The 218,229-nt window shown below is 64.1% G+C and carries 235 protein-coding genes (1 of these 235 only partly in view); 127 read left to right on the plus strand and 108 right to left on the minus strand.

All coding sequences use genetic code 11. The features are described 5' to 3' along the window. The 10 genes from HCO70_RS11620 to rplP all read left to right on the plus strand — a co-directional run. Positions 1–93 (plus strand): hypothetical protein (locus tag HCO70_RS11620; protein ID WP_172296298.1); only part of this gene is annotated, 93 nt, incomplete at its 5' end. Between the two features lie 81 nt (positions 94–174). Next, on the plus strand, positions 175–489 hold the full coding sequence (gene rpsJ, locus HCO70_RS11625) for a 30S ribosomal protein S10 (RefSeq protein WP_172296300.1): 315 nt from the start codon (positions 175–177) through the stop codon (positions 487–489). 13 nt (positions 490–502) lie between these two features. Continuing rightward, positions 503–1,378, plus strand: coding sequence for a 50S ribosomal protein L3 (gene rplC / locus HCO70_RS11630; protein ID WP_172296302.1), 876 nt, complete (start codon positions 503–505; stop codon positions 1,376–1,378). Then, positions 1,375–1,992 (plus strand): 50S ribosomal protein L4, encoded by a 618-nt coding sequence (gene rplD, locus HCO70_RS11635; protein ID WP_172296304.1) that lies wholly within the window; start codon positions 1,375–1,377, stop codon positions 1,990–1,992. Before rplC ends, rplD begins: the two co-directional genes overlap by 4 nt. Continuing rightward, positions 1,989–2,282 (plus strand): 50S ribosomal protein L23, encoded by a 294-nt coding sequence (locus tag HCO70_RS11640; protein WP_172296306.1) that lies wholly within the window; start codon positions 1,989–1,991, stop codon positions 2,280–2,282. The genes rplD and HCO70_RS11640 overlap by 4 nt, the downstream gene beginning before the upstream one ends. Before the next feature lie 105 nt (positions 2,283–2,387). Further along, a complete protein-coding gene (gene rplB / locus HCO70_RS11645; protein WP_172296308.1) occupies positions 2,388–3,230 on the plus strand; it encodes a 50S ribosomal protein L2 in 843 nt (280 codons plus the stop codon). Positions 3,231–3,233: 3 nt separating this feature from the next. Continuing rightward, the gene (gene rpsS, locus HCO70_RS11650; RefSeq protein WP_172296310.1) at positions 3,234–3,512 is read left to right on the plus strand and encodes a 30S ribosomal protein S19; all 279 of its coding nucleotides are present in this window, start codon (positions 3,234–3,236) and stop codon (positions 3,510–3,512) included. Positions 3,513–3,515: 3 nt separating this feature from the next. Further along, a complete protein-coding gene (gene rplV, locus HCO70_RS11655; protein ID WP_172296312.1) occupies positions 3,516–3,896 on the plus strand; it encodes a 50S ribosomal protein L22 in 381 nt (126 codons plus the stop codon). After that, entirely contained in the window at positions 3,896–4,609 is a 714-nt protein-coding gene (gene rpsC, locus HCO70_RS11660; protein WP_172296314.1) for a 30S ribosomal protein S3, read from the plus strand. The genes rplV and rpsC overlap by 1 nt, the downstream gene beginning before the upstream one ends. A 12-nt stretch (positions 4,610–4,621) precedes the next feature. Beyond that, positions 4,622–5,035, plus strand: coding sequence for a 50S ribosomal protein L16 (gene rplP, locus HCO70_RS11665; RefSeq protein ID WP_172296316.1), 414 nt, complete (start codon positions 4,622–4,624; stop codon positions 5,033–5,035). Between the two features lie 138 nt (positions 5,036–5,173). On the opposite strand, the gene HCO70_RS11670 is transcribed toward rplP, so the two are convergent. After that, on the minus strand, positions 5,174–5,779 hold the full coding sequence (locus HCO70_RS11670; RefSeq protein WP_216665406.1) for a sulfotransferase family protein: 606 nt from the start codon (positions 5,777–5,779) through the stop codon (positions 5,174–5,176). Positions 5,780–5,993: 214 nt separating this feature from the next. Here HCO70_RS11670 and HCO70_RS11675 point away from each other — a divergent pair, with 214 nt between their 5' ends. The 15 genes from HCO70_RS11675 to HCO70_RS11745 all read left to right on the plus strand — a co-directional run bounded on the left by HCO70_RS11675 (position 5,994) and on the right by HCO70_RS11745 (position 13,693). Continuing rightward, positions 5,994–6,617, plus strand: a complete 624-nt coding sequence (locus HCO70_RS11675; RefSeq protein ID WP_172296318.1) for a TIGR02466 family protein — start codon at positions 5,994–5,996, stop codon at positions 6,615–6,617. Positions 6,618–6,710: 93 nt separating this feature from the next. Continuing rightward, positions 6,711–7,079, plus strand: coding sequence for a DoxX family protein (locus tag HCO70_RS11680; RefSeq protein ID WP_172296320.1), 369 nt, complete (start codon positions 6,711–6,713; stop codon positions 7,077–7,079). Positions 7,080–7,304: 225 nt separating this feature from the next. Beyond that, entirely contained in the window at positions 7,305–7,517 is a 213-nt protein-coding gene (gene rpmC, locus HCO70_RS11685; protein WP_172296322.1) for a 50S ribosomal protein L29, read from the plus strand. A 3-nt stretch (positions 7,518–7,520) separates the two neighbouring features. Continuing rightward, the gene (rpsQ, locus tag HCO70_RS11690; protein WP_172296324.1) at positions 7,521–7,751 is read left to right on the plus strand and encodes a 30S ribosomal protein S17; all 231 of its coding nucleotides are present in this window, start codon (positions 7,521–7,523) and stop codon (positions 7,749–7,751) included. A 74-nt stretch (positions 7,752–7,825) separates the two neighbouring features. After that, positions 7,826–8,194 carry a 50S ribosomal protein L14 gene (rplN, locus tag HCO70_RS11695; protein WP_085793564.1) on the plus strand — a complete coding sequence of 123 codons (369 nt, stop codon included), beginning with the start codon at positions 7,826–7,828 and terminating at the stop codon, positions 8,192–8,194. A 1-nt stretch (position 8,195) separates the two neighbouring features. Further along, a complete protein-coding gene (gene rplX / locus HCO70_RS11700; protein ID WP_172296325.1) occupies positions 8,196–8,501 on the plus strand; it encodes a 50S ribosomal protein L24 in 306 nt (101 codons plus the stop codon). Further along, positions 8,501–9,061, plus strand: coding sequence for a 50S ribosomal protein L5 (rplE, locus tag HCO70_RS11705; protein ID WP_172296327.1), 561 nt, complete (start codon positions 8,501–8,503; stop codon positions 9,059–9,061). Before rplX ends, rplE begins: the two co-directional genes overlap by 1 nt. An 11-nt stretch (positions 9,062–9,072) precedes the next feature. Further along, on the plus strand, positions 9,073–9,378 hold the full coding sequence (gene rpsN, locus HCO70_RS11710) for a 30S ribosomal protein S14 (RefSeq protein WP_172296329.1): 306 nt from the start codon (positions 9,073–9,075) through the stop codon (positions 9,376–9,378). 12 nt (positions 9,379–9,390) lie between these two features. Next, positions 9,391–9,783, plus strand: a complete 393-nt coding sequence (rpsH, locus tag HCO70_RS11715) for a 30S ribosomal protein S8 (RefSeq protein ID WP_172296331.1) — start codon at positions 9,391–9,393, stop codon at positions 9,781–9,783. Between the two features lie 10 nt (positions 9,784–9,793). Then, positions 9,794–10,327, plus strand: coding sequence for a 50S ribosomal protein L6 (gene rplF / locus HCO70_RS11720; RefSeq protein WP_172296332.1), 534 nt, complete (start codon positions 9,794–9,796; stop codon positions 10,325–10,327). Positions 10,328–10,338: 11 nt separating this feature from the next. Further along, the gene (gene rplR, locus HCO70_RS11725) at positions 10,339–10,698 is read left to right on the plus strand and encodes a 50S ribosomal protein L18 (protein ID WP_172296334.1); all 360 of its coding nucleotides are present in this window, start codon (positions 10,339–10,341) and stop codon (positions 10,696–10,698) included. Positions 10,699–10,834: 136 nt separating this feature from the next. After that, the gene (gene rpsE, locus HCO70_RS11730; RefSeq protein WP_172296335.1) at positions 10,835–11,413 is read left to right on the plus strand and encodes a 30S ribosomal protein S5; all 579 of its coding nucleotides are present in this window, start codon (positions 10,835–10,837) and stop codon (positions 11,411–11,413) included. Positions 11,414–11,416: 3 nt separating this feature from the next. Next, positions 11,417–11,605 (plus strand): 50S ribosomal protein L30, encoded by a 189-nt coding sequence (gene rpmD / locus HCO70_RS11735; RefSeq protein WP_172296337.1) that lies wholly within the window; start codon positions 11,417–11,419, stop codon positions 11,603–11,605. 272 nt (positions 11,606–11,877) lie between these two features. Further along, entirely contained in the window at positions 11,878–12,558 is a 681-nt protein-coding gene (locus HCO70_RS11740) for a MarC family protein (RefSeq protein ID WP_172296339.1), read from the plus strand. Positions 12,559–12,649: 91 nt separating this feature from the next. Then, positions 12,650–13,693, plus strand: coding sequence for a cytochrome-c peroxidase (locus HCO70_RS11745; RefSeq protein ID WP_172296341.1), 1,044 nt, complete (start codon positions 12,650–12,652; stop codon positions 13,691–13,693). 50 nt (positions 13,694–13,743) lie between these two features. Here HCO70_RS11745 and HCO70_RS11750 read toward each other — a convergent pair whose 3' ends face one another. After that, positions 13,744–14,436 (minus strand): helix-turn-helix domain-containing protein, encoded by a 693-nt coding sequence (locus tag HCO70_RS11750; RefSeq protein ID WP_216665408.1) that lies wholly within the window; start codon positions 14,434–14,436, stop codon positions 13,744–13,746. A 140-nt stretch (positions 14,437–14,576) separates the two neighbouring features. On the opposite strand from HCO70_RS11750, the gene HCO70_RS11755 reads away from it, so the two are divergent. Next, positions 14,577–15,734: an acyl-CoA dehydrogenase family protein gene (locus HCO70_RS11755; protein ID WP_253913254.1), complete on the plus strand. Its 1,158-nt coding sequence runs from the start codon at positions 14,577–14,579 to the stop codon at positions 15,732–15,734. 116 nt (positions 15,735–15,850) lie between these two features. Here HCO70_RS11755 and HCO70_RS11760 read toward each other — a convergent pair whose 3' ends face one another. Next, positions 15,851–16,690 (minus strand): intradiol ring-cleavage dioxygenase, encoded by an 840-nt coding sequence (locus HCO70_RS11760; RefSeq protein ID WP_172296342.1) that lies wholly within the window; start codon positions 16,688–16,690, stop codon positions 15,851–15,853. Positions 16,691–16,863: 173 nt separating this feature from the next. Here HCO70_RS11760 and HCO70_RS11765 point away from each other — a divergent pair, with 173 nt between their 5' ends. The 6 genes from HCO70_RS11765 to HCO70_RS11790 all read left to right on the plus strand — a co-directional run bounded on the left by HCO70_RS11765 (position 16,864) and on the right by HCO70_RS11790 (position 20,415). Beyond that, a complete protein-coding gene (locus tag HCO70_RS11765) occupies positions 16,864–17,001 on the plus strand; it encodes a hypothetical protein (RefSeq protein ID WP_172296344.1) in 138 nt (45 codons plus the stop codon). Between the two features lie 42 nt (positions 17,002–17,043). Then, on the plus strand, positions 17,044–17,244 hold the full coding sequence (locus HCO70_RS11770; protein ID WP_216665409.1) for a hypothetical protein: 201 nt from the start codon (positions 17,044–17,046) through the stop codon (positions 17,242–17,244). Between the two features lie 209 nt (positions 17,245–17,453). Next, positions 17,454–17,621 (plus strand): hypothetical protein, encoded by a 168-nt coding sequence (locus tag HCO70_RS24625; RefSeq protein ID WP_216665410.1) that lies wholly within the window; start codon positions 17,454–17,456, stop codon positions 17,619–17,621. 206 nt (positions 17,622–17,827) lie between these two features. Beyond that, the gene (gene rplO / locus HCO70_RS11780; RefSeq protein ID WP_172296347.1) at positions 17,828–18,301 is read left to right on the plus strand and encodes a 50S ribosomal protein L15; all 474 of its coding nucleotides are present in this window, start codon (positions 17,828–17,830) and stop codon (positions 18,299–18,301) included. Between the two features lie 104 nt (positions 18,302–18,405). Beyond that, entirely contained in the window at positions 18,406–19,767 is a 1,362-nt protein-coding gene (gene secY / locus HCO70_RS11785; RefSeq protein WP_172296349.1) for a preprotein translocase subunit SecY, read from the plus strand. 69 nt (positions 19,768–19,836) lie between these two features. Beyond that, the gene (locus tag HCO70_RS11790; protein ID WP_172296351.1) at positions 19,837–20,415 is read left to right on the plus strand and encodes an adenylate kinase; all 579 of its coding nucleotides are present in this window, start codon (positions 19,837–19,839) and stop codon (positions 20,413–20,415) included. A gap of 79 nt (positions 20,416–20,494) precedes the next feature. Here the strand turns inward: HCO70_RS11790 and HCO70_RS11795 are convergent, their stop codons facing one another. Further along, entirely contained in the window at positions 20,495–20,791 is a 297-nt protein-coding gene (locus HCO70_RS11795) for an antibiotic biosynthesis monooxygenase (RefSeq protein ID WP_172296352.1), read from the minus strand. 172 nt (positions 20,792–20,963) lie between these two features. On the opposite strand from HCO70_RS11795, the gene HCO70_RS11800 reads away from it, so the two are divergent. After that, positions 20,964–21,704, plus strand: coding sequence for a DUF3445 domain-containing protein (locus tag HCO70_RS11800; RefSeq protein WP_172296354.1), 741 nt, complete (start codon positions 20,964–20,966; stop codon positions 21,702–21,704). On the opposite strand, the gene HCO70_RS11805 is transcribed toward HCO70_RS11800, so the two are convergent. The 3 genes from HCO70_RS11805 to HCO70_RS11815 form a co-directional block, all read right to left on the minus strand. Continuing rightward, positions 21,701–22,507 (minus strand): class I SAM-dependent methyltransferase, encoded by an 807-nt coding sequence (locus tag HCO70_RS11805; RefSeq protein WP_172296355.1) that lies wholly within the window; start codon positions 22,505–22,507, stop codon positions 21,701–21,703. The genes HCO70_RS11800 and HCO70_RS11805 overlap by 4 nt on opposite strands. 123 nt (positions 22,508–22,630) lie before the next feature. Further along, the gene (gene rimO / locus HCO70_RS11810; protein ID WP_172296357.1) at positions 22,631–23,989 is read right to left on the minus strand and encodes a 30S ribosomal protein S12 methylthiotransferase RimO; all 1,359 of its coding nucleotides are present in this window, start codon (positions 23,987–23,989) and stop codon (positions 22,631–22,633) included. A 40-nt stretch (positions 23,990–24,029) separates the two neighbouring features. Continuing rightward, the gene (locus HCO70_RS11815; RefSeq protein WP_172296359.1) at positions 24,030–25,907 is read right to left on the minus strand and encodes a tetratricopeptide repeat protein; all 1,878 of its coding nucleotides are present in this window, start codon (positions 25,905–25,907) and stop codon (positions 24,030–24,032) included. A 152-nt stretch (positions 25,908–26,059) separates the two neighbouring features. On the opposite strand from HCO70_RS11815, the gene HCO70_RS11820 reads away from it, so the two are divergent. The 4 genes from HCO70_RS11820 to HCO70_RS11835 all read left to right on the plus strand — a co-directional run bounded on the left by HCO70_RS11820 (position 26,060) and on the right by HCO70_RS11835 (position 29,591). Next, entirely contained in the window at positions 26,060–26,278 is a 219-nt protein-coding gene (locus HCO70_RS11820) for a hypothetical protein (protein ID WP_172296361.1), read from the plus strand. A gap of 91 nt (positions 26,279–26,369) precedes the next feature. After that, on the plus strand, positions 26,370–28,352 hold the full coding sequence (locus tag HCO70_RS11825; protein ID WP_172296363.1) for an AsmA family protein: 1,983 nt from the start codon (positions 26,370–26,372) through the stop codon (positions 28,350–28,352). A gap of 26 nt (positions 28,353–28,378) precedes the next feature. Continuing rightward, positions 28,379–28,909 carry a dihydrofolate reductase family protein gene (locus HCO70_RS11830; RefSeq protein ID WP_172296365.1) on the plus strand — a complete coding sequence of 177 codons (531 nt, stop codon included), beginning with the start codon at positions 28,379–28,381 and terminating at the stop codon, positions 28,907–28,909. 193 nt (positions 28,910–29,102) lie between these two features. Beyond that, a complete protein-coding gene (locus tag HCO70_RS11835; protein WP_172296367.1) occupies positions 29,103–29,591 on the plus strand; it encodes a hypothetical protein in 489 nt (162 codons plus the stop codon). Between the two features lie 48 nt (positions 29,592–29,639). On the opposite strand, the gene HCO70_RS11840 is transcribed toward HCO70_RS11835, so the two are convergent. Beyond that, positions 29,640–30,203, minus strand: coding sequence for a GcrA family cell cycle regulator (locus HCO70_RS11840; RefSeq protein ID WP_172296369.1), 564 nt, complete (start codon positions 30,201–30,203; stop codon positions 29,640–29,642). 79 nt (positions 30,204–30,282) lie between these two features. Next, complete coding sequence (locus tag HCO70_RS11845; RefSeq protein WP_172296371.1) at positions 30,283–31,242, minus strand: DMT family transporter; 960 nt, start codon at positions 31,240–31,242, stop codon at positions 30,283–30,285. A gap of 255 nt (positions 31,243–31,497) precedes the next feature. On the opposite strand from HCO70_RS11845, the gene HCO70_RS11850 reads away from it, so the two are divergent. From HCO70_RS11850 to HCO70_RS11870, 6 genes are all read left to right on the plus strand, one after another. Then, positions 31,498–32,682 carry an aspartate aminotransferase family protein gene (locus HCO70_RS11850; RefSeq protein ID WP_172296373.1) on the plus strand — a complete coding sequence of 395 codons (1,185 nt, stop codon included), beginning with the start codon at positions 31,498–31,500 and terminating at the stop codon, positions 32,680–32,682. 79 nt (positions 32,683–32,761) lie between these two features. Then, positions 32,762–33,688 carry an ornithine carbamoyltransferase gene (gene argF / locus HCO70_RS11855; protein WP_172296375.1) on the plus strand — a complete coding sequence of 309 codons (927 nt, stop codon included), beginning with the start codon at positions 32,762–32,764 and terminating at the stop codon, positions 33,686–33,688. Positions 33,689–33,757: 69 nt separating this feature from the next. Continuing rightward, positions 33,758–33,946: a hypothetical protein gene (locus tag HCO70_RS24845; RefSeq protein WP_253913255.1), complete on the plus strand. Its 189-nt coding sequence runs from the start codon at positions 33,758–33,760 to the stop codon at positions 33,944–33,946. 48 nt (positions 33,947–33,994) lie between these two features. Beyond that, entirely contained in the window at positions 33,995–34,465 is a 471-nt protein-coding gene (locus HCO70_RS11860) for a class I SAM-dependent methyltransferase (RefSeq protein WP_253913256.1), read from the plus strand. An 84-nt stretch (positions 34,466–34,549) separates the two neighbouring features. Further along, the gene (gene gndA / locus HCO70_RS11865) at positions 34,550–35,962 is read left to right on the plus strand and encodes an NADP-dependent phosphogluconate dehydrogenase (protein ID WP_172296377.1); all 1,413 of its coding nucleotides are present in this window, start codon (positions 34,550–34,552) and stop codon (positions 35,960–35,962) included. Further along, on the plus strand, positions 35,950–36,417 hold the full coding sequence (locus HCO70_RS11870) for a GNAT family N-acetyltransferase (RefSeq protein ID WP_172296379.1): 468 nt from the start codon (positions 35,950–35,952) through the stop codon (positions 36,415–36,417). The genes gndA and HCO70_RS11870 overlap by 13 nt, the downstream gene beginning before the upstream one ends. A gap of 3 nt (positions 36,418–36,420) precedes the next feature. Here the strand turns inward: HCO70_RS11870 and hrpB are convergent, their stop codons facing one another. Together hrpB and HCO70_RS11880 are read right to left on the minus strand one after the other, a co-directional pair. Then, the gene (gene hrpB / locus HCO70_RS11875) at positions 36,421–38,838 is read right to left on the minus strand and encodes an ATP-dependent helicase HrpB (protein WP_172296381.1); all 2,418 of its coding nucleotides are present in this window, start codon (positions 38,836–38,838) and stop codon (positions 36,421–36,423) included. A gap of 8 nt (positions 38,839–38,846) precedes the next feature. Beyond that, positions 38,847–39,560, minus strand: a complete 714-nt coding sequence (locus tag HCO70_RS11880; RefSeq protein ID WP_172296383.1) for a DUF3108 domain-containing protein — start codon at positions 39,558–39,560, stop codon at positions 38,847–38,849. Positions 39,561–39,644: 84 nt separating this feature from the next. Between HCO70_RS11880 and meaB the strand changes: the two genes are divergently transcribed. The 6 genes from meaB to HCO70_RS11910 all read left to right on the plus strand — a co-directional run bounded on the left by meaB (position 39,645) and on the right by HCO70_RS11910 (position 42,970). After that, a complete protein-coding gene (gene meaB, locus HCO70_RS11885) occupies positions 39,645–40,628 on the plus strand; it encodes a methylmalonyl Co-A mutase-associated GTPase MeaB (protein WP_172296385.1) in 984 nt (327 codons plus the stop codon). Between the two features lie 124 nt (positions 40,629–40,752). Continuing rightward, positions 40,753–41,175: an organic hydroperoxide resistance protein gene (locus HCO70_RS11890; RefSeq protein ID WP_172296387.1), complete on the plus strand. Its 423-nt coding sequence runs from the start codon at positions 40,753–40,755 to the stop codon at positions 41,173–41,175. 6 nt (positions 41,176–41,181) lie between these two features. Continuing rightward, the gene (locus HCO70_RS11895) at positions 41,182–41,652 is read left to right on the plus strand and encodes a MarR family winged helix-turn-helix transcriptional regulator (protein WP_172296389.1); all 471 of its coding nucleotides are present in this window, start codon (positions 41,182–41,184) and stop codon (positions 41,650–41,652) included. Between the two features lie 92 nt (positions 41,653–41,744). Then, the gene (rpmB, locus tag HCO70_RS11900; protein ID WP_172296391.1) at positions 41,745–42,032 is read left to right on the plus strand and encodes a 50S ribosomal protein L28; all 288 of its coding nucleotides are present in this window, start codon (positions 41,745–41,747) and stop codon (positions 42,030–42,032) included. Positions 42,033–42,150: 118 nt separating this feature from the next. Beyond that, positions 42,151–42,498 (plus strand): hypothetical protein, encoded by a 348-nt coding sequence (locus HCO70_RS11905; RefSeq protein ID WP_172296393.1) that lies wholly within the window; start codon positions 42,151–42,153, stop codon positions 42,496–42,498. A 40-nt stretch (positions 42,499–42,538) separates the two neighbouring features. Next, positions 42,539–42,970: a copper chaperone PCu(A)C gene (locus tag HCO70_RS11910; protein WP_172296395.1), complete on the plus strand. Its 432-nt coding sequence runs from the start codon at positions 42,539–42,541 to the stop codon at positions 42,968–42,970. 87 nt (positions 42,971–43,057) lie between these two features. Here the strand turns inward: HCO70_RS11910 and HCO70_RS11915 are convergent, their stop codons facing one another. From HCO70_RS11915 to HCO70_RS11945, 7 genes are all read right to left on the minus strand, one after another. Continuing rightward, positions 43,058–43,792, minus strand: coding sequence for an alpha/beta fold hydrolase (locus HCO70_RS11915; RefSeq protein ID WP_172296397.1), 735 nt, complete (start codon positions 43,790–43,792; stop codon positions 43,058–43,060). Then, entirely contained in the window at positions 43,776–44,726 is a 951-nt protein-coding gene (locus HCO70_RS11920) for an isopenicillin N synthase family oxygenase (protein ID WP_216665412.1), read from the minus strand. Before HCO70_RS11920 ends, HCO70_RS11915 begins: the two co-directional genes overlap by 17 nt. Further along, a complete protein-coding gene (locus HCO70_RS11925) occupies positions 44,726–45,724 on the minus strand; it encodes an isopenicillin N synthase family oxygenase (RefSeq protein ID WP_172296401.1) in 999 nt (332 codons plus the stop codon). The genes HCO70_RS11920 and HCO70_RS11925 overlap by 1 nt, the downstream gene beginning before the upstream one ends. 232 nt (positions 45,725–45,956) lie before the next feature. Further along, positions 45,957–47,351, minus strand: a complete 1,395-nt coding sequence (locus tag HCO70_RS11930) for an amidohydrolase family protein (protein WP_172296403.1) — start codon at positions 47,349–47,351, stop codon at positions 45,957–45,959. Continuing rightward, positions 47,348–48,181, minus strand: coding sequence for an ABC transporter permease (locus HCO70_RS11935; RefSeq protein ID WP_172296405.1), 834 nt, complete (start codon positions 48,179–48,181; stop codon positions 47,348–47,350). Before HCO70_RS11935 ends, HCO70_RS11930 begins: the two co-directional genes overlap by 4 nt. Beyond that, on the minus strand, positions 48,181–48,960 hold the full coding sequence (locus tag HCO70_RS11940; RefSeq protein ID WP_172296407.1) for an ATP-binding cassette domain-containing protein: 780 nt from the start codon (positions 48,958–48,960) through the stop codon (positions 48,181–48,183). Before HCO70_RS11940 ends, HCO70_RS11935 begins: the two co-directional genes overlap by 1 nt. Before the next feature lie 5 nt (positions 48,961–48,965). Continuing rightward, a complete protein-coding gene (locus HCO70_RS11945; protein ID WP_253913257.1) occupies positions 48,966–49,961 on the minus strand; it encodes an ABC transporter substrate-binding protein in 996 nt (331 codons plus the stop codon). A 392-nt stretch (positions 49,962–50,353) separates the two neighbouring features. Here HCO70_RS11945 and HCO70_RS11950 point away from each other — a divergent pair, with 392 nt between their 5' ends. The 4 genes from HCO70_RS11950 to HCO70_RS11965 all read left to right on the plus strand — a co-directional run bounded on the left by HCO70_RS11950 (position 50,354) and on the right by HCO70_RS11965 (position 54,061). Then, entirely contained in the window at positions 50,354–50,842 is a 489-nt protein-coding gene (locus HCO70_RS11950; protein WP_172296409.1) for a nucleoside deaminase, read from the plus strand. Positions 50,843–51,038: 196 nt separating this feature from the next. Beyond that, positions 51,039–52,547, plus strand: a complete 1,509-nt coding sequence (locus HCO70_RS11955; RefSeq protein ID WP_172296411.1) for an FAD-dependent oxidoreductase — start codon at positions 51,039–51,041, stop codon at positions 52,545–52,547. Between the two features lie 189 nt (positions 52,548–52,736). Beyond that, entirely contained in the window at positions 52,737–53,183 is a 447-nt protein-coding gene (locus HCO70_RS11960; protein WP_216665414.1) for a carboxymuconolactone decarboxylase family protein, read from the plus strand. Beyond that, the gene (locus tag HCO70_RS11965) at positions 53,183–54,061 is read left to right on the plus strand and encodes a sigma-70 family RNA polymerase sigma factor (protein WP_172296415.1); all 879 of its coding nucleotides are present in this window, start codon (positions 53,183–53,185) and stop codon (positions 54,059–54,061) included. The genes HCO70_RS11960 and HCO70_RS11965 overlap by 1 nt, the downstream gene beginning before the upstream one ends. Before the next feature lie 100 nt (positions 54,062–54,161). Here the strand turns inward: HCO70_RS11965 and glpK are convergent, their stop codons facing one another. Next, positions 54,162–55,646 carry a glycerol kinase GlpK gene (gene glpK, locus HCO70_RS11970; RefSeq protein ID WP_172296417.1) on the minus strand — a complete coding sequence of 495 codons (1,485 nt, stop codon included), beginning with the start codon at positions 55,644–55,646 and terminating at the stop codon, positions 54,162–54,164. A 243-nt stretch (positions 55,647–55,889) separates the two neighbouring features. Here glpK and HCO70_RS11975 point away from each other — a divergent pair, with 243 nt between their 5' ends. The 3 genes from HCO70_RS11975 (at position 55,890) to HCO70_RS11985 (ending at position 58,411) form a co-directional block, all read left to right on the plus strand. Continuing rightward, entirely contained in the window at positions 55,890–56,318 is a 429-nt protein-coding gene (locus HCO70_RS11975; RefSeq protein WP_172296419.1) for a peptidylprolyl isomerase, read from the plus strand. Positions 56,319–56,356: 38 nt separating this feature from the next. Next, a complete protein-coding gene (locus HCO70_RS11980; protein ID WP_253913258.1) occupies positions 56,357–56,983 on the plus strand; it encodes a bifunctional 2-polyprenyl-6-hydroxyphenol methylase/3-demethylubiquinol 3-O-methyltransferase UbiG in 627 nt (208 codons plus the stop codon). Positions 56,984–57,046: 63 nt separating this feature from the next. Beyond that, the gene (locus HCO70_RS11985; RefSeq protein ID WP_371742203.1) at positions 57,047–58,411 is read left to right on the plus strand and encodes an MATE family efflux transporter; all 1,365 of its coding nucleotides are present in this window, start codon (positions 57,047–57,049) and stop codon (positions 58,409–58,411) included. Between the two features lie 23 nt (positions 58,412–58,434). On the opposite strand, the gene HCO70_RS11990 is transcribed toward HCO70_RS11985, so the two are convergent. The 7 genes from HCO70_RS11990 to HCO70_RS12020 form a co-directional block, all read right to left on the minus strand. Then, the gene (locus HCO70_RS11990; protein ID WP_172296421.1) at positions 58,435–59,439 is read right to left on the minus strand and encodes a hypothetical protein; all 1,005 of its coding nucleotides are present in this window, start codon (positions 59,437–59,439) and stop codon (positions 58,435–58,437) included. 70 nt (positions 59,440–59,509) lie between these two features. Next, the gene (locus tag HCO70_RS11995) at positions 59,510–60,403 is read right to left on the minus strand and encodes a 2-dehydro-3-deoxygalactonokinase (protein ID WP_172296423.1); all 894 of its coding nucleotides are present in this window, start codon (positions 60,401–60,403) and stop codon (positions 59,510–59,512) included. Further along, positions 60,400–61,194: an NAD(P)-dependent oxidoreductase gene (locus tag HCO70_RS12000; RefSeq protein WP_172296425.1), complete on the minus strand. Its 795-nt coding sequence runs from the start codon at positions 61,192–61,194 to the stop codon at positions 60,400–60,402. The genes HCO70_RS11995 and HCO70_RS12000 overlap by 4 nt, the downstream gene beginning before the upstream one ends. Positions 61,195–61,213: 19 nt before the next feature. Next, positions 61,214–62,140, minus strand: a complete 927-nt coding sequence (locus HCO70_RS12005; protein WP_172296427.1) for a dienelactone hydrolase family protein — start codon at positions 62,138–62,140, stop codon at positions 61,214–61,216. A gap of 4 nt (positions 62,141–62,144) precedes the next feature. After that, on the minus strand, positions 62,145–63,323 hold the full coding sequence (locus HCO70_RS12010; protein ID WP_172296429.1) for a mandelate racemase/muconate lactonizing enzyme family protein: 1,179 nt from the start codon (positions 63,321–63,323) through the stop codon (positions 62,145–62,147). Positions 63,324–63,459: 136 nt separating this feature from the next. After that, the gene (locus HCO70_RS12015) at positions 63,460–64,332 is read right to left on the minus strand and encodes an SMP-30/gluconolactonase/LRE family protein (protein WP_172296431.1); all 873 of its coding nucleotides are present in this window, start codon (positions 64,330–64,332) and stop codon (positions 63,460–63,462) included. Further along, on the minus strand, positions 64,322–65,059 hold the full coding sequence (locus tag HCO70_RS12020; RefSeq protein WP_172296433.1) for a FadR/GntR family transcriptional regulator: 738 nt from the start codon (positions 65,057–65,059) through the stop codon (positions 64,322–64,324). The genes HCO70_RS12015 and HCO70_RS12020 overlap by 11 nt, the downstream gene beginning before the upstream one ends. A 161-nt stretch (positions 65,060–65,220) precedes the next feature. Between HCO70_RS12020 and HCO70_RS12025 the strand changes: the two genes are divergently transcribed. From HCO70_RS12025 to HCO70_RS12060, 8 genes are all read left to right on the plus strand, one after another. After that, the gene (locus tag HCO70_RS12025) at positions 65,221–67,152 is read left to right on the plus strand and encodes an ABC transporter substrate-binding protein (protein ID WP_172296435.1); all 1,932 of its coding nucleotides are present in this window, start codon (positions 65,221–65,223) and stop codon (positions 67,150–67,152) included. 66 nt (positions 67,153–67,218) lie between these two features. Beyond that, complete coding sequence (locus HCO70_RS12030) at positions 67,219–68,205, plus strand: ABC transporter permease (RefSeq protein ID WP_253913260.1); 987 nt, start codon at positions 67,219–67,221, stop codon at positions 68,203–68,205. Further along, positions 68,198–69,361, plus strand: a complete 1,164-nt coding sequence (locus tag HCO70_RS12035) for an ABC transporter permease (protein ID WP_172296437.1) — start codon at positions 68,198–68,200, stop codon at positions 69,359–69,361. Before HCO70_RS12030 ends, HCO70_RS12035 begins: the two co-directional genes overlap by 8 nt. A 1-nt stretch (position 69,362) precedes the next feature. Then, positions 69,363–71,045: an ABC transporter ATP-binding protein gene (locus tag HCO70_RS12040; protein WP_253913261.1), complete on the plus strand. Its 1,683-nt coding sequence runs from the start codon at positions 69,363–69,365 to the stop codon at positions 71,043–71,045. Next, positions 71,042–72,244 carry a mandelate racemase/muconate lactonizing enzyme family protein gene (locus HCO70_RS12045; RefSeq protein ID WP_172296439.1) on the plus strand — a complete coding sequence of 401 codons (1,203 nt, stop codon included), beginning with the start codon at positions 71,042–71,044 and terminating at the stop codon, positions 72,242–72,244. The genes HCO70_RS12040 and HCO70_RS12045 overlap by 4 nt, the downstream gene beginning before the upstream one ends. Then, positions 72,241–73,143 (plus strand): alpha/beta hydrolase, encoded by a 903-nt coding sequence (locus HCO70_RS12050; protein WP_172296441.1) that lies wholly within the window; start codon positions 72,241–72,243, stop codon positions 73,141–73,143. Before HCO70_RS12045 ends, HCO70_RS12050 begins: the two co-directional genes overlap by 4 nt. Positions 73,144–73,147: 4 nt before the next feature. Next, a complete protein-coding gene (locus HCO70_RS12055; RefSeq protein WP_172296443.1) occupies positions 73,148–74,299 on the plus strand; it encodes an enolase C-terminal domain-like protein in 1,152 nt (383 codons plus the stop codon). Beyond that, positions 74,292–75,521 (plus strand): enolase C-terminal domain-like protein, encoded by a 1,230-nt coding sequence (locus HCO70_RS12060; RefSeq protein ID WP_172296444.1) that lies wholly within the window; start codon positions 74,292–74,294, stop codon positions 75,519–75,521. Before HCO70_RS12055 ends, HCO70_RS12060 begins: the two co-directional genes overlap by 8 nt. Before the next feature lie 28 nt (positions 75,522–75,549). Here HCO70_RS12060 and HCO70_RS12065 read toward each other — a convergent pair whose 3' ends face one another. The 12 genes from HCO70_RS12065 to HCO70_RS12120 all read right to left on the minus strand — a co-directional run bounded on the left by HCO70_RS12065 (position 75,550) and on the right by HCO70_RS12120 (position 86,173). Continuing rightward, positions 75,550–76,083: a prepilin peptidase gene (locus tag HCO70_RS12065; RefSeq protein WP_253913262.1), complete on the minus strand. Its 534-nt coding sequence runs from the start codon at positions 76,081–76,083 to the stop codon at positions 75,550–75,552. Between the two features lie 81 nt (positions 76,084–76,164). Then, entirely contained in the window at positions 76,165–77,022 is an 858-nt protein-coding gene (locus HCO70_RS12070; RefSeq protein ID WP_172296447.1) for a lipopolysaccharide assembly protein LapB, read from the minus strand. Positions 77,023–77,055: 33 nt separating this feature from the next. Then, complete coding sequence (locus tag HCO70_RS12075; RefSeq protein WP_172296449.1) at positions 77,056–77,622, minus strand: tetratricopeptide repeat protein; 567 nt, start codon at positions 77,620–77,622, stop codon at positions 77,056–77,058. Between the two features lie 4 nt (positions 77,623–77,626). Continuing rightward, positions 77,627–78,607, minus strand: a complete 981-nt coding sequence (locus HCO70_RS12080; protein ID WP_172296450.1) for a type II secretion system F family protein — start codon at positions 78,605–78,607, stop codon at positions 77,627–77,629. A gap of 9 nt (positions 78,608–78,616) precedes the next feature. Beyond that, positions 78,617–79,585 (minus strand): type II secretion system F family protein, encoded by a 969-nt coding sequence (locus tag HCO70_RS12085; RefSeq protein WP_172296451.1) that lies wholly within the window; start codon positions 79,583–79,585, stop codon positions 78,617–78,619. 5 nt (positions 79,586–79,590) lie between these two features. Further along, positions 79,591–81,030 carry an ATPase, T2SS/T4P/T4SS family gene (locus tag HCO70_RS12090; protein ID WP_172296453.1) on the minus strand — a complete coding sequence of 480 codons (1,440 nt, stop codon included), beginning with the start codon at positions 81,028–81,030 and terminating at the stop codon, positions 79,591–79,593. 15 nt (positions 81,031–81,045) lie between these two features. Then, positions 81,046–82,296, minus strand: coding sequence for an AAA family ATPase (locus tag HCO70_RS12095; protein ID WP_172296455.1), 1,251 nt, complete (start codon positions 82,294–82,296; stop codon positions 81,046–81,048). Positions 82,297–82,504: 208 nt separating this feature from the next. After that, the gene (locus HCO70_RS12100; protein WP_172296294.1) at positions 82,505–82,870 is read right to left on the minus strand and encodes a hypothetical protein; all 366 of its coding nucleotides are present in this window, start codon (positions 82,868–82,870) and stop codon (positions 82,505–82,507) included. Between the two features lie 5 nt (positions 82,871–82,875). Next, on the minus strand, positions 82,876–84,288 hold the full coding sequence (locus HCO70_RS12105; RefSeq protein WP_172296456.1) for a type II and III secretion system protein family protein: 1,413 nt from the start codon (positions 84,286–84,288) through the stop codon (positions 82,876–82,878). A 204-nt stretch (positions 84,289–84,492) separates the two neighbouring features. Next, positions 84,493–85,338: a Flp pilus assembly protein CpaB gene (gene cpaB / locus HCO70_RS12110; RefSeq protein WP_172296458.1), complete on the minus strand. Its 846-nt coding sequence runs from the start codon at positions 85,336–85,338 to the stop codon at positions 84,493–84,495. A gap of 230 nt (positions 85,339–85,568) precedes the next feature. Beyond that, on the minus strand, positions 85,569–85,763 hold the full coding sequence (locus HCO70_RS12115) for a Flp family type IVb pilin (protein ID WP_172296459.1): 195 nt from the start codon (positions 85,761–85,763) through the stop codon (positions 85,569–85,571). Between the two features lie 215 nt (positions 85,764–85,978). After that, a complete protein-coding gene (locus tag HCO70_RS12120; RefSeq protein WP_172296461.1) occupies positions 85,979–86,173 on the minus strand; it encodes a Flp family type IVb pilin in 195 nt (64 codons plus the stop codon). Between the two features lie 345 nt (positions 86,174–86,518). Between HCO70_RS12120 and HCO70_RS12125 the strand changes: the two genes are divergently transcribed. Both HCO70_RS12125 and HCO70_RS12130 read left to right on the plus strand, forming a co-directional pair. Beyond that, a complete protein-coding gene (locus HCO70_RS12125) occupies positions 86,519–87,334 on the plus strand; it encodes a lytic transglycosylase domain-containing protein (RefSeq protein ID WP_172296462.1) in 816 nt (271 codons plus the stop codon). Further along, positions 87,327–88,766 (plus strand): UbiA family prenyltransferase, encoded by a 1,440-nt coding sequence (locus HCO70_RS12130; RefSeq protein WP_172296464.1) that lies wholly within the window; start codon positions 87,327–87,329, stop codon positions 88,764–88,766. The genes HCO70_RS12125 and HCO70_RS12130 overlap by 8 nt, the downstream gene beginning before the upstream one ends. A gap of 33 nt (positions 88,767–88,799) precedes the next feature. Here HCO70_RS12130 and HCO70_RS12135 read toward each other — a convergent pair whose 3' ends face one another. Together HCO70_RS12135 and HCO70_RS12140 are read right to left on the minus strand one after the other, a co-directional pair. Continuing rightward, a complete protein-coding gene (locus tag HCO70_RS12135) occupies positions 88,800–89,537 on the minus strand; it encodes an SDR family oxidoreductase (protein WP_172296466.1) in 738 nt (245 codons plus the stop codon). Continuing rightward, on the minus strand, positions 89,534–90,850 hold the full coding sequence (locus HCO70_RS12140; protein WP_172296467.1) for an FAD-binding oxidoreductase: 1,317 nt from the start codon (positions 90,848–90,850) through the stop codon (positions 89,534–89,536). Before HCO70_RS12140 ends, HCO70_RS12135 begins: the two co-directional genes overlap by 4 nt. Positions 90,851–91,115: 265 nt before the next feature. On the opposite strand from HCO70_RS12140, the gene HCO70_RS12145 reads away from it, so the two are divergent. After that, positions 91,116–91,367 (plus strand): hypothetical protein, encoded by a 252-nt coding sequence (locus HCO70_RS12145; protein WP_172296469.1) that lies wholly within the window; start codon positions 91,116–91,118, stop codon positions 91,365–91,367. A gap of 89 nt (positions 91,368–91,456) precedes the next feature. Here the strand turns inward: HCO70_RS12145 and HCO70_RS12150 are convergent, their stop codons facing one another. The 8 genes from HCO70_RS12150 to tldD form a co-directional block, all read right to left on the minus strand. Further along, positions 91,457–92,083 (minus strand): 3-oxoacid CoA-transferase subunit B, encoded by a 627-nt coding sequence (locus HCO70_RS12150; protein WP_172296470.1) that lies wholly within the window; start codon positions 92,081–92,083, stop codon positions 91,457–91,459. A 14-nt stretch (positions 92,084–92,097) separates the two neighbouring features. After that, a complete protein-coding gene (locus HCO70_RS12155; protein ID WP_172296472.1) occupies positions 92,098–93,123 on the minus strand; it encodes a PAS domain-containing protein in 1,026 nt (341 codons plus the stop codon). Between the two features lie 206 nt (positions 93,124–93,329). Beyond that, a complete protein-coding gene (locus HCO70_RS12160) occupies positions 93,330–94,025 on the minus strand; it encodes a CoA transferase subunit A (RefSeq protein WP_172296473.1) in 696 nt (231 codons plus the stop codon). A 107-nt stretch (positions 94,026–94,132) separates the two neighbouring features. Then, the gene (locus HCO70_RS12165) at positions 94,133–94,687 is read right to left on the minus strand and encodes a L,D-transpeptidase (protein WP_172296475.1); all 555 of its coding nucleotides are present in this window, start codon (positions 94,685–94,687) and stop codon (positions 94,133–94,135) included. 143 nt (positions 94,688–94,830) lie between these two features. Next, positions 94,831–97,395 (minus strand): type I DNA topoisomerase, encoded by a 2,565-nt coding sequence (gene topA / locus HCO70_RS12170; protein WP_172296476.1) that lies wholly within the window; start codon positions 97,393–97,395, stop codon positions 94,831–94,833. Positions 97,396–97,650: 255 nt separating this feature from the next. Next, positions 97,651–98,835, minus strand: a complete 1,185-nt coding sequence (gene dprA, locus HCO70_RS12175; protein ID WP_172296478.1) for a DNA-processing protein DprA — start codon at positions 98,833–98,835, stop codon at positions 97,651–97,653. Positions 98,836–99,029: 194 nt separating this feature from the next. Then, a complete protein-coding gene (locus HCO70_RS12180; RefSeq protein ID WP_172296480.1) occupies positions 99,030–99,536 on the minus strand; it encodes a GNAT family N-acetyltransferase in 507 nt (168 codons plus the stop codon). A gap of 2 nt (positions 99,537–99,538) precedes the next feature. After that, on the minus strand, positions 99,539–100,960 hold the full coding sequence (gene tldD / locus HCO70_RS12185; RefSeq protein WP_172296482.1) for a metalloprotease TldD: 1,422 nt from the start codon (positions 100,958–100,960) through the stop codon (positions 99,539–99,541). 187 nt (positions 100,961–101,147) lie between these two features. Here tldD and coxB point away from each other — a divergent pair, with 187 nt between their 5' ends. The 9 genes from coxB (at position 101,148) to HCO70_RS12230 (ending at position 108,593) form a co-directional block, all read left to right on the plus strand. After that, on the plus strand, positions 101,148–102,023 hold the full coding sequence (gene coxB, locus HCO70_RS12190) for a cytochrome c oxidase subunit II (protein ID WP_172296484.1): 876 nt from the start codon (positions 101,148–101,150) through the stop codon (positions 102,021–102,023). Positions 102,024–102,071: 48 nt separating this feature from the next. Next, complete coding sequence (gene cyoE, locus HCO70_RS12195; protein WP_172296486.1) at positions 102,072–103,004, plus strand: heme o synthase; 933 nt, start codon at positions 102,072–102,074, stop codon at positions 103,002–103,004. After that, a complete protein-coding gene (locus HCO70_RS12200) occupies positions 103,004–103,195 on the plus strand; it encodes a hypothetical protein (protein ID WP_172296488.1) in 192 nt (63 codons plus the stop codon). The genes cyoE and HCO70_RS12200 overlap by 1 nt, the downstream gene beginning before the upstream one ends. Then, entirely contained in the window at positions 103,192–103,767 is a 576-nt protein-coding gene (locus HCO70_RS12205) for a cytochrome c oxidase assembly protein (protein ID WP_172296490.1), read from the plus strand. The genes HCO70_RS12200 and HCO70_RS12205 overlap by 4 nt, the downstream gene beginning before the upstream one ends. A gap of 25 nt (positions 103,768–103,792) precedes the next feature. Next, positions 103,793–104,584 carry a cytochrome c oxidase subunit 3 gene (locus HCO70_RS12210; RefSeq protein ID WP_172296492.1) on the plus strand — a complete coding sequence of 264 codons (792 nt, stop codon included), beginning with the start codon at positions 103,793–103,795 and terminating at the stop codon, positions 104,582–104,584. Positions 104,585–104,678: 94 nt separating this feature from the next. Then, complete coding sequence (locus tag HCO70_RS12215) at positions 104,679–105,347, plus strand: SURF1 family protein (RefSeq protein ID WP_172296494.1); 669 nt, start codon at positions 104,679–104,681, stop codon at positions 105,345–105,347. A 14-nt stretch (positions 105,348–105,361) separates the two neighbouring features. Further along, entirely contained in the window at positions 105,362–106,750 is a 1,389-nt protein-coding gene (thrC, locus tag HCO70_RS12220; protein WP_172296496.1) for a threonine synthase, read from the plus strand. Next, positions 106,747–108,009 carry a pitrilysin family protein gene (locus tag HCO70_RS12225; RefSeq protein ID WP_172296498.1) on the plus strand — a complete coding sequence of 421 codons (1,263 nt, stop codon included), beginning with the start codon at positions 106,747–106,749 and terminating at the stop codon, positions 108,007–108,009. The genes thrC and HCO70_RS12225 overlap by 4 nt, the downstream gene beginning before the upstream one ends. Continuing rightward, positions 108,009–108,593: a GNAT family N-acetyltransferase gene (locus HCO70_RS12230; protein ID WP_172296500.1), complete on the plus strand. Its 585-nt coding sequence runs from the start codon at positions 108,009–108,011 to the stop codon at positions 108,591–108,593. The genes HCO70_RS12225 and HCO70_RS12230 overlap by 1 nt, the downstream gene beginning before the upstream one ends. Positions 108,594–108,729: 136 nt before the next feature. On the opposite strand, the gene HCO70_RS12235 is transcribed toward HCO70_RS12230, so the two are convergent. Beyond that, the gene (locus HCO70_RS12235; RefSeq protein ID WP_172296502.1) at positions 108,730–109,758 is read right to left on the minus strand and encodes an Atu2307/SP_0267 family LLM class monooxygenase; all 1,029 of its coding nucleotides are present in this window, start codon (positions 109,756–109,758) and stop codon (positions 108,730–108,732) included. Positions 109,759–109,955: 197 nt separating this feature from the next. On the opposite strand from HCO70_RS12235, the gene HCO70_RS12240 reads away from it, so the two are divergent. Then, positions 109,956–110,783, plus strand: a complete 828-nt coding sequence (locus HCO70_RS12240; RefSeq protein WP_172296504.1) for an MBL fold metallo-hydrolase — start codon at positions 109,956–109,958, stop codon at positions 110,781–110,783. A 107-nt stretch (positions 110,784–110,890) separates the two neighbouring features. Beyond that, positions 110,891–112,306, plus strand: coding sequence for an FAD-binding oxidoreductase (locus HCO70_RS12245; protein ID WP_172296506.1), 1,416 nt, complete (start codon positions 110,891–110,893; stop codon positions 112,304–112,306). A 204-nt stretch (positions 112,307–112,510) separates the two neighbouring features. Here HCO70_RS12245 and HCO70_RS12250 read toward each other — a convergent pair whose 3' ends face one another. Beyond that, positions 112,511–113,050 carry an adenine phosphoribosyltransferase gene (locus tag HCO70_RS12250; RefSeq protein WP_172296508.1) on the minus strand — a complete coding sequence of 180 codons (540 nt, stop codon included), beginning with the start codon at positions 113,048–113,050 and terminating at the stop codon, positions 112,511–112,513. A gap of 297 nt (positions 113,051–113,347) precedes the next feature. Between HCO70_RS12250 and HCO70_RS12255 the strand changes: the two genes are divergently transcribed. Further along, a complete protein-coding gene (locus HCO70_RS12255) occupies positions 113,348–113,518 on the plus strand; it encodes a hypothetical protein (RefSeq protein WP_172296510.1) in 171 nt (56 codons plus the stop codon). Positions 113,519–113,635: 117 nt separating this feature from the next. Here HCO70_RS12255 and HCO70_RS12260 read toward each other — a convergent pair whose 3' ends face one another. Further along, positions 113,636–114,508: an S-methyl-5'-thioadenosine phosphorylase gene (locus HCO70_RS12260; RefSeq protein ID WP_172296512.1), complete on the minus strand. Its 873-nt coding sequence runs from the start codon at positions 114,506–114,508 to the stop codon at positions 113,636–113,638. A 213-nt stretch (positions 114,509–114,721) separates the two neighbouring features. On the opposite strand from HCO70_RS12260, the gene HCO70_RS12265 reads away from it, so the two are divergent. Beyond that, the gene (locus HCO70_RS12265) at positions 114,722–116,323 is read left to right on the plus strand and encodes a SulP family inorganic anion transporter (RefSeq protein WP_253913291.1); all 1,602 of its coding nucleotides are present in this window, start codon (positions 114,722–114,724) and stop codon (positions 116,321–116,323) included. 110 nt (positions 116,324–116,433) lie between these two features. On the opposite strand, the gene HCO70_RS12270 is transcribed toward HCO70_RS12265, so the two are convergent. After that, entirely contained in the window at positions 116,434–117,039 is a 606-nt protein-coding gene (locus HCO70_RS12270; RefSeq protein WP_172296516.1) for a flavin reductase family protein, read from the minus strand. 78 nt (positions 117,040–117,117) lie between these two features. On the opposite strand from HCO70_RS12270, the gene HCO70_RS12275 reads away from it, so the two are divergent. Beyond that, on the plus strand, positions 117,118–117,621 hold the full coding sequence (locus tag HCO70_RS12275; protein ID WP_172296518.1) for a GNAT family N-acetyltransferase: 504 nt from the start codon (positions 117,118–117,120) through the stop codon (positions 117,619–117,621). Positions 117,622–117,763: 142 nt separating this feature from the next. Continuing rightward, positions 117,764–118,225 carry a hypothetical protein gene (locus tag HCO70_RS12280; protein WP_172296520.1) on the plus strand — a complete coding sequence of 154 codons (462 nt, stop codon included), beginning with the start codon at positions 117,764–117,766 and terminating at the stop codon, positions 118,223–118,225. A 58-nt stretch (positions 118,226–118,283) separates the two neighbouring features. Here the strand turns inward: HCO70_RS12280 and ptsP are convergent, their stop codons facing one another. Beyond that, the gene (ptsP, locus tag HCO70_RS12285; protein WP_172296522.1) at positions 118,284–120,530 is read right to left on the minus strand and encodes a phosphoenolpyruvate--protein phosphotransferase; all 2,247 of its coding nucleotides are present in this window, start codon (positions 120,528–120,530) and stop codon (positions 118,284–118,286) included. A 198-nt stretch (positions 120,531–120,728) separates the two neighbouring features. Here ptsP and HCO70_RS12290 point away from each other — a divergent pair, with 198 nt between their 5' ends. Next, positions 120,729–121,835 (plus strand): cache domain-containing protein, encoded by a 1,107-nt coding sequence (locus HCO70_RS12290; RefSeq protein WP_172296524.1) that lies wholly within the window; start codon positions 120,729–120,731, stop codon positions 121,833–121,835. A 7-nt stretch (positions 121,836–121,842) separates the two neighbouring features. On the opposite strand, the gene HCO70_RS12295 is transcribed toward HCO70_RS12290, so the two are convergent. Beyond that, the gene (locus tag HCO70_RS12295; protein ID WP_172296526.1) at positions 121,843–123,084 is read right to left on the minus strand and encodes an aspartate kinase; all 1,242 of its coding nucleotides are present in this window, start codon (positions 123,082–123,084) and stop codon (positions 121,843–121,845) included. A gap of 332 nt (positions 123,085–123,416) precedes the next feature. On the opposite strand from HCO70_RS12295, the gene HCO70_RS12300 reads away from it, so the two are divergent. Next, entirely contained in the window at positions 123,417–124,388 is a 972-nt protein-coding gene (locus tag HCO70_RS12300) for a threonine dehydratase (protein WP_172296528.1), read from the plus strand. A 7-nt stretch (positions 124,389–124,395) separates the two neighbouring features. Here HCO70_RS12300 and HCO70_RS12305 read toward each other — a convergent pair whose 3' ends face one another. The 3 genes from HCO70_RS12305 to HCO70_RS12315 all read right to left on the minus strand — a co-directional run bounded on the left by HCO70_RS12305 (position 124,396) and on the right by HCO70_RS12315 (position 126,040). Continuing rightward, positions 124,396–125,052, minus strand: coding sequence for an SDR family NAD(P)-dependent oxidoreductase (locus HCO70_RS12305; RefSeq protein WP_172296530.1), 657 nt, complete (start codon positions 125,050–125,052; stop codon positions 124,396–124,398). 42 nt (positions 125,053–125,094) lie between these two features. Next, entirely contained in the window at positions 125,095–125,541 is a 447-nt protein-coding gene (locus tag HCO70_RS12310; protein ID WP_172296532.1) for a DUF1178 family protein, read from the minus strand. A gap of 85 nt (positions 125,542–125,626) precedes the next feature. Further along, entirely contained in the window at positions 125,627–126,040 is a 414-nt protein-coding gene (locus tag HCO70_RS12315; protein ID WP_371742206.1) for an NUDIX hydrolase, read from the minus strand. A 306-nt stretch (positions 126,041–126,346) separates the two neighbouring features. Here HCO70_RS12315 and HCO70_RS12320 point away from each other — a divergent pair, with 306 nt between their 5' ends. The 3 genes from HCO70_RS12320 to HCO70_RS12330 all read left to right on the plus strand — a co-directional run bounded on the left by HCO70_RS12320 (position 126,347) and on the right by HCO70_RS12330 (position 129,180). Next, the gene (locus tag HCO70_RS12320) at positions 126,347–127,480 is read left to right on the plus strand and encodes an acetoin utilization protein AcuC (protein WP_172296534.1); all 1,134 of its coding nucleotides are present in this window, start codon (positions 126,347–126,349) and stop codon (positions 127,478–127,480) included. A 176-nt stretch (positions 127,481–127,656) separates the two neighbouring features. Next, a complete protein-coding gene (locus HCO70_RS12325; RefSeq protein WP_172296536.1) occupies positions 127,657–127,941 on the plus strand; it encodes a hypothetical protein in 285 nt (94 codons plus the stop codon). A gap of 276 nt (positions 127,942–128,217) precedes the next feature. Then, positions 128,218–129,180: a Gfo/Idh/MocA family protein gene (locus HCO70_RS12330; protein WP_172296538.1), complete on the plus strand. Its 963-nt coding sequence runs from the start codon at positions 128,218–128,220 to the stop codon at positions 129,178–129,180. Between the two features lie 77 nt (positions 129,181–129,257). On the opposite strand, the gene HCO70_RS12335 is transcribed toward HCO70_RS12330, so the two are convergent. Then, a complete protein-coding gene (locus HCO70_RS12335) occupies positions 129,258–129,878 on the minus strand; it encodes a class I SAM-dependent methyltransferase (RefSeq protein WP_172296540.1) in 621 nt (206 codons plus the stop codon). A gap of 131 nt (positions 129,879–130,009) precedes the next feature. Between HCO70_RS12335 and HCO70_RS12340 the strand changes: the two genes are divergently transcribed. The 3 genes from HCO70_RS12340 (at position 130,010) to HCO70_RS12350 (ending at position 131,513) form a co-directional block, all read left to right on the plus strand. Further along, positions 130,010–130,315 carry a DUF4389 domain-containing protein gene (locus tag HCO70_RS12340; RefSeq protein ID WP_172296542.1) on the plus strand — a complete coding sequence of 102 codons (306 nt, stop codon included), beginning with the start codon at positions 130,010–130,012 and terminating at the stop codon, positions 130,313–130,315. A 105-nt stretch (positions 130,316–130,420) separates the two neighbouring features. Next, positions 130,421–130,690 (plus strand): DksA/TraR family C4-type zinc finger protein, encoded by a 270-nt coding sequence (locus tag HCO70_RS12345; RefSeq protein WP_172296544.1) that lies wholly within the window; start codon positions 130,421–130,423, stop codon positions 130,688–130,690. 685 nt (positions 130,691–131,375) lie between these two features. Further along, complete coding sequence (locus HCO70_RS12350; RefSeq protein WP_172296546.1) at positions 131,376–131,513, plus strand: hypothetical protein; 138 nt, start codon at positions 131,376–131,378, stop codon at positions 131,511–131,513. A gap of 54 nt (positions 131,514–131,567) precedes the next feature. Here HCO70_RS12350 and HCO70_RS12355 read toward each other — a convergent pair whose 3' ends face one another. Next, positions 131,568–132,269 (minus strand): VWA domain-containing protein, encoded by a 702-nt coding sequence (locus HCO70_RS12355; RefSeq protein WP_172296548.1) that lies wholly within the window; start codon positions 132,267–132,269, stop codon positions 131,568–131,570. A 339-nt stretch (positions 132,270–132,608) separates the two neighbouring features. Beyond that, positions 132,609–134,603 (minus strand): acyltransferase family protein, encoded by a 1,995-nt coding sequence (locus HCO70_RS25100; protein WP_172296550.1) that lies wholly within the window; start codon positions 134,601–134,603, stop codon positions 132,609–132,611. A gap of 536 nt (positions 134,604–135,139) precedes the next feature. On the opposite strand from HCO70_RS25100, the gene HCO70_RS12365 reads away from it, so the two are divergent. Further along, positions 135,140–136,660 (plus strand): pentapeptide repeat-containing protein, encoded by a 1,521-nt coding sequence (locus HCO70_RS12365; RefSeq protein WP_172296552.1) that lies wholly within the window; start codon positions 135,140–135,142, stop codon positions 136,658–136,660. Between the two features lie 9 nt (positions 136,661–136,669). Here the strand turns inward: HCO70_RS12365 and HCO70_RS12370 are convergent, their stop codons facing one another. After that, positions 136,670–138,493 (minus strand): M3 family oligoendopeptidase, encoded by a 1,824-nt coding sequence (locus HCO70_RS12370; protein ID WP_172296554.1) that lies wholly within the window; start codon positions 138,491–138,493, stop codon positions 136,670–136,672. 234 nt (positions 138,494–138,727) lie between these two features. Between HCO70_RS12370 and HCO70_RS12375 the strand changes: the two genes are divergently transcribed. Then, positions 138,728–139,441 (plus strand): DNA helicase, encoded by a 714-nt coding sequence (locus tag HCO70_RS12375; RefSeq protein ID WP_172296556.1) that lies wholly within the window; start codon positions 138,728–138,730, stop codon positions 139,439–139,441. Between the two features lie 39 nt (positions 139,442–139,480). Here HCO70_RS12375 and HCO70_RS12380 read toward each other — a convergent pair whose 3' ends face one another. Both HCO70_RS12380 and HCO70_RS12385 read right to left on the minus strand, forming a co-directional pair. Beyond that, positions 139,481–141,073 carry an ATP-dependent DNA ligase gene (locus HCO70_RS12380; RefSeq protein ID WP_172296558.1) on the minus strand — a complete coding sequence of 531 codons (1,593 nt, stop codon included), beginning with the start codon at positions 141,071–141,073 and terminating at the stop codon, positions 139,481–139,483. 67 nt (positions 141,074–141,140) lie between these two features. Continuing rightward, the gene (locus HCO70_RS12385) at positions 141,141–142,151 is read right to left on the minus strand and encodes a ligase-associated DNA damage response exonuclease (protein ID WP_172296560.1); all 1,011 of its coding nucleotides are present in this window, start codon (positions 142,149–142,151) and stop codon (positions 141,141–141,143) included. Between the two features lie 215 nt (positions 142,152–142,366). On the opposite strand from HCO70_RS12385, the gene HCO70_RS12390 reads away from it, so the two are divergent. Genes HCO70_RS12390 through HCO70_RS12405 form a run of 4 tightly spaced genes read left to right on the plus strand, consistent with a single transcriptional unit; the run spans position 142,367 to position 146,320 of the window. Beyond that, a complete protein-coding gene (locus HCO70_RS12390; protein ID WP_172296562.1) occupies positions 142,367–143,794 on the plus strand; it encodes a circularly permuted type 2 ATP-grasp protein in 1,428 nt (475 codons plus the stop codon). A gap of 4 nt (positions 143,795–143,798) precedes the next feature. Beyond that, positions 143,799–144,752 (plus strand): alpha-E domain-containing protein, encoded by a 954-nt coding sequence (locus HCO70_RS12395; RefSeq protein ID WP_172296564.1) that lies wholly within the window; start codon positions 143,799–143,801, stop codon positions 144,750–144,752. Beyond that, positions 144,749–145,561, plus strand: a complete 813-nt coding sequence (locus tag HCO70_RS12400; protein WP_172296566.1) for a transglutaminase family protein — start codon at positions 144,749–144,751, stop codon at positions 145,559–145,561. The genes HCO70_RS12395 and HCO70_RS12400 overlap by 4 nt, the downstream gene beginning before the upstream one ends. Before the next feature lie 33 nt (positions 145,562–145,594). Next, a complete protein-coding gene (locus HCO70_RS12405) occupies positions 145,595–146,320 on the plus strand; it encodes a peptidase (protein ID WP_172296568.1) in 726 nt (241 codons plus the stop codon). Between the two features lie 247 nt (positions 146,321–146,567). On the opposite strand, the gene HCO70_RS12410 is transcribed toward HCO70_RS12405, so the two are convergent. Then, positions 146,568–147,251 (minus strand): SIMPL domain-containing protein, encoded by a 684-nt coding sequence (locus HCO70_RS12410; protein WP_172296570.1) that lies wholly within the window; start codon positions 147,249–147,251, stop codon positions 146,568–146,570. Positions 147,252–147,415: 164 nt separating this feature from the next. Here HCO70_RS12410 and HCO70_RS12415 point away from each other — a divergent pair, with 164 nt between their 5' ends. Beyond that, positions 147,416–151,186 (plus strand): hypothetical protein, encoded by a 3,771-nt coding sequence (locus HCO70_RS12415; RefSeq protein WP_172296572.1) that lies wholly within the window; start codon positions 147,416–147,418, stop codon positions 151,184–151,186. A gap of 122 nt (positions 151,187–151,308) precedes the next feature. On the opposite strand, the gene hppD is transcribed toward HCO70_RS12415, so the two are convergent. Next, the gene (gene hppD, locus HCO70_RS12420) at positions 151,309–152,409 is read right to left on the minus strand and encodes a 4-hydroxyphenylpyruvate dioxygenase (RefSeq protein ID WP_172296574.1); all 1,101 of its coding nucleotides are present in this window, start codon (positions 152,407–152,409) and stop codon (positions 151,309–151,311) included. 136 nt (positions 152,410–152,545) lie between these two features. Between hppD and HCO70_RS12425 the strand changes: the two genes are divergently transcribed. From HCO70_RS12425 to HCO70_RS12435, 3 genes are all read left to right on the plus strand, one after another. Beyond that, positions 152,546–153,004, plus strand: a complete 459-nt coding sequence (locus HCO70_RS12425; RefSeq protein ID WP_172297383.1) for an Lrp/AsnC family transcriptional regulator — start codon at positions 152,546–152,548, stop codon at positions 153,002–153,004. A gap of 93 nt (positions 153,005–153,097) precedes the next feature. Beyond that, positions 153,098–154,318, plus strand: a complete 1,221-nt coding sequence (locus HCO70_RS12430) for a PAS domain-containing protein (RefSeq protein ID WP_172296576.1) — start codon at positions 153,098–153,100, stop codon at positions 154,316–154,318. A gap of 260 nt (positions 154,319–154,578) precedes the next feature. Next, positions 154,579–156,498, plus strand: a complete 1,920-nt coding sequence (locus HCO70_RS12435) for a cation:proton antiporter (RefSeq protein WP_172296578.1) — start codon at positions 154,579–154,581, stop codon at positions 156,496–156,498. Between the two features lie 4 nt (positions 156,499–156,502). Here HCO70_RS12435 and cobT read toward each other — a convergent pair whose 3' ends face one another. Further along, a complete protein-coding gene (cobT, locus tag HCO70_RS12440; protein WP_172296580.1) occupies positions 156,503–157,507 on the minus strand; it encodes a nicotinate-nucleotide--dimethylbenzimidazole phosphoribosyltransferase in 1,005 nt (334 codons plus the stop codon). Between the two features lie 79 nt (positions 157,508–157,586). Here cobT and cobS point away from each other — a divergent pair, with 79 nt between their 5' ends. After that, on the plus strand, positions 157,587–158,342 hold the full coding sequence (gene cobS, locus HCO70_RS12445; protein ID WP_172296582.1) for an adenosylcobinamide-GDP ribazoletransferase: 756 nt from the start codon (positions 157,587–157,589) through the stop codon (positions 158,340–158,342). Between the two features lie 155 nt (positions 158,343–158,497). Here the strand turns inward: cobS and HCO70_RS12450 are convergent, their stop codons facing one another. The 5 genes from HCO70_RS12450 to HCO70_RS12470 all read right to left on the minus strand — a co-directional run bounded on the left by HCO70_RS12450 (position 158,498) and on the right by HCO70_RS12470 (position 163,739). Further along, positions 158,498–159,007 (minus strand): CarD family transcriptional regulator, encoded by a 510-nt coding sequence (locus tag HCO70_RS12450; RefSeq protein ID WP_172296584.1) that lies wholly within the window; start codon positions 159,005–159,007, stop codon positions 158,498–158,500. A gap of 302 nt (positions 159,008–159,309) precedes the next feature. After that, a complete protein-coding gene (gene fdxA / locus HCO70_RS12455) occupies positions 159,310–159,648 on the minus strand; it encodes a ferredoxin FdxA (RefSeq protein WP_172296586.1) in 339 nt (112 codons plus the stop codon). Between the two features lie 48 nt (positions 159,649–159,696). After that, positions 159,697–160,074: an RNA-binding S4 domain-containing protein gene (locus HCO70_RS12460; protein WP_172296588.1), complete on the minus strand. Its 378-nt coding sequence runs from the start codon at positions 160,072–160,074 to the stop codon at positions 159,697–159,699. Between the two features lies 1 nt (position 160,075). Further along, positions 160,076–162,979, minus strand: coding sequence for a helicase-related protein (locus HCO70_RS12465; protein WP_172296590.1), 2,904 nt, complete (start codon positions 162,977–162,979; stop codon positions 160,076–160,078). Positions 162,980–163,178: 199 nt separating this feature from the next. Continuing rightward, positions 163,179–163,739: a hypothetical protein gene (locus tag HCO70_RS12470; RefSeq protein ID WP_253913263.1), complete on the minus strand. Its 561-nt coding sequence runs from the start codon at positions 163,737–163,739 to the stop codon at positions 163,179–163,181. Between the two features lie 70 nt (positions 163,740–163,809). Between HCO70_RS12470 and HCO70_RS12475 the strand changes: the two genes are divergently transcribed. After that, a complete protein-coding gene (locus tag HCO70_RS12475; RefSeq protein WP_172296592.1) occupies positions 163,810–164,097 on the plus strand; it encodes an SCP2 sterol-binding domain-containing protein in 288 nt (95 codons plus the stop codon). Position 164,098: 1 nt separating this feature from the next. Then, entirely contained in the window at positions 164,099–165,043 is a 945-nt protein-coding gene (locus HCO70_RS12480) for an alpha/beta fold hydrolase (RefSeq protein WP_172296594.1), read from the plus strand. A gap of 19 nt (positions 165,044–165,062) precedes the next feature. On the opposite strand, the gene HCO70_RS12485 is transcribed toward HCO70_RS12480, so the two are convergent. The 5 genes from HCO70_RS12485 to HCO70_RS12505 form a co-directional block, all read right to left on the minus strand. Continuing rightward, positions 165,063–166,892 (minus strand): bifunctional diguanylate cyclase/phosphodiesterase, encoded by a 1,830-nt coding sequence (locus HCO70_RS12485; protein ID WP_172296596.1) that lies wholly within the window; start codon positions 166,890–166,892, stop codon positions 165,063–165,065. Positions 166,893–167,006: 114 nt separating this feature from the next. Continuing rightward, positions 167,007–168,281, minus strand: a complete 1,275-nt coding sequence (locus HCO70_RS12490; RefSeq protein ID WP_172296598.1) for an O-acetylhomoserine aminocarboxypropyltransferase/cysteine synthase family protein — start codon at positions 168,279–168,281, stop codon at positions 167,007–167,009. 209 nt (positions 168,282–168,490) lie between these two features. After that, on the minus strand, positions 168,491–170,608 hold the full coding sequence (locus HCO70_RS25050) for a calcium-binding protein (protein ID WP_305849440.1): 2,118 nt from the start codon (positions 170,606–170,608) through the stop codon (positions 168,491–168,493). Positions 170,609–170,980: 372 nt separating this feature from the next. After that, entirely contained in the window at positions 170,981–171,397 is a 417-nt protein-coding gene (locus HCO70_RS12500; RefSeq protein ID WP_172296602.1) for a DUF1330 domain-containing protein, read from the minus strand. Beyond that, complete coding sequence (locus tag HCO70_RS12505) at positions 171,394–171,918, minus strand: DUF2239 family protein (RefSeq protein WP_172296604.1); 525 nt, start codon at positions 171,916–171,918, stop codon at positions 171,394–171,396. The genes HCO70_RS12500 and HCO70_RS12505 overlap by 4 nt, the downstream gene beginning before the upstream one ends. Before the next feature lie 68 nt (positions 171,919–171,986). Between HCO70_RS12505 and HCO70_RS12510 the strand changes: the two genes are divergently transcribed. Both HCO70_RS12510 and HCO70_RS12515 read left to right on the plus strand, forming a co-directional pair. Next, a complete protein-coding gene (locus HCO70_RS12510) occupies positions 171,987–172,301 on the plus strand; it encodes a GIY-YIG nuclease family protein (RefSeq protein WP_172296606.1) in 315 nt (104 codons plus the stop codon). 89 nt (positions 172,302–172,390) lie between these two features. Further along, positions 172,391–173,011: a LysE family translocator gene (locus HCO70_RS12515; RefSeq protein ID WP_172296608.1), complete on the plus strand. Its 621-nt coding sequence runs from the start codon at positions 172,391–172,393 to the stop codon at positions 173,009–173,011. 47 nt (positions 173,012–173,058) lie between these two features. On the opposite strand, the gene HCO70_RS12520 is transcribed toward HCO70_RS12515, so the two are convergent. The 4 genes from HCO70_RS12520 to HCO70_RS12535 all read right to left on the minus strand — a co-directional run bounded on the left by HCO70_RS12520 (position 173,059) and on the right by HCO70_RS12535 (position 176,501). Next, a complete protein-coding gene (locus HCO70_RS12520; RefSeq protein WP_172296610.1) occupies positions 173,059–174,015 on the minus strand; it encodes an FkbM family methyltransferase in 957 nt (318 codons plus the stop codon). A 205-nt stretch (positions 174,016–174,220) separates the two neighbouring features. Further along, positions 174,221–174,586, minus strand: a complete 366-nt coding sequence (locus tag HCO70_RS12525; RefSeq protein ID WP_172296612.1) for a DUF1428 domain-containing protein — start codon at positions 174,584–174,586, stop codon at positions 174,221–174,223. A 292-nt stretch (positions 174,587–174,878) separates the two neighbouring features. Further along, positions 174,879–175,289 carry a hypothetical protein gene (locus HCO70_RS12530; RefSeq protein ID WP_172296614.1) on the minus strand — a complete coding sequence of 137 codons (411 nt, stop codon included), beginning with the start codon at positions 175,287–175,289 and terminating at the stop codon, positions 174,879–174,881. A 9-nt stretch (positions 175,290–175,298) separates the two neighbouring features. After that, a complete protein-coding gene (locus HCO70_RS12535) occupies positions 175,299–176,501 on the minus strand; it encodes a pyridoxal phosphate-dependent aminotransferase (RefSeq protein WP_172296616.1) in 1,203 nt (400 codons plus the stop codon). An 82-nt stretch (positions 176,502–176,583) separates the two neighbouring features. Between HCO70_RS12535 and HCO70_RS12540 the strand changes: the two genes are divergently transcribed. From HCO70_RS12540 to HCO70_RS12550, 3 genes are all read left to right on the plus strand, one after another. Beyond that, positions 176,584–177,006 (plus strand): helix-turn-helix domain-containing protein, encoded by a 423-nt coding sequence (locus HCO70_RS12540; protein WP_253913264.1) that lies wholly within the window; start codon positions 176,584–176,586, stop codon positions 177,004–177,006. After that, positions 177,006–177,266: a succinate dehydrogenase assembly factor 2 gene (locus HCO70_RS12545; protein WP_172296618.1), complete on the plus strand. Its 261-nt coding sequence runs from the start codon at positions 177,006–177,008 to the stop codon at positions 177,264–177,266. Before HCO70_RS12540 ends, HCO70_RS12545 begins: the two co-directional genes overlap by 1 nt. A 92-nt stretch (positions 177,267–177,358) precedes the next feature. Continuing rightward, complete coding sequence (locus HCO70_RS12550; RefSeq protein WP_172297389.1) at positions 177,359–177,856, plus strand: MarR family winged helix-turn-helix transcriptional regulator; 498 nt, start codon at positions 177,359–177,361, stop codon at positions 177,854–177,856. 322 nt (positions 177,857–178,178) lie between these two features. Here HCO70_RS12550 and HCO70_RS12555 read toward each other — a convergent pair whose 3' ends face one another. Continuing rightward, positions 178,179–179,807, minus strand: a complete 1,629-nt coding sequence (locus tag HCO70_RS12555; protein WP_172296620.1) for an AMP-binding protein — start codon at positions 179,805–179,807, stop codon at positions 178,179–178,181. A 119-nt stretch (positions 179,808–179,926) separates the two neighbouring features. Here HCO70_RS12555 and HCO70_RS12560 point away from each other — a divergent pair, with 119 nt between their 5' ends. Both HCO70_RS12560 and HCO70_RS12565 read left to right on the plus strand, forming a co-directional pair. Further along, the gene (locus tag HCO70_RS12560; RefSeq protein ID WP_172296622.1) at positions 179,927–180,577 is read left to right on the plus strand and encodes a sulfotransferase family 2 domain-containing protein; all 651 of its coding nucleotides are present in this window, start codon (positions 179,927–179,929) and stop codon (positions 180,575–180,577) included. Positions 180,578–180,834: 257 nt separating this feature from the next. Then, complete coding sequence (locus HCO70_RS12565; RefSeq protein WP_172296624.1) at positions 180,835–181,476, plus strand: Hint domain-containing protein; 642 nt, start codon at positions 180,835–180,837, stop codon at positions 181,474–181,476. Here the strand turns inward: HCO70_RS12565 and HCO70_RS12570 are convergent. The 11 genes from HCO70_RS12570 to HCO70_RS12620 all read right to left on the minus strand — a co-directional run bounded on the left by HCO70_RS12570 (position 181,458) and on the right by HCO70_RS12620 (position 191,385). After that, positions 181,458–183,665, minus strand: coding sequence for a 3-hydroxyacyl-CoA dehydrogenase NAD-binding domain-containing protein (locus HCO70_RS12570; protein WP_172296626.1), 2,208 nt, complete (start codon positions 183,663–183,665; stop codon positions 181,458–181,460). The two genes, HCO70_RS12565 and HCO70_RS12570, sit on opposite strands and share 19 nt — an antisense overlap. 1 nt (position 183,666) lies before the next feature. Next, positions 183,667–184,152: a cupin domain-containing protein gene (locus tag HCO70_RS12575; RefSeq protein ID WP_172296628.1), complete on the minus strand. Its 486-nt coding sequence runs from the start codon at positions 184,150–184,152 to the stop codon at positions 183,667–183,669. After that, the gene (locus HCO70_RS12580) at positions 184,149–184,610 is read right to left on the minus strand and encodes a cupin domain-containing protein (RefSeq protein ID WP_172296630.1); all 462 of its coding nucleotides are present in this window, start codon (positions 184,608–184,610) and stop codon (positions 184,149–184,151) included. The genes HCO70_RS12575 and HCO70_RS12580 overlap by 4 nt, the downstream gene beginning before the upstream one ends. Beyond that, the gene (locus HCO70_RS12585; RefSeq protein WP_172296632.1) at positions 184,607–185,077 is read right to left on the minus strand and encodes a cupin domain-containing protein; all 471 of its coding nucleotides are present in this window, start codon (positions 185,075–185,077) and stop codon (positions 184,607–184,609) included. The genes HCO70_RS12580 and HCO70_RS12585 overlap by 4 nt, the downstream gene beginning before the upstream one ends. Before the next feature lie 20 nt (positions 185,078–185,097). Then, positions 185,098–186,309 (minus strand): acetyl-CoA C-acetyltransferase, encoded by a 1,212-nt coding sequence (locus HCO70_RS12590; protein WP_172296634.1) that lies wholly within the window; start codon positions 186,307–186,309, stop codon positions 185,098–185,100. Positions 186,310–186,326: 17 nt separating this feature from the next. Further along, a complete protein-coding gene (locus tag HCO70_RS12595; protein ID WP_172296636.1) occupies positions 186,327–186,962 on the minus strand; it encodes a glutathione S-transferase family protein in 636 nt (211 codons plus the stop codon). A gap of 268 nt (positions 186,963–187,230) precedes the next feature. Then, positions 187,231–188,382 carry an acyl-CoA dehydrogenase family protein gene (locus HCO70_RS12600; protein ID WP_172296638.1) on the minus strand — a complete coding sequence of 384 codons (1,152 nt, stop codon included), beginning with the start codon at positions 188,380–188,382 and terminating at the stop codon, positions 187,231–187,233. Positions 188,383–188,400: 18 nt separating this feature from the next. Beyond that, on the minus strand, positions 188,401–188,613 hold the full coding sequence (locus HCO70_RS12605) for a hypothetical protein (RefSeq protein WP_172296640.1): 213 nt from the start codon (positions 188,611–188,613) through the stop codon (positions 188,401–188,403). Between the two features lie 71 nt (positions 188,614–188,684). After that, complete coding sequence (locus tag HCO70_RS12610; protein ID WP_172296642.1) at positions 188,685–190,463, minus strand: acyl-CoA dehydrogenase C-terminal domain-containing protein; 1,779 nt, start codon at positions 190,461–190,463, stop codon at positions 188,685–188,687. A gap of 24 nt (positions 190,464–190,487) precedes the next feature. Beyond that, a complete protein-coding gene (locus tag HCO70_RS12615; RefSeq protein WP_172296644.1) occupies positions 190,488–190,880 on the minus strand; it encodes a MerR family DNA-binding transcriptional regulator in 393 nt (130 codons plus the stop codon). A 109-nt stretch (positions 190,881–190,989) separates the two neighbouring features. After that, the gene (locus tag HCO70_RS12620; protein ID WP_172296646.1) at positions 190,990–191,385 is read right to left on the minus strand and encodes a MerR family DNA-binding transcriptional regulator; all 396 of its coding nucleotides are present in this window, start codon (positions 191,383–191,385) and stop codon (positions 190,990–190,992) included. A gap of 212 nt (positions 191,386–191,597) precedes the next feature. Here HCO70_RS12620 and HCO70_RS12625 point away from each other — a divergent pair, with 212 nt between their 5' ends. Genes HCO70_RS12625 through HCO70_RS12635 form a run of 3 tightly spaced genes read left to right on the plus strand, consistent with a single transcriptional unit; the run spans position 191,598 to position 193,863 of the window. After that, complete coding sequence (locus HCO70_RS12625; RefSeq protein WP_172296648.1) at positions 191,598–192,032, plus strand: PaaI family thioesterase; 435 nt, start codon at positions 191,598–191,600, stop codon at positions 192,030–192,032. After that, positions 192,029–192,541: a PaaI family thioesterase gene (locus HCO70_RS12630; RefSeq protein ID WP_172296650.1), complete on the plus strand. Its 513-nt coding sequence runs from the start codon at positions 192,029–192,031 to the stop codon at positions 192,539–192,541. Before HCO70_RS12625 ends, HCO70_RS12630 begins: the two co-directional genes overlap by 4 nt. Further along, the gene (locus HCO70_RS12635) at positions 192,538–193,863 is read left to right on the plus strand and encodes an MATE family efflux transporter (RefSeq protein WP_172296652.1); all 1,326 of its coding nucleotides are present in this window, start codon (positions 192,538–192,540) and stop codon (positions 193,861–193,863) included. The genes HCO70_RS12630 and HCO70_RS12635 overlap by 4 nt, the downstream gene beginning before the upstream one ends. Positions 193,864–194,124: 261 nt before the next feature. Here the strand turns inward: HCO70_RS12635 and arsC are convergent, their stop codons facing one another. Genes arsC through HCO70_RS12655 form a run of 4 tightly spaced genes read right to left on the minus strand, consistent with a single transcriptional unit; the run spans position 194,125 to position 196,622 of the window. Next, positions 194,125–194,472, minus strand: coding sequence for an arsenate reductase (glutaredoxin) (gene arsC / locus HCO70_RS12640; RefSeq protein WP_172296654.1), 348 nt, complete (start codon positions 194,470–194,472; stop codon positions 194,125–194,127). Then, positions 194,469–195,527: a quinone-dependent dihydroorotate dehydrogenase gene (locus HCO70_RS12645; RefSeq protein ID WP_172296656.1), complete on the minus strand. Its 1,059-nt coding sequence runs from the start codon at positions 195,525–195,527 to the stop codon at positions 194,469–194,471. Before HCO70_RS12645 ends, arsC begins: the two co-directional genes overlap by 4 nt. Beyond that, a complete protein-coding gene (locus tag HCO70_RS12650) occupies positions 195,524–195,862 on the minus strand; it encodes a DUF952 domain-containing protein (protein ID WP_172296658.1) in 339 nt (112 codons plus the stop codon). Before HCO70_RS12650 ends, HCO70_RS12645 begins: the two co-directional genes overlap by 4 nt. Positions 195,863–195,905: 43 nt before the next feature. Continuing rightward, positions 195,906–196,622 (minus strand): hypothetical protein, encoded by a 717-nt coding sequence (locus tag HCO70_RS12655; protein WP_172296660.1) that lies wholly within the window; start codon positions 196,620–196,622, stop codon positions 195,906–195,908. A 166-nt stretch (positions 196,623–196,788) separates the two neighbouring features. Here HCO70_RS12655 and HCO70_RS12660 point away from each other — a divergent pair, with 166 nt between their 5' ends. Beyond that, a complete protein-coding gene (locus HCO70_RS12660) occupies positions 196,789–198,351 on the plus strand; it encodes a bifunctional UDP-sugar hydrolase/5'-nucleotidase (RefSeq protein ID WP_172296662.1) in 1,563 nt (520 codons plus the stop codon). 60 nt (positions 198,352–198,411) lie between these two features. Here HCO70_RS12660 and HCO70_RS12665 read toward each other — a convergent pair whose 3' ends face one another. Next, positions 198,412–199,107: a helix-turn-helix domain-containing protein gene (locus HCO70_RS12665; protein WP_172296664.1), complete on the minus strand. Its 696-nt coding sequence runs from the start codon at positions 199,105–199,107 to the stop codon at positions 198,412–198,414. A 179-nt stretch (positions 199,108–199,286) separates the two neighbouring features. Here HCO70_RS12665 and HCO70_RS12670 point away from each other — a divergent pair, with 179 nt between their 5' ends. Continuing rightward, a complete protein-coding gene (locus tag HCO70_RS12670) occupies positions 199,287–199,505 on the plus strand; it encodes a hypothetical protein (RefSeq protein WP_172296666.1) in 219 nt (72 codons plus the stop codon). A gap of 20 nt (positions 199,506–199,525) precedes the next feature. Further along, positions 199,526–200,023 carry a hypothetical protein gene (locus HCO70_RS12675; protein ID WP_172296668.1) on the plus strand — a complete coding sequence of 166 codons (498 nt, stop codon included), beginning with the start codon at positions 199,526–199,528 and terminating at the stop codon, positions 200,021–200,023. Positions 200,024–200,145: 122 nt separating this feature from the next. On the opposite strand, the gene HCO70_RS12680 is transcribed toward HCO70_RS12675, so the two are convergent. Continuing rightward, positions 200,146–200,736 carry an AAA family ATPase gene (locus tag HCO70_RS12680; protein ID WP_216665417.1) on the minus strand — a complete coding sequence of 197 codons (591 nt, stop codon included), beginning with the start codon at positions 200,734–200,736 and terminating at the stop codon, positions 200,146–200,148. An 83-nt stretch (positions 200,737–200,819) separates the two neighbouring features. Between HCO70_RS12680 and HCO70_RS12685 the strand changes: the two genes are divergently transcribed. From HCO70_RS12685 to HCO70_RS12695, 3 genes are all read left to right on the plus strand, one after another. Then, positions 200,820–201,281: a GFA family protein gene (locus HCO70_RS12685; RefSeq protein ID WP_172296672.1), complete on the plus strand. Its 462-nt coding sequence runs from the start codon at positions 200,820–200,822 to the stop codon at positions 201,279–201,281. 3 nt (positions 201,282–201,284) lie between these two features. Further along, a complete protein-coding gene (locus HCO70_RS12690; RefSeq protein WP_172296674.1) occupies positions 201,285–201,947 on the plus strand; it encodes an SOS response-associated peptidase in 663 nt (220 codons plus the stop codon). Between the two features lie 77 nt (positions 201,948–202,024). Continuing rightward, positions 202,025–202,897, plus strand: coding sequence for a dihydrodipicolinate synthase family protein (locus tag HCO70_RS12695; RefSeq protein ID WP_172296676.1), 873 nt, complete (start codon positions 202,025–202,027; stop codon positions 202,895–202,897). Between the two features lie 216 nt (positions 202,898–203,113). Here the strand turns inward: HCO70_RS12695 and HCO70_RS12700 are convergent, their stop codons facing one another. After that, entirely contained in the window at positions 203,114–204,346 is a 1,233-nt protein-coding gene (locus HCO70_RS12700) for a mandelate racemase/muconate lactonizing enzyme family protein (RefSeq protein WP_172296678.1), read from the minus strand. Between the two features lie 33 nt (positions 204,347–204,379). Here HCO70_RS12700 and HCO70_RS12705 point away from each other — a divergent pair, with 33 nt between their 5' ends. Then, on the plus strand, positions 204,380–204,811 hold the full coding sequence (locus tag HCO70_RS12705; protein ID WP_172296680.1) for a GNAT family N-acetyltransferase: 432 nt from the start codon (positions 204,380–204,382) through the stop codon (positions 204,809–204,811). A 49-nt stretch (positions 204,812–204,860) separates the two neighbouring features. On the opposite strand, the gene HCO70_RS12710 is transcribed toward HCO70_RS12705, so the two are convergent. The 4 genes from HCO70_RS12710 to HCO70_RS12725 form a co-directional block, all read right to left on the minus strand. Beyond that, a complete protein-coding gene (locus tag HCO70_RS12710) occupies positions 204,861–205,205 on the minus strand; it encodes a PRC-barrel domain-containing protein (RefSeq protein ID WP_253913265.1) in 345 nt (114 codons plus the stop codon). Positions 205,206–205,329: 124 nt separating this feature from the next. Next, on the minus strand, positions 205,330–205,923 hold the full coding sequence (locus HCO70_RS12715) for an HD domain-containing protein (RefSeq protein ID WP_172296682.1): 594 nt from the start codon (positions 205,921–205,923) through the stop codon (positions 205,330–205,332). 141 nt (positions 205,924–206,064) lie between these two features. Continuing rightward, positions 206,065–207,150, minus strand: coding sequence for a Zn-dependent alcohol dehydrogenase (locus HCO70_RS12720; protein WP_172296684.1), 1,086 nt, complete (start codon positions 207,148–207,150; stop codon positions 206,065–206,067). Positions 207,151–207,247: 97 nt separating this feature from the next. Further along, positions 207,248–208,492 carry a cyclopropane-fatty-acyl-phospholipid synthase family protein gene (locus HCO70_RS12725; protein WP_172296686.1) on the minus strand — a complete coding sequence of 415 codons (1,245 nt, stop codon included), beginning with the start codon at positions 208,490–208,492 and terminating at the stop codon, positions 207,248–207,250. 260 nt (positions 208,493–208,752) lie between these two features. Here HCO70_RS12725 and aspS point away from each other — a divergent pair, with 260 nt between their 5' ends. From aspS to HCO70_RS12740, 3 genes are all read left to right on the plus strand, one after another. Further along, positions 208,753–210,534, plus strand: coding sequence for an aspartate--tRNA ligase (aspS, locus tag HCO70_RS12730; protein WP_172296688.1), 1,782 nt, complete (start codon positions 208,753–208,755; stop codon positions 210,532–210,534). Positions 210,535–210,614: 80 nt separating this feature from the next. Beyond that, positions 210,615–212,000, plus strand: a complete 1,386-nt coding sequence (locus HCO70_RS12735; RefSeq protein ID WP_172296690.1) for a DUF1800 family protein — start codon at positions 210,615–210,617, stop codon at positions 211,998–212,000. Positions 212,001–212,010: 10 nt separating this feature from the next. Next, the gene (locus tag HCO70_RS12740) at positions 212,011–213,198 is read left to right on the plus strand and encodes a DUF1501 domain-containing protein (RefSeq protein ID WP_172296692.1); all 1,188 of its coding nucleotides are present in this window, start codon (positions 212,011–212,013) and stop codon (positions 213,196–213,198) included. 10 nt (positions 213,199–213,208) lie between these two features. On the opposite strand, the gene HCO70_RS12745 is transcribed toward HCO70_RS12740, so the two are convergent. Then, positions 213,209–213,376, minus strand: coding sequence for a hypothetical protein (locus tag HCO70_RS12745; protein WP_172296694.1), 168 nt, complete (start codon positions 213,374–213,376; stop codon positions 213,209–213,211). Positions 213,377–213,473: 97 nt separating this feature from the next. Here HCO70_RS12745 and HCO70_RS12750 point away from each other — a divergent pair, with 97 nt between their 5' ends. Next, a complete protein-coding gene (locus HCO70_RS12750; RefSeq protein ID WP_172297393.1) occupies positions 213,474–214,163 on the plus strand; it encodes a GNAT family N-acetyltransferase in 690 nt (229 codons plus the stop codon). A 30-nt stretch (positions 214,164–214,193) separates the two neighbouring features. On the opposite strand, the gene HCO70_RS12755 is transcribed toward HCO70_RS12750, so the two are convergent. Next, complete coding sequence (locus HCO70_RS12755) at positions 214,194–214,670, minus strand: hemerythrin domain-containing protein (RefSeq protein ID WP_172296696.1); 477 nt, start codon at positions 214,668–214,670, stop codon at positions 214,194–214,196. A gap of 94 nt (positions 214,671–214,764) precedes the next feature. Then, entirely contained in the window at positions 214,765–215,484 is a 720-nt protein-coding gene (locus HCO70_RS12760; protein ID WP_172296698.1) for a response regulator, read from the minus strand. A 193-nt stretch (positions 215,485–215,677) separates the two neighbouring features. Between HCO70_RS12760 and mce the strand changes: the two genes are divergently transcribed. Continuing rightward, entirely contained in the window at positions 215,678–216,082 is a 405-nt protein-coding gene (gene mce, locus HCO70_RS12765; RefSeq protein WP_172296700.1) for a methylmalonyl-CoA epimerase, read from the plus strand. Further along, a complete protein-coding gene (locus tag HCO70_RS12770; RefSeq protein WP_172296702.1) occupies positions 216,082–216,357 on the plus strand; it encodes a DUF1467 family protein in 276 nt (91 codons plus the stop codon). Before mce ends, HCO70_RS12770 begins: the two co-directional genes overlap by 1 nt. A gap of 27 nt (positions 216,358–216,384) precedes the next feature. Here HCO70_RS12770 and HCO70_RS12775 read toward each other — a convergent pair whose 3' ends face one another. Beyond that, the gene (locus HCO70_RS12775) at positions 216,385–217,071 is read right to left on the minus strand and encodes an EI24 domain-containing protein (RefSeq protein WP_172296704.1); all 687 of its coding nucleotides are present in this window, start codon (positions 217,069–217,071) and stop codon (positions 216,385–216,387) included. Further along, positions 217,068–217,646 (minus strand): nitroreductase, encoded by a 579-nt coding sequence (locus tag HCO70_RS12780; RefSeq protein ID WP_172296706.1) that lies wholly within the window; start codon positions 217,644–217,646, stop codon positions 217,068–217,070. The genes HCO70_RS12775 and HCO70_RS12780 overlap by 4 nt, the downstream gene beginning before the upstream one ends. Positions 217,647–217,750: 104 nt before the next feature. On the opposite strand from HCO70_RS12780, the gene HCO70_RS12785 reads away from it, so the two are divergent. Further along, positions 217,751–218,229: the 5' portion of a hypothetical protein gene (locus HCO70_RS12785; RefSeq protein ID WP_172296296.1), read on the plus strand. 151 nt of this gene lie beyond the right edge of the window; only the first 479 of its 630 coding nucleotides appear in the window; it begins with the start codon at positions 217,751–217,753; its stop codon lies off the right edge, out of view.

Raw genomic sequence — 218,229 nt, forward strand, 5'->3', positions numbered from 1 at the left:
GCGCCGATCGCGATGGAGAACGGCCTTCGCTTCGCCATCCGCGAAGGTGGCCGCACCGTCGGCGCAGGCGTCGTCTCCGAGATCATCGAGTAAAAAAACCTAAGGGTTCGACGAGGGGCGGCCAATGAGGGCCGCTCCTCCTATCAACTCCAAGCCCGGAAAGGCTGAACAAAAATGGCACTTCAAAGCCAAAACATCCGGATCCGTCTGAAGGCGTTCGATTACCGGGTGCTGGACGCCAGCACGCAGGAAATCGTTAACACCGCTAAGCGGACCGGCGCTCAGGTTCGGGGGCCGATCCCGCTGCCGAATAAGATCGAGAAATTCACCGTTCTGCGCGGTCCACATATCGACAAGAAATCCCGGGACCAGTGGGAAATCCGTACCCATAAGCGCCTGTTGGACATCGTGGACCCGACGCCCCAGACCGTGGACGCGCTGATGAAGCTCGACCTGGCTGCCGGCGTCGACGTGCAGATCTCGGTTTAAGGGAGAGTAACAAATGTTGCGCTCTGGAGTTATCGCAAAGAAGGTCGGGATGACCCGGATCTTCCAGGAAGACGGCAAGCAAGTGCCCGTAACCGTTCTGCAGCTGGACAAGCTGCAGGTGGTGGCACAGCGCACCGTGGAAAAAGACGGCTACGCCGCCGTTCAGCTTGGTGCCGGCACGGCCAAGGCCAAGCGGACGAGCCAGGCGATGCGCGGCCATTTCGCCGCCGCCAAGGTGGAGCCGAAGCGCCGTATCGCGGAGTTCCGCGTCGCGCCCGAGAACCTGATCAACGTTGGCGAGGAAATCACCGCCAACCACTATTTCGAGGGTCAGTTCGTCGACGTGTCGGGCACCTCGATCGGTAAAGGTTTCGCCGGTGCCATGAAGCGGCACAACTTCGGTGGTCTGCGCGCCTCGCACGGTGTGTCGATCAGCCACCGTTCACACGGTTCGACCGGTCAGTGTCAGGACCCGGGACGGGTGTTCAAGGGCAAGAAGATGGCCGGCCACATGGGCGCCGCCCGCGTGACCACGCAGAACCTGCAAGTCGTCAAGACCGATGCCGACCGTGGCCTGATCATGATCAAGGGTGCGGTGCCGGGCCACAAAGGTGGCTGGGTCACGATCAAGGACGCGGTCAAGAAGCCGACGCCCGAGAACCTGATCTACCCGGCAGCACTGAGATCTGCCGCGGAAGAAGCTGAGCGACTGGCTGCCGAAGCCGCCGCTGCTGCCGAAGCCGAGGCGAAAGCCGCGGAAGAGGCGCGTCTGGCCGAGGAAGCCGCAGCGCAGGAAGCCGCGCTGAAGGAAGCCGAAGCAGAGATCCAGGCCGAGAAGTCCGAGGGCGGTGACGACAATGCCGCTCCGGAAGGAGGCGAAGAGAAATGAAGATTGACGCGATCAAACTGGACGGCGGCAAGGCCGGGTCGATCGATCTCGACGACGAGATCTTCGATCTGGAACCGCGCGCCGACATCCTGCACCGCGTTGTCCGCTGGCAGCGGAACAAGGCGCAGGCCGGTACCCACAAGGTCAAGACCCGGTCCGAGACCAGCTACTCGACCAAGAAGATCTATCGCCAGAAAGGCACCGGCGGCGCCCGCCACGGTGACCGCAACGCGCCGATCTTCCGCAAGGGTGGTATTTACAAGGGCCCGACCCCGCGCAGCCACGCCCATGATCTGCCGAAGAAATTCCGCAAGCTGGGCCTGAAGCACGCGCTGTCCGCCAAGGCAAAAGCCGGCGAGCTGATCGTGCTGGAAGCCGCGGAGTCGGACGGCAAGACCGGCGCCCTGGCCAAACAGGTCAAGTCGCTGGGCTGGAAGCGCGCGCTGATCATCGATGGTGCGACCGTGAACGAGGGCTTTGCCCGCGCCGCGGCGAACATCGAAGGTCTGGACGTGCTGCCGTCGATGGGTGCGAACGTTTACGACATCCTGAAGCGTGACACGCTGGTGCTCACCAAGGCGGGTGTCGAAGCTCTGGAGGCTCGACTGAAATGAACAAAGCCGAACTCTACGACGTGATCCGCAAGCCGATCATCACCGAAAAGGCGACCATGGCTTCCGAGGCCAACGCGGTTGTCTTTGAAGTGGCGATGGCTTCGACCAAGCCGCAAATCCGCGAAGCGGTCGAGGGGCTGTTCGGCGTCAAGGTGAAGGCGGTCAACACCACCATCACCAAGGGCAAGAACAAGCGCTTCCGCGGCCGTCCAGGCAAGCGGAAGGACGTCAAGAAGGCATACGTTACTCTCGAAGAGGGCAACACCATTGACGTGACCACCGGTCTCTAATAGACGACGCGCCTCGGCCCCGTTCATGCGGGGCCGTTGCCATCGAATACCCCGGAGCTTCCGCTCCGACCGAACCTGAAACGAAGCAAACGGAAGACAGAAAGCATGGCACTCAAGTCGTATAAACCGACGACGCCTGGCCAGCGCGGGCTGGTTCTGATCGACCGTTCGGAGCTTTGGAAAGGTCGCCCCGTCAAGTCCCTCACCGAGGGTCTGACCAAGAAGGGCGGCCGGAACAACACCGGACGGATCACCCAGCGCCGCCGCGGCGGCGGAGCGAAGCGGCTGTACCGCATCGTCGACTTCAAGCGCAGCAAGTTCGACGTCGAAGGCGTCGTGATGCGGATCGAATATGACCCGAACCGCACCGCCTTCATCGCGCTGATCCAGTACACCGATGGCGAACAGGCTTATATCCTGGCGCCGCAGCGCATGGGCATTGGCGACAAGGTCGTCGCAGGCTCCAAGACCGACGTGAAGCCGGGCAACGCGATGCCGTTCTCGGGCATGCCGATCGGTACCATCGTGCACAACGTGGAACTGAAGCCGGGTAAGGGCGGCCAGATCGCTCGCGCCGCAGGCACCTACGCCCAATTCGTTGGCCGCGACGGCGGCTACGCCCAGATCCGCCTGTCCTCGGGCGAACTGCGCATGGTCCGTCAGGAATGCATGGCGACCGTTGGTGCCGTGTCGAACCCTGACAACTCGAACCAGAATTTCGGCAAGGCCGGCCGGATGCGCCACTACGGCAAGCGTCCCTCTGTCCGCGGCGTCGTCATGAACCCGATCGATCACCCGCACGGCGGTGGTGAAGGCCGGACCTCAGGCGGTCGCCATCCGGTGACCCCGTGGGGCAAGCCGACCAAGGGTGCGAAGACCCGCGACCGCAACAAGGCGTCGTCGAAGCTGATCATCCGCTCGCGCCACGCCAAGAAGAAAGGGCGCTAACACATGTCTCGCGCTGTATGGAAAGGCCCCTTCGTCGACTCCTACGTCCTAAAGAAGGCCGAGAAGACCCGCGAGTCGGGCCGCAACGAAGTCATCAAGATCTGGTCGCGCCGCTCGACCATCCTTCCCCAGTTCGTGGGCCTCACCTTCGGGGTCTACAATGGCAAGAAACATATCCCGGTGCTCGTCTCCGAGGACATGATTGGCCAGAAGTTCGGGGAATACTCGCCGACGCGGACCTATTACGGTCACGCGGCCGACAAGAAAGCGAAAAGGAAGTAAGCCATGGGCAAGGATAAAAATCCCCGCCGCGTGGCGGAAAACGAGGCGATGGCGAAGCTGCGGATGCTTCGCACGTCTCCGCAGAAACTGAATCTGGTGGCGGCGATGATCCGCGGCAAGAAGGTCGAGAAGGCTCTGAACGACCTGACCTTCAGCCACAAGCGGATCGCAGAGGACGTGAAGAAATGCCTTCAGTCGGCGATCGCCAATGCCGAGAACAACCATGGGCTGGACGTTGACGAACTGATCGTCGCCGAAGCCTGGGTGGGCAAGAACCTGATCATGAAGCGTGGCCGTCCGCGGGCGCGTGGCCGGTTCGGCAAGATCCACAAGCCGTTCTCGGAGCTCACCATCAAGGTCCGCCAGGTCGAGGAGCAAGCCTAATGGGTCAGAAAGTCAATCCGATCGGCATGCGCCTGCAGGTGAACCGTACCTGGGACAGCCGCTGGTACGCCGATACCAAGGACTACGGCAACCTCCTGCTCGAGGACCTCAAGATCCGTGAGTTCATTGAGAAGGAATGCAAGCAGGCCGGCGTCAGCCGCGTGATCATCGAACGCCCGCACAAGAAGTGCCGGGTGACGATCCACACAGCGCGTCCGGGCGTGATCATCGGCAAGAAAGGCGCCGATATTGAAGGCCTGCGCCGCAAGCTGGCGAAGATGACCGACAGCGAGCTGCACCTGAACATCGTCGAGGTCCGCAAGCCGGAACTGGACGCGCAGCTTGTCGCCGAGTCCATCGCCCAGCAGCTGGAACGCCGGGTGTCCTTCCGCCGCGCGATGAAGCGCGCGGTTCAGAACTCGATGCGCATGGGTGCCCTGGGCATCCGGGTCAACGTCGCGGGCCGCCTTGGCGGTGCCGAGATTGCCCGCACGGAATGGTATCGCGAAGGCCGCGTGCCACTGCACACCCTGCGTGCTGACATCGACTATGCCACCGTTGAAGCCACCACCCCCTACGGGATCATCGGCATCAAGGTCTGGATCTTCAAAGGCGAAATTCTCGAGCACGATCCGTCGGCTCGCGACCGTCGCCAGCAGGAGCTCCAGGAAGGCCCCGCGCCCCGTGGCGCTGGCGGCGGCCGCCGCAACTGAGGAGTTTGAAAGATGCTGCAACCGAAGCGCACGAAATTCCGCAAGATGCACAAGGGCCGCATCCGCGGCGAGGCGAAGGGCGGGTCTGACCTGAACTTCGGCACCTTCGGCCTGAAAGCGATACAGCCGGAGCGCATCACCGCGCGCCAGATCGAGGCCGCTCGTCGTGCCATGACGCGCCACATGAAGCGTCAGGGCCGCGTCTGGATCCGGATCTTCCCGGATACCCCGGTGACCTCGAAGCCCACCGAGGTTCGGATGGGTAAAGGTAAGGGGTCTGTCGACTACTGGGCTGCCAAGGTGAAGCCCGGCCGGGTCATGTTCGAAATCGACGGCGTGTCGGAAGACGTCGCCCGCGAGGCACTTCGCCTTGCGGCGATGAAACTGCCGATCAAGTCGCGGATCGTGCATCGCGAAGACTGGTAATCGTGGTGGTGCGTGCCAAGCACGTACCGTACGGCTGAAGAAACAGAGACAGGCGGGGTTTTGACCCCGCCTTTTCTTTTCTGGCTGCTAGCATGGACTTCATGCAGGATCGGGGGAACCTGATGTCGTGACTGGCTGCTAACGCGTCGGGCGCAGCATCCGTCGCCCCCTGCGCATGAGGCGCGTCATTGGCCTGTCCGCGCGCGCGCGGTCGGAAACCGTATTCGTGCGCGGGAACGGCTCGGCGAACATCGGATGGCCGAGGAACGGGCACAGTTTCTCCCAGCCGTCGCCGGCGGAGAAATCCATTTCCAGCAGCTTGCCCGGGCGGTCGGCAAAATGGCTGCGCACGGCTTCGTTATGCGCGACCATTGTGCGGACGTAGTGTTCCTCGTTGCCGAGCGGAGCGCCATTTCCCTTGCCGTAGATGAGTTCGCGCATCGGGGTGGATTTCTCGCCGAAATGCTTCACACAGGAGCCGATCCATTTCTGCGGGTCGCGCACCGTCAGGATGAATTTTGCATCCGGCCACATCTCGTCCATCTCGCGAAAGACCAAGGGCCACGGGTTGTCTTCGAAGGCGTCATAGTGGTGTGACTCGGTACGGGTGAGTTCCAGGTACTTGTCAGCGATATCAGGATCCAGCGTTGCGGTCGGCCCGATCACCTTGTAGCCAAGCTTGTTCAGCGCGACACCGAGGGAGGTGGTGCCCGTTTTGTGGAAGCCGATTCCGAAGATTTTCAATGCGTCCTCGACACGTCCTGGCCGCCTCGTCGTGATGTGCGAGGCTTCGATGGGCCTACTATCTTTGCGGTCGTTACGCTGTCAAGCTACGCCACGGCAGCCAGGGTCGGGTCCGAATTGAATGGCGCGGCGGGGTCACGGGATGAGGTGAAATGCGGGTTTTGCGGTTAGTGACCCTCTCGTCTTGCGTGCGGCGGCAGGCTAAGAGAGGCGCATGTCCACCAGTATCCGCTCCCTATTCGCCACCCGCTTGTACCAGGCCCGACTGTCGGACCTGGGCTCCTCCGTCGATCCAGACGAACTCGAAGCGTCTTGCTATTCCATTGCCGAAGATGACGAGGCGGGACAGGAATGGTGCGCGGCGAACGATTACCCCGGTTATACCAGCTACGCCTCTCTGACTGACCTGCCGTGGCGGTTTCCGATCTTCGGTGTGGTGGTGGAATGCATTGACGCTCATGTCGCTGCCTTTGCTGATGATCTGGGCTTCGACCTCGGCGATAAGGCGCTGAAGCTGGAGGATCTATGGATCAACATCCTGCCGGAGGGAGGGACGCACGGCTCACATATCCATCCGCACTCCGTAATCTCAGGAACGACCTACGTGGCGATGCCCGAGGGGACTTCTGCGCTGAAGCTGGAGGACCCGCGGTTGCCAATGATGATGGCGGCGCCGGTGCGGAAGAAGGACGTACGGGAGGAGCTCAAGAGCTTCATCTACGTGGAGCCCACGGTGGGCGACGTGCTGCTATGGGAAAGCTGGCTGCGCCATGAGGTACCGATGAACATGGCCGAGGAAGACCGGATCAGCGTGAGTTTCAACTACGCGTGGGGCTGACGCCGGCCAACATGAGCTAGCAGCGCTGAAACGAATATTTGATACCAACGTAAATATTCAATATGGCTTGGGCAGAAACGGAGGGCGGCGTCTATGCAATTGGCTGGATGGATCATTTTGGGCTTGTTTGCGGTATTCATGGTCGCTGCATCAGCCGCGCCAAAACTTATGGGGATTGAAGCCGCAAACGGGTCATTCGAACAGATTGGCTGGCCCCTCAACTACGTCCTCATGATCGGGCTGATGGAGTTGGCCTTCACTGTGCTTGTCCTTGTCCCACGCACAAGCCTGCTTGGCGGCATCCTGATGACGGGCCTTCTTGGCGGGGCGGTCGCTAGCCAGTTGCGAGCGGGTAGCCCGATGGTTACGCACACGCTGTTCGGCATATACTTGGGCGTGTTCATGTGGGTCGGGATCATACTGCGGCAACCGAGGTTATTGGACGCGATCCTGGGCCGCTAGGAAGCACCCAGGGCGCTACGGAGAGACGGAAATCGGACTGAGGTGGCCGCGCATCGGCGACGTGGCGTTCCAAGACCGGTGATTGCCAACCTTTACAGGGTTTTCCCACCGAAAGGGGTTGCCAAAACCCACCTGGGGGCGTAGGGGAGCTGCTCTATCACGAACTCCACCGGAATCATGGTGACCCTCACGGGGCCTGCCGGTGATGTTGAAAAGGAAAAAGACATGGCACTCGATGCCAAGGAACTGCGTGACAAGACGCCGGACCAGTTGCGAGATCAGCTGGCCGATCTGAAAAAAGAGGCCTTCAACCTGCGTTTCCAGCAGGCCGGCGGAACCCTCGAAAGCACTGCCCGCATGAAAACCGTCCGCCGTGACGCGGCACGGGTTAAAACGATTCTGAACGAAAAGGCGGCGGCTGCCGCGTCGGAGGCCTGATAGATGCCCAAACGTATCCTGCAAGGCACCGTGACCTCGGACAAGAACGACCAGACGGTCACCGTCATTGTCGAGCGCCGCTTCAAGCACCCGCTGCTACACAAGACCGTGCGGAAGTCCAAGAAATACCGGGCCCATGACCCGCAAAACACCTTCAAGGTCGGCGATACCGTTCGTATCCAGGAATGCCCGCCGGTCTCGAAGACGAAACGCTGGGAGGTGGTAACCGCCTGACGGTTCCACACCCGGTTTGATCGAAACCCTGGGGGAGCTAACGAGAAAAACCCCCAAAGGTCGGGAGAAACCAAATGATCCAGATGCAGACCAATCTGGATGTCGCTGACAATTCCGGTGCCCGGAAGGTTCAGTGCATCAAGGTGCTCGGCGGATCCAAGCGGAAATATGCGTCCGTTGGCGACATCATCGTGGTGTCGGTCAAGGAAGCCATTCCGCGCGGCCGCGTGAAGAAGGGCGATGTCCGCAAGGCCGTCGTCGTCCGTACCGCCAAGGAAGTGCGCCGCGAGGATGGTACTGCCATCCGCTTTGATCGCAACGCCGCCGTGATCCTCAACAACGCCGGTGAGCCCATCGGCACCCGGATTTTTGGCCCGGTCGTCCGCGAGTTGCGTGCCAAGAACTTCATGAAGATCATCTCGCTCGCCCCGGAGGTGCTGTAAGATGGCTGCCAAGCTGAAAAAGGGCGACAAGGTCGTCGTGCTGGCCGGCAAGGACAAGGGCAAGGAAGGCGAGATCGTCTCTGTTGACCCGAAAGCCGGCAAAGCCGTGGTTGAAGGCATCAACATTGCCATTCGCCACCAGCGCCAGTCCCAGGCCCAGCAGGGCGGCCGGCGGCCGCAGGCTGCGCCGATCGACCTGTCGAACCTGGCGTTTCTTGATTCCAACGGCAAACCCACCCGCGTCGGCTTCAAAACGGAAGACGGTAAGAAGGTGCGTTTCGCCAAGACCACGGGGGACGTGATCTGATGCTGGACGCTGCGAACTATACCCCGCGTCTTCGGACCCATTACGCTGACACCGTGCGCGCCGCTCTGAAAGAAGAGTTCGGCTACAAGAACGACATGCAGATCCCGCGGATCGAGAAGGTCGTTCTGAACATCGGCTGCGGTGCCGAGGCGGTGAAGGACTCAAAGAAAGCGAAGTCGGCCCAGGAAGACCTGACCGCCATCGCCGGCCAGAAGGCCGTCACCACCAAGGCCAAGAAGTCGATCGCCGGCTTCCGGGTCCGTGAAGAGATGCCTTTGGGTGCGAAAGTGACCCTGCGCGGCGACAGGATGTACGAATTCCTCGACCGCCTGATCACCATCGCACTGCCCCGCGTCCGCGACTTCCGCGGCGTGAAGCCGTCCTTCGACGGCCGTGGCAACTTTGCCATGGGCATGAAAGAGCACATCGTCTTCCCCGAGATCGACTTCGACAAGGTTGACGAGGTCTGGGGCCTGGACATCATCATCACCACCACCGCGGACACTGACGCGGAAGCCAAGGCGCTGTTGAAGCATTTCAACATGCCCTTCAACGCCTGAGGAGCGACATCATGGCTAAGAAAGCAATGATCGAACGCGAGAAGAAGCGTCAGAAGCTGGTGGACCAGTACGCCGCCAAACGCGCATCGTTGAAAGAAATCGTGAGCGACGAGTCGAAGCCGATGGAAGAGCGGTTCCGCGCTTCGCTGAAGCTTGCCAAACTGCCGCGCAACAGCTCGGCCACCCGTCTTCACAACCGTTGCCAGCTGACCGGCCGGCCCCATGCCTATTACCGCAAGCTCAAGGTCTCCCGGATCATGCTTCGCGAGCTGGGCTCGATGGGCAAGATCCCCGGCATGGTCAAGTCGAGCTGGTAAGGAGGGTATGAAATGAACGATCCTCTCGGAGATATGCTGACCCGGATCCGGAACGCGCAGATGCGCGGAAAATCCACCGTGGTCACCCCCGCCTCCAAGCTGCGTGCCTGGGTCCTCGACGTTCTTCAGGACGAAGGCTACATCCGCGGCTACGAAAGCACGTCGACCGCCGACGGCCACCCGGCTATCGAAATCAGCCTGAAGTATTACGAAGGCACCCCGGTCATTCGTGAACTCAAGCGCGTGTCGAAACCCGGTCGTCGGGTCTACATGAGCGTCAAGGACGTCCCGCAGGTCCGCCAGGGCCTGGGCGTCTCCATCGTCTCCACGTCGAAAGGCGTGATGTCGGATGCAAACGCCCGCAGCCAGAATGTTGGCGGCGAGGTGCTTTGCACCGTGTTCTAAGGAGGTCAAAATGTCTCGTATTGGGAAACGTCCCGTAGAGCTGCCCTCCGGGGTGGAGGCGAAGGTCTCCGGCCAGACGGTCGAAGTGAAGGGTCCGAAAGGCACCCGCAGCTTCACCGCGACGGACGACGTCACGATTTCGGTCGACGGCAGCACAGTAACCGTCACGCCGCGCGGCAACTCCAAGCGTGCGAAGCAGCAGTGGGGCATGTCCCGCACCCAGGTCGCGAACCTGGTGCAGGGTGTCACCGGCGGCTTTAAGAAAGAGCTCGAGATCAACGGCGTCGGCTACCGCGCCCAGATGCAGGGCAACACGCTGAAGCTTTCGCTGGGTCTGTCGCACGAGGTGAACTTCGAGGTGCCGCAGGGCGTCACCGTCACCGCGCCCAAGCAGACCGAGATCATCGTCGAAGGCTCCGACCAGCAGCTGGTCGGCGAGGTCGCCGCGAAGATCCGCGAATGGCGGAAGCCGGAACCCTACAAGGGCAAGGGCATCAAGTACAAAGATGAATATATCTTCCGCAAGGAAGGTAAGAAGAAGTAAGGACCGGATAGATGGCACTTTCCAAACGGGAACTGTTCCAGAAGCGCCGCCTGCGCGTCCGGAACAAGCTTCGCAAGATGAACGCCGGCCGCGTGCGGCTGTCGGTTCATCGCTCTAACAAGAACATCAGCGTCCAGTTAATCGACGACGTGCAGGGTGTGACGCTTGCGTCTGCCTCGTCGCTCGAGAAGGATCTGGGCGTCGTGGGCCGCAACAACGTCGATGCCGCGTCCAAGGTTGGCGCCGCGATCGCGGAGCGGGCCAAGAAGGCCGGGGTCGAGGAATGTTACTTCGACCGTGGCGGCTTTCTGTTCCACGGCAAGGTCAAGGCGCTGGCCGATGCGGCCCGCGAAGGCGGCCTGAAGTTCTGATTTGCACGGGGCCCGTTCGCGGGCCCCTGCGCAGTGCGGGCGGGTGTCCGCCCCGATGATCCGGGCACGTCCCTTCGGGACCGCACCAGGATTGGACCAGACCGGTGCGAAACAGCGCCAAGATGAAGGAGGCCGCATGGCCAGAGAACCAAACCAAGGCCGGGGCCGTCGCGACCGCGATGAAGCACCGGAATTCGCCGATCGCCTTGTTGCGATTAACCGCGTGTCCAAGACCGTGAAGGGTGGTAAGCGTTTCGGCTTTGCTGCGCTTGTCGTCGTGGGAGACCAGAAGGGCCGTGTCGGCTTTGGCAAGGGCAAGGCCAAGGAAGTGCCGGAGGCGATCCGCAAGGCGACGGAACAGGCCAAGCGCCAGATGATCCGTGTGCCGCTGCGCGAGGGCCGCACCCTGCACCACGACATCAACGGCCGCCACGGTGCGGGCCGCGTCGTGATGCGCACCGCCCCTGCCGGTACCGGAATCATCGCCGGTGGTCCGATGCGTGCCGTTTTCGAAATGCTCGGCGTTCATGACGTTGTTGCCAAGTCGATCGGATCGCAGAACCCGTACAACATGATCCGCGCGACCATCGAAGGGCTGAAGGGCGAAGCCAGCCCGCGCCAGGTCGCCCAGCGCCGCGGTAAGAAGGTCGCCGACATCCTGCCGAAGCGTGACGAAGCTCCGCAGGAATCCGCGCAAGTTGTGGAGGAAGCGTAAGCCATGGCCAAGACCATCGTCGTCAAGCAGATCGGCTCGCCGATCCGCCGCCCCGAGATCCAGCGCAAGACGCTGATCGGCCTCGGGCTGAACAAGATGCACAAGACCCGCGAGCTGGAAGATACCCCGGCGATCCGCGGCATGGTCGCGAAGATCCCGCATCTGGTGGAGATCGTCGAAGAGCGCGGCTGAAGCGCTGCATCCTGCGACAAGTTTCTACGCCCCGGCCTGTGCCGGGGCGTTTTCTCTTGCGGTTACAATGCCGAATTGGCTCCGCAGTGTCTCTTTTGCGCTTCGCACGGGCCTGCATGACGGGACCAGGTATCGGCTTCGTACAGGAGTCTGCCAGATGCAAAAGAAAGACCTGATGCTATTGCGTGAAGAGCTGTTCACTTCATTTATAAGCGTCTTGCGGATGTACGCAGGTCCGCAATCCGAAGACCTAGCCGCGCCGGAGTCTAGAAGTGCCTGAACTCAACGTCCTGTCCCTGCTGCGCGAGTTTATTACGCTTTTTGTGGTGATCGACCCGATCGGGACACTACCGGTCTTCTATTTCGCCACCCAGGGCGTGCCCGAAAATCTCCACTGGCGGTTCGCTCTACGCGGGGTCACGGTGGCGGGCTTCGTCCTGCTGTTGTTCCTTGTCGCGGGGCAGCTTCTTCTGGAGGGCCTTGGCCTGCGCCTGGGCTCTTTCCAGATCGCCGGTGGCGTCATCCTGTTTCTCTTTGCGCTGACCATGATCTTCGGGGAATCGAAGTCCGAGGCGGAAATCGAGATGGCGGAGAAAGACCACATGTCCGGCGCCGTTTTCCCACTGGCGATGCCGTCCATCGCCTCGCCCGGTGCGATGCTGGCGGTGGTGATCCTTACCGACAATCACCGGCATTCGGTTCCGGACCAGATCGTCACGGCGCTTATGCTGATCGCCGTTCTGGTGGTCACACTGGGAATTCTGCTGATGGCCGGCCCGCTGAAGCGCGTGATTGGCAGCACCGGCGCGAACGTGATCAGCCGGGTGATGGGGCTGGTACTGGCCACCGTCGCGGTCGACGCGATCCTCAACGGGTTCGAGGCAGTCGGGGTGCTGAATGTCATCGAGGCGCCGAATGCACCTGCTGCGGTCGATGCCGCTACGTCGCCCTAGTTTAGAATTGATCTAAATCATGGCCTCTTCGCGCAGCGGTGCGAGGATGCCCGCGAAACGCGCGAATGGATGAATCGGATTGGAGAAACCAATGCGCGCGACGCTTGCTGTTCTTGTAGCTAGTACCGCTCTTGCAAGCCCCGTCTTCGCCCAGGATGACGACCTTCGCGAATGGGCGCTGGATATGTTCAGCCCCTTGCCTTCGACTGTTCCCGCTGTCGCCGACAATCCGGTGACGCCGGAGAAAATCGAGCTCGGCAAGGCGTTGTATTTCGACCCGAGGGTTTCGTCCTCGGGAGTGTTTTCCTGCTATTCCTGCCACAACCTGACGACCGGCGGTGATGACAACCTCGAAACCTCGGTCGGTCACGGCTGGCAGAAAGGGCCGAGGAACGCACCGACGGTGCTGAACGCGGTGTTCAACGAGGCACAATTCTGGGATGGCCGGGCCGAGGACCTGAAGGCACAGGCCAAAGGTCCGGTGCAGGCTGGGGTCGAGATGGCCAACACCCCCGACAATGTCGAGACGATGATGAACTCGATGCCGGCATATGTCTCGATGTTCGAGGCGGCGTTCCCGGATCAGGACAGTCCTACCAACTTTGACAACATGGCCCGCGCAATCGAGGCTTTCGAGGCGACATTGCTGACCCCGGCGCCGTTCGACGCCTGGCTGAATGGCAACGATGCCGCGATCAGCGAGGATGCGAAGGCCGGGCTGGAGCTGTTTATGGATCTCGGTTGCTCTTCCTGCCACTCGGGGATCAACGTCGGCGGGCACGGATACTACCCGTTCGGTCTGGTCGAAAAACCCGGTGCCGACATTCTACCCGAAGGCGACAAGGGCCGTTTTGCGGTGACTGAGACGGTGGACGACGAGTACGTCTTCCGTGCCGCGCCGCTCAGGAACATCGCGGTGACGGCGCCCTATTTCCACTCCGGCAAGGTGTGGGATCTGGGTGTCGCAGTCGAGATCATGGCGGAAAGCCAGCTGGGTGAGGGGCTGGAGCCGGGTCAGACGACACAGATCGTGGCTTTCCTAGAGACCCTGACCGGTGAGGTACCGGACGTGACCCTGCCTGTGCTCCCCCCGGAAACGGCCGACACGCCGCGCCCGGTCTACATGCACGAGTAGGATTTGGGACAGAAGACAGGGCGGCCCTTCGGGGCCGCCTAATCCTTGCTTCAGCTGACCTTCCGTGGCTCGTTAGCAAAGATGCTCAGTTTCAGCCAGTCCTGCACCTGGTTGGTCAGTGTCGGGGCGCCGTCGATTGTGATGCGGCCGCTCTCCAGTTCTTCCGACAGCTTCGCCAGCCCCATCCACACTGCCGTCATCGACCGAAGGTCCGAGGCGATCAAGACATCCACGTCGAAGCCGGGGTCGAATTTGCACAGGTCGATATCGTCGGATTCGACGACCAGCCACCAATCCTGAAGCTGGTCGCCCGCATCGTGATACTGAAACTGTACCGTGCAGCGATCGGCAGGGCGTGGAACGGGTTCGAAATTGCGCCGGATGTCCCACATCAGCAACGAGGGGTCGAGGTTGCGCAGCGACAACCGGGACTCCACCCAACGCTGCCCCCAACTGCCGATCCCGACGATCAGCGGGCGCAGTTCTTCGCCGGCCTGGGTCAGCCGGTATTCAGCCTTGCCACCGGGCCCTTCGACCGACCGGATGACGCCCGCAAGTTCCAGTTCTTTCAAACGCTTGGACAGCAAGGTCGGCGACATTTTCGGCACCCCGCGGCGGATGTCGTTGAACCGCGCGCTGCCGCAAAGCAACTCGCGCAGCACCAACGGCGTCCAGCGCGTGCAGATGATTTCCGACGCCATCGAGACCGGACAGAACTGGCCGTAAAGATTGGTGACTTCCATGAGCGCCCCCGCATATCGGTGCAACATCCTAGCACAGCCCGGCAAGCGGCCAAAGCCGCCGCTACAGTTTCTGCACTGGAGCGATTCGGTGGCCCTGTGAGACATTGGGTGCATCTTGAAACGCACTAAGGAATTTGAAGATGAACACGCTTGTAATGACGAAAGAAAGCGAGGTCGGGGCGGATCTGATCGCCACCGCCGAGCGACTGGCGCAGGAATTCGCGCAGAACAGCATGGCAAACGACAGCGAGGACTGCTTCGTCGCCGCGCACTACGACCGGATCAAGGAAGAAGGACTCATCCATGCCGGGGTTCCGTTGGAACTCGGCGGGGCAGGGGCTGAAGTGCGGGAGCTGTCCGGCATGCTCCGGACACTCGCCCACGGCTGTTCCTCGACTGCGTTGGCGCTGTCGATGCACACACACCAAGTCGCCTTTCCGGCCTGGCGCTGGCATCACCAGCCGGCGGCAGTACCAATGGTGGAGCCGCTTCTGAAACGGGTCGCGGCCGAAAAGCTGGTGCTGCTATCCAGCGGCGGCGGCGACTGGATCGGCGGCTCGGGTAAGGCCGAGGCGGTCGAGGGCGGCTACAAGATCACCGCCCGCAAGATGTTCGTCAGCGGCGCGCCTGCCGGGAATATCCTGATGACGTCTGCCGTGGTTGATGAACCGGATGGGGCCAAGGTGATTCACTTCCCCTGCCCGATGAACGCGCCGGAGGTGTCGGTGCTCGATACCTGGCACACGCTGGGCATGCGGGCGACGGGGTCGCATGACGTGATGATCGACGGGCTCTTCGTGCCGGCCGACAAGGTGCCGGTGAAGCGTCCGGCGGGGCAGTGGCACCCACTGTTCTTCATGCTGGGCACGATCGCCTTCCCGATCATCTATTCCGTCTATGTCGGCGTCGCCGAGAGGGCCCGCGACCTTGCGGTCGGAATGGCGTCGAAACGCCCGGCCTCGCCGTTGCTGCAGGCGCGGGCGGGCGAGATGGACACGGCGTTGACCACGGCGCGGCTGGCGTTGGAGCATATGGTGCAGTCGGTCGAACTGAATGCGCCGTCGGCGGCCACCGTGAACCAGGTGATGACTGGACGGCGGTTGGTGGAGGAAAATGCCATCCGCTGCGTCGAGAAGGCGATGGAGCTGGCCGGTGGCGCCGGGTTCTACCGAAAGGCGGAGTTGGAGCGGCTGTTCCGGGACATCCAGGCGGCGCGGTATCACCCGCTGCAAAAGGAGATCCAGACGGCCTATGCCGGGGCGATGGCGCTGGGCCAGCCGATCGACATGATCTTCTAGGATCGGAAACAAGGAAAAAGGTGGGGCCGCCCCGGGGGATTGGGGCGACCCCGAAACCCGTCCTTAATTGGACGGGGGGCCGAGACGTCATATCCGTGAGTGATCGTGGAAACGTCTCAGCTTTCCTCCACACCCGGTATCAAACTGATTCCGTCGCGGCTGCCGGTGGGGCCACCCACGGACGGCGCGCCGCTGCCGCCAGCCGGCGTGTTGCGCGGGGGCAAACCCATTGCGCCGGGCATGCCGACATCATGGGACACAGCGTTCGGGTCCACGCCGACGATGAGCTGAACGAGATAGCTGCTTTCTTCTTCGGTGATCCCGGCGAAGGCAGCGTGGGTCGCCTGTTGGGCAATGCTATCATTGCCATTCAATGTGTCGCGCTCGCCGTCGCGCAGATAAGGCTCGGCGTTCTGGTAGAGGTATTCCGACAGCGCATCTGGGAAGAAAATCTGCCCGGTCAGGATGTTCGTTTCATTAAGCCAGACCTTGTAGTGGATGTGGGTCGTCCGGCCCCGGTACCACCCAGGGTAGATGGTGTCGAACTCGACGACGCCGGTCTCGTCCGCCATCTGGGTGCCGCGGAGGAACGTTTCGTTCTCAGTGCTGGACTGGCCCGTCTCGCCGCCGCCAAAAGAGGAATAGATCCCCTGCGCATCGCAGTGCCAGACGTCGACGCGGGCACCGGGAACCGGCGCGCAAGAGGCATCGACCACCTGCATGCGAACAAGCACCGGAACGCCTACGCGGTCCTCGCGGATGTTACGACGGACCAGAACCTCGTCGAGGTAATAGGGACCCTCCGTCACCTCAGGCATGAGGGCGCAGACATCCGTGTCGGGAAGCAGGTAGTTGGTGGCTGCAAGCGAGGTGCGTGGCAGCAGCAGACCGGTTGCGGTGACCGCGACCCCGGTGAGCGCGGCGCGGCGGGTGACGGAACTGGCTGGTTTGGGCATAACTCGTCCTTCGCAAAACTGTGTCGATACGTTGAACGGAGGAGGTGGCGGCGATCCGTCGCCTGACGTTACGGAACTTTGAAGATCTTTTTCAGCCGGGCGGGAAAAGCGGTGCGGTGGCCGGTGTATCTCTCGTGTCCGCAACGGGCAGATGAACGCATGAGACAGACCAGGTGACCCAACATATTCTGAGCGCCACGGTGCTGCTGCTGACGATGACAATGCTTGCAAGTGCCGCTGGTTCGGTTAAGCAAAACGGCAGAGTCGGCGATGAGAAACTGCTGGCCGACGAAAGCAATACAAGTATCTAAAACATTGATAAAGAAATAGAAAACGCCTCAAATTGCTACGACATGTGCGCGAGAAACTCGACGCCGTTGCTGGCCGAAGTAGGCATGGCCGTCCCAGGTGGCAATGCCACGGCTCAACGCAAGGATGGCAGTCTGCAAGTGTCATACATGGGCAAGCCGCTCTATCTGCGGATGATGGACGAGGCGCCGGGTGATCGCACCGGTGACGGGTTCAACGTTTTCTGGCACATTGGCCGTCCCTGAAACGCTCGGTTCCAGCGGCGGCCGATTTCGGCCTCTGTCGCTTTGCTTGCGGTAGGCGCGGGTGGCGGCTACGGGGAGGCGACGTTGCAGGGCAAGGGTGAGCCGGTTGCGTTCGCTGCCGAACTCGTCACCGAAGCCGCAGTTGGACGGTCTGGGAAACGACCTCGGAGTCGGGCGGTTGTTGCCGTTCGAGGGGCGCGGCGCAGTTTATGTACGAAACTCTGGGTGGTGCGCGGCTGACGCTTTATGCCGTCCCCACCGACAGCCCGGTTCAAACCTCTTTTCGATTCCACGATGACGAAGGGCTGATGGTGGTGACGTGGCGGGAGGTTCTCTGGCGCTATGCACTGGTGGGCGCTCTGGACCGGGCGGGATGAGATGCAGCGGCTGGCTTATTTCATCCGTGCCGCCCGGACCTGAGTGACCCGGTGTGCAAGTAAAGCGCAACGGCGGGCCCTTGATCCCCTCGCCGCCAGAGTCTATACGCCTCCGGTGGTCCCGAGCGGACCCGATTCACAAGCAAGAAACGCCGTGGCCGTCCCATTATCGCTTCGCGGGGCGCGTCCGGCCAAGGAGAAGCGACATGAAACTGAATGAACTCCGGGACAATCCCGGTGCCGCCAAGAAACGCATGCGCGTGGGCCGTGGCCCCGGTTCCGGCAAGGGCAAGACCGCCGGCCGTGGTATCAAGGGCCAGAAATCGCGTTCGGGTGTGGCGATCAACGGGTACGAGGGCGGCCAGATGCCGCTGTACCAGCGCCTGCCGAAGCGTGGCTTCAACAAGCCGAACCGCAAGAAATTCGCCGTTCTGAACCTTGGCATCCTCGCCAAGTACATCGAGGCCGGCAAGATCGACGCGGGCAAGCCGATCACCGAAGACGTGCTGGTCGAGGCCGGCGTTGTCCGCCGCAAGCTGGACGGTGTCCGCGTGCTGGCCAAGGGCGATTTCGGCACCAAGGTGACGCTGGAAGTCACCGGCGCGTCGAAATCGGCGGTCGAAGCGGTCGAGAAGGCCGGTGGCTCGCTGCAGGTCAAAACCCCGGCAGCAGCGGATTAAGAGGTTGTGAGCGCCCGCAGGGGCGCTTACATGCCCTTGAGTTTTCCGAATGCGCCGCCCCGGGAGACCCCTGCGAGGCGGCGCCTTTGCAAGAGAGATAGCCTATGGCTTCAGCCGTCGAGCAAATGGCCGCAAACATGAGCTGGTCCGCCTTTGGTAAGGCGACCGAGTTGCGGCAGAGGATCTTCTTCACGATAGGTCTGCTGATCGTCTACCGGGTCGGGACCTATATCCCGGTGCCGGGGATCGACGGCCATGCGCTGCGCGAATTCATGGAGCAGGCCTCGGCGGGTCTCGGCGGCATTCTCAACATGTTCACCGGCGGCGCGATTTCCCGGATGGGGATATTCGCGCTGGGGATCATGCCCTATATCTCGGCCTCGATCATCGTGCAGCTTCTGACGGCTATGGTGCCGCAGCTTGAGCAGCTGAAGAAAGAGGGCGAGCAGGGGCGCAAAAAGATAAACCAGTACACGCGCTACGGCACGGTGTTTCTGGCGACGTTCCAGGCCTACGGCCTGGCCGTGTCGCTGGAAGCTGGCGATCTGGTTACCGATCCCGGCTGGTTCTTCCGCGCCGCGACCGTGATCACGCTGGTCGGCGGCACCATGTTCCTGATGTGGCTGGGCGAGCAGATCACCGCCCGCGGCATCGGTAATGGTATCTCACTGATCATCTTCGTCGGGATCGTGGCAGAGATCCCGCAGGCGCTGGCGCAGTTCTTCGCCTCCGGCCGCTCGGGCGCGATCAGCACACCGGTCATCATCGGTGTGATTGTCATGGTGATAGCGGTGATCGCCTTTGTGGTCTTCATGGAGCGATCTCTGCGCAAGATCCACATTCAGTATCCGCGCCGTCAGGCCGGCATGAAGGTTTACGAAGGCGGCTCCAGCCACCTGCCCATCAAGGTGAACCCGGCGGGCGTGATCCCGGCGATCTTCGCCTCGTCGCTGCTGCTGCTGCCGACCACACTCGCCACCTTCTCGGGCAGCCAGACCGGCCCGGTGATGTCGACCATCCTCGCGTATTTCGGCCCTGGCCAACCGCTTTATCTCGCCTTCTTCGCGGCGATGATCGTATTCTTTACGTTCTTCTATACCTTCAACGTATCGTTCAAGACCGACGACGTGGCCGAGAACCTGCAGAAGCAGAACGGCTTCGTGCCAGGCATCCGGCCCGGCAAGAAGACCGAAGAGTATCTCGACTACGTCGTGACCCGTATCCTTGTGCTTGGTGCCGCCTACCTTGCGGCAGTTTGTCTCCTGCCGGAGATTCTGCGTTCACAGTTCGCGATCCCCTTCTATTTTGGCGGCACATCGGTTCTGATCGTCGTGTCGGTTTCCATGGACACCGTGCAGCAGGTCCAGTCGCATCTGCTGGCGCATCAGTACGAAGGTCTGATTGAGAAATCCCAGCTTCGCGGCAAGCGTCGCAGCACCGCGAAGAAGGGACCCGCACGGCGCTAGAGGCGCGGTATTGGAGGAGGAGGCGCGGGCCGGAAGAGCCTTGCCGCCGACAGAGGGGACAGAAACGTCATGAACATCATTCTGCTCGGCCCGCCCGGTGCCGGTAAGGGAACCCAAGCGCAGATTTTGGTCGAGGGACGCAACATGGTGCAGCTGTCCACCGGCGACATGCTGCGCGAGGCGCGGACCTCGGGCACAGAGATGGGCAAGATCGTCGCCGATGTGATGGACCGCGGCGACCTCGTCACCGACGAGATCGTAATCGGCCTGATCCGCGAAAAGCTGGAAGCCGGTGGTGCATCCGGCGGTTTCATTTTTGACGGATTCCCACGTACGCTGGCACAGGCGGACGCGCTGGGTGAGCTCCTGAAGGAAGAGGGCCAGTCGCTGGACGCTGTGATCGAGATGCGGGTCGACGACGACACGCTGGTGCGCCGTGTGGTCAACCGAGCCGAGGAAGCCAAGGCCGCCGGGCAAGCCGTTCGGGCAGACGATAATGCGGAAAGCATGAAGACTCGGCTGATGGCCTATTACAAGCAGACCTCGCCGTTGATCGGTTACTACTATGCCAAGGGCAACCTCAGTTCGATCGACGGTCTGGGCGATATCGACGAAGTGAAGGCGCGGATATCTGAAATATTAGGCTAGTGCGCCGCAATGGGTTTGAAACACGGCTCGAGCCTCGTTGGTGCGCCCTTTCAGTCTCAGCGATGCAATTCACGCATGGTCAGGATTCGACGAATTCGTAGTGCTTGATCGTCCGGGACTCGACGAGTTCGGCTTCGGCCGGGTCGATATGGGGATTGGCGTAGTCGTCGCCCACAAAGGCCTTCAGCGACGCAAGGTCTTTCCAAACCATGACAAAGCTGAACTCCCTTGGGCTGTCTTGACGCGGCGCGCCGGGCAGGACCTGCACAATCCCTTTCGTGCCCTTCATCAGCGGAATGGCGGTTTCGTAAAAGAACCGGCCGAACTCGTCCTCTTTGCCTTTTCTGACGACGACCTGAAAAATCCTCATTATCATGCACCCGGTCTCCCTGATTAACGGTTCCGGCGCGTATGTTTGCCTCGGGCCGAACTATAGCATTTCCAGCAGGCTAGGTCTTCGCGGTGTGCTAAACATCTGTCAGGCGAAGGAGAGACGTTGCGCAACATGCCGCTTGTGTCCCGGGTCGTTCTGACCCCACCTTTGCCACATGACCGTTATCCTTCAAGACGCCCTTCCAGAAGACGCCATATCCCACGCGCTGCCGGGCACCCGGCCCTTGGCGCACGGCGACTGGTTGCGGCGGGATGAGCGCTATGCTGAGCAGATGGCGCTGCGCGACCGGCTGGTGGCAGAGAAGCGCGACGCGGTGATCGGCATGCGCCCCGAGGGCGAGGCGCCGGCACGAGAATTGCTGTCCATAATCGCGGCCGAGCTTGGCGCGTCTGGGACGGAATACGCCCGTCCGGACGGCGTGAGGGTCACGCTCGACGCCGATGACCCCCTCGGCACGCTGGGCCGGCTCTGCCAAGAGGATTTCGCGATTATGGTGGCTGGGGAGGCGGAACACTGGCTTGCCGCCGGCGTCGTCTGCTTCCCCTCGCGCTGGACGCTGGCACAAAAGATCGGCCGCCCACTGACCCGCATCCACAAGCCGGTCAAGGTCTATGACAACGGCCTTGCACGCAGGGTGCAACGCCTCTTCGACGCCGCCCATCCCGACCGTTCCATCGTGCGCTGGAACCGGCTGCCGTACTGGGACACGAAGCTCTTCAATCCGCAACTTGAACCCAAGTACGACGGCCCGTTCGCGCCGGAGGGCGAGCGGTCCTTCATACGGGCGGAGCGCCAAGTGATCCGGCGGCTGCCGGAAACCGGCGCTGTGGTCTTTTCGATCCACACTTGGCTGGTGAAAGCAAGTGCGGTGCAGGCTCCGGCCAGATCAGCTTAGCCGGGTTTGCGTCCGGTCACAATGTAGCCCGACGTTCCGAACACAGCCTCGCCGGTGGAAGACGCATACTTCGCGAGCCGGTCATCGGATTTCTTCAGTACGTCGGCGATCTTCTTTTCATCTAGGTGAATGCCGAAGACTGGCAGCCAGCCGCGGAGCTCGACCTCGACCATGGTTCGTGTGCTAGGGAAGCAGGCGTCGTGGGTGTGCGTAGTGTGCCCGATGTCTACGAAGCCCACCTTGGCGAATGTCGCCACTGTCGCGTCCGGGTCGTCGAGGCAGAAGGGGATGCGGACCTTGTCGCCGGCGTCGCGACTGACTGCCTCGTCCAGTACCGCCGAGACGTCGGCATAGGCCGGGTTTCTGTCGATCCCGTGCCATGCGGCGACGGCGATACGGCCTCCGGGTTTCAGAACGCGGAACATCTCTGCCGCGGCCTTTTGCCGGTCCTCGAAGAACATGATCCCGAATTGCGACAGCACGCAGACGAAAGTGGCGTCCCCGAAGGGCAGCGCCTCGGCCTGGCCTAGCACCCACTCGATGCCGGGTTCGGCCTCCTCGGCGGCGACGATCATGCCGGGGGTCATGTCGAGCCCTGTGACGCGGCCCGTATTGCCGGTGCGCGTCAGCGCATCGCGCGCCAGAACGCCGGTGCCGCAGGCTACGTCGAGCACCTGCGCGCCCGGGCCGACATCCGCCGCGTCCAGCATGTCGGCAGTCCATGCACTGAACACTGCGGGGACGAAGAGCCCTTCATAGCCGCGCCCGGCCTCCAACTCTTCCTCGGAAACGGCGACTGCCATGAGTGAATTCCTTCCTGAAATAGACGATGTGCAATGACGGCAGTCTATCACGGAGAGGGAGTCGGAGCTATGCGCACGGCATGCCCGTGCGGGCGTTTGCCGTCACAACCGCCAGTCAGCGCCTCAGACCAGCCGGCCCCACAGGTCGTAGTCGCCGGCCTCGTCCACTTCGACGGTGACGATATCGCCCGCCGACAGCGCCTCGAACCCCGCGTCGATGAACAGGTTGCCGTCTATCTCGGGCGCGTCGTGCACTGTGCGGCAGGTGGCGGCGTCTTCCTCGACGAGGTCGACGATCACCTGCATCCGCCACCCGACCTTGGCCTCGAGCTTCGCTTCAGAGATTGCCTGCGCCTTTTCCATGAAGCGCTCCCAGCGTTCCTGCTTCAGTTCTTCAGGCACGTGATCCGCCAGCGCGTTCGACCGTGCGCCGTCGACATTCTCGTATTTGAAGCAGCCGACACGGTCGAGCTGGGCCTCGTCCAGCCAGTCCAGCAGAGTTTGAAACTCTGCCTCGGACTCGCCGGGATAGCCGACGATGAAGGTGGAGCGGATCGCCAGGTCGGGGCAATCCGCGCGCCAGGCGGCAATTTCGTCAAGCGTCCGCGCGGCAGCGGCGGGGCGGGCCATGCGACGCAGCGTGTCGGTGTGCGCGTGCTGGAACGGGATGTCGAGATAGGGCAGCACCAGCCCCTCGGCCATCAGCGGGATCAGTTCGCGCACATGCGGGTAGGGGTAGACGTAATGCAGCCGCACCCAGGCGCCGAACTGGCCAAGCTCGCGGGCGAGCGGGACGATGGGGGCCTTCTCCGCGCGGTCCTTCCAGTCGGTGCCGTAGGCGGAGGTGTCCTGGCTGATCACCAGCAGTTCCTTCACGCCGGCTTCCACCAGCTTTTCCGCTTCGCGCAGCACCGCCTTTTGTGGCCGCGAGGCCAGCTTGCCGCGCATGTCGGGGATGATGCAGAACTTGCAGGCGTGGTTACAGCCCTCGGAAATCTTGAGATAGCTGTAGTGGCGCGGGGTCAGCTTGACGCCGGAAGATGGCAGCAGGTCCACGAACGGGTCCGGCGCGGGCGGCACGGCGCCGTGGACTGCATCCAGAACCTGCTCATACTGTTGCGGGCCGGTGACTGCGAGAACCTTGGGATGCGCGCCGGTGATGTAATCGGGCTCGGCGCCGAGGCAGCCGGTCACGATCACGCGGCCGTTTTCCTTCAGCGCTTCCCCAATGGCTTCGAGGCTTTCGGCCTTAGCGCTGTCAAGGAAGCCGCAGGTGTTCACGATCACCGCATCCGCCCCGCCGTAATCGGGCGAGATGCCGTAGCCCTCTGCCCGTAGCCGGGTCAGGATGCGTTCGCTGTCCACCAGTGCCTTCGGACAGCCGAGCGAAACCATGCCGATGGTTGGCTGGCCGGTGCGTTTCGATTCCATAACGCGGGCCCGGGCGAGGTCCGGGCGGAGATCTGGCGGATTTGCTGTCATGACCGCGCGATATAGGGACTTCGATCGCTGCGGAAAAGGGCTATTCCGGTAATCCCATACGTAACAGCGCCTCCATGTAGTCGGGCTGGAAGTCGCGCGCGGTGGGCGGGATGCAGTCCATCAGGTAGCTGATGGTCAGGTGCGGATAATGCTTCAGGAGCTGGCGTAGTGCCTCTTCTGCCTTGTCCTTGCGACCCGCGAGTGTGTAGACACCGGCCATCACGCGCCAGACCCAGGTGCAGCCTGGATTGGCGCGCATGCCGTCCTGCAATAGCTGTAGCGCGCCGTCGATATCGCCCAGCGTGCGCCGGGCCACGGCGCGGCCGAAGATCATGTTGAAGCGGAACGGGTCCAGCGGGCTGAGCGCCTCGGCACGGTCGAAGGCCAAAAGCGATTCCTTCGACCGGTCGCAATAGGTGTAGGCCCAGCCGCGCCGCATCCAGCCCCAGGCGTTGTTCGGGTCGATGGCGAGTGCGCGGTCGATGAAGCTGTTGGCCAGTTCGATATCGTTCGAGGACAGCGTAACAGCCGCGCCGATGGCCACCAGCGATGGCGCGTGGTCGGTCACCCGCTGCATGGCGGCATAGGCGGTCTCCATCGCGGCCAGATGGTCGCAGCGCGGGTTGTCGGACCACATGTAACTGGGCTGCTGACCCAGCGCCCAGGCCTTGTAGGCGAGCGCCGGTGCGTAGTCAGGATCGCGTTCGAGCGCGGCGTCGAGCAGTTCGATCGCGCGCTTGTTCTCTTCCTTCCGGTGGGTCCAGAAATGCGGCAGCGCGGTCAGCGTCAGGTCATAGGCGGAGCGGTCGCCGGGCGGGCGGCCGCGGGCGCGCAGGATCTCTGCCTGCCGCAAGTTGGGCGAGAGCTGGCCCGCCACATGCGCCGCGATCCGGTCCTGCAGGTCGAAGAGGTCGTCCATCCGGTCGTCGTAGCGGTCGGACCACAGCGTGGCGCCGGTGTTTCCGTCAACAAGTTGCACGGTGATGCGGACGCGGTCACCGGCGCGGCGGACGGTGCCCTCGACAAGATAGTCGGCGCCGAGTTTCGCGGCGGTTTCGGCGGTGCCCAGCCCCTGGCCGTGCAGCGCGAAGGCGGACTGCCGGGCGATCACCCGGAAATCGTGGACATGGCTCAACGCGCCGGTGATTTCCTCGACGACGCCGTCGGCGAACATATCGTCGGCGACTGACAGCTCCTCGAAAGGCAGGACCGCGATGGTCGGCTCGCGCCCCTGTTCGGCTGGCACGACCGGGCGCACCACACCCTTGCGCAGCGCGTCGGCCAGAGCGTCGGTCTCTGCCGAGGGGTCACTGTCATATTCGGCCCTCTGCCGCTCTGTGAAGCGCTGGAACGCCGCCAGGGCCACCGTTGGCTGGCCGCAAAGGACCGCAGCGCGCAGTAGTGCCTGAATCGCTGCCTCGTAGTCCGGATCGGACGCCAGCGCGCGTTCTGCGTACTCCTGCGCCGTATCGCCCTCGCCATTCTCCAGCGCCGCTTCTGCCTCGCTCACTGCAGCCGCCGCTATCTCGCCGGGCCGGCGCTGTCTTGCGTCGCGAAGCCAATCCTCAAAGGGTGGTGAGCTGATCGCCAGCCCGTCGAGCAGCAGCGTGCCGGGCGGTCCCGGCGCGATCTCGATCTCTGCCAGCGTTACGGTGTCCCGATCCGCGGTCAACACGCCTTCGGGCAGCGCCTTGCGCAAATTGGTCAGTTCCTGCCGTAGCGAGGCGCGGGCCTGGTCCTCTCCACGGTCGCCCCAGAGGAGCGTCGCGAGTGCTGTGCGGCTCGCACGGCCGTCCGGCGCGAGGGCCAGATGTGCCAGCATTCCGCGCCCGCGTGCGGACAGTCCAACCAAAGGCGCGCCCTTGTGCGGGCGGGCCTCGAAAGGTCCGTCGATCCGAAGCGTCAGGCGCGGCTGCATCGCGAGAAAGGGGCCTGTTTGCGTTATCCGTCGTCATTTTTGACGGAGTTTTGACGGAATGCCACAGGAAATCCGGGGCGATTTTGACGGCTTTCGAACGTCGCATGCGGATGCTGGGACCATAACGAACACAGCGCCCAATGGAGATCAGCATGACCACCCAGACCAAGACCCGCACAACCTTCCTTCCCAACATCACCCGTGGCCGTGGCCTTTTGGCTCGCCTGCTCGGTGCCGACGCCAGGTATCGCCAGTCGCAGAACCTGCGCCACCTGACAAACGCGGAGCGCCGCGACATGGGCCTGCCGGAAGAGCACGACCCGTTCGCCAGCGCCCGCGCCAACGTCAGGTTCCTGACCGGCCAGTGGTAAACCGCCGTCGCGTCCTAATCTCCCTGCGAATTCCTTGAGCGGGCCCTCGGGCCCGCTTATCGTGTCTGCCAGTACGGGCAGGAGTTGCAGGATGCGTTGGGTTCTCAGGATTGCGCTGGTTCTCGTGGCGCTGGTGATTGTGCTTGGCGTCGGCTTGCTGCTGTTGCCGGCCGACCGCATCGCGCGAATCGCGACCGACCAGTTCGAGGTGGCGACGGGCCGCCAGATGACCGTCGAAGGGCCGGTGCGGCCGACGCTGTGGCCGACGCTGGGCATCTCAACCGGCCCGGTTACAATCGCCAATGCTGAATGGTCACAGCAGGGCCCGATGTTGACAGCGGAAAGCCTAAACGTCGGGGTCGATCCGATGGCGCTGATCCGCGGCGACGTGCGGATTACCGGAGTCGACGTGCAGGGCCCGCGGGTTCAGCTGGAGATCGCCGCGGACGGGCGCGCGAACTGGGACATGCGGGCGGCCGCGGCGGACGTGGTGGCTGCCGCGACAAGCGACGCGGGGGAAGGCGGCCCGGTGGCCTCGTCCACCACGCTGCCTGCCTTCTCGCTGGATGAGGCGCGGCTGAGTGCCGGCAATCTCGTTTACCTCGACAACCGCTCCGGCCAGCGTTTCGAGCTGTCGGAGATCGACGTAAACCTGCGGCTGCCGGATTTCAACGGATTGGCGGAACTGGACCTTTCCGCCGTCACGCAGGGGCAGCGACTTTCGGTGACGGGCGCAGTCGACGGGTTCTCCGCCTTTCTCGGCAGCGGCGCCGTGCCGGTGACCCTGACAGCGGGGATAGGCGATGCTAGCCTAAGCTTCGATGGCCGCGCCGGGCTGGCGCCGATGGCTATAGGCGGCCAGGTTTCGGCCGATTTCCCGGATATCGCCACGGTGTTTCGTGCCGCCAACATGGCGGCGCCGAACATCCCGCGCGGGCTTGGGCGTTCCGCAAAGATCGACGGCGAGGTGACAGTGACCGAGGACAGCCGTGCAACGCTTCGCAACGCCTCGGTTCAGCTTGACCAGAACATCATGCGTACAGCGATGGACGTGGCCCTGCGCGGCGAGCGTCCGAGGATCACAGCACAAATCACCGCAGGCGCGCTGGATCTGTCGGGCCTGACCGCGGATGAGGCGGCTGGAGGCACCGAGAGTGCGGCGGGCTGGTCCAGAACCCCGATCGATGTCAGCGCGCTGCAGGCCGCGGATGCCGAGATCGCGCTGACCGCCGACAGCATCGACCTTGGCGACGCGCAGCTGGGCCGTACCAACCTGCTGACCAGGCTCGAATCGGGACGGATGGTGACCGAGATCCGCGAGTTGGCAGCCTATGGTGGCCAGTTCGCCGGAAATGCCGTAGTGAACAGCCGTGGCGGACTGTCGACCCGGGTGGACCTCAAGGGCACCGACGTGGCCCTGCAGCCACTGCTGACGCAATTCGCGGGATATGATCGGTTGCTGACGACAGGGGACGTTTCAGTGAACATGCTGGGCGTTGGCAATGACATGCACACGCTGATGAACAGCCTCGAAGGTCAGGGCTCGGTCAGCTTTGGAAAGGGCGAGCTGCGCGGCCTCGACCTTGTCGGGATGCTGCGCACGCTCGACACCTCTTATGTCGGTGCCGGGCAGAAGACGATCTTCGACAGCATTTCTGCAAGCTTCAACGTGAAGAACGGGGTGCTGCGGAACGACGACCTGGCCTTCAAGGCGCCACTGGTCACGGCGACGGGCAAGGGTTCCGTCGGGATCGGGGCGCAGACCCTCGACTATCGCCTGTTCCCGGTGCTGCTGGAAAGCGCCGGCGGCGGGCTCAAGGTGCCGCTGAACATCACCGGCACCTGGGCGAACCCGCGGTTCCAGCTCGACCTGGACGAACTGGTGAAACAGCAATACGGCGACGAGATCGAGGAACTGAAGGGTCAGGCCGAAGACGCGGTGACCAAGCGTATCAACGAAGAACTCGGCACCGATCTGAAGACGCTCGACGGTGTCGAGGATGTACTGAAGAAAGAGCTGAAGAACCGCGGCGCAGGCGGGCTGCTCGACCTGCTGGGCGGAAAGCGCCCCTGACATTCAACGGGAGGAGTTGGTGACACATGGCGAAGTTCGTCTTCGGAATGAACCTGTCGCTGGACGGCTATGTCGATCACATGAAGTTCGCGCCGGACGCCGAACTGTTTCGTCACTGGATCGAGGCCGTGCGCAGTGCGGCCGGCAGCCTCTATGGCCGCCACCTTTACGAGATCATGCGCTATTGGGATGATGATGACCCCGGCTGGGGCGAGGAGGAACGCGAATTTGCGAACGCTTGGCGGAATCAACCGAAATGGGTCGTGTCGCGATCATTGGCGTCGGTCGGACCGAACGCCAGGCTCATCTCTGATGACATTGAAGCGACAATACGAAGGTTGAAGGAAGAGCAGAACGGGGAGATCGACGTTGGGGGACCAGTCCTGGCGCATAGCCTGGGAGAACTAGGCCTGATCGACGAGTACCGGCTGTATTTCCACCCCGTCGTGCTAGGAGACGGCGCGCCGTTCTTCGCGGGTTCCCTGCCGCCGCTGCGTTTTGTCGCCAGTGACCGGGTCGGCGGAGAGGCGATCAGACTGACTTACCTACCGGTGTAAAGCACGCGAGCGCTTTCAGGACAGGCAGGATCACGTTGCGTGACCGGGCGGGTCACGACGGTAGCGCTGCGGAGTCGGCTGTCACTTTTTGGAAAATGGGCGATCATTTCAGTTTCGATACACGCGCAGCTTGTTATGAGCTGTGGCTACCAGTAGCTTCTCGGCGCGAGGCGGCATTCAGAGAGGCGAGCGAATGACATGTTTCCAGACAAAATGGATCGCGGTCGCGATTTCAGTTGGCGTTGGAACGATTTCGGCGTCTGGCGCATCGGCGCAGGACGTCCCCGATATTGTCGGGTCCTGGCAATGCACGAGCGACGGCGTGTCGGCCTATCACGGGTTCCAGCCGGGCGGCGAATGGCAACATCAGATGGTGATCACGGAGCAGCGCGCCCTGATGTTCAGGGGCTACATCCAGTTCGATTTAGACCGGCTGATTCATAGCGACTCACATATCAACATCGAAGGTCACGAAGTTGTCGACGACCAAGACAGCAAGGTTACGATCCGGGAGGATTTCGTCGGGACATTCGGATGGGATAACGCTTTTACCATCGTCGATCATGGCGATCTGGGCGTGCGCGAAGGCAGTATTCACAACAAGGATACGCTACGACAGGTGTTCCGGCGACCGGGCGACGCACCTATTGCATCTCGCGAGGTTTGCACGCGGCTGAAATAGCCGCGTTGCTGTCACGTATCGTCACTCCGGCAATGACCGGAAGGCGCCTCAGCGGCGGCGATCGCGGCGCGAACTCATCGGCTGGAAGGCAACGCCCACATGTGCTTCACAGTAAGGCTTGCCGGGCTGAACAGCTAGGCCGCAGAACCAGAAGTCATCCGTCGCTGGGTCGCCGATGGGCCATTTACATGTTCGCTCGGTCAGCTCCATCAGGCTGATCCGCTTCGCTTTTTTCTCCACCTCACGGACGGAGGCCAGCGCCTCGGGGCTGATCTCGTTCGCGGACGGCTGCGGCGGCAGCGGCTGTCCGGCGGGGATGATCTGTTTTCGGGCAACAGGCGCGGCGGCGGCCGGGGCTGGGGTTGGCTCCGGCGCTGGTTCCGGCTTTGGCGCTGGCGTCGCGGCTTCCGGTTTCGGTGAGGGCTTTTCGGCCTCGGCGGGCTTTCCAGCCGGAGCCGGGCCGCCGGCCCGGTTTGACAGGCCCAGCCGATGCACCTTGCCGATCACCGCATTGCGGGTCACCCCGCCCAGTTCCTTGGCGATCTGGCTGGCGGACTGGCCCTCGCTCCACATCTTCTTCAAGAGCTCGACACGCTCGTCGGTCCAGGACATCTCGGTTTCCTTGTTATCCGGATCGGCCACGGCCTTCCGCGCCTTGCGCGGCGGCCAGCAAGCCGGTCCCTGAATTGGGTCAGTCCTCTATACTAGTCACGGATGGCGCAGACGCAAGCGGGCCAGCCGATTCGGCGTCATTCGCCGCAGCCGCGTTGTCGCTCCGCCGCATAGCCTCGCGCCACGCCAGAAGCGCCGCGCCGGCGACGATCACCGCCGCGCCCAGGATCGACACGGTATCCGGCAGCACACCGAAAAACATCAGGTCGTACAGCGCCGCAAAAACCAGCGTGCCGTAAGAGAACGGCGCCACCAGGCTCGCCTCCGCCCGGGCCATCGCGTTGACGAAGCAGACCTGCGCCGACAGCATGATGACCCCGATCCCCGCCAGCGCCGCCCATTGCGCCGCCGTCGGCGCCTGCCAGACCGGCAGCATGGCCAGTGTCGCGACGCTGACGCCGATGGTGTTGTTGACCAGTAGAATCTGCCGCCACGGCTCGCGCCCCGACAGCCGCTTGATGAAGATCATCTCGATCCCCATCGCCACTGCCGCCGCCAGCGCCAGCATCGCCGCTGGCTGGAAACTCTCCGGCCCTGGCCGTAGCAGGATGACCATGCCGACCAGCGCTATCCCCGCCGCGCCCCAGCGCACCCGCCCCACGGTCTCGCCTAGGATCGGGATCGCCAGCAGCATCGCGAAGACCGGGCTGAGAAAGCTGATCGCGGTCGCATCGCTCAGCGGGATATAGGCCACGGATGCGAACGTCAGGCTGACCCCGCCCCAGCCGCAGAAGGAGCGGCCGAAATGTAGGGTCCAGGCCGGATGCCGAATGGGTTCGCCTCGTTGCGCAAAGATCGCCGAAATTGCGACGAAGGCAAACAGGAACCGCCCCCAGCTGACCTGCAGCGGATGGAGCGGCGGCCCGAACACGCCGGTGCCGATCGCCTTCGCCAACAGCGTCGTTCCGGCGAGGAACACCGTGAAGATCACCATCAGCCCGACGGCCATGCGGTTGTTCTGGGGCACCGGCTGGAACATGTCCGCCGCTATGCGGCGCGTTGCATCCGGGCGCAATAGGTAACATGGCGCTGTATTCCCGCTTCCCTTCCGCAACGTTCCGCGCTAAGAGCCAGCCCCATGATCGCACGCGCCCATCTCCGAGACACGCGACGCCGAGCCTGAGGCTCCGGCAACCGATCCCCCGTGGGCATTCCGCCCGCATCCCTCATCGACATTGACAGGCTTCCGCCGATCCGGCACTTCAATAGCCTCTTTCCGCAAAGGACATGCGCCATGATCCCGTCCGTTCTGCCGACCTATAACCGGGCCCCCCTTTCCTTCGTGAAGGGCGAGGGCAGCTGGCTGATCGCCGAGGATGGACGCCGATATCTCGACCTCTGCGCCGGGATCGCGACCGATGTTCTTGGCCACGCCAACCCCGACCTCGTGGCGGCGCTGACCGAGCAGGCCAACGCGCTCTGGCACGTGTCGAACCTCTACACCATTCCGCAACAGCAGAAGCTGGCAGACGCGCTGGTCGAGGCGACCTTCGCCGACACCGTCTTCTTCACCAATTCCGGCACCGAGGCCTGCGAACTGGCGGTGAAGATGGCGCGCAAGCATTTCTACGAGGCGGGCCAGCCCGAAAAGACCGGCATCATCACATTTGCCGGTGCCTTCCACGGCCGCTCCTCCGCCGGCATCGCCGCCTCCGGCGGCGACAAGATGGTCAAAGGCTTCGGCCCGCTTCTGCCCGGCTTCACCCAGGTTCCCTGGGCCGATTTCGACGCGATGAAGGCTGCGGTGAACGAAACCACCGCCGCCATCCTCGTCGAACCCATTGCAGGAGAGGGCGGCATCAAGCCGCTGTCCGACCAGCAGCTGAAGGATCTGCGTGCCTTCTGCGACGAGAACGGCCTGCTGCTGATCCTCGATGAGGTGCAATGCGGCATGGGTCGGACCGGCCGCCTCTTCGCCCATGAATGGGCCGGCATCGCGCCGGATATCATGATGGTCGCCAAGGGCATCGGTGGTGGTTTCCCGCTGGGCGCCGTGCTTGCCACCGAAGCTGCCGCTTCGGGCATGACCGCCGGCACGCATGGTTCCACCTATGGCGGCAACCCGCTGGGCTGCGCCGTCGGCCTGAAGGTGGTCGAGATCGTGTCCGATCCCGCCTTCCTCGCCGAGGTGAACCGCAAGGCGGGCCTGTTGCGGCAGAAGCTCGAGGGCCTCGTCGCCGATCACCCGGACGTCTTCACCGAGGTGCGCGGCAACGGCCTTATGCTTGGCCTGGTCTGCAAACCCGCCAATACCGATGTGGTGAAGGCGGGTTACGACGCCGGGATGCTGATGGCGCCCGCCGCCGAAAACGTGATCCGCCTGCTGCCCGCGCTGAACATCGGCGACGCGGAGATCGCGGAAACTGTCGCGCTTCTCGACCGCACTGCTTCCGTCATCGAAGCGAAAGAACCCGCCTGATCTTTCTTCTGGCTTAAAATATCCCGGGGAGCGCGAGGGGCTGGCCCCTCGCATCCGCCGCCGACAAAAGCGATTCCGAATGACCCACTTCCTCGATATCCACAAAACCGACCCCGACGCACTCCGGTCGATCATCGACAATGCACAGGCGATGAAGGCCGCGCGGAACGGCCGCCCGAAAGGCACGCCCGACGACGAACAACCGCTCGCGGGCCGCATGGTCGCGCTGATCTTCGAGAAACCGTCGACCCGCACACGCATCTCCTTCGATGTGGGCGTGCGCCAGATGGGTGGCGAGACGATGGTGCTCTCGGGCGCTGACATGCAGCTGGGTCATGGCGAGACCATCGCCGACACCGCCCGCGTGCTAAGCCGGTACGTCGACTTGATCATGATCCGGACCTTTGAAGAGGCGACGCTGCTAGAGATGGCCGAACACGCAGATGTGCCGGTGATCAACGGGCTCACGAACCGTACGCATCCCTGCCAGATCATGGCCGACGTGATGACTTTCGAGGAGCATCGCGGCCCCATTACCGGGAAAAAGGTCGTCTGGTCCGGCGACGGCAACAACGTCTTCGCCAGCTTTGCCCATGCCGCCGGGCAGTTCGGGTTTGACCTGACCTTCACCGGGCCCGAAACGTTGGATCCGGAACCGGCATGGTTCGATTTCTGCGCCGCCAAGGGCCACCCGCTCACCGTTCAGCGTAACCCGGAAAAGGCAGTTGAAGGCGCCGACCTTGTCGTCACCGACACCTGGGTCTCGATGCACGATCCTCAATCCGCCCGTGAACGCCGCCACAACCAGCTGCGCCCCTACCAGGTTAACGAAGAGCTGATGCGCCACGCCAGGCCCGACGCGCTGTTCATGCACTGCCTGCCCGCCCACCGCGACGACGAGGCGACCAGCGCGGTGATGGACGGCCCGCATTCGGTGATATTCGACGAGGCGGAAAACCGGCTTCACGCGCAAAAGGCGATCATGCGGCATTGCCTCGGTGTCTGACGCAGCGCCGAGCTTCTTGCCCGGTTCGGCATTTCCGCGTCTATTTCTGCGATAGCAGATGAGGGAACGGTGACAGTGGCGAAAGAGACGAGCCCGAAAGCGAAGGCGCAGAACCTGACCGAACTCGCGGATGTCTACGGCTCGGATAAGGGCTCAACCAAGCATCGTTATACCGAACTATACCACATGCTTTTCCTGCCCTATCGGAACAGGTCCATCGATTTCCTGGAAATGGGGCTGCAGATCGGTGGCCCGTAGCACGGCAAGAGTGAGGACCGGGAAACGACCGACCTGCCGTCCGTGCGGATGTGGCTGGAGTTCTTTCCGAAGGCGCATATCCACGGGCTCGACGTGTCTGACTTCGGCTGGTTCACGCATGATCGGTTCACGTTCCATCGCTGCGATATGAACGAGCGGGAGAATATCGCCAGCGCGGCGGCTGATATGCCAAACTTCGACATCATCATCGATGATGCGAGCCACGCGAGCCACCACCAGCAGAATGCGTTCCTGGAGCTATTCCCGCCGCTGAAATCAGGTGGGCTTTACATTATTGAGGATCTGCGCTGGCAGCCCGAGACCTACGAGCTACCCGACATTACCAAGACTGCGGTTCTGTTCCGCGGTTTTTCGGAGACCCGCAGCCTTCACCACTCGGACCCTGTCTTCGAGGAAGCATTCACCGCGCTTGCGCCAGAGATCTCCGGTTGCTTTGTGTTTCAGGCCGGGTATGACCGCAAGAGGCGCGACCAGGTGGCCGTTGTTCATAAGCGATGAGGCGGTTCCGGCCACGGCCCGCGTCTTTCGCTTGTCTCTGCCGTCGCCGCGCTTAGGTTAGAACCGGCATCAACGGAGGACGGCATGGCAGAGGCACGGATCGGGCTTGTAGGTCTGGGGGTTATGGGCGCGAACCTGGCGCTCAATATCGCCGAAAAGGGGTTTCCCGTCGCCGTTCACAACCGGACCACCAGCGTGATCGACTCGTTCATTGCGGATGCGGGCCCTCTGGCCGACAACCTCGTCGGCGCCGAAAGCTATGCGGACATGGCCGCCGCCCTTACGCCGCCCCGCGCGGTCATCATTATGGTCAAGGCCGGTGGCCCGGTCGATGCGGTGATCGAGGACCTGAAACCGCATCTCGACAAGGGCGACATCATCATCGACGCCGGCAATGCCGATTTCAACGACACCCGCCGCCGCGAGGCCGCGTTGCGCGCGGAAGGCTTCCGCTTTGTCGGCATGGGCGTGTCCGGCGGCGAGGAGGGCGCGCGGCATGGGCCCTCGATCATGGTCGGCGGTGCCGAGGAGGCCTATTCGGCAATCAGCGAGATCGTCGAGGCCATCGCCGCCCGGTATCAGGACAGCCCCTGTGCCGCGCATCTCGGCCCCGATGGCGCCGGGCATTTCGTCAAGACCGTGCATAACGGCATCGAATATGCCGACATGCAGATGATCGCCGAGGTCTACGGTATCTTACGCATGGGCGACGGCCGTAGCCCTGAGTCCATCGGCGAGCTTTTCGCCGACTGGAACCAGGGCCCGCTGCAATCCTATCTGGTGGAAATCACCGCCAAGGTTCTGGCGGCCACCGACCCGGAAACCGGCAAGTCGATGGTGGATGTAATCCTCGACAGTGCCGGCCAGAAGGGCACCGGCCGCTGGACCGTGATCGAAGCTTTGAAGTTGGGCCAGTCGCCATCGACCATCGAGGCCGCCGTCGCCGCCCGCTCGTGGTCCGCCGCAAAGGCCCTGCGTGAGACCGGCGAGACGCTTTTGGCCGCGCATGACGCGAAGGATACCGGCCCCAAGGTGCTGGACGGCGATCTGGAGCGTGCGCTGCTGGCGGCGCGGATCATCGCCTACGCCCAGGGTTTTGCGCTGCTGTCGGCGGCGTCGGAGGAGTTCGATTGGACCCTCGACCTGGCCCGCACCGCCGAGATCTGGCGCGCCGGCTGCATCATCCGCTCGTCGCTGCTCGACGATATCTCCGGCGCCTTTCGGGGCGAACTGCCCGGCGGCAGCCTGATCCTCGCCCCTGCCTTCGTGCGCATCCTCGGCGACAGCGTCAGCGCCTTGCGACGCGTGGTGGCGCAGTCTTCGGTTGCCGGCCTGCCGGTGCCGGCGCTCGCCTCGGCGCTTTCCTATTACGACACCATGCGGCTTGGTCGCGGCACAGCCGCGCTGATCCAGGCGCAGCGTGACTTCTTCGGCGCCCACGGCTTCGGCCGGGTCGACAAGGAAGGCGACGGGTTCCACGGGCCGTGGGGACTTTGACGCCCACGCTCCGGCCTGCGCGGGCGGACGAATTGCCCGCGCTCTCGGACCATTGCCTGCGGTCGAAGAGCCATTGGGGCTATGACGCGGATTTCCTCGAAGCCTGCCGGGCGGAGCTGACGCTGACGCCGGAAACGCTGGCGCGTGGTCCGCTGATGGTGGCGGAGATCGATGGCCGCCTCGCCGCCACCGTCCAGCTGATCCCAGACGGCGACGGCGCGGAGTTGGCGAAGCTCTTTGTCGATCCGGATTTCATTGGCACCGGCTTGGGAAAATACCTGTTCCGCTGGGCCGAGGACGAGGCGCGCCGCCGCAACATCCGCCGCCTGCATTTCAGCGCCGAACCGCTTGCCGTGCCTTTCTACCGCGCCATGGGCGCGCAGGTTACTGGGGAGGAGCCGTCCGGCTCCATTCCCGGCCGCATGCTGCCGGTGCTGGAAAAGACCCTCGACTGACCTTCAGCCGCGCGGCTTCGCGCGCAGGGTCGGGTCGGCCTGTGTCGGGTCTTCGGGCCAGGGATGCTTTGGATACTGGCCGCGCATGTCCTTGCGCACGTCGGCATAGGAGGTGGCCCAGAATCCCGGCAGATCCGTCGTCACCTGCACCGGACGCCGCGCGGGCGACAGGAGGGTGATCTTCAGCGGCAGCCATTGCGGTCCGATGACGGGGTGCTCCCTTACTCCGAACATCTCCTGTAGCCGCACCGCGATCTCCGGCGTGCCGCCGCCGTAGTCGATCGGCAACTTCCGCCCGAGTGGCGTTTCGAAATCCGGCGGAGCCAGCCGGTCCAGCTCCTGCTGCTGCGACCAGTCGAGCCTGGCTTTCAACGCATCGGATATATCCAGACCTTCCAGCGACTTCCGCCCCGCAAGGTGCGGCAGCAGCCAGTCGTCCAGCGCCGCCGTCAGCCCGTCGCCCGAACAGTCGGGCAGGTCCATGCCCTGGCTTCGCAGCAGTTCGATCCGCGCCTGCAGCCGGCGCGCCCGGTCATTCCATGGCAGTCCGAGATCCCGCACGGCATCGAGCAGGGCTGTCGCGTAGGCCGATGCGGGCGGGTTTTTCCAAATCCGGTCGTCGAGGACCAGCGCGCCGAAGCGTTCCTGGCGACGGGTCTCGACCCGGCGGTGTCGCTTCGACCAGCGGCAGATGTCGTGCCATTCGATCCGGTCGGCATAGAGCCCGCGCAATTCCGCCTCGGTCAGTGCCACCGCCTGCCGGATCTTTGCCTCTCGCCCCCCGCCCGACAGGTCTATCGCGACGATCAGCCGGCTGCCCGCCAGCGCGTCGCCGGGGTCCATCTCGGCCCCGGTGCCGCAGGAGAGCACCCAGCGCGGCGCGTCACCCGGGCGGCGCAGCCCGATCCGGTCGGGATAGGCGAGCGCGGCCTGTACGGACGGGGACAGTCCCTTGTCCGGGGTGTCGTTGGCGAGGCGGCGCAGACGCTTCGCCTCCGCCGCGATCCGCTCCAGCGCTGGCTTTCCCTTCGGGCGTTTCAGTGCCGCCAGCCGCAGCAGCAAATCCACACCCTCGCCGCGCAAAGGATCGCGATCGTTCAACAAAGAGGCGAGTTCAACTGCTCCGGATCCCGCAAAAAGCAACATATGTGCAAGCCGCGGATGCAGCGGCAGTGCCGCAAGAGCGCGCCCATGCTCGGTGATATGCCCCGATGTATCCATTGCCCCGAGCGCGGCGAGAAGTGTCCGCGCCTCGTCCAGCGCGCCCTGCGGCGGCGCGGTCAACAGGGCCAGGTCGTCGACGCCCTGCACGCCCCAGAGTGCCAGCTCCAACGCCAGACCGCAGAGGTCGGCCGTGGAAATCTCCGGCGGCGGGAAGGGCAGCAGCCCGCCTTCCTCGCCCTTGGTCCACAACCGGTAGGACACCCCGGGCGCGACCCGCCCGGCGCGGCCGGCGCGCTGTGTCGCCTCGGCCCGCGTCACTCTCTCGGTCACAAGCCGCGTCATCCCGCGCCCTGGATCGAACCGCGCGCGCCGCGACCGGCCGCCGTCGACGACGACGCGGATGTCCTGGATTGTCAGCGCGGTCTCGGCGATGGAGGTTGCCAGCACCAGTTTCCGGCCCTTTGCCAGTGGTGCCACCGCCGCGCGCTGGGCTGAAAAGGGCAGGGCGCCGTAGAGTGGCTGCATCGTTACGCCCGGCAAGCGCCCGTCGAGGGCGGAGGCCACGCGCTGGATCTCGCCCTCGCCCGGCAGGAACGCCAGTATCCCGCCTTCGGTCTCCGCCGCAGCCTGTTCGATCAGCCCGGCCACCGACGCCTCGAACCGCGCGTCTTTTGCCGCCGGCCGTTCCAGCCAGCGGATGTCCACCTTATAGCTTCGTCCCTCAGATGTGATCACCGGTGCGTCCAGCATTCGTGCCACCGGTTCCGCGTCCAACGTCGCCGACATTGCCAGCACGATCAGGTCTGGGCGCAGGGCCGCGCGAACCTCCCACGCCAGGGCCAGTCCCACGTCGGCGTTCAGCGACCGCTCGTGAAACTCGTCGAAGATCAGCGCGCCGATGCCCGACAGCTCCGGGTCCGATTGCAGAATCCGTGTCAGGATCCCTTCGGTCACCACTTCGATCCGGGTCGCCTTTGTCACTTTCGTATCGCCGCGCATGCGATAGCCTACGGTTTGCCCGGTCTCTTCGCCCAGCACCTCGGCCATCCGCACCGCGGCGCCCCGCGCCGCCAGCCGCCGCGGCTCCAGCATCACGATCCGGCCCTTGGCCGGCAGCCCCGCCTCCAGCAACGCCAGCGGTACGCGCGTCGTCTTGCCTGCGCCCGGCGGCGCCTGCAGCACGGCGCGCCCCTGCGCCTTCAGGGCGTCCAGCAGGCGCGGCAGCGCCTCTTCGATGGGTAGCTCGGATGTCGTCACGCGCGACTTTATCGACGATGCAGGGTCACGACGCCATAGACGGAATCAACATCGACCCGCACTAGCCGTAGCCGCCCGGCAGCATGCTCGTAAACCGCCGCCAACGAAAACGACCTCTGCCGCGCCATTTCATCCGCCGCGAACCCCTTCAGGCGGCGGTATTCGCCGTAGCAGGTGACCAGATCGCCCTCCACCGCCGGCGCCCCCAGCCGCAGCATGCTGCGCCGTACCCCGTCAAACAGGAAATGCCTGCGGTTGCAGATTGGACCGACCTGCCGGTCGCGCATCATGTCGAAAAGCACGGTCAGCGGATCCAGCGCGTCGCCCTGCAGGTGCGGCACCGGGCTGTCGGCCGCAGTCGCGGCCAGCGACCGGACACTCAGAACCTTCGGCACCCCGCTCCAGTACTCAATCACCGCCGACGACTGCCGCCGCCCGGTATTGATGCTTTCCTCGTAATGCCCGGGGATGTAGCCGTCCCTGAAAGGCTCCCCCTCGACCTTACCGCGATAGCTGAACGGGTGGATGCCCTCGGCCACGCCGACGCTGTTGATCGCGGCGCTCGCGGAATACCTTTCCTCGCTGCGCAGGCCACTCAGCCGGAGCGTGCCGATCGTGACCCCTCGCAGTCCGATCGTGAACTCCGCCACGGTCTCCTCGGCGCGCGCTGGCGCGGCAATCTGCAACAGGATCAGCAGCAGCGGCAGGATAAGGCGGGTCATCGTCTGGACAATCCGGGGCTCTAGCAGGCAAGACAGGCGTCAGCCTGTCGGGTTTGAGGACAGGGTACAAGATTCGGGGCCGGGATGGCACAACTCGACATCAGGGATCTTTCCGGCCGCATCATGGCCGGAGAAAGGCGTGCACTGGCCCGGGCCATCACTCTTGTCGAAAGCCGCCGCGACGATCATCGGGATGCCGCGGCCGAGCTGCTCGAGGCGCTGGCCACCGACCGCGAGGCGCTGCGCATCGGCCTGTCGGGAACGCCCGGCGTCGGCAAGTCGACCTTTATCGAGGCTTTCGGCTGCATGCTGACGGGGCAGGGCAAGAAGGTCGCCGTTCTCGCCGTCGATCCGTCCTCCGCCCGCTCCGGCGGCTCGATCCTGGGCGACAAAACCCGGATGGAAAAGCTGTCCCGCGATCCCAATGCCTTTATCCGCCCGTCCCCGGCACAGTCGCAGCTGGGCGGCGTGGCACGGCGCACGCGAGAGGTCATCCAGCTCTGCGAGGCGGCGGGCCATGACGCGGTGTTGATCGAAACCGTTGGCGTCGGCCAGTCAGAGACGATGGTGGCCGAGATGGTTGACGTCTTCGTTCTGCTGCTGGCACCTGCCGGCGGCGACGAGTTGCAGGGCGTCAAGCGCGGGATCATGGAGATTGCAGACCTGATTCTGGTGAACAAGGCCGATGGCGACCTTGAACCGGCAGCCACCCGCACCTGCGCCGACTATGCCGGTGCGCTGCGGCTGCTGCGCAAGCGGGCGCAGGACCCGCCCGGCTTTCCCAAGGCGCTGAAGGTCTCGGCCCTTACCGGAGCCGGCATGGAACGGGCCTGGGTCGAGATGCGGGACCTCGCCACGTGGCGGCAGGAGCGCGGCCACTGGCAGGCCCGCCGCCGTACCCAGGCGCGCCATTGGTTCGAGGAAGAGGTGCGGCAGGGTCTTTTGGCTCGGCTGGCCGCCGATCCCGATACGCGTAAGCTGATGACCGAACTCGGCGAGTCGGTGGCGCGCGGTGATACCAGTGTACCTGCCGCTGCGCAGCAATTGCTGGACCGCTTCAGCCGCTAAAGCGACAACGCTATTAAAGATACTTAACATCACAAGGGTGTGAAATGTCGGTCGCGGGCTTTGGCATATTTATATTGTGTACAATATAGCTGCTTACCATTAAATAGCCCACACGGAGACTCCCATGAGCACCTACGAAACCACGGTTACCGCCACCGGCGGTCGCAATGGCCATATCGAGAGCAGCGACGGCTTTCTGTCGCTGGACCTCGTCCTTCCGCAGGCGATGGGCGGCGAGGGTGGCGCGAGCAATCCCGAACAGCTCTTCGCCGGCGGCTACGCAGCCTGCTTTGGCAGTGCCATCATGGGCGTCGCGAAAAAGCACAAGGCAGAGTTGTCTGGCGATGATGTGACGGTCAATGCCAAGGTCGGCGTTGGCCCGAACGGCACGGGTGGATTCGGCCTGACCGTGAAGCTAGAAACCGAGATCAAGGGCGTAGATCAGGCGACCGCAGAAGCCGTCGTCGAATCCGCCCACAAGATCTGCCCATATTCCAACGCGACGCGTGGTAACGTAGACGTGGAACTGGTGACCAAGGCTGTGTGACACGCGATGGACAAGTTCGACCCGCTGACGCTGGACCGTCAGATATGCTTCCCGCTCTATGCGGCGTCGAACTTATTGACCCGCAAGTACCGAGAGGTACTTGCGCCGCTGGGCCTGACCTATCCGCAATACCTGGTCATGCTGGTCCTGTGGGAAAGGGCCCCACGCTCTGTTGGTGAGTTGGGTGAAAAGTTGCACCTCGACAGCGGCACGCTGACGCCGCTTCTGAAACGCATGGAGGCGGCAGGCCATGTCCGCCGCAGCCGCGATCCGCGGGACGAACGCAGGGTTCAGGTGGAACTGACCGACGCGGGCCGCGCGCTGAAAGAAAAGGCCGCGCATGTGCCGGAAACCCTGTTCGGCGCCTTCGGCATGACGGCCGAGGAAATTGAGGATCTGCGCATCAAGGTGCAGGGCGTGGTTCGCCATCTCTCCGACGCCGAAACGGATGAGGCGTCGGAGAGACAATCCGCTTGACGCCAAGGGTCAATTGCCCTTAAAGCACCCGAACCGAATTCGAGGCGCTGCTTTTGCGGCGCCTGTCCGTATTAAGCTCGAGGAAGAAACCCATGTCGCGCCGCTGCGAACTGACCGGTAAGGGCCCCATGGTTGGCAACAATGTCAGCCACGCGAACAACAAGACCAAGCGCCGGTTCCTGCCGAACCTGAACGACGTGTCGCTGATGTCCGAAACGCTGGGCCGCCCGGTCAAGCTGCGGATCTCGGCCTCGGCCCTGCGCACGGTGGACCACCGTGGCGGGATCGATGCGTTCCTGGCGAAAGCCAAGGACGCCGACCTGTCGCCGAACGCGCTGAAGATCAAGAAAGAGATCGCGAAGGCGCAAGCTACCGCCTGATCACCTCGCCGACCGATTCGCGAATGGCCCTGTCCCTCCTGGACGTGGCTGTTTCGTTTTGTCACGTTCGATGCGGCCACGCTTGCCGTCGGCTGAGCCCCGTGCGAAGAAGCGCGCGATGACCCTGCTGCGCCCTATCCTGGCGATCTGCCTTGCGCTCGTGCTTGCCGTGACAAGCGGCGCCGCGATTCTGGCACGGGGCCAGACCATGGCGGCGGGACAAGCGGTCATCTGCATCGGCAATACCGTGGTGACGGTGTCCGTCGATGCGAACGGGCAGCCGGTTGAACAGGAACATGTCTGCCCCGACTATCTGGCCGCCATGCTGTCCTGGGTGGACTCGCCGTCGGCCGTCACCGCCCTTCCGACGGCCGTACGGGTGCAGACAAATCGCCCCGAGATCAAGCGCTCCGAGCCATCCTGGCCGCCGGTCTCCCAACAGGCCCGTGCACCGCCGTTTGTGTGACCACTTCCCGATCACACAAACCACTGCACAGGAGCCTGAAATGAACCTGAAATCCGTACTGTTCGCCGGCGTGGCATTGCTCGCCGCCGGTCCCGCACTGGCCGAAATCACCATCGAAGACGCGTATCTGCGCACGGCGGGCCCGACCGCGTCGAACGGCGCCGCCTTCATGGTCATCCACAATACCGGTGAGGAGGATGACCGCCTGATCGGCGCCACCTCAGACATCGCCGCTAAGGTGGAACTGCACACCCACATGGACATGGGCAACGGCGTCATGCAGATGACCCATGTGGAGGAAGGCTTTCCGATCCCTGCCGAGGGCGAGCATGCGATGGAACGCGGCGGCGATCACGTCATGCTGATGGGCATCGGAAAAGAACTGCCTGAGGGGGCGGTGGTCTCCGTGACGCTGACATTCGAGCATGCCGGGGACATCACGGTCGAGATACCGGTCGACCGAAGCCGGTAGGCGTTGGGACGACACCGCGTCTGGCTGGGGGCGTTGTTCCCCAGCTTCTTTCCTCTTCCGGCTTAAGTATTCCCAACCGGCCGAGAGTCAGGGTAGCCAACCGTCGATCATCTCGGCCAGACTGCTTGGCTGTGAGATCTGCGGCACATGCCCGCTGTCGACCTCCTTGACGGTCAGGTTCTTCACGCCGACGCACATGAGCCACTGGGCTTCCGGTATGACCGAGCGGTCCTGTCGCGCCAGCACGTATAGCTTCGGTAGCGCTGTGAAAGCCAGTCCAGTCTGCGATGTCATGCGGTACCCTGCCGCCGGTTGGGGTGTCAGCCGCGCCGCTGCCGTCTCGGCGTCGCCCTGCGGCAGGTCCTGGAAGAAGAACCGGATCGCGGCGTCGGGCGGCACCGTCGAGGTGCGGCCATCCACGGACGGAACGATATACGGTGTCACGCCGAATCGCTTCCCCGGCCCTGCGACCGTTTCCTGGATGTCGTCGAAGCTCTTGCCGTCGGGCAGCAGCATCCCAGCGATCCAGATTCCTTGCGACACCCGGTCGCCGAAGTACTCTGCGCCCGCCGTCATCAGCATCCCGCCTCCGGAATGACCGACCAAAGCCACCGGCCCGTCACCGATGGCGTCGTCGAGGCATTTCAGATAATCCTCCGCAGCAACGTTTTCCGGGGCGATCGGGTGGTGGCCGTTGCCCGGCAGTTCCAGCGCCACGGCCTTTCGCCCTCGCACCGCGAGTTCAGGCACCAGCTTGTCCCAGACCCATCCGCCTGCCCAGGCGCCGTGGATCAGGATCAGCCTGTCAGGACGCTGCTGCATAGGTGCGGTCGTACATCGCGCGCAGGTGGTCCAGAACGGTTACAGTCGGATATTTCGGCATGTCGCCCTCCCCGAGGCAGGTCGGGATGCAGGACACCTCCGTATCCGGGTTTCCGGTATAGAAGAAAGGTACTGAATAGCGCTCTTTCCCCGACCTGTTGATCACGCGGTGAAGTGTGGACGCGTAGCGGTCGTTGGTCCAGCGGGAGATCATGTCGCCGAGGTTCACGACATAGGCGCCGGGCACCGGAGGCGCCTCGATCCAGCCCTTGCCGTGCGGGTCCTTCACCTGCAGCCCGCCATTGTCGTCCTGCAGCAGGATCGTCAGCCCGCCGAAATCCGTATGCGCGCCGGCGCCCATCTCGTCGGGCACTTCGGGGCGCGCCGGCGGATAGTGCAGCAGCCGCACAGTTCCCATCGGCTGCGTAGTGAAGCCGGCGAAATAGTCCTCGTCGATGTCCAGCGACAGCGCCATGCCGCGCATCAAAGTGGCCGACACCACTGTCAGGGCGGCGTAATAGGCCATCATCGTCGGCCGGAAGCCGGGCAGACCCATCGGCCACTGGTTCGGCCCGTGATTGAACTTGCCCGCCTGCACGCGCGGGTCCAGTGCGGTCAACTCGTCGCCGATGTAATAGCCTTCCTTGCGGTCCGGCATTGCACCGGGCTGCAGAGTTTGTCCGCCCAGATGCTCATATCCCCGGTTGCAAGGAGAGTTCACCTTGTCCACCGCCAGCTTGGCGGTCATCGGCAGGTCGAACAGCGCCTTCGTCTGTTCCATCACCGCCTCGATCAGCCCTGATGGCACGCCGTGGCCGGTACAGTAGAAGAACCCGTGCTCAAGGCAGGCCGCGCGCAAATCCTCCCCCACGGCGCGCCGCGCCGTGGGGGAGGGGGACGAAAGCCCCGATATGTCGATAACGGGAAGGCCCATCATTTCTTCCCGAAGTTCGCGCCGAGCCGCATCTGGATATAGTCATGTGCCTTCATCGGCTCGTATTTGCCCTCGGGCCCGGCCAGTACGGTGTCGGTGTTGGCTTGGGCAAAATAGGCGATGGAATAGCGCGGGCCGAGGTATTCGTCCGGCTTCGGCATTCGCACCCGGTGCAGGTTTGATAGCAGCTTGTCGTCGGACCACCGCATCAGCATGTCGCCGATATTGCAGGTGATCACCCCCTGCAGCGGCGGCACATCCGTCCAGGCGATGGCGCGGCCCTGGCTGTCCTTCCCGGGGCAAAGCTGCAGCCCGCCCTGACCCGCCTTCTGGTGCAACAGCGTCAGGCAGTCGAAATCCGTATGCGCCCCCGCGCGCCAGAACTTGAAGTCTTCCGGTTTCGCATCCTCCATCCCCAGGTAATGAATCAGCCGCAATGTCGACTGGTACTCGGGCACCAGCGGATCGTGCCCGTCAGTGAAGAAATCCGGCCCGAACCCCAGCTTGTCGGCGAAACAGGACAGGACCCGCATCGCCACCGCCCAGTTATGCCGCTCGAAGGCCAGCATCGTGGCCTTGAACCCTTCCAGTTCGGCGCCCGTGGGCCACAGCTTCGACATTCGCGGCAGGGTGATCTGGTAGCTTTCCTTCTGGTCCGCCGTCCCGGTCGAAGGGCGCACCTGCGCCTTGTATTCCCAGCCGGCATTGGTGCCGGGCTTCAGCGGGTACTGTGCCTTTACTTCTTCGGGCAGTTCGAAGAACCCGGCCGACGCCTCGAAGGCCTGATCCACCAGTTCCTGCGGGATGCCGTGGTTGAAGAGTTGGAAGAACCCGATCTCTGTCGCGGCTTTCCACAATTCCTCGGCGATCTCGGGTTTCCGGTTCCAGAAATCCGACATGTCGATCTGCGGGATGTCCCGCTCGACCTCTTCGCCATAGCCGCCGATCCTGGTTTCCTTGTTCAGCTCGGCGAGGCCGTAGGTTTTTTCAGTGCTCATGTTTCCGTTCTCCATCAAGTGGTTGCGGGAGCAATGACCGACGCCCTCACGGCGCTGACAGCTTCTACTCCGGGGGACGTCTTCTGCGGGCCGCGCGCACCCTGAGTTGCCTGGTGGAAACGGGGACAACGAAATGCGATCCCCTGCTTCTTCTGGCCGAGAATATCCTGGGGTTCTGGGGGGCAAAGCCCCCAGACGGTCGGATCGCGCGGCGATCCGAAACCCCGGATTTTCACGCCACGGCAGATACCTGCGCCGCCGCCTCCTTTCGCTTTTCCATCAGGCCATGGGTCACGCGCCGCGCGTCCTCGGCCAGGTTTTCGAGGTCCAGCCACGGGATGCGGCCGTCTTCCACGATCTGGCGTCCGCCGACGAAGCTGTGCTTCAGGCTTGCGGCGCCGGTGATCATCGGGGCCAGCGCGGGATCGTGCAGGCCCATGTTGCGGGGGTGAGACAAGTCGAAGACCGCGATATCGGCCGCCATGCCGGGCGCCAGCTGCCCGATCCGGTCGTAACCCAGCACCGCCGCACCGCCTTCGGTCGTCCAGTTCAGCACCGTTTCCACCGTCACGGCATCGGCGCCCTTCGCGGCGCGGTGCAGCGAGAAGGCGGCGTAGAGTGCCGCGCCCATATCCGCCGCCTCGTTGGCGCCGGCGCCATCCACCGCCAGCGACACGGTGCCGCCCAACCCGTGCAGCGAGTCCGCCGGGGCGATTCCGGAGCCAAGCCGCGCATTCGCCTGCGGACAATGCGCCATCGCCGTGCCGGTTTCGGCCATCCGCGCCACCTCGGCCGCGTCGCATTCCACCAGATGCGCGAACCAGACGTCCTCGCCCAGCCATCCGTGCTGCGACAGCCACGGGATCGGCCGCTGCCCGTATTTCGACAGCGTGAAATCAACGTAGGCGAAGTTCTCCGACAGGTGCGAATGCAGGCGCAGCCCCTTCGCCCGCGCCGACAGTGCGATCTCGGTAAGTTCGCCGGGATCCACGTTGAATGTGGGCGTCGTCGGCGCACAGGCTACCCGCGTCATCGCGAAAGGCGAGGGGTCGTGCCACCGCGACGCCGCAGCCTCCACCCCGGTCAGGAAATCGTCCAGCGTCTCCACCGGGGGCGGCGGCAATGTCGGGTCGTCGAAAACGCGCCCTTTCGTCCCGCCGCCCCTCGCCAGTACGAAACGCATGCCGAACCGTTTCGCCACCTCGAACAGCACCGCCGCCGGGTCGTAATCGTAGCGGTCGGAGTAGATGTAATGGTGGTCCGCCACCGTCGTCGCCCCGGTCAGCGCCAGCTCGGCCATCCCGATGGTGGCCGAGACGCGCAGCGCCTCCTCGTCGAGCAATGGCCAGTAGGTGAACGGCACCTTCATCAGCCAGTCGTTGAGCGAAGCGTTCATACCTTCTGGCACCGCCTTCAGCACCGACTGGAACAGGTGGTGGTGCGTGTTCACCAGCCCCGGCGTCACGACGCAGCCCGCGGCATCCACCATTCGCTCCCCCGGCTCCGGCAACAGCGCGCCGACCGCGTCGATCACCCCGTCGCGAACCCGGATCGCACCAGACACCCGGCTGCCGTTGCGGTCCCCCACCAGCCCATGTTCGACATTGGTGATGAGGAACGAGGTCATCGGCGTTCCTTCGGCAGCGACCACGGGAAGAAGACCTTCTGCACCAGGTTTACCGCCTGGAACAGGATCAGCGACAGCGCGATCAGCAGCACCAGCCCCGCCCAGGCCTGCGGCAGCTTGAACATTGAGGTGGAGAACTGGATGAAATAGCCGATCCCCTTGTCGGCCGCGACGAACTCCGCCACCACCGCGCCGATCACCGCCAGCGTGATGGAAATCTTCAGACCCGAGAAAATGTAAGGCGTCGCATAGGGCAGTCGGATCTGAGAGATCTCGCGGAACTGTGGCGCGCGCAGCGACCGCGACAGCTCGATCAGCTCCGGCGGCGTCGCCATCAGGCCGGTGGTCATCGACACGACCAGCGGGAAAAACGAGATCATGAAGGTGATCACCACGCGAGGCGCATCGTCGGTGCCCAAGACCACGATGATGATCGGCGCGACGGCCACGACCGGCACCGACTGGATCACCACCAGCAGCGGATAGAACGCCCGCGACAGGAACCGCGACTTGGCCAGCCCCACCGCGATGGGCAAAGAGATCGCGATGGACACGGCATAGCCCATCAGCGCAACGCGCAGGGTTGCCCAGATATGTTCCAGCCAGCGCGAAACCGGCACCGCGTCGAACCCGGTGATGATCCGCGACGGCGCCGGCAGGATATAGGTCGGCACCGCGAAGACCCGTACCGAGACCTCCCAGACGATCAGGATCACCGCGAAGGTGATCAGCGGCAGGGCCACCGGCATTCGGATCAGCCGCTCCATCAGCGGCACGGCGGGCATGTCTTCCTTGGCCTCGATAGGCGCGATATCGGCGTCGGCGGACATCAGGCAGCCTTCTTCTTGATCAGCAGACCGCGCAGATGCGCGGCGTAGTCCTGCATCTCGGGTGTGCGCAGCGAATCCTCGTCGCGCGGGCGACCCAGGGGCACCGGCAGGTCGGCCACGACATGGCCGGGCCGCTCGCTCATCACGATGACGCGGTCGGCCAGCAGCACGGCCTCGGGGATCGAATGGGTAATGAACATCACCGTCTTCGGGCTCGCCTGCCACAGCCGCAGCAGTTCCAGCCCCATCGCGTCTCGGGTCAGCGCGTCGAGGGCAGAGAACGGCTCGTCCATCAGCAGGATGTCGGGGTTCAGGAAGAGCGCCCGCGCGATGCCCACCCGCTGCTGCATGCCGCCCGACAGCTCGCCCGGCAGCCGCGTCTCGAACCCTTCGAGCCCCACGGTGGCAATGATCTCGCGCGCGTGGTCCCGATCCTTGTCTGAAACCCGCCCGCGCATATGCTTCGCCGGGAAGACGACGTTGTCCTCGACATTGGCCCAGGGTAGCAGCGTCGCCTGCTGGAACACGATCCCGATATCCTCGCGCGGCCGTGTCACCGGCGTGCCGTAGACCGTGACCAGCCCATCCGTTGGTTTGATCAGCCCCGCCGTCAGCCGCAGTAGCGTCGACTTCCCGCAGCCCGATGGCCCCAGTACGGCGACGAATTCATGCTGCGCCAGCGTCAGATTCACGTCCCGCAGCGCGGTCAAGGGTCCGGTGTCGGTCAGAAAGGTCTGACCGACACCGGCGAATGTTATGGCGTCCTTTACAAGGGACACGGGCCCTACATCTCCGGCAGGAAGGAGCGGTCGATGATGGTCTCGGGGTCCAGCGCGGCCTCGTCCATCCCCTGGCTTGCAGCGACACGAACCCAGGTCTTGGCCAGCCTGTCGGCGTCGAAGGTGCCAAGGCCGAACTGGTCGGAGACCTCGTTGAACGCCAGTTTCGACGCGTCTAGCCACGAGCCCTTCACGTCCTCCGCCGACAGTTCCGGCACCTGCGCGGCAACGGCCTCGGCGGCCGCATCCGGGTTGTCATAGGCGAATTGCAGCGACTTCATGAACGCCTCGACGAACCGCTTCACCACATCCGGCCGCTCGCTCAGGAAGCTGTCGGATGCGACCAGTGCCGCCGAATACAGCTCCAGCCCCGCATCGGCCCAGGGCAGGATCACGATCTCCTTGCCGGCTTCCTCGGCCTGCCCTGTATAGCGCGACACATCCGTCAGCCACGCGATGATCGCGTCGGCCTGCCCGGTCATCAGCAGCGGACCAAGAGCGCCGGGATCGGCCTTGGTCAGGGTGATGTCCGCCTCGGACATGCCGTTCTCGGCCAGCACCAGCGGGAGAAACACGTTGGACGAAGTGAACGGAGAGGTCGCGACCGACTTGCCCTTGACGTCGGTGATCGACGCGATGCCCTTGTCGGCGGTCGTATAGAACGCATGCGGGCCAGTGTTGAAGATCGACGCCACGGCGGTCACCGGCACATCCTCGGTCACCACGGCGGCCATCAGCGCCTCGATCCCGGCGGACCCGATATCTGACGTCCCCGTCGCGATCTTGGTGATCGCCTCGGACGACCCGCGGCCGGGCTCGATCGTCACTTCCAGCCCCGCATCGGCACAGAAGCCCTCATTGATGCAGACATAGATCGGAGCCTTGTCGCCGCCTGGCAGCCAGTCAAGCTGATAGGTCACCTTGTCCTGGGCCTGGGCGGCACCGCCAGCAACGACCGCGGCAGCCGCAAAAGCGACGGATTTCACGTCCAACATTCGCATTGGCGCGTCCTTTCTTCGATAACAGAAAAAAATGGGCGAGAAGCGCGGGTCGGGCGTTCGCTGGCTAGGCATTCGTCAACTCATCCTTCGCTGGCTGGCAACGCCCCTCTCTCCGGGTGTGCTGGACATACGGTTCGGATGAGCAATGTCAGAGCCGTAGCCCCACCGCTTCTACTCGCCACTCATCACGCCGGGGAATCGTCATTGGAGTCACGGACTATCCTTTCACAACTGCCGCCCCGCGCGGCATCTGCTTGCTTTTTGGGCGCAAGGGTGCGGTGTATGCATTGACATGCACAGTTTTGCGACTCCGCCCGCGGAGACCACCGCAACACGTTGCCTTAGCCCAGCCATGACGCTCACGTGCAGCCGTTGTCAGCTAGGAGACACCGATGCCAATCGCCCCCGAAACCGACCTCGCCCTGATCCGCCGCACCATCGCGCTCGCCACGGACTCCCGCGCCCGCGGCGACCACCCATTCGGCGCTCTGTTGGCAGGGCCCGACGGTGAAGTCTTGCTGGAAGCGATGAACACCTGTGGCACGAAAGGCGACCGCACCGGCCATGCCGAGCGCAACTTGATGACCGAGGCGTCACTGAAATACGACGCCGATTTCCTCGCAACCTGCACCATGTACACCAGCGCCGAGCCCTGCGCGATGTGCGCCGGTTCCGTCTACTGGGCCGGCGTTGGGCGCGTCGTCCACGGCATGAGCGAAAAGGCCCTGAAGGACCTGATCGGTCCCGACCCCGAGAACCTCACGATGGACTTGCCCTGCCGTACCGTGTTCGCCGCAGGTCAGCGGCAAGTGGAAGTAGTGGGTCCACTCCTGACAGAAGAAAGCGCTGTCGTGCACGAAGGTTTCTGGGTCAGCAGCTAGTCCAACCGCCGCAGCGCGGCGAAAAACCACGCTCTGCGTGCTGGCCCTCAACGCGCGTTACAACGCTGGCCACAACGGATGTGTCTGACACCGCAGCCATATCGCGCAGCATCGGACGGGTCGCTTCTTATTATGGGCAGCGGTACCGCTCGCCTCATTCGCTGCGCCCTATTAGAAGCGGATCAGGACCAGACCATTGAATAAAGACATTTCCGAAACCTGCGATCTCGTCGTCATCGGCGCGGGGATCGCTGGGCTCAACGCGCTTTTCGTCGCCAGCCAGTATCTCGACAAGACCGCCAAGGTCGTGCTCATCGACCGCAATTCTGCGCCGGGCGGCATGTGGACCGGCATCTACGAACATTGCCGCCTGCATCAGCCGCATCCTTCTTTCACAGTGGGCGACATTAAATGGGACTGGTCGAAGCCATCCGACTACCTCGCAACCGGGGCGGAGGTGCAGGCGCATCTTGCCTACTGCTTGGAGCAGATCCGCCCACGGTTCGACTTGCGAGAGTATTTTGGCCACACCGTCACCTCCGCCGTTGAAGCGGTCGGCGGCAATGCTCGCGTCGACTGCCGCGATGGAAATGGGCGGGTTCGCAGCTTCACCGCCAAGCGCGTCATCCATGCGATTGGCTACAACGTTCCGTCGCTGCGGCCGCTTGAGCTGACCAGCAGGCGTGTGATTTCGACCACGCCGGAACGCCTTCGTGACGTGCGGCCGAAGGCGCCTGTCTATGTCGTGGGGGGTGGCAAGACAGGGATGGACACCGTTCATGCCCTAGTCACCGACAACCCGCACCGGTCAGTAATGCTGATCGACGGCAAGGGCACGGTGTTTGCCGACCGCGACCTGTTCTTCCCTTCAGGGCTGCGCCGTTTCTGGGGCGGCATGCTGGTCGCCAAGAGCTTCCGTGATCAGGCTCTGCAGTATGACGGACGCAACGAAGACCAGGTCTTCGACGTCTTCCGCCGCACGCAGACCATCAGCCTTGACGGAACCGGCGAAGGCTACGAGTTCGGCGTCCTGTCGCGGCAGGAAGGTAGAACAATCGCCGAAGGTTTGTCCGGCGTAGTCTCCGATTACCTCGAGGATGTGGTCGACGGTCCGGACGGGCCCGAGATGATCCTGCGCAGCGGCGAGCGTCAACCGGTGACGGAGGGCGCGGTGTTCGTTGCCTGCACCGGATACCTGTTGCGCCAGCCGCACCCCTATCGGCCCTACCTGTCGAAAGGCGGTGCGATCCTGTCGATCACACAGCGTTCGATGGTGCACTTCCTGTCCAGCGCATCGGCTTATTACCTCACGCATCTGTTCTACCGGGACAAACTGCGCGACCTGCCACTTTACGAGTTCGACGGCGAAACGTTGCATACGCGCAATCGCCGTATCTACCACACCGCGCTCCTGACGCTGACCTACATGAACCAGATCGTAATGATGGGCGCGTTGCCACTGAAGGTGTTTACCGATTGCGGATTGGATATCGACCGCCACTATCCGATTCACCGCCGCCTGCTTGCGCTGGCTGATCTGAAGCTCAACGGCAATCGCTATGTCGAGCATTGCCGCAAGGCGCTCGACACAGTGTGGCTGACACAGGCTTTCCGTTGCGGACCGCTATCCTACGACGATGCGGAAGATTCCCGCTCTGCACGGCGCACATCCGGCGCTGGTGCAGAGATGCTGGCGGCGGAATAGTGGACGGCAGTAAGGAAAGGTCCCCGTAGGGCCTTTCCGCCTGACTGCAATTAGATTGATTAATTTGGTCTTTCTTCGAGCGTCTCGATGATCTTCTAAAATTTCTCTTGGCTCATGTCACATTTGCCGGGTGCCGTCTCGTCTTGTTGTCATGCACACTCGATAACGGAGAGACTGATGACATCCCGAATGAACGCGATTGAAACACATTTCGACGACCTGAAGCCGCTTATTGCCTATGGAACGCGGGCGCAGGAAGGGCTTGATTCCACGATTGTCGAAATGATCAAGCTACGTGCTTCGCAAATCAACGGCTGTGCGCGTTGCATCCAGATGCACGCACGCGATGCCCGAAAGAACGGTGAGACCGAAGAACGTATCTATCTGCTCGACGCGTGGCGCGAGGCGACGATTTACAGCAATCGGGAGCGTGCCGTGTTGGATTGGACCGAGCAGTTGACACGCCTCGCCACATCAGGCGTGTCCGCGACCGCGTTTGCAGCACTGGAACAGCATTTCAGCGAAGCGGAAATCTTCAAAATCACGCTGTTGATAGGGGCCATCAACTCCTTCAACCGGCTGAATATCGGCCTGGGCATCCCCGAGGATACATCCGCTCAGCCGGAGGCGGCGTGATGCAGCAGGATCAGGCGCAGGACGTGGCGGACAGTTTCGATCCGCTCCGTCCGCGGCTGGTCCGGGTTGCGTATCGCATGCTTGGGTCCGTGTCGGAGGCGGAAGACATCGTGCAGGATGCCTTCCTGCGCTGGCTCGGTACCGACCGCCAGGCCGTGCGGGAGCCGGAGGCTTTCCTGCGCCGTGTGGTCACCCGGCTGTGTCTCGATTTGCTCAAGTCGGCACGTAACCGGCATGAGACCTATGTCGGGCCTTGGCTGCCTGAACCGGTCTTCGACCCGGAGCCCGACGAGATTGACGATGTGACCCTGCCATTGATGCTGGCGCTGGAACGGTTGTCGCCGCTGGAGCGCGCGGCGTTCCTGCTGCACGATGTCTTCGGTGTGGGATTTGACGAAGTGGCTGAAACAATTGGCCGTGATCCCGCCGCATGCCGCCAGCTTGCCAGTCGCGCCCGCAGCCATGTGCGGGCGGATCGGCCGCGTTTTCCGGTTCCGCGCGAGTGGGGAATGGCAATCGCCGAAGCATTTTTCACTGCTTCCCGCAGCGGAGACGTGACTGGCCTGGGCGCCATGCTCGCCGATGACGTGACCCTCTATTCCGACGGCGGCGGCAAGAAGCCGGCCGCGATGGCACCTGTCGTCGGCCATGCGGACGTCATGGAACTTCATGCTGCGCTAAAGCGTGTCTTCCGGAACGATATGTCGAGGCTCGTCAGCTACGGTTTGATTGACGGGTTGCCCGGATTCGTGACGGTCGAGGCCGGCGACACGTTGCAAACTACGGCGCTTGAGATCGTGGCGGATCGGATCGTCGCAGTCTACATCGTCCGCAATCCCGACAAGCTTGGCCATCTGCGACGCGAACAAATGCACTGACGGCCGTGCAGGATTGGACCTGGACTTTTATTGACTCCGGAGTTTCAGAGCCATGGCGGTAGCTTTGGATCTTATTGTGTTCGCATTTGCCCGTGCGAGATCACACTGACATCGTCGCCTCAACGGCCCGCTTCCAGCGCCTGTATCGACGGTCACGTTCCGCTTGTTCCATGCCTGGTTCGAACTGTCTTTCCAACGCCCATTTGGCGGCGAAATCTTCTGGCCCCGGATACATCCCGGCCTTCATTCCCGCTAGCCAGGCAGCCCCCAGCGCAGTTGTTTCCAACACTTTCGGCCGGTCCACTGGAGCGCCCAGGATGTCGGCTAGGAACTGCATTGTCCAGTCCGAGGCGCTCATGCCCCCATCGACCCGCAATACCGCTTCCTCAGCCTCTCCAATATCCGCATGCATCGCTTCTAACAGGTCCCTGGTCTGATACCCCACGCTTTCCAGCGCCGCCTTAGCCAGTTCTTCTGGTCCGGAGCTTCGAGTCAGACCGAAAACAGCCCCTCTGCAGTCTGCATTCCAGTAGGGAGCCCCCAGGCCGGTGAAGGCTGGTACCAAAACCACGTCCTGCTCGGGATCGGCCGCTTCCGCTAAAATTTGCGTGTCCGGTGCTGTTTTCACCAGCCTCAGCCCGTCCCTCAGCCACTGGACGACGGCGCCGGCGATGAAGATCGAGCCTTCCAGCGCATAGGTTGGCTTACCGTCCAGCTGGTAGGCAATGGTGGTCAGCAGCCGGTTCTTTGACACAACCGGCTCGCTTCCGGTGTTCAGCAATGCAAAGCAGCCTGTGCCATAGGTAGATTTCAGCATGCCAGGCTCGAAACAGGCCTGCCCGACAGTCGCAGCCTGCTGGTCTCCCGCAACGCCCAGTATCGACACCTCGGCTCCAAGGTGTTCGGCCATCGTCACGCCAAAGTCCGCCGCACAGTCTTTGACCTCCGGAAGCATCGCCATCGGTATCCCCAGCAGTTCGCAGATCGTCGAGGACCAGCGACCCTTGCGGATGTCAAAAAGCAGGGTTCGCGCTGCATTGGTCGCGTCGGTCACATGCGATTTGCTGCCGGTCAGCTTCCAGATCAGGTAACTATCGACCGTTCCGAAAAGCAGTTCTCCTGCCTCTGCCCTCTCCCGCGCGCCATCGATATTGTCCAGAAGCCATTTTAGTTTCGTGCCAGAGAAATAGGGATCGCATAGCAGGCCAGTTCGATCAGCGATCATCTCCTCGTGCCCGGCTTCGCGCAGTTCCTGGCAGTAGGCCGCCGTGCGCCGGTCCTGCCATACGATCGCGCGGTGAATTGGTTCTCCCGTCGCCTTGTCCCAGACCACTGTTGTCTCGCGCTGGTTGGTGATGCCAATCCCGGCGATTCCGCCAGCCTCGATCCCGGCAGTTTCGAGCGCCTGGCGGCAGGTTGCCAGTGTTGTGGACCAAAGGTCCTCCGGCTCATGCTCAACCCAGCCTGAAGAGGGAAAATGCTGCTGCAACTCCTGCTGCGCGATGGACACGACATTCATTTCCCTGTCGAACAGGATCGCCCGGCTCGAGGTCGTGCCTTGGTCGATCGCAAGGATATGGGTCATGACCTGTCCTCCCTCATGTGCCCGCGGGCGCACCATAGACCGGAGTATCCGGAATGTTGAAGAGGGAGGGCAGCATCGTTTCTTAGTCGTATAAAGGGCTTGCGTCAGTTGATCCCGCGGAAGGCTGAGAGTCTCCGGCCCCGGCCTTTACATTCCCTAGCAAGGCTGCGACTCTTTCCCCTCATCAGCGAGCACCCGCCAGAAGCGGCCTCGACAAATTTTCCCCGACATCAGGAGCGACTCATGACCCAGGCCAAGGCCGGCGATACAGTCCGTTTGCACTACACCGGTACGCTCGACGACGGTACACAGTTCGACAGTTCTGCTGGAAACGATCCGCTGGAGTTCACTGTCGGATCGGGCCAAATCATCCCCGGACTAGATAAAGAAGTTTCAGGTATGGCGGTCGGCGACAAGAAGACCGTGACCATCGAAGCCGAGGAAGCCTATGGCGCGCACGATCCGTCGCGCATCCAGACGGTTCCGCGCGAGCAAATCCCGCCGCATATTCCAACCGATCCAGGCACTCAGTTGCAGATGCAGACGCCGCAGGGCCAAGCGATCCCGGTCACGGTGACTGCCGCCGATGATCAGGGCGTCACGCTCGACGCGAACCATCCACTGGCAGGCAAGGCATTGACCTTCGACGTGGAACTGGTCGAGATCGTCTGAGTTCTTGCCGCGCGCGGCGACGCAGGTATGCTCGCCGCATGACCGAGCAGGATAGTAGCTGGAACATGTGGGACGACCGGTACGACCGGGAAGATTACCTGTTCGGCACCGCACCGGCGGAATTCGTCCGTACCCACGCGCAGCGCATTCCCTCCGGCAGCCGCGTGCTGGCCGTTGCGGATGGAGAGGGGCGGAATTCGGTCTTCCTCGCCCGGCAGGGTCTGAACGTGACCGCTATGGACAACTCCCGGCGCGGGCTTGAAAAGGCTCGTGCGCTGGCGGAAGACGCCGCCGCTAACGTCGACTTTAAGTATGGCGATATTTCTGATTGGGACTGGGCGGCAAAGCCCTACGATGCCCTTGTCGCCGTCTTTATCCAGTTCGCCGATCCTGCGTTGCGCACCGAGATTTTTCGCGGCTTTGACATCGCTTTGCGGCCGGGCGGGTTGCTCCTTTTGCACGGTTTTGCGCCGCGGCAGGTCGAATACGGCACCGGCGGCCCTCCACATAGAGAAAACATGTACACGCTGGACATGCTGGAGGAGACATTCCCCGGCTACCGGGTCCTGCACAGCGCCGATTACGATGCGGACCAGACCTCGGGCGAAGGTCATAGCGGCGTCGCAGGCCTGATCGATTTCGTTGCGGAGAAACCGGGCGGCTGACATCCGCCAAAGTCCTTCGCACCCGATATTGCCGCAACGGTCGCGTTGGCGTATGGGCGGCCGGTGTTCTCTTTAAGCCCATATCGTCAGCACACCCGCCGTCTTCTTGTGCTTGGTCTGCCGCTGGTCGGCAGTCACGTCGCGCAGGTCATGATCGGTGTGACCGATACGCTGATGCTGGGTTGGTACGATGTGCGCGCGCTGGCGGCGGTCACCATCGCTCAGACTTTGTGGTTCGTTCTGTTCATCGTCGGCTCCGGCTTTGCATTTGCGGTACTGCCGATGGTGGCGAGCGCACTGGGCGAGGGAAACGAAAGGCAGGTCCGGCGGGTGACACGGATGGGTCTGTGGTTGTCGGCGATCTACGGGTTGGCGGTCACGGTCCCGCTGATCTGGACAGAGTGGATCATGTTGGCGCTGGGTCAGACCGCAGAGACAGCAGCCATGGCACAGGATTTCCTGCATATTGGTGCCTTCGGCCTGGTGCCGGCACTGCTGACGATGGTGCTGAAAAGCTACCTGTCGGCGTTGGAACGTAGCCAGCCCATCCTCTGGATCACCGTGATCGGGGCATTGCTGAACGCGGGCCTCAACTACCTGTTGATCTTCGGGCACCTCGGCTTCCCCGAGATGGGGCTCCGCGGTGCGGCGATCGCCTCGGTCACCCTGCACGTGCTGGGACTGTTTGTGTTTTGCTTCTACTCCGCACGGGTCACGCCGGAGCATGCGCTGTTCCGACGGCTCTGGCGCATCGACCGCGAGGCGTTCGGACAGGTGTTGAAGCTTGGCTGGCCCATCGGCCTGACCAACCTGGCGGAGAGCGGCCTGTTCTCGGCGGCCTCGGTAATGGTGGGCTGGATCGGGGCGATTCCGCTGGCCGCACACGGCGTAGCGCTGCAGCTGTCTTCGCTGACCTTCGTGGTGCATCTGGGGCTGAGCCAGGCGGCGACCGTCCGGGTCGGCAACGCGTTGGGGCGTAAGGATTACGGCGGACTTCGAGAGGGGGCGGCGACCGCATCGGTCCTGTCGGCGGTGTTCGCACTGGTAATGATGGTCGTCTATCTGGCGATCCCCGAGCAGATGGTGGGTCTCTTCGTCGCGCCGGACGATCCGGCACGGCCGGAGATCCTAGAGGTGGGCTCGAAGTTCCTGATCGTCGCGGCCCTTTTTCACCTGGTGGACGGGGCGCAGGTTGTGGCGCTGGGGCTGCTCCGGGGCCTGCACGATACGCGGCGGCCAATGGTTTATGCGGCGCTCAGCTACTGGGCGGTCGGGATACCGGTGAGCTATGTCATGGGTTTTGTTCTGGGATGGGGCGGTGTCGGGATCTGGCTCGGGCTGGTGGTCGGACTGACACTGGCCGCGGCACTGATGCTCGGGCGGTTCTGGAGCCAGGTGGGTCCGCGTGGCACATTGCTGCCGACCTGAACCACAATCGAACGGAACGCCATTCAGCGCATCCAGAGGTTCTCGCGCTTAATCTTGTTGCGGATCATCTGTTCGCGACGTGGCAGGTGATCGCGGTCGAAAAGGGCGCGCACCTTATGTCCCTTGCGCTGGATCACCATCTTCTTCAGCGGCTCGTACTCCTTCAGCACCTTCTTGATCCGGTTCGGCGCTGTCACCGCTTCCAGTACCTCGACCACACGGTCATCCTCCCGCGCATAAAGTAGCGGGAAAACGCGGTAATGGCAGGTGACTGAGCCGTCCAGCAACCCGGCGGGGATTGTCTGGCGCGCGCCGCCCAGCGAGTGGATCACCATTGGCAGGGCGATCTGGTCGAGCCAGGGGGTCAGTTCCTGGCAGACAAGTTCGGCGGGCGGATCGTCGCGGATAGCGAGTGCATAGTCCAGGAAACGCTGACCAAAGATGCGCGGGCACCGGTAGAAGAACCAGCCTGCATTGAAATACATATAGCGCTGCCAATATTCTTCCGGCTGGCCCTCATCGATTGTCGGGTCGATATCAAGGCCGAACTTGGTGTAGAGAGCTCCCCAGATTTCGCCATAACCAGGCCCATAGAGCTCGATCTGCGGCCAGGTGCCTTCCCGTCGCAGTGACGCGCAGGGGCGGTCGAAATCAAAGGGAACCTTTGATATTTCACCGGTGACGAGCGTGTCTGTGTCGAAGAATACGAAGGGTTCGTTTTCCGGCAACGCGAATAGCGCCTCGATCTTGTTCCCATAGGGATAGGCAGCGCCGAAATGGCGGCTCTCGAAAGGCAGGAAGTTGCCCCCGAGTTCTTCAACAAGGCTACGAAGCCCTTCGTCACGGATTGTCGGATCGTTTGGCCAGAGCGGTCCGGGTTGCGGCTCAGCGATGTAAAGGCGGCCGGAGAATTCTGGGTCTGATTGGCGCATGCTTGCGGCGAACAGGGCAGCTTCATAGGCAAGCCGCCCCGACTGGCCAACGATCAGGATGTTGAAGGCCCGTTTCCGCCCGCTTTGATCGACCATTGTACCTGCCCGTCAGGATTTGCTCCGACTATAAGCAGGTTGACGCTGCGCCGAAAGGTGGGTCTGCGTGTCAGGCGCGGCTGGCTGCGAAGGCAGCAAGCAGGCCTGAGAGTGTCATCGGGTCACCTTCGGCGACTTCCGGCAATACGCCCTGAACGGACAACGCCGCGGCATAGATGCCGGTTAATTCTGACGCGCCGATCAGTGTTACCGGCTGGCCCAGCCAGTAGGGCCGCGCGTCTGCAAGTTCTGCTCCGATCAAAAGACCGGAGAGTCGCGCCCGGCCGGTCTGGGCCGGTGTCCCGTTTAGCAGGTTGTCGGCGCGGATCGCGAAAGCGCGGCCTGCAAGCGATTCCGGACGTGACAGGGTATCGGCCACGGCTTCGGCGAAGGCGTCGTCGTCCCAGCCCGAGGTGGCCGTGCTGTGGCGCAGGACCGATTGCTTCGACAGTAGCGCGAAGATCTCTCCGGTCATGTAACTGCGGAAGCTGACGATCTCGCCGGCGCTGACGTGAACCCATTTCGTATGAGTGCCTGGCAGACAGAGAATGCCGTCGAACTCCGGGTTCTGTGCGAGATAGCCGGCAATCTGAGTTTCCTCACCTCGCATCACGTCGGGCGGATTGCTCTGCTTTACGCCCGGGATTATGCGCACGTCGAGACGAGCGTCATGCGACAGCGCGGGCACCAGAGCGGCAGAGGTGGCGGGGCAGGGCGCGGCGCGATAGGGCGCCTCCGCCCAGCCCTGCTTGGCCCCAACCATCCCGCAGGCGATGACTGGCGTGCGGCCTTCCCCCAGCCAGCCCTCGACCAGCGCAAGCAGCGCAGGTTCGAAAGAATCGGGAGCCAGACCGGACATTCCGGTATCGGCCACTGCGTGGTCGAGAACCGTCCCGTGCTGTTCCATCGCCCACGCGCGAAGGTTTGAGGTTCCCCAGTCGACGGCGATCCAGTCTGCCGTCATTCCTGATGTATGTCGTCTGCCGTGAACATACCGCCCTGATAGACCACATCCGGTGCGTCTGCAGCCGGTTTTTCCGAATTTGCATCGACCTTTGCGCGGTAATCATCGGCGCTGTCCTGCGGAGTCCAGCCGAGCCAGCTGACCTTGCTGTTGTCCCAGAAGCGCTGGCTGTTGTCGGAGGCGCCGTAGATAACCGTGCAACCGAGTTTTGGAACGTCGAAGATACGCTCAATCATGGTGGCGAGGTCGCCATAGCTGAGCCACGTGTAAAGCATGCGGTGATTGTTTGGCTCAGGGAAGCAGGAGCCAATGCGGACCGACGCGGTCTCGATCCCGAATTTCTGGTGGTAAAGGCTGGCCATCATCTCGCCGAACACCTTGGACACCCCGTAGAGCCCGTCAGGCTTGGGGTAGACCGTGTTGTCGATGACTTCGGACTGTTTGTAGAAGCCTGTTGCGTGGTTCGAACTGGCGAACACGACGCGGTTGCAGCCGTGTAGGCGGCAGGCTTCGTAAAGGTTGTAGATGCCGTCGATATTGGCGTTGCGGATCACGTCCCACGGCCCTTCGTTGGCCTTGCCGCCGAAGTGCACGATTCCGTCGCAGCCTTCGACAAGCTTTTCCACCGCAACTTGGTCGCCGAGGTCGCAGGGCATGATTTCCTCGTTCGGCCCGGCTTCGCCCATGTCGCCAATATCCGACAGGCGGATGGTATCCGCGAGGTGTTTTAGCCGGTCACGCATCTGCGTTCCGAGGTTGCCGGCGGCGCCGGTGATGAGCAGTCGTTTCATGGATATCCTCCCAAAGATGTCAGAATGCCGGGTAGCCCGGCGCGGCGGCGCGGGCAAGGAAGTCGAGTACCGCGATCCGCATCGGCGCGGTTTCGCCGTGGCCGGCGTCCGGATCCAGCGCGCATGTCAGCGCGTCGGGATCTGGGCAGTGGGCGTAGGCAGCCTTGACCTTCGCCAGAGCCGCGTCGCGGGCTTCAGCTGGTGTCAGGTGATCCTGCCCGCCATGACAGATCATCTGCGGCCGCGGCGCGATCAGCCCGGCCACGTCTCCCATGTCTGCCAGTTGCAGCAGGCCAGGCACTGTCAGGTAAAAGCCATGCCGCGCGTGGGTATTGGTTTTCGCCAGCTCCGAGATGTCGGCGAGCATGCAGAGATGCGCACAGCCCGCGATGCCGGTCTCAAGCGCCGCCAGCCAGAATGCGTGCGCCGCACCCATCGACAGGCCGAGCGTGAATATGCGCGCGTCGTCGACGTCGGGCCGGTTGGCCAGATAGCTCAGTGCGGTCGAGAGATCGGCCAGCATTGCGCCGAACAGGCTTTTACCCTGCCAGAACATGCCCTTGGCAAGGTCGTTCTCTTCGCCTTCGTCGCGGCGATCGCCGAAGCTGGGCATGTCGATGCACAGTACCGCTAAGCCCGCGGCGGCAAGCGGCGGGCCATAGCCTGGGCTCTGCAGGAAACGGCTGCCCTTCAGCAATTCCTGCCGCCCGAGCCGGTAGTCGCCGCCATGTGCGTGGCAGTAGAGCACCGCCGGATGCGGGCCGACACGCGCCGGGCGGATCAGAGTGCCGGGGATCGGCGTTGGCGTGTCGAGCACGATCTCCTCGACCCAGTGACCGTTTTCGTGGGGAATGGTCGCCACCGTGCGGCCACGGGTCGGCCCCGGCGCCTCGGGCCAGTCCACAAGGCGCATCAGGGCGCGGCGGAGATCTTCCCGGTGCGGCATCTGCCTAGCAGTAGCCTGTTGACCCGTCGGGGCGCATGGGCAGTTTTCGTTCCCAGTGAATGTACCGATCAGTCTTCAGGTAATCCTCGTCGATCTCGACGCCCCAGCCCGGGCGGTCGGGGCGCAACTCGAGGTGGCCGTCGCTCGGAAGGTAGGGGTCCTTGATATAGGCGGCGCTCTCGTCGCTGTCCGAAAGCCCGTGACCCGTATAGGCCGCGCCCATCGGCAGTCGGTATTCCAGGATCTTGAAATTGGCGCAGGCGGCCGAGAAATGCAGGTTCACCGCCGTGGCCAACGGTCCCATCGGGTTGTGCGGCGCGACCGGGACGTAGAACGCCTCGGCCAACGCGGCGATCTTGCGCATCTCGTAGATGCCCCCGACGACGCAGATGTCAGGCTGAACGATATCGGCGCCCCGGCACTGCAGAAGCCGCAGGACTTCCCAGCGGTTGTAGAGGGATTCGCCCGTTGCGAGCGGAACGGAGAGTTTCGCCTTCAGGTCGCCCCAGGCGTCGATGTTCTCCGGCCGCATCGGTTCCTCATAGAACAGCGGGTGAAACGGCGCGAGGGCGTTGCCAAGCTCGGCCGCCTGCCAGGGTTCGAACAGCTTGGCATGGGCGTCGAAGGCGAACTCGGTGCTCGGGCAGAGGTCGTAGAGCTTCTCCAGCCACTCGGTCGTGGTTCGGATGACCGTGCCCCATGGATTGGCATGGATGTCGGTTCGGTAGGGCGAGAGCTTGAAGGCGGTAAAGCCCCAGTTCTCTTTTTTCTCGGCGCAGAAGTCGCGGATGTCCTCGGCCTCGGGTGCCGAATAGACCCCGAGATACACGCGCACACGCTCACGGACCTCACCACCAAGGAGCTTGTAAACAGGCACGCCAAGCGCCTTGGCCGAGATGTCCCACAGCGCGTGGTCGATGGCGGAAATCGCCGCGAGACCGAGCGCGCCGGGCGGAAAACGGGACTGCTGCAGTAACTTCAGGATCAGCGCTTCGACACGGGTCGGGTCCTGTCCTTCGATCTGCAGGTAGAGGTAGTCGAGCAAAGGCGGTAGTGCCCGGTCAGGTCCGTGGTTGTAGCATTCCCCCCAGCCGGTGATGCCCTCGTCGGTATCGATGGCGACTAGAACGCGCGGACGGTCGCGGTCGCAGGACATGAAGGAACGGAGGGCGATGATTTTCATGGACGTGTGCCTTTGGAATGTGGCGGGGACGGCTTGAAACGCAATGAACTCGTGCAGGTGGCGGTTTCGCTGGGGGCTCTGCCCCCGTCGCTTCGCGACTCCCCCGGGATATTTTCGGCCAGAAGAAGCGGCTGTTTCAAGCTTGGAATCTGACCTGTGGAACACCCCGGCAGCCCGTGCCAGTGACGGCAAAGAGGCTGCCCGCCTGCGGCTGGTTCGGGTCGTTTTCCAGTCCGGCGCCAATGGATGTGACGAAGAGGATGTCGAGGTTGGGCCCGCCGAACATCGGTTTGGTGGGCTTCTCGACGGGCATGTCGATTGTCATGTCGACGCGCCCGTCCGGCGTGATGCGGTAGAGCTGCCAGCCGGAGACGCCCGCCTGCCAATAGCAGCCATCGGCGTCGACTGTGCCGCCATCGGGCCGACCGGGAACCGCCCGCGTGTCGAAGAACACGCGCGGCTCCGACGGGGTGCCTGTGTCGGTGTCATAGTCACAGGCCCATATGGTGCGAACGGACGGGTTAGAGTCGGAGAAATACATCGTCCTGCCGTCCGGCGCGAAGGCGAGGCCGTTTGTCGTGAAGATTTCGTCCTTCCAGGGGGTTACCGTCAGGTCCGGGTCGAAGCGGTAAAACCGACCGCACCGTTCGGGGTCGCCGCCATCCTTCATCGTGCCGGCCCAGAACCGGCCCTGCATGTCGGTGGTGCCATCGTTGAAGCGGTTGGCGGGGCGATCCTGTTCCGGATCGGTCAGCTTTTCCTTGGCACCGGTCTCCGGGTCGTAGAACCAGAAGCCGGATTTCGCCGCGACGACGAGACCGCCGGGCTCTCGCACGGCGAGGCAGCCGACTGGCTCGCCGAGGTCATAAGTGGTGTCGACGCCCGAAGCGGTGGTGCGGTGGATCAACCCCGTGGGGATATCAACCCACCACAAGACCTGCGCGCGGTCGTCCCAGACCGCGCCTTCACCGACTTTCGAGCGGCTCGGTACCGCGATTTCAACCTGCATTTCCCGTCCCTCTGAAGATTCTCTGTTCCGACGACTCGACATGGCGTTTCATCGCCTGCCGGGCCCGATCCGGGTCACCGCTGGCAATCGCGTCAACCAGTTTGCGGTGTTCTGCCTGCATGTTCATTTTGGCACTGACATAGCCCTGTGGCGACAGTGAACGTACGAACTGCCCGACGAAGCGCATATGCGGGCGGAGCATGCGGAGGCTCTCGGAAAGAAAGCGGTTTCCGGCAAGCTCTGCCACTGCAGCGTGGAAGCGGATGTCGAGTTCGATGGTGGCCTGTCCGGCCTCGATATCGGCGTCTATGCCGCTGAGATATTCGCGCAATTCGGCGATCTGGGCCGTTGTCGCCGCCGCGGCAGCGCGGGCCGCGGTTTCGCACTCGATGAAACGGCGGAATTCGAAGAAGCCGGCGATATCGTCGATGGATCCGAGCGGGCCATAGCCGGTATCTGGGCCTGAACTGATCGCACTGACGAAGCTTCCCGCGCCCTGGCGCGACACGATCAGCCCGGCCTCTCGCAGGCGCGCCAAAGCCGCTCGTATCACCGGGCGGGAGACGCCGAACTCAGCGGCAAGTTCGTTCTCGGTCGGCAGACGTTCGCCCTGTGCATAGGTGCCGGTCTGAATACGGCCGAGGAGGTCGTGATAGATTCTCTCCTCCAGCCGCAGTCCCGGCGGAGCGGCGGCGCCTTGAACGTCGCTGGTCTTGGCCTGCGTCACGCCAAATCCTCCCTGACACACCAAACCGGAGCTGGCAGGTCCGGTTTGATTTACAACCATATTACATCATCCATTTATTTGTTTGACAAGCAGACAACTGTGATGGCACGGTTTTACCCGGCGGGACCGTCATGAGTCCCGACGAAAGGGAGGACACATCCATGACACTCAACTGGCGCAACCTGCGCCCAATGACCTTTGCCGGAGCGGCACTTGGTGTGATGCTGAGCCCGGTGGCGGCGCTGGCGTTCCAGGAAGCCCCGACGCTGGCCGAGAAGGTGGCCGCCGGCGAGCTTCCCCCCGTGGAAGAGCGGCTGCCCAGCAGCCCGGAAGAGATCACGCCCTATGAATCAGTTGGCACCTATGGCGGCAAGCTGCGCCGCGTACTGGGGGGGTCGAACGACCACAACTCCATCCTGCGCGTGATCAGCCCTCAGGGTCTGACACGGTGGAAGCCGGATTTCTCCGGCGTGATCCCGAACGTAGCTGAAAGCTGGGAGGTGAACGAGGATAGCTCGGAATTCACTTTCCACCTGCGTGAGGGCATGAAGTGGTCGGACGGCGAGCCCTTTACCGCCGATGACATCATGTTCTTCGTCGAGGACCTGCTGCACAACGAGGAATTCTACCCGAACGCGCCGGCGCGCTTCGTGGTAAACGGCGAGACGATGACCGCCGAGAAGATCGACGACTACACAGTGGTTCTGAAATTCGCGGCGCCCTACGGTACCTTCCTGACCGAGCTGGCCACGCCGCTGGCGCAGGAACCGGTTCTCTGGGCCAAGCATTTCTGCTCCCAGTATCACCCGACCTACAACGAAAATGTCCAGGCCGAGGTCGATGCGACCGAGGCGGTCGAGGACTGGCCGGCCCTGTTCCGCCTGAAATGCGGCGAAGTAGAAGCGCCAAACCGCTGGGCGAACGCAGACCGCCCGACGCTGGATCCGTGGGTCGTCGTTGGTGACGGCTATACCGCCGGTTCGACCCAGGTGGTGATGGAACGCAACCCTTACTTCTGGCAGGTCGACACAGAGGGCAACCAGCTGCCCTATATCGACGCATTGGAAATGAACGTGGCTCAGGACAATCAGGCCATCGTTCTTGAGGCGATTGCCGGCAATATTGACATGCAACGCCGCCGCATTTCCGGTCTCGCCAACAAGCCGGTCTTTGCCGAGAACGCCGAGAAGGGCGGGTTTGAGATCCTCGATATGATCAACTCGAACTCGAACACAATGGCGATCCACTTCAATCACACGCACAAAGACCCGGTGATGCGGGAGATGATCCGCAACAAGCTGGTTCGCGAGGCGCTGTCTCTGGCGATGGATCGCGAAGAAATCATCGACATCGTCTATCAAGGCCAGGGTGAGCCTTGGCAGATCGGGCCGCGCCCGGATCATGTGCTGTATAATGAGCAGCTGGGCCGCCAGATGACCGAGTTCGATCCGGACCGCGCCAACGAGTTGCTGGATGAGGCTGGTTTTGCCGAACGTGACGGCGATGGCTATCGCCTGCTTTCGGACGGTCGCCGGTTCGCATTCAATGTTCAGTATACCGGCATTGAGCAGCCGGATTGGGGCGACGCACTGGAGATCATTGCGGAGCAATGGGAAGAGATCGGCGTCGAACTCAACATCAGCTCGGTCGAGCGCTCGATCTACTACTCGCGCGGCGAAGCCAACGAGCATGATTTCATGGTCTGGGGCGCGCCTGGTGGTCTGGACCCGACGCTCAGCCCGCGCGACGTCTTGGCCGTGCATCCGCAGGCCTCCTGGTACGCAATTCCCTGGACCCGCTGGTACCTGTCGGGCGGCGCCGATGGCGAAGAGCCCAGCGAGTCGATGAAAAAGCGGCTTGAGCTCTACGAGGCCTTCAAGGCCGAGGCCGACCAGGAGAAGGCGCTCGATATCTTCCGCGAGATCCACCAGATGGCGGCGGACGAGTTCGAGATCATCGGTGTCTCGCTCGCCCCGAACCTGGTGGGCGTGGTGAAGAAAGGCTTGATGAACGTGCCGGAGGCAATCCCCGCATCGTGGATGTATCCGGATCCGGGCCCGACGCTGCCACAGACATACTACTGGGCACAATAAGTCTGACAAATCCGGGGATCGGCCCGTGCGGGCCGGTCCCCAACAACCCAGGCAAGGCCCTCTCCCATGCTGTTGCGCTATATCCTGAAGCGGATCCTCTGGATGGTCCCGTTTCTCTTCGCGGTGTCCATCGTGGCGTTCCTGCTGATCCAGGCGCCTCCGGGCGACTACCTGACAACCTACATCGCCAAGCTCGGTGAATCGAACGAGGTGCTGGACCAGGCCTCCATAGAGAACCTTCGGGCGCGGTTCGGTTTGGATAGGCCGCTTTACGTCCAGTATTTCAAATGGGTCGCGAACCTGCTGCAGGGCGATTTCGGGATGAGCTTCGAATGGCGCCAGCCGGTCAGCGACCTGATCTGGCAGCGCATGGGCCTGACGGTGATGCTGTCCTTCTCGACGCTGCTGTTCACCTGGGCGGTCGCCTTCCCCATCGGGGTCTACAGCGCGGTGCGCAAATATTCCATCGGCGATTATGTGGCGACGACGCTGGGTTTCATCGGGCTGGCGACGCCGAACTTCCTGCTGGCGTTGATCATGATGTATGTCGGCGTGGTCTATTTCGGCAGCGACGTTGGCGGACTGTTTTCCAACGAATACAAGAACGCGCCATGGTCGCTGGCCAAGTTCTGGGACCTGCTGAAGCACCTGTGGCTTCCCATCGTAGTGCTGGGAACTTCTGCCACCGCCAGCCTGATCCGCATCATGCGGGCGAATCTGCTGGACGAGTTGAACAAGCCCTATGTCGACACCGCACGCGCCAAGGGTCTGTCGGAATTCTGGCTGATCATGAAATACCCGGTGCGCGTGGCGCTTAACCCGTTCGTGTCGACCATCGGCTGGGTGCTGCCCAACCTGGTTTCGGGCGCCGTGGTCACCGCCATCGTTCTGTCGCTGCCCACCGCAGGGCCGCTGATGCTCCAGGCCCTTCTGGCGCAGGACATGTACCTGGCCGGTGCCTTCGTTCTTCTTCTGTCGTCGCTGACCGTGGTCGGGATGCTCCTGTCGGACATCCTTCTGGTCCTGCTCGACCCGCGGGTGAAATATGAGTGATACGACCGATACCAGCCCCGAAGCCGGGCGCGAAGCCGAGATCGCCGCAAGCGTCGGCCACCGCCACGAGGACGTGGCGATTGCCAGCCAGTGGCAGTTGATCTGGTGGGCCTTCCGCCGCCACAAGCTGGCGATGGTGGGATTGTGGGTAATCGGCCTGTTCTATTTGGTCGCCCTGTTCTGCGAGTTCTTCGCGCCGGACGACCCAACCCAGCAGAACCGCCGCGCCGTGTTCCACCCGCCGCAGATGATCCATTTCATCGACAACCGCGAGGACGGCTGGGGCATCCGGCCCTTCGTCTGGGAGATGGACCGGCACCGCGATCCCGACACGCTGGCGATCACATACGAAAAGTCGGGCGAGAAAATCTATCTGCGGTTCTTCGGCCGCGGCGAGGAATACAGGATGTGGGGCCTGTTCGACTGGGACCTCCACTTCCTCGCCACGGTGGAGCCGCGCGATCAATTCTTCCTGTTCGGCGCCGACCGGCTGGGCCGCGACATGTTCAGCCGGGTTATGTACGGAACTCGCGTTTCCATGTCGATCGGCCTGGTCGGCGTGGCCATCGCCATGGTGCTGGGCATCGCGCTGGGCGGGGCGTCGGGTTACTACGGCGGCCGGACGGACGCGATCATCCAGCGGCTGATCGAGTTCGTACTGTCGCTGCCGACGATCCCGATCTGGCTGGCACTGGCGGCTGCTCTGCCGCCGTCCTGGCCGGTCTATCAGCAGTATTTCGTCATCACCCTGATCGTCAGCCTCGTTGGCTGGACCGAACTGGGACGCGTCGTGCGCGGCCGTTTCCTGGCGATGAAGAACGACGATTTCGTCATCGCAGCCCGCCTCGACGGCGCGTCCGAGGGGCGGATCATTTTCCGCCACATGCTGCCATCGCTGACAAGCCACATCATCGCGTCTCTGACGCTGGCGATCCCGCTGATGATCCTGGCGGAAACGGCGTTGTCCTTCCTTGGCCTCGGTCTGCAGCCGCCCGCAATCTCATGGGGCGTGCTGCTGAAGGAAGCGCAGAACATCCGCTCTATCAGCCAGGCGCCCTGGCTCTTCATTCCAGGCGGTTTCGTCGTCGTCGCGGTTCTGGCCTTCAACTTCCTCGGGGACGGGATGCGCGATGCCGCCGACCCGTATGCGCACTGACATGAGCAAGCCTGTTATCTCCATCAAGAACCTGAATGTCGGCTTCAACATCCGGCAGGGCATGCTGGACGTGCTGCACGGAGTCTCGTTCGACTTGCACCGCGGCAAGACCACTTGCGTGGTGGGAGAATCCGGATCCGGAAAATCCGTGACCGCGCGAACGATCCTGAACATGGTGCCGCCGCCGGGCGTCATCAACGGCGGCCGTATCCTGTTCAACCCGGAAGGTCAGGAAACCATCGAACTGACCGCCCTCAACTCACGTGGGAAGGCAATCCGGGCAATCCGCGGCGGTCGCATCGGCATGATCTTTCAAGAGCCGATGTCGTCATTGTCGCCGGTCCACACCATCGGCAGCCAGATCGTCGAGGCGATCCGACTGCACCGTGACGTGCCCAAGAAGGAAGCCAAGGCGATGGCGGTGGACGCGCTGCGCCAGGTCGAAATCCCGAACCCTGAAAAGGCGGTGGACCGCTATGCGTTCGAGTTTTCCGGGGGCATGCGCCAGCGGGCGATGATCGCGATGGCGCTCGCCTGCCGTCCGGAAGTGCTGATCGCGGACGAGCCGACGACGGCGCTGGACGTGACGACGCAGGCCGAGATCCTGGACCTGATGCGCAACCTGCAAGTCGAGATGGGCATGGCGATCATGTTCATCACCCACGACATGGGCGTGGTGGCCGAGATCGCCGATGAGGTGGTCGTCATGGAAAAGGGCCATGTCGTCGAGACCGGCGACGTCAGCCAGGTCTTCAACGCGCCGGAACATCCTTATACCAGGAAACTTCTTGGCGCAGTCAAGCGGCTGGAGGAACCGGCGACGGCCAAGGTCCGCCCCGCGGCGGACGCGCCCGAGATCCTGAAGGTCCGCGACCTGCAGCTGCATTTCGAAAAGCGCGAAGGCTTCATGCAACGGGTCACCGATGTAACCAAGGCGGTGGACGGGATATCCTTTGACCTCCGCAAGGGCGAGGCGCTGGGCATCGTAGGCGAAAGCGGCTCGGGCAAGACGACCGTGGGCCGCTGTATCGCACGGGTCTACGACCCGCAGGCCGGGACCGTGGATTACGAGGGGCTCGACCTCGTTTCCGCCGGCACCGACCAGTTGCGGAAATCGCGGCGGCAGATCCGAATGATCTTTCAGGATCCCTTCGCTTCGCTAAATCCTAGGATGACGGTCAAGCAGATCATCGCCGAACCGCTGATCGTGAACGGCATTGCGTCCGGCAAGGACCTGGACGAGCGGGTGGCGCAGCTTTTGACCGAGGTGGGGCTCGACCCCGGCATGATGGAACGCTATCCGCATGCGTTCTCGGGCGGGCAGCGGCAGCGGATCGTGGTGGCACGGGCCATCGCGCTGGAGCCACGGCTGGTGATCGCAGACGAGCCGACCTCGGCGCTCGACGTGTCTATCCGGACGCAGGTGCTGGACCTGCTGTTGAAGCTGCAGGCGGAGATGGGCTTGTCCTTCATCTTCATCAGCCACGACATGGCGGTGATTCGGTACTTCTGCGACCGGGTGGCGGTGATGTATCGCGGCCAGATCGTCGAGATCGGGGAAACCGAGCAGATCATAACTGACCCGCAGCATCCTTACACAAAGGCGCTGCTGTCCTCGGTTCCGATTGCCGACCCGGCACTGCGCGGCACCCGCCAACGCCATCGCTACGTGGCCGAAGCATGAAGATCACCGGCGTAAACACTTACCTGATGCAGGCCGGCGCACGTCCCGATCTGACGCGGGCGATGGGGGCGGATGCCGATTTCCGGGGTTCGCGGAACTGGCTTTTCGTCGAAATCGAGACGGACGAGGGGATCTCCGGCGTCGGCGAATGCTCTGGCTGGCCGCGCGTTGTCGAGACGGCGATACAGGATCTGGCGACCGTGATGGTGGGCGAGGACCCGTCGCATATCGAGCGGCTGTGGGGCACGCTCTACCGCGCGATGATGGGGCACGGGCTGACCGGAACGGTGGGGTCCGGGGCGCTCAGCGGCATAGAGATGGCGCTGTGGGATATCAAGGGCAAGGCGTTGGGGCAGCCGGTCTGGCAGCTCCTGGGCGGTGCGATCCGCGACCGGATTCCCGTCTATGGCCACGCTCATACGGCGGATGAGGCGCTGGCGCTGATGAACCTGGGCTATTCCGCGCTGAAAACGCCCTTCACCGGCATTGTCGATTTCGACCGCATCGCCATGCTGCGCGATACCGTGGGGCCGGAAATGGATATCGCAGTAGACGCGCACGGTCCGTCCTGGATGACCGCGGCGGATGCGATCCTGGTGGGCCGCGAACTCGAGGCCTTCGACCTCCTGTTCTACGAAGACCCGGTGCCGCCCGAAAACCTCGACATGCTGGCCCGCGTCCGCGACCATGTCGCGGTGCCGCTGGCGGCGGGTGAACGTGTCGGCACGGTCCACGGCTGCCGCCCGTATATCGAGCGCGACCTCGTCGACGTAATCCAGCCGGACACCGGCCGCGGCGGCGGCATCACCCAAATGCGCAAGATTGCCGCGATGGCTGAACCGCACGGCATCATGCTTGCCCCGCATTCCGGCTCGCTCGGTCCCGTGGCCGAGTTCGCGGCGCTGCACATCATGGCGACAGTGCCCAACGCGCTGCTTCTGGAGAGGATCGAGTTCGACTGGCCGGGCCGCTACGACGTGGTCACACCAGTCCTGAAGGTCGAGGAGGGCTACCTGCCGCTGCCCACCGCGCCAGGGCTGGGTGTCGAGCTGGTGAAAGACGAGATCGCCAAATACCCCTCGGTCCGGAACGTCGCAAAGGCGCCGGTCGACAACGGCCGCGCCTATGTGCCCGGAACGGCCGGCGAGGCCGTCCATGTGCAGACCCGGCGCGCCAGGGCAAGGACTCTCCGCAGATGAATGACGCAGCGAACCAGCCCTTCGCGCCCGGCATGACCGAGGTGCTGACAGAGGAGGCGCGGCTTGCCGCGCTGGAAGACCCCGCCGCCACGGCCGCTTTCTGGGGAGAGGGCGCGGCCGAGGTGGCGGGGATCGAAGACATGACCTATCCCGGCGCGGACGGGCAAGCACAAGCGGCGCGGCTCTACCGATCAGGCAAGGAATTCGCTCCGATCCTGCTGTATGTCCACGGCGGCGGCTGGGTCGGAGGAAGCATCGCGCTGAACGATCCCGCCTGCCGGACGCTTGTTGCGGAAAGCGGATGGAACGTCTTTTCCATCTCCTACCGCCTTGCTCCGCGGTACCCCTTTCCGGCCGGGCTGAATGACGTGCAGGCGGCGCTTGGATGGCTGGCGCAGAACGCGAACTCCATGGGTCTGGACGGCGCAAGGATCGCAATCGGAGGCGCTTCTGCCGGGGCAAACCTGTCGATGGCGGCCGCGCTGCTGCAACCGGGCGCCTTCGTCGGCATGCTGCTCTATTACGGCGTCTACGACCGCGATTTCGATAACGAAAGTATGCTCCGCCACGACACCGACCCCGGCATCACCCGCACTCGCGTTCAGGAGATATTTCAACTCTACGCACCCGATGCCGGCACCGATCCGCTGGTCACACCGCTGCATGCAAAAAACCTCTCCGGCTTGCCGCCCGCCTGCCTGATCGCCGCCGAGATCGACGTGCTGAGGTCCGAGAACGAGGCGATGGCCGCGCGCCTGCGCGAGGCCGGCATCAACACCGATTTCCACATCGAGCCCGGGGTCCACCACGGGTTCATCAACCGCGGCCGCCTGCTGCCCACTGCCCGCGCGTGCTTGTCACGCGGGGCGGACTTCCTGAAACGACTGTCCGGGACCTGAACCTATGAAAATTGAAACCGTCGAGGCCGTCACTTTTCGGCATACCACCAATACCGTCCGCGATTCCGATGGGCACGGCCATCCGGGGCCGGTGAGCGACACGAAAAGCTGCCTTTTGGTGATCACCTGCGGTGACGGTTCGCAGGGCCGGGTGATCTGCCGCACCGGAGACGTGCGCGAGGCGTTGCTGGAACGGTTCGTGCGGCCTAACCTGATCGGGCAGGACCCTTTGGCGACGGAACGGCTGTGGTACGCGGTCTACAAGTGGCAGCGCCTGTCGGGCGGCGAGATGACCGACCGCGCGCTTGCGGCGGTGGACCTGGCGCTGTGGGACCTCAAGGGCAAGGTCTGCGGCCAGCCGGTGTGGAAATTGCTGGGCGGCTACCGTCCCAAAATCCTCGCCTACGGCTCCACCATGTGCGGCGACGACCTGGAAGGCGGGCTGGCAACTCCCGAGGATTACGCGCGCTTTGCCGAATGGATGATCGGCCGTGGCTACAAAGCGGTCAAGCTGCACGGCTGGATGCCCCCGGTCCCCGGCGCGCCGGACGTGCGCATGGATTACAGGGCCTGCGCCGCGGTACGAGAGGCGGTTGGCCCGGACATCCCCCTGATGCTCGACCCGCACCACTTTTATTCCCGAACCGACACACTGTGGCTGGCCAACAAGCTGGCCGAGCTGGACTACCGCTGGATGGAGGAGCCGATGGAGGAAGCCTCGATTTCCTCCTTCAAGTGGCTCACCGCCAACACGGATCTCAACATCCTCGGACCCGAGACGATGACCGGCAAGCACTGGACCCGCGCCGAATGGGTCAAGCACGACGCCTGCGATCTCGTGCGCGCAGGCGTCTGGGATGTGGGCGGCATCGGCCCCGCGATGAAGATCGCGAACATGGCGGAAAGCTTCCACATGTCCTGCGAGATGCACGGCACCGGGGCCGGGAACCTTGCCGTCGCGCTGGCGATCCCCAATACCTCGTTCTACGAGCGCGGGCTGATCCATCCGTTCATCGACTATGACGAGCCGAAGGAATACCAGAACCGCATCGACGACGAGATGGACGCCGACGGATACGTCCACGGGCGCGAAGTACCCGGGCTGGGGCAGGACCTGAACATGGATTACATCGAGGCGAACCGCGTCAATGACTGACCTTCGAATTGCCGACGTCCGCGTCACCCCTATCGCCTTCTACGACCCGCCGCTGCTGAACAACGCCGGCTGCCACCAGCCTTTCGCGCTGCGCTCCATCATCGAGGTGGAGACCGAGGATGGCGTCATCGGCTTGGGCGAATCCTACGGGACGAAGGACGTGCTGGCCGGTCTTGCGGCGCTGGCACCCGCGATGCGCGGGCTGGCGGTGACCGACCTCAACGGTCTCTGGTTCCGCACCGCAAAGGCGCTGCCTGACGCGCCCACACGGCTGACCCTGCGCGTCGGCGGCGCCATCGAGGTGGCGATGTGGGACGCTCTGGGCAAGGCGACGAACCAGCGCGTCGTCGACCTGCTCGGCGGGCCGGTGCGCGAGACGGTGCCGTTCTCTGCCTACCTCTTCTACAAGTTCGCCCGCCATGCCGGCGCCAATGAGGACGATCCATGGGGTGAGGTGCTGAGCCCCGAACAACTCGTTGGCGAAGCGCAGCGTATGGTCGACGAATATGGCTTCGACGCGATCAAGCTGAAGGCGGGGGTGCTGGAACCCGAGGCTGAAATCGCCGGGCTGGAAGCCCTGCGCGCCGCCTTTCCCGATGCGCCGCTTAGGATCGACCCGAACGGTGGCTGGCACGTGCACACCACGCTGAACCTGCTCCCGCGGCTTGAAGGTCTGGTCGAGTATCTCGAGGATCCGACCGTCGGCATCGCCGGCAACGCGGTGATCCAGGCGGCGACCGACGTGCCGCTGGCAACAAACATGTATGTGGTGGAACCGTCGCACCTGCCGCCCAACATGGCGCAGGACGCGTTCCGGGTGATCCTGTCGGATCACCATTACTGGGGCGGGTTGAAAGCCTCGCGCGATCTGTCAGAGATCTGCCGGATCTGGGGCCTTGGCCTGTCGATGCACTCGAACTCACATATGGGGATCTCTCTGGCGGCGATGGCCCATCTGGCCGCGGCCACGCCGAACCTGACCTATGATTGCGACACACATTACCCCTGGCAGACCGATGAGGTAATCGAGGGCGGCAAGCTGAAGGTTCAGGGCGGCGCCCTGAAGCTTCCCGAGGGTCCCGGTCTAGGCGTCACGCTCGACCGCGATGCGCTGGCGCGGCTCCACGGGAATTTCCGGGCGCTCGACTATGACGTGCGTGACGACCTGTCCGAAATGCACAAACACTGGCCGGACTGGAAGTACGGACGACCGAAGTTCTAGGAAAGGATCCGGTGATCCGACACCGCCATCATGCAGAACGCTCCAGCAGGCCCAGGACCACTACCCAGATCAGGTAGAAGGCCAGCGACCCACCCAGTGCCAGACCCATGGGAAATCGCTTGTCCTCCCAGGATTTCCATCCTGCGGTTCGGGCGCGCCAGCCAGGCATCGCCCGGAAAACTCGATGGGTGACAAAGGCAGCCAGAAGGACGGCGGCGAACAACAGAAGGAAATTCCGGGCATCGGCCAGGGGAATGAACGGCGCCATCGCGGCGGCGAACTTGGCATCGCCGGCGCCGATCACCCCGCCCATATTGAGCACGAAACCTATCACCAAAACTACGACCAGTTGCAAAAGCCGCCACGGATACTCGGCCAGTGGCACAGCGACCAGGCCCACCACCAGAAACACCAACGCGAGAGCGTAGACCGCTTTGTTCGGGATACGCATGAACTTCATGTCGCTCCAAGCGACCCAGATACAAATCGGTAGGGCGAAAGGCAGAAACCAGAGCGCCTGGTCGAAGGGCAGGGACCAGCGCACCTCGTCGAAGGTCAGCAACATCAGATCAGGATAGAGCCAAACGAGAGGAGAGCACCGCCCAAGCTGGCGGTGCGGAAACGTGTAGGCAGCGTACCCGCATCAGTTGGTCACGTTGGCTTCCAGCGCCTTCAGGGCGCGGGCCGCGGCCTCGAAATGCTGCGGATGGGTGTCGACCGCCTCACGCAGCAGGCCCTTGCCAAGTTCGACATCGCCCTGTTTCACGGCGCTAAGGCCCAACGTGTGCAAAAGCTGCGCACGCTCGACCTGGGTCATCGGCACTACCGGCAATTCGTATTTGCGTTGCGCGCCGCGCGCCAGAGTCAGGTTGTTCTTGGCGGTGAACAGGTTCGGATCGTAGGTGATCGCTTGGGTAAACATGCGTTCAGCCTCGGCGTAGTCGCCGCGGGTCAGCTTTGAGTAGCCCCAGTTGTTGTAAACGCTCGACGGCGTGGTCGTCAGCCCGACCGCCACTTCGTAGAAGGCATCGGCGCGCTTCCATTCCTGGTTGGCATCGGCAACCATCGCTTCAAGGCGGTAGCGCTTGTAAGTCTCGTAAGTCGGCGGGATCGAGTCGAGCGTGGCCTTGGCACCTTGCCAGTCCTCGTTACGGATCTGTGCGTCGGCAAATTCGACCTTGTCGGCGTTACCCGATTCCGGGTGTTCGACGACTTCTCTCCAGGCCACCAGCCCTTCGGCCGGACGCTTAGCCCGGATCAGGGATTTTGCCAGACCGCGGCGGAAATCGATGCGGTTGGGTTCGTCCTGAAGCGACCGCCTGAAATAGGTCACCCCCTCGTTCGGGTCAGCGACTGTCAGCATGATGTCGTTGAGATTGCTTTCGTCAATGACGTTCACATTGTCGAACGCGCGTTCCACGTCTGCGTTGCTTTGCTTGTCGCCACAGGCAGACAGCAAAGCGGTGCTGCTGATGCAGAGCACCCCAACAAATTGGCGCATTTGGTGCGTCCCTATACTGCTCGTGTCGTCGCCTTATGGTGTCTCGAGCAGGCGGTACTCACCGCTTCCCCGCCGAACCAGGGCGAACTTGAAGTTATTGTCCTGATCATAACCGGGATTTTCCAATTTTGCGAGGGCTAAGCGCAGATTCTGTCGGATCTCTTCACTTTCGCCATTATCGAGCGCGTATGCGGTATGAAAGACACGCTCCGCCTCGCCGAACTGACCAAGCTCCATCAGCACAACGCCCAGGTTGTTCCAGGCGGGGACGAAGGTTTCGTCCTCCTCAACTGCACGCCGCAGATTGTCTTCGGCCTGGTGCAGGCGACCGAGCTTGAGATTTGCGGACCCGACGGCAGAAAGCACATCGACGGTTAGACCCAGATCCGCCGCGGCGCGGTAATAGGCTTTCAGTGCCAATTCGTACTCGCCCGACTCCATCAATCGGTGTCCGACCGTCAGCCCGTCGACATAGTCGCGTGAACTGTCGACGCCGGTGGGTGCAAAAAGCCCGTCCTCGGAATTGCGAAGACCGCCCGTTCCGGAACAGGCGGTCAATGTTGCGGCGACCAGGATTGCGCCCGGCCAGCAATGTCGCATGAAATCAGAACCCTGTGCTCTGCCCGCTCAGTGTCTGGGCGATACGATAAACCGACGGCCCCACCAGGATCACCAGAAGCGGCGGCACCGTAAGCATCATAGTGGCAAGGGTCATCTTCGTGGGCAAGGTGTTTGCCTTTTCCTCTGCCCGCATCACCCGCTTGTCGCGCATTTCCGCCGAGAACACCCGTAGCGCTTCCGCGATCGAAGTGCCGAAGCTGGCGGACTGGATCAGCACCGTGACGAACGAGGCGACGTCCGGCACGCCGCAGCGTTCCGACATATCGCGCAAGACAGAGACGCGGTCTTTACCGGCCTTCATCTCCTGACTAACGGTGTCGAACTCGTCAGCAAGTGCCGGAAAACCGGAGCGGATTTCCTTGGCCACCCGCAGGATTGCCTGGTCGAGCGACTGACCGGCCTCGACGCAGACCAGCATCATGTCGAGCGAGTCCGGGAAGCCATTGATGATTTCCTCTTGGCGGGCCTGCTGGCGGCGGGTGACCCAGTACTTAGGCGCCATGTAGCCGACGGCCCCGGGGATCACGATAGACAGGATCATCTGCTGAGCGCTCGGGTCCTGGGTCACCTGCAGAAGCAGGGCGTAGAGGACGCCAAGGATCAAGCCGCCCGCACCAAGTGCGAACTGCGCGAAGTGGAATGTGCGGACTGCGTTCTTCGATCGATATCCGGCCTGCAGAAGCTTGAGTTGGATCGCCGAGTATTCCTCGGCATTCTTAGGCTCCAGGAAGTCGGCGTATTTCTCCAGCTTGTCCTTTTTGGACGCAGTGCGGAGACGCGCTTCCTTGCCTTCCTTGTCCTTTGGCGGATGAGCTTCTGCCCGTAGCCGGTCCAGCGGGTCCTTCTGCTTTTTCAGAAGCATAGGCAATGTGGCCAGTACCAGCAGCAGGCCAAGAGCACCCACCAGCAGCAGCGGGCCCATCGGTCCGAACATCTCGGTCAGCATGTCCATCAAAGCAGTCATAGCGGGATCCTATACCTTGATGTTAACGAGCATCTTCATGACGAAGAGGTTCGCGATAAGGAAGCCGGCGACGACAAGACAGGCCGGAACGAAAACGGCAGTGCCCATGACGTCGTCGTAATAATTGGGCTGGGCGACGTTGATGCCAATCAGGGCCAGAAGCGGGAAGCCGGACAGGAATTTGCCGGACCACTTCGCCTCTGCGGTGATCGCGTTCACGCGACGGAACAGTTTGAAGCGGGAGCGGATCACCTTTGCAAGGCCGTCGAGGATCTCGGCAAGGTTGCCGCCCGAGGTCTGCTGGATGGTCACGGCCACAGCGAGGAAGCGCATGTCCTGCATGTCCAGTCGTTCGGCCATCGCCTTCAGCGCTTCGCCCACGTCACGTCCATAGGCGGCCTCGTCTGCGATCATCCCCATCTCAGTGCCCAGCGGATCGGGAACCTCCTTGGCGACGATGTTCAGCGCGGCGCTGAACGGGTGGCCGACGCGCAGGCTGCGCACCATCAGTTCCACCGCATCGGGAAGCTGCTCTTCGATCATCTTCATCCGCTGCGTGGCTTTCTTGTTGATCCACACATAGACCGCGCCGATACCCATCGCGATGGACACGCCGATGCGGATCTGGATCGACGCGCCGGTGCCGATCGTCAGGCCCATGAAGGACACGGCGCAGAGCACGCCCATGACCATGATCAGCTGTACAGGCGAGAAGGCGATATTGGCCTTCTGCGCCTTGTCGGCGAGGATTGCGTAAAGCGGGATCGAGCGCGACTTCAGGTGTTGCGACATCTCCTTGCGGAGTTGTTCGAGCACCTGTTCGCGGCCGACGCCCTTCTCGAGCATCTCCATACGCCGGTTCAGACGGTTGTTCAGGCTGATCGACTTGCCGAAGGCGGTCAGATAGATGCCTTCGACCAGGACCAGAACGGCCACGAAAATCAGGCCGTAGATAATCGGTTCTATGGGGATGGACATGTCGGTTAAATCCCTACCGAAGGCTCGAAGATTGCCGGTGGCAGGTCATAACCCCACTGCCGGAACCGTTCGGAAAAATGCGAGCGCACTCCTGTCGCGGTGAACTCGCCGAGAATCTTGCCGTCGGGTTGAAGCCCAAGGCGCTGATAACGAAAGACTTCCTGCATCGAGATGACTTCGCCTTCCATGCCTGTCACCTCAGTGATCGAGACCATGCGGCGGGAACCGTCCTGCAGACGGCTGGCCTGCACGATGAGGTTCACAGCCGAAGCGATCTGCGAACGCACCGCTTTCAGCGGCATCTCGATCCCTGCCATTGCGATCATGTTTTCCAGACGCGAAACACCGTCGCGGGCAGAGTTGGCGTGGATCGTGGTCATCGAGCCGTCGTGGCCGGTGTTCATGGCCTGCAGCATGTCGATGACTTCCTCGCCGCGAGTCTCGCCGACGATGATGCGGTCGGGGCGCATCCGCAGGGCGTTCCGCAGACAGTCTCGCTGGGTGACGGCACCCTTGCCTTCGACGTTGGGCGGACGGCTTTCCATCCGGCCCACATGGGTCTGTTGCAGCTGAAGTTCCGCGGTGTCCTCGATGGTCAGGATCCGCTCGGAGTTATCGATGAAGGATGACAGCGCGTTGAGCGTGGTCGTCTTACCGGAACCGGTACCACCCGAAACGATCACATTCAGTCGGCAAGCGACTGCCGCTTCCAGGTACATCGCCATGTCTTCGGAAAAGGCGTTGAACGCGACCAGGTCGCGAATGGCCAGCTTTTCCTTCTTGAACTTACGAATCGAGACCAGAGAACCGTCCACCGCGATCGGTGGGACCATGGCGTTGAAACGCGAGCCATCCGCAAGACGGGCGTCGACATAGGGGTTCGATTCATCGACGCGCCGGCCCACGGCGGACACGATCTTGTCGATGATCCGCAGAAGATGCCGTTCGTCCTTGAAGGTGATGTCGGTAAGCTCGAGCTTGCCGTCACGCTCGACGAAGATCTGCTGCGGTCCGTTGACCAGAATATCGTTGACGCCATCGTCTTTCAGAAGCGTCTCAAGCGGACCGAGGCCGGTCACTTCGTTGTAGAGGTCCTGGAAAAGGGTAGAGCGTTCTTCCTTGTTCAGAACGACGGCCAGTTCTTCCAGAGCCTCGGTCGAGATCGCTGCGATCTCCTGGCGCAGGTCGCTTTCGCTCGCATGCTCCAAGGCGGACAGGTTCAGGTTGTCGAGCAGCCGCTTGTGCAACTCGACCTTGATCTCGGCAATTCGCTCTTTGCGCTTACGCTCTTTGTCGACCGGCGCTGGTTGCGCCGGCGCCGGCTTGGCGGCGGATTTGGGCGCTGGTTTCGCCGTGGCCTTGGGCGCTGAAGCCGGGGCCGGGGTGGCATTTGCCTTTACGGGCTTGGCTGTATCCGTGCCCTTCTTGTTGTAACGCGCGAACACTTATAGGGTCCTCACTTAATCGGCTTCGACCGCGGCCTGATCCACATTGTGCTGGTGGATCGACAACGCGAGTTTCTGGATTTCCTTGCGCAGCGGGTTCTTCGCTGCGCTTTCCGCGAGCGGCATGCCGTGATCGCAGGACTGAAGGACCTGCTTGCCGCCGTCGGGCATCATGATCTCGATCTCGATGTCCAGGCTCTCGGCCATCCGCTTGACGCGGCTCTTGCCGGACATGTCGGTGAACTTCGGCGAGCGATTCAGGACGTAACGCATTTTCTCGTGCGGCAGATCTTCGGACTTCAGTGCCCGAACCATGCGCAGTGTGTTCTGCGCAGACCGCATGTCGAGCTCCAGCATCGCAAGATAGACGTGGCTCTCGCCCAGCACGGTCTCGGTCCAGTTCACAACCGTGGTCGGCATGTCGACAACGACATAGTCGAAATGGCTTGTCGCGATGTCGAGCAGCTTGCCGACATCGTCAGGCGTGATGAAGTCCAGCGGCAGAATGTCCGAGGGCGCCGTCAACACGTGCAGCTTCTCGTTATGGGTCACGAGCGACTGCATGAAGGCTTCGTTGTCCATAGAGCCGATGTCAGACAGCAGTTCATAGACCGCTTCGCGCCGCGGAAGGTCGAGATAAGTCGACACCGAGCCGAACTGGAGGTCGAGATCAAGGATCAGGACTCGCGGGCTTTTCTTCTTGTCCGAGTTGATCAGTTCCCAGGCGATGTTTGTCGCAAGCGTAGTGGCGCCGACACCGCCGGCCAGGCCGTGGACGGTGACGATCACGCCGTTGCGATTTGTCCGCGATGGATGCGCTAGATTGGTGTTGGCATTCGCCATCTCCGCGGCCATCCCGGCCTGGCGGATCCGCTCGATCGCGTCGTGCAGCGTACCTTCCGGAAGCGGGTAGGGGCAGAATTCGCGCGCGCCGAGCTTCAGAAGCTGGTGTAATGCGATCGGGCTGACGTTCTCGGCAATAAGGACGACCTTGAGGCCATTCGAGTTTGCGGTCTCGATCAGGTCGGCGACGACCGCGAGATTCGCCTCGTCTTCCTCGTCGATCGCGATCGCGACGAATTCCAAGTACTTCGCTTCGGGCTGCGTGAAGAATACGCGGGCGTCCTCGAAGGAGAGATCACCCCAGGCCTCACCCAGTTCAGCTTCCATGTCCTCGATCAGGAGATCGAACTTTTGAACATCGCGTGCCACGGTACACGCTAGAATTGGCGCTGAATCCGCTTGCAAGGCCGCGTTAGAACTCATCTTCCAATTTCCCTTCGTTCTCCGGTGCCGACCATCCCGCTTTGTAGCGCGTCTTGGCTGGTCCCGGATCCCGGCCTGCGGGGCCGGGTACACTGCTCTACGCTGGAGTTGTGCTGGGGAAAGTGGGCGAGATTACGGCCAAAAAATCGTCTTTATTCGGTAAATTCGAACGAAAGCGGTCTTTTGGCCGTCATTGTCGCTGTTGTTATCATTCGTTGCCGGTGGTTTCGGCATTCGTCGGAAGTTCGGTCGCGCTGGCGACGTACTCGTTGAAGATCACCGTCGCGTACTTACCGTTCAGATATCCACCGCAATGCACGCGCGCGACGTAGGGGGCAGGGGCCCCTTTCGGTGAGGCGGAGACTTCCGGTTCATAGAGGATTTGGCCCTTCGGAATGTAGGAATTACACTTTTGCGCCAATTGGTTACGCATCGTTGCATTTCCGAAGGTTCCGTCATCGATGAAGGCGCCCGCCTCCTGTGTCCAGCTTGAAAAGATTGTCCGGTCGCCACAGGCAGCAAGAGCCAGCAGGGATGAGACGACAAGCAGGGTCTTGGTAGGATGTGCAGCCATCTTGCTCACTCCATCACGTAGCCGTAAGAGCCATTGAAGTCCTGTTGAGCGACTTCACCAGCGGGCCCCGAGGCGGGATTCCTGTTGTTGCCGACGGTCTTGCCGAACAGAAACAGTTCGGATTCGGTCGGCGGACGGACACGATCGGTCGGCAGCGCCAGCGCGGCGCCTGTTGTGGGCGACACAAGGTGCGGGGTGACGATGATCACCAGTTCGCTCTGCGAACGCTGATAGCTGGACGAACGGAACAGCGAGCCAAGAACCGGGATGTCGCCCAGCCAGGGCACCTGGCCGTTCAGGTCTTCGAAGTCGTCCTGAAGGAGGCCTGCGATGGCAAAGCTCTCGCCGTCGCGCATCTCGACAGTGGTCTGGGTCTCGCGCCGGCGGAACGCGCTCACCGCGATGCCTCCCTGCTCGAAGCTGGTCGAGGGGTCGATGCCCGAGACAGACGCCGTCAGTTGAAGGTTGATCCGGTTGCTGTCGACCACGCGGGGCGTGAACGCCATTTCCACACCGAAGGGCTTGTACTCGATGGTGATGCCGCCGTCGCCGTCGGCCACCGGGATCGGATACTCGCCGCCGGCAAGGAACGTTGCCTGCTGGCCCGACAGGGCGGTCAGGTTCGGTTCCGCAAGGGTGCGGACCATCCCTTTACTTTCCAGAGCTTCCAGCAGGACGCCGAACTCGAAGGCGCCGGCTGAGAAGCCAAGTGCCAGGACGCCTTCGGAGCCCGCCGTGGTGGTAATCGGGAAGGAACCCAGGGCGTTATCGCCATCGAGCCAGGTTCCGGTCTCGGATTCGACGCCGACATCGGCACCGCCGCCCGAGATGGCAAGCGAGGACGACAGGCTTTTCGAAACCGAACGTTCCATTTCCGCGAAGCGGACCTTCAGCATCACCTGCTGAGTGCCGCCGACCACCATCAGGTTCGAGACCCGGTCAGGGGCGTACCGGTTGGCCAGATCAAGCGCGCGGTCGAGCCGTTCGATGTTAGAGACGACGCCCGAAAGTACGATGCCATCATTGGCCGTCCGGACTTCGATCTGTTCGCCAGGCAGGATTTGCTGCAGGCGTTCCTTGAACTCGGCCACGTCCGGCGCGACCTGCACCTCGACGTTCGCGATCAACTGACCCTCGACACCGAGAAGTGTTAGCGTCGTCCGGCCCGGCGTCTTGCCGAGGACATAGATCGTGCGATCAGACAAAGTGGAAATGTCAGCAATAGCCGGGTTGGCAATGCTGAGCTCAGCGAACGGGCTGTCACTTTCGACGACGACCGCCCGGTTCATCGGAACGCTTAGACTGCCCGACGCAGCGCCGCGCAGCACGCGCAGATTCTGCGCCGATACTTCTGGGGCGGATGCGCCCATGACGGACAAGCCGATCAGGGCTGCCCCGAATAGTTTCGCAATGTGCATGTGACCTGCCTCTAGGTTCACGGTGGCCCGGTCTAAGTCGCCGGTTTGGAGGAACCTTGGCCTAAAATGCGAATCCGATCAATAATCAAGTATTTGGAGAAGTTTCCTTATGTGGAGATCGGGCAACAGGGTGGCAATTCGAAGGTAAGAATTGGAAAGGGCCCCGCAATGCGGAGCCCTGCAAATTGTATTAATTGTGTAATTTCAGTTCGTGCAGGGAATCGGCGTCTCGATGATTTCGCCGCCCCGGCGGGTCCGGATGGTGCAGACTTTCGGCGCTTCGACCTCGGCCACTTCTGGCTCCGGCTCCGGAACGATTTCTTCAATTCCCAGCAGCCGATTTTGGTCAATCTCCACTTCGTTCTCGACGATCTCGTCGTCGGTGGCGCCAAGCAGCGAAAGCGACAGGCGCCCCGTGCTCTGGGCCTGCGCCAGCGCCGCCACTTCAAGCGGCGAGGCTTCCACGGTAACCGTACGCGCGATCGTCGGCGCTGCGCGGTCGCCGTCAGCGGTCTGGTCAATTGCAACAAGTTTGATTCCAGGCATGATCAGCTTGGTCACGTCCCCGCCACGGCGACCCGGAGGCGTGCCGGTCCAGTAAACGTCGACGCGGTCACCCGGACGCAGGAAGCCGGACACACCGGAAGAGACATCGACCCGAATCGCGAAGGCGCGCATACCCTTGGTCAGTCGGGTGCTCACCCCGGCGTCCTCGCCGGGCTCGGTGATCTTCACTACGAGAAGCGGTTCGTCCTTTTCGATGGTCCGCAGCGCGGTCCGCAATTCGCGTTCGCCTTCCGGAAAGACAGCCTCAAGGTTCGGGAAGGCGCCGGAGGGGATGTGGTCGGCAGGCCACTTGATGATTTGCACGTCTTCCTTGCGGATCGGACGTCCATAGGTGAGCTGCTTGTTGGCGACAACGACATCGACCGTCGGCACGATTTTGTCACGCGCGGCGCGTTCGCTTTCCAGGAAATCCTTGGCCATGTACACGGCAAAGCTGGCCAGGCCGAGCCCAGCAATCAGCACAAGTCCGAAAATCATTCGCATAACACGTCCTCTTTCAGTGTGGCGGCGGGGCGCGAAGGCGTCTTTTATCCCATTCGGGGATTCACCCGTTCATGTGACAATGCCGGTAGATTGCGGCAAAACCGTGCACGACGCTGGGCGGCCATATGGTTTTTTCCACGAAGCGCCTACAGTTCTACAGACTTTGACGGCAATGGGTCACCAATCGCAGGGTGTCGTCGGGTTGGCGGCGAAGTGGGCGCTTGCCTGGTTTAGTAGGTGGTCTTGATACCCTGCTCCGACATGACCGACCCGATCGTGTCGGCATAATCGGAAGTTGCACCGCCGACAGTGCTCAGCACCGCGATGCCCAGACCGACGATGGCCGCCGTCAGAACGACCCAGTCGACGGTCACGGCACCATCGTCATCGTTGTCGAAGCGTTTGATCAGCGTGAAAAGTTTCATTGTATGTTCCGTCATTTGCTCGAAGGTTTGCCTCCGCCCGATTTTAGCTCGTGCGGTTGGCAAAGGTGTTAAGGCTGCAAATGCGGCGGGATTTGGGCGAAGTCGTCAATAATGGCTTTTCTGTGTGACGACTTGTGTTGCGCTGGCAACAATCGCTCCAAACAAAAAGAACCACGCCCCCGAAGGGGCGCGGTCCTGATAGATCTGCCAGACGATTAGTAGGTCGTCTTGACGCCTTGCTCCGACAGTACCGAGCCGATCGTCTCGGAGTAGTCGGCGGTCGCACCACCCACGGTGGTCAGGACGGCGATGCCCAGGCCAACGATAGCAGCGGTCAGGACGACCCAGTCGACGGTCACGGCGCCGTCTTCGTCACGCTCGAAGCGTTTGATCAGGTTGAACAGTTTCATGTCTTTCTCCATCGGTAAATACGCGCTCATATTGGTTGCCACCACAAGCGCTGGGGAATGCCTTTCCCGTTGCCCGTCTTGGCATAGGGAGATTAAGCAGTTGGATTCGGGCGAGAATTGGACTGCTATCGTACATTTTCACGTGAATCCGGTGTCCCGGCTAATATGCTGATTTGCCCTGTTTTCCTGACTGAATCGGTCGCTTTGATTGCCTAAATTGCGCCCGAATTGTCAATTTTGACACATTTTGGCAGCCAATTTGCCGATGGGCACCGCGGAGACCTAGCGAAAACCCCCTGACTCTTTAAAACAGGGCTCAGCAGTGAGGGGCGGGAAAGAACCCCGATGAGACAGGCAGTATCGGCAGCGCTGATCATAATGGCGGCCTTTTGCGCTCCCGGAACAGCCGGGGCGGAGCCTCCGCCTTTTGCCGAGTTCACCTTCAAACGCGTCAAACCGCCCGCGCCCGGCACCACCAACCGGATCAACATCCAGATTGAGCCGCAACCGGAACCGCCGAAGCCCGAGCCAGAGGCAGAGGCGGAACCGAAGCCGCCAGTCGAAGGCGCCTATGCCTGGTATTGGGACAAGGTACGCCCCGAAATGTCGGAGGCCGGTCCGGGGCGGCTGGAATCGGCGTTGAACGAACTGACCAAGGGGCCGGGCGTTCCGACACCACGGCTCGCCAGCATGCAGGCGATCGCGCAGGCCTACGGACGCGACATTCTGGCGGCCACGGTCGGTACCAAGGTCTCACCGGCTCTGGTGCTGGCCGTGATCGGCATCGAGTCCTCCGGCCGCTCGAACGCGGTCAGTCCGAAAGGCGCCACTGGCCTGATGCAGCTCATCCCCGATACCGCGGCCCGTTTCGGAGTAACCAATTCGACAGATCCGGCGCAAAACATCAAGGGTGGCGTCGCCTATCTCGATTGGCTTATGGGTGAATTCGGCAATGACCCCATACTGGTGCTGGCCGGCTACAACGCGGGTGAGGGGGCCGTCTGGAAGCATTCGGGCGTGCCGCCCTATGACGAGACGCGGGCCTATGTGCCCAAGGTCCTTGCCGCCTGGACTGTGGCACGGGGGCTTTGCATGACCCCACCGGTGCTGATCAGCGACGGTTGCGCCTTTGCCGTGTCGGGGGTGCGCACGGATGGATGACAAGACTCCGCTGGCGCTGGATGTGGATGGCACCTTCCTGCGCACTGATATGCTTTTCGAGTGTTTCTGGGGTGCGATGGGCAAGGATCCGATCGGCACGCTTCAGGTCTGTGCCGAGCACTTCCGCAACCGTGCCCGCCTGAAACATGAGCTCGCCGGTCTCGCGCAATTGCGCACTGATTTGATGCCGGTGAACGAAGAAGTCCTGGCTCTGGCCCGCTCCGCACAGGCAGAGGGGCGCGAGGTTGTTCTGGCATCGGCCTCCGATGCGCAGCTTGTCTCCGCGCTGGCCGCAGACCATGGACTGTCCGAGCGGGTATTCGCCTCCTCTCACCCGGGCCGTAACCTGAAGGGAAAGAACAAGGCCGCGGCCCTGGTAGAAGCCTACGGCGAAGGTGGTTTCGACTACGCCGGAAACGAGGCGGTGGATCGAGCGATCTGGGACCATGCGCGCGGCGCGATTATTGTGGGGACGCACCCGCTGATCGCAAACGAACTCGAACGCGACGGCAAGGCGGTCACCCATCTTCACTGGACGTGGACAGTCGCCGATCTGATCCGTGCCCTGCGGCCGCATCAATGGGTCAAGAACGTCCTGCTGTTCGTGCCGATGATCGCGTCGCACTATTTTTCATGGGCGACCATGTTCACCGTGCTGGTCGGCATCATGGCATTCTCTTTCGCGGCTTCATCCATCTATATCGTCAATGATCTGCTGGATCTTGAAGCGGACCGTTTGCACGCGACCAAACACAAAAGACCCTTTGCCAGCGGGGTTGTCCCGATAAACATCGGCATGGCCGCCTGCGCGGTGCTGGCGCTGTTGGCGGTGGCGCTGAGCCTGACGATATCCTGGTCGTTTCTTGGGGTCACACTTATATATATGCTGCTATCGCTCAGCTACTCGCTGAAGCTCAAGCGTCTGCGGTGGGTGGACATCGCGACGCTTGCCGCACTCTATACACTCCGTGTCATCGCGGGCGCGCTTGCGGTCGACGTCTACGTGTCCGGCTACCTGCTGGTGTTCATCTTCCCCACCTTCGTGACGCTCGGCTGCGTAAAGCGCCTGACCGAGGTGACACTTGCGAAGGACAATCAGAGGCTGCCGGGCCGCGGCTACGGCAGGCCGGATCGCGGCGATCTGTTGAACGTCGCCTGGCTTGGCACGGTCGGTTCGCTGATGGTGTTCTTTCTTTACACTTTCACCGATCAGGCGATGGACCTGTACCCGACCCGTTGGCTGCTTTACGCGGCTATGGTGCCGCTGGCCCTGTGGCTGATCCGCATGGTGCGGCTCGGCTATCAGGGCAAGCAGGATTACGACCCTATCGTCTTTGCCATGCGCGACAAGCGCGGGCTCGGCCTGATATTCATCATGCTGGCGATCATGTTCTACGCAGCCGGTCTATGGCAGACGTGGTTCGGCGTTTGACCTTTGAATTAAACAACCTCGCCCGCCGGTCTATCAGATCGACAGTTTCTTGAAGATCGGTTCCGGGACGGAGCGGATGATCAACATGATCCAGCGCCAGAAGAATGGCGTGTAGATCACGTTCCGTTTCTTGCGCACCGCTTTCAGAATGTCCTCGGCGACCTTTTCCGGCGGTGCCACCAGGAACATGCCCTCGATCCCCCAGGTCATCGCCGTGTCGACAAAGCCGGGCTTTACAGTGATGACGTGGCCGCCAGAGCGGGTCAGCCGGTTCCGGAGGCCGGACAGATATGTCGCAAATCCGGCCTTGGCGGAGCCGTAGACGTAATTTCCAAGCCGCCCACGATCTCCTGCGACCGAACCGACGCCGACGACGGTTCCCTTGCCGCGCGCCTCGATCAGCGGGGCGAGCATCTGCAGGAAACGGGCCGGGCCTGTGAAACTGTCGGCTATGGTCCCGTCGACCAGCGATGGATCGGCGTCGATCTCGGCCTGCTCCGGCATCGAACCCACGAACACTGCAGCATTCAGCGTGCCTTCCACCGCCTCGGCCCGCGAAACCAACACAGCGAAACCCTTTGGGTCACGCGCGTCGAATGCAACGGCCTCGGCCACCGGCGCACCGCGCAGGCGGCAGTCCTCGGCCATCTGTTCCAGTTCGTCCATATCCCGGCCGGCCAGCAACAGGTTGTCGCCGCGTTCGGTCAGCGCCCGAGCTAATGCCCGCGCCATCGAAGACGTGGCGCCGAGGATGATCCAGGTCTCGCTCATGCGGGTTCCCTCAACTTCAGGCGTCTTACCAGATCGGTGATCATCCTGCCTTCGGGGTCATGTTTCGCCACCTCGGCCCGCCAGGCGTCGAGATCCGGGTACATCTGCTGTATGCGGTCGGCACCGCACAGCGCGTCCTTGGCGAAATAGATGCGGCCGCCGGCATCTGCGGTCATGTCCTCCAGACGCTTGATCAGTGCCTCGCATTCCGGCTGCGCGCGCAAGTCCACGGCAAGCGTGTAGCCCTCCATGGGAAAGCTCATCATTCCAGCGCGGCCTTCGCCGGTCCGTTTCAGTACCGCAAGTGGGGAGGCAAGACCGGAGGCCGATATCCGCTCGAGCATGTCGCGCAACTGGGCGGCGGCAGAAAGCGGTACGACGCACTGGAACTGGTGAAAGCCATTCTTGCCGTAAAGCCGGTTCCAGTCGTGGATGCGATCCAGTTGAAAGAAAAAGTCGTTGATCGGTTTCACGACGGTATGGCCGCTTTTCGGAACGCGGCGGTACCACATAGCATTGAACAGCTTCACCACCGGCGCCGACAAGGCGAAACGGGGCGCGTTCATGGGAACCGTGCGCGAGGATTTCGGCGTCGGAACCAGACCGCCCGCGGTTTCCGCTTCTTCCAGCAGGCCCCGACCCAGGTCGGCGCCCCGTGCGGTGGCGTCGATCCAGCCAACCGAATACGTAGTATCGGAGCTGTCGAGCATCGCGATGAATTCGTCAAAGCCGTTGGCACGACGTTCGGTGACGGTCACCAGGTCTGACTTGACCCGTTTCAGGCGCATCTCGGCGCTGGCAATGATCCCCGTCTGGCCCACCCCGCCCACAGTGGCCCGAAAAAGGTCAGGCGTCGTCTCGGGGGTGACCCGGTGCTCGGCGCCGTCTGGCGTCAGCAGGGTCATAGCCACGACATGCTGCGCGAAGGTACCCGCGTTGTGATGGTTTTTGCCGTGAACATCGTTGGCAATGGCGCCGCCGACTGTGGCAAAGCCCGTGCCGGGCAGCACCGCGGGCAACCAGCCGCGCGGAGCCATAACGCGGGTGATCTCGCCCAGTGTCAGGCCAGCCTCTGCTGTCAGGATGCCGGTTTCGGCGTCGAACCCCAGAAACTTGTCGAGCCGTATCATGTGGACGGCCCTGCCGCCGTCGTTGAGGCAAGCATCGCCGTAGGAACGGCGCATTCCGATTGCGGGTGCGGGTTCTTCGGCCATCAGCGCCGTCAGTGCGGCACGCTTTTCAGGACGTGCCATCTGCCCATTGGCACGTATGGCCCGTCCCCAGCCACTATATTCCGCTGTTTTCCAGCGCATGGTCTTCCTTCACTGCTCGTTGTTCGCGGATCTAGATACGAACTGAGGCATAAATATGAAGTTGTTTCGACGACGGGAACAGCGGCGCAGAACGTTCGATGTCAAGCAATCCGTCTGTGCGGCGGCGGCCTCAGATATGTGCAATGGTGAACTGAGTTCACGAGAATAGGTGTCGGTTGTGCGTTGAATAACCCCGATAGCGCTCCCATTTCAGTTTCATCGCAGGCAGGAGCCCTGCGACGCAAAGTAAGGAAAGGACGTTATCATGAAAAAGCTTCTTGTTGCCGCCGCCGCGCTGGCCGTTGCCACCCCGGTTCTCGCCAATGACCAACTGGCCCTCAGCCTCGGCGTGCAGCCCGGCGAATACTCTTTGGAGCAACTCGCTGTGCTGAAATCGGTCGAAGGCAAAACCGGCAACGACGCTCTGGTGAACCTCGACAACCTGGAGAACGTGTCCTCGCGTGGCATTGTGAACCCGGTTGCGACGGCTCAATTCCAGGAGCTGGCCGACGAGTAATCCTGTCGACCGCCGGCCATAGGCTGGCACCAAAAGAAACAGGGGGCCGTTCAGGCCCCCTCAATATTTCAGATCTCCGGTACCGAAGTTCAGACGATCGCGGCGTCTGTCTTTTCGATAAGTTCTTCGCGGGTGACACCTTCGGCAAGTTCGGCGATGTGAAGCCCCTTGTGGGTGACGTCCATAACCCCGAGGTTCGTAATAATCCTGTCGACCACGCCGGTGCCGGTCAGCGGAAGCGTGCACTTCTTCAGGATCTTGGAGTCGCCATGTTTGTTGGTGTGGTCCATCACCACCACAACGCGGCCCACACCGGCCACCAGATCCATTGCGCCGCCCATGCCCTTGACCAGTTTCCCAGGGATCATCCAGTTGGCCAAGTCACCCTTTTCGCTGACCTCCATTGCGCCAAGGATCGCCATCGCGATCTTGCCCCCCCGGATCATCCCGAAGCTCGTGGAACTGTCGAAATAAGAGGTCCGTGCCAGCTCGGTGACCGTCTGCTTGCCCGCATTTATCAGGTCCGGATCGACCTCGTCCTCGGTTGGGAAAGGGCCGATACCCAGCATCCCGTTCTCGGACTGCAGCGTGACGTCGACGCCCTCGGGGATATAGTTGGCAACCAGGGTCGGAATTCCGATCCCCAGGTTAACATACATCCCATCCTCAAGCTCCTGCGCCGCGCGGGCGGCCATCTGGTTTCTGTCCCAGGGCAAGGTATCCCCCCTCGTTATGAATCGTATGTCCGGATCGGAATCGACAGACGGATTGTCGTGCCTTTGTCGCCGGATGTCACGTCCAGTTCCGCATCCAGATCGCCAAGCAGCGCCGCCACGACACGCCCACCCACAGAGCCCATGTTGGGATATTCGGTTCCCTCCGGCAGACCGACCCCGTCATCCTCTACCGAGATCACGACGCGATCTTCGGCGGGCGCATCGAGGTGGATGTTCAACAGGCCCTCGTCGCGGCCCTCGAAGGCATGCTGGAAAGCATTGGTGATGATCTCCGAGACGACAAGGCCGATCTTGGCCGCGATCTCTGAACTGCAGGTTGCATCGCCGACATCGACATTCACCCGAATGCCGGCGCGGCCGTCCAGATGTGCTGTCGTGTTCGCCAGGCGCGAGATATAGGCCCCCAGCGAGACGTTGCCGGTACGGCGCCCCGCGCTGGGATCACTCAGTTCCTCGTAGAGAAGCTGCAGACTCTCGACCCGGCGCGCCAGCGACTTCACTGTGTCCGCGGCCGGCACAGCTCGGCTCTGCAGCCGGATCATGCTGACGATCATCGCAAGGTGGTTCTTGACCCGATGCTTCAGCTCGCGGATCGCATGTTGCGACACGTTGACGGAATTCTGCGCCTCGTGCTCCGTCAGCCGTTTCTGGATACCCAGGAAATGCCGAAGCTGGCCGTCCTGGTCGTAGATCGGCGTAAGCAGCAGGCGGTTCAGGAACTGCGTGCCGTCGGCACGGTAGTTGACGATGTCGACGGTGGTCTCCGTCTGCTGTTCAATCGCCTGCTTTATTCGGCGAACATCCTCGGGATCGGTATCCTCGCCCTGCAGGAACCGGCAGTTCCGCCCGACGGCGGAGCTTGCGTTGTAGCCCGTCACCCGCTCGAAGGCGCGGTTGACGTAGACGATCGGATTGTCTTCCAGGTGCGGGTCCGTGAGGACCATGGAAATCGGCGATTCAGCCAGGATGCGAAAGGCTTCGGCGTCAGGAAGCCCCGTCAATACATTCTGTTTGTCCATCTGTGTGCGTAATCATAATCCAGCCAGAGTTGCATCGCCCGCCCGCCATTTCTGCGGGAACGCCGTTTGTTGCAAGCATTCTTGCCGATTTCCGCAGCGTCACGTTACAATTTCACGTACAAAACGTGATCGATGCGCGGCAATGTCGGCGGTTCTCCGCCCTGGGCACGAAGTAACGGCACAAGATTTGTGCCGCTCTCCCGAATCTAGGCAGCGCGGGTTGTGCGCTGTTCGATCCGTTTTTCGAATTCACCTTGAACAAGGCGATGAACATAGACGCCCGGCAAGTGAATCATATCTGGATCCAATGAGCCGCGCGGCACGATTTCCTCTACCTCGGCAATGCAGACCTTGCCGCACATCGCCGCGGGCGGGTTGAAGTTGCGGGCCGTCTTGCGGAACACGAGGTTGCCGGTGTCGTCGGCCTTCCACGCCTTGACGATGGACAGGTCGGCAACGATGGCCCGCTCGAGGATGTAAGTTTCCCCGTCGAACTCCTTGTGCTCCTTGCCCTCGGCGATGACGGTGCCGACGCCGGTCTTGGTGTAGAAGCCGGGGATGCCGGTTCCGCCGGCACGCATTCGCTCGGCCAGTGTTCCCTGCGGATTGAATTCCAGGTCCAGTTCGCCGGACAGATACTGGCGCATGAACTCGGCATTCTCGCCAACATAAGAGCTCATCATCTTCTTGATCTGCTTGGAATCCAGCAGGATGCCCAGCCCGAACCCGTCGACACCGCAATTGTTCGAGGCGACGGTCAGGTCCTTGGTACCGGCAGCGTGGATCGCATTGATCAGATTCTCGGGGATGCCGCAAAGCCCAAAGCCCCCGGCGGCAATCGTCATGCCGTCGAACAGAAGTCCGTCAAGCGCTTCCGCGGCGGAACCATATACCTTCTTCATCGTCACTCCCCTCCGTCCGGTGCCTCGCCAGACTTGTGGCGCGCGCCGAAGCCGGAGTCAACGTGGGCGGCAAAGCGGGGCCGCCCTGTACCGCTTACGTAACTTCGTCAGATAAGGCGTACCTGCGTGCCGACCGCGGCCTTGTCGTAGAGGTCGACGATCATCTCGTTGTAAAGTCCGATGCACCCGTCCGAAGACGGGCGTCCGATCTTGCGGGTGTCATGGGTCCCGTGGATCAGGTAGGCGGGCCAGCTGAGATACAGCGCATGGGTGCCCAGCGGGTTGTCGGGTGCGCCGCCGGCGACCGGATGCCAGTCCGGGAAACGTTCCATCTGGCTCGCCGTTGGCGTCCAGCTCGGCCCGACTTTCTTGCGGATGATCTCGGTATAGCCGCGCTTCGTCAGTTCGTCCGATTTCGGCACGGAGGTCGGATAGACGTTGTATGTCTCGCCGTCACCGGACCAGTAGTGCAGCGTCCGCGCCTCGGTGTCGCAGACGATGCAGCCTTTGCCGAGTTCGTCGAAATGGTCGCTCCAGTCCTGCTGGCGCCAGCCGGAGATATTGCGCGGGGTGATTTCCTGCGCACGCGCGATGGCGGGCGCAAACATCGCTGCACCGGCACCGCCGATCAAGCGGCGGCGGGACAAGCCCTTGGCATCCATTGGGAATTTCCTTCTGTCTCGCTTCGTCTTTCGCGTTGGAAGCTGTGGCAACGAGGCAGGTTTGACCAATCACGAATGCGTTAAGATGAATATATGCGCCATCCCGTCGCATGTCCGGCGCCGTGGTGCCGCGAATCCGGGCATCAGCCCTTTTTCGCGACAGCCTTTTTCGCCGCGGCCTTCTTGGGCGTTGCCTTTTTGGCCGCAGTCTTGCGACCGCCGCCTTTCTTGGCTGCCCGCTCGGCGATCAGCTGCACCGCCAGCTCCATCGTCACATCCGCGGGTTCGGTGCCCTTGGGAAGGGTGGCGTTCACCTTCTCCCACTTCACGTAGGGCCCGTACCGTCCATCCATGACGTTCACTGCGCCGCCGCTTTCCGGATGCTCGCCCAGTTCCTTCAGCGGTTTCGCCGGCGTACGTGCGCCGCGGCCGCGGCTGGCCTTCTGCGCCAGCACCTCAACCGCGCGGTTCATGCCGATGGTGAACACCTCGTCCACTTCGGGCAGGTTGGCATAGACCCGGCCATGCTTGACGAAGGGCCCGTACCGGCCGATCCCGGCCTCGACCATCTCGCCGTCTTCCGGATGTGGCCCGATCTCACGCGGCAGGCTCAGCAGCATCAGCGCCTTTTCCAGGTCGATATCCGCGGCGGCCCAGCCTTTCGGCAGTGAAGCGCGGGGCGGCTTCGGCACCTCTTCAGTCGCTTCACCGCGCTGCACATAGGGTCCGAACCGGCCGGAGCGCAGGCTGATCGGATCGCCGTTATCCTCGCCCAGCAGCTTGCCGTCGGGACCGATCTCGTCATCCTCCTCGCTGGCGCCCAGCGAGCGGGTGTAACGGCAGTTGGGATAGTTCGAGCAGCCGATGAACGCACCGCCCGACCGTGCGGTGCGCAGGCTCAGGCGGCCCTCGCCGCAGTTCGGGCAGATGCGCGGATCGCTCCCATCCTCGCGCGGCGGGTACAGATGCGGCGCCAGAACCTCGTCGATCTTCTCCAGCACTTCGCCGATGCGCAGGTCCGAGGTTTCGTCGATATGCGCCTTGAAGTCGCGCCAGAAGCGCTCCAGCACATCCTTCCATGCGCGCTCGCCGCTGGTGATATCGTCCAGCTCTTCCTCAAGGTTCGCGGTGAACTCGTAGCCCACATACTTTCGGAAGTAATTAATCAGGAAGATCGTCACCAACCGCCCCTTGTCCTCGGGGATCAGGCGGTTCTTGTCCTTCCGCACATAGCCGCGGTCTTGGATCGTAGTGACGATGGAGGCATAGGTGGAGGGCCGGCCGATGCCCAGCTCTTCCATCCGCTTGACCAGCGTCGCTTCGGTGTAGCGTGGCGGCGGCTGAGTGAAATGCTGCTCCGGCGTAACCGATTGCTTAGCGGCCGCCTCGCCTTGGGTAATCTGCGGCAGGCGCTTGTCGTCATCGTCGATGACGGCATCGTCACGGCCTTCCTCGTAGACCTTGAGGAAGCCGTCGAACAGCACCACCTGACCGGTCGCGCGTAACTCAACCTGTCCATCGGAGCTGCCGACATCGACTGTGGTACGCTCCAGTCGCGCTGCTTCCATCTGGCTGGCGATGGTCCGCTTCCAGATCAGATCGTATAGCTTCTTCTGATCGGCTTCGGACACGCGCAGCTTGTCCGGCGACATCGTCATGTCGGTGGGCCGGATGCACTCGTGGGCTTCTTGCGCGTTCTTGGCCTTGTTCTTGTACATGCGCGGGCTGCTCGGGACGTATTCGTCCCCGTAGCGGTCCTTGATCGCATCGCGCGCGGCCATCACCGCCTCGGGCGCCATGTCGATGCCGTCCGTCCGCATGTAAGTGATGTGTCCGGCCTCATAGAGCCGCTGCGCCGCGCTCATCGTCTGGCGCGCGCCCATGCCGAACTTGCGGCTGGCTTCCTGCTGCAGGGTCGAGGTCATGAAGGGCGCCGACGGGTTGCGGGAGGCGGGCTTTGCCTCCACCGACTTCACCGTCAGGTCGCGGGACGTGACCGCTTGCACCGCCAGTTCGGCCTGGGTTTCGTTCTCGATGTCGTAGCGGTCGAGCTTCTTGCCGGCGAGGACCGTCAGCCGCGCTTCGTATTCCTGGCCGCGCGGCGTCGAAAGCAGCGCCTTGACCGTCCAGTATTCGCGGGCGCGGAACGCCTCGATCTCCATCTCGCGCTCGACGATCAGCCGCAGGCAGACCGACTGCACGCGCCCCGCGGATTTAGCACCGGGCAGCTTGCGCCACAAAACCGGCGACAGGTTGAAGCCCACCAAGTAGTCCAGCGCGCGGCGGGCAAGATACGCCTCCACCAGATCCTCGTCGACCTGGCGCGGGTTCTTCATCGCCTCAGTCACGGCATTCTTGGTGATCGCGTTGAACACCACGCGGCTGACGGCGGTGTCCTTCTTGATCGCCTTGCGCTTGCGCAGGGTCTCTTCCAGGTGCCACGAAATCGCCTCCCCCTCACGATCGGGGTCGGTGGCGAGGATCAGCTGGGGGTCGTCCTTCAGCGCGTCGGCGATCGCATTGACGTGTTTTTTGCTGTCGCTGGCGACCTCCCAGGTCATGTCGAAGCCGTGGTCGGGATCGACCGATCCGTCCTTAGGAGGCAGGTCGCGGACATGGCCGTAGGATGCCAGCACGGTGTAATCGCTGCCCAGATATTTGTTGATCGTCTTGGCCTTGGCAGGCGATTCAACGACGACGACTGGCATGGAGATCCTTTCGAGTCCGCACGAGGTGCTCTTGGCGGCGGTACATGTGGTGTTGGAGAGGGGAATGTCAATGCGGCTCGGTCGGGTGCCGGAAAAGGCGGCAACTCGTAACGCCGGAGTCACCGGCACTGTGCAAGGCTCCACCGGGCACGAGGCCCGCCGCGCCGAAACCGTGACGCATATATATAGTGTACGCGGATTGGCTTGCCGGGCGGAGGGTCGCGGATAGCCTCATTCTCCGCCCAGGGCAGGCTGTCAGTCGCTTCGGCTTAACAGCCCGCCGGGCCGGCGCTCGATCTTGCCGTCGAGTTCCAGTGTCACCAGTTCCGGCGTGATACGCCCCGCCGGCAGCCCGATATCGCGGATCAGCTGATCCTCGGCCAGCGGGCTGGGCCCGAGCCGGTCGAGGATCTGCCGATGCAACGCTGCGGCGTCCTTCAGGGACCGCTGCGGCGGGTCCGGATTGCCGGCGGTTTCCGGCGGGATCTGCTCGATCACGTCTTCCTGCTTTTCTGCGGTTTCCTTTGCCTGCTGGACTTCGTGGTTTTGACCTGCAATCGCATCCACGACGTCCTGCGCGCCGCGCACCAGCATCGCACCATCGCGGATCAGCATGTTGCATCCGGCAGCACGCGCGTCGAATGGGTGGCCGGGAACGGCCATCACCTCGCGCCCCTGGTCGAGCGCATTGCGCGCAGTGATCAGGCTGCCGGATTTCGCCGCCGCCTCCACCACCACGACGGCCTGCGCGAGGCCAGATATGATGCGATTCCGCGCCGGGAAATGCCGCGCCATCGGCTGCATTCCGATGGGCTGTTCCGACAGGCGCAGTCCGCGCTCCGCGATCTCCTGCGCCAGAACCGCATTCTCTGCCGGATAGATCACATCGACGCCGCCGGCCATCACGGCAATCGTCCCGCCTTCCAGCGAGGCAAGGTGCGCGGCGGTGTCCACGCCGCGCGCCAGCCCGGAAACAACCGCATATCCGGCCTCCGTCAGCCCCTGCGCCAGTTGGCGCGCCATCCGGGTGCCAAGGCTGGAGGCGTTGCGCGCGCCAACCAGTGCGACCACTGGGCGAGCCAGAAGAGCAGGATCGCCGAGCGCCCACAATATCGGCGGCGCATCAGCCAGCTGAGCCAGCCGCGGGGGGTACTCCGCCGACCCGATCGCGACAGGACGGGCACCGCAGACGCGGCCGTTTTTCAGTTCGGATTCAGCGACGGCTGCCGGGCAGGGCGTGTATTCCTCGACGCCGGCTGCGCGGGCAACTTCAGGCAGCGCACGCAATGCGTCCCTGGCGTTGCCATGTTCGGCCAGCAATCGATGAAAGGTAGTCGGCCCGACCCGTCGAGAGCGCAAGAGGCGGAACCAGAAGACCCAATCTTCCTCGCTTCGGGGTGGGGTGAGGGGGTGGGGTGAAGGGAGTAAATCCTCGGCCATCCTGGTACCGCCAACTTGCATACTCAGATATGCGCCCAGAGGAGTTAATGCTTGGTGAACAATAGCTGGCTTTCGGAAAATTTGTCGCAACACGCTGAATTCAATCGAACTAATCCCCGCATCATCACCGGTATGCCGCCACGTTTCGGCCGCGTTCAGGCGAATCCGCCATACGGCACCAGATCACGTGGAGCCTAGCACGGAAGTAGTGGAGCCCAGCGTGTTTGAAGCAGCGACTTTTGCAGAAGAACGCAGCACCAGCTGCACATACCCGCGCCTTCGACCTCCCGGGTCTCGTCCAGTTCGCCGGTAATCTCCCAGCCTTCCCGCGCATAGAACCGTGCAGCGCGGTCGTTGCCCTTGACGTAGTCGATCTCCGCCAGGACGTGACCTGCAGCCGCGATCTCCGTCTCCGCGGCCTGCATAAGACGCGCCGCAAGTCCGCTGCCCCGCACCGGTCGACTGAGAAAGAGATAGTCGATGTAGTTCTCCTGCCAGGCAACGAAGCCCCCGATCCGGCCATCAAGCAGGCCCACCCGGACTTCCTTGGTCATCTCCGCAATCGCCTTGAGGAAGGCGTCCGGCACCCGTGTCGCCGACATCCTGTCCGGCACCAGCCCGTCATGGGCATCATGCCATCCCTCATGCCAGACCGCCGCGACGTCCGGGTGATCCCCGGACGTCATCGGACGCACGGTCATGGTCACGCCGCCGAGCCACCCACAGTTAGCCCGCCGATCAGCATGGTCGGCTGGCCGACCCCGACCGGAACCCATTGCCCGGCCTTGCCGCAATTCCCGATACCGGGATCCAGCGCCATGTCGTTGCCGATGGCGCGGATCTGCTGCAGTGCCGTCGCGCCGTCGCCGATCAGTGTTGCGCCCTTCACCGGCGCGCCGATCTTGCCATTCTTCACCCGATACGCCTCGGTGCAGGAGAACACGAACTTGCCGTTGGTGATATCGACCTGTCCGCCGCCGAATCCCACGGCATAGATGCCGTCCTTCAATTCGGCGACGATCTCCTTGGGATCGGCTTCGCCTCCCAGCATGTAGGTATTGGTCATGCGTGGCATCGGGATATGCGCGTAGCTTTCGCGGCGGCCGTTGCCCGTGGGATTGACCCCCATCAGCCGCGCATTCTGCCGATCCTGCATGTAGCCGACGAGGATACCGTCCTCGATCAGCACATTCTTTCCGCTCGGCGTCCCCTCGTCATCCACCGTAATGGACCCGCGTCGGTCCGGGATCGTTCCGTCATCCAGCACGGTGACCCCGGGCGCCGCCACCCGCTGACCCATCAGCCCGGCAAAGGCCGAAGTTTTCTTGCGGTTGAAGTCGCCCTCAAGCCCGTGCCCCACCGCCTCGTGCAGCAGCACGCCGGGCCAGCCGGAGCCGAGCGCCACATCCATCACGCCGGCGGGCGCCGCCTCCGCACCGAGATTCACCAGCGCGATGCGCAAAGCCTCGCGGGTAACCGACTTCCAGTGCGACGGCTCGACCAGTCCGGTCATCCCGAACCGGCCGCCGCCGCCATGCCCACCGGATTCCCGGCGGCCGTTCTCCTCGACGATGACCGACACATTCAGACGCGCCATGGGCCGCGCGTCGCGCACCAGCTTGCCCTCGGGCCGCAGGATCTCCACCTCCTGCATCGAGGCGGCCAGTACGGCGGAGACCTGAACCACGCGGCTGTCGAGGCCGCGGGCGTAGGCATCTATCTCGCGCAGCGTGTCGATCTTGGTCGGAAAGGCGAAATCGTCCATCGGGTTGTCGTCGGTATAGAGCCGGACATTTGTGGCCTGCGGTGCATCCGCCAGCGTCCCGCCACCGTCGCCTACCGCCAGGCGTGCCGTTTCCACTGCGCGGTTAAGCGAGCCTTCGGAGATCTCGCTGGAATGCGCATAGCCTGCGGTCTCGCCGCGCACCGCGCGCAAGCCGAACCCTTCAGAGGCGTCGTAGCTTGCCGTTTTCACCCGTCCGTCGTCGAAAACAATCGTTTCCGAGCGTTTCCGCTCCAGGAAAAGCTCGCCGTCATCGGCCCCGGCAACCGCGTCCCGCAACCGGAAAAGCGCGGTCTCCTGGTCCAGCGCGGTCTCGAAAGGGCGAAAGGGAGCGTCCGTCATGGTTCGGTATTCCTTGGTTCCGGATTTGATCCATGTCAAAAAAAGCGGCGCATTGCCGCAACAGAGATGCTTGAGGGCATCCCCCTAATATGGTTTTACAACGCCGAGACACAACGGGATTCCCTGCGCGCCCTGCAGGACCCGGGCAAGCGCGGCGGCGCAACCGCCCAGCCATACGGGAGTGGACATGCGATTGAACTCTTTCCTCCGCGGCGCAGGTGCCGCTCTGGCCGCAACGCTCTCCGCCGGCGCCGCATTGGCACAGGACGGGCTGGACGGGCTTGAAGTCATCGGCGCGCCGCACCCGAAAGGGACCGGTTTTCAGCACGCCGCGACCAGCGTCGCGCGCGACCTGCAATGGCTGGACGGGATGATCCTCGCCATCATCACGGCCATCGTGATCTTCGTAATGCTTCTGCTGCTGATCGTGATCGTCCGCTACAACCACCGCTCAAACCCGACGCCGGCAACCTTTACCCATAACTCGCCGATCGAGGTTACATGGACGGTGGTGCCCATCATCATCCTGGTCTTCATCGGTGCGTTCTCGCTGCCGACACTGTTCAACCAGCAGGAAATCCCGGAAGCCGACCTGGTGATCAAGGTCACCGGCCACCAGTGGTACTGGACCTATGAGTACCCGGATCAGGGCCTCACCTTCGACAGCTTTATGCTGGGCAAGGACGAGCTGGAAGAGTTCGGTTATTCCGCAGACGAATATCGCCTCGCGACCGACACCGCCGTGGTCGTTCCGACCGGCGCGACCGTGGTCGTTCAGGTGACCGCCGACGACGTCATCCACTCCTGGACGGTTCCCGCTTTCGGCGTGAAACAGGACGCTGTGCCAGGCCGTCTGGCGGAACTGTGGTTCAACGTCGATCCCGGCAGCGAGGGGATATACTTCGGTCAGTGTTCCGAACTTTGCGGCAAGGACCATGCCTTCATGCCGATCACCGTCAAGGCAGTGACGCCGGAAGAATTCGACGCCTGGCTGAATGGCCCGGCGCAGGACTTCGCAGAGAACCCGCTGCCCCGCGCAGTGGATGTGGCTGCGGCCGAGTAAGAAGGGTAGGGCGCGCCACCCCGGCGCGCCTGGCTTGAAGGGAAGCGCATGAGCGATACCCACGTCAGTGATTTCGACCGCGAGGCCGGCTTTGGCGATTACTTCGCCCTGCTGAAGCCGCGCGTCATGTCGCTGGTCATCTTCACCGCCCTGGTCGGACTCGTCGTCGCCCCGGTCTCGGTGCACCCGGTCGTCGCGCTGTCGTCGCTGCTGTTCATCGCCATCGGGGCTGGTGCCTCGGGCGCGCTGAACATGTGGTGGGATGCCGACATCGACGCAGTGATGAAACGCACGGCAAAACGTCCGGTGCCATCGGGCAAGGTCACCGCGGACGAGGCGCTTGGCATTGGCGTGGCGCTGTCGGGTATGGCCGTCGTGATGTTGGCGCTGGCCGCGAACCTTGTCGCCGCCGGTCTACTCGCTTTCACCATCTTCTTCTACGCCGTCATCTACACGATGATCCTGAAACGCTGGACGCCGCAGAATATCGTGATCGGCGGCGCTGCGGGCGCCTTCCCGCCGATGATCGGCTGGGCCGTCGCGACCGGCGGCATCTCGGTCGAGTCGGTGCTGATGTTCGCGCTGACCTTCATGTGGACCCCGCCGCATTTCTGGGCATTGGCCCTGTTCATGAAGTCGGACTACGAGGATGCGGGTGTTCCGATGCTGACCGTGACCCACGGCCGGCGCGTTACCCGGAATCACGTTCTGGGCTACACCATCGCGCTTGCGCCGGTGGCACTGGGCATCGGTTTCACCTCCATCGGCGGTCCGGTCTATCTCGCGGTCTCGGCGGTGTTGAATGCGATGTTCCTCATGGGCGCATGGCAGATCTGGCGCCGTGATGAAACTTCGGCCGAGGCCGACGGCTACAAGGTCGAAAAACGCTTCTTCCGGCTGTCGCTGTCCTATCTCTTCCTGCATTTTGGCGCTCTTCTGGTTGAAGCGTCGCTGCGCGGCTTCGGGTTCGGGGGATGGTGATGGCGATCCGCACCGAACATGAATTGCACAAGCGCCGCTTTTCGCGAAACCTCGGGGTCGGGTTGGCTCTCGCCAGCTTTGTCCTGCTGGTCTTCGCGCTGAGCGTGGTCAAGATCCAGCGGGTCGGACCTGTCGAGGGCTTCGACCATCAGCCCCGCACCACACTGCTGCCGGCGGAGCAAAGCGAATGAAGCTGACACCGGGCAAGACGGCCGGCCTGACCGTGGGCGTCGTGCTGACGATGGGCGCGCTCGCCTGGGCGTCTGTCCCGTTCTACAACTGGTTCTGCCGCGTGACCGGCTTCGGCGGCACCGTCAGCGTCTCCGACGTCGGCGCCGACGCGGTGCTGGACCAGACGGTGAAGATCCGTTTCGATGGCTCCCTCGACGCCGGCATGCCTTGGACCTTCAAGCCGGTCGAGCGGCAGATGGAGCTGAAGATCGGCGAAACCGGCCTTGCCTTCTACGAAGCCTACAACCCGACGGACCATCCGGTCGCAGGGCAGGCCGCCTACAATGTTTATCCCTACGAGGCGGGCGGCTACTTCACCAAGATCGACTGTTTCTGCTTCACCGAGCAGGTGCTGGAGCCGGGCGAACGGGTGCAGATGCCAGTGACGTTCTATGTCGACCCGGCGATCGTCGAGGACCGCGACGCAAAATATGTCCACACGATCACGCTGAGCTACACTTTCTACGAAATCGACCTGCCCGAGACCCACGCCGCGCTGGCGGGGGAGGACGACCCGGTCTACAAAGAATAACGGTTGAAGACGAGGGACGCTTGCCATGGCGCATGCTAAGAACCACGACTATCACATCCTGAGCCCCTCGATCTGGCCCTTCGTGGGTTCAGTCTCGGCGTTCATCATGCTGTTCGGAGCCGTACTCTGGATGCATGACATGGGCTTCTGGATGTTCCTCATCGGCTTCGTCGGTGTAGCCTACACCATGTTCGGCTGGTGGTCCGAAGTGATCGGGGAATCGCGCCAGGGCGACCATACGCCAGTGGTACAGATCGGCCTGCGCTACGGCTTCATCATGTTCATCATGTCCGAGGTCATGTTCTTCGCCGCGTGGTTCTGGTCGTTCTTCAAGCACGCCTTGTTCCCGATGGATCAGTTCTCGGAAGGCCAGTGGCCGCCCCCGTCGATCGAAACCTTCGACCCCTGGCACCTGCCGCTGATCAACACGCTGATCCTGCTCTGCTCGGGCGCTGCGGCGACGTGGGCGCACCATGCATTGGCACACGAGAACAACCGCAAGGACCTGGTGAACGGTTTGATCCTGGCGATCCTGCTGGGCGCCCTGTTCACAGTGTTCCAGATCTACGAGTACAGCCATGCCGAGTTCAGCTTCTCCGGCAATATCTACGGCGCCAACTTCTTCATGGCGACCGGCTTCCACGGCGCGCACGTGCTCATCGGGACGATCTTCCTGTTCGTCTGCCTGATGCGGGCGCTGGCCGGCCAGTTCACACCGGACAAGCATATCGGCTTCGAGGCGGCAGCCTGGTATTGGCACTTCGTCGACGTCGTCTGGCTGTTCCTGTTCTGCGTCATCTACATCTGGGGCTCCTGAGCGGAACGCTCCTGCGGAGCGTGCCTCCGGCAGGGATATTTATGGCCAGAAGAAGGGGCGCGGGATTCTCGCGCCCTTCGCTTTCGGAGAAAGCATGAAACGTCTCATAATGCCCCTGCTCATCGGCGTTGTCGGCTGCGCCATCCTGATTTCGCTCGGCGTCTGGCAGGTGAAACGGCTGGCATGGAAAGAAGAGATGCTGGCGCGGATAGAGGCGAAGATCGGCAGCGAGCCTGTGCCGCTGCCGGAGGCGCCGGACCCCGGCAGGGACGAATACCTGCCGGTCATCGCGGAGGGCACCGCCGGGTTTGGCGCGCGGGTCCTGGCCAGCGCCAGGGGCATCGGTGCCGGCTACCGCATGATCGACATCTTCGAGACCGGCGACCGCCGGGTGCTGCTTGACCGGGGTTTCCTGCCCGTCGAAGAGCATAGCGACGCCTGGGAGCCGCAGCGGATCACCGTGACCGGCAACCTGCACTGGCCCGACGAGACCGACAGCTGGACGCCAGAACCGGAGCTGGAGCAGGACCTGTGGTTCGCCCGCGACGTCGACGCCATGGCGGCAGAGCTGGACACCGAACCGCTGATGATCGTGGCGCGCACCATCGAACCGGACAATTACACGGCTCGCCCGATGCCGGTGGGAACCGAGGGTATCCCCAACGACCACCTGCAATATTCCATCACCTGGTTTTCCCTGGCGCTCGTGTGGGCGGGGATGACAGGGCTTTGGCTGTGGCGTATCACGCGCCGAACGGACTGACTCGGGAAGGCGCCATGCGATACATCTCCACGAGGGGGCAGGCCCCCGTTCTGACGTTCGAAGAGGCGATGCTGACCGGGCTGGCGCGCGATGGCGGGCTCTACCTGCCGGAGTGGATCCCCTCGCTCAGCGCGGACGAGATCGCAGGACTTGCCGGGCTGCCGTATGAGGATGTCGCGTTCCGGGTGATGCGGCCGTTCATCGGCGACACATTCACCGACGATGAATTCCGGGGCATCGTCGAACGCGCCTATGCGGAATTCGGCCACGCCGCCCGCGCGCCGCTGGTGCAGCTGGGGTCGAACCACTTCGTGCTGGAATTGTTCCACGGGCCGACGCTGGCCTTCAAGGACTTCGCGATGCAGCTGATCGGCCAGCTGTTCCAACTGGTTCTGGAGCGGCGCGACGAAAGGATCACCATCGTCTGCGCGACCTCCGGCGATACCGGCAGCGCCGCGATGGAGGCGTTCCGTGGGCTCGACAATGTGGACGTGTTCACGCTGTTCCCGGAAGGCCGGGTCAGCGAGGTGCAGCAGCGCCAGATGACGACCGTGACCGAGGCGAACGCCCACGCCGTCGCGGTGAAGGGCGATTTCGACGATTGCCAGGCGCTGGTGAAGGACATGTTCAACGACTTCGCCTTCCGCGACGGGGTCCGGCTGGCGGGCGTCAACTCGATCAACTTCGCCCGGGTGCTGGCGCAGATCGTCTACTACTTCACGGCCGCCACATCGCTCGGTGCGCCGAACCGGCAGGTCAGCTTCACCGTGCCGACCGGGAACTTCGGCGATATCTTCGCCGGTTACCTCGCCAAGCGGATGGGCCTGCCGATCGAGCATCTCGTCATCGCGACGAACCAGAACGACATCCTGCACCGCACGCTGGTCTCCGGCGCCCACACCAAGGAAGGTGTCAGGCCCTCGATCAGCCCGTCGATGGACATCCAGGTCAGTTCCAACTTCGAACGCGCGCTCTACTACGCCTATGGCGAGGACCCGAAAGCAGTGGCGCACGAGATGGCGGCGCTGAAGAACGAGGGCGGCTTCACCGTCAGCCAGGGCGCCATGCACGCGCTGCGTGACACCTACCGCTCCGGCCGCACCAGCGAGGAGGAAACCGCCTCCACGATCCGTGCGCAGCATAACGTCACCGGTTACACGCTCTGTCCCCACAGCGCGGTCGGCGTGAAGGTCGCAGAGGAGAACCTCGGCAGTGAACCCATGATCACGCTGGCCACGGCGCATCCCGCGAAGTTCCCCGACGCGGTCGAGGCGGCCACCGGAACGCGGCCCCCCCTTCCCAATCGCATGGCCGACCTTTATGACCGATCAGAGCGCGTGACGTCCGTCGCGAACGACCTGTCCGCCATCGAAGACCTGATCAAGGAGCGCATCGCCCGTTGAGCGTGAACATCCACACCCTGTCGAACGGTTTCCGTGTCGTCACCGAAACCATGCCCAGCATGAAATCCGCCTCGCTCGGCATCTGGGTGATGGCCGGCGGGCGCCACGAACGGGTGGAGCAGAACGGGATCGCCCACTTCCTCGAACACATGGCGTTCAAGGGCACCAAGCGCCGCAGCGCCCTGCAGATCGCCGAGGAGATCGAGGATGTCGGCGGCTATATCAACGCCTATACCAGCCGCGAGATGACCGCCTACTACGCCCGCGTGCTCGAGGATGACGTGCCGCTGGCGCTGGACGTGATCGCCGACATCACCCTCAACCCGCAATTCGATCCGCGCGAGATCGAGGTGGAGCGCGGCGTGATCCTGCAGGAAATCGGGCAGGTGCTGGACACGCCCGACGACGTGATCTTCGACTGGCTGCAGGAGGTCGCGTATCCCGAGCAGGCGCTGGGCCGCTCGATCCTCGGCCCGTCGGAACGCGTGCGCGGGTTTTCCCGCGCCGACCTCGAAGGCTTCGTCGCCGAGCATTACGGCCCCGACCGGATGATCCTCGCTGCCGCCGGCGCCGTCGATCACGACCAGATCGCGAAGCTCGCCGAGGACCTGTTCGGCCACTTGCCGCGCGCGCGTCCTGACCGGGTCGAACCGGCGCTTTTCACCGGCGGCGAACGGCTGGAGATCCGGCCGCTGGAGCAGGTGCATTTCGCGCTCGCCTTCGAAACGCCGGGCTACCGTGACGACGAGATCTACACCGCGCAGATCTATTCCACCGCGCTGGGCGGCGGCATGTCCTCCCGCCTGTTCCAGGAGGCGCGGGAAAAGCGCGGCCTCTGCTACACCATCTTCGCCCAGACCGGCGCCTATGCCGATACCGGCCTGACCACGATCTATGCCGGCACCGCAGCAGACCAGATCGGTGACCTCGCCGGGCTGACCATCGACGAGCTCAAACGCGCCGCCGATGACATGACCGAGGCCGAGATCGCCCGCGCCCGCGCGCAGATGAAGGCCGGCCTGCTGATGGGGCTGGAAAGCCCCTCCTCCCGGGCCGAGCGGCTGGCGCGGCTGCTGTCGATCTGGGACCGGGTCCCGGATCTCGACGAGGTAATCCAGCGGATCGACGCCGTCACGACCGCGGGCGTCACCGCCTTCGCCGCCCGCATGGCGGACGACGCGCGCACCGCGCTGACCATGTACGGCCCGGTGGAGCACGCCCCCCGCATCGCGGATCTGCGGGAGCGGCTGGCGGCCTGATGCTGAACCGGCGTCGCAAGCTTCGCCTTGTCACGGAACGGATGATCCTGCGCCCGCCGCAGCACGCCGATTTCCGGCCATGGGTGGCGCTGCGCGAAAGCTCCGCGCAGTTCCTGAAGCCGTGGGAGCCGACCTGGTCCGCCGACCACCTGAGCCGCAAGGCTTTCACCAACCGCGTCTACTGGGCGCAGCGGTCCATTGTCTCGGGCACCGCGGTGCCGCTGTTCCTGTTCCGGCGCGAGGGCGAGGTGCTGCTCGGCGCGGTGACCCTCGACAACATCCGCCGCGGCCCGGCGCAGTCCGGCACGCTTGGCTACTGGATCGGCGAGATCTTCGCGCGGCAGGGATACATGCGCGAGGCGATAGAGGCGGTGGTGCATCACAGCTTCCACGATCTCGACCTAAGCCGGATAGAGGCCGCCTGCCTGCCCGAAAACGCCGCCTCGCGCGGAGTGCTGGAGCGCTCCGGCTTCAAGTACGAGGGCGTGGCGCAGAGCTACCTGCAGATCAATGGCCGCTGGCGCAACCACGTGCTCTACGCCAACTTGCGCAGTGACCGGCGCGGCAAGACCGACGTCGGCTGACACGTTGCAGGGCGGTCCGGCTGCATCGGTCCCCGATCGGTAAAGGCTTGCCGGTATCGGCCACTGCAGGCAGACCCGTCTGCTTCTTCTGATCACAAATATCCCGGGGGTTTGGGGGCAGAGCCCCCAACCTGTTCTAACCCGCCTGGCGCAGCGCAGGGGCCACCTGCGTTCCCAGCACCTCGATTGCCTTCATCATCTCCGCATGGTCGATGATCCCGATCGCCATCTGGATGCAGACCCGGTCGAAACCCAGGTCATTCTTCAGTCCCAGGATCTTGTCGGTGAGCTGCGCGGGCGAGCCCACGAACATCGCGCCTTCCGGCCCGATGGAGGCGTCGTATTGCGCGCGGGACTGTGGCGGCCAGCCGCGTTCGCGGCCGATCTGGTCCATCACCTGCTTCTGCGCCGGGAAGAAGACGTCGGCCGCGCGCTGGCTGTCCTCACCGACGAAGCCGTGCACGTTCAGCGAGACGCGCGCGGTATCGGCATGGCCCGCCTGTTCCGCCGCCTGCCGGTAGAGATCGGCCAGCGGCTTGAACCGGCGTGGCGCACCGCCGATGATGGCGAGCGCCAGAGGCAGGCCGAGCACACCGGCGCGCACCGCACTTTGCGGCGTGCCGCCCACGGCGATCCAGACCGGCAGCTTCCCGTTCACCGGGCGCGGATAGACGCCCAGCCCGTTCACCGCCGGGGTGAATTTCGTGCCGGGCCAGTTGAGTTTCTCGCCCTCGTTGATCGCAAGCAGCATAGCCAGCTTTTCCTCGAAAAGCTCGTTATAGTCGTCGAGGTCGTAGCCGAAGAGCGGGAAGCTCTCGATGAACGACCCGCGGCCCACCATCAGTTCCGCGCGGCCGCCAGAGAGACCGTCGAGCGTCGCGAACTGCTGGAACACGCGGATCGGGTCGTCGGAGCTGAGAACCGAGACGGCAGAACTGAGGCGGATGTGTTTCGTGGTACGCGCTGCGGCGGCAAGCGCCACGGCGGGGGCGGAAATGGCGTAGTTCGGGCGGTGGTGTTCGCCCAGGCCGAACACGTCGAGCCCGACCTGGTCGGCCAGTTCGATTTCCTCGATCAGGTTGGTCAGCCGCTCCGGCGCGTCGATCCTGCGACCGGTGGCCGGGTCTGTTCCGACATCCCCAAAGGTGTAAAGCCCGATTTCCATGGCCCGTCTCCTTGTTTCTCGGCCAGAAGCTAGGGCGTCGCGGGCGCGGCGGGAAGCCCGCGCGCCGCACAAGTCCTGTGCGCGGAACTGCCCGGATATGCGGCAGCTAACGTGGGTGTGATCGGCGCCGGTCGCGGCGGCGCTTTGGCGGGGCAATGGCACGCGCTATCGTCGGGGCAACTTCGGAGGTTCCCCGCATGCTTCGTCTCGCCCTCGCCGCCCTCGTCGCCACCACGGCCGCCGCCACCGCGCAGGAGCGGCGGATGTCGCATTGCATCGCCATCGCCGACGCGGCGCCGGGGCTGCAATATCTGCACAAGGCCGCCTATTCCGACCCGGTGCCGGACTTCTCTGTCCGGATCACCTATATCGACCATTCCATGTTCCTGATCCAGTCGCCGGCAGGGTTCAGCGCCATCACCGATTACAACGGCTACATCGGTAGTCAGGATTTCGTGCCGGACGTGGTGACGATGAACCACGCGCACTCGTCCCACTGGACGTCGCAGCCCGACGAGCGGATCCCGCATGTATTGAAGGGATGGAACGATGAAGGGTCGGGACCGGTTGACCATCACGTCGTGCTGGACGACGTGCTGATCCGCAACGTGTCCACCGATATCCGATCGGGTTTCGGCGGGCGCGAGGATGACGGCAATTCCATCTTCGTCTTCGAGGTGGAAGGGCTGTGCATCGGCCACATGGGCCACCTGCATCACGAGCCGTCCGAAGAACAGTACGCGGCGCTCGGTCGGCTCGACGTGCTGATGATCGCGGTGGATGGAGGCATGACGATCCCGGTGGAAGTGGCGGCGCGTGTGGTCGAGCGGCTGAAAAGCTCGGTGGTGATCCCGATGCACTGGTTCGGCCGCGGCACGCTGGACCGGTTCCTGTCGAACATGTCCGAGGCCTTCGATATCCGCGACGAAGGGCAGTCGGACTATATCGTCTCACTCCGCGACCTGCCGTCGCGGCCGACGGTGATGGTACTTCAGCCGCGCTTCCTGCCGGTCTTTGAAGAATGACCCAGGCGAGGCACCCGAACGGCCGGTAAATCCCGGACCGGATTATTTGCAATCCTCCGACCATGCGGAGGCTTGCGTGCATCTGTCCGGCATGCTTCACAAATTCCATGCTGAATCCCGTCACCGATGCCTTCGCCGAGAGCCTGCGCGTGCTGCTGCCCGCCGCGGCCTTCAAGGACGACACCGCCCGCTATACCGAGAACCCGAGGGGCGGCCCGCACGGGATCGCCGGGCTGATCGTGGCGCCCGGCTCGACAGAGGAGGTCGCCACGGTGATCCGCGAAGCCGGGAAGGCGCAGGTCGGCGTCATCCCCTTCGGCGGTGGTACCGGTCTGGTGACCGGGCAGATCATGCTCGACGGCCCCGCGCCGCTGATCCTGTCGCTGGAGCGGATGGCGAAGATCCGCGGCGTTTATCCGCAGGAAAATGTTCTGGTCGCCGAAGGCGGGGCGATCCTCGCCGATATCCAGTCGGCGGCGGAAGAGGCGGGGCGGCTGTTCCCGCTGTCGCTCGGCTCGGAAGGCTCGGCGCGGATCGGCGGGCTACTGGGAACCAATGCCGGCGGGCTGAACGTGCTGCGCTACGGCAATGCCCGGGAGCTGTGCCTGGGTCTGGAGGCGGTGCTGCCGGACGGCAGCATCTGGCATGGGCTGAAGCGGCTGCGGAAGGACAATACCGGTTACGACCTGAAGGACCTGCTGGTCGGCGCTGAGGGTACCTTGGGCGTGATCACCGCCGCCGCGCTGCGCCTGTTCCCGCGGCCCACGGCGGACGGGACGGCGGTGCTGGCGGTGCCGGACCCGGAGGCGGCGCTTGGCCTGCTGGCACTGGCACGCGACATCGCGGGCGACAGCATCTCGGGCTTCGAACTGATCTCGAAGACCGGGCCGGAATTCCTGACCGAGGTGATGCCCGAGGTGCGCCAGCCCTTCGCCGAGCCGCCCGACTGGATGGTCCTGATCGAGCTTGGTCTCTTCGCCGGGCAGGACCCGGCGGAGCTGCTGGAGACGATCTTCACGCAGGCCTTCGAGAAGGGTTACGTCACAGACGGGCTGATCGCCCAGTCCGAAGGCCAGCGCGCCGAGTTCTGGCGCATGCGCGAGGCGATACCCGAGGCGAACCGCACCATCGGCGCGATTTCGTCGCATGACATCTCGATTCCGCTGGGCCGCATCCCGGAATTCATCGAGCGGGGGCCCGGCGTTCTGGCGGAGGTCGGCGAGTACCGGATCAACTGCTTCGGGCATCTGGGCGACGGCAACCTGCACTACAACTGCTTCCCGCCGAAGGGCGTGAACCGGGACGACCGGATATCCGAGAAGGCGCCGGTGCAGAGGGCGGTGCATGACCTCGTCCACGAAATGGACGGGTCGATCAGTGCCGAGCATGGGATCGGGCGGCTGAAGGCGGCGGATCTGGAGCGCTACGGCGACCCGGCGAAACTGGCGGCGATGCGGGCGATCAAACGGGCGCTCGACCCGGTGGGAATCATGAACCCGGGGGCCGTCCTGAGGGAGGAATAGGGGCGTCCCCATGGGGACGCCTTTTAACTCGTTGACTTCATACGATAAAAGTGTGACTGCGATTTTAACCTTTGTCCGGCGCGGCAGCTAACAGCCCTAGTCCAAGCGACCATACGCCAGCGCCGGCCCGTGCATCCGGGCACGTCCAAAACCAATCTGAACAGGGCAGCACCCGCCGCCCGAAGCGCAACAGGGCAAACCCGCTCAGTCGCCCTCGAACTCGCAGAGCACGTGCACTTCCATCCCCATCTCTTCCAGCTTCTTCCGGCCGCCAAGGTCGGGCAGGTCGATGATGAAGGCGCAGCCAACGATATCGGCGCCAAGCCGTTCCAGCAGCTTGATCCCGGCCTCGGCCGTGCCGCCGGTCGCCAGCAGGTCGTCGACCAGCAGAATGCTCTCGCCCGCCGTCACCGCGTCGTCATGGATCTCGACGATCGCCTCGCCGTATTCCAGCGTGTAATCCTGGCTGATCGTGGTGCCGGGCAGCTTGCCCTTCTTGCGGATCGGCACGAAGCCGGTGCCAAGCTGGTGCGCGATGGCGCCGCCAAGGATGAAACCGCGTGCCTCAAGCCCAACGACCTTGTCGATACGCTGGCCGGCATAGGGATGCAGCATCTGGTCCACCGCCATCCGAAACCCGCGCGGGTCGGCGAACAGCGTCGTCACATCGCGGAACATGATCCCCTCATGGGGAAAATCCACGATGGTGCGGATGTAATCCTTGACCGATTTGTTGCTGATCATCGGGTGGCGACCTCTTTCGCGCGGGGCTTTGCGCAATTTGTCGCCGAAGCCGGGGCCCGGTTCAAGGGCCCCGCTTGGTCATCTCAACGTTTCCGGACGATCCGGTAAAAGCTGGCGCTCAGCCAGCTTACGCGGGGCTGTTTCCAGTCCAGCCGGTCACTTACGAGCACTGCTCGTGCCTGTGCCAGGTTCATTTCTCTTCCCTTTCTTAATACCTTGCCTTAATTCTCGGCTTGTGGTGTATGGTGTTTGTATATACATACGCTATGCGAAAGTCAAGCGGCCAAGAGGATCACGGTGGCGAAGAAGTCCGACAAGAAGTCAAACAAGAAGGACAGCCAGCTTATCCTGCGCCTGGACAAGGAAGACCGGGACGCTTTCGTGAAGCTGTGCAAGGATCAGGATACCAGCGCCGCGCGGGAGATCCGGCGGTTCATCCGGGAGTATCTGGCAGAGAACGGCGACTAGGGCGTTTCGATCTCGACCCGATACAGATCGCATCGCGCAATGCGTTGAAATCTCTGATTTCAGGCAGCGTTGCGCGGTTCACATCGGATCGACAACGCTAAAGGCCGGAGCGGCGGGTCAGAGAACCCGACTGGCCACCGCGTCCAGTTTCGACAGCAATTCCGGGTCGCGCTTTTCCGGCGCCGTCAGTAGCGCGAAGTCCAGCGCCCGGTCGCAGCCATGCGGGCAGGGCTCGCGCTCTGCCCCCAGCAGCCCCGGCAGACGTTTCACCAGCGCCCGCGCCTTGTCGGCATTGCCGGTCAGCGTGGCGATAATGTCGGTGATGTCGACCGCGCCGTGATGCGGGTGCCAGCTGTCGTAATCGGTGATCATGGCCACGGAGGCGTAACAAAGCTCCGCCTCGCGGGCGAGTTTCGCCTCGGGCATGTTGGTCATGCCGATCACATCGCAGCCCCAGCTTTCGCGATACATCTTCGATTCCGCCATCGAGGAAAATTGCGGCCCTTCCATCGCGAGATAAGTGCCGCCGTCATGCACGGTAATCCCCTCGGCCTGCGCCGCCTCGACACAGGCGGCGGACAGGCGCGGGCAGGTCGGATGCGCGACCGAGACATGGGCGACGCAGCCGGCACCGAAAAACGATTTCTCGCGCGCGAAGGTGCGGTCGATGAACTGGTCGACGACGACGAAATCGCCCGGCGCCATCTCTTCCCGGAACGAGCCGCAGGCAGAGACAGAGATCACGTCGGTCACGCCCAGCCGTTTCAGCGCGTCGATATTGGCGCGGTAGGGGACGGAACTCGGCGAATGCACGTGGCCGCGTCCGTGACGCGGAAGAAAGGCCATGCCGACGCCGCCCAGCGTGCCGGTCAGGATCTGGTCCGACGGCGCGCCCCAGGGGCTTTCCACCGTCTGCCACTGGGCGTCTTCCAGTCCCTCGATCTCGTAGACGCCGGACCCGCCAAGCACACCGATTTTCGTCTGGGCCATTCCGGCCTCCCCTGTTACCCTGTCGCTCAGGGGAAAGCGTTAGCGGCTCGGCCGCGGTTTGCAAAGGCATCCCGCCTGACGCATAGCGGCTATGCGCCGGGTTCCGGTGTTCCCATAGAGCCGTTACCGCTATTGCTGCGGCGCAGAAATCGCCGGGCGCCCTCCCGGCCTTCCCCTATTGCAGGAGACCCGATGAGCAAAGCTCTGCAAGCCATGCTCGGCCTCACCGCGCGCCCCTCGGGGCGGATCGCCGACCTGTCCGACCCGTCGCGCCTGAAGACAGAGCTACTGTCGGGGCTGACCGTGGCGCTGGCGCTGGTGCCAGAGGCGGTTGCCTTCGCCTTCGTCGCCGGTGTGCATCCGCTGGTGGGGCTTTACGCGGCCTTCCTGATCGGGCTGATCACGGCGCTGTTCGGCGGCCGGCCCGGCATGATCTCGGGCGCGACAGGCGCGCTGGCGGTGGTGATGGTGTCGCTGGTGGCCGAGCACGGGGTGGAATACCTGTTCGCCACGGTGGTGCTGATGGGCATCCTGCAGGTGACCGCGGGTATCCTGCGCTGGGGCAAGTTCATCCGGCTGGTGCCGCAGCCGGTCATGCTGGGCTTCGTCAACGGGCTGGCCATCGTGATCTTCCTGGCGCAGCTCACGCAGTTCCAGGTGCCGGGCACGGCAGAGGTTTCGGGCCACGGCGCCTCGGGCGGCGAATGGCTGAGCGGCCTGCCGCTTTACCTGATGTTGGCGCTGGTGGCGCTGACCATGGCGATCATCTGGCTGTTGCCGCGCTTCACCAACATCATCCCGGCGCCGCTGGCCGGGATCGCCATCACCGCCCTGATCGTGATCGTCTTCGGTCTCGACGTGCCGCGCGTGGGCGACATGGCCTCTATCGAGGGCGGGCTGCCGCCGTTCCACATTCCCGCCGTGCCGCTGAACTGGGAGACGCTGGAGATCATCGTGCCCTATGCGGTGATCCTCGCCGCCATCGGGTTGATCGAGAGCCTGCTGACGCTGAACCTCGTCGGCGAGATCACCGGCCAGCGCGGCGGTGCCAGCCGCGAATGCGTGGCGCAGGGCGCGGCGAACGTGGTCACCGGCTTCTTCGGCGGCATGGGCGGCTGCGCGATGATCGGGCAGTCGATGATCAACGTGAAATCCGGCGGCCGCACCCGGCTGTCGGGCGTGTCCGCTGCGCTGTTCCTGCTGTGCTTCATCCTGTTCGCCGCGCCGCTGATCGAGCAGATCCCGCTCGCCGCGCTTGTCGGCGTGATGTTCATGGTGGTGATCGGCACCTTCGCCTGGAACTCGCTGAAGATCCTGTGGAAGGTCCCCTTCACCGATGCCTTCGTCATCGTGCTGGTGACCGGCGTGACCGTGGCCTACGACCTCGCCACGGCGGTGGTGGTCGGCGTCATCGTCTCGGCGCTGGCATACAGCTGGAAGAACGCCACCCGGATCCACGCCAAGACCTACACCACGCCCGAGGGCGCCAAGGTCTACCAGGTGCAGGGGCCGCTGTTCTTCGGCTCCGCCGCCGGGTTTTCCGAGATGTTCAACGTGGCGATGGACCCGCGCCGGGTGATCGTCGATTTCGACAACAGCCGCGTGGCCGACCAGTCGGCGCTGAGCGCGATCGAGGCGCTGGCGGCGAAGTACGAGGCGGCGGGCAAGAAGCTGGAGCTGCGCCACCTCAGCCGCGACTGCCACGCGCTGCTCAGCCGCGCCGGCCAGCTGATGGTCGACAGCGACGACGACCCCGATTACGAGGTCGCGGTGGATTACGGCGTGCGTACCGGGCGGCTCGGCGCCGGGCACTGAGCCCACGAATCCCGTGCGCTAGGCCGGCCCCTTCTTCTGGTCGAAAATATCCCGGGGGTCTGGGGGCGGAGCCCCCAGCCGGTCGGATCGCAAAAGCGATCCGACACCCCTCAGTCGTCGGGACGCTTCAGGCTGAACAGATCCGCGATCCGCGCGTAGTCGCGGTATCCCAGCCGGGTCAGCGGCTGGTAGCGGGTGATGTCGAACCGGCCGTCCACCATGCAGTCGTCGCGCAGGTGAACGCCGGTGACCTCGCCCAGAACCATCCAGTTGGTCTCGCCTTCCAGCTGCACGATCTGCGTCATCCGGCATTCCAGGCTGGCCGGCGCGCCCACCACCCGCGCACAGGCCACCGTCTCGCATTCCGCCTTCTCCAGACCCGCCCGCTCGAACTCGTCCACCTCGCGCGGCAGCGAGGCGGAGGTGACGTTCATCGCGTCCCGCATCGCGTATTCCACGATGTTCACGCAGAACACGCCGGTCTCGCGGATATTGCCGACGCTGTCCTTGGTATCGCCGCGATCCGCCTTGCCGGAGGTCGAGGCGAACATCACCTGCGGCGGCACGTAGGCCACCGCGTTGAAGAAGGAGTAGGGGGCGAGGTTGTCGCGCCCGTCGGCATCGCGGCTGGAGATCCAGCCGATCGGGCGCGGGGTGACGACGGCGTTGAACGGGTTGTGCGGCAGCCCGTGGCCGTCTTTCGGTTCGTAGAACATGGGCGAAATCCTGTTGCGTTGCTCCTCCCCTAACCGCGTGCTACGGGCGTTTCCAGTCGAAACCCGAGAGAGGCGCCCTTGTACCGGTTGGCCCAGGAAATTCCCGGCGACTGGTGGGAGGTAGAGGCGCTCTACGACCTCTGTTTCGCACCGGGACGCGAGGCTCTGTCCTCTTACCGGCTGCGTGACGACGTGCCCCCGGTGGCCGAACTGTGCCTCGTGGCCCGCGATCCCGAGAATGCCGTCGCCGCCGCGATCCGCTACTGGCCGGTGCGCGTGGGCGGAACGCCGGCGCTGCTGCTCGGGCCCGTGGCCACCCACCCGATCCACCAGGGCGAGGGGCTGGCGGCACTGGTGATAACCGAAAGCCTGCAGACGGCGCGGGCCGAAGGCTGGGAACGGGTGATGCTGGTCGGCGACAGGCCCTATTACGGGCGCTTCGGGTTCGAGAAGCTCGAAGGCGTGGAAATGCCGCCGCCGACCAACCCGGAACGGGTGCTGGGTCTGTCGCTGGTCGAGGGCGACGCCTGGGTGGGCGTGACCGGCCAGGTGACGCGCTGGACCGGCGGCGCAACCCTCTAGACTGCCGAACCTCACGGTCCAGTCCATTGTTATCACGATGGTTTTATGTCGCGTTTCGAACAATTCGGGCATCGGCACGTTGGTAGGTCAGATGACGGTGCAGACGTGCCGTCGCATGATCAAACCAAAGGGAGCGTACGATATGAAACGCCTTCTTCTTACTTCCGCCCTCGTTCTGTCGACCTCGGCCGGCGCCGTGCTGGCACAGGCGAGCGACACCGAAGAGACGCCGATCCGCAACTCCGTCGGCAACTACCTGGCGACCTCGAGCTATGACGTCGATGTCGACAGCCTGACCGACGAGCAGATCGCGGCGCTCTACAGCATCTACACCAGCGAAGAAGACGCCGATGTCGACCAGCGTGTCGGGGCTGTCCTGAACGACGGGAATGTCGAATACGAGACGCGCCCCGAATTCATCGTCGTGGAGCAGGTCGAGCAGCCGCGCGACCAGATCTACGACGCCGTGACCAAGGGCCTGACCGGCACCAAGTTCGAGGGCATGGCCTGGGAACTGGATGACGAGGAACTGGCGACGGCCTATGCTATTCTCCAGAACGAGAACAGCAACAGCTCGCAGGACCTCGAGGCCGTGTTCAACTAAGCGCGCCTTTCGGTGAAAAGTCGGGGCCGTCCTTCGGGGCGGCCCTTTCTCGTTCCGGTCAGCGCGGTACCGAGGCCAGCCATTCCATGATCGGCTGCCGCACCGATTGCTCGCCCTCGTCCCAGGCCTTGTCGATCACCGCGCGAACCTCGCTCAGGTCGACGCGGCGCAGCAGGCTTTTCACCGGGCCGATGGAGGCGGGGCGCATCGACAGCGACCGCAGGCCCATCGCGGCAAAGCACAGAGCCTCGACTGGACGTCCTGCATCCTCGCCACAGAAGCTGACCGGCGTTTCAGAGTCTTCGCAGCGCTCGACGATGCGCTCGATCAGGCCGAGGAAACTGACGTTCAGCGTGTCGTAGCGGCGGCGCACGCGTTCGTTCTCGCGGTCGGCGGCGAAGAAGAACTGCTTCAGGTCGTTGCCGCCGATGGAGATGAAATCGCACATGTCGAAGAACTGCTTCGGCGCGTAGGCGAGGCTGGGCGTTTCCAGCATCGTGCCGATCTCGACCTTGGCGGGCAGGGCGTGGCCAAGCGCCTCTTCGCGTTCCAGTTCGCGGAACACGTGGTCGCGCCCGGCCTTGAACTCCTCGAACTGGGCGACCATGGGGAACATCAGCGTCAATGGCCGGCCCGCGGCGGCGCGGATCAGCGCCTGCAGCTGCATTCGCATGACGCCGGGCTTGTCGAGCCCGACCCGGATCGCCCGCCAGCCGAGCGCCGGGTTCGGCTCGTCGTTCGGCTTCATGTAGGGCAGCACCTTGTCCGAACCTATGTCGAGGGTGCGGAACTGCACCCGCCGGCCTTTCGAGGCGTCGAGCACGCGGGCGTAGATATCGGCGAGTTCCTGTCGTTTCGGCATGCGGTTGCGGATCAGGAACTGCAGCTCGGTGCGGAACAGGCCGACGCCCTCGGCACCGGACCCTTCAAGTGAGGGCAGGTCGGCCATGAGCCCGGCATTCATGTAAAGCTGGATTGTATGGCCGTCGCGGGTTTCTGCCGGCTTGTCGCGCAGCGAGACATAGCGTTTCTGCGCCTCGGCCTTCATCGCCATCTTGTCGCGGAAGGCGCTGACGACTGTGTCTTCTGGGCGCAGGTGCACGACACCCTGATCGCCGTCGACCATGATCACGTCGCCGTTCAGCGCCTCGGCGGTGATGTTCTTGGCATGGATCACCAGCGGGATCGCCCAGGCGCGGGCGACGATCGCGGCGTGGCTGCCGACAGAGCCTTCCTCGAGCACGATCGCCTTGAGCCTGCGGCCATATTCCAGAAGCTCGGCAGGGCCGATATTGGTGGCGATCAGGACCGGGTCGTCGGGCATTTCCGCCCCGGTTTCCGACCCCTGGCCGGACAGGATGCGGAGCAGGCGGTTCGACAGGTCGTCAAGGTCGTGCAGGCGTTCGCGCAGGTAGGGATCGGGAACCGTCTCCATCCGGGCGCGGGCGGTATTCTGTTCCTTCTCCACCGCCGCCTCTGCCGACAGGCCGCGGGCGATGTCTTCCTCGATCCGTCGCATCCAGCCACGGGAATTGGCGAACATGCGGTAGGCTTCCAGCACCTCGCGCTGATCCTTGTCGGACGGGTGCAGGCGGCCGAGCATGTCGTCGACCGACAGCCGCAGATCGTCGAGGGCAACGTGAAAGCGGGCGTTTTCCTGTTCGGGATCATCGGCGACCGGGTTGGTCACCACGACGCGCGGCTCATGCAGCCAGACATGCCCCTCGGCGCTGCCTTCCTGTCCGGTGGTGCCGTGGTAGAGCACCGCCTGCTGGTGCAGCGCGCGCAGAGCCGCGCCTTCGCCGACGAAAGCGCCAAGCTCGGCCATCTCGGCCAGCACCATGGCGACGACTTCCAGCGCATAGATCTCGTCTTCGGAGTACTTCCGCTTGTCGCGCGACTGCACGACCAAAACGCCCAGCGTTTCGCCCAGCCGCTGGATCGGCAGGCCCAGGAAGGCCGAGAACACCTCTTCCCCGGTTTCCGGCATATAGCGGAAGCCCTTGGTGGCGGGGGCGTTTTCGGTGTTCACCGGCTGTCCCGTCCGCGCCACGTGGCCCACCAGGCCCTCGCCCACGCGCATCCGCGTCTGATGCACCGCCTCCGGCTTCAGTCCCTGTGTGGCGCAAAGCTCCAGCGTCTCGCTGTCGCGGAACAGGTAGATCGAGCACACCTGCGTGCCCATGCTGTCAGCGATGAGATGCGTGATCTTGTCGAGACGGGCCTGCCCGGCCCCTTCCTCGGCAAGAGTATCCCGTAGCCGGCCAAGCAGCTTCCGGCTTTCAGATTCCGTTCCGTCGGCCATGCGCCTGAATTGTATCCCGTCCAGTCCACACTTCCCGCGCGGCCACTCTAGACCGAGATTCGCCGGGGCGAAACGCGGATTCTCGTTTCTGGCGAATCTGCAACGCCTTCCGCCGCCGCGGCGCTGTGCAGTTGTTTCGCGCATAAGCCCTGTTAATCCTGTTAACGGGTGCATCGGCAGAAGGGGACACGGCAACGCATGTCTCGGCGTCTGACACTGGTAATCGGGCTCGTCGCCCTGCAGGCGCTGGCGCTGGTCGTGGTGCTGGGCATCAGCTACTTCACCTCGCAGGACGAACTGCTGGACTATGCCGAGGGGCTGGCCGCACGCATCGCCAGCGACACCACCGCCTATACCGAGGATTTCCTCGACCCCGCCAATGACGCGGCGGATCTCAGCTACCGGCTCGCCGAGACGGGAGTCCTGGATCCCACCGACCGGGAGAAACTGACGCGTTATTTCTTCGAGACGCTGCGGGTGCAGGAGCAGTTCGCCGGCATCTATTATGGCGTCGATAACGGGGATTTCCTCTATGTCAGCCGCGACGGCGCCGAGGATGGCGCCGATTTCCGCGTCAAGGAGATCATCACCCGGCCCCGGCGCATCGTCGACCTGGCCTGGTACAACGAGGGGTTCCGCCTGATCTCGGACCGGAAGGAACCCGAGGACGATTACGACCCGCGCATCCGGCCGTGGTACAACAACGCGCTTGAGGCCGGCGGCGCCTCGTGGACCTCTCCCTACATCTTCTTCACCTCGAAGAAGCCCGGCATCACTGTTTCGGTTCCCGTCGACGATCCCCTAACCGGCGAAACGCAGGGTGCCATCGGCGTCGACATCGGGATCGAGGCGTTGTCTCGTTTCCTCGAGGACCTGCAGATCAGCCCGAACGGATCGGCCGCCATCGTCGCAGAAACCGGCGACATCATCGCCCACAGCGATCCGGCGCTGGTGGCCACGACCGAGGCCAATGGCACGGTACGGTTCAGCACCCTCTCGGACGGCGGCGACCCGATCCTGACCCAAGCGGTCGCAGAGATGGATGCCGGGCTGGAGGGCCTGTTCCCGGGCGAAGTGCGCGTGTCACGATTCCGGGCGGATGGAGAGGTCTGGCTGGGCGCCGTCCAGCGGCTGCAGCTTGAGCGCACGCCCTGGACCGTGGTGACTTACCTGCCGCAATCCGACATCCTGGAACCGCTCTGGCGGTTGCGGAACACGGCAATCTGGGTCGCCGTTCTGGCCCTGCTGGCCACGGCTGCTCTGGGGCTGCTTTACGGCGGCGCGGTGATGCGGTCGCGCCAGTAGACGGGGCTCAGGCGCCGGCCTTGTCCAGCTCGAACGTGTCGTGCAGCGCCTGCACCGCAAGCTCCATGTACTTCCGGTCGATCAGCACGGAGATCTTGATCTCGGAGGTCGTGATGACCTTGATGTTGATCCCCTCGGCCGACAGCGCCTTGAACATTTGCGCTGCTACGCCCGCGTGAGAGCGCATTCCGATGCCCACCACTGACACCTTCGCGACATCCGTGTCCGCGACGAGATCGTGGAAGTTGATGATGCCTTCGTCCTTGGCCTTCTTCATCGCGGCCTCAGCGCGCGCCACTTGGTTGGTGGGGCAGGAGAAGGTCATATCGGTGCGGCCCTCTTCCGAGATGTTCTGGACAATCATGTCCACGTTCACACCCGCCTCGGCCAGCGGGCCGAAGATCGCCGCGGCGATACCGGGGCGGTCCGCGACCGAAATCAGCGTCATCTTGGCTTCGTCACGGCTATGCGCGACACCGGCAACCACATTGCTTTCCACGATATCCTCCTCGTCACAGACGAGCGTTCCTGCGTTGTCTCCCATGTCGCCGAAGCTGGAGAGAACCCTGAGTCTGACCTTGTAGCGCATCGCCAGCTCGACCGAGCGGGTCTGCAATACCTTGGCCCCGAGAGAGGCCAGTTCCAGCATCTCTTCGAAGGCGATCTTGTCGAGTTTGCGGGCCTTGTCGCTGATCCGGGGGTCGGTGGTGTAGACCCCGTCGACATCGGTGTAGATGTCGCAGCGTTCCGCGCCGAAGGCGGCGGCAAAGGCAACGGCGGTCGTGTCCGACCCGCCGCGGCCCAGCGTGGCGATCCGGTTCTCGGCGCTGACCCCCTGGAAACCCGCGACCACCGCAACTTTCATCCCCTCGCCGAACTTGGAGAGGATGTTGTCGGTGGGGATTTCCAGGATGCGAGCCGAGGAATGGGCAGAGGTCGTCTTCAGCGGCACCTGCCAGCCCTGCCAGCTGCGCGCCGGCACGTCCATTTCCTGCAGTGTCAGCGCCATCAGGCCGGCGGTGACATTTTCGCCCGAGCTTACGACAGCGTCGTATTCGCGGGCGTCGAAGAGCGGCGAGGTTTCCTCGACGTATCCGACGAGCTTGTTTGTCTCGCCCGCCATGGCAGAGACGATGACGATCACGTCATAGCCGTTCGCGACTTCGCGGCCGACACGCTTGGCGGCGCGGCGGATGCGGTCGAGCGTGGCGACCGAGGTGCCGCCGAATTTCATCACGAGGATCGGCATATAGGCCCGTTCCTTCACTTGGTCGGGCGCTTCATATCAGGACGGAGTGGGCAGGCAAGGGGAATGCCGCGGAGAGCTGTTTTGGCGGCTGGGCCCTGGTGCGGCGGCGGGGGGCCGATTTAACCTATCCACAGTTTTTTGTTGGCTGGTGGCGCCATGAATGCAATGGTGGATGCAAGCCCATGCGACGGCGCTGCGTTAATGCGGCATCGGAAAGCGTATACATCACCGCCGAAATTGATGGCTGCGCGCGCACAACCTATAGTATAAAAAGTTTTATAGTCAGTACGTTAATTCTGGACTTTTCCGGACCAAAGCGAATTGTTGAACACATGAAGCTTTATCGCGACGATCTGCTTGAAGCCACCGATCTGGTCTATAGCCAGATGCGCCCGACACCCCAGTATCCATGGCCGCAGCTCAAGGCGCGGCTGGGCTGCGAGATCTGGGTCAAACACGAGAATCATACACCCACAGGCGCCTTCAAGGTGCGGGGCGGCATCACCTATGTCGACTGGCTGAAGCGGACGCAGCCCGAAGTGAACGGGATCTGCAGTGCGACGCGCGGCAATCACGGGCAGAGCCAGGCGCGCGCGGCGGTCGCCGTCGGACTGCGGGCGCTGATCTATGTGCCGCACGGCAATTCGGTGGAAAAGAACGCGGCGATGCGTGCCTTCGGCGCCGAGCTGGTGGAGTTTGGCGAGGATTACGATACCTCGCGGGTCGAGGCGCTGCGCGTGGCGGAGGAAGAAGGCCTTGCCTTTGTGCCGCCGTACCATGCCGAACTGGTGAAGGGCGTGGCCACCTATGCGTTCGAATTGCTGAGCAAGGTGCCCGATCTCGACACGGTCTATGTGCCGATCGGCTGCGGCTCCGGCATCTGCGGCACGATCCTGGTGCGCGACGCGCTGAAGCTGAAGACCAAGGTGGTGGGCGTGGTGTCGACCGAGGCGCAGACGGCGAAGCTGTCGGTAGAGGCGAAGCGGCTGGTGGAGACGAACTCTGCCCGTACCTTTGCCGACGGGATGGCGGTGCGAGTGCCGGTGCAGGAAGCCTATGACATCTATGCTGAAGGCGCAGAGCGGGTCGTGGCAGTGACCGACGAGGAGGTGGCAGAGGCGATCCGGGTCTATTACCGCGACACGCATAACCTTGCCGAAGGGGCGGGGGCAGCGGCTCTGGCCGCGCTCATGCAGGAACGGGATCGGATGGCGGGCAAGAAGGTTGCGGTCATCCTGAGCGGCGGCAATATCGACGCCGACTGGTTCGTGACCGTCATGCAGGGCGGTGTGCCGGAGGTCTGAGTCCCCCTCAATAGGGGTGCGGCTTGCCTTCCCAGGTCAGGAAGCAACCCGTGGTGGTCATGTCGAGCTCGTCGAACCGGGCGATCAGTCCGGTGGCCGATGCCTCGGGCGTCAGCGGCGCGCCCTTGCTGCCAAGGTCGGTGGCGACCCAGCCGGGATGGTAGATCCCCACCGCGATACCGTCCTCCTTCAGCTCCGCCGCGAGGTTCCGGCCAAGATTGAGAGATGCCGCCTTCGAGGCGCGGTAGATCAGCAGGCCGCCGGAGGCGCGTTCGCTGCTGCCCAGCTGGCTGGAGATAATCGCGATCTTCGGATTGTCCGCCGCCCGCAGGTTCGGCAACAGCGCCTGCACCGTCAGGAACACCCCGGCGACGTTCACCGCAAAGCTGTCGGCCCACATCGCCGCCGGGTAGCCGGCGTTCAGCGACTGCCCGTCGTCCAGCTTCACCCCGGCATTGCAGACCAGCAGTTCCACCGGCCGCCCCGCCATCCGCGCCGCCAGCGCGCGGTGCTCCTGCGGATCGGTCACTTCCAGCGGCAGCCATTCGCCCTCGGGCGCGGCACCCGACCGCGAGGTCCCGATCACATCGCGCCCCGCCGCGCGGTAGCCGTCAAACAGGGCCCGGCCGATGCCCCGGTTTGCGCCGGTAATGAGAATGCTCATGCGAAGAAGACTAACCCCCTGACGCGCAGGGGCAACTGCCGCTCAGTTCGTCTTACGCGTGGGCATGAACGGCAGCGGCGCCACCGGCACGCCGTCTTCCAGCAGCGCCTTGGCCTCGTCCGCCTTCGCCTCGCCATAGATCGAGCGGTGCGGGATCTCGCCATCGTGCATCTTGCGCGCCTCGGCGGCAAAGGACAGACCGACGTAATCCGAGTTCGCCTCGACATGCTTGCGCAGCTCGGCGAGCTTTTCCTCCACCTCGTTGGCCGGCTTGGTCAGGGCGGTTTCCTTGGTTTCCGCCGCCGGAGCGGGGGCCGCCTTGCGCGCGGGTCGCACCCGCGGCGCCATCAGGGTCTTCTCCACCTCGGTCGACCCGCATTCCGGGCACACCACCATCCCCGCCGCCTTCAGACTGTCGAAGGCACCGGCGCTGGCAAACCAGCTTTCGAACGCATGATCTGCGTTGCATTTCAGGGCGTAACGGATCATCTGCCTGACTTTGCTCGATCAATTGGCTGAACATAATCCCGGCGCAGGCGAATGCAAGACCGCCCGATGCCGTGGCCGTAGCCGGTCAATCAGCCAGCTGCTTGTGATCGAAGGTGGTCAGGATGTGCCGCAACTCGGGTTCCATCACCCGCGTTGCCGCCTTCTTCAGCGTGAACCACTTGCGCCGCCGTTCGCGGAATTCGGGGAATTTCTCCTCCAGCCGCTTCACCTTGATCGGGAACACCGCGACGATGCAGGGAAGTTGATCCTGATCGCCCTGCTTCACGTAGGAATAGACCCCGATCGCGTTCGAGGTCAGGCGGCCGATTACGCCGGCCTCTTCCCACGCTTCCTGCAAAGCCGCGTCGCCCGGCGTCTCGCCGCCCATCGGCCAGCCCTTGGGGATCACCCAGCGCCCGGTGCGCCGGCTGGTGATCAGCAGCACCTCGGCCTTGCCGTCCCGTACGCGATAGCAAAGCGCGCCAAGCTGTGTCCGCACCTCGCGCTTTTTTGCCGGCGCAAGCTGAAGCGGGCGCGCCTTTGTTATGCCGGACCTGTTACCGATTGGTGCTCTTCCCCAGTATTATGTTTTGCTACCCTATCTGAAAAGTGTAGCGAAGGCCGTTCCATAATCAATGTGGAAGTCGCGCTTTCGCCTGTGGAAACAGTCCGCTTGTCGAGGTCTTATTACGTTGAAACGGCTTAGCCTGAAAAGCTTGCGCAGTTCTTTACGCGCGTGGCGGGACCTATGCACAGGCTGTGCCGCAACGCCTGAAGGATGGCGCCGAATCGGGCCGGTCGGCGCATGACGGCGCCGGTCTTCCTGGGGTCGGAGATCTACCGCACGTCCAGTTACGGCGGCTGGCATCCGCTTCGCGTTCCGCGTGTATCGGTCGTGATGGATCTCGTCCGCGCGCTCGGCTGGCTGCCGCGAGAGAGGTTCCGGACCAGTCCGCGCGCAAAGCCTGCCGCACTGACGGCCTGGCACCGGCCGGACTATATCGCGGCACTGCAACGGGCCGAGGCGGAACAGCGCGTATCGGAGGAGGAACGTGCCGGTTACGGGCTGGGCACGCCGTCCAATCCGGTGTTCACGGAAATGTACCGGCGCCCCGCGACGGCGGCGGGGGCGTCGATCCTCGCCGGGGAACTGCTGGCGCGGGGCGGTGTGGTCTACAACCCCGCCGGCGGCACCCATCACGGCATGCCGGGACGGGCGAACGGGTTCTGTTATCTGAACGACCCGGCGCTCGCGATCCTGTCGCTTCGGCGGAACGGGGTGCGGCGGGTGGCCTATGTGGACATCGACGCGCATCACGCGGACGGGGTCGAGGCGGGCTTCGCAGACGATCCCGACGTTCTGATGATCTCGGTTCACGAGGAACGGCGCTGGCCGTTTACAGGGGCGCTGGAAGATGCAGGGGCCGGGCAGGTCTTCAACCTGCCGGTGCCGCGTGGGCTGAACGACAGCGAGATGCGGGCGATCCGGGAAGAGCTGATCCTTCCGGCGGTGGACGGCTTTGCACCGGAGGCAGTGATCCTGCAATGCGGCGCCGACGCTCTGGAAGAGGATCCGCTATCGCGCCTGACCCTGTCGAACAACGCGCATTGGGCGGTGGTCGCGGCGCTTATGCCGCTGGCGCCACGCTACCTCGTGCTGGGCGGTGGCGGGTACAACCCGTGGGCGGTCGGCCGCTGCTGGGCTGGCGTCTGGGGCACCCTGACGGGGCAGGAACTGCCGGACAGGCTGGTCGTGGAGGCCGAAGAGTTGCTGCGCGCGGTGGAATGGCGCGGGCACAGTCGGGCACGGAACCCGTCGCCGCTGCTGTTCGAGACATTGCGGGACGCACCGAGGGAGGGTGCGGTGCGAGCCGAGGTTGGCGACCGCCTGGACGTATTGACGGAACGGGTGAAGCAGGCGCGGGTGCGTTGGGTTTAGGCCGTGGTACGGCGGACTGGCCGGGATGGCGGTTGTATTGACCTGGATCGGCGCCAATTGCCGATAGCCGACATTTCGAGGCGGAAAACCGTGGGAAAACCGGAGGGCAAGGCCGGATTCGGCCGAACCCGGGCTCTTGCAACCTGCAAACCAAGCCCTTCCGGAGAATGAACGTCATGTACAAGCTGGTTACGACGACCGCCCTGGCCCTGGCGCTGGGTTCCGCCGGCGCGACGGCACAGGAAACCTATGCCGAGGAACTTTATGCCGAGGGAGCTCTGACGCTTTCGAATATGGAATCCCACGTCAAAAAGGTTCTCGAAGACAACGGCGTGTCCCCCGACTGCATGGGGAACCTGTATCTGAGCGACGTGGTGGAGATGAACAACATCTTCAATTCCGACGGTGACGCGTCGGGCAAGCGCCAGCGGACCAAGGTCATCCTCGACAAGCGCTGCTGAGCTTTACGTCGGCGGGCGGTTCCGGCTGCCCGCCGAAGGTGTGGTGCCCCGCGCATTATTGCGAAATCACGAAGCTAATTCAGACATCGCGCAAGCGGTGACAAAGCGCCGGGCCTGGGATGCGGCCGTGCGCTGCGCGGGCCGTTTTGAGGCTGTTTCGGGGCCATTGCGCGGGTGTCGAGGCAAGGCTTCGCAAAAAGCGAAACCGGATGGGTATTTCGGCGATGTCGTTAGCGCGCTAACATTCCGGGGAAATCCGAACTGGGAGGGACAATCATGAAACCTGTCCGCTGGGGCGTCCTCGGCGCCGCGAAATTCGCGCGTGAACATATGGCGCGGGCGATCCATGCCGCGGAAGGGGCGACGCTGGCCGCTCTGGCGACGTCCTCGGCCGAGAAGGCGAAAGGCTTTCAGGCGTACTGCCCGGATCTGCAGGTGTTCGAGGATTACGACGCGATGCTGGCCGATCCCGGCATCGAGGCGGTCTACATCCCGCTGCCGAACCATATCCACGTGGAATGGACGAAGAAGGCGCTGGCTGCCGGAAAGCATGTGCTGTGCGAAAAGCCGATCGCGATGGCCGAAAGCGAGTTCGACGGGCTGATCGAGGCGCGGAACGCCTCCGGCCTGCTTGCGGCCGAGGCCTACATGATCGTGCATCACCCGCAATGGCAGAGGGCAAAGGCGCTGTACGAGGCCGGGACCATCGGGCGTCTGGTGCTGGTGGACGGCGTGTTCTCCTACGACAACCGCGCCGATCCGGGGAACATCCGCAACCGGCCGGAAACCGGCGGCGGCTCGCTGCCCGATATCGGGGTCTATACATTCGGTTCAGCGCGCTATGTCACCGGCGAGGAACCTCAGGCGGTCGACGCCGATATCCGGCGCGAGAACGGGGTGGACGTGTTCGCCCATGTCACGGCGGATTTCCCGTCCTTCCGCTACAGCTCCGTGACCTCGATGCGGATGTTCCCCCGGCAGGAGATGGTGTTCCACGGCGAGGAGGGCGTGATGCGGCTGACCTGTCCGTTCAACGCGAATTCGCAGGGGCAGGCCGAACTGACGCTCGAAAAGGCCGGCAAGGTGGTCACCCGCGAGGCATGGCCGGGGGTGAACCAGTACGTGCTGCAGGTGCAGAACTTCGGCAGGACGATCCGCGAAGGGGCGGACTATCCCTGCCCGCTGGAGTTCAGCCGGGGCACACAGCGGATGATCGACATGGTCCTGGCGGCCGAGTGACGTCCTCAATCAGACGTTTGCGCTATCACGCCTGGAATCAATGGGTTAGAAGGCGTCCCCATGGGGACGCCCCGAATTCAGAGCTTCCGGAACACCATCACCAGCCCCAGATCGTCCCTGTGAGGATGGTCGGCCCCCTCATAAATCGGGATCTCCCGGAAGCTCACCGGCGTGATCCGCCCCTTCGCCACCAGCGCCGCCAGGGTCGAACCGAAGCCCATCCCGTCATAGACCGGCGGGATCGTCCCGCAGACGAACAGCGCGCCCGGCCGGGTGATCCGAAGCAGCTCCGGCAGGCACTGCGGCCCGACATGGCCATGGGTGAAGGTCCCGCAGGAAGTGACGCCGCCGTAGACCCCGTCCGGGATCGCCAGCGGCTTCATCAGGTCGCCGAGGATCCGGCGGCGGTAGAGCCCCTTCTTCTCGGCCACCGCCAGCATCTCGGGCGCGATGTCGATGCCGTCGGTGGTGAAGCCCTCGAGGCTTTCCGCCACCAGCCCGGTCCCGGCGCCGATGTCCAGCACCGGCTGGTTTTCCTTCGCCTCGCTCGCGAAGATCCCCGCGATCTCGCGCGGCGCGATATAGCCCCAGGCGGTGCCGAAGCTGCTGTCGTAGGTCTCGGCCCAGCTGCCGTAGAGGCGCTTGGCGTCATCCGGCCCGTTGATTTCGTAGGCGCGGTCGAGATCGTAGTCCTGCATCGGGGCTGCTCCTTCGGGTTGGCTTGCCATGGCTTATCGGGGCCATATGACGGTTTTGCAACGGCAGCACGATCTTGCGTCTTGGGCGGCGGGGTTTCACACTCGGGCGGGTCAGCCGAGGAGGGATCGGGATGGATCGAGACGAGGACAGGTTCGAGGGCCGGATCACCGGGCCGCAGTTCGAGCCGGAAAAGAAGGACAGCCTGGGCCTGCGGCTGATCTATGTGATCCTGATCGCGGTGCTTCTTTATGTGGGGAATTTCGCGCTGGGCGTGGCGACCATCGTGCAGTTCGTGGTGATGCTTCTGAACAAGGGCGAGCCGAACGAGCGGCTGGCGGAATTCGGGGAGAGCCTGGGCATCTGGATCGCCAAGGCGGCGCGGTATCAGACCGGGGCGAGCGAGGTGAAGCCGTGGCCCTGGACCGAGCTGGATTGAGGGCGTCCCCATGGGGACGGGGGGTCAAGTCATTGATTTCAGGCGTGTTAGCGCTAACCTACGGTTGGGACGATGTGCGGACGCGCCGGGAAAGGGAGGCCCAGAATGGCCGGCGGATGGTCGCGCGACGGCGCGGTGAATGAACAGATCGAGGCCTCGGTCGCCGAGGAACTGGAGCGGATGCGCGCGCGGCGCGGGCCGGTGGGCGAAAGCCTGACGGAATGTGCCGAATGCGGAGAGGAGATCCCGGAGAAACGCCGTCTGGCGCTGCCGGGCGTGAAGCTTTGCATCGATTGTCAGCAGGAGCGGGACGCGGGCTTCAAGGCGCGCCCGGGAATCAACCGGCGGGGCTCGAAGGACAGCCAGCTGAAGTGATGCGTCCGGTGTCACGGGGCGTACACAGAATGTACACGAGGGTACTGGCGCAGCTGGCATGGTGCGCCGTGGTCCTGCGCCACGGTCGGAAACCCAATGTGTGATTTTGGTGGCGTGGTGGAAGGCGGGCAGATTGCCCACCCTTGTCCCTATCGGTACTGAAAAAAATGTATTCGGCAGCCGAGACCACGGCTACCCTTGAGCCAGAGCCCGTCTTGTCGCGTGGGGCTCGTCTGCCGACCGACGTTTAACCGGAACAGCTGCCGGGGACTGGCGCACCACCGGCCTATCCACGATCAATTCGGCTGATTGAAGCGAAATGGACTGCCGATCACATCGATTTCATGCCGCGACGGGTGTTGTGCTTGTTCCGGAGGCACAAACCTTTACCCTCGTCAGAACCGGGCGCCCGATATGATTGACGGGTACCGTTGTTGGGAGAAATAGATTGGGATCTTCGCGAATGACCCTGAATAGATTTTTGACGAAGTTAGTGTCGGGGGTTGCGTTGTCGTGTGCCGCCGCAATTCCAGTGCTTGCGCAGGAAAGCGACGCCAAGGCATGCGAGGTTACGGGAGCTTCGGAGTACGTTTCAATCGCTCTCTGTCCTGCGGGCCTGACGCACGAAGAGCTTGGCGCTGCCGGCCGGGAGGTTTGCGGGGAGCGTGAACCCTGCGGTGTGTGGATGTGGGACAGTGCCGAAGATATGCCCGCCGAGGCGCCCATGAACCATGACGGGCTGAGCAAGGATGCGGTGCGGACTGCGCTTGGTGTCTGGGTGAACGAAAAGCAGCAACTGATCGCCATCCGGCAGCTGGACTAAAGAAAAGGGGCCGGCTACCCGACCGGCCCCCCGTCTTTACAACGCCAGGCGTTGTCAGCTGGATTTTTTCCGGCGCCGGCCAAGGAAGCCGAAGATGCCGAGGCCGCTGGCGATCAGCGGCAGCGAGGCCGGAAGCGGCACCGCGCTTGGATTGTTGTCCGGATCGGTCGAGTCGATCACCTTCTGGACCTTCGACTTGATCGCGGCTTCAAAGCCCTCGAAGGTGTCCACCTTGATGATGAAGCTGTCCTCCAGCGGGTTCGGCAGAGCATCGCCCGCGTTCAGGACCTGAACGGTGCCCGGGAACGCGACAGGCTCCAGTACCGAGGTGCTGGCCGAGGTTGTCACCGCCTCGAAATTGAGGCTGTCCCATCCGTTGGCTGCCAGCGCGGCGGCTTCCGGCGAGAAGGTGCTGGAGACACCGTCGGTAACCACGTTGACCAGCCCCACCGTGTCGCCGATGTCGCCGTGCAACAGGTCGATCAGGGTCAGCGCCTGGCCGATGTCTGTGCCTCCGCCCTGATTGTCATAATCCTGGATAGTCGTCTGGACAGCGGCAAGAGTAGCAGAGCTGTCGATCACTGTCGGAGACAGGACGGTGTTGGCCGGTCCCGAGCTGAAGGCGACAACGGTCACTTCGTAGGTGCTGTCGGTCGGCAACTGCGCGAGCGCGGCGGCGAGACCGTTCTGGATGAAGTCGAATTCGGTGTCATCGACACTGCCAGACTCGTCCAGAGCAAAGGCCAGTTTCGTCACCGCATGTGCGGCAGGTGACAAGACTGAATAGACTAGTGCGCAAGCACAAACTAGGAACAGATTTTTCATACTTTCCCCCAAGGTTCTCAATAATAATTGCGTGCGGAATATCCAAAGCTGCACGCCGTCCGAGGTTTCCAGAGGAATTGCCTTAAGGGAAGGATTTTGTTGGATATACTGTCTGGATTGCAACCAGAGGGATCCGATTTCAACCCAGGGTTTCCCGCATGTTAACCAATGCAATTGTTTTTCGGGGAACCGTTCCCGTTATTTGGTATATCCGCTCTATCTTTACCTTACGTAAGAACAGAATCGCATTCTGACAGTTCTTCCGAAGCTCTATCGCCTGGCCGCGTCATCGAATGCCACGGCAACCAGCGGCGCGATGACGGTACGGGCCGCGGTGGCCGAGAGATGGTCGTCGTCGGCATAGGCGGGACGGTCGCCGATGACGAGGGTGCACTGATCGCCGCAGAGGCCGGCAAGCGGATCGAGGAGGGTTGCGCCGGTCTTTTCCGCCGCGCCTGTCAGGATCTCCATGGTGCGCGCGCGTCTTTCGAGGACGGTCTCTGTAGCGGGACCCGGGGGGATCGGGTTGCCGCGGGCCAAGCTGCGGGCAAGGCGATCCGGTACGTTCCAGGCGAGTTCCGGCACCGGAGCGACGATGACGATGTTGCGGCCGGTTGCGGCAATCTCGGCGAGGGTCTGGTCGAGGCCGGCGGAGAAGACCGCGGCATTGCCCTGGGGCGAGGGCGGCCGCGTCGTGTCGCCGCGTCTGCGCAGGATCACATCGCTTCCGCTGCCGGGGCGGGTGCCCTCGACGGAGAGCGCCCAGCGGGCCGCGAGGATCACGGTTCCGAAATCATCGGTGTCCCGCAGGTGGGCCATGACCGCCGTGTTGAAATCAGCGCAGCCTGTGTTTTCCGACGCTCTGACGCGCTCGATGCCGATGACAGGCGGGCAGGCGAGGTGGGTCGCGACGGCGATCGCTTTCCCGGCGTCGGCGGCCGCCTTGTCGAAACCAGGCGACATCGCGTCGGCGTGGCTGTCGCCCCAGAGGAGGTAGTCGGCTCCTGTCCAGTCGGTAACGGTGTCGGCGGCGCCGATTACGCAGAGACCGTCCTTGGGGGTCCGTTCCAGACATTTGCGGCGGAACGGGTTTGTGTCATCGGCGCCGGCGAGCATCCGCAGGACATCCGGCTGATATCTCTGCGGCATGCCGTTCGTCAGGAAGAGCGCGGCGCCGGCGAGGCCCATCGCGGCGATGGCGATGGCGGAGAGCCCGAAGACGTCGCGGCGCCGGCGCAGAAGGCGGGTGTCGCGGAACGGAGTTTCGACGAAGCGGTAGGAGAGCCAGGCGAGGAGCAGCGACACCGCGATCCCGGCTGCGGCCTTCGCCGGGGGCAGGTGGACGGAGCCATGCTCGGCGCGCATCAGCGCGAAGACCGGCCAGTGCCAGAGGTAGAGCGAGTAGGAGATCCGGCCGATCAGCACGAGGGGCCGGAACTCGAGCAGGCGGGTCACGCGGCTGCGCGTTGTTCCGGCGCCGACAAATATCAGAGCGGCGGTGCCGAGAACCGGGGGCAGGGCGGTGAGGCCGGGGAAGGTCGTCTCGGCCGAATAGGCGATGGCGGGGACGAGGATCGCGAGGAGACCGGCCAGCCCGAGGAGACCGTTCGGCAGGGGAGTGAGGCGGTTTGTCGGACGCGCGACGGCAAGGAGCGCGCCGATGCCGAGTTCCCAGGCGCGCAGGTGGGGGAGGAAGAAGGCGGATCTCTGGGCGGTGTGGACCTTCGCTTCGGCGAGCCAGAACGAGCCGACGGTCAGGATGGCGAGGGCGGCAAGCAGGTAGGATCTTCGTGGGGCCCTGAAGAGTAGCCAGAGGAGGAGGGGGAAGACCAGATAGAACTGTTCCTCTACGGCCAGCGACCAGGTGTGCAGCATCGGGGCGAGTTCGGCCGCCGGAGTGAAATATCCGAAATAGCGCCAGAAGAATATGTTGGAGGCGAAGGCCGCGGTGGCGACGGCGCTTTTGCCGAGGGACTCGAAGGCGTCCGGGAACAGGATGAAGGCGCCGGCCAGCATCGTGGCCAGGGTCATCACGGTCAGCGCGGGCAGGATGCGGCGGGCGCGGCGTTCGTAGAATTTCCAGACGGAGAATCTCCCGCCTTCCAGGTCGGTGATCAGGATCGTGCAGATCAGGTAGCCGGAGATGACGAAGAAGACATCGACGCCGATGTAGCCGCCGCCGGCAAAGGGGAGGCCGGCATGGAACAGGACGACCGGGAGGATGGCGACGGACCGGAGGCCGTCGATATCGGCCCGGTACTTCACGCGCGTCGGTCTCGTCTGGGCTGGGTGCGCAATGCGGGGGTCCTGCGGCCGGCCTGTGTTCGGTTTTGGTCTTGTTGTGTCGCAGTCGCTTGGAGGTGTCCGTTGATACGGGCAGTCCCTGGATCGTTGCTAGCGGAAGGTTGGAGGCATATCAAGAACGGCGGTCGGCCAATACGCGGCAGGATTGAAATCGGCCCAGTGGTGGACAGACGATTCCGGGAAGCGACGAGACCTTTATGGGGTGGTTATCGTGCATCCCCGTTGAGTCCGTGGCTCATATACTGGTGATCGCGGGGACGTACCCGAAGATTTCAAGGTAGCAGCACTGAACACAGGTTCGCCTGTGCGTAGGGGCGCGTTTGAGGGCTGCCACGGTGCGATCGAAAGAGTAACGAGCTAGGCGTCTTTGGCATCGTCGGCACTTCCCCTGCGTAAATTACCATGTTCAAAATCTGCAGTTTCTATAGTAGTGTGGCCAGAACTTCACGATTCCAATAAGATTCTGATTTTTCTGCCAAATATTTGGGTTCTAGATCATGTCGGACGGATCCTCTTCAAAAATTCCGGAACATCAGCTCAAGGACGGACGCGGCGCATACCTGTCGGTAATAACGGTCTCGGTGTATTTTTTGGTGACCGTTTCGGGCGCAACGGATGCGGAGCTGATTGGAAACTCTCGCCAGGTCAATCTCCCTGTAATCAATATTCTCGTTTCCGGCGATAAATTCCTTTGGATCGTGCCGGTGACCATAGTGGGGTTTTTGGTATATTTGCACATTCTGGCCGTAAACGTATTCTCCTTTCTGGAGGGGAAGCTCGGCAGAAAGATTGATAATTACGACTTTTTCTCGGTTCCGCTGTATTTTCGGTGGATTTTCATTTTTCTCCCGCGAGTTTTAAAGGACAGAGTGCAGGTATATTTGTCCATATTGGCGCTCTATGCCGTACCTATTGTAAGTATATATTACGTTTGGTGGCGAACGCATTCACTTCATATCTCTCCTCTTTCAATGTTTCTTCTTTTATTGATGTTCGTGATTGCATGCATGTTCTTCGTCTCCCTCTTCATAATTGGAAGGATGGTAGAATTGAAGAGTTGGAGCGTATTTGTCTTTTCCTGTGCTCAGTTTTTCGTCCTCTTCCTTGTGCTTCTATTTGTAACGATTGTCCGTATCGAGGTGATGGACAGCACGGTTTTCGCCCGGGCCGAGTTAAGTCGTGGCAATCTCGTTCGTCGGCCGGAGGGATACGTTCCCAGGTTCGTCTGGGCCAGAAAATATCTGAAGGAAGCTGGAGTTACCAAAGACGATGATACGAACAGGCAAGCCGTCGAAGACACATGGTACCACACCCGAAAGTACTATCTTCTTGAGATGGCTCCATTGGAATTGGACCGTGTAGACTTGTCGGGCGCCAGGATGAACCATGCCTTCCTGGCAGGGATATATATGCGGTCTGCGGACTTTCGGCGATCTGTCTTAAACAATGCTGATATGGAGGATGTGGATGCGTCCAATTCCTCATTCGACGGCGCCGACCTAAGTGGCGCGCACCTAGAACAGGCGTTCCTGCGGCATAGTACATTCAAGGGGGCGCGCTTGATCAAAGCGGGTTTGGAGGAGGCGCGCCTTTCTTGTGCGAAGTTTGAAGACGCCGTCATGCATGAGGCACGTTTCGATGGCGCCTTCATGGACAGTACCGATTTCACCGGTGCAAACCTCGCCAATGCGTCGTTCAGGGGGGCCTACGGCAAGCGTGCGGACTTTCGCGGTGCGAAAATGGAGGGGGCAGACCTGGAAGGCGCTGTCCTGTGGCACGCGGACTTGTCGACGGCGACCGGCCTGACGCAGGAGCAATTGGACACAGCGGTCGGTGATGAGAACACGAAGCTGCCCCCCGGGCTTTCGATCAAGACATGCGTCGACAGCCTTCCTCACCCACCGTTGCCATACCGGAAGCAGTGGTGGCTTGAAGTAGGTTGGGTTCAGGATCGCATTCTGTGCAGCAGTGTGAAAACCGTGCCCTTAACCAAAAGCATCCCGTGCAGACAGGATTGACGCGCCGGTCTACCCCTCCATCGCCTCCAGTTCGTCGATGAACCCGGCGATCATGCCCAGGCCCTTGTCCCAGAATTTCGGATCGCTGGCATCGAGGCCAAACGGCGCGAGCAGTTCCTTGTGGTGCTTCGAACCGCCGGCTTTCAGCATCTCGAAATACTTGTCCTGAAAGCCCGCGTCGCCTTCCTCGTAGACGGCGTAGAGCGCGTTCACGAGGCCGTCGCCGAAGGCGTAGGCGTAGACGTAGAAGGGCGAGTGGACGAAGTGGGGAATGTAGGCCCAGAAGGTCTCGTAGCCGGGCATGAATTCGAACGCCGGGCCGAGGCTCTCGCCCTGGACGGACATCCAGAGCGCGTTGATGTCGTCCGGGGTCAGTTCGCCGGTGCGGCGGGCGTCGTGGAGCTTGCATTCGAAATCGTAGAAGGCGATCTGGCGCACGACCGTGTTGATCATGTCCTCGACCTTGCCGGCGAGGAGGACCTTTTTCTCGGTGTCGGATTTCGCATTGGCGAGGAGCTTACGGAAAGTCAGCATCTCGCCGAAGACCGATGCCGTTTCGGCCAGTGTCAGGGGTGTGCTGCTGAGCAGTTCGCCCTGGCCCGCGGCCAGCACCTGGTGGACGCCGTGGCCGAGTTCGTGGGCGAGCGTCATCACGTCGCGCGGTTTGCCGAGGTAGTTCAGCATCACGTAGGGGTGGACGTCGGTCACGGTCGGGTGGGCGAAGGCGCCGGGGGCCTTGCCGGGTTTGACGGCGGCGTCGATCCAGCCCTTGTGGAAGAAGGGTTCGGCGATCTCGGCCATCTTCGGGGCGAAGCCGGAATAGGCGTCGAGCACGGTCGCGGTCGCCTCGTCCCAGTCGACGGTGCGCTGTTCCTCCATCGGTAGCGGCGCGTTGCGGTCCCAGACCTGCAGCTTGTCGAGGCCGAGCCATTTGCGTTTCAACTCGTAATAGCGGTGCGAGAGCTTGGGGTAGGCGGCGACGACGGCGTTGCGCAGCGCCTCGACCACTTCGGGTTCGACGTGGTTCGCCAGGTGGCGGCCGTGCTGCGGCGACGGCATCTTGCGCCAGCGGTCTTCGATCTCCTTCTCCTTCGCAAGCGTGTTGTGGACACGGGCGAAGAGCTTGATGTTCTCGGCGAAGACGCGGGCGAGTTCATGGGCGGCTTCCTCGCGCCTGTCGCGCTCGGGCTCGGAGAGGTAGTTGAGCGTGCCCTCGATGCCCTGCTCCTCTCCCTCGACTGTGAAGGTCAGGCCGGCGAGCCATTCGTCGAAGAGCTTGTTCCAGGACGAGGCGCCGACGACGGACTGGTCGTGGAGGAAGCGTTCCAGCTCGTCCGAGAGCTGGTGCGGGCGCATGGCGCGGAGCCGGTCGAAGATCGGCTTGTAGCGGGCGAGGTCGGCGTTTTCCGCGAAGAGCGCGTCGAGATGCTCGTCGGGGATGCGGTTGATCTCGAGGCTGAAGAAGACCAGTGGAGTCGAGAAGGTGGTGATGCGGTCCTGCAGATCGGAGAGGAACTTGGCGCGTTCGGCATCGGTGGTCTGCTGGTAATAGCGGAGGCCCGCGAAGGACATGATGCGGCCGGAGACCATGTCGATCTTCTCGTGCCGCAGGACGCAGTCGAGCATGCCCTTGGCGTCGAGTTCGGTGAGTTTGCCCTCGTAATCGGCGGCGAAGGAGGCGCAGGCCTCTTCCAGCCAGTCCATGTCACGCTTCAGTTCCGGCGCGTCGGGGGCGGCGTAGAGATCGGTGAGGTCCCATTCGGGCAGGTCGCCGAGGTTCTTGCCTTTGCCCGAGGCGTTGGCGTCGAAGGCGGGGCTGGGGGCGGTGCGCATGGAATGTCCTTTCGCTCGGTCCCGGGTGACATATTTCCATGAACGGTTGGTTTCAAGCGAGGCTTGCGCAGGGGCAGGGCCGTGGCCTATGCATTGCGCAGGCCCGGCCCGGGCCTCCCTCCCTCCGATACGGGGCAGCAGCGGACCTGCGGGGCAACTTTCGGCACATGACCTGATCAGGGCCTGGCGCATGAGGAGGGGTTGCGATCTTCGCCCGTATCAGGAGGTGACCGGATGAAATTATCCGTTCCTATCTATCGGTTGAAACGCGAGGCGCGGCGGCTGTCGCGGGCGGAAGGCATTCCTCTGGCGGAGGCGCTGGACCGGATGGCGGCGCGCGAGGGGTTCGCGAGCTGGAGCCTGCTGGCCGCGCGGATGGCGGAGCAGGGGCCGGGGCGCAAGCTGCTGGCCGAACTTGCGCCGGGCGAGCTGGTGCTGGTCGCGGCGCGCCCGGGCCAGGGCAAGACGCTGCTGGCGCTGGAGGTGCTGGCCGAGGCCGTGGCGGCCGGGCGGCGCGGCTGGTTCTTTACGCTTGAGTATACCGAGGCGGATGTGGCTGAGCGGCTGCGCGACATCGGCGCCGGGTTGGCGGGGCTGCAGGGCGGGCTGTCCGTGGATTGCTCGGACGCGATCTCGGCCGACTACCTCTTGCAGGTTGCTTCTGCTGCGGAGCGCGGGTCGGTGGTCGTGATCGACTACCTGCAATTGCTGGATCAGCGGCGGGAGTTACCGGAACTGTCAAAACAGGTGGAGCGGCTGGCGGCCTTCGCGCGGGAGACCGGGGCGGTGGTGCTGCTGATCTCGCAGATCGACCGGCGCTTCGATGCGGTGTCGGGGCGGCTGCCGGGGATGGCGGATCTGCGGCTGCCGAACCCGGTGTCTTTGCAGGCGTTTTCGCGTGCGTGCTTCCTGCATGACGGGGAGATGCGGCTGGAGGCCGTGGCGTAGGGTCGTTCCTGGGGCCGGGCGGTTTCGGACCGTCCGGCCCTAGCCGTAGGCTTCCAGCATCTGCTTCAGGTCGTCCAGCGTGTTCGCCTCGCCCGGCGGCTTGTCGTGGCGCCAGCGCGCCATGCGGGGAAAGCGCAGCGCCACGCCGGATTTGTGGCGGGTGCTTTTCTGGATGCCTTCAAAATGGATCTCGAACACATGCTCGGGCTTCACCGCGCGGACGGGGCCGTAGCGTTCCAGCGTGTTGCGGCGGACCCAGGCGGTGATCCGGCGGAATTCCTCGTCGGTGAGGCCGGAATAGGCCTTGGTGAAGGGCACCAGCTGATCGCCGTCGCGGACCGCGAAGGTGAAGTCGGTGAATAGGTTGGCGCGGCGTCCGTGGCCGGACTGGGCATAGATCATCACCGCGTCGATGGAGAGGGGATCAACCTTCCATTTCCACCAGTCGCCCTTCTTGCGGCCGGTGAGGTAGGGGCTGTCGAGGCGTTTGAGCATCAGGCCCTCGGCGCCGTGGTCGCGGGATCTGGCGCGCGTTTTGGCGAGGTCGTCCCAGTCTGCGGCGTCGATACGGGGGGAGAGGCGGATCGGGGCGTCTTTCGGGAGGTTTCCGGTGAGGGTTTCCAGGAGGGCGCGGCGCTCTGCCATCGGGCGGCTGCGGATGTCCTCGCCCTGCCATTCGAGGAGATCGTAGGCCTTCAGGATCACCGGCGCCTCGGTCAGGAGTTTCTTCGGTACGGTCTTGCGGCCGATGCGTTTCTGCAGGGCGGAGAAGGGCAGCGGGGCGTCGCCGGTCCAGGCGAGGATTTCGCCGTCCATCACTGTGCCGTCGGGGACGAAATCGAGCGCGGCGGCGAGTTCGGGGAAGCGGTCGGTCATCAGTTCCTCGCCGCGGGACCAGACGTGGTGGGTGCCGCCGCGCAGGACGAGCTGGCCGCGGATGCCGTCCCATTTGCGCTCGGCCAGCCAGTTGGTGACGGGGCCGAGCGTGTCGGGCGGATCCTCCAGCTGGTAGGCAAGGTAGAAGGGGTAGGGGCGGGACAGGTCCTCGGCCGGGTCGGGGGAAAGGATGAGGGTTTCGTAGGTGGTCGTGTCGGGGGTCCAGTCGCCCATCAGGCGGTGGGCGAGGTCGGGCTCGTCGATGCCGGTCGCCTGCGCCAGCGCGCGGGTCATCAGCTTTCGGCTGACGCCGACGCGGAAGCCGCCGGTGAGGAGCTTGTTGAAGAGGAAGCGCTCGGTGGCGTCGAGCTGGTCCCATGCGTCGAGGATGAGCTGTTTTCGGGCGGGTTCGTCGACGGTCGGAAGCGTGCGGATCTGGGCGATCCAGTGGGTCAGAGAATTGTCGGAGCCGTGCGATTGCGGCGGCAGGACAAGGGCGATGGTTTCGGCGAGGTCGCCGGTGATGGCGTAGGACTCTTCGAACAACCAGAGCGGGATTCCGGCGCGTTCGGAGGCCCATTCGCGCAGGATTGTCGCATTCACCGTGCGCTTGGGGCGGCGGCCGGAAAGGAGCGCGATGGTCCAGAGACGGTCTGGCTCGGGCGCTTCGGTGAAATAGTCGGCCAGCGCCTCGACCTTGGCGGTGGTGCGGGTGGTCTGGTCGAGCCGGGTGAAGAGGGCGGCGAAGCGTTTCATGGTGCGCTTGCCTGTGATTGGGTTTGCTTCAGCTTCCGGCTCACCCAAGCAGATCGGCCGGTCTGGTTCATGCGGCGTCCTCGGGGTCGGTGTCGAGGCTTTCGCCTTCGAACTCGGTCTCGACCACGGCGGCGTCGTAGCCCTGTTCTTCCAGCCAGCGGCGGAACTGTGAGGTGTAGCCGTGGGTGACGAAGATGCGCTCGGCGCCGGTTTCGGCGATGGCGGCGTTCAGGCCGTCCCAGCCGGCATGATCGGACATGACGAAACCGCGGTCGGCGGCGCGGCGGCGGCGGACGCCGCGGAGGCGCATCCAGCCGGACGCGAAGCCGCTGGAGGTCTGGCCGAAGCGGCGTATCCAGGGAGTGCCGAGCGCGGAGGGCGTGGCGAGGACGAGGGCGTTCGGGTGATCCTTGGAGTTCAGGTCGGGAGTGACCGGGATGGTGTCGGGGAGCGCGATGCCCTGCGCGCGCATCACCGCGTTGGTGTTCTCGACGGCGCCGTGGGTGAGGACGGGACCGATGGACTGGTCGAGCAGACATAGCAGGCGCTGGGCCTTGCCGAGAGCGTAGGCGCCGAGGACGGGGGTGCGGCCCTGGGCGAGGCTGTCGGACCACCACGCGTTGATGGCGGCGGCGGTTTCGGCCTGCGGCGCCCAGGTGAAGACCGGCAGGCCGAAGGTGCATTCGGTGATGAAGGCGTGACAGCGCACCGGCTCGAACGGGTCGGACAGGCCGTCGGCTTCGGTCTTGTAGTCGCCGGAGACGACCCAGACCTCGCCCGCCACCTCGACGCGGATCTGGGCGGAGCCGGGGACGTGGCCGGCGGGGTGGAAGGAGACGGTGGCATCGCCGATGGTCAGCGTCTCGCCGTAGCGGATCGTGTCGAGGGCGATGTCGCCGAGGCGGTGACGGATCACCGGGGCGGCAAGATCGGTGGCGAGGTAGCGGTCATGGCCGGGGCGGGCGTGGTCGGAATGGCCGTGGGTGATCAGCGCGCGATCCACCGGACGCCACGGGTCGATGTGGAAATCGCCGGCGGGGCAGTAGATGCCGGAGGGGGTGAAGGACAGCACGCTCATGCGGCAGAGGATAGCGCGGGCGGCGGCGCGTGGAAGGCCGGGGCCGCCGGGCCGGCCGAGCGGGTCGATTTTCGCGGGATTTGCGCTAGATGCCCTGAGATGAGGGTAACCTGCCGCTACGGCGCTGCACAAACCATGGGCAGCAAAACGTTCCACCGTACCGACCGCGTTCGGGGAGGCTTGCACTTCGCGGCGCGGCTTGTGAGAGTGGATGCATGAACAAACCCGCGACGCCGCAGTATTTCAACGAGATGGAAGTAGGCGGTGCCGTGCGCGCGCCTTATTCCGGGCTCCAGGACTGGATCAGCCAGATGCCGGTGGAGTTGCGCAATCTCAAGCAGCACGAGGCGGAGAACCTGTTCCGCCGCATCGGAATCACCTTTGCCGTTTATGGCGAGGGGGGCGATCCGGACCGGCTGATCCCGTTCGACATGTTCCCGCGCGTCTTTTCCAACGACGAGTGGCGCAAGCTGGAGCGCGGCATCAAGCAGCGGGCGCGCGCGCTGAACGCGTTCCTGGTCGATGTCTACGGGCGCGGCGAGATCGTGAAGGCGGGAAAGATCCCGGAGCGGCTGGTCTATACCAACGAGGCCTATGAGAAGGCGGTTGTGGGCTTCCTGCCGCCGCGCGGGGTCTACAGCCATATCGTGGGCATCGACCTGGTGCGGGTGGGGCCCGAGGAATTCTACGTGCTGGAGGACAATTGCCGGACGCCGTCGGGCGTGTCCTACATGCTGGAGAACCGCGAGATCATGATGCGCATGTTCCCGCAGCTGTTCCAGGAGAATCGGATCGCGCCGGTGGAACGCTATCCGCGCGCGCTGAAGCGGACGCTGGCCTCTGTCGCGCCGCAGAAATGCGAGCACGAGCCGCGCGTGGTGATCCTGACGCCGGGCCATTTCAACAGCGCCTATTACGAGCATTCCTTCCTGGCCGACATGATGGGTGTCGAGCTGGTCGAGGGGCAGGACCTGTTCGTCGAGGGCGATTTCTGCTGGATGAAGACCACGGAGGGGCCGCAGAAGGTCGACGTGATCTATCGCCGGATCGACGATGCGTTCCTGGACCCGCTGTGCTTCCGCCCGGATTCGATGCTGGGCTTGCCGGGGCTGATGAACGTGTACCGCTCGGGCGGGGTGACCATCGCCTCGGCGCCGGGCGCGGGCGTGGCGGATGACAAGGCGATCTATACCTACGTGCCGGACATGGTGCGGTTCTACCTTGGCGAGGAGCCGATCCTGCAGAACGTGCCGACGTGGAAATGCGGGCGCGAGGACGATCTGAAATACGTGCTGCAGCACCTGCCGGAACTGGTGGTGAAGGAAGTGCACGGCTCTGGCGGCTATGGCATGCTGGTCGGGCCGAAATCCTCGAAGAGCCAGATCGAGGCGTTCCGCGCCAAGATCGAGGAGCGGCCGGACAATTACATCGCGCAGCCGACGCTGGCGCTGTCGACCTGCCCGACCTTTGTCGAGGAAGGCGTGGCGCCGCGGCATGTGGACCTGCGGCCCTATTGCCTGGTCGGCGAAGAGATCGAGCTTGTCCCCGGCGGCCTGACGCGGGTGGCCCTGACCGAAGGGTCGCTGGTGGTGAATTCGTCGCAGGGCGGCGGTGTGAAGGATACTTGGGTACTGGCGGAATGAGTGCATGCTGAGCCGGACGGCGGAAAACCTGTACTGGATCGGGCGTTATCTTGAACGGGCGGAGACCAATGCGCGGCTGCTGGAAGTGGGCGCCCGCAATGCGCTGATGCCGAATATCGGCGGCGGGTTCCGGAACGAGTGGGAATCGGTGCTGGAAGCCAGCGGCACGCGGCCGGATTTCATCGAGAAATACGGCGACGCGGTGCAGCGGAATATCGAAAGCCACATGTTCTTTGACAAGGACAACTCGTCTTCGGTGCTGTCCTGCATCTCGGCGGCGCGGGAGAACGGGCGGATCGTGCGCACCGCGATCACCGGGCAGGTCTGGGACGCGCTGAATGGCGCCTTCCAGGAACTGCGGGAGATGCAGCGGACCGAGCGCAGCCAGCTGCCCCTGAGTGACCTGATCGACTGGACGCGGCGGACGGTGGCGCTGGTGCGGGGCTCGGCCGGGGTGTCGATGCTGCGCAACGACGGCTATCACTTCGTCAGGCTTGGCGCCGCGGTGGAGCGCGCCGACAGCACGGCACGGCTGCTGGATGTGAAGTATTACGTGCTGCTGCCGGAGGTGACCTATGTTGGATCCGGCCTGGACAATTACCAGTGGACGACATTGCTGCGCGCGATCTCGTCCTACCGAGCGTTCGGCTGGGCTTATGGCGGCGAGATCACGGCGCGGAAAGTGGCGGATTTCCTGATCCTGAACCTGCAATGCCCGCGCTCGCTGCGGTCCTGCGTTCAGGAAGCCGATTCGAGCCTGGAGTTCCTGGCGCATATGTACCACCGGTCCACCGAGGCGCAGGAAGTGGCGCGGAACCTGATGGGCGAGCTGGCCGAAGCGCATGTGGAAGACGTGTTCCAGGAGGGGCTGCACGAGTTCCTGACCCGGTTCGTCCAGAGCATCGCCGGGCTGAGTGAGGCGATCCATACCAGCTATCTGACGGGGCGGGTGGCATGAAGCTGAACGTGTCGCACAAGACGGTCTACCGTTTCGAGGAGATGATACGCGGCGTGGTGCAGAGCCACCGGCTGGTGCCCACGGATTGCGAGAACCAGCGGGTGCTGGAATGGACCGTCCATGTCGAGGGCAGCGAGGTCGGCGCGGGTTTTCGCGATGGCGCCGGCGACTGGGTGCAGACAGTGTCGCTGCGCCGCGAGGTGGCGGGGTTGTGCGTCGAGGTCAGTGGCGAGGTCGAGACGCAGGACCTGTCGGGCGTGCTGAAGGGGCACCGGGAATCGGTGCATCCCGCCGTCTACCTGCGACCTTCGCGGGCGACGGCGCCGAGCCGGGCGATCCGGCAGATGGCGGAAGCGGCCGTGGAGGGCGAAGGCGCGATCCTGGCCAAGGCGCATGCGCTGTCGCGCACGGTGGCGGAGACGGTCGAATACCGGCCCGGCGAGACCGAGGCGAGCACCACCGCTGCGGAGGCGCTGGAGCATGGCTATGGCGTCTGCCAGGATCATGCGCAGATTCTCATCTCGGCGGCGATCGCGTCGGAAATCCCGGCGCGGTACGTGGCGGGCTACCTGTATAGCGAGTCGGGCGAGGAGATGGCCGAGGCTTCGCATGCCTGGGCCGAACTGTACGTCGCCGGGCTGGGCTGGGTCGGGTTCGACCCGTCGAACGAGTGCTGCCCGGACGAACGCTATATCCGGCTGGGATCGGGCTTCGACGCGACGGATGCGGCGCCGATACGAGGTGTCGCACATGGCGAGACCACGGAACATCTTGACGTGGAAGTAAGCGTCGGCCAAGTCCAGCAATAGGCGCGCGCGGCGCCTGGCTGGGAGTCGGTTTCCATGACCTATTGCGTGGGGCTTTTGCTGGATGCCGGCATGGTGCTGCTGTCGGATACCCGCACCAATGCGGGGCTCGACAACATCTCGACCTACCGCAAGATGTTCACTTTCGAGGAGCCGGGAGAGCGGGTGGTGGTGATTCTCACCGCCGGGTCGCTGAGCGTCACCCAGACCACCATCGCGCGGCTGGAAGATGCCATCGCGGATGACAGCGCCGATGCGCCGCCCTCTATCCTGAGCGCGGAATCGATGCTGCAGGTGGCGGAGATCGTGGGTGGCACGCTGTCCTCTGTGGCGGCGTCGATCGCGTCGAAGATGTCGGCCGGGTCGGAGAATGCCAGCGCCTCGATGATCGTGGCGGGGCAACGGAAGGGCGGCGCGATGCGGCTGTTCCTGATCTACCCGGAGGGCAACTTCATCGAGGCGACGACGGACACTCCGTTCCTGCAGATCGGCGAGCACAAGTACGGCAAGCCAATCCTCGACCGGGTGGTGCGGCCCGAGACGACGTTGTCGGACGCGCAGAAGGCGGTGCTGCTGAGCATGGATTCGACGCTGCGGTCCAACCTGTCGGTGGGGATGCCGCTGGACCTTGCCGTGATCGAGAGGGATGCCTGCAAGGTCACCTATCACCGCCGGATCGAGGCGCAGGACGAAGCGTTCCAGGCGATGTCGAACGCCTGGAGCCAGGCGCTGCGCGACAGCTTCCAGAAGATCGAGATCTGAGCCGGGCCGGGGAGTCGGCGGACGCGCTGCCGCGCGACGCTTGACCGACATTCTGGCCGGCGCGACGCCTTGTGCGGGCGTGGCGCCTGTGGCGTCGAGGGATTCGCGTATTTGGGACCAAGCGGAGCGGGCGGGAAGTTTGGGCCCCCGCCCGCGGTTTTGTCGGGGGCGTCGCCGGAGGGGGGGGGCTCGCCGCGCGGATCACGCGGCGAACCTGTTTTGTAACAGCTTGAAAGATTTCCGGTTTTCAGGGGGTCGCGATCTGGAACACGAGGGTGACGGCGGCACTGGTATCAACCTCGCCGGCGGCGATGGGCATCGCTTCGGCCGCGGCGAAACGCGCCAGAGGCTGCGGGCCGTTGCCGCCGCTTTCGCTCAGTTCCAGCACCGGGCCGAGCGTGATTCCCGCGGCCTCGGCATAGAGCTCAGCCTTGCGCCGGGCGTCGGCGACGGCGCGGCGGCGTGCCTCGTCCAGCGCGGGGACCGGATCCTGCAGGGCGAAGGAGAGGCCCCGGAAGGTGTTGGCGCCGGCATCGAGGGCGGCGTCTAGAGTGGTGCCGAGCGTGTCGAGATCCCGGACGCGGATGGTCAGGGTGTTGCCGGCCTCGTAGCCGGTGATCCTGGATTCCGCACCGCTGGCGGAGCGGTCGGATTGCAGCGGGAACAGGGTCAGGTCGCTGGTCTGCATGTCTGTGGCGGCGATCCCGGCCCCGGTCAGCGTTTCAAGCACGGCCGCGGTCGCGTCGGAGGTTGCGTCCATCGCGGCGGCGGCGGTTTCGGCGCGGCTGGTGACGCCGAGGGTGATCAGCGCCATGTCGGGGGCCGAAGCGACGCTGCCCTCGCCTGTGACGGTGAGGCGCCCTGGGTCGGCCTGCTGCGCCACGGCGGGCAGCGCGAGCAGCAAAGCGGCGAGGAGGGGGAGAATGCGCATGGTGCGGTTCCTTGTGTACGGGAGCACAGACATCCGTGTTGCGATGTGTTGCCGCAAGAGCGCACTGGTGTTTTACTTTCACTCGGCGGTTTGTTGCTATAGAAAGCCGTGGACACGGGGCTGCGACTCCCAAGCGCCTACCCAACACAGTATAGATCTGTCGCATGAAACCCAGTTTCGCCCTGAACCTAAGCCATGACGGAATAAGCCTTTTGCACCGCGCGCAGGCGGGCTGGCTGAGCGTGGGCGACGTGTCGCTGGACGCGCCCAACCTGATGGACGAGCTGGTTGTGCTGCGGCACACGGCGGCGGACCTGGAGGCGGGCGGGCTTTCGACCAAGCTGGTGATCCCGAATTCGCAGATTCTGTATACCGAAGTCGATGCGCCGGGACCGACGAAGTCCGACAGGATCGAGCAGATCAAGGACGCGCTCGACGGGCTGACGCCCTACGAGGTGCATGAGCTGGCTTTCGACTGGAAGGTAAGGAAGGGCAAGGTGCAGGTCGCGGCGGTGGCGCGCGACACGCTCGCCGAGGCCGAGACCTTTGCGATGCAGTACCGGTTCAATCCAGTCTCTTTCGTGGCGATACCGGCGAACGGCGATTTCGACGGCGAGCCGTTCTTTGGCGAGACGCAGCATGCGGAACGGCTGCTGGACGGGGCGCAGAAGGTCGAACGCGACAAGCGTCCGATCGTGGTGCTGGGGCAGCTCGGCGATGTCGAGGATCTGCCGGCGCCGGAGCCAAAGCCGAAGCGGGTGCCGAAACCGAAGCCCGACGTGCAGGCCGAAGAGGCGGTGGCCGAACCGAACGGTATGAGCCACGCGCTGGCCAATGGTGCGGTTCTGGAGCCGGTGCCGGAGGTGTCCGCCGATGCGGAGGGAACCGGTCCCGAGGCGGATATGCCGGTGTCGTTTTCGTCGCGGCGGCGCGCGGCGCAGCCGCTGAACGGTCATGCGGTGCCGCCCATGATGGAGGCCGCACCGCCGGTTGCGGAGGCCGAGGCGGAGACATCGGAGCCTTCGAAGGCCGCGCCCGAGCCGGTGGTCGAACCCGTCGCGGACGTGTCCGAGCCGGTGGCGAAGGCGCCGGACCCCGCGGACGCCGCGGACGACAAGTGGTATATGCCGCCAGTTACGGCGCGGTCGGTGCCCGCGGCGGATGATCCGCTGCCCGAGCCGGCGCGGAAGACGCCCAAGGTCGAGGAATTGCCGCCGGTGCCGGAACAGCGCGCGGATGTGGCGCCGTCCCGGCCCGGAGATCTGCCGCCGATTCCGCCGCGGCGCGGGCCGAAGCCCGAGGATATTGCGGGGATCGCGGCGAAGCGACTGGAGTCCGATGCGCCGGAAACCGGCGCGGAGGAGGTTTTGCCACCGGCGGGCGGGGACAGTCCGGCAATGCGTGCGGCGGCGGTCAATCCCGAGGCGCCGGAGCTGGCGAAGAAGGCCGACCCGGTGCTGGACAAGGTGCGCGACCCGCAGCCCGAGGAGGTGAAACCGGCCCGACGGTTCAGCCTGCGCCGGAAACGCGGCGAGGATGCGCCGACGTTGGCCGAGACGCTGAACCGGATGCGGGGTGGCGGCGCCGTGGCTGCGGTCTCTGCCCCCGCCAAAACGAGTCCCGCGCCTGCGCCTGCGGCGAGGGCGAAGACACCGGATCCGATGCCGCTGCCGAAGCCGGCGCCGGCCTGCAAGCCGCGCACGCCGGACATGTCGCGCCCGGTGACACCGTCGGCCAGCGAAGCCGAGGCGATGACCGTCTTCGGAGCCCGCGGCAAGCCGTTGCCAAAGCAGCGGCCGCGCTTTCTGGCGCCTGCGGGCGGACTGCTGCTGCTGGTCGTGCTGGGCGCTGTGGCCCTGTGGCTTACGTATTTCATGAACGACGTGGCCTCTGACTGGTTCGGCCTCCGGGGCGATCCGGAGGTGACCGAGATCGAAGAACCGGCGCCGACGATCCTGCCCGAGGCGCCGTCGGAGACGGCGACGTCCTCTGCGACCGAGGCGCCGGTAGCGCCGTCGGTGCCGATGCCCGGTGTCGAGGTAACGGCGCTGCAGCCGGAGATGGGCGAAGCACCTGCGGCAGCGGCGGAAGAGCCGGAGGCCGTCGAGACAACGCCGGAGCCGGTGGTGCCCGAAGCGGTGCCGGATGAGAGCCTGCTGGACGATGCCGTACCGGCGGATGGCGTGACGGCCGCGGTGGAAGAGGCGCTGGCGCCGGAGACCGAGCCCGAGGCAAGCGCCGTGCCGGAGGCCGATGGACCGGGGCCGGACGTGGCCACCTTCGCGCCGCAGCTTCCCGCGGGTTCGACGCCGGAAACGCCGGCCGTGCCGGAGCCGGGTGACGGCGGCACCGCGCACGACCCGCTGGAGATCGTGCGTCTGGACGTACCGCCCGCCGGCGAGGCGGCGCCGCAGGCCGAGGTCAGCGCGCCCGCGCCAGTGACAGCGGTTCCCGAGAACTCCGCGCCGCCGACCGCCGACGAGGCGGAGGCATTTTATGCCGAAACCGGCATTTCGGTGCGTGCACCGGACGCGGCCTCGAGCCCGGGGCTCGATCGGCTGGACGACGTTGTCCTGTCCTCGGCGGATCCCGATCTGGCGCCGCCGCCGTCTCGCGGCCTGCCCGAGACCGAGCATGCGGCGCCGGGCGTGGTGCTGCCCTTCGCGACAATGATGCCGCCGCTGCCGCCCGATATCGAGTTCGACCTGGATGAGCGCGGCCTGGTGCGGGCGACCGAGGATGGTGCGCTGACGCCGGACGGGATCGTGGTGTACCAGGGCGAACCTGCGGTGGTGCCGCCAGTGCGGCCGGGGACAGAGGTGCCGGAAAGCGAGGACGACGCGGCGCTTGAGCTCTTGCCGGAGGCGGAAACCTCGGACGTGGCACAGGAGCCGGAGACCGAGGTGGCCGCGGCGGAACCGGTGAACGTGCCCGAACTGCGGCCGGAAGATCTGGCCGAAGACGATGCCGCGCCGTCGGGAACGGTGGAGGACGAGTTCGACCTGGCCGAACCGGCGGACCTGATCAACATGGCTCCGCTGCTGGACCAGACCGACCTGGCCGAGGCCGACGAGCGGGCGCGGTTCGGTGGGCTGACACTGGACGAACTGGCCGGTGTGAGGCCGTCGCTGCGGCCCGGTGAGGATCTGGTGATCGTGGCGGCGGAACCGGAGGACGGGGCCGAACCCGAGGTTACGAGCGATGGCGCCGAAACCGACGCGGCGGTGACGCTGGCACTGGCGGAGACCTCGGCCGGCGCGCCGGAGACCGCGACCGATGCCGTACCGGGCGGCGATGCCGCGACGGACAGCGAGGCGGAAGCGGTGGCGGCGGATGTGCTCGCCTCGGCCTCCGTGGCCGATACCGAGAGCGCCGCCGACGGACCGCTGATCGACTTCGCCTCCGTGGTGCCGCCGCTGCGGCCGGGAGAAGGCGAAGACGGCGCGGGCGAGACCGCGCCAGCGGAAGAAGAGGCCGCGGCCACCGAAGAGACGCCCGATTTCTCTGACGCGACTGAACGGGCGGTCGATGTATCGCTGCTGCCGGCTTCGCGGCCGTCGAACTTTTCCGCCGTCGTCGAAAAGGCGCTGAAGGAGGCCGCTGCGGCGCCGCCGCCGCCGTCGCAGCCGGCGCCGAGCAATCCGTCGCCGGTGCCCGCGACCCCCGCTGTGCGAGCCCCGAGCATCCCGACCACGGCTGCAGTCGCCTCGACCGCAACCGAGGAGAACGCGCTTCGGCTGAACCGGGTGAACCTGATCGGCGTCTACGGTTCTTCCAGCAACCGGCGGGCGCTGGTGCGGCTGTCTTCGGGCCGCTACGTGAAGGTGCAGGTCGGGGACAACGTCGATGGCGGCCAGGTGGCGGCGATCGGCGACGACGAACTGCGCTACATCAAGAACGGACGGACGATCACGCTGGCGTTGCCGCAGGGGTGATCTGGGCTGTGGCCTCCCGCCGTTCTGCTTTCCTGTAACCTGGAATCAGTGCCGCCGGACCCCTGAGGACCCGGCGGCTCCGTGGTGGCAGTCACCCGGCCACGAGGGCCGGGATTCGGGAATTATTCCGCGGCGGTGTTCAGTACGCCGCGTTCGATCTGGTCCTGTTCGATGGATTCGAAGAGCGCTTTGAAGTTGCCCTCGCCGAAGCCGTCGTCGCCCTTGCGCTGGATGAACTCGAAGAAGATCGGGCCGATCACGGTTTTCGAGAAGATCTGCAGAAGGATCTTGGTCTCGCCGCCGTCGACCACGCCTTCACCGTCGATCAGGATGCCGTGCTTCTGCATCCGGTCGAGCGGTTCGTCATGGCCGGAGACGCGGTCGTGGCTCATCTCGTAATACGCGGCCGGCGGGGCGGGCATGAACTTGATGCCTTTCCCGGCGATGGCGTCGGTGGCGTCGTAGATGTTCTCGGTTCCCACTGCGATGTGCTGGATGCCCTCGCCATTGTAGCGCTTGAGGTATTCGACGATCTGGCCGGTTTCGCCGCGATCCTCGTTGATCGGGATCCGGATGCGGCCGCAGGGCGAGGTCAGGGCGCGGCTGGTGAGGCCGGTATACTTGCCCTCGATGTCGAAGAAGCGGATTTCGCGGAAGTTGAACAGGTCGCCGTAGAAGCGGAACCACGTGTCCATGTTGCCCTTGTGGACGTTGTGGGTCAGGTGGTCGAGATAGTAGAAGCCGACACCTTTGGGCTTCGACTGGGCGATCCAGTCGAATTCGCCGTTATAGGGCGAGCTTTCATAGTAGTCCTCGATGAAATAGATCAGCGAGCCGCCGATGCCGCGGATGGCCGGGACATCCATCGTCTTGCCGGGACCGTCGAAGGGTTCGGCACCCTTGGCAACGGCATGGTCGAAGGCGTGTTTCGCATCCACAACGCGCCAGGCCATAGAGGGGGCGCAGGGGCCGTGCGCTTCGACGAAGGTGCGGGCGTGGGAGCCGGGCTCGTCATTCAGAACGTAGGTGATATCGCCCTGCTGCCAGAGCTCGATGGCCTTGGTCTTGTGGTTGGCGGTGTGTTCGTAGCCCATGCGGGCGAACAGCTCGCGCAGCTTTTCCGGCTCGGGATGGGCGAATTCGACGAACTCGAAGCCGTCGGTGCCGGCCGGGTTCTTTTCGGTGATTTCGGATTTCGGGGCGTCGTGGGGGAAGGGACCCATGGCGCAGTCTCCTCTGTTCGGGCATTTGAGTCATTGTGACTCCGATTGCGCCGGGGGTCTGCGCGTTCTTGAGTGGTGCTGTGTTGGATTGTGCGGGAAATTGACAATACAGGCGCAATAGATGCATGTTTTGCGCATGGAGATCGACGAGACCGACAAGCGGCTGCTGGCCGCGCTTCAGAAAGACGCGCATCTGACGGCGGAGGCGCTTGGGGAGATTCTGAACCTGTCCGCCAGCCAGGCCGGGCGGCGGCGGCAGCGGCTGGAACAGGCGGGGTATATCGAGAGGTATTCGGCACGGTTGGATGCGAAGCGACTGGGGCTGTCGGTGCAGGCCTTCGTGCAGGTGCAGATGGCCACGCACGAGCCGGAAAAGGTGAAGGGGTTCACGCGAATCGTGCAGATGCGGCCCGAGGTGGTCAGCGCTTGGACCCTGACGGGTGAGGCGGACTACCTGCTGCGGGTCTATTGCGGCGACTTGGCGGGGCTTAACGTACTGATCCACCAGGTGCTTTTGCCGCATCCGGCGGTGGCGCGGGTGCAGAGCCAGATCGTGATGGACCAGTTCAAGGCCGACGCGCCGCTGCCCACGTGATTTCTTAATCCAAAAGCAACGCCTAGCGCCTATTCCGACAGGTAGCCGGTCGGTGCCCTGCCGGCTGCCTGTCGGATTTACGGAGTATCGCGGATGGATTTCGAGGATCGCCGGAAAGAGGAGCGGCCGCCAAGCGGAGAGGCCCCGTTCTACTTGGACGAGGTGTTCTTTTCGCGCACCGACGGGCGTGGCGTGATCCAGGCCGGGAACTACGTGTTCCGCCGGGTGGCGAATTACGACTGGTCCGAGATGCTGGGTGCGCCGCACAAGATGATCCGGCATCCGGATATGCCCAAGGGCGTGTTCTACCTGTTCTGGGACACGATCAAGAAAGGCAGCACGATCGGTGCCTATGTGAAGAACAAGGCGAAGGATGGGCTGCAGTACTGGGTCTATGCCGTGGTTGTGCCCTGCGCCGGCGGCTACTTGTCGGCACGGATAAAGCCGACGAGCGAGATCCTCGAAAAGATCGAGAAGCTTTATGCCGAGCAGCTGGTGCTGGAAAAGAAGGAAGGGATGAGCCCTGCCGACAGCGCCGACTGGCTGGTCGAGCGGATCAAGGGGATGGGCTTCCCCGATTACCAGCGTTTCGAGTCCTTCGCGCTGAGCGAAGAGCTGATCGCGCGGGACAAGGGGCTGAAGCAGCCGCCGGACGAGGCAATCTTGCGTTTTCGCAAAATGCTGGAGGCGGCGGAGCAGCTGAACGTCGAGACCGAGAAGCTGATCTCGGAGTTCGAGATGACAGAGATCATACCGCACAACATGCGGGTGATCGCGTCGCGGCTGGAGCCGAATGGCGGCCCGATCAGCACTTTGTCGACCAATTACGGCGGCATGTCGCGCGAGATGTCGAGCTGGTTCGAGACCCACGTAGTCGGCGAAGAGAGCAACTTCTCCACAATCGAAGGGACGGTCAGCCAGAGCATGTTCCTGGAATGCATGTCGCGCATCCTGAACGAGTGCTCGCGCCAGCTTGATTTCGAGCGGCGCAAGCTGGGCGATGTCGACCTGGAAGAAGAGCGCGGATACCTGAACGGGCTGGTCGCGGAATACAGCGCCAAGTCGGAATCAGGACAGAACCAGCTGGCGGAGGAGACCTATCGCATCCTCGACGCCTGCAAGAAGATGAACCGCCACATCCTGGGTCTGTCGACCACCCGCGTCATGTGCAAGATCGAGGGCGCACGGCTGACCGAGGGGCGCGAAAGCCTGACCGACATTATCGGCGAACTGAACGGGTTCCAGCAGCGGATCCGCGAGGACCTGTCGCGGATCGAGAACCTGAGCAGCACGATCCGGACGCTGCTGGCCTGACTGCTGCGGACGGGCGATGTGGCGGCAATGCGCGGCACCGCCGGGTTCCGTGTGAATCGCGGCTTTCGCGAAGGTTACCGGACACACGATCACGCCGGGTGGCGCCAGCGCGCGTCTCTATTGCCCGCACGGCGCTCATTTGCCGAAATGGATGGCATTCGGACGCTCGGCGGACAACCTGAAGGCTGGTCCGGTCGCTTCCGGATGCTATAACTGCCGCGAGCGCTGGTCCTTTTTGCTAACCCGGGAAACCGCACACCATGGAAGGCATCCTCTTCCAGGCCACAATCTATCTTGCCGCGGCAGTGATTGCCGTGCCGCTGGCGGCTCGGCTGGGGTTGGGTTCGGTGCTGGGGTATCTGCTGGCCGGGCTGCTGATAGCGCCGGTGCTTGGGCTGGTCAGCGAGACCACCGACCTGCAGCATTTCGCCGAGGTCGGCGTGGTCATGATGCTGTTCCTTATCGGCCTGGAAATGGACCCGCGCGCGCTGTGGGACATGCGGCACCGGCTGTTGGGGCTGGGGCTGGGCCAGATCGTGGTGACGGTAGCGCTGATCGCGGTCGCCTCGACATTCCTCGGTCTGCCGCTGCAATCCGGCATCGCGATCGGCATGATCTTTGCCCTGTCCTCGACCGCGATCGTGCTGCAGACGCTGAGCGAGAAGGGCCTGATGCGCACCAGTGGCGGGCGATCGGCGTTTTCAGTGCTGCTGACGCAGGACATCGCGGTGATCCCGATGCTGATCTTCCTGCCCTTGCTGGCGACGCAGATGCCGATGGTATTCAATCCCGACGGATCGGTGACCCGGCCCCCGAACCCCGCGGTGCCGCAGGGTGAAGGCGCGCATCATGAGGAGGTGTTGTCGCTGGTCGCCGGGCTGCCGGGCTGGGGGGCGACGCTGGTGACTCTGGGCGTGATCGCCTGTGTGATCCTGGGCGGCATTTACCTGATCCGGCCGCTGTTCCACTACATCAACGCGGCGCGGATGCGCGAGCTTTATACCGCCTTCGCGCTGCTCATCGTCGTAGGCATCGCTTTTGCGATGACGTTGGTCGGTCTGTCGCCGGCGCTGGGCACCTTCCTGGCTGGCGTGGTTCTGGCCAACAGCGAATACCGACACGAGCTGGAATCGAATATCGAGCCGTTCAAGGGCCTGCTGCTGGGGTTGTTTTTCATCACCGTGGGTGCGGGCATCAATCTCGACGTGCTGTTCGCGCGGCCATTCACGCTGTTGGGTCTGACGCTGGCCATCATGCTGCTGAAGGGCGGCGTGCTCTATGTGCTGGGCAAGCTGTTCCGGCTGAAAGGTCGTGATCAGTGGCTGTTCACGCTGGGCTTGGCGCAGGCTGGGGAATTCGGCTTTGTGCTGCTGTCCTTCTCGGTCCAGACCGGGGTGCTGCCGCGGCCGCTGTCGCAGAACCTGTTGATGGTGATCGTGCTGTCGATGCTGCTCACGCCGCTGTTCTTCATGGCCTATGACTGGATCAGCACGCGGATGAAGGACAGCGAGGCCGAGGAAACGCCGGACGAGGTGAACGCCCAAGGCAAGATCATCATCGCCGGAATGGGCCGTTTCGGGCAGACGGTGAACCGGATGGTGCAGATGTCCGGCTTCGATACAACGGTGCTGGACAACAATCTGTCGACGATCAAGCTGATGCGGAAATTCGGTTTCAAGGGGTTCTTCGGTGATCCGACGCGGCCGGAAGTGCTGCGCGCCGCCGGTCTGAAGGAGGCGCAGGTTCTGGTGGTGGCGTTGGACAATCGCGAGTCGGCGGTTCGGCTTGTCGCGTTTGCGCGGCGCGAGCGGCCGGATTTGCATATCGTCGCGCGGGCGCGGGACCGGGTGCATGTCTATCAGCTTTACCGCGCGGGCGCGAACGACATCGTGCGCGAACTGTTCGATTCCAGCCTGCGTGCAGGGCGCTACGTGTTGGAAAACATGGGGCTTTCCGATTTCGAGGCGGCGACGCTGGAGCGGACGTATTTCCAGCACGACCGCGCTGCGGTGCGGGCGCTGGCCGAGGTGTGGAAGCCCGGTGTGCCGGTGGAGCAGAACCCGGAATACGTGAAGCGCACGCGCGAACTGAATTCCGAGCTGGAAGCGGCGCTGTTGCGGCAGGAAGCGCCGCCGGAAGAGGATGCGGCAGAAAGGCGCGAGCGGCGCAGCGGCGGCTGAAGGGTCAGCCGCCGGAGACACCGGCTTCGGCAAAGGTCGCCATGCCGGAGTGGCAGGCGACGGCGCCCTGCAGGATGCCGATGGCCAGCGCCGCGCCGGAGCCCTCGCCGAGGCGCATGTTCAGCGATAGCAGCGGCTCGAGGCCGAACGCATCGAGTAGCCGCGTATGGGCGGCTTCGGCAGAGCGGTGGCCTGCGACGCAGTGGTCGAGCGAACCGGGCGCGGCCTTGTGCAGCACGGCGGCGGCGGCACAGCAGATGAAGCCGTCGAGGATTACCGGGATGCGGTGATGCCGGGCGGCCAGTATGGCGCCGGCCATAGCCGCAATCTCGCGCCCGCCGAGGCAGCGGAGGGTTTCCAGCGGATCGGAAAGGGCGGCGGCGTGAAGTGCCAGACCCTCTGCCACCACCTGCGCTTTCAGCGCGAGGCCGGCATCGTCGACGCCGGTGCCGCGGCCGACCCAGTCGGCGGGCGCGCCGCCGAAGAGTCCGGCGGCAACCGCGGCGGCTGCGGTCGTGTTGGCGATGCCCATCTCGCCGGTGACGAGGAGGCCCGATTGCGGGGCGACGGCATTCCAGCCGGTGGAAAGCGCCTCGGCGAACTCCGCCTCGGACATGGCGGGGGCGGCGGTGAAATCGGCGGTGGGCGTGTCGAGCGACAGTTCGTGCACGTCGATGCGGGCGCCGAAAGCGTTGGCGAGCTGGTTGATCGCGGCGCCGCCGGCGCGGAAGTTCGCGACCATCTGGACCGTGACCTCTGCCGGGAAGGCGGAAACACCGCGTGCGGCGATGCCGTGATTGCCGGCGAAGACGAGGACCTGCGGGCTGTCAACCTGCGGGCGCGGGTTGCCGCGCCAGGATGCATACCAGATCGCGAGTTCCTCAAGCCGCCCGAGGGAACCGGCGGGCTTGGTGAGCTGGGCATTGCGCGCATCGGCATCGGCGCGCGCCTGCGGGTCAGCCTGCGGGAGGTCTGCGAGAGCGGCGCGGAAGGCGGCGAGATCGTGCATCTGGGTCTTTCGTTGCGCGGATCGGAGTTTGTCTCTATCGGGTCGGGTGTGAGGAGAACAGCGGGAAATCGGCGGCGCGATGGCTGAACGCGACACATCGCTGGTGCAGGCGGGCGACATCAGCGTGGCGCTGGCGCTGCTGACGCGGCTGCCGGTGGGCCGGGTGCCCGATCGCGGTGCGCGGGCCGCCTGGGCCTGGCCGGTGGCGGGGCTGGTCGTGGGGCTGATCGCGGTGGTGATCGGCGTGCTGGCGCGGTGGTGCGGGATGCCGGACGCGTTGGTCTCGGGGCTGATGCTGGCGATGGCGGTTCTGGTCACCGGCGCTCTGCACGAGGATGGTCTGGCCGATGTGGCGGACGGGTTCTGGGGCGGCTTTGACAAGGCGCGGCGGCTGGAGATCATGAAGGACAGCCGGATCGGCAGCTATGGCGTCATCGCGCTGGTGCTGTCGCTTGGGCTGCGCTGGGCGGCGATGACGGCGCTGATCGCGGCGGGCGGTTTTGCCTGGCCGGTGCTGGCTGCGGCGGTTCTTTCGCGCGCGCCGATGGCGGTGGCGATGTGGGCGCTGCCGAATGCGCGGGGCTACGGGCTGTCAGAGAGCGTCGGGCGGCCGGGTCGCGAGACGGTGGCGATCGGGCTGCTTGTGGCGCTGGGCGCCGGGTTCCTGCTTGTCGGGCCGCCGGTACTGCTGGTGGCGCTGGTCCTGGCGCCGGTCACGGCGGGCTGCGTCGGTCTGGCGCGGGCGAAGCTGGGCGGGCAGACCGGCGACGTGCTGGGCGCGGTGCAGCAGGTCTGCGAAGTCGCGGCGCTGGCGGTGCTGGCCAGCCTTGTTTGAGCTTCGGATTGTGCGAAACGTGTAGGTGGAGCCCGTGCTCTTGCAAGGAAACAGAGCGGATTATTGGATAAATCCGAATTCGGGCGGACAGGGCGCAACGAAGAAAACCGCCGCCCCGAGAGGGCAGCGGTCTTACATTTTCAACATCGCCGGGATCAGGCGGCGCGGCTGATCAGGACGTCGTCCACCTGCTTTTGCGCGGCGGTTTCGTCGGATCCGGAAACGGCAGCGACTTCGCGGGTCAGGCGTTCCAGGGCCGCTTCGTAAAGCTGACGCTCGGAATAGGACTGTTCGCGCTGATCGTCGGTGCGGTGCAGGTCGCGCACAACCTCGGCAATCGCAATCAGGTCGCCCGAATTGATCTTCTGCTCGTATTCCTGGGCCCGACGCGACCACATTGCGCGCTTGACCTTGGCCTTGCCCTTCAGCGTCTTCATTGCCTGGGACACGATGTCCGGCGTGGACAGCGACCGCATGCCGACATCCGTCGCTTTATGCGTCGGTACGCGCAGGGTCATCTTGTCCTTCTCGAACGAAATAACGAACAGTTCCAGCTTGATGCCGGCGATTTCCTGTTCTTCGATCGAGATAATCTGGCCCACGCCATGTGCCGGGTAGACAACATATTCGTTGGGCCGGAATTCCATTTTCTTCGTCTTCGTCATGCAGCGTCCTTCCGAGACGGTCCAGCGGACCACCAGAGACGCGATTCCCCACCGCGGGAGAGCCCTCTCACATGGAGGGGCTTGAATCCGGCGCTAAAAAAACCAGCCTCAGGAATGCAGCCCTGCGGATGGCACGGAGTTTCGGCGTCAATATGTAATCTATATAGCAGAAATTTGTGAAATTTCAAAGTATGGCGGAGCCAAAGTCACCAAAAACGCCCCGTAACACTGGTGTAACGGGCGATTGTTTGGGTCGTTCGTAGGCCGACGTTACGTCAATTGTCGTCACGCGGCGAATCGGGTCAGCCGCCCTCGCCGGCCTTTTCCGAAAAGTACTTTTCCAACTTTCCCTCTTCGCCATCGCGTTCCTCGGCGTCGGGCAGCGGATCCTTCTTGGTAATGATGACCGGCCAGAGTTCGGCATACTTGCGGTTGAACTCGACCCACTTTTCGGTATCCGGCTCGGTGTCGGGCAAGATCGCCTCGGCCGGGCATTCCGGCTCGCACACGCCGCAGTCGATGCACTCGTCGGGATGGATCACCAGGAAATTCTCGCCTTCGTAGAAGCAGTCGACGGGGCAAACCTCGACGCAGTCAGTGTATTTGCAGGCGATGCAGTTTTCGGTGACGATATAGGTCATGGGAGTTTCCGCCTTTGGATTGGGCCGTAGCTATTCCAGCCGGACCGATCATTCAAGGTCGCGATGGCGGATGCTGTCGGCGGTACGGCGATCTTTCTTGGTCGGGCGGCCGCCCCCGTCGAATTTCGGGGCAGGCGGGGCCTTTTCCTGAGCCGGTGTGAGATCCTCGTAGAGCGCCTGCGCCTCGGGCGCGGGGCCGCGGCGGGTGCCGGTGGCGAGGATGCGGACGACGCGGATGCGGTGTGCCTGCGGGAAGGTCAGCGTGTCGCCGGCACCGACGGTATGGGCAGGTTTCGAGACCCGGCCGGTATTCACCCTGACATGGCCGGCGGACACCGTCTTTGCCGCCAGCCCGCGCGTCTTGAAGAAGCGGGCGTACCAGAGCCACTTGTCGATGCGGATCGTCTGGCGGGGGGCTTCGGGCAAGTCAGTCCTTGTTCCGCAAGCCCATCAGCGCCGCGGCGAAGGGGTTGTCGGGGTCGATCTTGTCTTTCTTGGGTGGCCGAGACTCAAAATTGCGGGTCTGCGGCTGGCCCTGTTTCGGCGGGCGCTTGCCCTTGTTGGGCTTGCCCTTTGGTTTGCCCTTGTTCCGGGGCGGGCGGTTTTCTTCCCGGCGGCGGTTAAAGCCGCCCCAGGTGAAGGTGTAGAAAACCTCGGTTTCCGGCTCGGCGATCTCGGCGTCGGGGGCGGTGCCCGCGGGCGTCTCGCCCTCGGCGGTTTCCGGGATGCCGTCATCAGCCTGTTCGGCGTTGTCCGGCGTTTCGGCCACCGGAGCGGTGCCGGTATCCTCGACCGCCTCGGTTTCCCCGGCGGGCTCGGGGGCCTCGGCGGGGGGCGGCGTTTCGGGGATTTCTGTCACCGCGCCTTCGGGCGGCGTATCCGCGTCCATCACCGGGGTGTCGGCCGCCGCAGCGCCGTCAGGCGCGGCCTCCGGCATGACCTCGGTCACCGGTTTTGCCTTTTCGCGTTCGCCGCGCTCGGCCTTGTAGCCGAGACCTTCCATCAGCGCCGCGAACTGTTCCAGCGTCATGCCGGTGATCGACAGCATGTCGGGCGTCGCCTCGAACCCGGCGCGGCTGTTTTCGGCGCGCAGGAGGTCGGCGAGGCGTTCCAGCATGTCGATGCGGATCGCACGGTCGCCGGCTTTCCGGTAGCCGGCCATGGTGTGGTAGCTGTCCGGCGCGTCGCCGTGGGTGGGGATCGTCACCAGGCCCGGCGGCGGGCTTTCGGGGAATTCCTGCAGGTTCTGCGACAGCGACCAGAGCACCAGGCGCAGGCGCGTCGGCGCCGGTTTCAGCAGGAGCGGCATGAAGATGGTGAACTGGCCGAAGCGGATGCCGTGCTTGCGCAGCGCACCGCGCGCGTCCTGGTCGAGCTCCTTGACCTCGTTGGCGACCTGATCGCGGGGGATCACGCCAAGCGCCTCGACCATGCGGAACGCGAAGCCGCGGGCGAGGCCCGTGAGCGTTTCGTCGCGGGACATGTTCAGGAGCGGCTCGAACAGCGTGGCGACCTTGCGGTCGATGAAATGCTGCAGCCGGCGCTGAACCTTCTGGGCGACATCGGGCCCGGCCTCTTCGTCGACGAAGGCTTCGGCCTGGGGTTTCAGGGGCTCGGGGCCGGTGACCAGCTTGCCGATGGCGCTGTCGCCCCACATCAGGCCGCCCTGGTCGGTGAAGTCGATCTCTGTATCCGGCGAGTTGTAGAACCGGTCGGCGCGCAGGTGAAATTCCGGCTTCAGCGCTTGCAACGAGGCCTGGCGCAGGGTCTTGGCCTCGTCGGGCGACGCGCTGGCATCCTGGCTGAAGCGGAATCCCTCCAGCCGGCCCACGAACTGACCCTCGACGGTTACCTCACCCTTGTCGTTCACCTCGGCCACAAGGCTCTCCTTCTGCTTGAGCCGGCGCAGCAGTACGGATGTGCGCCGGTCCACAAATCTTTGCGTCAGCCGCTCATGCAGAGCATCCGACAGTCGGTCTTCTACCGCGCGGGTGGCGCCGCGCCAATGCGTTTCGTCATCGACCCAGCCTGCCCTTTGCGCGACAAAGGTCCAAGTGCGAATATAGGCCAATCTTTTCGACAATGTGTCGATTTCGCCATCGGTCCTGTCAATTCTCTGGACCTGCTGGCCGAGCCAGTCGTCGGGAACGCGCCCGAACTCATGCAGGAATCCGAAGATTCGCTCAAGCAGACCGGCATGTTCGGCGTGGCTTATGCCTCGGAAATCGGGGATCCGGCAGACATCCCAGAGCAGCCGCGTGCCATTCGCGTCGGTTGTGCGCTGGCGGACGGCGTCGACCTCGGACAGCAGTTTCAGCGCCATCAGGTCGTCGGCCTCGCGGCCGCGGCTAAGCCATTCGTCGCCGGTGGGCGCCTCGAGCGAGGCGATCAGCGTGTCGGGGCGGCGAAAGTCGAGTTCGGCGTTGCGCCATTGCAGCTTGCGGATCGGGGCAAAGCGATGGCCCTGGATCGCCTCGGCCACGCCTTCGTCCAACGGCGGAGCCTCGCCGGTGGTGCCGAACGTTCCGTCCTTGGTATAGCGCCCCGCCCGGCCGGCGATCTGGGCCAGTTCGTTTGGCTGCAGGTAGCGCATTCGGCGGCCGTCGAATTTGGAGATCGAAGAGAACGCGACGTGGTCGATATCCAAGTTGAGGCCCATGCCGATGGCGTCGGTGGCGACGAGGTAGTCGACGTCGCCGTTCTGGTAAAGCTCTACCTGCGCATTGCGGGTGCGGGGGCTGAGCGCGCCCATGACCACGGCGGCGCCTCCCTTTTGCCGGCGGATGAGTTCGGCGATGGCGTAGACCTGATCGACCGAGAAACCCACGATAGCCGAGCGGCGTGGCATGCGGCTGATTTTACGCGGTCCGATATAGGTGAGGTCCGAGAAACGTTCGCGGCGAGCGAACTGGACTTTCGGCACCTGCGCCGCGATGGCGCCGCGCATGGTGTCGGCGCCGAGGAACAAGGTCTCGTGCAGACCGCGCGCGCGCAGCAGCCGGTCGGTGAACACGTGGCCGCGTTCCGGGTCGGCACAGAGCTGGATCTCGTCGACGGCGAGGAAGTCGGCGCCCATGCCGTCCGGCATCGCCTCGGTCGTGCAGACCCAGTACTGGGTGCGGGCGGGGACGATCCGTTCTTCGCCGGTGACCAGCGCCACGACGGAGGGGCCGCGCAGCGCGACGATGCGGTCGTAGATTTCGCGTGCAAGCAGGCGAAGCGGCAGGCCGATGATGCCAGTGCGATAGGCCAGCATGCGCTCGATGGCGTAATGGGTCTTGCCGGTATTGGTGGGGCCCAGAACCGCTGTGATCCGCGCCTCACTCGCCATCGCATCGCCTCTGTCGCCGGTGGGTGTCGCCGCCTGGCCGGGTGGCCAGTCGGGAACGTGCGTCCCTTGAAGCAGGCGACGCGCCGGCTGCTAAGTGTTCCTGTCTAAGGGTGCATGTAGGGCAGGCACGGGCTCATGTATATGGCGGGGTGCCAGGAATCTGCACGACGTGGCCGAATGGTCCCGATGCGGGTGCGGATCAGATCGGCTGGCCGCCGTAGAGTTTTTCCAGCCGGTCCAGCGATTCCTGCGCCTGCGGCAGGTGCGGATGGATGTCGACCAGCATGTGCCAGACGTCGAGCGCCTCTTCCTCCATCCCGATGGATTCAAGGATGACGGCGAGGCCGGAGAGCGCGCCGAAATGCTGCGGGTTGATCGACAGCGCATGCGCAATGTCGTCGAGCGCGGGGCCGTACATGTCCTTGTAGAAATAGACGGTGGCGCGGGAATGCCAGCCTTCGGCGAAGTCGGGGGCGTGGTCCGTCAGGGCGGTGAAATGATCGAGCGCCGCGTCCCAGTCCTCGGCCTCCATCGCCTCGCGGCCACGCTGCAGCAGAAGGTCCATCGCGGCAGAGCCGGACTTGTCCCATTCGAGCCGGATGCGGCGTTCGACCTGCTCCCAGTTGCCGGTGTCGGGATCGGCAAGCTCGGCCATGAGTGCATCGAGATCGGGCGGCTGTTGATCCTGCGCCAGGGCAGCGCCGGTGGCGATGAAATATGCCGCAACGGCAGATTTGCAGAACCGTTTCAGTTTTCCCATAAACCGAAGCATACTGCGGATGCAGCAAAATGCGAGCCCCGTTGGGGTCACAAATCAAGGAGCCCGTTTAATGAGCGAAATGACCGACGCCGCCGTAAAGGCGTTGAGCGAAAAGGCCAGCGGCGAATTCGACGGACGCGCGAAATTCGTGATCGAGGGCGAAGGGTCCATCATGATCGATTCCGAGGGGGTTCGCGAGGCGGATGAAGAGGCCGATGTCACGCTGACAGCGGATGCCGACACCTTCCAGTCGATCCTTTCGGGCGATCTGGACCCGACCTCGGCCTTCATGACGGGCAAGCTTAGTGTTGACGGTGACATGGGTATGGCGATGCAGCTCGGCTCTCTGCTGAGCTGACATGCGAGAATCAGCGCCGTTCTTTGCCGAGGTCTCGCACGGACCCGAAGACGTCCGCACGTCCTGGGTTACGGCGGAGGACGGCGTTCGCCTGCGCGCGGCCGTCTGGCCGGGGGGCACCCGCGGCACAGTGCTGATGTTCAACGGCCGGACCGAATATGTCGAGAAATACGGTCGCACGGCGTCAGAGCTGCTGGCGCTCGGGTTCGGCATGGTCAGCATCGACTGGCGCGGGCAGGGCCTGTCCGACAGGGCGCTGTCCGATCGTCTCACCGGGCATGTGGCTGCGTTTTCGGATTATCAGCTCGATGTGCAGGCGATGCTGCAGGCGGCGCGGGCCGAGGGTATGGCGGAGCCCTATTACCTGATCGGGCATTCGATGGGCGGATGCATTGGACTGCGCGCCCTGCACGAAGGTCTGCCGGTGGCCGCCGCCGCTTTCAGCGCACCGATGTGGGGCATCAAGATCAGCTGGTACCTGCGCCCTGTGGCGTGGTCGCTGGGCTGGTCTTCGCGCAATGTCGGGCAGGGGCATCGCTATGCGCCGGGAACCGGGGCGGCATCCTACCTGGAATCGGCGCCGTTCCGCGACAACATGCTGACCACGGATCCCGGCATGTGGGGCTACATGCAGGCGCAGATCAGCGGGCACCCGGATCTGGCACTGGGCGGGCCGAGCCTGCACTGGCTGCACGAGGCGCTGAAGGAGACCCGGGCGTTGGCGCAGATGCCGTCGCCGGACGTGCCCTGCGTCACATTTCTGGGCAGCAACGAGCGGATCGTCGATGTGCCGGCGGTGCACCGGCGCATGCAACGCTGGCCGAACGGGCGGCTGGAGGTGCTGGCCGGCTCGGAGCACGAGGTGCTGATGGAGACCGCAGCGACCCGGGCACATGTGCTGGAAATTCTGCGCGACACCTTCGTGCCGCGCGGGGCTGCCAGATAGCGGACGGTTTCGGGAGCGGTCAGCCCGCAGCCAGCGCCGGCGCCGGGCCCCGGTCGCGCAGATAGGTCAGCAGCCGGTCGCGATCCATCGGCGGCGCCACGGCGTAGCCCTGCACGCGATGACATTTCAGCCCTTTGAGCCGGGTGACTTCCGCACCTGACTCGACGCTTTTCACGGTGACCGTCAGGCTCAGCTCCGCCGCCATGGCGAGGACCGCGCGCAGCAATGTCTCGCTGCAGTCGCCGGGGAGTTGGGCGGTCATACCGGGGCGCAGCTTCAGCCCGCCGATCCGCAGCCTCTGGAGCTTGTGCATAGGAATGCGGCCGGTGCCGAATTCGTCAATTTCCACCGGAAAGCCGAATTCCAGCAGGCGCGTGATCGTCTGTTCGGTGCGCAGGGCGCCTTCCGTCTGCAAAAGCGATTCCTTTACTTCGAGCGTCAGATCGGCGGGGGCGAGGCGGTTTTCCTCGACCTCCCAGCGCAGGGTATCGGCAAGTTCGGGATCCGCCATCGTCTGGGCCGAGCAGTTGCAGGCCAGGCCCGGCACGGCCCAGCCGGCGGCGCGCAACCCTGCCAGTGCCTTCAGGCCCTTGCGCCGGACAATAGCGTCGATGCGGTCGGTCAGGCCCGCGTCCTGCGCGATGTCGAGGAAGGTGGTGGGGCCGAGCGTACCGCGTTCCGGGTGCTGCCAGCGAGCCAGCAGTTCAAGTGCGGCGAGGTCGCCTGTCCGCAGGTCGATCACCGGCTGGAAATAGGGATCGAAGCGTTCGGCCGCGACGGCTGCGCGCAGATCGGTGAGCAGGGCGCGGCGGGCTTCATGCGCCTCCCGCATCGCTTTGCAGAAAGCGCGCACGCCATTCCGACCGTTCCGCTTGACCTCGTAGAGCGCGATGTCGGCATTGGCGATCAGCCGTTCGGCGTTGTCCTTAGGTTCGGCCAGGGCGAGGCCGATGCTTGCCGAACAGCACAGGTCGCGCCCGGCGAGTTGCACGGGTTCGGCGAGGCGGGCGGAGAGCCGGGCCGCGAGGCCGGAGATATGCTGTCCGGCAAGGTCGCTGCGGGTAACCACGATGAACTCGTCGCCGCCGATCCGCGCCACCAGGTCGGTGGGGGCGGTATCGGCTTGCATGCAGCCCGCGACGTGGCGCAGCAGCAGATCGCCAACTTCGTGCCCGAAGCGGTCGTTGATTTCCTTGAAATGGTCGAGATCGAGATGCAGCACGCCGACAACGCGGCCGCGTGCGTCGGGCAGGTGCAGCGCGCCGGGGCCGTCAAGCACCCGCATCAGCCGCACCCGGTTGGCGAGACCGGTGAGCGGATCGGTTTCGGCCAGCCGGGCATTGGCTCGCAGCTGCTGCATCAGCCGTGCCTGCCCGGCGATCCAGCTGGCGGACGCGGTGAGCCGCCGGGTCTGCTGGGCGGTGAACGCGGTCCGGGAGCGGCGCACCAGACCGACGACGCCGACTGTCTGGCCGCTGTTGCGCATTGGCACGATCAGGCAGCTTCGCATGCCGCTGTCGTAGAGCCGTTGCGTGGTCCGGTCCGGTTCCCGCGCCAAAGAGTCGGCGTCGAGGTGCATCGGTGTGCCGGAGCTCAACACGCGACCACGCGGCGAGTCCGGCGGGATCGGATTCTTTTCCGCGGAGAGATCGACGCGGCCGTTGCGAAAGCTGAACTGGTCGATGACGCGATGTTCGTCGACGAAGTTCAGGCGGGCGGCGTCGGCCTCGTAAATCTCGGGCAGCCACCGTGCGGAGATGGCCAGCACCTGTTCGATACTGGTGGCGCCCGACAGCTCCTCTACCAGCGCAACCGGGATGGTAAGCGTGGGTTGGGTGGTTTCATCCATGTCTTCATTCCTCGTCGGACAGGCATAGACAAGGAAGATTTACGAAGCCGTTAACGAAACGCGGCCCCACGTGAGGGGGCCGCGAATTTCCGTGGTATCGTCTTGGCTTGTCGTTCAGCCGGCCTTGGCCAGCGCCTGCTCGAGATCGGCGATCAGGTCGTCGGGATCCTCGATGCCGATGGACAGGCGCACGACGTTCGGTGCGGCGCCGGCGGCGATCTGCTGTTCTTCGCTGAGCTGGCGGTGCGTGGTCGAGGCGGAGTGGATCACCAGGCTGCGCGCATCGCCGAGGTTGGCGACGTGGGAGAACAGCTCAAGGCTGTCGACCAGCTTGACGCAGGACCCGTAGCCGCCCTTGAGCGCGATGGTGAAGATCGCGCCGGCGCCTTTCGGGCAGATCTTGGCGACACGGTCGACATAGGGCGACGATTTCAAGCCCGCATAGGTGACCTTTTCCACCGCGTCATGGTCTTCCAACCAGTTCGCCACCTTCACCGCGTTGGCGACGTGCTTGTCCATGCGGAGCGACAGCGTCTCGATGCCGAGCAGGGTGTAATGCGCGGCCTGCGGGTTCATCGTCATGCCGAGGTCGCGCAGACCGACGGCGATGGAGTGGAAGGTGAAGGCGAGGTGGCCGAAGGTCTCGTGGAACTTCAGGCCGTGATAGGCGGGCTCCGCGTCGGAGAGCGACGGGAACTTGCCGTTGGACCAGTTGAACTTGCCGCTGTCGACAATGGCGCCGCCGGTGACGGTGCCGTTGCCGGTGAGGTACTTGGTGGTCGAGTGGATGACGAGGGTCGCGCCGTGTTCGATCGGACGGCAGAGGTAGGGCGTGGCCGAGGTGTTGTCGACGATCAGCGGGATGCCGGCCTCGTCGGCGATCTTCGCCAGCGCATCGAGGTCGGAGACATAGCCGCCGGGGTTGGCGATGGATTCGCAGAAGAGGGCGCGGGTGTCGTCGTCGATGGCGGCCTTGACTGCGTCGAGGTCGTCGGTGTCGACGAACTTGGCCGACCAGCCGAAGCGTTTGATGGTCTGGCTGAACTGGGTGACTGTACCGCCATAGAGGCGGGTGGAGGAGACCACGTTCTTGCCCGGGCCCATCAGCGGGAACAGGGCCATGATCTGGGCGCCGTGGCCGGAGGAGCAGCAGACCGCGCCGGCGCCGCCTTCGAGGGTGGCGATGCGTTCCTGCAGGACCGAGACGGTGGGGTTGGTCAGGCGGGAATAGATGAAGCCGACTTCCTGCAGGTTGAAGAGGGCCGCGGCGTGGTCGGCGTCGCGGAAGACGTAGGCGGTGGTCTGATAGATCGGGGTCTGGCGGGCGCCGGTGGCCGGGTCGGGCCTTGCGCCGGCGTGAACCTGAAGGGTGTCGAAGCCGTAAGTCATGGTGGGAGCCTCCCTAAAAATGTCGTGAGGGGAGGTGTAGGCGAAGTATGGCGGGGCTGGCAATGGGGGGGATTCCGGGGCTTGCGATGGCCCGACGGGGAGGCGTCCCCATGAGGACGGGGGGTCAAGTCATTGATTTCAGGCGTGTTAGCGCAAACGTCGGTGTGGGGACGATGCGCGGCCAGTGGTGGCCGCGCATTGTTCGCCTGTCAGCCAATCAGGAACTCGAGATCGGATGGCGGGATGACTTCGCCGAAGATGGCCACGTCGGAGATGGTGCCGTCAAACACCGCCTCGAAACCCGCCGCGCCGGCATCGCTCGCGAAGCCGTTGGCGCCGATCTGCAGGAACTCGGTGTTGGTCAGCCAGGAGGCGTCGAAACCAGCCTGGCCGAAGACCTCTCCGTTCAGTGCCGCCGACACCTGGCCGTTTCCGAAGCTCATCACCAGATCGTAGTCCTTGCCCGCTTCGATGCCGGCGAATTCGAACTGCTGGCTGGAGGTCGCGTCCTGGAACCGGACGATGAGCGTTCCATCCTCGATGTAGGAGGTGAAATGGCCGCCGTCGCCGAAGTCGCGGGCATCCTTGGACAGCAGGCCGTGGCTGCCCAACACCTTATCCGCGTTGAAGGTGAGCGCGATGGTGCCCTCGGCCAGTTCGAATGACTGTTCGTGTGCGAGTTCGATGACGTCGCCGTCGCCTGAGACTTCGAGCGGGCCGTCGAGGTTGAAGACGGGAGCGTCGTACAGGATGAAATCCTGCGCATCCAGGTCGGAGAGCTCGACGCTCTTGAGGGTTACCGAGTTGCCGCCGCCAAGGTCGACGATCACGCTGTCGCCGTCCTGCTCCATGTGATTTTCAAACAGGTCGGCAAAGCCGGTGATCGCGCTGACCTCGCGGAGGTCAATCTTCTCTGCGTCATTGGTGGCGTTGAAGCCGCGCACCTCGTCGTGGCCGTCGCCATCGCGGAAGACAAAGACATCCGAGCCGGTGCCGCCATACAGGATGTCGTTGCCGGTGCCGCCAAATATCAGGTCGTTCCCGGCGTTGCCCCTTATCTCATCGTTTCCTTCGCCGCCGCGCAGCAGGTCGTCGCCATCGCCGCCGAACAGAGAGTCGTTTCCGGCGCTGCCGTGGATCACGTCGTCGCCGCCGAAGCCGTTAATCGAATCGTCGCCGCTGGTGCCCAGGATCGTGTCGGGACCGTTGGTGGCGTCGACCGACAGGATTTCGACCATAACGCGGTTGGTATCGTTATCGAACCACGTCACTGCGATACGTCCATCCGCCAGCAGCGTGGCCTCGATCGACTTGCTGTTGTCTGAAGTGACGCGAAAGAGTTCACCGATCTTGTCACCATCGGCGTCATAGCGTTGACCCACGACGCCCCGGGCGCCCGCGTCCTTGTCCGCGAAGATGATGAAGGTGCCGTCAGCAAGCATGACGACGGCGGGTTCGTTGTTGTTGTCCTTTACGTCGCTGGAACTGGTCCGGGGGCCGCCCCGGACGTCGGTGATGGCATCGCCCTCGTCATCGAAAATCTGGAACTGCACGTCGGTGTCCCAGCCGTCGTCCTGCGCCCAGACAACGACGAAGCGGCCGCCTTTCAGCGCGGCGATGGTGCTGTCGAATATGTCGCCTTCCGTGTGCACCTTGGTGGTGGTGTTATACGGGCCTTTCTTGATCGTCACGGACAGGCCGCCGCCGCGGCTGCCGTCGCGGTCGATCAGGATGGCCTGTCCCCCGGTGCTGAGCGCGACGGAGGAGATATCCGGGTTGTCGAATTGTTTCAGTTCATCAATGAATCCGACGCCGTTCTTACCGCCATTGGCAGTGAAGTACGCATCGTTGAAAACGTGGTTCTGGAAATAGTCGAATGCGTGGTTCACTGCGAAGCTGTCATCGCCGAAGACGGTGATCGATGGAGCCTCTGCCCGGGATGTCGGACCGCCGGTAATTTCGGTCATCCTGATCCGCCTCGCGCCATCCTCGTCGACGCGGAACTGGCCGATGCGGATATCGTCGTCGGTCCAGCCGTCATGCCTGTTCTCGACCGCAATCAGGATCTTGCCGTCGCTCTGCACCCCCATGTCGAAGCGCGGGTTGTCGATGTCGCGGGGAAAGTCGAACTCGAACTCGCTGCCGATCGTATGTCCGTCAGGGCTGACGAGGCGCCCGCGGATGGCCCAGAGCGACTGTCCCGAACCCTGGTAGGCATAGGCGACGACAAAATTGCCGTCGGGAAGGGCGGCGATCATCGGATCGCTGATACCGGAGCCGCCGCCGACCCGGAATTCATTGGTGATGGTTGCAGGTGTATCGATCATTGAGATTATTCCTTGGTTCGAAAATGCCGCCATTGCCGGGAAATGATCCGGCCGGCGGTGTCTGATGGCTGGTTCAGCGATGGGCGGTGGCTGTCAGGAGGTCCTGACGTTGCAAAGGCATTGCGTCAGGCAGGGTTGGCCGGGTGGACCGTGCGGCCGGGGCAGCCGGGGGATAGCGCCCTGCCGGGGTTCAATATTGGCATACGTGCCGTGCTCCAAAAAATGTCTTTGCGGCAAATCGAAATGAGTTCCGCCCCGATCGGACTCGGGGCGGTGCCTGGGTGCAGCTATGCCGGTTAACGTTGTCGCGTCCGTTGTGAGGGCAGTTGTAACGGGCGCGGAGAAGCGTTGTTTTTGCCGCGCCGCGCGGGGTCAGCCGTCCAGCGGGAAAGACGGGAGCAGCCGCGAATCCTCGACGGCGGCGGCGCGGTGGACGAGGGCGGATTGCGCCGCCGGGTCGGAGGCGAAGGCGAGGAAGCTTTGCAGGCTGGCCTGTTTCACGATGAGGACGTGGTCCCAGCGTTCGGTTTCCGGCCCGATGAACCAGCGGTTCGCGGTGCCTTCGAACAGGACCTCGCCGCCGGAGGCTTCGAGCAGCGGCAGGGTTTCGGCGACGTAGCGGGCATAGGCTTCGGCGCCGGAGGTTGGCGTCGCTGGCGCTTTGCCCGGGTGCGCGGAGTAGTCGGCCACGTCACGGAAACGCAGCAGGTTGACCATGACGACCGGGCCCATGTGCGCGTTCGAGAACAGGGCGCGGGCGGTGGCGTCGGTGGGGTTCAGGTAGGTCATGGCTGCGGGGTCCGGGCGAGTTTCAGGACGTAGTCGCGGATGTCTTCGGGCCAGTCGGCGATGGTGTCTGCCATCGCGTCGAGATTGCCGGCGAAGAGGGCGCGCACCGCGTCCTCGTAGAGCGGCAGGTTTCCGGCGAGGGCGGTGGCGGCGCGGTAGGCGGCCTCCTGCGCGCGGCGGGGATCGGGGCCGTCGGCGCGCATCGCCTCCTCGACCAGGCGGCGGAGTGCCGCGGAGGCGCCGCCGCGCTGAGTCGACAGCCAGTCCCAGTGGCGGGGCAGGAGCGTTACCTCGCGCGCCTTCACGCCAAGCTTCGGGCGGCCGCGTTTCGGGGGTTCCTCGTAGCGGGCGGCAACCTCGGCGGGGGTGCCGCGGAGGTCGAGGTCGACGACGCGGCCGGTGGTGTCGTCGAAGGCGAGCGGCTGGCCGCCATTCGCCTGCGCCGCCTGCATGGCGGCGGCGATATCGGCGACGGAGCCGGCGGCGATGCGGCGGTGGGAGTCGAAAACGGTGAAGGTCATGCGGAGTGTTTTACACCCGGGTAAAAATATGTCAATTAAAACCCGGGTAAAAAGAATCGGAGTTGGCGATGGATCGGCGAGCGGCGAAGGCGGAGTGGAAGGAGAAGAAGCCCGACGCGGGCATCTACGCGCTGCGCATCGGCGGGCGCGTCTGGGTCGGCGCGGCGATGCGGCTGGGCGCGGCGGAAAGCCGGATGGGCTTTGCGGCGCGGATGGGGGGATTGCCGAATGCCGAGGCTCAGGCGGCTTATGCGGCGGCGGGGGAACTGGCGTTCGAGGTGCTCGAGACTTTCGACGAGGAGATCTCGCAGATGAAGCGTGAGCGGTTGCTGAAGGAGCGGCTGGCGCATTGGGTGGAGGAACTGGGGGCGGGGAAGGTGTAAGCCAGGCTTACGGATCGGCAGAAATCCTGCTTTGCGCATTCCCCGGGAACGCGCCATTGGGTTGGTCGTGATCCTCCGGAGCGCTTCACATGACCGACGTCCTTCTGTTCGTGCCTGCCTGCTTTGCCCTGAACCTCGCCTTCGGGCCGAACAACCTGCTGGCGATGACCCATGGCGCAAGGAACGGTGTCGGATTTGCGTTCGGCGCGAGTATGGCGCGGCTGGCGGTCTTCGTGCCGATGATCGCGGCGAGCGCGCTGGGGCTGGGGCTGGTGATGGCCACCTCGGCCATCGTGTTCAACGCGGTGAAGATCGTCGGTGCGATCTACCTGATCTGGATCGGGGTGAAGCTGTTGCGGACCGCGCCTGCGGTGGGTGCGGTTGCGGCGGGGCAGGTGAGCAGTTTTCCGAAGGCGCTGCGCAGCGAGGCGCTGGTGGCGGTCAGCAATCCGAAGGCGATCCTGATCTTCGCGGCGTTCTTTCCCCAGTTCGTGGACATGTCGAATTACTGGCTGAGCTACCTCGTGCTCGGCGCGGTGTTCCTGGCGCTGGAGGCGGTTGCGATCGTGATCTATGCGAGCGCGGGGCGCTTCGCGGCGGGTGTGGCGGCGGACAGGCTGCACTGGTTCCAGCGCGCCTCGGGCGGCGGGATGATCCTGTTCGGGCTGCTGTTGCTGTTCAGCCGGCAGCCGGGGCGCGTGGCGGTCTGACGCCGGACGTCAGGCGCGGCCGGACACGTTGAAACGCCGGCACCAGGTCAGGGGTAACCGGGAACGGCCTGGCTCTTCGGGATTGCAAACAGCACCATCTCGCGCGGCAGCCAGTGGTAGTGGCGCAGTTTGAAATCGTACCAGAGGCCGTATGGGTCGATAAGTTTCGGGATCCGGTAGAGATCCGTCGGCTTGTGATAGATGGCTACCATGCAAGTGGGGCGGAAGTTCCGGATGGTCCGGGCCGCGCCCGTCAGGGCCGGCACTTCGGATCCTTCGATGTCGAATTTCAGGAAGTCCACCCGCTCGAGCTTTTCGGACTCGACGAAATCGTCGAGGCGCCTGAGTTTCAGCGTTCTGGTCTTCTTCTTTTTCACGTTGCCGACAACCGGTCGCGTCCGCGGGCCTTCCAGCGCGAATTCGACTTCTTTCTCGGCTTCGGCGAAACCGACGTTCACCGGCGTTATGTTAGGGTTGGGTTTGCAGTTCTTCACGACGTCCGGAAAGAGGTCCGGGTTCGGCTCGAACGTGTAGACCCGGCCGGTGGCACCGACGTAGTTGGAGAACTGGATCGCATTGTTGCCGTTGAAGGAGCCGATATCGAGGACGACCTCGCCTTCGCGGGGCTCGACTTCTCCCTTTATGATATAGCCGTCGAGGATGTTCGTCTCGATCACTTCGTCCGTGTTCTCGCTGACGGTGCCGTCCTTGGTGTTCATCAGCGTTTCGGCGCGTTCGCGGTAATCCTGCCAGCGCTTTTCCGTGTGGATTCCGCGAAAGACCCTGAGACGCTTGAACTTGTTGGCCTCGTTCATCTCGCTGGCAAGGCGCACGGCCATGTACCACCGGAACAGGCTTCGCGAGAGATCGTCGGTGAACCGAGCTTCCATCTCGTCGATGGAATTCCAGTGCAATAGAAATTGGTGGAGGTTGGGGGTCGGTTTTTCCGAAGTATCCTCGACGACCTGGAGCGCCAAGCGGAGAATGTCTGAACGAGCGCTCATGCACTATCCCATCTCGTTAGGCTGCAACCCTGCGGCAGCTTCAGCGATCACCATGCGTGACGGATGTTGGCGGTTCAACCCTGCTTGCGTGTGGTCAGGCGGAGCTGTCACATGCATGCTTGGGCATGAATCGCGATTGGGGGCGCTGTTCAGGGAAACTACTGGGAAACTTTCGGTTTCGGGGAAGGCATGCAGGCCGGCGGCATCATGTTCCGTGACTATGTCCCATCACATGGATCGGCTGAAAGCATCCGAGGATCAGGCGGCTGGCGTCGAAGGGCGGCTCGCCGGCTTCGTCCATGCGCGGGTCCTGGTGCATCTTTTCCTCGGCGGCGTTGAAGAAATCCCTGCCGGGCCAGACCTGCCAGATGAAGACGATCTTCTCTCCGGGTTTCGCGGCGACAGCGCGGCGGAAATCGGTCTGCTTGCCGTCGGGGACGTTATCCTCCCAGCTTTCGACGATTTCGAGGCAGCCGTATTCGCGGAAGAATGCCGCGCTCTGTGCGGCCCAGGCGCGGTAGGCGTCGCGGTTTTCTTCGGGGACGGGGATGACGAGGCCGGCAATGTACATCGGTTGGAGTCCTGTTGTGGGGGCAGAGCGATTGGGTTTGAATTAGGAGGCGTTCGGCGAACGTCACGCTCCGGCCCGGAATGGCCGGGCAGCGCACGGCCACTCCTTTGGCCGGGGCATTGTCATCCAATGCGCGGCGATTGAGGGATTGCGGGGGTGGACGGATAAAGTGTGGACCGCGGGCGCTATTTCGCCCGACCGTGGCCAGGTGTTGCCCCCGGTCCGAGCGGTTAGCTGCGTGATGTCACGCACCGGTGCAGCGTTGGACGGGGCGGCATGGCGCGCGCGTACCCTACCGGCCGGGTTCCTTCCCCAGCCGGTCCGCCTTCTTCCGAACCAGCACCGCGCGCAGGTCGTGCATCGCCAGCAGGAGATCGTCGGTCAGCTCCTGCAGCTGTGCGTCGCTTGCGTCGGACTGCGCCCATTGCGCCGTCTGGTTCAGGTGGTCCACTGTGCGGCGGATGTCGTCGGTGCGGCGGGTGTCGAGAACCTGCTCCCGCGCCGCCATCCAGTCTGAAATCGCAGCTTCATCGGCTGCGCTCAGGACATGCTGGCCGTGCGCCTTCACCTGACCGTTGCGGATGTTGACGACGGCGATCTGCTCCATCTCGATCCGGCGCTGGCGGTTTTCCGTGTCGATGCGGAACACGACCGCGCCGTTCTCGCGGGTGCGGAAATAGTAGTCCGGCAGATCGGCGGGCATCCGTCCTCCCTAGGTCAGACCCTCGCAGAACTGCCGGATGCGGTTGCAGGCATCGGTCAGGGCCTCGTCCGAGGTAGCGTAGCTGACGCGGAAATACGGGGAAAGCCCGAAGGCGGCGCCGAAGACGACGGCGGTTCCGGTCTCTTCCAGCAGCGCGGTCGCGAAGGCCTCGTCATTGTCGATCTTCGTGCCGCCGGCGGAGGTCTTGCCGATGCAGCCGGCGATGGAGGGGTAGACGTAGAACGCACCCTCGGGCACCGGGCAGGTGATGCCGGGGCAGGCGTTCAGCCCCGCGACGACGAGATCTCGGCGGCGCTGGAAGATCCTGCGGTTCGGTTCGAGGAAGTCCTGGGTGCCGTTCAGTGCCTCGATCGCCGCCCATTGCGAGATGGTGCAGGGGTTCGTCGTCGACTGCGACTGGATCTTGCGCATCGCGGCGATCAGCTCCTCTGGCCCGCCGGCATAGCCGATGCGCCAGCCGGTCATGGCATAGGCCTTGGACACGCCGTTGCAGGTGAGCGTGCGGTCGTAGAGGCCGGGTTCGATCTGCGCCGGGGTGGTGAATTCGAAATCGTCGAAGACGAGATGTTCGTACATGTCGTCGGTCATCACCCAGACCTGCGGATGCTTCATCAGCACGTCGGTCAGTGCCTTGAGCTCGTCGCGGGTGTATCCGGCGCCGGTCGGGTTCGACGGCGAGTTGAAGATCAGCCACTTGGTCTTTGGCGTGATCGCGGCATCGAGCTGTTCGGGCGTCATCTTGAACCCGGTCTCGATTCCGGCTTCGACCACTACGGGCGTGCCGCCCGCCAGCAGCACCATGTCCGGGTAGCTGACCCAGTAGGGCGCCGGGATCACCACCTCGTCGCCGGGGTTCATCGTCGCCATCAGGGCGTTGTAGAGGATCTGCTTTCCGCCCGAGGACACCGAGATCTGTTTCGGCACATAGGTCAGCCCGTTCTCGCGCGCGAACTTGCCGCAGATCGCCTGCTTCAGTTCCGGGATGCCGTCGGGCGCGGTGTATTTCGTCTTGCCGGCGCGGATCGCGGCGATGCCCGCCTCCTTGATGTTGTCGGGCGTGTCGAAATCCGGTTCGCCGGCGGCGAGGCCGATGATGTCCTTGCCCTCCGCCTTGAGCTCGTGGGAGCGGGTGTTCATGGCGATGGTCGGCGACGGCTTGACGCGGGCAAGTGTCGCGGAAAGGAAGGACATGGTCGTCTCCGGTTGGAATGCACCGGGGCAGAGGTGTAGATTGGGCGCCGTGACCGTGCAAGCCCGAACCCGGAGGATCCCCATGAGCCAGGACAGCGCGATGAGCGCGCCCGAAACCGAGACCGGCGGCGGCTGGTATTCCAACGAGAGCGCGACCTTCGGCGACCGGATGGTCGCGGCGCGCGAGGCGCTGGGACTGAGCCAGGCGGACCTTGCCAAGAAGATCGGCGTCAAGCTGAAGACGCTGAAGGCCTGGGAAGACGACGTCGCCGAGCCGCGCGCCAACAAGCTGTCGATGCTGGCGGGGGTGCTGAACGTGTCGCTGGTCTGGCTGATCAACGGCGAGGGCGAGGGCCTGTCGGCGCCCGACGAGGTACAGATCCCCGGCGAGCTGACCGCGCTGCTGACCGAGCTGCGGCAGCTGAAGGGGTCGCTGGCGCGCACGGCGGAAAAGCTGGGCGGCGTCGAGAAGAAGCTGCAGCGGGCGCTGCGGGACTACGGCTGATGCAGGAGACGCCGGAAGCGCGGCTGAAGCGGATGCGCATGCGGGCCGGGCGGCGCGGGATCAAGGAGATGGACCTGATCCTGGGCGGCTATGCCGAGGCGCGGCTGGCGGCGATGGATGCCGAGGCGCTGGACCTGTTCGACGCGCTGCTGTGGGAGAACGACCACGATCTGTATGCCTGGGTCACCGGCAAGGCGGCGGTGCCGGACAGTTACGCCGGACTGATCGGCGACATCGCCGTCCAGTCCGGTGCCGTTTGAAACGAATTTCCGCTAAATTCTGCCAGCTTAACGAATAATTTGCGAATCCGCCGCTATGCCGGGCCAACGAGCAGAGCATGGCGGTAGTGATGATGAGTATTCAGACACGTATCGATGGGGCCACGAATCGCGGCTTCATGACCCAGTATCTCGAGGCGCTGTCGCTGGTGGAACGGCTGCATCGGCTGCTGCTCGACGTGATCAAGGACGAGTTCGAGCGACTGGGGATACTCGAGATCAACGCGGTGCAGGCGCTGCTGCTGTTCAACGTCGGCGACAACGAGGTGACGGCGGGCGAGCTGAAGACGCGCGGCTACTATCAGGGCTCGAACGTCAGCTATAACCTGAAGAAGCTGGTCGAGACGGGATACATGCACCACCAGCGCTGCGAGATCGATCGCCGGTCGGTGCGCGTGCGCCTGACCGAGAAGGGGCGCAAGGTGCAGGAGATCGTCGAGGAGCTGTTCATCCGCCATGCGGACGGGCTGGAATCCCGCGCGGTGCTGGACCTGAACGGGATCGAGGAGATCAACTCGGCGCTGCGCCGGGTCGAGCGGTACTGGAGCGACCAGATCCGGTATATCTATTGAGGCGGGGCGTCCGGCGGGCCATCGCGGGCAGGGACGCTTCCTGATTGCGCCCGGCATTTGCAGGCAAGTGCCTGATTGTGGATGTGGCAGGGGGCTCTGCCCCCGCCGCCTTCGGCGCCTCCCCCGGGATATTTTCAGCCAGAAGAAGATGGATACAGGGAGCACCTGATCGAGCGGTTCCGTTGTTGTCCCCGGCCGTGGGCTGCGAGGATCCCCTGCTTCTTCTGGTCACAAATATCCCGGGGGAGCCGCGCAGCGGCGGGGGCGGAGCCCCCATTTGCACGCAGTGCCAGAAAGATTGCGCCGCAGGCGCGCAACCGGATCAAGCCGGTTGCAGCCGCTTCCGGAGTTCGAATTTCTGGATCTTGCCGGTGGAGGTTTTCGGCAGCTCGCCGAAGACGACCGCCTTGGGGGTCTTGAAGCCGGCGAGGCGGGCGCGGGCGAACGCGATGATGTCGGCCTCTGTGGTCTCGGCACCGGGTTTCAGCTCGACGAAGGCGCAGGGGACCTCGCCCCATTTCTCGTCCGGTTTGGCGACGACGGCGCAGAGCGAGATGGCGGAATGGCGCATCAGCACGTCCTCGACCTCGACGGAGGAGACGTTCTCGCCGCCGGAGATGATCACGTCCTTGGAGCGGTCGACGATCTTGAGATAGCCGTCGGGATGCTGGATCGCGATGTCGCCGGTGTGGAACCAGCCGCCCCTGAAGCATTCTGCGGTGGCCTCGGGGTTGCGGTAATAGCCCTTCATCACGCCGTTGCCGCGGAACATGATCTCTCCCTGCGCCTCGCTGTCCATCGGGATCTGTTCCAGGGTCCCGGGGTCGAGGACGGTCGTGTCCTCCATGAACGGCATCGGGATGCCGGTGCGGGCCTTGAGGGAGGCGCGGTCGTCGCCTTCGCTGCCGTCCCAGCTTTCCTGCCAGAGGCATTCGGTGCCGGGGCCGTAGGTTTCGGTCAGGCCGTAGACCTGGGTGACGTTGAAGCCCAGCGGTTCGATCGCGGCCAGGGTGGCGGCGGGGGGCGGGGCGCCGGCGGTGAAGACCTCGACGATATGGTCGAAGCTGCGGCGTTCGGAGTCCGGGGCGTTGATCAGGGTGTTGAGGACGATGGGCGCGCCGCCGAAATGGGTCACGCCCTCATCCGCGATGGCGTTGTAGATGGAGGGTGCGTCGATCTGGCGGCAGCAGACCAGCGTGCCGCCGAGAAGCGGCATCATCCAGGTGTGGCACCAGCCGTTGCAGTGAAAGAGCGGCACGATGGTCAGGTAGACCGGGTGCATCACCATGCGCCAGCTGACCACCTGGGACAGGGTCGACAGATACGCGCCGCGGTGGTGGACGACGACGCCCTTGGGATGGCCGGTGGTGCCGGAGGTGTAGTTGAGCGCGATGCTTTCCCACTCGTCCTCGGGCATCACCCAGTCGAAATCGGAGTCGCCGGTGGCAAGGAAGTCCTCGTATTCGGTGAACTCGCCCGAGGCGGGATGACCGGCCTGCGCGTCGGCGACCTCGATGATCCGAGGCGCGCCGCCCTCCATGTTGGCGCAGGCCGCTTCGGCGAGGGCGAGGAACTGCGTGTCGACGAGGACGATATGGGCGCGGGCGTGCTCGAAGATGTAGGCGACGGTGTGAACGTCGAGGCGGATGTTGATGGTGTTGAGGACGGCGCCGGTCGCGGGGACGGCGAAATGCGCCTCGGCCTGGGCGGGGATGTTCGGCAGCAGGGTGGCGACGACCTGGCCGGGGCGCACGCCGGCCTTCGACAGGGCCGAGGCGAGGCGGGTGACGCGGTCGCGGTACTCGGCATAGGTCCGGCGGGTCGCGCCGTAGACCAGCGCGGTGCGGTCCGGGAAGACGCGGGCCGCGCGGTTCAGGTGCGACAGCGGCGTGAGCGGCACGTAATTCGCGGCGCATTTGCCGAGACCGGTTTCGTCGTCGAGCCAGCCCATATCCGTATCCTCCCTGCGGCCGTGATCCCTGTGCCGGATTAAACCGCCGCGGCGGGCGGCGGAAAAGAGGGAAATGCGGCGGGTTGCGGGGACTGGCGCGGTCTTTGTATCTGTGGCGGATGATCATCTCGCGCGGGCGGCGCTATATCTTCGTTCACATCCCCAAGACAGGCGGCACGGCTCTGACGCTGGCGCTGGAGGGGCGGGCGATGAAGGATGATATCCTCATCGGCGACACGCCGAAGGCGAAGCGGCGGCGCCGGCGGATTGAAGGCGCGCAGACGCGCGGGCGGCTGTGGAAGCATTCGACGCTGGCGGATATCGAGGGGCTGGTGACGCGCGAGGAGATGGCGGAGCTGTTCGTCTTCACGCTGGTGCGCAACCCATGGGACCGGCTGGTCAGCTATTACCACTGGCTGCGCGCGCAGCGGTTCGACCATCCGGCGGTGGAGCTGGCGCGGCGGAACGACTTCGCGGCCTTTCTGCGGCATCCTCAGACCCGGCTGGCGGTGGGGCAGGCACCCTACGGGTTCTACGTGCGGGACCCGGCGGGGCAGGAGCGGTGCGACGCCTTCGTGCGGCTTGAGCACCTGCGGGACGACCTGAAACCGGTGGAAGAATTCCTTGGATTCGGGCTTGACGCACCCCTGCGGGTGAACGCGTCGGAGCGCGAAAAAGACTACCGCATGTATTACGACGACTCGCTCGCCGAGTACGTGTCGGACCTGTGCCGTCACGATATTGACCGGTTTGCCTATACTTTTGGGTAGTTTTTTGTTTCCGAAACGAAACTGATTTCCATGTCTTCCACAAGATTGACGGAATTGACGCAATAGTGCCGCAATCTTAGCGCAATTGCGTCGAAATCCGGGCAAGCGAATCGATCCTACTTAGTTGCATCGAAAGCGTCACTTCACTCATGACGCGAACTGGAGATGTAGCGATGTTTGGACTTGGACAGGTTAATTTCGGCAGTAAGACCAAGACCCTCCGTCAGGAGACCGGCAGCACATGGGGTGCGGGGTCCATGTCCGTGACGTCCGGGCCGGCCTCTGGTCTGGCGGCCGGGACGATGGTGGCGACCGCCATGGGGTGGCGTCCGGTAGAGGCCATTGCCAGGGGCGATCTGGTACTGACCTTCGACCGGGGCATGCAGCCGGTGAAGAACCTCACCAAATCGCTGGCCTGGGTCGAGCCGGATGGCTGCCCTGCCAGCCAGTGGCCGCTGCTGGTGCCCGCCAACGCGATCGGCAACGCGCAGTCGATGCTGCTGCTGCCCGATCAGCTGGTGATGCTGGAATCGGACTCGGCCGAGATCCTGTACGGCGACCCCTTCACGCTGATCTCCGCTTCGGATCTGGCCGGGTTCCGCGATATCCAGCGGATCTGCCCGGAAGGACCGGTCGAGTCGGTCATGCTGCACTTCGAGCATGACGAGGTTGTCTTTGCCCAGAACGGGGCGCTGGTTTTCTGTGCCGGCAACACGGTGATCCGGCTGGACGACCTGTTCAAGGAGAAGGATCCGGTAACCGAGCAGGGCGGCTATGTAAGCCTCGATGCAGACGAGGCGCTGTTCCTGCTCGAATGCCTGGAGGATGAGGATTGCGAGGACGGCGATTACTACGCCAATCCTCGCAATGCGGCAGATCCTTACGCGGCCTTCGGCTGATCGCTTCCGAAGCGGGCGTAGAACGTTTCGCCCGTTTCAGCCAGTTCCCTCAGCAACTGCGGCGCCTGGAAACGGGCGCCGTGGTTCTTTTCAAGCCCCTCGCAGATCTCGACGGCGCGGGCAGCGCCCAGCATGTCGAGCCAAGAGAACGGGCCGCCTGACCACGGCGCGAAGCCCCAGCCGAGGATGGCGCCGACGTCGCCTTCGCGGATGTCCATCAGCACGCCTTCCTCGAGCGCGCGGACGGCTTCGAGGACCTGGGCGAAGAGCAGGCGGTGCTGGACTTCGCTGACCTCTGGCTGGTCGTCCTTGACGGGGTACTTCGCTTCGAGACCGTCCCAGAGACCGGTGCGCTTGCCCTTGTCGTCATAGGCGTAGAAGCCGGAGCTGGACTTGCGGCCAAGCCGCCCCTCGTCCGCCATCCAGAACAGCACCTCGTCGACGGCGCCGTCCGGGTAGGCATCGCCCATCGCGGCCCTGGTCGCCTTGGCGATCTTGACGCCGAGGTCGATGGAGGTTTCGTCCACCAGCTGCAGCGGGCCCAGCGGCATGCCGACGAGTTTCGCGGCGTTCTCGATCAGCGGCGGGGTGACGCCCTCGGCCACCATGCGGATCCCCTCGTTGATGTAGGGGATGATGCAGCGGTTGGCGTAGAAGAAGCGGGCGTCGTTGACGACGATCGGGGTCTTGCGGATCTGGCGCACGTAGTCGAGCGCCTTCGCGACGGCCCGGTCACCGGTTTCCCTGCCCTTGATGATCTCGACCAGCGCCATCTTCTCGACCGGCGAGAAGAAGTGGATGCCGATGAACTGTTCGGGGCGCTTCGATGCCTTGGCCAGCGAGGTGATCGGAATGGTCGAGGTGTTGGTGGCGAAGATGCAGTCTTCACCGATGACCGCTTCGACCTTCTGGGTGACCTCTGCCTTGATCTTCGGGTCCTCGAAGACGGCCTCGATGATCAGGTCACAGCCTTCCAGCGCGGAATAGTCGGTGGTCGCGGTGATCAGCGACAGGACCTGTTCCTTCTTCTCGGGCGTGGTCTTTTTGCGCTGGATGCCCTTGTCCATGTAGGTGGCGGTGTAGGCCTTGCCCTTGTCGGCGGCCTCCTGCGACTGATCGAGCAGCACGACCTCGATCCCGGCCTGGGCGGAGACGAGGGTGATGCCCGCGCCCATCATGCCGGCGCCGAGGACGCCGACCTTCTTCACGGTCTGGTCGGGGGCGTCGGGGCGGTTGGCGCCTTTTTCCAGCGCGGTCTTGTTCAGGAACAGCGAGCGGATCATCGCGCCGGAGGAGGGGTTCATCATGACGCTGGTGAACCAGCGCGCCTCTATCTTCAGCGCGGTGTCGAAGGGGACGAGCGCGCCTTCGTAGACGGCCGAGAGCAGCGCCTTGGCCGCGGGGTAGACTCCCTTGGTCTTGCCGTTGACCATGGCGGAGGCGCCGACGAAGGTCATGAAACCGGCGGGGTGATAGGGCGCGCCGCCGGGCATCTTGTAGCCCTTGGCGTCCCACGGTTTGACGCAGTCGGTGTCCTTGGCGTTCAGGACCCATTCCTTCGCCTTTGCGACCAGTTCGTCGGCCGGGACGACTTCGTCGATCATGCCGGCGGATCTGGCCTTGGCGGGTTCCAGGGTCTTGCCTTCCAGCAGGTAGGAGGACGCGCCCATCGCGCCCAGCTTGCGGACCATGCGGGTGGTGCCGCCGGCGCCGGGGAAGATGCCGACCATGATCTCGGGCAGGCCGATCTTGCCCTTCGGGTTATCGGCGGCGAAGATCCGGTGGCAGGCCAGCGCGATCTCGAACCCGATGCCCATGGTGGTGCCGGGCAGGGCGCAGGCGATGGGCTTGGCGCCTTTCAGCGTCTTGGGGTCCATTCCGGCGCGCTCGATCTTCCGCAACACGCCGTGCATCTGCATGATGCCGTCGAAGATGCCCTTGGCCGGGTTGTCGCCGGCGGCTTTCTTGAGGTCGGCCAGCACGTTCAGGTCCATGCCGCCCGCGAAGCTGCCGGGCTTGCCGGAAGTGATGACGACGCCCTTGACCTCGTCATCGGAAATCGCGGTGTCGATATGGCCGTCAAGCTCGCGCAGACCGTCGAAGGTCAGCACGTTCATCGACTTGCCGGGCAGGTCCCAGGTGATGATCGCGACGCCGTCGGCGCCTTTGTCGTAGTGGAATTCGGTCATCTCAGTCTCCCTTATGCGTGCTGTCCAGCGGGCTGCCGTCTGCGCGGGTGAACCGCGCGGTCCCGCCTTCAGGCCGGACGAGTTTCAGGTCTATGTCGGAATAGGTGACGGATTCGCCGTCGCGGCGGGCGCCGATCACCAGGTAGGTTGCGGGCGCGCCGGTGTGGTTGCGCATGGCGTGGCCGTTCGGGGCTCCGGCGGGCCAGCAGGCCGCATCGCCGGGGCGGATGATATGGTCACCGTCGTCTTCGGTCACGGTCAGTTCGCCATCGAGAAGATAGATCATCTCGTCCTGCTGGGCATGCCAGTGGCGGTGGGTGGAGCGCGCGCCGGGGGCGAGGGTTTCGAGATGCACGCCGAACTGCGTCAGACCGCCGGGATCGCCCAGGTTGCGATGCGTGCCGGGACCGATGCCAGTGTTGAAGGGCGCGGGCCAGGGGAGGCGCTTGGGCTCTGCGGGGATGTCGGCGAGGTGGAGGACGGTCATCGCGCCCCCTCGATCGGGGTGCCGTCGCGGCGGGTTAGCCGCCGCTGACCGTTCTCGCGGATCAGGATCTTGTCGATTTCGGAATAGTGGACGATGTCGTCGGCCAGCCTCGTGCCGACGATCAGGTAGGAGCAGGGCGCAGCGGACTTGTTGACGACGTGATGGCCGTTGGCGACGCCCTTGGGCCAGCAGCAGGAATCGCCGGGGCCGATTTCCTGGGTGCCCTCGTCCTCGATCACCGTGGCGGTGCCGGAGAGCATATAGAGGAACTCGTCCTCCTCCTCGTGCCAGTGGCGGTCGGAGCTTCGGGCGCCGGGGTCGAGGGTTTCGACGAAGGCGCCGAACTGTGTGAGGCCGCCGGTGTCGGAAAGCGGCAGGAACTGGAAGTTGCCCAGCACCCTGGCCGCGTCCGGCGGCGCCTGTTCCGGTGTCTGTTCGGATCGGCGCAGCACAGTCATGCGCCACCTTCGTAGGGGCGGCCGTCTTCGTGCATCATCTTCGCCTTGCCGCCGCCGATCTCTACCTTCAGGCCCTTGTCGGGGTAGTGGGCGATTTCGAGCGGCGCCTTGCTGCCGACGACGAGAAAGCGCACCTCTGCGTCCGTCCGGTTGATGAAGCAATGCGCGTCGGTGTCGCCCGCCGGGAAGGCGGCGCAGTCGCCGGGTTGCATCACCGTCTCGCCCGCGTCGGAGTGCAGGACGATTTCGCCCTGCATGATCATCACGAACTCGTCCTCGTTCTCATGCCAGTGCCGGATGGAGGATTTGGCACCTGGCGCGAGCATGACGATGTTGGCGCCGAACTGGGTCAGCCCGCCGGCATCGCCGGCGCGGATCGAGCTGCGGCCCGCCACCTCCTTGTCCAGCGGCGGCGGGTAGATGGTGCCGGTGCGGACCGGCAGGCTGTCTAGGTCGATGATCGGCATGGCCGGTCTCCCCTGATGCGTCAGACGCGCTCGATGATCGTGGCGGCCCCCATGCCGGAGGCGACGCAGAGCGTGGCAAGGCCGACCTCCTTGTCGGAGCGTTCCAGCTCGTCGAGCAGGGTGCCGAGGATGATCGCGCCGGTCGCGCCCAGCGGGTGGCCCATGGCGATGGCGCCGCCGTTGACGTTGACCTTGTCGGGATCGGCGTCGAAAGCCTGCAGGAAGCGAAGGACGACCGCCGAGAACGCCTCGTTCACCTCGAAGAGGTCGATGTCGGAGAACTCCATGCCATGATCCTTGAGGATCTTCTGCGTCACCGGCACCGGGCCGGTCAGCATGATGGTCGGATCGGTGCCGATCTTGGCGGTGGCGCGGATGCGGGCGCGGGGCTTCAGGCCGTGGGCCTCGCCGAATTCTTTCGTCCCGATCAGCAGCGCCGCGGCGCCGTCGACGATGCCCGAGGAGTTGCCGGCGTGGTGGATGTGCTGGATCTTTTCCAGATGCGGGTACTTCATCAGCGCGATCTGGTCGAAGCCGGGCATGACCTCGCCCATGTCCTTGAAGGCGGGCTTCAGCGCGCCGAGGGTCTGCATGTCAGTCTCGGGGCGCATGTATTCGTCCTGATCGAGGATCGGCAGGCCGTTCATGTCCTTGATCTCGATGATGGATTTCGAGAAGCGGTTCTCGTCCCACGCCTGTTTGGCGCGCTTTTGCGAACGCACCGCAAGCTCGTCGGCATCGTCGCGGGAGAAGCCGTATTCGGTGGCGATGATGTCGGCGGAGATGCCCTGCGGCACGAAGTAGTGGTTCATCGCGACGGAAGGATCGACCGCGACGGCTGCGCCGTCGGAGCCCATCGGCACGCGGCCCATCATCTCCACCCCGCCGGCGATGTAGGCCTGGCCCGCGCCGCCTTTGACCTGGTTGGCGGCGAGGTTCACGGCCTCGAGCCCGGAGGCGCAGAAGCGGTTGATCGCGACGCCGGGGATCGATTCATCGAGGTCGGAGGCGAGTACCGCAGTCCGCGCGAGGCAGCCGCCTTGTTCGCCGACCTGGGTGACGTTGCCCCAGATCACGTCCTCGATGGCGCCGCCGTTGATGTTGTTGCGGGATTTCACCGCGTTCAGCACATCGGCCGACAGCTTGACCGCCGTGACCTCGTGCAGGGAGCCATCCTTGCGGCCTTTGCCGCGGGGGGAGCGGACGGCGTCGTAGATATAGGCGTCTGTCATGGGGGAGGTCCTTTTCGTCAGGCCCGGTCCGACGGGTTGCCGGGCATCAGGTCATAGGGGTGCTTCCAGCCATCTATGGACTGGATATTCGTCAGCCAACGGTCGATGGCCGGCCATTCCGCGCGGTCAAATCCGAAGGGCTCGGGATAGAAGAGGTAGCCGCAGCAGCAAAAGTCGGCATTGGTGACGCCGTCGCCGACGATCCAGTCGCGATCCTTCAGATGGGCGTCGAGAACGGCGTAGGCGGCTTTCAGGCGGCCCTTCATCACGTCGATTACCTGGGCCGGGCGTTTGTCCTCGGGCAGGAAGTTCATCATGAAGCGGGTCATGCCGGCGATGCTGGACAGTTTGTGGTTGTCCCAGAGGACCCAGCGCAGAACCTCGTATTTCTCATCGGGCGCGCCGCCGAACTTGCCGGTCCTGTCGGTGATGTACTGCTGGATCACGCCGGACTGGGTGAGTTTCACCTCGCCGTCGACAAGGACCGGGACTTCGCCCATCTCGTTGATATCAGAGCGGTATTCGGGGGCACGGGTCTGGCCCGCGAAGAAGTCGACATAGACCGGTTCCCAGTCGAGGCCCGAGAGGGACAGGGGCAGGGCGGCCTTGTAGGCATTGCCGGATTCGCCGAAGCAGTAGAGCTGGATTGTCATTCTGCGGGTATCCCTTCAATGGGCGCGTGGAAGGCGCCGAGATTTCGCGAATTTGCCGAGAAAAAGTCTGGGTTCGGTAACCGGCTGTTAACGGTTGCGGGCCGATGATGTCGGTGCGGTACAGGCTGGCGAGCCGATGACCGTACGAGAAGGAACCCCGCCGTGTCATCAGCGGCATCGGACAGACGCGGCGGGGCGGACTGGAGTGAGTGCCGGGCCTCTTCTCGTCCCAACCACGCACGAGACGACTTATACGGTTGCTCACCACTCACGGCTTCGCCTCGGCGAACCCACGGGAGATCAGTTCTTTCATGATCTCGTTCGTGCCACCGTATATGCGCTGGATACGAGCGTCGGTCCACATCTCGCCGACCTCGTATTCGGTCATATAGCCATACCCGCCGAAAAGCTGGAGGCATTCATCTAGGATGGTGCCCTGTGCCTCGCTAAGCCAGAGCTTGGCCATTGCGGCCTTCTCCACCGTCAGCTTGGCCTGCAGGTGCTCTGAAATGCACTGGTCGAGGAAGGCGCGGGACACCTCGGCCTTTGTCTGGCATTCGGCGAGTTTGAAGCGGGTGTTCTGGAACTGCATGATCGGGCCGCCGAAGGCCTGCCGCTCGCGGCAATAGGCCATCGTGCGTTCCAGCGCGCCGTCGATGGCGCCCATGGCGCCGCAGGCGATGATCAACCGCTCCTGCGGGAGCTGCTGCATCATCTGGTAGAAGCCCTTGCCCTCGTCCTGGCCGAGGATGTTCTCGGGCGGGACTTCGACATTGTCGAAGAACAGCTCGGAGGTGTCCGCGGCGTGGCAGCCGATCTTTTCGAGGTTGCGCCCGCGTGAGAAGCCTTCGGCCCCGTCGGTTTCGACCACCACGAGCGAGGTCCCTTTGGCACCGGCCTTGGGGTCGGTCTTGGCGGCGACGACGATCAGGTTGGCGTGCTGACCGTTGGTGATGAAGACCTTCTGGCCGGAGACGCGGTAGGCATTGCCCTCGCGCACGGCTTTGGTCTTGATCGCCTGCACGTCGGAACCGGCAGACGGTTCGGTCATCGCCAGTGCGCCGACCAGTTCACCGGACACCATTCTGGGCAGCCAGCGCTTTTTCTGGTCCTCGGTGCCGTAGGCGAGGATGTAATGGGCGACGATGCCGGAATGGATGCCGTGACCCCAGCTTGCGAGGTTGGCGCGGGTGCCTTCCATCAGGATGACGGCCTCGTGGCCGAAGTCGCCGCCGGCGCCACCGTATTCCTCGGGGATCGAGGGGCAGAGCAGGCCAAGTTCGCCGGCCTCTGCCCATGTGGACCGGTCCATCTCGCCCTGTTCGCGCCACTTGGCGAAACGGGGTTTCCATTCATCGGTGATGAATTTGCGGGTCATGTCGGCGAGCATCCGGTGCTCGTCGGTCATCCAGCCGGTCATCCTCCCATTGCCTCCCTGTCAGCGTTTTCGGGCGGGCAGCTCGGCCGAGAAAAGCCGCAGCCGCGCGACGAGGTTTTCCTCGTCGGTGACACTGTCGAAATGTTCGAAGATGAAGGAAAGCGCCTCGCCCTCGGTGAACCCGGACTCGGCGGCGAAGCGCCTGAGCCGGCGATAAGCGTCTTCGGTCATGGCGGCGTTGAATCGCCGTGTGAGCCGGAAGCGTTTCGGCATCGTCTCTCCCCTGACGTGCCCTCCCGGATGCGTTGCCGGGAGGGACTCCGTGAGTGGCCCTCCCCGGCGAACTAGAAGTTCGCGGCGTCCAGCGCCATCACCGGTTCTGCGCCGGATTGGATGCGTGCCAGATGCATGGCCGTGGCGGGCAATTGTCGCGCCATGTAATAGCGGCCCGTCGCCAGCTTTGCCTCATAGAACGCTGCGTCACTGGTTCCCGAATCCAGGGCTGACTGCGCGGCAACCGCCATCCGCGACCACATCAGGCCAAGGCAGACATGGCCGAAGAGCAGCATGAAGTCGTAGGAGCCCGAGAGTGCGTTGTTCGGATTCTTCATGCCGTTCTGCATGAAGTACATTCCGGCGGCCTGCAGGTTCTTGGACGCGTCCTTGAGCGGATCGAGGAAGCCGGCCTTGAGGGCTTCGTTGTCCCCGTTTTCCTTGATGAAGGTCTTCACCATGTCGAAGAAGGCCATGACAGTCTTGCCGCCGTTCTGCGCCAGCTTGCGGCCGACGAGGTCGAGCGACTGGATGCCGTTGGTGCCCTCGTAGATCATGGTGATCCGGGCGTCACGGACGAACTGCTCGATGCCCCATTCGCGGGTGAAACCGGAACCGCCGAGCGTCTGCTGCGCCAGAACGGTGGTCTCGAAGCCTTTGTCAGTCAGGAAACCCTTGATGACCGGGGTCAGCAGGGAAACCATCGCTTCAGCCTCGGCATCGCCGTTGCGGCGCGCCTCGTCGATCATCATGGCGCCCCAGTAGACGAAGGCGCGGCCGCCCTCGACGAAGCTTTTCTGATCCATCAGGCCACGGCGCACGTCCGGGTGGACGATGATCGGGTCGGCGGGGCCGTCGGGGTTCTTGACCCCGGTGACGTCCCGGCCCTGCAGCCGGTCCTTGGCGAAGCCGAGCGCGTTTTCATAGGCGACGGCGGCCTGCGACAGGCCCTGGATGCCGACGCCGAGCCGCGCCTCGTTCATCATCGTGAACATGGCGCGCATGCCCTTGTGGAGCTCGCCGATCAGGAAGCCGGTAGCGCCGTCGTAGTTCATGACGCAGGTGGCGTTGCCGTGGATGCCCATCTTTTCCTCGAGCCCGCCGCAGGACACGGCATTGCGCTCGCCGAGGGAGCCGTCCTCGTTCACCATGAATTTCGGCACGATGAAAAGCGAGATCCCCTTGGTGCCTTCGCCGCCGCCGGGAGCCTTGGCGAGGACAAGGTGGATGATATTCTCTGACAGGTCGTGTTCGCCGGCGGAAATCCAGATCTTGGAGCCGGAAATCCTGTAGCTGCCGTCGTCCTGCGGTTCCGCCTTGGTGCGGATCAGGCCGAGGTCGGTGCCGCAATGCGGCTCTGTCAGGTTCATGGTGCCGGACCATTTGCCTTCGACCATGTTCGGCAGGTAGGTGGCCTTCTGCTGGTCGGAACCGTGGGTATGGATCGCCGAATAGGCGCCATGCGTCAGGCCCTGATACATGTTGAAGGCCATGTTGGCAGAGACGAACATCTCGCCAACCGCGGAGGCCAGAAGATAAGGCATCCCCTGGCCGCCATATTCGGGATCCGCATCGAGCCCCATCCAGCCGCCTTCGCGCAACTGGTCATAGGCGCCCTTGAACCCCTCGGGTGTGCGGACCACCCCGTTTTCCAGCGTGCATCCCTGACGGTCACCGACCGTGTTCAGCGGATGCAGGATCTCCGACGCGATCTTGCCGGCTTCTTCCAGGACCGGACCCGTAAAGTCGGGCTCCAGGTCTTCGTAGCCGGGGATCCCGGCCTCGGTCACTTTCAGCACCTCGTGCAGAAGAAACTGCTGATCTCTCAGCGGTGGCGTGTAGCTGGACATTTGGGGGGCTCCTCCCGGGTGGTCTTACTCGGCAGCTTTCTTGAAGGACGCGATCACCTTGGCGCCCGCATCGAGCTGGGCCTTCAGGTCGTCGATCGTTTCGCTCAGCTCGTCGCGCTGGCGTTCCATATCGTCCAGACGCAGTTTCGCAGCCTCGTAGACCTGCAGGAACTGTTCCTGCTCGCCGCCGTCGGAATCATAGAGATCCAGCAGCTGGCGGATCTCTTCAAGCGAGAATCCGAAGCGCTTGCCGCGCAGGATCAGCTTGAGACGACCACGGTCGCGGCGGGTGAAAAGCCGCTTGTTGCCCTGACGGATCGGGGCGAGGAGTTCTTTGGATTCATAAAATCGCAGGGTGCGCGGCGTTACCTCGAACGCATCGCACATCTCGCGGATGGTCATGACGTCTTCGGTCATGAATGCCTCTCATTTAGATAGTACAACTGTCGTTTTCTGTCACGTGCGCTGACTTGGATGGTAAGCCGGGGCGCATCAAGAGCAAGGTTACGTAGCGGTCACCGAAACGTCACGTCACAATTCGCTGCGCAGGGGCTTCTCCAAGCTCTGCCGCAACAGAGTCACGCATTTCGCGTAACTCGTTCATCGCCGCATCCAGCTCGTCTCGCTGCTGCTGCAAGACTTTCAGTTGCCGGTCGGCAAGTTCGACCAGCACCGCCATTTGCGTATTGGACCCCTGGCTGTCGTAGATTTCCAGCCACTGGCGGATCTCTTCGAGGGAGAAACCCCATCGCCTGCCACGCAGGATCAGGGTCATCCGCGCCACTTCGCGTCCGGTATAGAAACGCGAGCGGCCTTCGCGGTCAGGTGCCAGAAGCTCGATATATTCGTAGTAACGTAAGGTCCTCGGCGTTACGTCGAACTTGGCGCACATCTCTTTGAATGACAGGCGGGTTTCGGACATCGGCGGACTCCTCATGTCGCAGCGTAAGCCAGCCTGCGGCGCCGTTCAATCTCTGAGCGACGCTTCCGCAGGATGGCCGGCAAGGCGTCGCACCCGGGATTAGGACGCGAAGACAGGTGACGCAATGCGATCTGTGTCGCATTGAAAAGAATGGCTTGAAGTGGCCGAAGCGTGGGAGGATGAATCGGGCCCACCCTTTTGGAGTCGCCATCATGCCAGTGCCGCCGGATCAGTCGCTGAAGATCGCCCGCCAGTTTATCGAGGCGCTGCCCTTCGCGCAGGCGCTGGGGATGGAGCTGGTTTCCATCGGCGAGGGACGGGCCGAGGTGTCGATGCCTTACGACGAACGGCTGATCGGCGATCCGGGGACCGGGGTGATCGGCGGCGGCGCGGTTTCGGCGCTGCTGGACACATGCAGCGGGACCGCGGTGATGAGCCATCCGGATGCCACGCCAGGGACGGCGACGCTGGATCTGCGTATCGACTACATGCGGCCGGCGACGCCTGGGCAGCGGATCACCGCGCGGGCGGAATGCTACCATGTGACCCGCTCGGTCGCCTTCGTCCGCGCCACCGCGATGGACGAGGACGAGGAGCGCCCCGTCGCCTCGGCCTCGGGCGCCTTTACCGTGGAGCGGAGCGCATGAAGCGCGGGCGTCCGGAACCGGTTCAGGTGGTCAAGCAGCGGCGCGACGGAGCGCTGAAGGCACTTGTCGAGGGCGTGCCGTTCATCCGCTTTCTCGGCATCAGTTTCGAGCGCCACGGCGACGAGCTAACTGCGCTGATGGCCTATGACGACAAGCTGATCGGCAATCCGATGCTTCCGGCGCTGCATGGCGGGGCGACTGCGTCGTTCCTGGAGGTGGCGGCGGTGATCGAGTTGTCCTGGTCATGGCTCTGGGAGGATATCGAGTCGGGCCGGATCGATCCGGCGACGATCAGCCCCGAGAACCTGCCGCGGCTGCCGAAGACCATTGACTTCACCATCGACTACCTGCGTGCGGGGCTGCCGCGGGACGCCTATGCGCGGGCGCGGGTGACGCGGTCGGGGCGGCGCTATGCCTCGGTCGTGGTCGAGGCGTGGCAGGACAACCGCACGCGGCCCTTCGCCCATGCGCTGGGGCATTTCCTGATGCCCTCCAAACCCGCGCCATGAGTGGGGCGACCGCAGAGAGCGCCGGCCCGCTGACGCACGGCCGGGTGCTGAAGATTGCGCTGCCGATCGTCCTGTCCAATGCCACCGTGCCGATCCTGGGGGCGGTGGATACCGGTGTGGTGGGCCAGATGGGACTGGCCGCGCCGATCGGGGCGGTCGGGATCGGCGCGGTGATCCTATCGACGATCTACTGGGTCTTCGGGTTCCTGCGGATGGGCACGACCGGGCTGGTGGCGCAGGCCAAGGGCGCGGGCGAGACCGCCGAGACCGGCGCGATGCTGATGCGCGGGATCCTGTTCGCTGCCGCGGCGGGGACGGCGCTGGTGCTGCTGCAGGCGGCGATCTTCTGGGGCGCGTTCAGGCTGTCGCCGGCGTCGGCAGAGGTCGAGGACCTGGCGCGGCAATACTTGGCGATCCGGATCTGGGGTGCGCCGGCGGCGATCGGGCTTTATGCCGTGACCGGCTGGCTGATCGGGATGGAGCGGACCCGCGGCGTGCTGGTGATGCAGCTGTGGATGAACGGGCTGAACATCGTCTTCGATTTCTGGTTCGTGCTGGGGCTGGGCTGGGGTGTCGAGGGCGTGGCAATCGCCACCCTGATCGCCGAGTGGAGCGGGCTGGCGATGGGGCTGTGGCTGTGCCGCGCGGCGTTCGGCGGCGACCAGTGGCGCGACTGGGCGCGGGTGTTCGACGCGGCGCGGCTGAAGCGGATGATGGCGGTGAATACCGATATCATGATCCGCTCGGTGCTGCTGACAGGGTCGTTCATGACCTTCCTGTTCCTGGCGGCGGATCTGGGGGACGTGACGCTGGCGGCGAACCAGGTGCTGGTGCAGTTCCTGGAGATCACGGCCTTCGCGCTGGATGGGTTCGCGTTCTCGGCCGAGGCGCTGGTGGGCGCGGCCGTGGGCGCGAAGGACCGAATGGCGGTGCGGCGGGCTGCGGTGATCTCTTCGGAATGGGGTGTCGGCGGGGCGGTGCTGCTGGGGCTGGTGTTCTGGCTGGCGGGGCCGGCGATCATCGACCTGATGACCACCTCGGAGGCGGTGCGGGCGGAGGCGCGGGCATATCTGGGCTGGCTGGTGGTGGCGCCGGTGCTGGCGGTGGCGTCCTACATGCTGGACGGGGTCTATTTCGGGGCCACCTGGACCCGCGAGATGCGCTGGGCGATGCTGCAGGCGGTGGCGGTCTATGTGGTGGCTCTGGTGCTCCTGCCGATGTGGCTGGGCAATCACGGGCTGTGGCTGTCGCTGATGATCCTGAACCTGGCGCGGGGGGTGACGCTGGGGCTGCGCTATCCGCGGCTGGAGGCGGCGGTCTGAGGGGCGTCCCCATGGGGACGGGGGGTCAAGTGGTTGATTTCAGGCGTGTTAGCGCAAACGTGGGTGTGCGGACAGCGGACTGAAACGGGCGCTGCCGCGCAAGGCTATTGTCCCTTCTGGTGGCGCGATGCGCTCGCCCGACGGTGTGCCGGTGGCGGGGTCCGGAGCCTCCGGCGGGGATATTTTCAACCAGAAGAAGCGGACGCGGATCTGCCCTTCTTCTGGTCCGAAATATCCCCGCCGGAGGCAGGAAAGTTCCAGTTACAGGATCTCCAGCACCGCTTCGGGCGGGCGGCCGAGCGCGGCCTTGCCGTTCGCGAAGACCACCGGGCGCTCGATGAGTTTCGGCGTTGCGGCCATTGCGGCGATCAGGGTGGCCTCGTCGCTGTCCTTCGAAAGCCCCTGGTCCCGGAATTCCTTTTCCTTCACCCGCATCAGGCCGATGGCGGGCAGGCCAAGGAGGGCGAGCGCGTCGCGGATCTCTGCCTCGGTGGGCGCGTCCTCGAGATAGCGGCGCTCGGTGATCCGGGCGCCCTTGTCCTGCAGCAGCGCGAGGGTCTCGCGCGACTTGGTGCAGCGCGGGTTGTGCCAGATGGTGACCTCGGTCATAGCCAGTCCTTCCGGTTGGTGCCGACCGCTTCGGCGACTGTGGCGAAGCCGTCGCGGGCAAGCAGGGTGTCGAGGCCGCGGGCGATGCGCGGGGCGAGGGAGAGGCCGTGATAGACCATGGCCGTGTAGAGCTGCACGGCGGAGGCGCCGGCGCGGATCTTGGCGAAGGCGTCCTCGGCCGAGGCGATGCCACCGACGCCGATCAGCGGCACGGCGCCGCCGGTTTCCTCGGCGAGGCGGGCCAGGACGCGGGTGGATTTCCGGAACAGCGGGGCGCCGGAGAGACCGCCGGCCTCGCTGGTTGCCGGGCTTTTCAGCCCGTCGCGGGAGAGGGTGGTGTTGGTAGCGATGATGGCGTCCACGCCGGCCTCGGTAGCGACCTGCGCGATCTCGGCGATTTCGGCATCGGTCAGGTCGGGGGCGATCTTGAGGAAGACCGGGATCGGTTCGGCGAGCGCGGCGCGGGTTTCCATGACGCCGGCGAGGAGGCCGGCGAGGGCGGCGGCGCCCTGCAGGTCGCGCAGCTTCTCGGTATTGGGCGAGGAGACGTTGACCGTGGCGAAGTCGATATGCGGCCCGGCGATGCGGAGCACCTCGGCGAAGTCGCGGGCGCGATCGGTGCTGTCCTTGTTGGCGCCGAGGTTCAGCCCGCGCGGGACCGCGCAGGGCGTGGCGGCCAGGCGGGCGGCGATGGCCTCTGCGCCCTCGTTGTTGAAGCCGAAGCGGTTGATCGCGGCGCGATCCTCGGTCAGCCGGAACAGGCGCGGGCGCGGATTGCCGGGCTGCGGTCGCGGGGTGGCGGCGCCGAATTCGAGGAAGCCGAAGCCGGCCTTCGACAGCTGACGGATCGCCTCGGCATTCTTGTCGAAGCCGGCGGCGAGGCCCACCGGGTTCGGCAGGGCGAGCCCGGCGATCTTCACTGAGAGGCGCGGCGAGGTGACCGGGCCGGGGAGCGGAACGAGGCCGGCGCGGAGGCCCTGAAGCGCCAGCGCATGGGCGCGCTCGGGGTCGAGGCATCGCAGGGCGGCGAGGCCGATCCGCTCTGGCAGGCTCATTCCATCTGGTCCGGGAACTTGTGGGCGCCGTCCACCAGCGGCAGCGGCCAGGCCCAGGCGACATCGTCCATCGTCAGCGGGCGGTAGAGATGCGGGAACAGCGCGCCGCCTCGCGAGGGTTCCCATTTCAGCGCGTTGCCGAGGCGGTCGGCCTCGACGGCGGCGAGCCAGAGCCCTTCGGCCCCGGCGAAATGCTTCTCGGCGGTTTCGGCGGCCTGTCCGGCGGTGGAGAAATGGATGAAGCCGTCGGAGAGGTCGATCGGCGCGCCCTTTGTGCTGCCGTCGGCCTGCAGGGCCTGCCATTCGGGGGTGCGGAAGATCTTGTAGATGAGCATGGGAGGCTGATCGCGCGAAAGGGGCGGCGAGGTCAAGCCGGTGTCAGCGGGACATGATCGCCGCGAGGGTCGTGTCGAAATCTGCGCCTTCGTCGGAAACCTGCCGGACAAGGTCCCGCAGGCCGTCGCGGCCGGCGGTTTCCTCGATCTCCTGCACCAGCCGGGTGGCGGCGCTGTAGCGCTCCATCGCCGTGGCGGTGTCGCGCAGGCGGTTCCAGTCGAGCCATGTACGCGCCTCGCGGATCCAGTCGGCGTCGCGCGGGTCGGCGGGGGGCTCGAGGCGGGTGTCGCGTGCGATGTGGGTGGCGAGGCCCTCGTCGAACCACATCGGGAAGCGGGGCGAGACGATATCGGTCAGGCCGAGCGTGCGGTGCAGTTCGGCATGGACCCGTTCGTGGGTCAGCGTGCGCTCGTTCACGCCCTGCGGTCGGATCACGATCAGGAAGCGCGCGTAGCTCTGGCCATTGGCGCGCATCGCGAACTGCGCCTCGCAGGCCGCGCCGGTGCAGATGACCCAGACAGGTTCGGCGCGCAGGGGGCCGAAGAAGTCGCGGACATTCGACTCGGCCTGGCCGATCATGGCGGAGACGCGCGGCGCGTCGGCGGGATCGTCGACGTAGAGCGTCGGCGAAACCTCTGTCAGCCCGTAGCTTTCCGGCGTGAAGGCGCGGTGCGGGCCGGGTTCGGCGACGAAGACCAGCGCGCCGCCGACAAGCGCGGCCACGAACAGGGCGCGCAGGACTGTCGCGAGAAGTCGCATCGGGGTCATTCCGGGGATATGGGTCGTGCTTCTGCACGTTCAATCGGCGGTCATGCCGGTGTCAACTTCCTGTCATCCGCCGCCGCTAGGGAAAGCGCGAAACGGCTTTGACTCCGGTGCAACGCGGGGTCAGGGTGTTTTGGTCAACCATCCAGGGAGTTTTGACATGTTCGCACGTTTCCTAGCGTCGGCGGCGGTGCTGGGCCTTTCGGCCGGTATGGCCGCGGCCGAGTACAAGATCACCATCCTTCACACCAACGACTTTCACGCGCGGTTCGAACCGATTTCGAAATACGATTCCGGCTGTTCTGCCGAGGACAATGACGCGGGCGAGTGCTTTGGCGGCTCGGCCCGCCTGGTGACCGCCATGGAAGCGGCCAAGGAGCGCGCCGGCAACTACCTGCTGGTGGATGGCGGCGACCAGTTCCAGGGCACCTTGTTCTACACCTATTACAAGGGCAAGGCCGCGGCCGAGATGATGAACAAGATGGGCTACGACGCGATGACCGTGGGCAACCACGAATTCGACGACGGCCCCGAGGTTCTGCGCGGCTTCACCGAGGCGGTGGAGTTTCCGATCCTCATGTCGAACGCCGACATCTCCGGCGAGCCGCTGCTGACCGACGCGATCCAGAAGTCGATCGTCATCGAGAAGGACGGCGAGAAGATCGGCCTGATCGGGCTGACGCCGCAGAATACCGACGAGCTGTCGAGCCCCGGGCCGAACGTGATCTTCACCGATCCCGCCGATGCGGTGGCGGCCGAGGTCGAGAAGCTGCAGGCGGACGGCATCAACAAGATCGTCGTGCTGAGCCATTCCGGGCTGCCGGTCGACATGCATGTCGCCGAGGCGGTGCCGGATGTGGACATCATCGTGGGCGGGCACGACAACTCTCTGCTGTCGAACACTATCGAGGGGGCGAAGGGCCCGTATCCGGTGATGGTTGGTAACACGGCGATCGTGCAGGCCTATGCCTACGGCAAGTTCCTGGGCGAGCTGAACGTGACCTTCGACGACGACGGCAACATCGTGGAAGCCATGGGCGAGCCGATCCTGCTGGACGGCACGGTCGAGGAGGACGTCACGACCAAGGACCGCGTGGCGGAGCTGGCGGTGCCGCTGGACGAGATCCGCAACAAGGTGGTGGCCGAGACGGCCGATGCCATCGAGGGGTCTCGCGACGTGTGCCGGGCGATGGAATGCGCCATGGGCAACCTTGTTGCCGACGCGATGCTGGACCGGGTGAAGGAGCAGGGCATCGACTTTGCCATCGCCAATGGCGGCGGTCTGCGTGCGTCGATCGACGCGGGCGAGGTGACGATGGGCGAGGTGCTGACGGTGCTGCCGTTCCAGAACACGCTGTCGACGTTCCAGGTGACCGGCGAGACGATCCTGGCGGCGCTGGAGAACGGCGTGAGCGAGGTCGAGGAAGGCGGCGGCCGGTTCCCGCAGGTGGCCGGCATGAGCTTTACCTTCGATCTGTCGAAGGAGCCGGGCAGCCGGGTGTCTGACGTGATGGTCGGCGGCGAGCCGCTGGACCCGGCGAAGACCTATGGCGCGGTGTCCAACAACTTCGTCCGCAACGGCGGCGACGGCTACAAGATGTTCGTCGATGCGATGAACGCCTATGACTTCGGGCCGGACCTCGCCGACGTGACCGCCGAGTACCTGGCGGCCAACGCGCCCTACACGCCCTATACCGACGGGCGGATCAAGATCGCCGAGTAACCGGCATCTGAGCCAAGGGATAGGGTCGCGGCGATGCCGCGGCCCTTTTTCATGGCCCGGTCACGCCACCATTCTTTCCACGACCGAAAACGGGTTCAGGCCCAGCCATGTCTGCATCTGCCGTTCGAGTTCCATGTTGCCGATCAGGTGCAAACGGTCGGTCTCGCGGGCCATGGCGACAGTTGAGTAGCCTAGCCAAATCTCCGTCATCGTCCGAAGGTTGGTGCTGACATAGAGATCGACGTCATGGCCCGGATCGACCGAGCACAGGTCAACGTCGCCGTCGGCCTCGACGATTAGCCACCAGCGGCGGCGCGCGTCGGGCTGGTCGGAATAGGTGAACTGAACCGTGGATTTGCGTGGCGGCATCGGGTCGGTGTTCAGGTGCCGCCGCATGTCCCACATGAGAAGACCGACATCGAGATTGTCGAGCGTGAGGTCCTTTTCGATCCAGCGCTGGCCCCAGCAGCCAAGCGCCTCGACCACCGGGCGCAGTTCATGGCCCGACTGTGTCAGGCGGTATTCGTACGTTTCGGAGCCTGGCAGAAGGACCCGTTCGACGATTCCCGCCGCCTCCAGTTCCTTCAGCCGTTTCGACAGCAGCGCGGGCGACATACGGGCCAGGCCGCGCCGCAGGTCGTTGAAACGGGTCGTACCGGCGACGAGTTCGCGCACGACCATCAACGTCCAGCGCGTGCACAAGATATCCGCTGCCATCGCAACGGGGCAGAACTGACGATAGCTTGTTTCGGCCATGGTTTGTCTCCCTGAACGCGCGAATACTAAGCCGCGACAGCATTTTCACGCTAGTTCACAATCTGTATCGGGTTCGGTTCAGTAACTGAACTGGCCGCATCGCCCGCCTTTCCTGCATCAGCACTGCCGCAGCTTTCGGAACGGTTCCGAAGGCATTCAGACGGGAAAGGAATTTGAGAATGAGCGTTATTGAGCACGGACCGGACGATGTGGTTTCCGCCGCTGCCGGAGGCATCGCCGCCGATATCGGGGGCCTGTTGCGCGGCATGGCCCGTCGCGGGCGTGACCGGCGGGAGCGCAAGCTGATCTATAGGCGGACCGCACACCTCGACGCGCATCTGTTGCGTGACATCGGTCTATCGGTCCGGGACCGCGACGCATTGATATCGCGGCGCTGAGCGGCGAGGGGGATCTTACGATGACCATTCCATTTACGAATTCGCCGGGGCGTTCTGCCGCACCGGCCTTTCAGGACTACCTGCGGCGACACGATGCCCGGGCGGCGCGAACGTTTCCGCCGCTTTCGCGTCGTGCGACGCGTGCCACCTGGCTTGCTCTGACGTGCCTGTTGGCCGCCGGGTCATGGTGGCCGTGGCTGGACTGGCTGGCTGTGCCGCTGGCTGCCTGGAACCTGTGCCGGATGCCGCTACGGGCCTTTCCGTCGCAGGTGCGGCTGGCCTATCTGGGGCTGGTCCTGCTTGGTCTGACCGGCCCTTTCCACTGGATCCATGCGGTTCAGGCGCTGGGCGGGACGGTGATGCTGCTGACGGATTATTGCCCGCTGTCCCGTATGCTGGTCATCTTGCCCTGGAACCGGCAGGAGCGGCTGAGCTGGGCCCTGCTTTGGCGGCTTGCCTTCGCGCCGCCAGTGGCCGGGCTGGCACTGAAACTGGGAGATGGGCGTCAGCCTGTCTGAACCGGGCGGGGCAGAAGGTAGGCTTGTCTTGTGCCCGCAGGCCAGATTAGTGGTGCGTTCCCCTTCGGGAACATGGCGGGGAGACCGCTTCGACTGGCGGTTCAAACACCTACCCGTTGCGGTCAGGCTCTGGACAGTGTGCCCACTACCTCCCCGACCAAATCCGCCACCGGTCGGGTGCCGTCCACGTGCAGCTTGGGCGCGGTCTGTTCCTCCAGCCAGATGCGATGGCTGGCGCGGCTGCGGCCGTTGAAGCCGGGGTCATCGTATTGCGCGGACCAGTCGCGGAATGCGGTGTGGATCTCATGCATGTCGCCGCCGGGCTGCAGGCGGTCGCCGAAGCGTTCGGTCTCGCGGCGGGTGAGCCGGTCGAGCCGGATATCGGTCGGCGTGTCGACGAAGACGATCAGGTGGATGCCGTCCATCAGGCCGTCGCCCCAGCCGCAGAGCGAGCCGGACAGGACCCAGCCGTCCTGCGGCAGCCGTTCGCCGATCATCCGCAGCCGGTCTTCCGGCAGTCGCTTGGTCGTGAAGGGCGGGTCGGTCGATATCCAGTAGAAATCGTCCATGTCGAGATGCGCGATGCCGAAGTGCCCGGCCAGGGCGTGGCCCAGCGTCGAAACGCCGGAGCAGGAGGCTCCGGTGATATGGAGGCGTGGCGTGATCATTCGCGGTCGTTCCGGCGGTAGCGGCAGCATCGGTCTATCTGCCATTGGCGCAACGGGCAATGCGTCGGGTACTTGGCGCCGGCCCGCGGTGCGCGTAGCCTGCCCGGGACGCAACCGGAGGCTCGGCGATGGATGGCAAGTGCACCTGTGGCAAGATCCGCTATCGGCTGGCGGCGCGGCCGCTTTTCGTACACTGCTGCCATTGCCGCTGGTGCCAGCGCGAAACCGGGTCGGCTTTCGTCCTGAACGCTTTGATTGAAGCGTCGAAGGTCGAGGTGCTTGAATGCGAACCGATGGCGGTCGCGACGCCGAGCGAGAGCGGCAACGGACAGATCATCCATCGCTGCCCGGACTGCCACGTGGCGCTGTGGAGCATCTATTCCGGGGCGGGCGACCGGTTTTTGTTCGTGCGGGTGGGGACACTGCTCGACCCGGATGCCTGCCCGCCCGACATCCATATCTTCACCGAGTCGAAGCAGCCCTGGGTCGTGCTGCCCGAGGGCGTGCCGGCGATGCCGGAATACTACCGCCGCAGCCAGTACTGGCCGGACTGGGCCCTGGAACGCCGTGAGGCGGCGCTGGCGGAATAGCGCATGTGCGGACGTTTCGCAGTTACCCTGCCGCCGGAGGCGATGGTCAACCTGTTCAGCGCAGTGCCGGCGAACGATCCGCCGGACGTGCCGAATTACAACGTCTGCCCGACGAATTCGGTGCATGTGGTGACCTCGGACGACGGCTCGCGGCGGCTGCAGGCGATGCGCTGGGGGTTTCTGCCGCACTGGTACAAGACGCCGAATGACGGGCCGCTGCTGATCAACGCGCGGGCGGAGACGATTGCGGAGAAGCCGGCGTTTCGCGCGGCGTGCCGGGAACGGCGCTGCCTGATCCCGGCGACGGGGTTCTATGAATGGACCAAGGACGGCGAGGGGAACCGGCTGCCGTGGTACATCTCGCACGAGGATGGCTCTCCGCTGGTCTTCGCCGGTGTCTGGCAGGCCTGGGACAAGGGCGAGACGCCGCTGGTGACCTGCGCCATCGTGACGACGGCGGCGGAGGGGGCGATGAAGGAGATCCACCACCGGATGCCGGTGACGGTGGACGAGGAGAACTGGCCGCTGTGGCTGGGCGAGGATGGCAAGGGCGCGGCGGTGCTGATGCAGGAGCCGCCGTCGGACGGGTTCCGGATTTATCGGGTGGACCGGGCGGTGAACTCGAACCGGGCGAGAGGGCCGGAGCTGATCGAGCCGATTGAATAGGCTTGTGATTGCCTGACGGGTGGTACGCCGGGACGGTTCGGGGTACCGGAGGCAGGGGTATTTTCAAGGAGATCGAGATGGAAGGGATCATTGCCGCGGTGCCGACGCCGGTGGATGCGACGGGGCGGCCCGTCGAGGCGCTGTTTCTGGAGCATGCGCGCTGGGCGCTGGCGAATGGCTGCGACGGGCTGAACGTGCTGGGCTCGACGGGCGAGGCGAATTCCTTCGACAGCGAGACCCGCAAGGAGATCATGGGCTGGGCCGCCGCCGGGCTGGACAGGGCGCGGCTGATGGTGGGGACGGGGACGCCGTCGCTGGCCGAGACGATCGCGCTGACGGTTCATGCGGATGAACTGGGCTATCCGGTGGCCCTGGTGCTGCCGCCCTATTACTACACGCCGCCGTCCGAGGACGGGCTGGTGCGCTGGTACATGGCGGTGCACGAGGCGCTGGGGGAGCGGGCGATCCGGATCTATTTCTACAACTACCCGCAGATGACCGGGTTCGTGATCCCCGAGGCGGTGATCGCGCGTTTGCGCAAGATGGCGCCGGAGCGGTTCGGCGGGATCAAGGATTCCTCGGGCGATCTGGACTATTGCCGGCGGATCGTGACGGCGCTGCCGGGGTTCGAGGTGTTCCCGAGTTCGGAAACGAGCCTGTCGGTGGCGAAGGAGGCGGGGTTCGCCGGGTGCATCTCTGCCACGGCGAATTACACGGCACCGATCTGTGCGGAGATCTGGGCGGGCGGCGGCACTGACGCGCTGCATGGCCGGGTGGCGGAGCTGCGCGCGGCGATCTCCAGGGCGGCGCTGATCCCGTCGGTGAAGTACATGGTGGCGGCGCGGACCGGCGACGGGACGTGGAAGAATGCCTTGCCGCCGTTCACGGCGCTGGGCGAGGCGGAGGCGGCGGCGCTGGACCGGCTGGAACCGGCGGGCGCGGAGGCCTGACCGGGCCCGACTGGGACTGTGCGCTACTGAGCAGGCGCAGAAAAAAGGCCGCGCACCGCGCGGCCTGTCCAGTCAGGGAGGGAAAATTCCACACAATCTATACGGGAATTACCTGCCGAGACTAAATGCAATTGTGGCAAAATTGCATCCGGAATCGGGCTATCCGGTGTCCCGGGCATTAATTCCGGCGCAAATGTCCGGAGCTGACATTTCAACTTACGTTTCGGCCGCCGGTGCACCGCCTTCGAAGAGGTTCCCGCTGGAATAGTTGCAGGGCGCTTCCTGCATTTGCAGGTGCAGCGCAGATCCGGTGTAGGGATGGGCGCGGGCGAGGTCCTCGTCGACCTCGATGCCGAGGCCGGGTTCCTCTGGCACGAGGATATGGCCGTCCTCCACGTGGATCGTGTGCTTGATCAGGTCATAGTGGAACGGCGTCTCGATGGTCTCGGCGATCAGCAGGTTGGGGATCGAGGCGGATAGGTGGATGTTGGCCGCCCATTCCACCGGGCCGGCGTAGAGATGCGGGGCCATCTGGGCGTTGAAGGTTTCCGCCATGGCGGCGAGCTTGCGCATTTCCCAGATGCCGCCGGCGCGACCGAGGGCGGGCTGCAGGATGCTGGCGCCGCCGGTGCGCAGGAGGGTGGCGAACTCGGCGCGGGTGGTGAGGCGCTCGCCCGTGGCGATGGGGATCGAGACAGCGCGGGCGACATTGGCGAATTCCAGGAGGTTGTCGGGCGGGATGGGTTCCTCGTACCAGAGCGGATCGTAGGGTTCGATCGCCTTACCCATGCGGATGGCGCCGGCGGTGTTGAACTGGCCGTGGGTGCCGAAGAGCAGGTCGGCCCTGTCGCCGACCGCCTCGCGGATGTGCTTGCAGAAGGCGACGGAGGTGGAAATGTCGGTGAGCGCCGGATGGTGGCCGCCGCGCACGGTGTAGGGCCCGGCGGGATCGAATTTGACGGCCGTGTAGCCCTTCTGGACCAGGTCGAGCGCGGACTCGGCGGCGGCGTGCGGGTCGACCCAGAACTGCGGCAGCTTGTGATGCGGCAGGGGGTAGAGGTAGCTGTAGGCGCGGATGCGCTCGTTCATGCGGCCGCCGAGCAGCGCCCAGACGGGCCGGCCCCGCGCCTTGGCGAGGATGTCCCAGCAGGCGATTTCCAGCCCCGAGAATGCGCCCATGACGGTCAGATCGGGGCGCTGGGTGAAACCGGCGGAGAATGTTTTTCGGAACATCCACTCGATGTTCTCGGGGTTCTCACCTTCCATGTGGCGGGTAAAGACGTCGGTAATGACCGCCTTCATCGCCTCCGGTCCCACGGTGGAGGCATAGCATTCGCCCCAGCCGGTGATGCCGTCGTCGGTGGTGACCTTGACGAGGATCCAGTAGCGGCCGCCCCAGCCGGGCGCGGGCGGGGCGGTGACGATGATGTCGAGATCGGCGAGCTTCATGGCACCTCCGCGTGCGGTCGGGTAGGATCGGGCATGGGCGAGGAAATCACCTTTCGGCGGCTTGGTCCACCGGATGCCAACGTGCTGGAGGCCGTGGCGGAGGGAACCTTCGACGGGCCGGTGCGGGCGGACAGTACGGCGGCGTTCCTGGCGTCGCCGGACCACGAGATGGTCGTGGCGCTGGACGGCGTGCTGGTGGTCGGGATGATCTCTGGCGTTGTCTACTGGCACCCTGACAAGCTGCCGGAACTGTGGGTCGCCGAACTGGGTGTCGCGGGGCCGTGGCACCGGCGCGGGATCGGCGCGGAACTGGTGGCGGCGATGGTCGGGATCGGGCGGCTTCGGGGCTGCCGGGGCGTGTGGGTCTTGACCGACGACGACAATGCGCCCGCGCTGGCGACCTACCGCAAGGCGGGCGGACGCGTGAGTTCAGGGCACGTGATGTTCGACTGGGACGGGGAGTAGAGAGTCAGGAGCGGAGCCGGGCCCGGATGTTTCCGGGCCCGTTCCGTCGTCACATCCAGTAATAGGGCGCGACGTAGTGGTCGTGGAGCCGGGCCTCGTATTCCCGGTCGCCGATCCAGTCCTTGTTGGCGCGCGGGGCGCCTTCGACCTGTTCCTTGGTGATGTCGGTCACGAACCCTTCCTTGCGGGTGTCGTAGTTCAGTTTGCCCCAGGGCACGGTGTATTCTTCTTCACCGAGCCCGAGGAAGCCGCCGAAATGCATCACGGCATATGGAACGCGGCCGCTGGTCTTGTCGATCATGAGGTGATCGATATGGCCGACTTTCTCGCCGTTATGGGCGTAAACATTGGTGCCGGTGACGTCCGAAGACGACACCATTTCTGCGCTGGTCATGGTTCTTTCTCCTCCAGAAGCATGTGCCGGTTAAACCCCTAGAAAACGGGGGTTGTTCCACGGGCTCACGCAGTCGAGAGCGGATGTCGGCGGGCGTCAGCCGAAGGGCGCGACAAGCCGCCGATCAGGCGGAGGCGGCCTGCTTCTGCACCACCCGTTCCAGCACGGGTGCGTAGTGCGCGAAGGGTGGTGCGGCGTGGTCCGGATCCTTGCCGATATCGTCCCAGATGCGGACCTGAAGGATTGCGGCGAGGTTGGGGTTTTCGGCGAAGGATTTCGCCTCATCCTTGGACATCGGGCCGCCCTGCAGGTTCAGGGAATGGACCGATGCGTCGGAGAGCTTGCCGAAATAGGCGGGGTCGGTGGCGCAGAGGTAGCGCTTGGCGTCGACGTGGTAGCGGACGCAATCGGTGACGATGGTGGGGAAGAACCGCTCTATCACGCGGGCGCCGGCATGTTCATGGTGGGAATCGACACCGTGCTCGGCGGCATCTTCGGCGAATTCATGGGTGAAGTGGCCGATGTCGTGCAGGAGCGCGGCGGCGACGATCTCGTCACTGGCGCCTTCCGCCTCGGCGCATTCGGCACATTGCAGCATGTGTTCCGAGATCGTGACCGGCTCGCCCAGATATTCCTCGGCCCCGCGGCGGGCGAAGATGTCGGCGATGAAGGCAACGATGTTGTCGTGCGAGAGATCCTCGGCGTTGGGTGCGGGCATCGGGCTGGCTCCTGTCGTTTTGAATGGGGTAGCAGGCCCGTTGCGCGCTGCCAAATGAGTTTTGGCAGAGTGCCGCCTCGCCAATTCCCTGCAACGCTTCGCCCTCTCGGGGCGGGGCGCGTCAGGGCTTCCGGGAACGCGTCAGTCGAAGACGATGACGTTCCGCTTCGCGCCGCCGGTGTTGGTGTCGGCAATGGCTTCGTTGATCTGTTCCAGCGGCCAGCGTTTCGAGACCAGTTCATCGAGCTTCAGACGGCCCTGACGGTAGAGTTCGATCATCCAGGGGAAATCGCGCGCGGGAACGCCGTCACCCATCTTGGAGCCGATGATCTGCTGGCCGGTGGCGCCGACGATGACGGGTTCGTATTCGGACATCTGGCCTGAATGAGGCATGCCGACGATCACCATCTTGCCGTGGAAGGCGAGGTAGCGGGGGGCGAGGTCGAACGCCTTGATGGCGCCGGTGGCGACAAGCACGTGATCGGCGCCGCCGCTCATGATTGCGCGTGCCTCTTTCCACGGTTTGTCAGCCGAGGCGAGGACACCCGCGGTGGCGCCGAATTCCTTGGCGATCTCGAGCTTCTCGGGGAGCATGTCGACGGCGACGATATGGGCGGCGCCGGCGATGCGTGCGCCCTGGATCGCGTTGAGGCCGACGCCGCCTGCGCCGATGACGACAACCCGGTCGCCCGGGCGGACGCCGGCCGTGTTCACGGCTGCGCCGACGCCGGTGATGACGCCGCAGGCCAGAAGAGAGGCGGCATCCATCGGAAGGTCGGCGGGGATCGAGACGACCTGGGTCTGGTCGACCACCACCTTTTCCGCGAAGGCACCGGTGCGAACACCCTGCGAATAGGGGCTGCCGTCGGCGCCGGTGATCGGGTGGTCGTGCTTGTCGACCGAGTTCACGCAGGAGCCGGGATGCATGGTGACGCAGGACGGGCAGTGGCCGCAGGAGCGGAACAGCGTGACGAGCACCGTGTCGCCGACCGACAGGCCGCGGACGCCGGGGCCGACCTTGGTGACGTGGCCCGCGGCCTCGTGGCCATAGATCGCGGGGAGGTGGCCGCCCCAGCCGCCCTCGGCCATGGAGATGTCGGAATGGCAGATGGCGCAGGCGGCGATCTTTACCTCGACCTCACCCGACTGGGGTTCCGCGAGGGCCACTTCCTCGATCACCAACGGCGCACCGAACTCGCGGCAGACTGCCGCCTTCACCTTTGACATCTGCCGTCCCTTCCACGCGGTTTCGCGCGGAGACTGGCCGGGCAGCATCCGGCCCGCAAGCACGAAAGCGGCATGCGCGGGTCGGATTACGTCCGAGTTATTCCGCCGCGTGCGACGTGGCCGGAATGGTCACGGCAGGCGCGTCGTCGCAGTAGAGGTAATCGCGGGTGAGCGGCACGGATTCCTGTTTGCGAGCCAGCTGGATCTGGAACACGCATTGCCGGTTAAGCCGGAAGGTCAGTTCCGACGCGACCATGTAGAAGCGCCACATCCGGCAGAACCGTTCGTCGTAGAGCGCCGCAACGCGGTCGCGGTTGGCCATGAAGCGGTCGTGCCAGTGTTTCAGCGTTTCCGCATAGTGCAGGCGCCAGACCTCGACGTCGCAGGTGTAGAGATCCTCGAATTCCACCGCTTCCATCATTTCGGACATAGAGGGGCAGTAGCCGCCCGGGAAGATGTACTTGGTGATCCACGGGTTGGTGTAGCCCGGCGGCGAGGTGCGGCCGATCGTATGGATAAGTGCGACACCGTCCTCTGTCAGCTTTTCGCGCACGTGGCGGAAATACTCGCGGTAATGCGGGACGCCGACATGTTCGAACATGCCGACCGAGACGATGCGGTCGAAGGTCTCGTCAAGATCGCGGTAGTCCATCAGGCGGAATTCGACCCGGTCCTCGAGACCCTCGGCCTGGGCGCGGGCGTTGGCGATCTTGTGCTGTTCTTCGGATAACGTAACGCCGACGACCCTGGCGCCGTAGTCGCGCGCCAGCGTCAGGCCCATGCCGCCCCAGCCGCAGCCGATGTCGAGCACGCGCATGCCGGGTTCGATCAGCAGCTTGTTGGCGATATGCGCCTTCTTCTGCGCCTGCGCCTGTTCCAGCGTGTCCTCGGGCGTCTTGAAGTAGGCGCAGGAGTATTGCTTGTCGCTGTCCAGGAACAGGTCGTAGAGCTGGCCGCTGAGATCATAGTGATGCGCGACGTTCTCGCGGGCCTTGCCGACCGGATTGTTCTGCGCAACCCAGCGCAGGGCAGAGCGCGTCCGTCCCAACCAGTTCTGCAGCCGGGTCATGTGGCCGCCGGCGAGATTGGTCACGGTCATGCCCATCAGGCCGTACAGGTCGTCATCGGCGATGGTCAGCGTGCCGTTCATGTAGGTCTCGCCAAGCCCGAGTTCCGGGTTCAGCGCCAGAAGCCGCAAGGCAGACTTGTCGTGTATCGTCACTTCAACGGGATCGCCGGTGCCATCGCCGTATTGTTCCGTGCGGCCATTCGGAAAGGTCACCTTCAACTGGCCGGATTGCATCAGTGTCCGCAGCATGCGGTCGAATAGAGTTTCCATCATTCTTCACCCCCAGTCGCCCCTTCACCGGCCCCGAAACCGGCTGCGAAGACAGACAAGGTAGAACCCGCCTGCCCACGTGCAAAGCGAATGAAACATTAATGAATTTGCGACAGATTCGTTAATCTGTCCAGAAATGGCGTCTCAGCCCGCGGATTCTGGCCCATTTGGCCCGGTTTTGCCTTGGATCGCTCCCTTGACTTCCGCGTCCGGGCAAGGTGTATCGCGCGTGCTTTGACACCTGTTCCGAAGGGATCCACCCGATGCACGCCTATCGCAGCCACACCTGCGCAGACCTGACCAAGGAAAACGTGGGCGAGACCGTCCGCCTGGCCGGCTGGGTTCATCGCGTGCGCGATCACGGCGGCGTCCTGTTCATCGACCTGCGCGATCATTACGGCGTGACGCAGGTGCTGTGCGACCCGGATTCGGAGGTGTTCGCCGAGGTCGAGAAGGTGCGGGCCGAATGGTGCATCCGGATCGACGGCACGGTGAAGGCGCGCGACGAGTCGCTGGTCAATCCGAAGCTGCCGACCGGGGAGATCGAGGTCTATATCCGCGGGCTGGAGGTGCTGGGCGCGGCCGATGAGCTGCCGCTGCAGGTCTTCGGCGATCAGGAGTATCCCGAGGAAACCCGGCTGCGGTATCGCTATCTCGACCTGCGCCGCGAGGTCATGCAGAAGAACATGACGCTGCGCTCTGACGTGGTCGCCTCGTTCCGCAAGCGGATGTGGGACAAGGCGTTCCGCGAGTACCAGACGCCGATCATCACCGCCTCTTCGCCCGAGGGCGCACGCGACTTTCTGGTGCCGTCGCGGCTGCATCCCGGCAAGTTCTACGCGCTGCCGCAGGCACCGCAGCAGTTCAAGCAGCTGCTGATGATGTCGGGCTTCGACAAGTATTTCCAGATCGCGCCCTGTTTCCGCGACGAGGATCCGCGGTCGGACCGGTCGCCCACCGATTTCTACCAGCTCGACGTCGAGATGAGCTTTGTCGAGCAGCAGGACGTGTTCGACACGGTGGCGCCGGTGATCGCCGGCGTGTTCGAGGAATTCGGCGGCGGTCGGAAGGTGGATGCGCCGGAAAGCTGGCCGCAGATCCCCTACAAGGAAGCAGCGCTGAAATACGGGACCGACAAGCCGGACCTGCGCAACCCGATAGAGATGCAGGACGTGTCCGAGCATTTCCGGGGGTCGGGTTTCGCGATCTTTGCCAAGCTGCTGGAACAGGACGGCACCGAGATCCGCGCAATTCCCGCGCCGACCGGCGGGTCGCGGAAGTTCTGCGACCGGATGAATGCTTTTGCGCAGAAGGAAGGTCTGCCCGGCATGGGGTATATCTTCTGGCGCGATCAGGGCGACGGGATGGAAGCCGCCGGGCCGCTGGCCAAGAACATCGGGCCGGAGCGGACCGAGGCGATCCGCGAGCAGCTGGGCCTTGGCGTGGGCGACGCGGCGTTCTTCCTTGGCGGCAAGCCCAAGACGTTCCAGCGCGTCGCCGGCAAGGCGCGCGACGTGATCGGCACGGAGCTGGGCCTGACCGAAACCGACCGTTTCGCCTTTGCCTGGGTCGTGGATTTTCCGATCTACGAGCAGGACGAGGAAAGCGGCGAGATCGATTTCGAGCACAACCCGTTCTCGATGCCGCAGGGCGGGCTCGAGGCGCTGGCCGGCGATCCGCTGGAGGTGCGCGGCTATCAGTACGACCTGGCCTGCAACGGCTATGAAATCCTGTCGGGCGCGATCCGGAACCACAAGCCGGAGATCATGCTGAAAGCCTTCGAGATCGCGGGATATGGCGAGGACGAGGTGAAGAAGCGCTTTGGCGCGCTGTTCAACGCGTTCAGCTTTGGCGCGCCGCCGCATGGCGGCTGCGCGGCGGGCATCGACCGGATCGTCATGCTGCTGGCGGACGAGGACAACATCCGCGAGGTGATGCTGTTCCCGATGAACCAGCGCGCCGAGGATCTGATGATGAACGCGCCGACCGATCCGTTGAACGAGCAACTGATGGAACTGCGTTTGCGGGTTCTGCCGCCGGAGTGATGTGCCGGCCGCTCTCGCGGTTTTGATAGCTCGTCAAGGGGTTGGCTGCTACTCTCTGCCCCGAGCAGAGAGGCGCAGGCATGTTGTTCGATCAGGCCATCGGGCCGGAGACCTATGCGGCCATCCGTTTCGGATATGGCCTGCCAGCCCGGCATATTCCGGTGGAGCCGGAGGCGATGCTGCGGCAACTGACGCGGCCGGACCGGACCGCTGCCGGTTTTCCCAAGATGACCTTCGCCGAATCGATCGCACTGGGCCGTGACTACCTGGCTGCGCGGCAGGATCAGCGGGCCAAGATGGATGGTGCCGACGAGCGCGAGAAGGCGCTGAAGCGAGAAATTCAGGTGTCGCTGGATTTCGGGCTGGCGGCGGATCTGGCGCGGATTGTCGAGACCGAGGATCCGTTCCGCGAGCGGCTGGTGCATTTCTGGAAGAACCATTTCGCCATCGCGCCCACGGCGCGCCCCGCAGTGGCAATGTCCGGGATCTACTCGGATCATGCGATCCGGCCGCGCGTGGCGGGACGGTTCGGTGACCTGCTGGCTGCGGCGGTGACGCATCCGGCGATGCTGATCTACCTGGATCAGGTGGTGTCGGTCGGGCCGAATTCTGCAGTCGGAAAGAAGCGCGGCCGCGGTCTGAACGAAAATCTTGCGCGCGAGGTGCTGGAACTGCACACGCTTGGGGTCGGCGCAGCCTATGGGCAGACGGATGTGCGGCAGTTCGCGGAACTGCTGACCGGGCTCTCGTTCAACATCCGCAAGGATGACGCGGTGGCCTTTCGATCGGAATACGCCGAGCCGGGCGCGGAGAAGGTGCTTGGGGAGAGATATGGCGGGCGCGGGCGCGCGCGGCTGGAACATATCCGCGAGGCGCTGGACGATCTGGCGGTGCATCCGGCGACGGCACGGCACCTGTCGCACAAGCTGGCGGCGCATTTCGTGGCCGACACGCCCGATCCGGCGCTTGTCGCGGCGATGGAGGCGGCGTGGCTCGACAGCGGCGGTGATCTGTCGGCGGTTTACGGGACGATGCTGCGGCATCCGGCGGCCTGGCACGGCTTCGGCGCCAAGGTGAAGCTACCGATGGAATTCATGGGATCGGCGTTGCGGGCGCTAGGTGCGCGCGGCGCGGACCTGGTGTCGCTGCCCCGCGGAAAGCTCAAGAAGCAGTTCCGCGATCAGCTGCGCGCGATGGGGCAGGACCCGATCAGGCCGCCCGGACCGGATGGATACGCGGATGCCGAGACGGCTTGGGTGCAGCCTTTCGGGCTGGCGCAGCGGATTTCCTGGGCGATGGCGGCGGCGGCGCGACGGAAGGATCAGGACGCGGAGCCGGACCGCTTTGCGCGCCGGGCGCTTGGCGACGCGGCGAGCCCGCGCCTAGTGAAGGCGGTATCGGCGGCGGAGACACGGGCCGAGGGGGTCGGGCTGGTGCTTGCCTCGGCGGAGTTCAACCGGCGATGAGGGCGGTGTGATGGCGACAGGCGCGATTTCACGGCGGGGGCTTCTGCGCGGCGGGCTGGGTGTGGCCTGTTCCGCGGCGGCGCATCCGTGGCTGTCGACCATGACCATGGCCGCGACGCCGGGCGATGCGCGGCTGGTGGTGATCGTCCTGCGCGGCGCAATGGACGGTCTGGGAATTCTGCCGCCGGTCAGTGACAGGCTGTTCGCGGACTACCGGCCGAAGCTGGCGAAGTCTGCCGGGAATGCCTTGCCGCTGGACGGATATTTCGCGCTGAATGAGACGATGGCGCCGCTGATGCCGCTGTGGGAGGCGGGGGAACTGGGCTTTGTACAGGCGGTCTCGACGCCCTATCGCGACAAGCGCAGCCATTTCGACGGGCAGGACCTGCTGGAGGCGGGCACCGGCATGGACGTGGTTCTGGCAGCCCAGCGGGACGGCTGGCTGAACCGGATGCTGCAGGCGATGCCGGGGATTACGGCAAAGACCGCCTTTGCGGTTGGACGCGACGAGATGAAGATCCTTTCGGGCGACGCGCCTGCGCTGCAATGGTCGCCCGATGCGGATGTGACGTTGTCGCCGCAGGCGCAGCTGCTGCTGGAGCATATCTATGCGCCCGACCCGCTGTTTTCCGAAGCGGCGGGCGAGGCGCTGGGACTGGCCGCCGAGATCGACCGCGAAGCACTTTCGCCGCTGTCGACCGGCCCGCGGCAGGAACCGATGGCGGCTTTTGCCGCCGCGCGGCTGCTGCAGGAGACGCGGATCGTGTCGTATTCCCTGTCAGGCTGGGACACCCACCGCGCGCAGGATGGTGCGCTGTCGCGGGCGTTGAACCTGCTGCAACGCTCGATCCTGACGCTGAAGGAGGGGCTGGGGCCGGTCTGGGGCAAGACCGCGGTTCTGGCGATGACGGAGTTCGGCCGGACGGTGGCCGAGAATGGCAGCGGCGGAACCGACCACGGCACCGGTGGCGCGATGCTGCTGGCGGGCGGTGCGCTGCGCGGCGGGCGTGTTTACGGCGACTGGCCGGGGCTGGCGGAAGCGGACCTGTATGCGCGGCGCGACCTGATGCCGACGGCGGATGTGCGCGCCTATGCGGCCTGGGTCATGCGGGGGCTTTACGGGATGGACCGTGGCTTACTGGAAGGCTCGGTGTTTCCGGGATTGGATCTGGGGGCGGATCCGGGGCTACTGGCCTGAAACGGCTTGCCTATTGCTGGGCGATGGTCTCGGCCACCGGCGCGGTCGACAGGGCGTGCGCTGTGCGGGCGAGCGTGGTGGCGGCGATGGCCGTGCAGAGCGCGAGGGCGCCGAAACCGAAGATGGCCCAGTCGATGGCCTTTTGCATGCGGTTGCTTAAATCGGTCTGACTGGACATCGTACTCTTCCCCTTGGACATTCGGCGGCAATGCGTAATGTTCCCCCGAAAATCGGGCGGGAATTGGGAGAGAACGGTGCAAGATTTCGCGGATTCCATGGAAGATCTGTCCAACTGGCAGCCGCCGCGCTGGCCGGATGGAGAGGTTTTCGAAGGCCGTTATGCGCGGCTGGAACTGCTGACGCCCGATCATGCGGAGGCGCTGTTCGCGGCGAATGCGGTGGATGACGCGATCTGGAAATACCTGCCTTACGGGCCGTTCGCGGAGGTGGACGGATACCGCGCCTGGGTCGAGAAGGTCGTGGCAGAACCCGACCCGCGGTTTCATGCGATCTACGACAAGGAGGCGGGCGCCTGGGGCGGGGTGGCCAGCCTGATGCGGATCAACCCGGCGGCGGGAACCATTGAGGTCGGGCACATCAACTATTCCAGGCCATTGCAGCGGACGCGGGCGGCGACGGAGGCGATGTTCCTGCTGATGGAGTGGGCTTACGAAGCCGGTTACCGGCGCTACGAATGGAAATGCCATGGGGCCAACATGGGCTCGCGCCGGGCGGCGCAGCGGTACGGGTTCAGCTATGAGGGCGTGTTCCGGCAGGCGGGCGTCGTGAAAGGGCGGAGCCGTGATACCGCATGGTTCGCCTCGATCGACAAGGAGTGGCCGGCGCTGAAGGCGGCGTTCGAGACCTGGCTGGCGCCGGAGAATTTCGACGGCGAGGGTCGGCAGAAGCAGAGCCTGTCGTCGCTGACCGCGCCGATCCTGGTGGCGCGCGACCCGAAGCTGTAAGGGGCCGCCAGGTCGGGGCGGCCCGGCCGGTCAATCCTCGAGGTGGTCGGCGAGCTTTTCCTCGACCAGCTTGCGTTCCTCGGCCTTGCGGGCAAGGAACCGGTCGCCGAAGTTCTCGATCTCGCCTTCGTCGATCTCTTCCTGGGCGCGGGTGAAGACCTCGTCCTCCTCTTCGTCGATGTGGTGGTTGTAGTCGTGTTCGAGCTTGTGGAACTTGTTCAGCCAGCCGGGGCTGGACATGTCCATCTCGTTCAGCTCGTCCATCAGGTCGTCCAGTTCCTTGTGCTCATGGACCGAGTGGCGGGCGGCGTCCTGGCCCCAGGTCTTCGAGATCAGCTTGGAATAGAAGGTTTCTTCCTCTGCCGCGGCATGGGATTTGACCTCGTGATAGAAGGCGTCCCAAGCCTTGCGGCGTTCGGGGCTGTCGCCTTCGGTCCCGGCGATGCGTTTCATCAGGTCGCGGTGGGTACGGTGATCTTCCTTGATGACTTCGTAGATGCTGGTCATCCGTGGCTCTCCAAGTCGTGGTTTTGGGCGGAGAGCTAGGACGATGCGGAAGGCCGCCCAGACTGGACGCGGCGGCGTTCCGCGCTAGGGACGCTCAGATTGCGGCGCGGTTTTCGAGGCGTTCGCGAAGCAGGCCCGAGACACGGTCGAGATCGGCGCCGAAAGACAGCCCCCTGGCATAGCTTCGCGACAGCCGCTCCGCCGCGCGCAGGAGCGCGTCGTCATGCGCGCTGCGCGCGACGCCGGCGAGGAAGCGGGCGGCGTAGTCGACGGTGCTTTCGTCCTCGTGGCCCTTCAGCACCTCGGCGATATGGGCGAGGTCGTCGTGGAAGGCGATGGGATCGGGCGCCACAACCTCGGACGGGACGACGCGCAGTGCGACAGGGCGCTGATCGGCAGGCAGGAGTTCCAGGACCGCCTTCTGGAACACCGCGAGGCTTTCGATGGGTTTGGCCAGAACGCCGTCGGCCCCGGCGGCGCGCGCGGCATCGAACAGGGTGTCGTCGCCGGAAGTTGCAAGGATCACCGGGATCCGCGGCGTGGCCTTGGCGAGCTGTGCGATCAGGTCGGTGCCGGAGCCGTCCGGCAGGCCGAGATCGACGATCACCACCGTCGGAACATAGACCATGAGGTGCCGTTGCGCCGAGGACAGGCTGTCGGCGCGGCGAATCCTTGCGCCGCTTTTCAGGCACAGGAGGCGCACGGCCTCGGACGCAAATCGGCTGTCCTCGATCACGAGGACGGTGAAGCCGCCGAGCGGCTGGGTGGTCAGGGGCGCGGACAGGGGACGGGGGTGGTCGAGGCTGGCGGGCATGGCGGTTCCTCACTGCTGAATCCGTCCAGATTTCGGCAAGAAGATAAACTGGCGGTTAAGAACCACGGGCATTCGAACTATTCTTCTGGGGATGACAGGCGCCGCCGCGCCGCCCGGGCCTGCGACCACGGGGCGCTGGTAATCGAGCGCCTCCGGTGGCATGTGGGGGGAACCTCGAAGGAAGAGATTTCGCATGATCGGCCGCCTGAACCACGTTGCCATCGCCGTTCCGGATCTGGAGGCGGCGGCGGCGCAATACCGCGACACCCTCGGCGCCGGCGTCGGCGCGCCGCAGGATGAACCGGACCATGGCGTGACGGTCGTGTTCATCGAGCTGCCGAACACCAAAATCGAGCTGCTTTATCCGCTGGGCGAGAATTCTCCGATCAAGGGGTTCCTGGAAAAGAACCCGTCGGGCGGCATTCACCACATCTGCTACGAGGTCGACGACATCCTGGCCGCGCGCGACAAGCTGAAGGCGGCGGGTGCGCGGGTGCTGGGGGATGGTGAGCCGAAGATCGGCGCGCACAGGAAACCGGTGCTGTTCCTGCATCCGAAGGATTTCAACGGCACCCTGATCGAGCTGGAGCAGGTCTGATGGCGATCACATCCGCAATCGTCCTTTTCGCGGTCATCTGGTTCATGACCCTGTTCATCGTGCTGCCGCTGCGCATCAAGACTCAGGGCGATCTGGGCGAGGTCGTTCCGGGCACGATGCCCGGATCCCCGGAAGTGCATCACCTGAAGCGGAAATTCGTGATCGTGACGATCGTGGCCTTCATCGTGTGGGCGATCGTGGCCGGGATCATCGTCTCGGGCATCATCACGGTCGAGGATATCGACTGGTTCAACCGCCGCCGCACCTATTACTGAGCCGAAGGCGCGGCCGGCCGCCGCGCCTCAGGTGTTGAGCCGGTGGAACAGGTGCGTGAAGGTCGCGGCGCCCAGCACCGGGACGATCAGGTTCAGGACCGGCACCGATAAAGGCACGGCCATCAGCATACCCGCCAGCCAGATCTGGCCGATATTGGCGCGGAACGACTCCTTGGCGCCCTGACGGCCAAGGCGGCGCATGGCGGCGATCTGGAAGTATTCCCTTCCCAGAAGGAATCCGTTCACGCCGTAGAAGATGAACGGCATGAAGGGCGGCACGAAGAGGCCGACGATGAGCGCGCCCGCGTTGACCGCGATCAGCAGGGCGAGGAATCCCAGCGTGTCGGCGACGATCTCGCTCCACGGCAGGCGCGGGACTTCGGGGAGGTGGGAATAATGCCGGTCCTCCACCGCTTCGGCCACGTCTTCGAGGAAGATGCCGGTGAAGGCCGAGGCGACCGGCACCATCAGGAAGAATGACAGCAGCAGCATCAGCGCGATGGAGCCGAATGACAGCAGGTCGTCGACCCATGTCACCTCGCCGATCCAGGGGATCGTGATGGTGTCGGGGGTAAGCCACTGGATCACCCAGAGAAATACCGCGTAGACGCCGAAGAGCAGGGCGATGGTCAGGCCGAGGCCGAGCCAGAAAACGCGCTGGAAGCGGGGGTCGCCAAACTGGCCGAGGGCCTTGAGGAAGTCCGCAACGATCATTCCGCGACCCAGGTGGTGATCGCGTCGATGTCGGGGCGCGGGCGATCCGGCGGGGCGGAGGTTTCGGTGCCGAGATGGATGAAGCCGGCGATGCTTTCCTGCGGTTCGAGGCCGAGGCCCTCGGTCAGGAAGTCACGGTCATGGCTGGGCCAGCCGGATAGCCAGTTGGCGCCCCAGCCGGAAGCCAGCGCGGCGTTCAGCAGCGACAGGCAGACCGCGCCGGCGGAATAGAGCTGTTCGATCTCGGGGATCTTGGGCGAGGGTTTCGGGGAGAAGACCACGGCCACCGCAAGGTCGGCGTCGTCGAATTGCGCGCGGGCCTTGGCGATGCGGTCTTCGTCCTCTCCCAGCGCCGCGCCGCGCGTTGGGACCAGCGCACCGAGCCGTTTGAGCGCCGGTTTTTCCAGCACGATGAAGCGCCACGGTTCCAGCTTGCCGTGATCGGGGCTGCGCCCTGCCGCCGTGAGCAGCGTCTTCAGCGTCTCGCGGTCCGGCACCGGGCCGGTCAACGTCTTGGCCGGGCGCGAGCGGCGGGTCAGCAGGAAGTCGAGGGCGGCTTGGTTGCGGTCGGGCATGTTGTCTCCATCAGCGGGCCGCACACATGTCGGCGCTTCGCCGCGGAGATGCAAGTGCAGCGGCGGGCTTGTGCGCGGAGTGGCTGGGTGGCTAGGGATGGGGCATGTCTGGGCTTTTCAGGGCGACGGAGGCGGAGCGCGCGGCGGTGTTGCCGGGCGATGGGCTGGTGCGCGACCTGCTTGTGTCTCTGGATCACGGCGTGACGATCGGCGCGCCGCCCGAGGCGGTCTGGCCGTGGCTGGTGCAGATGGGGGCGGGGCGCGCGGGATGGTACAGCTATGACCGGCTGGATAATGGCGGCGCGGCGAGCGCGTGGGAGATTCTGCCGGAATTTCAGGAATTTGGCATCGGAACCGTGATGCCGGCGCTGCCGGGGGTGACGGACTGCTTCGTGGTGCTGGGGTTCGAGGCAGCACGGTGGCTGTTGCTGGGGGTGCCTTCCGGGAGCGTGACCGGGGCGGTCGGGTCTGATGACTGGCGGGCGTGTTTCGACCGGGCAAGCTGGGTGTTCGTGTTATCTCCGGTCGATGGCGGCACGCGGCTGCATGTCAGGGCGCGGACCTCGAAGGCAGAGATCGAGAT

The sequence above is a fragment of the Pseudoruegeria sp. HB172150 genome, from assembly GCF_013184805.1.
GTDB lineage: Bacteria > Pseudomonadota > Alphaproteobacteria > Rhodobacterales > Rhodobacteraceae > Psychromarinibacter.

Bases quoted from the DNA above. Each gene is read 5' to 3' on its own strand.
- HCO70_RS12015 (WP_172296431.1), bottom strand. From the start codon at position 64,332: ATGCAGGTTGAAATCGCGGTACCGAGCCGCTCGAAAGTCGGTGAAGGC.
- HCO70_RS12320 (WP_172296534.1), top strand. From the start codon at position 126,347: ATGACGGCGCCGGTCTTCCTGGGGTCGGAGATCTACCGCACGTCCAGT.
- HCO70_RS12480 (WP_172296594.1), top strand. From the start codon at position 164,099: ATGCGAGAATCAGCGCCGTTCTTTGCCGAGGTCTCGCACGGACCCGAA.
- hppD (WP_172296574.1), bottom strand. From the start codon at position 152,409: ATGGGTCCCTTCCCCCACGACGCCCCGAAATCCGAAATCACCGAAAAG.
- HCO70_RS11935 (WP_172296405.1), bottom strand. From the start codon at position 48,181: ATGTCCGCCGACGCCGATATCGCGCCTATCGAGGCCAAGGAAGACATG.
- HCO70_RS12775 (WP_172296704.1), bottom strand. From the start codon at position 217,071: ATGATCGTTGCGGACTTCCTCAAGGCCCTCGGCCAGTTTGGCGACCCC.
- HCO70_RS12500 (WP_172296602.1), bottom strand. From the start codon at position 171,397: ATGACCTACCTGAACCCCACCGACGCCACCGCCCGCGCCCTGTTCTCG.
- HCO70_RS12570 (WP_172296626.1), bottom strand. From the start codon at position 183,665: ATGACCGAATTCCACTACGACAAAGGCGCCGACGGCGTCGCGATCATC.
- HCO70_RS11790 (WP_172296351.1), top strand. From the start codon at position 19,837: ATGAACATCATTCTGCTCGGCCCGCCCGGTGCCGGTAAGGGAACCCAA.
- rplR (WP_172296334.1), top strand. From the start codon at position 10,339: ATGGCACTTTCCAAACGGGAACTGTTCCAGAAGCGCCGCCTGCGCGTC.
- HCO70_RS12010 (WP_172296429.1), bottom strand. From the start codon at position 63,323: ATGAAAATCATCGCCCTCCGTTCCTTCATGTCCTGCGACCGCGACCGT.
- HCO70_RS12060 (WP_172296444.1), top strand. From the start codon at position 74,292: ATGACTGACCTTCGAATTGCCGACGTCCGCGTCACCCCTATCGCCTTC.
- HCO70_RS12105 (WP_172296456.1), bottom strand. From the start codon at position 84,288: ATGCACATTGCGAAACTATTCGGGGCAGCCCTGATCGGCTTGTCCGTC.
- rpsE (WP_172296335.1), top strand. From the start codon at position 10,835: ATGGCCAGAGAACCAAACCAAGGCCGGGGCCGTCGCGACCGCGATGAA.
- HCO70_RS11770 (WP_216665409.1), top strand. From the start codon at position 17,044: ATGTGCGCGAGAAACTCGACGCCGTTGCTGGCCGAAGTAGGCATGGCC.
- rpmD (WP_172296337.1), top strand. From the start codon at position 11,417: ATGGCCAAGACCATCGTCGTCAAGCAGATCGGCTCGCCGATCCGCCGC.
- HCO70_RS12630 (WP_172296650.1), top strand. From the start codon at position 192,029: ATGAAGCGCGGGCGTCCGGAACCGGTTCAGGTGGTCAAGCAGCGGCGC.
- HCO70_RS12665 (WP_172296664.1), bottom strand. From the start codon at position 199,107: ATGGCCGAAACAAGCTATCGTCAGTTCTGCCCCGTTGCGATGGCAGCG.
- HCO70_RS11925 (WP_172296401.1), bottom strand. From the start codon at position 45,724: ATGAGCACTGAAAAAACCTACGGCCTCGCCGAGCTGAACAAGGAAACC.
- HCO70_RS12485 (WP_172296596.1), bottom strand. From the start codon at position 166,892: ATGGATGAAACCACCCAACCCACGCTTACCATCCCGGTTGCGCTGGTA.
- rpsN (WP_172296329.1), top strand. From the start codon at position 9,073: ATGGCTAAGAAAGCAATGATCGAACGCGAGAAGAAGCGTCAGAAGCTG.
- HCO70_RS12210 (WP_172296492.1), top strand. From the start codon at position 103,793: ATGGCGCATGCTAAGAACCACGACTATCACATCCTGAGCCCCTCGATC.
- HCO70_RS12625 (WP_172296648.1), top strand. From the start codon at position 191,598: ATGCCAGTGCCGCCGGATCAGTCGCTGAAGATCGCCCGCCAGTTTATC.
- cyoE (WP_172296486.1), top strand. From the start codon at position 102,072: ATGAGCGATACCCACGTCAGTGATTTCGACCGCGAGGCCGGCTTTGGC.
- HCO70_RS12120 (WP_172296461.1), bottom strand. From the start codon at position 86,173: ATGAAACTGTTCAACCTGATCAAACGCTTCGAGCGTGACGAAGACGGC.
- HCO70_RS12710 (WP_253913265.1), bottom strand. From the start codon at position 205,205: ATGACCAGCGCAGAAATGGTGTCGTCTTCGGACGTCACCGGCACCAAT.
- rpsC (WP_172296314.1), top strand. From the start codon at position 3,896: ATGGGTCAGAAAGTCAATCCGATCGGCATGCGCCTGCAGGTGAACCGT.
- HCO70_RS11860 (WP_253913256.1), top strand. From the start codon at position 33,995: ATGTGGCTGGAGTTCTTTCCGAAGGCGCATATCCACGGGCTCGACGTG.
- HCO70_RS12125 (WP_172296462.1), top strand. From the start codon at position 86,519: ATGAGACAGGCAGTATCGGCAGCGCTGATCATAATGGCGGCCTTTTGC.
- HCO70_RS12330 (WP_172296538.1), top strand. From the start codon at position 128,218: ATGAAACCTGTCCGCTGGGGCGTCCTCGGCGCCGCGAAATTCGCGCGT.
- rpsJ (WP_172296300.1), top strand. From the start codon at position 175: ATGGCACTTCAAAGCCAAAACATCCGGATCCGTCTGAAGGCGTTCGAT.
- HCO70_RS11745 (WP_172296341.1), top strand. From the start codon at position 12,650: ATGCGCGCGACGCTTGCTGTTCTTGTAGCTAGTACCGCTCTTGCAAGC.
- tldD (WP_172296482.1), bottom strand. From the start codon at position 100,960: ATGACGGACGCTCCCTTTCGCCCTTTCGAGACCGCGCTGGACCAGGAG.
- HCO70_RS12415 (WP_172296572.1), top strand. From the start codon at position 147,416: ATGAAACCCAGTTTCGCCCTGAACCTAAGCCATGACGGAATAAGCCTT.
- HCO70_RS12465 (WP_172296590.1), bottom strand. From the start codon at position 162,979: ATGGCGAGTGAGGCGCGGATCACAGCGGTTCTGGGCCCCACCAATACC.
- HCO70_RS12250 (WP_172296508.1), bottom strand. From the start codon at position 113,050: ATGATCAGCAACAAATCGGTCAAGGATTACATCCGCACCATCGTGGAT.
- HCO70_RS12450 (WP_172296584.1), bottom strand. From the start codon at position 159,007: ATGACGAAGACGAAGAAAATGGAATTCCGGCCCAACGAATATGTTGTC.
- HCO70_RS12405 (WP_172296568.1), top strand. From the start codon at position 145,595: ATGACCTATTGCGTGGGGCTTTTGCTGGATGCCGGCATGGTGCTGCTG.
- HCO70_RS12510 (WP_172296606.1), top strand. From the start codon at position 171,987: ATGGATCGGCGAGCGGCGAAGGCGGAGTGGAAGGAGAAGAAGCCCGAC.
- HCO70_RS12230 (WP_172296500.1), top strand. From the start codon at position 108,009: ATGCTGAACCGGCGTCGCAAGCTTCGCCTTGTCACGGAACGGATGATC.
- HCO70_RS12425 (WP_172297383.1), top strand. From the start codon at position 152,546: ATGGAGATCGACGAGACCGACAAGCGGCTGCTGGCCGCGCTTCAGAAA.
- HCO70_RS11930 (WP_172296403.1), bottom strand. From the start codon at position 47,351: ATGACCTCGTTCCTCATCACCAATGTCGAACATGGGCTGGTGGGGGAC.
- cobT (WP_172296580.1), bottom strand. From the start codon at position 157,507: ATGCACGATCTCGCCGCCTTCCGCGCCGCTCTCGCAGACCTCCCGCAG.
- HCO70_RS12505 (WP_172296604.1), bottom strand. From the start codon at position 171,918: ATGACCTTCACCGTTTTCGACTCCCACCGCCGCATCGCCGCCGGCTCC.
- HCO70_RS11990 (WP_172296421.1), bottom strand. From the start codon at position 59,439: ATGGTCGATCAAAGCGGGCGGAAACGGGCCTTCAACATCCTGATCGTT.
- HCO70_RS24625 (WP_216665410.1), top strand. From the start codon at position 17,454: ATGTACGAAACTCTGGGTGGTGCGCGGCTGACGCTTTATGCCGTCCCC.
- HCO70_RS11920 (WP_216665412.1), bottom strand. From the start codon at position 44,726: ATGGGCCTTCCCGTTATCGACATATCGGGGCTTTCGTCCCCCTCCCCC.
- HCO70_RS11850 (WP_172296373.1), top strand. From the start codon at position 31,498: ATGATCCCGTCCGTTCTGCCGACCTATAACCGGGCCCCCCTTTCCTTC.
- HCO70_RS12030 (WP_253913260.1), top strand. From the start codon at position 67,219: ATGCTGTTGCGCTATATCCTGAAGCGGATCCTCTGGATGGTCCCGTTT.
- HCO70_RS12410 (WP_172296570.1), bottom strand. From the start codon at position 147,251: ATGCGCATTCTCCCCCTCCTCGCCGCTTTGCTGCTCGCGCTGCCCGCC.
- HCO70_RS12180 (WP_172296480.1), bottom strand. From the start codon at position 99,536: ATGACCGTGCGTCCGATGACGTCCGGGGATCACCCGGACGTCGCGGCG.
- HCO70_RS12560 (WP_172296622.1), top strand. From the start codon at position 179,927: ATGATCATCTCGCGCGGGCGGCGCTATATCTTCGTTCACATCCCCAAG.
- HCO70_RS11965 (WP_172296415.1), top strand. From the start codon at position 53,183: ATGCAGCAGGATCAGGCGCAGGACGTGGCGGACAGTTTCGATCCGCTC.
- HCO70_RS12045 (WP_172296439.1), top strand. From the start codon at position 71,042: ATGAAGATCACCGGCGTAAACACTTACCTGATGCAGGCCGGCGCACGT.
- HCO70_RS25050 (WP_305849440.1), bottom strand. From the start codon at position 170,608: ATGATCGATACACCTGCAACCATCACCAATGAATTCCGGGTCGGCGGC.
- HCO70_RS12580 (WP_172296630.1), bottom strand. From the start codon at position 184,610: ATGACTGTGCTGCGCCGATCCGAACAGACACCGGAACAGGCGCCGCCG.
- HCO70_RS12595 (WP_172296636.1), bottom strand. From the start codon at position 186,962: ATGACAATCCAGCTCTACTGCTTCGGCGAATCCGGCAATGCCTACAAG.
- rplF (WP_172296332.1), top strand. From the start codon at position 9,794: ATGTCTCGTATTGGGAAACGTCCCGTAGAGCTGCCCTCCGGGGTGGAG.
- HCO70_RS12025 (WP_172296435.1), top strand. From the start codon at position 65,221: ATGACACTCAACTGGCGCAACCTGCGCCCAATGACCTTTGCCGGAGCG.
- HCO70_RS12215 (WP_172296494.1), top strand. From the start codon at position 104,679: ATGAAACGTCTCATAATGCCCCTGCTCATCGGCGTTGTCGGCTGCGCC.
- rplP (WP_172296316.1), top strand. From the start codon at position 4,622: ATGCTGCAACCGAAGCGCACGAAATTCCGCAAGATGCACAAGGGCCGC.
- HCO70_RS12755 (WP_172296696.1), bottom strand. From the start codon at position 214,670: ATGACCAGCATCTACGAAGTCATCAAGGAAGATCACCGTACCCACCGC.
- HCO70_RS12375 (WP_172296556.1), top strand. From the start codon at position 138,728: ATGAAATTATCCGTTCCTATCTATCGGTTGAAACGCGAGGCGCGGCGG.
- HCO70_RS12685 (WP_172296672.1), top strand. From the start codon at position 200,820: ATGGATGGCAAGTGCACCTGTGGCAAGATCCGCTATCGGCTGGCGGCG.
- HCO70_RS12695 (WP_172296676.1), top strand. From the start codon at position 202,025: ATGGAAGGGATCATTGCCGCGGTGCCGACGCCGGTGGATGCGACGGGG.
- HCO70_RS12100 (WP_172296294.1), bottom strand. From the start codon at position 82,870: ATGGCTGCACATCCTACCAAGACCCTGCTTGTCGTCTCATCCCTGCTG.
- HCO70_RS11890 (WP_172296387.1), top strand. From the start codon at position 40,753: ATGAGCACCTACGAAACCACGGTTACCGCCACCGGCGGTCGCAATGGC.
- HCO70_RS12555 (WP_172296620.1), bottom strand. From the start codon at position 179,807: ATGGGCTGGCTCGACGACGAAACCGGTCTCGGCAAATGCGCCGCGAAT.
- HCO70_RS12260 (WP_172296512.1), bottom strand. From the start codon at position 114,508: ATGGCCCAGACGAAAATCGGTGTGCTTGGCGGGTCCGGCGTCTACGAG.
- rplD (WP_172296304.1), top strand. From the start codon at position 1,375: ATGAAGATTGACGCGATCAAACTGGACGGCGGCAAGGCCGGGTCGATC.
- argF (WP_172296375.1), top strand. From the start codon at position 32,762: ATGACCCACTTCCTCGATATCCACAAAACCGACCCCGACGCACTCCGG.
- rplC (WP_172296302.1), top strand. From the start codon at position 503: ATGTTGCGCTCTGGAGTTATCGCAAAGAAGGTCGGGATGACCCGGATC.
- HCO70_RS12035 (WP_172296437.1), top strand. From the start codon at position 68,198: ATGAGTGATACGACCGATACCAGCCCCGAAGCCGGGCGCGAAGCCGAG.
- HCO70_RS12690 (WP_172296674.1), top strand. From the start codon at position 201,285: ATGTGCGGACGTTTCGCAGTTACCCTGCCGCCGGAGGCGATGGTCAAC.
- HCO70_RS12585 (WP_172296632.1), bottom strand. From the start codon at position 185,077: ATGCCGATCATCGACCTAGACAGCCTGCCGGTCCGCACCGGCACCATC.
- HCO70_RS11675 (WP_172296318.1), top strand. From the start codon at position 5,994: ATGTCCACCAGTATCCGCTCCCTATTCGCCACCCGCTTGTACCAGGCC.
- HCO70_RS12000 (WP_172296425.1), bottom strand. From the start codon at position 61,194: ATGAAACGACTGCTCATCACCGGCGCCGCCGGCAACCTCGGAACGCAG.
- HCO70_RS12760 (WP_172296698.1), bottom strand. From the start codon at position 215,484: ATGCCCGCCAGCCTCGACCACCCCCGTCCCCTGTCCGCGCCCCTGACC.
- HCO70_RS12680 (WP_216665417.1), bottom strand. From the start codon at position 200,736: ATGGCAGATAGACCGATGCTGCCGCTACCGCCGGAACGACCGCGAATG.
- rpmC (WP_172296322.1), top strand. From the start codon at position 7,305: ATGGCACTCGATGCCAAGGAACTGCGTGACAAGACGCCGGACCAGTTG.
- HCO70_RS11950 (WP_172296409.1), top strand. From the start codon at position 50,354: ATGCCAATCGCCCCCGAAACCGACCTCGCCCTGATCCGCCGCACCATC.
- HCO70_RS12290 (WP_172296524.1), top strand. From the start codon at position 120,729: ATGTCTCGGCGTCTGACACTGGTAATCGGGCTCGTCGCCCTGCAGGCG.
- topA (WP_172296476.1), bottom strand. From the start codon at position 97,395: ATGCCAGTCGTCGTCGTTGAATCGCCTGCCAAGGCCAAGACGATCAAC.
- HCO70_RS12705 (WP_172296680.1), top strand. From the start codon at position 204,380: ATGGGCGAGGAAATCACCTTTCGGCGGCTTGGTCCACCGGATGCCAAC.
- HCO70_RS11980 (WP_253913258.1), top strand. From the start codon at position 56,357: ATGACCGAGCAGGATAGTAGCTGGAACATGTGGGACGACCGGTACGAC.
- rpsQ (WP_172296324.1), top strand. From the start codon at position 7,521: ATGCCCAAACGTATCCTGCAAGGCACCGTGACCTCGGACAAGAACGAC.
- HCO70_RS11960 (WP_216665414.1), top strand. From the start codon at position 52,737: ATGAACGCGATTGAAACACATTTCGACGACCTGAAGCCGCTTATTGCC.
- aspS (WP_172296688.1), top strand. From the start codon at position 208,753: ATGCACGCCTATCGCAGCCACACCTGCGCAGACCTGACCAAGGAAAAC.
- HCO70_RS12350 (WP_172296546.1), top strand. From the start codon at position 131,376: ATGTGGGACAGTGCCGAAGATATGCCCGCCGAGGCGCCCATGAACCAT.
- HCO70_RS12265 (WP_253913291.1), top strand. From the start codon at position 114,722: ATGCTCGGCCTCACCGCGCGCCCCTCGGGGCGGATCGCCGACCTGTCC.
- meaB (WP_172296385.1), top strand. From the start codon at position 39,645: ATGGCACAACTCGACATCAGGGATCTTTCCGGCCGCATCATGGCCGGA.
- HCO70_RS12700 (WP_172296678.1), bottom strand. From the start codon at position 204,346: ATGAAGCTCGCCGATCTCGACATCATCGTCACCGCCCCGCCCGCGCCC.
- HCO70_RS12725 (WP_172296686.1), bottom strand. From the start codon at position 208,492: ATGATGGAAACTCTATTCGACCGCATGCTGCGGACACTGATGCAATCC.
- HCO70_RS11825 (WP_172296363.1), top strand. From the start codon at position 26,370: ATGCGTTGGGTTCTCAGGATTGCGCTGGTTCTCGTGGCGCTGGTGATT.
- HCO70_RS12345 (WP_172296544.1), top strand. From the start codon at position 130,421: ATGGCCGGCGGATGGTCGCGCGACGGCGCGGTGAATGAACAGATCGAG.
- HCO70_RS12080 (WP_172296450.1), bottom strand. From the start codon at position 78,607: ATGACTGCTTTGATGGACATGCTGACCGAGATGTTCGGACCGATGGGC.
- HCO70_RS12655 (WP_172296660.1), bottom strand. From the start codon at position 196,622: ATGCGACTTCTCGCGACAGTCCTGCGCGCCCTGTTCGTGGCCGCGCTT.
- cobS (WP_172296582.1), top strand. From the start codon at position 157,587: ATGGCTGAACGCGACACATCGCTGGTGCAGGCGGGCGACATCAGCGTG.
- HCO70_RS11750 (WP_216665408.1), bottom strand. From the start codon at position 14,436: ATGGAAGTCACCAATCTTTACGGCCAGTTCTGTCCGGTCTCGATGGCG.
- rplE (WP_172296327.1), top strand. From the start codon at position 8,501: ATGCTGGACGCTGCGAACTATACCCCGCGTCTTCGGACCCATTACGCT.
- HCO70_RS11840 (WP_172296369.1), bottom strand. From the start codon at position 30,203: ATGTCCTGGACCGACGAGCGTGTCGAGCTCTTGAAGAAGATGTGGAGC.
- HCO70_RS12200 (WP_172296488.1), top strand. From the start codon at position 103,004: ATGGCGATCCGCACCGAACATGAATTGCACAAGCGCCGCTTTTCGCGA.
- HCO70_RS12660 (WP_172296662.1), top strand. From the start codon at position 196,789: ATGTTCGCACGTTTCCTAGCGTCGGCGGCGGTGCTGGGCCTTTCGGCC.
- HCO70_RS12400 (WP_172296566.1), top strand. From the start codon at position 144,749: ATGAAGCTGAACGTGTCGCACAAGACGGTCTACCGTTTCGAGGAGATG.
- HCO70_RS12145 (WP_172296469.1), top strand. From the start codon at position 91,116: ATGAAAAAGCTTCTTGTTGCCGCCGCCGCGCTGGCCGTTGCCACCCCG.
- HCO70_RS12075 (WP_172296449.1), bottom strand. From the start codon at position 77,622: ATGCGACATTGCTGGCCGGGCGCAATCCTGGTCGCCGCAACATTGACC.
- arsC (WP_172296654.1), bottom strand. From the start codon at position 194,472: ATGACCGAGGTCACCATCTGGCACAACCCGCGCTGCACCAAGTCGCGC.
- HCO70_RS12115 (WP_172296459.1), bottom strand. From the start codon at position 85,763: ATGAAACTTTTCACGCTGATCAAACGCTTCGACAACGATGACGATGGT.
- HCO70_RS12525 (WP_172296612.1), bottom strand. From the start codon at position 174,586: ATGTACATTGCCGGCCTCGTCATCCCCGTCCCCGAAGAAAACCGCGAC.
- HCO70_RS12540 (WP_253913264.1), top strand. From the start codon at position 176,584: ATGAGCCAGGACAGCGCGATGAGCGCGCCCGAAACCGAGACCGGCGGC.
- HCO70_RS12085 (WP_172296451.1), bottom strand. From the start codon at position 79,585: ATGTCCATCCCCATAGAACCGATTATCTACGGCCTGATTTTCGTGGCC.
- HCO70_RS12385 (WP_172296560.1), bottom strand. From the start codon at position 142,151: ATGAGCGTGCTGTCCTTCACCCCCTCCGGCATCTACTGCCCCGCCGGC.
- rplB (WP_172296308.1), top strand. From the start codon at position 2,388: ATGGCACTCAAGTCGTATAAACCGACGACGCCTGGCCAGCGCGGGCTG.
- fdxA (WP_172296586.1), bottom strand. From the start codon at position 159,648: ATGACCTATATCGTCACCGAAAACTGCATCGCCTGCAAATACACTGAC.
- HCO70_RS12475 (WP_172296592.1), top strand. From the start codon at position 163,810: ATGAGCGAAATGACCGACGCCGCCGTAAAGGCGTTGAGCGAAAAGGCC.
- HCO70_RS11800 (WP_172296354.1), top strand. From the start codon at position 20,964: ATGACCGTTATCCTTCAAGACGCCCTTCCAGAAGACGCCATATCCCAC.
- rplN (WP_085793564.1), top strand. From the start codon at position 7,826: ATGATCCAGATGCAGACCAATCTGGATGTCGCTGACAATTCCGGTGCC.
- HCO70_RS11830 (WP_172296365.1), top strand. From the start codon at position 28,379: ATGGCGAAGTTCGTCTTCGGAATGAACCTGTCGCTGGACGGCTATGTC.
- rplV (WP_172296312.1), top strand. From the start codon at position 3,516: ATGGGCAAGGATAAAAATCCCCGCCGCGTGGCGGAAAACGAGGCGATG.
- thrC (WP_172296496.1), top strand. From the start codon at position 105,362: ATGCGATACATCTCCACGAGGGGGCAGGCCCCCGTTCTGACGTTCGAA.
- HCO70_RS12365 (WP_172296552.1), top strand. From the start codon at position 135,140: ATGTCGGACGGATCCTCTTCAAAAATTCCGGAACATCAGCTCAAGGAC.
- HCO70_RS12620 (WP_172296646.1), bottom strand. From the start codon at position 191,385: ATGTCCGAAACCCGCCTGTCATTCAAAGAGATGTGCGCCAAGTTCGAC.
- gndA (WP_172296377.1), top strand. From the start codon at position 34,550: ATGGCAGAGGCACGGATCGGGCTTGTAGGTCTGGGGGTTATGGGCGCG.
- HCO70_RS12635 (WP_172296652.1), top strand. From the start codon at position 192,538: ATGAGTGGGGCGACCGCAGAGAGCGCCGGCCCGCTGACGCACGGCCGG.
- HCO70_RS12550 (WP_172297389.1), top strand. From the start codon at position 177,359: ATGAGTATTCAGACACGTATCGATGGGGCCACGAATCGCGGCTTCATG.
- HCO70_RS12435 (WP_172296578.1), top strand. From the start codon at position 154,579: ATGGAAGGCATCCTCTTCCAGGCCACAATCTATCTTGCCGCGGCAGTG.
- HCO70_RS12380 (WP_172296558.1), bottom strand. From the start codon at position 141,073: ATGAAACGCTTCGCCGCCCTCTTCACCCGGCTCGACCAGACCACCCGC.
- HCO70_RS12645 (WP_172296656.1), bottom strand. From the start codon at position 195,527: ATGAGCCTGCCAGAGCGGATCGGCCTCGCCGCCCTGCGATGCCTCGAC.
- HCO70_RS12600 (WP_172296638.1), bottom strand. From the start codon at position 188,382: ATGACCGGCTGGATGACCGACGAGCACCGGATGCTCGCCGACATGACC.
- HCO70_RS11905 (WP_172296393.1), top strand. From the start codon at position 42,151: ATGACCCTGCTGCGCCCTATCCTGGCGATCTGCCTTGCGCTCGTGCTT.
- HCO70_RS11945 (WP_253913257.1), bottom strand. From the start codon at position 49,961: ATGCGAATGTTGGACGTGAAATCCGTCGCTTTTGCGGCTGCCGCGGTC.
- HCO70_RS12675 (WP_172296668.1), top strand. From the start codon at position 199,526: ATGACCATTCCATTTACGAATTCGCCGGGGCGTTCTGCCGCACCGGCC.
- HCO70_RS12155 (WP_172296472.1), bottom strand. From the start codon at position 93,123: ATGGACAAACAGAATGTATTGACGGGGCTTCCTGACGCCGAAGCCTTT.
- HCO70_RS12140 (WP_172296467.1), bottom strand. From the start codon at position 90,850: ATGCGCTGGAAAACAGCGGAATATAGTGGCTGGGGACGGGCCATACGT.
- HCO70_RS12005 (WP_172296427.1), bottom strand. From the start codon at position 62,140: ATGCCGCACCGGGAAGATCTCCGCCGCGCCCTGATGCGCCTTGTGGAC.
- rpsS (WP_172296310.1), top strand. From the start codon at position 3,234: ATGTCTCGCGCTGTATGGAAAGGCCCCTTCGTCGACTCCTACGTCCTA.
- HCO70_RS12280 (WP_172296520.1), top strand. From the start codon at position 117,764: ATGAAACGCCTTCTTCTTACTTCCGCCCTCGTTCTGTCGACCTCGGCC.
- HCO70_RS12340 (WP_172296542.1), top strand. From the start codon at position 130,010: ATGGATCGAGACGAGGACAGGTTCGAGGGCCGGATCACCGGGCCGCAG.
- HCO70_RS11845 (WP_172296371.1), bottom strand. From the start codon at position 31,242: ATGTTCCAGCCGGTGCCCCAGAACAACCGCATGGCCGTCGGGCTGATG.
- HCO70_RS12565 (WP_172296624.1), top strand. From the start codon at position 180,835: ATGTCCGTGACGTCCGGGCCGGCCTCTGGTCTGGCGGCCGGGACGATG.
- coxB (WP_172296484.1), top strand. From the start codon at position 101,148: ATGCGATTGAACTCTTTCCTCCGCGGCGCAGGTGCCGCTCTGGCCGCA.
- HCO70_RS12165 (WP_172296475.1), bottom strand. From the start codon at position 94,687: ATGGATGCCAAGGGCTTGTCCCGCCGCCGCTTGATCGGCGGTGCCGGT.
- HCO70_RS12245 (WP_172296506.1), top strand. From the start codon at position 110,891: ATGCTGAATCCCGTCACCGATGCCTTCGCCGAGAGCCTGCGCGTGCTG.
- HCO70_RS11815 (WP_172296359.1), bottom strand. From the start codon at position 25,907: ATGCAGCCGCGCCTGACGCTTCGGATCGACGGACCTTTCGAGGCCCGC.
- HCO70_RS12535 (WP_172296616.1), bottom strand. From the start codon at position 176,501: ATGTCCTTCCTTTCCGCGACACTTGCCCGCGTCAAGCCGTCGCCGACC.
- HCO70_RS12240 (WP_172296504.1), top strand. From the start codon at position 109,956: ATGCTTCGTCTCGCCCTCGCCGCCCTCGTCGCCACCACGGCCGCCGCC.
- HCO70_RS12395 (WP_172296564.1), top strand. From the start codon at position 143,799: ATGCTGAGCCGGACGGCGGAAAACCTGTACTGGATCGGGCGTTATCTT.
- HCO70_RS12160 (WP_172296473.1), bottom strand. From the start codon at position 94,025: ATGAAGAAGGTATATGGTTCCGCCGCGGAAGCGCTTGACGGACTTCTG.
- HCO70_RS11795 (WP_172296352.1), bottom strand. From the start codon at position 20,791: ATGATAATGAGGATTTTTCAGGTCGTCGTCAGAAAAGGCAAAGAGGAC.
- HCO70_RS12370 (WP_172296554.1), bottom strand. From the start codon at position 138,493: ATGCGCACCGCCCCCAGCCCCGCCTTCGACGCCAACGCCTCGGGCAAA.
- HCO70_RS12430 (WP_172296576.1), top strand. From the start codon at position 153,098: ATGGATTTCGAGGATCGCCGGAAAGAGGAGCGGCCGCCAAGCGGAGAG.
- HCO70_RS12070 (WP_172296447.1), bottom strand. From the start codon at position 77,022: ATGCGCCAATTTGTTGGGGTGCTCTGCATCAGCAGCACCGCTTTGCTG.
- HCO70_RS11910 (WP_172296395.1), top strand. From the start codon at position 42,539: ATGAACCTGAAATCCGTACTGTTCGCCGGCGTGGCATTGCTCGCCGCC.
- secY (WP_172296349.1), top strand. From the start codon at position 18,406: ATGGCTTCAGCCGTCGAGCAAATGGCCGCAAACATGAGCTGGTCCGCC.
- HCO70_RS12575 (WP_172296628.1), bottom strand. From the start codon at position 184,152: ATGACCGTCCTCCACCTCGCCGACATCCCCGCAGAGCCCAAGCGCCTC.
- HCO70_RS12135 (WP_172296466.1), bottom strand. From the start codon at position 89,537: ATGAGCGAGACCTGGATCATCCTCGGCGCCACGTCTTCGATGGCGCGG.
- HCO70_RS12715 (WP_172296682.1), bottom strand. From the start codon at position 205,923: ATGCCCGCACCCAACGCCGAGGATCTCTCGCACGACAACATCGTTGCC.
- HCO70_RS12780 (WP_172296706.1), bottom strand. From the start codon at position 217,646: ATGCCCGACCGCAACCAAGCCGCCCTCGACTTCCTGCTGACCCGCCGC.
- HCO70_RS11995 (WP_172296423.1), bottom strand. From the start codon at position 60,403: ATGACGGCAGACTGGATCGCCGTCGACTGGGGAACCTCAAACCTTCGC.
- HCO70_RS11835 (WP_172296367.1), top strand. From the start codon at position 29,103: ATGACATGTTTCCAGACAAAATGGATCGCGGTCGCGATTTCAGTTGGC.
- rimO (WP_172296357.1), bottom strand. From the start codon at position 23,989: ATGACAGCAAATCCGCCAGATCTCCGCCCGGACCTCGCCCGGGCCCGC.
- HCO70_RS12490 (WP_172296598.1), bottom strand. From the start codon at position 168,281: ATGACTTACGGCTTCGACACCCTTCAGGTTCACGCCGGCGCAAGGCCC.
- HCO70_RS12295 (WP_172296526.1), bottom strand. From the start codon at position 123,084: ATGCCGATCCTCGTGATGAAATTCGGCGGCACCTCGGTCGCCACGCTC.
- HCO70_RS11820 (WP_172296361.1), top strand. From the start codon at position 26,060: ATGACCACCCAGACCAAGACCCGCACAACCTTCCTTCCCAACATCACC.
- HCO70_RS11755 (WP_253913254.1), top strand. From the start codon at position 14,577: ATGAACACGCTTGTAATGACGAAAGAAAGCGAGGTCGGGGCGGATCTG.
- HCO70_RS11880 (WP_172296383.1), bottom strand. From the start codon at position 39,560: ATGACCCGCCTTATCCTGCCGCTGCTGCTGATCCTGTTGCAGATTGCC.
- HCO70_RS12050 (WP_172296441.1), top strand. From the start codon at position 72,241: ATGAATGACGCAGCGAACCAGCCCTTCGCGCCCGGCATGACCGAGGTG.
- HCO70_RS12095 (WP_172296455.1), bottom strand. From the start codon at position 82,296: ATGAGTTCTAACGCGGCCTTGCAAGCGGATTCAGCGCCAATTCTAGCG.
- HCO70_RS12325 (WP_172296536.1), top strand. From the start codon at position 127,657: ATGTACAAGCTGGTTACGACGACCGCCCTGGCCCTGGCGCTGGGTTCC.
- HCO70_RS12300 (WP_172296528.1), top strand. From the start codon at position 123,417: ATGAAGCTTTATCGCGACGATCTGCTTGAAGCCACCGATCTGGTCTAT.
- HCO70_RS12590 (WP_172296634.1), bottom strand. From the start codon at position 186,309: ATGACAGACGCCTATATCTACGACGCCGTCCGCTCCCCCCGCGGCAAA.
- HCO70_RS12530 (WP_172296614.1), bottom strand. From the start codon at position 175,289: ATGCCCGCCGATCTGCCGGACTACTATTTCCGCACCCGCGAGAACGGC.
- rpsH (WP_172296331.1), top strand. From the start codon at position 9,391: ATGAACGATCCTCTCGGAGATATGCTGACCCGGATCCGGAACGCGCAG.
- HCO70_RS12735 (WP_172296690.1), top strand. From the start codon at position 210,615: ATGTTGTTCGATCAGGCCATCGGGCCGGAGACCTATGCGGCCATCCGT.
- HCO70_RS12520 (WP_172296610.1), bottom strand. From the start codon at position 174,015: ATGAGCGCTCGTTCAGACATTCTCCGCTTGGCGCTCCAGGTCGTCGAG.
- HCO70_RS12605 (WP_172296640.1), bottom strand. From the start codon at position 188,613: ATGCCGAAACGCTTCCGGCTCACACGGCGATTCAACGCCGCCATGACC.
- HCO70_RS11895 (WP_172296389.1), top strand. From the start codon at position 41,182: ATGGACAAGTTCGACCCGCTGACGCTGGACCGTCAGATATGCTTCCCG.
- HCO70_RS11805 (WP_172296355.1), bottom strand. From the start codon at position 22,507: ATGGCAGTCGCCGTTTCCGAGGAAGAGTTGGAGGCCGGGCGCGGCTAT.
- HCO70_RS12770 (WP_172296702.1), top strand. From the start codon at position 216,082: ATGGCGATCACATCCGCAATCGTCCTTTTCGCGGTCATCTGGTTCATG.
- HCO70_RS11975 (WP_172296419.1), top strand. From the start codon at position 55,890: ATGACCCAGGCCAAGGCCGGCGATACAGTCCGTTTGCACTACACCGGT.
- HCO70_RS12740 (WP_172296692.1), top strand. From the start codon at position 212,011: ATGGCGACAGGCGCGATTTCACGGCGGGGGCTTCTGCGCGGCGGGCTG.
- rpmB (WP_172296391.1), top strand. From the start codon at position 41,745: ATGTCGCGCCGCTGCGAACTGACCGGTAAGGGCCCCATGGTTGGCAAC.
- HCO70_RS11640 (WP_172296306.1), top strand. From the start codon at position 1,989: ATGAACAAAGCCGAACTCTACGACGTGATCCGCAAGCCGATCATCACC.
- HCO70_RS11760 (WP_172296342.1), bottom strand. From the start codon at position 16,690: ATGCCCAAACCAGCCAGTTCCGTCACCCGCCGCGCCGCGCTCACCGGG.
- HCO70_RS11915 (WP_172296397.1), bottom strand. From the start codon at position 43,792: ATGCAGCAGCGTCCTGACAGGCTGATCCTGATCCACGGCGCCTGGGCA.
- mce (WP_172296700.1), top strand. From the start codon at position 215,678: ATGATCGGCCGCCTGAACCACGTTGCCATCGCCGTTCCGGATCTGGAG.
- HCO70_RS12335 (WP_172296540.1), bottom strand. From the start codon at position 129,878: ATGCAGGACTACGATCTCGACCGCGCCTACGAAATCAACGGGCCGGAT.
- HCO70_RS12270 (WP_172296516.1), bottom strand. From the start codon at position 117,039: ATGTTCTACGAACCGAAAGACGGCCACGGGCTGCCGCACAACCCGTTC.
- HCO70_RS12470 (WP_253913263.1), bottom strand. From the start codon at position 163,739: ATGGGAAAACTGAAACGGTTCTGCAAATCTGCCGTTGCGGCATATTTC.
- rplO (WP_172296347.1), top strand. From the start codon at position 17,828: ATGAAACTGAATGAACTCCGGGACAATCCCGGTGCCGCCAAGAAACGC.
- HCO70_RS12750 (WP_172297393.1), top strand. From the start codon at position 213,474: ATGGAAGATCTGTCCAACTGGCAGCCGCCGCGCTGGCCGGATGGAGAG.
- HCO70_RS12235 (WP_172296502.1), bottom strand. From the start codon at position 109,758: ATGGAAATCGGGCTTTACACCTTTGGGGATGTCGGAACAGACCCGGCC.
- HCO70_RS12545 (WP_172296618.1), top strand. From the start codon at position 177,006: ATGCAGGAGACGCCGGAAGCGCGGCTGAAGCGGATGCGCATGCGGGCC.
- HCO70_RS12310 (WP_172296532.1), bottom strand. From the start codon at position 125,541: ATGATCCGTTACGCCCTGAAATGCAACGCAGATCATGCGTTCGAAAGC.
- HCO70_RS12305 (WP_172296530.1), bottom strand. From the start codon at position 125,052: ATGAGCATTCTCATTACCGGCGCAAACCGGGGCATCGGCCGGGCCCTG.
- HCO70_RS12040 (WP_253913261.1), top strand. From the start codon at position 69,363: ATGAGCAAGCCTGTTATCTCCATCAAGAACCTGAATGTCGGCTTCAAC.
- HCO70_RS12615 (WP_172296644.1), bottom strand. From the start codon at position 190,880: ATGACCGAAGACGTCATGACCATCCGCGAGATGTGCGATGCGTTCGAG.
- cpaB (WP_172296458.1), bottom strand. From the start codon at position 85,338: ATGCGAATGATTTTCGGACTTGTGCTGATTGCTGGGCTCGGCCTGGCC.
- HCO70_RS12610 (WP_172296642.1), bottom strand. From the start codon at position 190,463: ATGTCCAGCTACACGCCACCGCTGAGAGATCAGCAGTTTCTTCTGCAC.
- rplX (WP_172296325.1), top strand. From the start codon at position 8,196: ATGGCTGCCAAGCTGAAAAAGGGCGACAAGGTCGTCGTGCTGGCCGGC.
- HCO70_RS12390 (WP_172296562.1), top strand. From the start codon at position 142,367: ATGAACAAACCCGCGACGCCGCAGTATTTCAACGAGATGGAAGTAGGC.
- HCO70_RS12745 (WP_172296694.1), bottom strand. From the start codon at position 213,376: ATGTCCAGTCAGACCGATTTAAGCAACCGCATGCAAAAGGCCATCGAC.
- HCO70_RS12720 (WP_172296684.1), bottom strand. From the start codon at position 207,150: ATGTCAAAGGTGAAGGCGGCAGTCTGCCGCGAGTTCGGTGCGCCGTTG.
- HCO70_RS12205 (WP_172296490.1), top strand. From the start codon at position 103,192: ATGAAGCTGACACCGGGCAAGACGGCCGGCCTGACCGTGGGCGTCGTG.
- HCO70_RS12130 (WP_172296464.1), top strand. From the start codon at position 87,327: ATGGATGACAAGACTCCGCTGGCGCTGGATGTGGATGGCACCTTCCTG.
- HCO70_RS12670 (WP_172296666.1), top strand. From the start codon at position 199,287: ATGAGCGTTATTGAGCACGGACCGGACGATGTGGTTTCCGCCGCTGCC.
- HCO70_RS11680 (WP_172296320.1), top strand. From the start codon at position 6,711: ATGCAATTGGCTGGATGGATCATTTTGGGCTTGTTTGCGGTATTCATG.
- glpK (WP_172296417.1), bottom strand. From the start codon at position 55,646: ATGACCCATATCCTTGCGATCGACCAAGGCACGACCTCGAGCCGGGCG.
- HCO70_RS12055 (WP_172296443.1), top strand. From the start codon at position 73,148: ATGAAAATTGAAACCGTCGAGGCCGTCACTTTTCGGCATACCACCAAT.
- HCO70_RS12515 (WP_172296608.1), top strand. From the start codon at position 172,391: ATGACCGACGTCCTTCTGTTCGTGCCTGCCTGCTTTGCCCTGAACCTC.
- ptsP (WP_172296522.1), bottom strand. From the start codon at position 120,530: ATGGCCGACGGAACGGAATCTGAAAGCCGGAAGCTGCTTGGCCGGCTA.
- dprA (WP_172296478.1), bottom strand. From the start codon at position 98,835: ATGGCCGAGGATTTACTCCCTTCACCCCACCCCCTCACCCCACCCCGA.
- HCO70_RS12650 (WP_172296658.1), bottom strand. From the start codon at position 195,862: ATGCTCATCTACAAGATCTTCCGCACCCCCGAATGGCAGGCCCTGCAG.